The 230,686-nt window shown below is 70.3% G+C and carries 116 protein-coding genes, 1 tRNA gene and 1 pseudogene (2 of these 118 running past the window's edge); 55 read left to right on the top strand and 63 right to left on the bottom strand.

Translation table 11 applies throughout. The features are described from left to right. The 8 genes from gltG to OV427_RS38430 all read left to right on the top strand — a co-directional run. Positions 1–269, top strand: partial view of an adventurous gliding motility protein GltG gene (gene gltG / locus OV427_RS38395; RefSeq protein WP_267861192.1) — the end only. The gene continues 1,675 nt to the left of window position 1, outside the view; only the last 269 of its 1,944 coding nucleotides appear in the window; the start codon falls outside the window, past its left edge; its stop codon occupies positions 267–269. Between the two features lie 105 nt (positions 270–374). Next, positions 375–1,004: an adventurous gliding motility protein CglE gene (cglE, locus tag OV427_RS38400; RefSeq protein ID WP_267861193.1), complete on the top strand. Its 630-nt coding sequence runs from the start codon at positions 375–377 to the stop codon at positions 1,002–1,004. A 12-nt stretch (positions 1,005–1,016) separates the two neighbouring features. Then, entirely contained in the window at positions 1,017–2,933 is a 1,917-nt protein-coding gene (locus OV427_RS38405) for a DEAD/DEAH box helicase (RefSeq protein WP_267861194.1), read from the top strand. Between the two features lie 129 nt (positions 2,934–3,062). Then, positions 3,063–15,341 carry a tetratricopeptide repeat protein gene (locus OV427_RS38410; RefSeq protein ID WP_267861195.1) on the top strand — a complete coding sequence of 4,093 codons (12,279 nt, stop codon included), beginning with the start codon at positions 3,063–3,065 and terminating at the stop codon, positions 15,339–15,341. A 134-nt stretch (positions 15,342–15,475) separates the two neighbouring features. Continuing rightward, positions 15,476–17,602, top strand: coding sequence for an adventurous gliding motility protein GltJ (gene gltJ, locus OV427_RS38415; RefSeq protein WP_267861196.1), 2,127 nt, complete (start codon positions 15,476–15,478; stop codon positions 17,600–17,602). A gap of 244 nt (positions 17,603–17,846) precedes the next feature. After that, entirely contained in the window at positions 17,847–18,749 is a 903-nt protein-coding gene (locus OV427_RS38420) for a hypothetical protein (RefSeq protein WP_267861197.1), read from the top strand. Between the two features lie 156 nt (positions 18,750–18,905). After that, positions 18,906–19,388 (top strand): toxin-antitoxin system YwqK family antitoxin, encoded by a 483-nt coding sequence (locus OV427_RS38425; RefSeq protein ID WP_267861198.1) that lies wholly within the window; start codon positions 18,906–18,908, stop codon positions 19,386–19,388. A gap of 106 nt (positions 19,389–19,494) precedes the next feature. Next, positions 19,495–20,595: a TIGR04552 family protein gene (locus OV427_RS38430; RefSeq protein ID WP_267861199.1), complete on the top strand. Its 1,101-nt coding sequence runs from the start codon at positions 19,495–19,497 to the stop codon at positions 20,593–20,595. A gap of 6 nt (positions 20,596–20,601) precedes the next feature. Here OV427_RS38430 and ffh read toward each other — a convergent pair whose 3' ends face one another. The 6 genes from ffh to OV427_RS38460 all read right to left on the bottom strand — a co-directional run bounded on the left by ffh (position 20,602) and on the right by OV427_RS38460 (position 32,233). Continuing rightward, the gene (gene ffh / locus OV427_RS38435; RefSeq protein ID WP_267861200.1) at positions 20,602–22,248 is read right to left on the bottom strand and encodes a signal recognition particle protein; all 1,647 of its coding nucleotides are present in this window, start codon (positions 22,246–22,248) and stop codon (positions 20,602–20,604) included. Positions 22,249–22,440: 192 nt separating this feature from the next. Continuing rightward, a complete protein-coding gene (locus OV427_RS38440) occupies positions 22,441–23,685 on the bottom strand; it encodes a 3-deoxy-7-phosphoheptulonate synthase class II (RefSeq protein ID WP_267861201.1) in 1,245 nt (414 codons plus the stop codon). 20 nt (positions 23,686–23,705) lie between these two features. Beyond that, complete coding sequence (pabB, locus tag OV427_RS38445) at positions 23,706–25,859, bottom strand: aminodeoxychorismate synthase component I (RefSeq protein ID WP_267861202.1); 2,154 nt, start codon at positions 25,857–25,859, stop codon at positions 23,706–23,708. Positions 25,860–25,869: 10 nt separating this feature from the next. Further along, entirely contained in the window at positions 25,870–26,145 is a 276-nt protein-coding gene (locus OV427_RS38450; RefSeq protein WP_267861203.1) for a chorismate mutase, read from the bottom strand. Positions 26,146–26,175: 30 nt separating this feature from the next. Further along, positions 26,176–30,777 (bottom strand): non-ribosomal peptide synthetase, encoded by a 4,602-nt coding sequence (locus OV427_RS38455; protein ID WP_267861204.1) that lies wholly within the window; start codon positions 30,775–30,777, stop codon positions 26,176–26,178. 103 nt (positions 30,778–30,880) lie between these two features. After that, positions 30,881–32,233, bottom strand: coding sequence for an MATE family efflux transporter (locus tag OV427_RS38460; protein ID WP_267861205.1), 1,353 nt, complete (start codon positions 32,231–32,233; stop codon positions 30,881–30,883). 129 nt (positions 32,234–32,362) lie between these two features. Between OV427_RS38460 and speB the strand changes: the two genes are divergently transcribed. The 6 genes from speB to OV427_RS38490 are packed head-to-tail and all read left to right on the top strand — an operon-like array spanning position 32,363 to position 52,141. Then, positions 32,363–33,292 carry an agmatinase gene (gene speB / locus OV427_RS38465; protein ID WP_267861206.1) on the top strand — a complete coding sequence of 310 codons (930 nt, stop codon included), beginning with the start codon at positions 32,363–32,365 and terminating at the stop codon, positions 33,290–33,292. Between the two features lie 18 nt (positions 33,293–33,310). Further along, a complete protein-coding gene (locus OV427_RS38470) occupies positions 33,311–34,435 on the top strand; it encodes a methyltransferase domain-containing protein (RefSeq protein WP_267861207.1) in 1,125 nt (374 codons plus the stop codon). Between the two features lie 57 nt (positions 34,436–34,492). Continuing rightward, positions 34,493–46,102 (top strand): non-ribosomal peptide synthetase, encoded by an 11,610-nt coding sequence (locus OV427_RS38475; RefSeq protein WP_267861208.1) that lies wholly within the window; start codon positions 34,493–34,495, stop codon positions 46,100–46,102. 23 nt (positions 46,103–46,125) lie between these two features. Next, positions 46,126–50,490: a beta-ketoacyl synthase N-terminal-like domain-containing protein gene (locus OV427_RS38480; protein ID WP_267861209.1), complete on the top strand. Its 4,365-nt coding sequence runs from the start codon at positions 46,126–46,128 to the stop codon at positions 50,488–50,490. Beyond that, positions 50,487–51,251: an SDR family oxidoreductase gene (locus OV427_RS38485; RefSeq protein ID WP_267861210.1), complete on the top strand. Its 765-nt coding sequence runs from the start codon at positions 50,487–50,489 to the stop codon at positions 51,249–51,251. The genes OV427_RS38480 and OV427_RS38485 overlap by 4 nt, the downstream gene beginning before the upstream one ends. After that, positions 51,248–52,141 (top strand): prephenate dehydrogenase dimerization domain-containing protein, encoded by an 894-nt coding sequence (locus OV427_RS38490; RefSeq protein ID WP_267861211.1) that lies wholly within the window; start codon positions 51,248–51,250, stop codon positions 52,139–52,141. The genes OV427_RS38485 and OV427_RS38490 overlap by 4 nt, the downstream gene beginning before the upstream one ends. A 13-nt stretch (positions 52,142–52,154) precedes the next feature. Here OV427_RS38490 and OV427_RS38495 read toward each other — a convergent pair whose 3' ends face one another. From OV427_RS38495 to OV427_RS38505, 3 genes are all read right to left on the bottom strand, one after another. Next, complete coding sequence (locus OV427_RS38495) at positions 52,155–53,615, bottom strand: NAD(P)/FAD-dependent oxidoreductase (RefSeq protein WP_267861212.1); 1,461 nt, start codon at positions 53,613–53,615, stop codon at positions 52,155–52,157. Positions 53,616–53,722: 107 nt separating this feature from the next. Continuing rightward, positions 53,723–54,772 carry a methyltransferase domain-containing protein gene (locus OV427_RS38500; protein WP_267861213.1) on the bottom strand — a complete coding sequence of 350 codons (1,050 nt, stop codon included), beginning with the start codon at positions 54,770–54,772 and terminating at the stop codon, positions 53,723–53,725. After that, entirely contained in the window at positions 54,769–55,638 is an 870-nt protein-coding gene (locus tag OV427_RS38505) for an SDR family NAD(P)-dependent oxidoreductase (protein ID WP_267861214.1), read from the bottom strand. The genes OV427_RS38500 and OV427_RS38505 overlap by 4 nt, the downstream gene beginning before the upstream one ends. Before the next feature lie 89 nt (positions 55,639–55,727). On the opposite strand from OV427_RS38505, the gene OV427_RS38510 reads away from it, so the two are divergent. From OV427_RS38510 to OV427_RS38520, 3 genes are all read left to right on the top strand, one after another. Beyond that, a complete protein-coding gene (locus OV427_RS38510) occupies positions 55,728–58,034 on the top strand; it encodes a M28 family metallopeptidase (protein ID WP_267861215.1) in 2,307 nt (768 codons plus the stop codon). A gap of 51 nt (positions 58,035–58,085) precedes the next feature. Further along, positions 58,086–58,171: transfer RNA gene (locus OV427_RS38515), tRNA-Leu, on the top strand. A gap of 346 nt (positions 58,172–58,517) precedes the next feature. Next, positions 58,518–59,684 carry an aKG-HExxH-type peptide beta-hydroxylase gene (locus OV427_RS38520; protein ID WP_267861216.1) on the top strand — a complete coding sequence of 389 codons (1,167 nt, stop codon included), beginning with the start codon at positions 58,518–58,520 and terminating at the stop codon, positions 59,682–59,684. A 47-nt stretch (positions 59,685–59,731) separates the two neighbouring features. On the opposite strand, the gene OV427_RS38525 is transcribed toward OV427_RS38520, so the two are convergent. From OV427_RS38525 to OV427_RS38550, 6 genes are all read right to left on the bottom strand, one after another. Further along, the gene (locus OV427_RS38525; RefSeq protein ID WP_267861217.1) at positions 59,732–60,991 is read right to left on the bottom strand and encodes a radical SAM protein; all 1,260 of its coding nucleotides are present in this window, start codon (positions 60,989–60,991) and stop codon (positions 59,732–59,734) included. A gap of 160 nt (positions 60,992–61,151) precedes the next feature. After that, positions 61,152–61,316, bottom strand: coding sequence for a hypothetical protein (locus OV427_RS38530; RefSeq protein ID WP_267861218.1), 165 nt, complete (start codon positions 61,314–61,316; stop codon positions 61,152–61,154). A gap of 724 nt (positions 61,317–62,040) precedes the next feature. Next, complete coding sequence (locus OV427_RS38535; RefSeq protein ID WP_267861219.1) at positions 62,041–63,288, bottom strand: radical SAM protein; 1,248 nt, start codon at positions 63,286–63,288, stop codon at positions 62,041–62,043. Between the two features lie 198 nt (positions 63,289–63,486). Further along, complete coding sequence (locus OV427_RS38540; RefSeq protein ID WP_267861220.1) at positions 63,487–65,802, bottom strand: peptidase domain-containing ABC transporter; 2,316 nt, start codon at positions 65,800–65,802, stop codon at positions 63,487–63,489. Next, the gene (locus tag OV427_RS38545) at positions 65,792–66,775 is read right to left on the bottom strand and encodes an efflux RND transporter periplasmic adaptor subunit (RefSeq protein WP_267861221.1); all 984 of its coding nucleotides are present in this window, start codon (positions 66,773–66,775) and stop codon (positions 65,792–65,794) included. The genes OV427_RS38540 and OV427_RS38545 overlap by 11 nt, the downstream gene beginning before the upstream one ends. Beyond that, on the bottom strand, positions 66,772–67,716 hold the full coding sequence (locus tag OV427_RS38550; protein WP_267861222.1) for an efflux RND transporter periplasmic adaptor subunit: 945 nt from the start codon (positions 67,714–67,716) through the stop codon (positions 66,772–66,774). Before OV427_RS38550 ends, OV427_RS38545 begins: the two co-directional genes overlap by 4 nt. Positions 67,717–68,116: 400 nt before the next feature. On the opposite strand from OV427_RS38550, the gene OV427_RS38555 reads away from it, so the two are divergent. Further along, a complete protein-coding gene (locus OV427_RS38555; protein WP_267861223.1) occupies positions 68,117–69,592 on the top strand; it encodes a hypothetical protein in 1,476 nt (491 codons plus the stop codon). A gap of 29 nt (positions 69,593–69,621) precedes the next feature. Here OV427_RS38555 and OV427_RS38560 read toward each other — a convergent pair whose 3' ends face one another. The 7 genes from OV427_RS38560 to OV427_RS38590 all read right to left on the bottom strand — a co-directional run bounded on the left by OV427_RS38560 (position 69,622) and on the right by OV427_RS38590 (position 127,537). Further along, positions 69,622–70,041 (bottom strand): hypothetical protein, encoded by a 420-nt coding sequence (locus OV427_RS38560; RefSeq protein WP_267861224.1) that lies wholly within the window; start codon positions 70,039–70,041, stop codon positions 69,622–69,624. A gap of 816 nt (positions 70,042–70,857) precedes the next feature. Next, on the bottom strand, positions 70,858–71,466 hold the full coding sequence (locus tag OV427_RS38565; RefSeq protein WP_267861225.1) for a hypothetical protein: 609 nt from the start codon (positions 71,464–71,466) through the stop codon (positions 70,858–70,860). Further along, positions 71,463–72,467, bottom strand: a complete 1,005-nt coding sequence (locus tag OV427_RS38570; RefSeq protein WP_267861226.1) for a hypothetical protein — start codon at positions 72,465–72,467, stop codon at positions 71,463–71,465. The genes OV427_RS38565 and OV427_RS38570 overlap by 4 nt, the downstream gene beginning before the upstream one ends. Before the next feature lie 3 nt (positions 72,468–72,470). Beyond that, positions 72,471–77,942 carry a CHAT domain-containing protein gene (locus OV427_RS38575; RefSeq protein WP_267861227.1) on the bottom strand — a complete coding sequence of 1,824 codons (5,472 nt, stop codon included), beginning with the start codon at positions 77,940–77,942 and terminating at the stop codon, positions 72,471–72,473. Between the two features lie 332 nt (positions 77,943–78,274). Further along, a complete protein-coding gene (locus OV427_RS38580; protein ID WP_267861228.1) occupies positions 78,275–80,176 on the bottom strand; it encodes a M4 family metallopeptidase in 1,902 nt (633 codons plus the stop codon). Between the two features lie 132 nt (positions 80,177–80,308). Further along, positions 80,309–125,869, bottom strand: a complete 45,561-nt coding sequence (locus OV427_RS38585) for a non-ribosomal peptide synthase/polyketide synthase (protein WP_267861229.1) — start codon at positions 125,867–125,869, stop codon at positions 80,309–80,311. A 237-nt stretch (positions 125,870–126,106) separates the two neighbouring features. Next, positions 126,107–127,537, bottom strand: a complete 1,431-nt coding sequence (locus tag OV427_RS38590) for an ELWxxDGT repeat protein (RefSeq protein WP_267861230.1) — start codon at positions 127,535–127,537, stop codon at positions 126,107–126,109. 201 nt (positions 127,538–127,738) lie between these two features. Between OV427_RS38590 and OV427_RS38595 the strand changes: the two genes are divergently transcribed. The 9 genes from OV427_RS38595 to OV427_RS38635 all read left to right on the top strand — a co-directional run bounded on the left by OV427_RS38595 (position 127,739) and on the right by OV427_RS38635 (position 138,581). Further along, positions 127,739–129,199, top strand: a complete 1,461-nt coding sequence (locus OV427_RS38595; RefSeq protein WP_267861231.1) for a galactose oxidase-like domain-containing protein — start codon at positions 127,739–127,741, stop codon at positions 129,197–129,199. A 135-nt stretch (positions 129,200–129,334) separates the two neighbouring features. Continuing rightward, the gene (locus OV427_RS38600) at positions 129,335–129,640 is read left to right on the top strand and encodes a hypothetical protein (RefSeq protein WP_267861232.1); all 306 of its coding nucleotides are present in this window, start codon (positions 129,335–129,337) and stop codon (positions 129,638–129,640) included. A 218-nt stretch (positions 129,641–129,858) separates the two neighbouring features. Further along, positions 129,859–130,497 carry an acetyltransferase gene (locus OV427_RS38605; protein WP_267861233.1) on the top strand — a complete coding sequence of 213 codons (639 nt, stop codon included), beginning with the start codon at positions 129,859–129,861 and terminating at the stop codon, positions 130,495–130,497. A 165-nt stretch (positions 130,498–130,662) separates the two neighbouring features. Next, positions 130,663–131,781, top strand: coding sequence for a polysaccharide export protein (locus OV427_RS38610; RefSeq protein ID WP_267861234.1), 1,119 nt, complete (start codon positions 130,663–130,665; stop codon positions 131,779–131,781). Next, a complete protein-coding gene (locus OV427_RS38615) occupies positions 131,781–133,991 on the top strand; it encodes a polysaccharide biosynthesis tyrosine autokinase (protein WP_267861235.1) in 2,211 nt (736 codons plus the stop codon). Before OV427_RS38610 ends, OV427_RS38615 begins: the two co-directional genes overlap by 1 nt. A 20-nt stretch (positions 133,992–134,011) precedes the next feature. Then, the gene (locus OV427_RS38620) at positions 134,012–135,268 is read left to right on the top strand and encodes an O-antigen ligase family protein (protein WP_267861236.1); all 1,257 of its coding nucleotides are present in this window, start codon (positions 134,012–134,014) and stop codon (positions 135,266–135,268) included. A gap of 1 nt (position 135,269) precedes the next feature. Further along, positions 135,270–136,487, top strand: coding sequence for a glycosyltransferase family 4 protein (locus OV427_RS38625; RefSeq protein WP_267861237.1), 1,218 nt, complete (start codon positions 135,270–135,272; stop codon positions 136,485–136,487). Next, on the top strand, positions 136,484–137,809 hold the full coding sequence (locus OV427_RS38630) for a lipopolysaccharide biosynthesis protein (RefSeq protein ID WP_267861238.1): 1,326 nt from the start codon (positions 136,484–136,486) through the stop codon (positions 137,807–137,809). Before OV427_RS38625 ends, OV427_RS38630 begins: the two co-directional genes overlap by 4 nt. Before the next feature lie 127 nt (positions 137,810–137,936). After that, on the top strand, positions 137,937–138,581 hold the full coding sequence (locus OV427_RS38635) for a sugar transferase (RefSeq protein ID WP_267861239.1): 645 nt from the start codon (positions 137,937–137,939) through the stop codon (positions 138,579–138,581). Here OV427_RS38635 and OV427_RS38640 read toward each other — a convergent pair. The 3 genes from OV427_RS38640 to OV427_RS38650 all read right to left on the bottom strand — a co-directional run bounded on the left by OV427_RS38640 (position 138,569) and on the right by OV427_RS38650 (position 142,481). Beyond that, positions 138,569–139,702 (bottom strand): aminotransferase class I/II-fold pyridoxal phosphate-dependent enzyme, encoded by a 1,134-nt coding sequence (locus OV427_RS38640; protein ID WP_267861240.1) that lies wholly within the window; start codon positions 139,700–139,702, stop codon positions 138,569–138,571. The two genes, OV427_RS38635 and OV427_RS38640, sit on opposite strands and share 13 nt — an antisense overlap. 119 nt (positions 139,703–139,821) lie before the next feature. Further along, entirely contained in the window at positions 139,822–141,036 is a 1,215-nt protein-coding gene (locus OV427_RS38645; RefSeq protein ID WP_267861241.1) for a glycosyltransferase, read from the bottom strand. Between the two features lie 149 nt (positions 141,037–141,185). Beyond that, positions 141,186–142,481 (bottom strand): hypothetical protein, encoded by a 1,296-nt coding sequence (locus OV427_RS38650; protein ID WP_267861242.1) that lies wholly within the window; start codon positions 142,479–142,481, stop codon positions 141,186–141,188. A gap of 206 nt (positions 142,482–142,687) precedes the next feature. Here OV427_RS38650 and OV427_RS38655 point away from each other — a divergent pair, with 206 nt between their 5' ends. Next, positions 142,688–143,638: a GNAT family N-acetyltransferase gene (locus OV427_RS38655; RefSeq protein WP_267861243.1), complete on the top strand. Its 951-nt coding sequence runs from the start codon at positions 142,688–142,690 to the stop codon at positions 143,636–143,638. On the opposite strand, the gene OV427_RS38660 is transcribed toward OV427_RS38655, so the two are convergent. Then, positions 143,617–145,560, bottom strand: a complete 1,944-nt coding sequence (locus OV427_RS38660; protein WP_267861244.1) for a nucleoside-diphosphate sugar epimerase/dehydratase — start codon at positions 145,558–145,560, stop codon at positions 143,617–143,619. The genes OV427_RS38655 and OV427_RS38660 overlap by 22 nt on opposite strands. 393 nt (positions 145,561–145,953) lie before the next feature. Between OV427_RS38660 and OV427_RS38665 the strand changes: the two genes are divergently transcribed. After that, positions 145,954–146,727 (top strand): hypothetical protein, encoded by a 774-nt coding sequence (locus OV427_RS38665; protein WP_267861245.1) that lies wholly within the window; start codon positions 145,954–145,956, stop codon positions 146,725–146,727. A 650-nt stretch (positions 146,728–147,377) separates the two neighbouring features. Next, positions 147,378–147,449, top strand: a pseudogene (locus tag OV427_RS50900) (hypothetical protein); the annotation flags it as partial. Positions 147,450–147,481: 32 nt separating this feature from the next. Here the strand turns inward: OV427_RS50900 and OV427_RS38670 are convergent. The 5 genes from OV427_RS38670 to OV427_RS38690 all read right to left on the bottom strand — a co-directional run bounded on the left by OV427_RS38670 (position 147,482) and on the right by OV427_RS38690 (position 154,371). Then, complete coding sequence (locus OV427_RS38670) at positions 147,482–147,670, bottom strand: hypothetical protein (RefSeq protein WP_267861246.1); 189 nt, start codon at positions 147,668–147,670, stop codon at positions 147,482–147,484. A 616-nt stretch (positions 147,671–148,286) separates the two neighbouring features. Next, positions 148,287–150,278, bottom strand: a complete 1,992-nt coding sequence (locus OV427_RS38675; protein ID WP_267861247.1) for a S8 family serine peptidase — start codon at positions 150,276–150,278, stop codon at positions 148,287–148,289. A gap of 62 nt (positions 150,279–150,340) precedes the next feature. Continuing rightward, entirely contained in the window at positions 150,341–151,459 is a 1,119-nt protein-coding gene (locus OV427_RS38680; protein WP_267861248.1) for an aldo/keto reductase, read from the bottom strand. 123 nt (positions 151,460–151,582) lie between these two features. Then, entirely contained in the window at positions 151,583–152,311 is a 729-nt protein-coding gene (locus OV427_RS38685) for a laminin G domain-containing protein (RefSeq protein WP_267861249.1), read from the bottom strand. Between the two features lie 80 nt (positions 152,312–152,391). Further along, on the bottom strand, positions 152,392–154,371 hold the full coding sequence (locus OV427_RS38690) for a RecQ family ATP-dependent DNA helicase (protein WP_267861250.1): 1,980 nt from the start codon (positions 154,369–154,371) through the stop codon (positions 152,392–152,394). Positions 154,372–154,631: 260 nt separating this feature from the next. On the opposite strand from OV427_RS38690, the gene OV427_RS38695 reads away from it, so the two are divergent. Then, positions 154,632–155,708 (top strand): fatty acid desaturase, encoded by a 1,077-nt coding sequence (locus OV427_RS38695; RefSeq protein WP_267861251.1) that lies wholly within the window; start codon positions 154,632–154,634, stop codon positions 155,706–155,708. 50 nt (positions 155,709–155,758) lie between these two features. Then, positions 155,759–157,441 (top strand): amidase, encoded by a 1,683-nt coding sequence (locus tag OV427_RS38700; protein WP_267861252.1) that lies wholly within the window; start codon positions 155,759–155,761, stop codon positions 157,439–157,441. Between the two features lie 23 nt (positions 157,442–157,464). Here the strand turns inward: OV427_RS38700 and OV427_RS38705 are convergent, their stop codons facing one another. Continuing rightward, the gene (locus OV427_RS38705; protein WP_267861253.1) at positions 157,465–157,725 is read right to left on the bottom strand and encodes a hypothetical protein; all 261 of its coding nucleotides are present in this window, start codon (positions 157,723–157,725) and stop codon (positions 157,465–157,467) included. Positions 157,726–157,935: 210 nt separating this feature from the next. Here OV427_RS38705 and OV427_RS38710 point away from each other — a divergent pair, with 210 nt between their 5' ends. Both OV427_RS38710 and OV427_RS38715 read left to right on the top strand, forming a co-directional pair. After that, positions 157,936–158,940 (top strand): fasciclin domain-containing protein, encoded by a 1,005-nt coding sequence (locus OV427_RS38710; RefSeq protein ID WP_267861254.1) that lies wholly within the window; start codon positions 157,936–157,938, stop codon positions 158,938–158,940. Between the two features lie 80 nt (positions 158,941–159,020). Further along, a complete protein-coding gene (locus tag OV427_RS38715; RefSeq protein WP_267861255.1) occupies positions 159,021–159,986 on the top strand; it encodes a hypothetical protein in 966 nt (321 codons plus the stop codon). Positions 159,987–160,059: 73 nt separating this feature from the next. Here the strand turns inward: OV427_RS38715 and OV427_RS38720 are convergent, their stop codons facing one another. Further along, positions 160,060–160,188, bottom strand: a complete 129-nt coding sequence (locus tag OV427_RS38720; protein ID WP_267861256.1) for a hypothetical protein — start codon at positions 160,186–160,188, stop codon at positions 160,060–160,062. A 330-nt stretch (positions 160,189–160,518) separates the two neighbouring features. Between OV427_RS38720 and OV427_RS38725 the strand changes: the two genes are divergently transcribed. Next, on the top strand, positions 160,519–161,115 hold the full coding sequence (locus tag OV427_RS38725) for a superoxide dismutase (RefSeq protein WP_267861257.1): 597 nt from the start codon (positions 160,519–160,521) through the stop codon (positions 161,113–161,115). Positions 161,116–161,219: 104 nt separating this feature from the next. On the opposite strand, the gene OV427_RS38730 is transcribed toward OV427_RS38725, so the two are convergent. After that, the gene (locus OV427_RS38730; RefSeq protein ID WP_267861258.1) at positions 161,220–162,257 is read right to left on the bottom strand and encodes a DMT family transporter; all 1,038 of its coding nucleotides are present in this window, start codon (positions 162,255–162,257) and stop codon (positions 161,220–161,222) included. Between the two features lie 113 nt (positions 162,258–162,370). Here OV427_RS38730 and OV427_RS38735 point away from each other — a divergent pair, with 113 nt between their 5' ends. From OV427_RS38735 to OV427_RS38755, 5 genes are all read left to right on the top strand, one after another. Then, positions 162,371–162,763, top strand: coding sequence for a BlaI/MecI/CopY family transcriptional regulator (locus tag OV427_RS38735; RefSeq protein ID WP_267861259.1), 393 nt, complete (start codon positions 162,371–162,373; stop codon positions 162,761–162,763). After that, positions 162,760–163,746 carry a M56 family metallopeptidase gene (locus OV427_RS38740; protein ID WP_267861260.1) on the top strand — a complete coding sequence of 329 codons (987 nt, stop codon included), beginning with the start codon at positions 162,760–162,762 and terminating at the stop codon, positions 163,744–163,746. The genes OV427_RS38735 and OV427_RS38740 overlap by 4 nt, the downstream gene beginning before the upstream one ends. Positions 163,747–163,815: 69 nt before the next feature. Further along, the gene (locus OV427_RS38745; protein ID WP_267861261.1) at positions 163,816–165,045 is read left to right on the top strand and encodes a TolC family protein; all 1,230 of its coding nucleotides are present in this window, start codon (positions 163,816–163,818) and stop codon (positions 165,043–165,045) included. Then, positions 165,042–166,694: an efflux RND transporter periplasmic adaptor subunit gene (locus OV427_RS38750; protein ID WP_267861262.1), complete on the top strand. Its 1,653-nt coding sequence runs from the start codon at positions 165,042–165,044 to the stop codon at positions 166,692–166,694. The genes OV427_RS38745 and OV427_RS38750 overlap by 4 nt, the downstream gene beginning before the upstream one ends. Before the next feature lie 27 nt (positions 166,695–166,721). Further along, on the top strand, positions 166,722–169,838 hold the full coding sequence (locus tag OV427_RS38755) for an efflux RND transporter permease subunit (protein ID WP_267861263.1): 3,117 nt from the start codon (positions 166,722–166,724) through the stop codon (positions 169,836–169,838). Between the two features lie 11 nt (positions 169,839–169,849). Here the strand turns inward: OV427_RS38755 and OV427_RS38760 are convergent, their stop codons facing one another. Further along, entirely contained in the window at positions 169,850–170,509 is a 660-nt protein-coding gene (locus OV427_RS38760) for an SRPBCC family protein (RefSeq protein ID WP_267861264.1), read from the bottom strand. After that, positions 170,506–171,153, bottom strand: coding sequence for a 2OG-Fe(II) oxygenase (locus tag OV427_RS38765; protein WP_267861265.1), 648 nt, complete (start codon positions 171,151–171,153; stop codon positions 170,506–170,508). Before OV427_RS38765 ends, OV427_RS38760 begins: the two co-directional genes overlap by 4 nt. A 137-nt stretch (positions 171,154–171,290) precedes the next feature. On the opposite strand from OV427_RS38765, the gene OV427_RS38770 reads away from it, so the two are divergent. Next, positions 171,291–173,105: a GAF domain-containing sensor histidine kinase gene (locus OV427_RS38770; protein WP_267861266.1), complete on the top strand. Its 1,815-nt coding sequence runs from the start codon at positions 171,291–171,293 to the stop codon at positions 173,103–173,105. Positions 173,106–173,115: 10 nt separating this feature from the next. Here the strand turns inward: OV427_RS38770 and OV427_RS38775 are convergent, their stop codons facing one another. After that, a complete protein-coding gene (locus OV427_RS38775; protein ID WP_267861267.1) occupies positions 173,116–173,766 on the bottom strand; it encodes a cobalamin B12-binding domain-containing protein in 651 nt (216 codons plus the stop codon). A 124-nt stretch (positions 173,767–173,890) separates the two neighbouring features. Between OV427_RS38775 and OV427_RS38780 the strand changes: the two genes are divergently transcribed. The 3 genes from OV427_RS38780 to OV427_RS38790 are packed head-to-tail and all read left to right on the top strand — an operon-like array spanning position 173,891 to position 177,299. Beyond that, complete coding sequence (locus OV427_RS38780; RefSeq protein WP_267861268.1) at positions 173,891–174,544, top strand: Isoquinoline 1-oxidoreductase subunit; 654 nt, start codon at positions 173,891–173,893, stop codon at positions 174,542–174,544. Beyond that, positions 174,541–175,008: a (2Fe-2S)-binding protein gene (locus tag OV427_RS38785; RefSeq protein WP_267861269.1), complete on the top strand. Its 468-nt coding sequence runs from the start codon at positions 174,541–174,543 to the stop codon at positions 175,006–175,008. Before OV427_RS38780 ends, OV427_RS38785 begins: the two co-directional genes overlap by 4 nt. After that, complete coding sequence (locus OV427_RS38790; protein WP_267861270.1) at positions 175,005–177,299, top strand: xanthine dehydrogenase family protein molybdopterin-binding subunit; 2,295 nt, start codon at positions 175,005–175,007, stop codon at positions 177,297–177,299. The genes OV427_RS38785 and OV427_RS38790 overlap by 4 nt, the downstream gene beginning before the upstream one ends. A 27-nt stretch (positions 177,300–177,326) precedes the next feature. Here the strand turns inward: OV427_RS38790 and OV427_RS38795 are convergent, their stop codons facing one another. Beyond that, positions 177,327–180,533 (bottom strand): PAS domain-containing protein, encoded by a 3,207-nt coding sequence (locus OV427_RS38795; protein WP_267861271.1) that lies wholly within the window; start codon positions 180,531–180,533, stop codon positions 177,327–177,329. A gap of 427 nt (positions 180,534–180,960) precedes the next feature. Next, positions 180,961–181,560 carry a hypothetical protein gene (locus OV427_RS38800; RefSeq protein WP_267861272.1) on the bottom strand — a complete coding sequence of 200 codons (600 nt, stop codon included), beginning with the start codon at positions 181,558–181,560 and terminating at the stop codon, positions 180,961–180,963. A 200-nt stretch (positions 181,561–181,760) separates the two neighbouring features. Between OV427_RS38800 and OV427_RS38805 the strand changes: the two genes are divergently transcribed. The 3 genes from OV427_RS38805 (at position 181,761) to OV427_RS38815 (ending at position 185,548) form a co-directional block, all read left to right on the top strand. Further along, positions 181,761–183,290, top strand: a complete 1,530-nt coding sequence (locus tag OV427_RS38805; RefSeq protein ID WP_267861273.1) for a M28 family metallopeptidase — start codon at positions 181,761–181,763, stop codon at positions 183,288–183,290. Between the two features lie 240 nt (positions 183,291–183,530). Beyond that, complete coding sequence (locus OV427_RS38810; RefSeq protein ID WP_267861274.1) at positions 183,531–184,268, top strand: hypothetical protein; 738 nt, start codon at positions 183,531–183,533, stop codon at positions 184,266–184,268. A 158-nt stretch (positions 184,269–184,426) separates the two neighbouring features. Further along, the gene (locus OV427_RS38815) at positions 184,427–185,548 is read left to right on the top strand and encodes a serine hydrolase (RefSeq protein ID WP_267861275.1); all 1,122 of its coding nucleotides are present in this window, start codon (positions 184,427–184,429) and stop codon (positions 185,546–185,548) included. A 39-nt stretch (positions 185,549–185,587) separates the two neighbouring features. Here the strand turns inward: OV427_RS38815 and OV427_RS38820 are convergent, their stop codons facing one another. Beyond that, a complete protein-coding gene (locus OV427_RS38820) occupies positions 185,588–186,250 on the bottom strand; it encodes a glutathione S-transferase family protein (protein WP_267861276.1) in 663 nt (220 codons plus the stop codon). 92 nt (positions 186,251–186,342) lie between these two features. On the opposite strand from OV427_RS38820, the gene OV427_RS38825 reads away from it, so the two are divergent. Beyond that, on the top strand, positions 186,343–186,843 hold the full coding sequence (locus OV427_RS38825; RefSeq protein ID WP_267861277.1) for a winged helix-turn-helix transcriptional regulator: 501 nt from the start codon (positions 186,343–186,345) through the stop codon (positions 186,841–186,843). A gap of 68 nt (positions 186,844–186,911) precedes the next feature. On the opposite strand, the gene OV427_RS38830 is transcribed toward OV427_RS38825, so the two are convergent. Genes OV427_RS38830 through OV427_RS38840 form a run of 3 tightly spaced genes read right to left on the bottom strand, consistent with a single transcriptional unit; the run spans position 186,912 to position 195,994 of the window. Then, positions 186,912–189,203 carry an AAA family ATPase gene (locus tag OV427_RS38830; RefSeq protein ID WP_267861278.1) on the bottom strand — a complete coding sequence of 764 codons (2,292 nt, stop codon included), beginning with the start codon at positions 189,201–189,203 and terminating at the stop codon, positions 186,912–186,914. Position 189,204: 1 nt separating this feature from the next. Continuing rightward, positions 189,205–192,585, bottom strand: a complete 3,381-nt coding sequence (locus OV427_RS38835; RefSeq protein ID WP_267861279.1) for an AAA family ATPase — start codon at positions 192,583–192,585, stop codon at positions 189,205–189,207. 4 nt (positions 192,586–192,589) lie between these two features. Beyond that, entirely contained in the window at positions 192,590–195,994 is a 3,405-nt protein-coding gene (locus OV427_RS38840; RefSeq protein WP_267861280.1) for an AAA family ATPase, read from the bottom strand. A gap of 510 nt (positions 195,995–196,504) precedes the next feature. On the opposite strand from OV427_RS38840, the gene OV427_RS38845 reads away from it, so the two are divergent. Both OV427_RS38845 and OV427_RS38850 read left to right on the top strand, forming a co-directional pair. Further along, positions 196,505–197,308, top strand: a complete 804-nt coding sequence (locus tag OV427_RS38845) for a hypothetical protein (protein WP_267861281.1) — start codon at positions 196,505–196,507, stop codon at positions 197,306–197,308. Between the two features lie 419 nt (positions 197,309–197,727). Further along, positions 197,728–199,731 (top strand): kelch repeat-containing protein, encoded by a 2,004-nt coding sequence (locus OV427_RS38850; RefSeq protein WP_267861282.1) that lies wholly within the window; start codon positions 197,728–197,730, stop codon positions 199,729–199,731. A gap of 322 nt (positions 199,732–200,053) precedes the next feature. Here OV427_RS38850 and OV427_RS38855 read toward each other — a convergent pair whose 3' ends face one another. Continuing rightward, on the bottom strand, positions 200,054–202,633 hold the full coding sequence (locus OV427_RS38855) for a LamG domain-containing protein (RefSeq protein WP_267861283.1): 2,580 nt from the start codon (positions 202,631–202,633) through the stop codon (positions 200,054–200,056). 341 nt (positions 202,634–202,974) lie between these two features. Here OV427_RS38855 and OV427_RS38860 point away from each other — a divergent pair, with 341 nt between their 5' ends. From OV427_RS38860 to OV427_RS38880, 5 genes are all read left to right on the top strand, one after another. After that, a complete protein-coding gene (locus OV427_RS38860) occupies positions 202,975–204,015 on the top strand; it encodes a sulfate ABC transporter substrate-binding protein (RefSeq protein WP_267861284.1) in 1,041 nt (346 codons plus the stop codon). Between the two features lie 15 nt (positions 204,016–204,030). Further along, positions 204,031–204,873, top strand: a complete 843-nt coding sequence (gene cysT, locus OV427_RS38865; protein ID WP_267861285.1) for a sulfate ABC transporter permease subunit CysT — start codon at positions 204,031–204,033, stop codon at positions 204,871–204,873. Between the two features lie 6 nt (positions 204,874–204,879). Then, positions 204,880–205,728 (top strand): sulfate ABC transporter permease subunit CysW, encoded by an 849-nt coding sequence (gene cysW / locus OV427_RS38870; RefSeq protein ID WP_267861286.1) that lies wholly within the window; start codon positions 204,880–204,882, stop codon positions 205,726–205,728. Further along, positions 205,725–206,792, top strand: coding sequence for a sulfate/molybdate ABC transporter ATP-binding protein (locus OV427_RS38875; protein ID WP_267861287.1), 1,068 nt, complete (start codon positions 205,725–205,727; stop codon positions 206,790–206,792). Before cysW ends, OV427_RS38875 begins: the two co-directional genes overlap by 4 nt. 126 nt (positions 206,793–206,918) lie before the next feature. Further along, a complete protein-coding gene (locus OV427_RS38880) occupies positions 206,919–208,283 on the top strand; it encodes a glycoside hydrolase family 16 protein (RefSeq protein ID WP_420718318.1) in 1,365 nt (454 codons plus the stop codon). 10 nt (positions 208,284–208,293) lie between these two features. Here the strand turns inward: OV427_RS38880 and OV427_RS38885 are convergent, their stop codons facing one another. The 19 genes from OV427_RS38885 to OV427_RS38975 form a co-directional block, all read right to left on the bottom strand. Then, positions 208,294–208,428, bottom strand: a complete 135-nt coding sequence (locus OV427_RS38885; protein WP_267861289.1) for a hypothetical protein — start codon at positions 208,426–208,428, stop codon at positions 208,294–208,296. Between the two features lie 9 nt (positions 208,429–208,437). Beyond that, positions 208,438–209,586, bottom strand: a complete 1,149-nt coding sequence (locus OV427_RS38890; protein WP_267861290.1) for a hypothetical protein — start codon at positions 209,584–209,586, stop codon at positions 208,438–208,440. 133 nt (positions 209,587–209,719) lie between these two features. Continuing rightward, on the bottom strand, positions 209,720–210,271 hold the full coding sequence (locus OV427_RS38895) for a TlpA family protein disulfide reductase (protein ID WP_267861291.1): 552 nt from the start codon (positions 210,269–210,271) through the stop codon (positions 209,720–209,722). Positions 210,272–210,347: 76 nt separating this feature from the next. Beyond that, positions 210,348–210,713, bottom strand: a complete 366-nt coding sequence (locus tag OV427_RS38900) for an HPF/RaiA family ribosome-associated protein (RefSeq protein ID WP_267861292.1) — start codon at positions 210,711–210,713, stop codon at positions 210,348–210,350. Between the two features lie 161 nt (positions 210,714–210,874). Continuing rightward, the gene (locus OV427_RS38905; RefSeq protein WP_267861293.1) at positions 210,875–212,008 is read right to left on the bottom strand and encodes a hypothetical protein; all 1,134 of its coding nucleotides are present in this window, start codon (positions 212,006–212,008) and stop codon (positions 210,875–210,877) included. An 8-nt stretch (positions 212,009–212,016) separates the two neighbouring features. Continuing rightward, entirely contained in the window at positions 212,017–214,665 is a 2,649-nt protein-coding gene (gene tssH, locus OV427_RS38910; protein WP_267863540.1) for a type VI secretion system ATPase TssH, read from the bottom strand. An 82-nt stretch (positions 214,666–214,747) separates the two neighbouring features. Then, positions 214,748–215,791, bottom strand: coding sequence for a type VI secretion system baseplate subunit TssG (gene tssG / locus OV427_RS38915; protein WP_267861294.1), 1,044 nt, complete (start codon positions 215,789–215,791; stop codon positions 214,748–214,750). Continuing rightward, positions 215,755–217,506, bottom strand: coding sequence for a type VI secretion system baseplate subunit TssF (gene tssF, locus OV427_RS38920; RefSeq protein ID WP_267861295.1), 1,752 nt, complete (start codon positions 217,504–217,506; stop codon positions 215,755–215,757). The genes tssG and tssF overlap by 37 nt, the downstream gene beginning before the upstream one ends. Positions 217,507–217,534: 28 nt before the next feature. Then, positions 217,535–217,930: a type VI secretion system baseplate subunit TssE gene (gene tssE / locus OV427_RS38925; protein WP_267861296.1), complete on the bottom strand. Its 396-nt coding sequence runs from the start codon at positions 217,928–217,930 to the stop codon at positions 217,535–217,537. A gap of 90 nt (positions 217,931–218,020) precedes the next feature. Further along, positions 218,021–218,512, bottom strand: coding sequence for a type VI secretion system tube protein TssD (tssD, locus tag OV427_RS38930; protein ID WP_267861297.1), 492 nt, complete (start codon positions 218,510–218,512; stop codon positions 218,021–218,023). 115 nt (positions 218,513–218,627) lie between these two features. Next, positions 218,628–220,112 (bottom strand): type VI secretion system contractile sheath large subunit, encoded by a 1,485-nt coding sequence (gene tssC / locus OV427_RS38935; RefSeq protein WP_267861298.1) that lies wholly within the window; start codon positions 220,110–220,112, stop codon positions 218,628–218,630. A 32-nt stretch (positions 220,113–220,144) separates the two neighbouring features. Beyond that, a complete protein-coding gene (gene tssB, locus OV427_RS38940) occupies positions 220,145–220,639 on the bottom strand; it encodes a type VI secretion system contractile sheath small subunit (protein WP_267861299.1) in 495 nt (164 codons plus the stop codon). An 82-nt stretch (positions 220,640–220,721) separates the two neighbouring features. Next, positions 220,722–222,596 (bottom strand): type VI secretion system protein TssA, encoded by a 1,875-nt coding sequence (gene tssA, locus OV427_RS38945; protein ID WP_267861300.1) that lies wholly within the window; start codon positions 222,594–222,596, stop codon positions 220,722–220,724. Positions 222,597–222,611: 15 nt separating this feature from the next. Next, positions 222,612–223,544 carry a type VI secretion system-associated protein TagF gene (gene tagF, locus OV427_RS38950; RefSeq protein WP_267861301.1) on the bottom strand — a complete coding sequence of 311 codons (933 nt, stop codon included), beginning with the start codon at positions 223,542–223,544 and terminating at the stop codon, positions 222,612–222,614. A 1-nt stretch (position 223,545) separates the two neighbouring features. Then, positions 223,546–227,244: a type VI secretion system membrane subunit TssM gene (gene tssM, locus OV427_RS38955; protein ID WP_267861302.1), complete on the bottom strand. Its 3,699-nt coding sequence runs from the start codon at positions 227,242–227,244 to the stop codon at positions 223,546–223,548. Then, positions 227,241–227,972 (bottom strand): DotU family type IV/VI secretion system protein, encoded by a 732-nt coding sequence (locus OV427_RS38960; RefSeq protein WP_267861303.1) that lies wholly within the window; start codon positions 227,970–227,972, stop codon positions 227,241–227,243. Before OV427_RS38960 ends, tssM begins: the two co-directional genes overlap by 4 nt. A gap of 15 nt (positions 227,973–227,987) precedes the next feature. Further along, the gene (gene tssK, locus OV427_RS38965; RefSeq protein WP_267861304.1) at positions 227,988–229,355 is read right to left on the bottom strand and encodes a type VI secretion system baseplate subunit TssK; all 1,368 of its coding nucleotides are present in this window, start codon (positions 229,353–229,355) and stop codon (positions 227,988–227,990) included. Then, positions 229,352–229,942, bottom strand: coding sequence for a type VI secretion system lipoprotein TssJ (gene tssJ, locus OV427_RS38970; protein WP_267861305.1), 591 nt, complete (start codon positions 229,940–229,942; stop codon positions 229,352–229,354). The genes tssK and tssJ overlap by 4 nt, the downstream gene beginning before the upstream one ends. Positions 229,943–230,122: 180 nt before the next feature. Beyond that, a protein-coding gene (locus OV427_RS38975; protein WP_267861306.1) for a type VI secretion system Vgr family protein crosses the window boundary here: on the bottom strand, positions 230,123–230,686 show its 3' end. Its footprint extends 1,701 nt past the window's final position; 564 of the gene's 2,265 nt are visible here — the last part of the coding sequence; the start codon falls outside the window, past its right edge; its stop codon occupies positions 230,123–230,125.

Here is a 230,686-nt window from a genome sequence, read left to right on the forward strand (position 1 = left end):
TCATCCAGATGAACCGCGGGCAGATCCGCTACTGCTACGAGAGCCTGCTCAACCGCTTCCCGAAGCTGGGCGGCAAGGTGTCCGTGAAGTTCGTCATCACCGGCACCGGCTCGGTGGCGTCGTCCTCGGTGGCCCAGTCCACCGCGGGCAACGCGGAGCTGGAGACGTGCGTGGCGGGCCGCGTGCGCACCTGGAAGTTCCCCGAGCCGAAGGGTGGCGGCGTGGTGGTCGTCACCTATCCGTTCATCTTCAAGCAGGCCGGCGAGTAACGCCGGGCTGTTTCCCTGCTGCGCGGGCGGACCTGAAGCCGGGCCGCCCGCGCTGTTTCCAAGGGCTCCCGTCCCCCACGGGAGTCGCGCTAACGTCAGGACCGCATGAAAGCCCTCGCCCCCCTTGCCCTGTGCGCCTCGTTCGTCCTTCCCCTGGCCGCGAGCGCCCAGCAGTCCGCCCCCGCCAACGGGGACCGCCCCGCCGTCACCTTCGATGAAATCGAGCGGGGCCTGTACTTCGCGGTGATGGGTGGCCCGTTGTTCCTCACCAACCCGCCGGCCCCCGAGGGCACTCCGCGGCCGTTCTCCGCGGGCCCCATGGCGCAGGTGGAGGTGGGCGTGGACCTGGGCGAGCGCCTCTCCCTGGGCGTGTTCATCATGGGCTCCAGCATCCGGACGAGCGCCGAGTACGTCGGCAACTCGGGCGGTGCGGTGTCCGGTGACTTCTCGTCGATGGTGCCCGGCGTGGCCCTGCGTGCGCGCCTGCTGGGCCTGGCGGACAGCCAGGAAACGAAGCGCACGTGGTTCTACCTCCGCGCCGGCGGAGGCCTCGCGATGTTCTCGCCGAAGCGTCTCCTTCCTGATTCCGACATTCTTGTGTTTGCCGGGCCCGGAGTGGAGTACTACACAAGGCTGCGCCACTTTTCCGTGGGGCTCGAGGTAACGGGGAACTATCTCGTTAACGGAGGCTCCTTCGGGTTCGCGGTGGCGCCGAACATTCGCTACGCGTTCTAGCGGGAGAAAGACGTGCCTCAGGAGAATGGAAGCGGTGGGCCGCGCCCCGGTGGGCGTGGTCGTGACGGGGGTGCGCCGGGCCAGGGTCCGCGCCGTGATGGCCCGGGAGGCGGTGGTTTTGGCGGCGGCGGCTTCGGCGGCGGCCGTGGTGGCCCCGGCGGTCCTGGCGGTCGAGACGGAGGCCGCGGGCGCGGTGATGGCCGTGGTCGCAGAGACCGCGATGAGGGTCCGGTCGGTCCCGGCCAGCGCGTCATCGCCGAGCTGAGCACCCTGGAGAAGGCGCTCTCGAAGACGGACTTCACGGCGGAGAAGGGGCCGCTGCAGGCCATCGTCCGCTCGCTGCGGCCCATGCGCCTGAAGTCCCTGGAGGATCTGGACCTCAACACGCGTGGCCGCCTCATCACCACGCTGTTGCGCGTGCAGCGCCAGCCGAAGCCGCCCGCCCCCGAGGCGTCGGCTGCTCCGGCGGAAGGTGCCGCACCGGCGGAGGCTCCGGCCGAGGCTGCTGCTCCCGTCGAGGGAGAGGCCGCTGCTCCGGCCGAGGGTGCCGCTCCCGCCGAGGGAGAGGCTGCTGCTCCGGCCGAGGCCGCCGCACCCGCGGCGCCCGCGGTGGACCCGGCGAAGGAGAAGTTCGACGCCTGGACGGACGTCATGTTCCTGGTGGGCCAGGCCTGGCGTGCGGCGGGTGACCGTGAGCGCGCCGAGTCGGCCTTCAGCGCCAGCGGCCGCCAGCCCGGCCCGGAGACCGAGGAGCCCGCTGCGGCGCCCCGGTCCGAGGAGCGTCCTCCTCGCGGCGACCGTCCCGAGCGGGGCGAGCGTCGTGAGCGCGGAGAGCGTGGGGCCCGTCCCGAGCGGGGCGAGCGTCCCGAGCGCGCCGCGCGTCCGGAGCGTCCGCCCCGGGGCGAGCGTCCCGAGCGCGGCCCCCGTCCGGAGCGTCCCGAGCGGGGCGAGCGTCCGCTGCCCGAGCTGACGGGCGACTGGCAGGAGCAGGTGAAGCAGTTGGAGGCCATGGGTCGCACGCGCGACGCGGGCCGCCTGCACGAGCGCAACAACTCGTTCGCCGAGGCCGCGCGCCTGTTCGAGCAGGGTGGGGACCTCAAGAGCGCCCTGCGCAACGCCCTGGCCGGTGGCAACAACGACATCGCGCGCCGGCTGGTGGGCACGCTGCCCCCGGACCAGCTCGCTCCCACGCTGGAGAAGGCCGGCGCCTACGAGCTCCTCATGGAGCACTACGTGGGCAAGGGCGACTTCGAGAACGTGGCCCGGCTGTACGAGCGCGCGCGCCAGTTCGACCAGGCGGCGCTCGCCTACGAGCGTGCCGGAAAGCTCACCCTGGCGCGCAAGTCGTACGAGCGCTCCCGGGACATGGCCAGCGCCAACCGCATCCGCGGGCTCGAGGTGAAGAGCCTGGTGGAGCGCGGTGACAGGCTCGGCGCCGCCACGCTGCTGGCGGCCGTGGGGCAGCGCCGCGAGGCCGTGGAGGTGCTCAGCCCGCTGCCTCCGCCCAAGGCCTTCCACTTCATGCAGCGCCTGAAGCTGGACGACGAGGCGAAGGAGCTGGCCCAGAAGGAACTGGCCCGCGCCGAGGCGGAGCAGAAGCCGGCGGGCCGCGCCCGGTGGCTGGAGCTGCTCGGCGACACCGCCGCCGCCGCCGAGGCCTGGGAGGGCGCCGGCCGCAAGGACAAGGCGCTTCCTCTGCACGAGAAGCTCGGCAACCTCACGCGCGCCGCCGCGCTCGCGGAGGAGCTGCAGCAGCGCGACAAGGCCGTCGCCCTCTACACGCAGATGGGCGACACCGCCGGTGTGGAGCGGGCCAAGGCCCTTCCGGAAGCGCCGGCCGTGGCTCCGGCTCCCGCCTCTGACGCGGCGGACGGTGGAGAGGGCGGAGAGGGCGGCGAGACTCCTCCGGCCGCTCCCTCGGCTGAGTAGCAAGAAAGCCAATAAATCCCGCCGTTTGGCGGGTTTTGCATGATTGCTCGGGGGCGCTTGTGACCGGTAGAGTTCCGGTCGCTGGCGCCCCCGCTGCGTTCCATTTCCATTCCCAAGGCCCGCCTCCCCATGCAACAGCCCACGCCTCCGCGTCCCACGCTGCGTGTGTCCGATGACCGGACCTTCGTCGAAGCCGAAGCCTCTCTCGAGAAGGCCGGCCGTGTGGAAGAGCTGATCCGCCTCTACGAGGGGCGCTCGCGGGACGTCCCCGCGGACGAGGCCGTGCGCCTGCTGTGTCGTGCGGCGGAGCTGGCCCACGAGCGGCAACGCAACGCGCCTCGCGCGGAGGAGCTGCTCAAGCGCGCGCTGCTGGTCGCGAAGGACCCACTGCCGGCCCTGCGCGGACTGAAGCGGCTGCACGAGTCGCGGCAGGACGCGGCGGCGCTGGCGGACGTGCTGGAGCGGCTGGGCGCCGCCACGCAGGGCGAGGAGGGCGCGGGCCACTACCTCAAGGCCGCGGACCTCTACGAGCAGAAGCTCTTCCGCCGGGACAGGGCGGTGTTGTGCCTGCAGCGGGCGGCGCGGGCGAAGCCGGACCGGGCCGTCTTCCGGCGCGTGCGCCAGCTGCTGCTGTCCGAGCAGCTCTTCCAGCCGGGCTTCGAGGCGCTGGAGCGCGAGCGCGAGGCGCTGGGCGACGCGGGCATGGCCGAGGAGTACGCGGCGCTCGCGGAGCGACTGGTGGACGACCCCACCGAGCACGCGCTGGCGCAGCGGGTGGTGGACGTGGCTCGGGCGCTGGAGCCGCAGAACGCGCGCGTGGAGAAGGTGGCTCGTGCGCTGCAACGCTTCGAGCAGACGTGGCGCGACCGCGTGCGGATGCTGCGCAGCATGTCGCTGGAGGAGCGCGACAGGAAGAGCGCGGCCCGGCTGTCGCTGCTCGTGGCGAAGCTGTTCGCCTGGTACGACCCGGGCGCGGCCGGCAAGGTGAAGGAGGCGCTGGACCGGTGCTTCCTGCTGTGGCCGGGCATGCCGGAAGGGCTCGCGCTGATTGAGAAGCTGGCCGAGCGTGCCGGCGGTGACTTCGCTCCGGCGATTGCGCAGATTGAGGCGATGGCGGGCGAGGTGAAGGACCGCGCCGCGCAGGTGGACCTGTGGCTGCGCGTGGGCACGCTGCGCCTGGGCAAGCTGAATGACGGGGACGGGGCGCTCGGGGCCTTCGAGAAGGCCGTGGCGGCGGACCCGTCCCGCGCGGACGCGGCGAGCCTCACCGCCGAGCTGCTGCTGGAGAAGGGCCGCGCCACGGACGCGGTGGCGGTGATGGAGCGCTACCTCGTCACGGTGAAGGACAAGACGGCGCAGGCCGCCATGCGCCTGCGCCTGGCGGAGCTGTGCCTGACGCAGCTGAAGGACGCGGCGGCGGCGCGCACGCACCTGGAGGCGGCGCTGAAGCTGGACGCCACGCAGGCGCTGGCGGCCTTCCAACTGGCGCGGCTGCTGGCCGAGGACGACGAGCTGGAGGCGGTGGTGCCGCTGCTGGACCTGGCGCTGCTGGCCCCGCGTCCGCGCTCGGAGCGGGTGGCCTTCTGCGAGGCGCTCGCGCTGATGTTCGAGGAGAAGGACGACGCGCGCGGCGCCTTCGAGGTGCTGGCGCGGGCGCTGGAGCTGGACCCGGGGCGGCCGCTGCTGCTCGGCTCGGTGGTGGAGCACGCGGAGAAGGCCCAGGCCCAGCCCGCGCTGGCCCTGGCGCTGCAACGCGCGGCGCAGGCGGCCCCGGTCGCCGAGGTGGCGGCGCAGCTGTGGCGCCAGCTGGCGCAGCTGCTCCAGGGCCCGCTGGCGGACCCGTCGCGCGCGGAGGCCGCGTGGCGAGAGGTGCTGGCGCGCGTGCCCGGTGATTCGGCGGCGGCGGAGGCGGTGAAGTCACTGCAGTCGGCCGCGGCGCTCGCGGACGACCCGACGGCCCGCCTGGAGGCGGAGGTGTCCCGCCGCGAGGCGGCCGGCACCGCGCCCGAGGAAATGGAGCCGCTGGTGCGGCAGTTGGTGCAGCTTGCCCCGGAGGACCCGGCGGCGGTGCAGCGGCTGCAGTCCCTGTGCGTGGCGCTGTCCAAATTCGACGAGGCGGCGGCGCTGGCCGGCCGGCTGGCGGCGCTCGCGGAGACGCAGCTCGAGCGCAACGAGTGGATGGCCCGGCAGGCCAAGCTGTACGCGGAGCGGCTGGGCCGGCAGGAGGACGCGTCGGACCTCTTCCTGGGGCTGCTGGCGGAGAACGTCTCCACCGGCGTGGTGGTGGGCGGCCTGGAGCGGCTGGCGGCGGCGGGCGTGCGCACGGTGGAAATCGCCGAGGCGCTGGCGGCGCACTACGGCCGCCACGGCGACCACCAGCGGCAGGTGGCCGCGCTCCAGCAGCAGCTGGAGGCCACGACGGAAGCGGCCACACGCAAGCGCCTCTTCGCGCTCCTGGCCAGCATCCACGAGAAGCAGCTCGCCGACAGCCGTGCCGCCTTCGACGTGCGGGTGCGTGCGCTGCGTGAGGACCCGAAGGACGAGAGCGGCCGCTCGGAAGGCCTGCGTCTGGCACGTGACTTGTCCGCCCACGCCGAGCTGGGCCGCGTGCTGCGCACGCTGGCCTCCGAGTCCGATGATTTGACGCTGGCGGTGTCGCTGCTCACCGAGGCCGCGACGCTGACGGAAGAGGGTGGGCTGGCGGCGGAGGCGATTGCCGCGCTGGAGGCGGCGGTGGGCCGCGCGCCGGAGTCGAACGCGGTGCTGCAGCGGCTCGTGAAGCTGTACGGGCGCGCGGGCAGGTCCGCGGACGCGGAAGGACTGCTGCGCAAGCGCATCCAGGGCGCGCGCGGGCCGGAGAAGCTGCAACTGCTGCTGCAGCTCGTGGACCTCAACGTGGAGCTGGGCCGCCCGGCGCAGGCCGCCGAGGCGCTCCAGGGAGCACTGTCCCATGGCGCGGAGGAGGGGCGGCACCTGCCGCGCCTCTCCGAGCTGTACGAGAAGGCCGGCCGCACGCGCGAGCTGGGCGACACGCTGGCGCGGATGATTGCCCTGGCGGAGTCGGCCGGTGAGGCGGACAAGGTGTCGCGGTTGAAGCTGCGCCGCGCGCAGTTGCTGCAGGGCTCGCAGGACGGCAGCGCGGAGGCGGTGCAGAGCTACGCGGACATCCTCACCCAGCGCCCCACGGACCCGGATGCGCTGGCCGCGCTGGAGGCCATGCTCGCCTCCGGCCCGGCGCGCGAGGCGGCGGCGCGCGTGCTGGTGCCCGCCTTCGAGCGCACCAAGGAGCACCGCAAGCTGGTGGCCACGCTCGACGTGCTGGCCGAGGTGGCGAAGGACGACTCGGCGCGGGTGCAGGCGCTGCGGCACGCGGCCCAGGTGCACCTGGCGCACCTGCGGCAGCCGGAGCTGGCCTTCGCGGCCCTGGCGCGCGCGCTGCGGCTCGCCCCCGGTGACGCGGGCCTGCGCTCCACGGCGCGGCAGGCGGCGGAGGACGCGGACTCGCTGGACAGCTACGCGGAGATTCTCGGCGAGCTGGCGGAGGAGGGCGACGTCGGCCCCGCGCGGCTGGCGCTGCTGCGCGAGCTGGCCGAGGTGCAGGAGAAGAAGCTGGACGACAAGGCCGGCGCGGTGAAGGCGCTGCGCGCGCTGCTGGCCCTGGAGCCTGGCAACCTGGACAGTCTGCGCTCCCTGCAGCGGTTGCACCGTGCGGGCGAGGAGTGGGCGGCGCTGGCCGAGGTGCTGGAGAAGCTGGCCGCGGTCACGGCGGAGCCCGCCGAGCAGATGGTGTTCCTGCGCGAGGCCGCGCTGCTGCACGAGACGAAGCTCACCGACAAGGAGAGCGCCGCCGCCGCATGGCGCGCGATTGCCGAGAGAGACCCGGCGAACCGTGAGGCCGCGGCCACGCTGGACCGGCTCTACACCGAGGGCGAGCGGAGCGAGGACCTTGCCTGGGTGCTGGCGCTGCGCCGCAACCAGGAGGGCCAGAGCCCGCAGGGGCGCGAGGTGTCCTTCCGCCTGGCGGAGCTGAAGCGCACGGTGCTGGATGACGCCAACGCCGCGCTGGGCCTCTACAAGCGCATCCTCGCGGAGGACCCGGGCCACCCGGGCGCGCGCGCCGCGCTGGAGGCGTGGGTGAAGGCGGCAGTGCCCGCGAGCGGCGCGGCACTCGAAGTGCTGGACCCGGTGCTGTCCCAGGTGGGCGACCACGCCAGCCGCGTGGCGCTGCGCGAGGCGCGGATGGAGTCCGCCCTCACGGTGGAGAAGATCCTCCTCGCCGGAGAGGTGCGCCGCATCTACGAGCGCGACATGCACCAGCCCTCGCTGGCCTTCATGTCCGCGGTGAAGTCCTTCGCGCAGGGGCTGGACCGGGACGGCGTGCGGCCGGACCTGGAGCGGCTCGCTCGCGAGACGGGCTCGCATGAGGTGCTGGCGGAAATCTACGAGACGGCGGCGGTGGAGCTGACCTCCGGGGACCCGGCGGCAATCGAGCTGCTGCGGCGGGCCGCGGAGCTGCGCGAGTCGCTGGACCAGCCGGAGGAGGCCGCGCGCCTGTGGAAGAACCTGCTGGCGGATGCGCCACAGGACCGGCAGGCGCTGGAGGCCCTCTCGCGCCTGTACGAGAAGGGGCAGAACGCGAAGAGCCTCTCCGAGGTGTATGCGCGCCAGGCGCAGCTCTCCACCGTCCCGGAGGAGCGCGTGGGCCTGCTGCTCAAGGCCGGCGAGGCGTACGCCAACGCGGGCGACGACGCGAAGGCCGTCGAGACCTACCGTTCGGCCCTGGCGCTGCGGAAGGTGCCCGAGGGGCTGCTCGCGCTGGAGAAGCTGTACGCGAAGGCGCGGCGCTTCGCGGAGCAGGCGGACGTGCTGGACCAGCTCGCGGACGGCGCGGTGGACGACAACGCGCGCCGGGCCTGGCTGCTCAAGCGCGCGCAGTTGCTCGAGAAGGAAGTGGGCCCCGCCGAGTCGCTGCCGGTGTACCGCCGGCTGCTGGAGCTGGCGCCCGGGGACGGCCAGGTGGTGGCCGGCCTGGAGCGACTGATGGCGCACGACGGCCCGCGCGTGGAAGCGGCGCGCCTGCTGGAGCCCGTCTACCGCAGCCTCAACGACACGCGGAAGCTGGTGGAGGTGCTGGAGGTGCTGCTGCCCGGCGTGGCGCCGGAGCGGCGGCTGGAGCACGTCCAGGAGATTGCCACCCTGCGCGAGGCGCTGGGACAGACGTCGCTCGCCTTCGTCGCGCGCCTGCGGGCCTTCAACGAGTTCCCCCACGAGGCCGCCGTCCGGGACGAGCTGGAGCGGCTCGCCGCGGACTCCGGCTCCTTCGAGGAGGTGGCCGGGGCGTACGAGGACCAGCTGGAGCGCGACACGCAGGAGCCGCTGGCCGGCGACCTGTGGCGGCGCCTGGCGGGCATCTACGACAACCGCCTCAAGCGCTATGACCTCGCGGTCCGCGCGCTGGAGGAGGTGAGCCGGAGGGACCCCAAGAACAAGTCCGTGCTGGAGTCCATCGCCCGCGTGCACCGCCGCACCGGCGCGCACCGCGAGCTGGCGCTGGTCATGCGCCGGCAGGTGGCGGCGGAGACCAACGCGTCCACGCAGGTGAACCTGCTCTTCGAGCTGGCGCACCTGGCGGAGGAGACGCTCGCGGACAAGTCGCTGGCGGCGCAGGCGTACCGGGAAGTCCTCGTGCTGCGGCCGGAGAACGGCAACGCGCTGAAGCTGCTGGGCCGCGTGCTGGCGGAGATGGAGCGCTGGCCGGAGCTGGCGCAGCACATCGAGCGCGAAATCCAGCTCGCGGACGCGCGCGGCGCCCTGGAAGAGGCGTCCGATTTGCGCGTGCGCCTGGGCCGCCTCAAGGTGTCGCGCCTGGACGACCCGCGCGGCGCGCTGGAGCTGTACCAGTCCGTGCTGGCGCACCGCGCCGGGCACGCGGGGGCGGTGGGCGCGCTGGAGGAGATGGCGCGCTCGGACAGCCCGCTGCGTGGCGCCGCGGCCAGCGCGCTGGAGCCCATCTTCGCCTCGGTGGGCAACCACCTGAAGCAGGTGGAGATGCTGGAGTCGCGCGCGTCGGCGGAGGCCGTGCCGCAGGAGCGCGCCGCGCTCTTGCGCCGCATCGCCGAAATCTACGCCGGGCCGCTGGAGAACCCGGAGATGGGCTTCGTGTCCGCCGCCCGCGCGTTGCGCGAGCTGCCGGACGACCTGCGCTCGCTCGAGCTGTGCGTGTCGCTGGTGGACAAGGCCGAGGCTCCCGAGGAGCTGTGCGCGGTCCTCTCCGAGGTGGCGACGAAGGCGTCAGACGCGTCCCGCGCCGAGCTGTACCGCGCGCTGGCCCGCCTCCAGACGGACCTGGGTGAGCAGGCCGAGGCGCTGACGGCCTGGAAGCGCGTGCTGGAGCTGCGGCCCACGGACACCGAGTCGCTGGATGCGACGGTGCGCCTGGTGGCCTCGCAGGGCAAGCCGACGGAGCTGCTGGAGGTGCTGCGCCGGCAGCTCGCCGTGGCGGAGGAGCCGGCGCGCCGCGCCGCGGTGCTCTTCCAGATTGGCACGCTGCAGGAGGAGCAGCTCAAGGACTCGCTGGGCGCGCTGGCCACCTTCCGCCGCCTGCTGGAGCTCAAGCCGGACGACGTGCCGACGCTGGAGCGCATGGAGGCGCTCTGCCAGAAGCAGGAGCGCTGGCCCGAGCTGGCCGATGCGCTGGCGAAGCGGATTGCCCTGCTTCCGCCCGAGTCCGGGCTGGAGCTGAAGTTCCGCCTGGCCACCGTGCGCGAGACGCGGCTGATGGACAAGACGGGCGCGCTGGCGCTGTACGGCGAGGTGCTCGCCGTGCAGGCCAACCACCCCGGTGCCGTGGCGCGCATGGAAGCCATCGTCACCCGCGAGCCGCAGAACCTGCTCGCGGTGGAGACGCTGCTGCGCGCGCTCCGCGCCGCCGGTGACGTGCCGCGGCTGGCGCAGGTGATTGAGACGCGCGTGGGCGTGTCCACCGACGCCTCCGAGCGCAAGACGTTGCTGGGCGAGCTGGCCACGCTGCGCGAGACGCAGGGTGAGTCCGAGCTGGCCTTCCTGGCCCTCTTCCGCGCGTTCAAGGAGGACCCCAACGACGGCCAGGTGCGCCTCCGGCTGGAGAACGCCACGGACGCCTCCGACAGCTACGACGAGCTGGTGGCGGCGTACGAGGAAGCCCTGCCGCGCGTGGCCGAGGCCGCGGACGCCGCGCAGGTGTGCCTCAAGCTGGGGCAGTTGCTGGAGACGAAGCTGCGGGACTCGGACCGCGCCGTTTCCTACTACGAGCGCGCGCGCACGCTGCACCCGGCGGTGCAGGACAAGGCGCTGGTGGCGTTGGACCGGCTGTACCTCCACCTGGAGGCGTGGCCGGAGCTGGCCGGTATCCTGGAGGCGCTGGTGACGGGGGCCACCGAGCCCGCGGACCGCGTGGGCTACCTCTTCCGCCTGGGGCAGCTCTACCAGGAGCGGCTGGACAGCCCGGACCGCGCGGCCGGTGCCTACGAGGCCATCCTCAAGCTGGAGCCGGCACACCTGGCGACGGCGCGACTGCTGGAGGGCATCTACGAGGGCGCCGGTGCGTCCGAGAAGCTCTACGCCATCCTGAAGCTGCAGGCCGACAAGGTGACGGGCGCCGAGCGCGACCGCGTGCTGGGGAAGATGGCGCAGGTGTCCGCCGAAGGGCTGTCGGACCTGGGCCGCTCCATCGACCTGTACCGCGAGCTGCTGGCGAAGAACTCGCGCAACGAGCAGGCCTTCGCCGCGCTGGAGTCCCTGTACGAGCGCGCGGACCGGCCGCAGGACCTCCGTGAGCTGCTGGAGGGCCGGCTCGCCGTGACGCTGGACCCGCGCGAGGTGGTGCGCCTCAACGAGCGGCTGGGCCGGGTGGTGTACCGCCTGCTGAAGAGGCCGGAAGAGGCGGTGCCGTACTTCAAGGCCGCGCTCGACAGGGACGCGCGCCACCGCGGAGTGCTGGACACGCTGCGCGAGCTGTATGACGAGACGGGCCAGAGCGAGGAGCTGGTGGGCGTGCTGCGCCGGCTCGTGCCCCTGCAGGAGAACAGCGAGGGCGTGAAGGCGCTGCGCCTGCGCCTGGCGGAAGTGCTGGCCGGCATGGGCCGTCGCGAGGAGGCGCTGGACGCCGCCCGCCGCGCGCTGGAGGTGGAGCCGCACCACGTGTCGGACCTGGAGCGCGTGTACGCGCTCTTCGTGTCCCTGCGCGCGTGGAACGACGCCGTGCGCGCGCTGGAGCTGAAGGTGCAGGTACACCTGGCGGCCGAGGAGCGCGAGCAGGCGGTGGCCGCGTACGTCGCGGTGGCGGACCTGTGGGAAGGGCAGGGCGGCAAGCCGGAGCAGGCCGCGGGCGCACTGGAGAAGGTGCTCGAGCTGGACCCGGCCAACCGCACCTCCTACGAGCGCGTGCGTGGGCTGTACCGGACGTACAACGACTGGCGCGCGTACGCCACGGTGATGGACCGCTACATGCCCCACCTCGTCACCGACGAGGAGAAGCTGGCCGCGCTGCGCGAGCTGGCGAAGGTGCAGGAGGAGCGGCTGGGGCAGAAGGACGTGGCCTTCCTCGCACTGTGCCGCGCGCTGCAGCTGGACGCGTCGGACGACACGCTGCGCGAAGAAGTGGAGCGCCTGGCGGACGAGACGGGCAGCCACGAGGAGCTGGCCGCCGTCTACGAGGAGGTGGCCGACGAGTTGCCCCGCGGTGCGCTCGCCGAGCGCCTCTACGCCACGCTCGCGCGCGTCCACGACACGCGGCTGGATGACCCGCAGGCCGCGGAGGGGGCGTTCCGGAAGATTCTCGAGTTCGACCCGACCAACGCCACCGCGCTGGACGGGCTGGCCGCCGTGTTCCAGCGGCGCGGGCGCGACAAGGAGTACGTCGTCGCGCTGGAGCAGAAGCTGGAGGCCGCGGGCTCGATTGAGCAACGCAAGGGCATCCTCAAGGAGATTGCCCGCGTCTGGGACGAGAAGCTGGAGGACCCGACCGAGTCCGCCAGCGCCCTCTTGCGCGCGCTGGAGCTGGAGCCGGACTCGGAGACGCTGGGCGTGCTCACCGCGCTGTACCGGCGGGGCCGCGCCTGGCCGGATGTGGCGTCCTCGCTGCTGCGTGCACGCGACCTGGCCGACACCGCCGAGGAGCGCGCGCGCATCCAGGTGGAGGTGGCCGGCGTCTACGAGCGCGACATCGGCGACGACGAGTCCGCGGTGTCCGCGTACCGGCAGGCGCTGGAGCTGGACCCCGTCAACCGCACGGCGCTGGAGGCGCTGGAGCGGCTGCACACGAAGCTGGACCAGCCGGCGGACCTGCTCGCCATCTACGAGCGGATGCTGGAGCTGAGCGAGGACTGGCGCGAGAAGGTCCGCGTCCTCTTCCGCAGCGCCACCATCTGGGAGGACAAGTACCAGAACCCGGCCAACGCGGACGTGTGCGTGGAGGGTGTGCTCTCCATCGACCCGCAGAACGTCCAGGCCATCAAGTCGCTCATCCGCCTGCGCCGCACGCAGGGGCGCTGGGAGGACCTCATCTCCGCGTACGAGCGGCAGCTCTCGCTGGCCACCAGCGTGCAGGAGCAGGCCGAGCTCTACGTGGACATCGGCAACGTCCAGTACCAGCAGCTCAAGGCGCTGGACCGCGCGGTGAACAACTACCACTCGGCGCTCGCGGCGGACCCCGAATGCCGCCCGGCGCTGCACGCGCTGGGCAATCTGTACGAGCGCAGCGGCAACTGGCCCTTCGCGCTGGAGATGCTGTCGAAGGAAGCGGAGCTCGCCGGTCAGACGCCGAACGCGGTGGAGCTGTACTACCGCCTCGGGAAGATCAACGAGGACATGCTGATGGACTCCGGCAGCGCGCGGAACGCCTACCAGCACGCCCTCGCGATTGACGCGGGCCACCTGCCCAGCATCCGCGCCCTCAAGGGCATCCAGGAGCAGGAGAAGGACTGGAGCGGCTACGAGCAGACGCTGCGCCAGGAGGCGGAGCAGACCGAGGACCCCGCCGCCAAGGGCCGCGCGCTGCTGGACGTGGCGCGCTACCACGCGGAGACGCGCGAGGACCGCGAGACGGCCACCCGCTACTGGCAGGAGACCCTCAAGCACATCCCCGACAGCCTGGAGGCCGCGCGCCCCCTGTCCGATGTCTACATCGCCCGTGAGGACTGGGCGTCCGCAGAGAGGATGCTGGACATCGTCACGCGGAAGATGGCGGAGAAGGCGATGGTGGAGAAGGACGCGGTCAGCGCCGCGGACCTCTGCCGCCAGCTCTACCGCCTGGGCTACGTGGCGGAGAAGCTGGGCCGTCGCGACAAGGCCCTGAGCTGCTACGAGAAGGCCTACGAGCTGGACGCCACCTACCTGCCCGCGCTGGAGGGCTACGGCAACCTGCTCGTGCAGACGCGCCGCTACGAGGGCGCGCTCAAGGTCTTCCAGACCATCCTCATCCACCACCGCGAGGAGCTGACGGACCTGGAGGTGGTGGAGGTCTACTGGCAGATTGGCGACATCCACGCCGCGCTCGGCCAGGCGGACCGCGCGCAGAACCACTTCGAGAAGGCGCTGGCCATCGACCCGGGCCACGAGCCGACGCTGCGCGCGCTGGTGACGTTGATGGACAAGGCGGGCCAGTACGAGAAGTCCGCCGAGCTGCGCCAGCAGCTGGTGGGCGTGCTGGAGGGCGAGCCGAAGGCGAAGGTGGCGCTGGAGCTGGGCCGCATCGCCCGGGACGAGCTGCACGACCCGTACATGGCCATCGACGCCTTCACCACGTCGCTCAAGGCGGAGCCGGACGTGCCGGAAGTCATGGACCAGCTCTACGTGCTGCTGCGCGAGACGCGTCAGGGCCAGAAGGCCGCGGACGTGCTGGCGCGGATGCTCTCGCTGAACTCGCTGGCCATCGAGCCGCACAAGGCCAAGCGCGTCTGGTTCGCGCTGGGCGAGCTGCGCCGCGACGACTTGAAGGACATCGAGGGCGCCACCCAGGCCTTCAACGCGGCCCTGGATTTGGACCCGCGCTTCGTGGAGGCCTTCAGCGCGCTGGAGGCGATGCTCGGCGCGGCGCGCCAGTGGAAGCCGCTGGAGGAGAACTACACGAAGATGCTGGGCCGGCTGCCCAAGACGCCGGAGACGCACGGGGCGCGCATGGCGCTGTGGCGCGCGCTGGGCGACTTGTACCTCCAGGTGCTCAAGCACCCGGAGGGCGCGGTGGCCGCCTACGGCGTGGCCGCCAAGGGCCTGCCGGACGACGCGACGGTGCAGGAGACCTTCGCGGACATCGCCGGGCAGCTGCCGGGCCGCGAGGACGAGGCCATTGCCGCGCTCCGCCGCGCGCTGCCCCACACGACGGACCCGCGCAAGGTGTGCGGCCAGCTGGTGCGCCTGTCCGCGATGCGCAAGGACTACGACGGCGCGTGGCTGGCGGCCCAGGCCGTCGCGGGCCTGTTGGGCGAGGCGGGGGAGGACGAGCAGGAAATCCTCACCAAGCTGGGGCCCTACGCGAAGAAGAAGGAGTCGCAGGAGCCGCGGCCGCTGAACGACCAGCTCTGGCACAACCACCTCTTCCACCCGAAGGCGCGCGGTCCGCTGGCCGAGCTGATGGGCCTGCTCTTCGCGAAGACGGGCCACCTGTACGCGGTGCCCTTCCCGCAGTACCAGCTGGTGCCCAAGAAGCACCGCATCGACGTGGCCAGCGCGCAGGAGTACCACGTGCACCACTACCGGTACGTGGCGCGCATGCTGGGCATGGACGCGGTGGAGCTGTACTCGCCCTTCCTCGTGGCCACGCGCGAGCGCATGGCGAAGCGCTCCAACGAGCCGGCCCCCGAGCCGCTCATCAACACGGAGCTCTTGCAGACGCACCCGGCCAGCGTGCGCGTGGGCGGCAAGTACTTCGCGGAGCAGGGCCAGAAGGAGGTGTACTACCTCCTGGGCCGCACCCTGGCGCTGGCGCGTCCGGAGCTGGCCTTCAGCCAGCGCGTGGCGGTGGAGCGGCTGGAGGCCATCCTCCAGGCGGCCCTGAGCCTCGTGGTGGGCAATGTGCGCATCGCCGAGGCCCAGCACCTGGTGGACCCGGAGCGGCGGTTCCTGGAGAAGAGCCTCAGCGAGCCGGACCGCGCGGCGCTGGCGAAGGCCGCGCGCGCCTGGCTGCCCACGGCCACCCCGCACGCGGTGCGCCAGTACCTGGAGGGCGCGGAGCTGACGGCCGCGCGCGCCGGCCTCTTCGCCGCCGGGGAGATGGAGCCCGTCCGCCGCATGGTCCAGGGCGAGACGGGGTCCGCCTTCCGCGTCCCCGTGCGCACCAAGCTGCGGGAGTTGCTCGTGTTCGCGACCTCGGAAGACCTGCACGAGCTGCGCGTCGCCGTGGGCACCCACGTGGAGGTGCAGGTGCGCAAGTAGCGACAGAACCCGGAGAAGGGTTCACGCGTTGATTAGCAGACGGGCGGGCTTGGTACCGTTCCTTGACCCCTCCGGTGTGCACTTCTACGATTCAGGCGGGATTTCTCCCGTCATTTCCGAGGCTTACGGAAAAGATGCGTTTCGTCTGCGACAGCTGCCGCGCGCAGTACATGATTAGCGACGACAAGGTTGGCCCCAAGGGGGTCAAGGTTCGTTGCAAGAAGTGCGGCCACACCATCACCGTGCGCCCCGCGGGCGCACCGGCCGCGAAGGACTCCGCGCCGGAGTCCGCGACTTCTTCACCCGCCACCACGAGTGCGAGCAGCAATGGCAAGGAGGCGGAGTCGTCCGCCGCCACCATGCCCGCGTCGCTCGGCACGCCGCCCGAGGGCGGCCTCTTCACGGACTGGGAAGAGGACGAGATTGGTGCGGTCTTCGACCAGGTGCTCAGCTCCGGCACGCACAAGATTCCGGCGGGTGAGTCGGCCGGCGAGGCCGCGGCGCGTGACGCCACCACGGAGAGCGTGCGCAAGCTGGCCGAGGCCGAGGCCGAGCCCGCGAAGGAGGACGCGAAGTCCAACGCCGCCTCGCATGAGTGGTACGTGGCCATCGACGAGAAGCAGGTCGGCCCGTTCACCGTCGAGAAGGTGAAGGACCTCTGGGAGCGCGGCGAGGTGGGCCCGGACAGCCTCTGCTGGCGCTCGGGCTTCAGCGACTGGATTCCGCTGTCGGAGACGGCGGAGCTGGCCTCGGTGCTGGCGCCGCGCCCGTCCAAGCCCGTCATCGTCGCGCCCGAGCCGGTGTCCGGTTCGTCGCCCACGGTGTCCTCGGGCCCGGTGCAGTCCGCCTTCAGCGCGGGCAAGGCGTCGCGCGCCGACGGCGTGCTGGCCGCCAACACCGAGGAGCCGGTGGGCTGGAAGCCGTCGGCGGCCAGCGTGCTGGCCTCGCTGGTGAAGGAGGAGAACGACGCGCTCGGCAAGCCGCCGCCGACGCCCGCGCCGGCGCTGGGCCGCGAGCCTGTGTCGCAGTCGCGGCTGCTCGACGTGCCCATGCCTCCGCCGGAGCCGGTGTCCTCGCCGTCCCTGCGCGGCGCCGACGCACATATGGGCCAGCAGATGGCGCCCATGGCCGCGCCCATGCCCTATGGGCAGCCGCAGCCCGCGCCGTACCCGCAGCAGCCCATGCAGCCGCACTACGCGCAGCCCGCGCCGTACGCGCAGCAGCCCATGGCCGCGCCGTACCCGCAGCCGCAGGGGTATGCGCCGGCGTACCCGCCTCATGGCGGTGCGCAGGGCGGGGGCAAGAGCAAGATGGGCATCCTGGTGGGTGCCGCCGCGGGCCTGCTCATCGTCGCCGGTGGCGGGGTGGTGATGCTCATGAACAACGGCAACCGCGCCGAGACGCCCGCGGGCCCGCAGGCCCCGGTGGCCCAGGCGGCCCCTGCCGCGCAGGCGAACACCGGCCTGCCGCCCATGCCTCCGCCTCCTGCCGGCCTGGCGCAGCAGCCGGCGACGGCGGCTGCGAATCCGGCGGCGGCTCCGGCCAGCCCCACGGCGGCTCCGGGTACCGTGCCCGGTGGCGCGGTGGCGGCGGCGCCCGCGACGGCGACTCCGGCTCCCACGGGGACCGCGCCCGCGACGGCCGCTCCGGCGGTGGCCGCGGCGCCCCCGGCGGCGACTCCCACGCCCACGCCCGCTCCGGTGGCGGAGGCTCCGAAGCCCCCCACGGAGACGGTGGTGGCGAAGGTGGAGCGCGGCACGACGCCTCGCAAGCCGTCCAGCTCGTCGGTGTCCGCGCGCCGCGAGGAGCCCGAGGAGCGGCAGCCCGCGCGCGTGGAGCGCGCGTCCTCGTCCTCGAGCGAGGGTGACAGCGACGACTTCGACGAGCTGTTCGGCACGAAGAAGACGAAGCCGGAGCCGAAGCAGCCCGAGGCGCGGCCCACCGCGTACGTGCCGCCCGAGCCCGGCGGCGCCACCCCCGAGCGCCTGCAGCAGTCGGACATCATGGCGGTGGTGCTGGCCAACAAGCCGGCCATCATCAAGTGCGTGAACGAGCAGAAGAAGAAGGACCCGGCGCTGAGCGGCAAGCTGGTGATGCGGTGGACCATCCAGACGAGCGGGAAGACCACGGCCGTCTCGTGCCGCACGGATGAGTTCCGCTCGACCTACATGGCGAGCTGCATCTCCGGCCTCATCAAGAGCTGGGCCTTCCCGCGCCACAAGAAGCAGGGCGACCCCATCGACTTCCCGTTCACCTTCTGAGGCAACGGGAATCGATGTGTGTGACGGGCGTGACGTGTACGTCACGCCCGTTTCTCGTTTGAACTGTCCGCTTTCGTGAGTGCTGAATTTCCCCTGTGGGGGGCCCGTCTAGACGCCCGTCGACACTCGTTGACACGTCCGGACATGCAGGACTAAAGCCCTGCCCGCTTCCAATGGACGTTGGGGTCTGATGTCAGTGGCCGGAGACCCCGAGCGACGTTCCCACTCAGGAGGAAGGCTCAACATGCAGCTTCGCAAGATGATGCTGGTGCTCACGGCGCTCGGCGCGATGAGCGGTTTCATGGTCGGTTGCGGTGACGAGGAAGGAACCTCCAACACCTGCACCACCAACGACGATTGCGCTGGCACCGAGATCTGCCACCCGACCGCGGGCGTCTGTGTGACGACGTGCGAGAGCGGCTCTGACTGTCCGGACACCGCGAAGACCTGCGCCCCCCTGGGTGGCACGGGCGCGGACGCCGCCACGAAGATCTGCCAGTGCTCCACGGACGTGCTCTGCAACGGCGGCACGGGCTCCGACAGCACCGACATGGTGTGCTCCGACCTGGACAACGTGTGCGTGACCAAGTGCACCGCTGACTCCGACTGCTCCGGCGACCGTACCTGCAACACGGGCTCCGGCCAGTGCGAGGAGGGCGACACCACGGGCGACACCTGCACGGGTGAGGGCCTCTCCACCTGCACCTACGGCGAGATCTGCACCAACAGCGTCTGCGCCGCGCCGCCCACGCCGACGTGCCAGAACTACACGTCCTTCCCGAACAAGGCCGACCTGGGCACCACGGGCCCCATCATCTTCAAGACCGAGCTCGTGTCCGCCCAGACGGACAGCTTCTGCGCCGCCAGCGCGCCCAAGCGCCTGCGCATCCGGGTGTCCGCGTACTCCAACACGGCCTTCCCCCAGACCTCCGCGGAGCTGAGCAAGTTCTTCTACGTCCAGACGGACGGTGGCCGCCAGAACGCGCCCATCAGCAGCTCGTCGGGCAACTACACCGTGACGGGCACCAACCGTGACCGCGCGGACATCATCGTCAGCCTGTGCGTCGGCGCGACCAGCACCACCAACTCCGCCGGCTTCTACTTCTCGGGCGGCAACTTCGCCTGCCACACCTCCAACTACCAGTAGGCGACCAGGGTAGCTGAGGAACCGAGCCCCGCCCTGTCAGTAGGGGCGGGGCTCACGTGTTTGTGGAGTACCCGCGCGCGGGCCCGTGAATTTCATCAACACCCCAGCGTCTTCATGGTGCGCGCGGGGAACCCGGCGTCTGGAAAAGGAGAGTCCATGCTGTCTACCAAGCTGATTCGAGTGCTGACCCTGGGTCTGGCCTTTGCTGCTCCCGCGGCGATGGCCGGCGACACCGCCGCGAAGCTGAACTGCCCCGCGGGCACGGCCCAGGCGGGCACCAAGGCCGAGGGCTTCACCTGCGTCAAGGCGAACGCCAAGGCGGGTACCCAGCTCGCGCACGGCGCGTACGTCGAGTACCACCCCAACGGCAAGGTCTCGGCCCAGGGCCAGTTCGTGGACGGCCTGAAGGTCGGTACCTGGACGTTCTTCGATGAGTCCGGCAACAAGCGCAGCACCGCGGAGTTCAAGGACGGCGGCTGGGACGGCCAGCGGGTGATGTACTTCCCCAACGGCAAGCCCCGCCTCGTCGAGCAGTACCAGAACGGCAAGAAGAACGGCGTGACGAAGGAGATGGCCGAGGACGGCCGCGTCATCAGCCAGGTCCGGTACGAGAACAACCGCGCCGTCGCCAACGAGTAACCGACCGGTCGCTCGGTGGTCATGAAGGCCCTTTCCCCCACGGGAAAGGGCCTTCGTGCTTTTGAGGGGCTTTTCCCCTTGGGGCGGCTCGGATAGGAAGCTCGATGTGAAGCCCCCCTCGCTCACCCCCGTCCTTCCCGACATCCCCATTCGCACGGTGGAGGCGATGGGCCTGCGCGAGCTGGAGCGCATCCGCCTCATCCTCCGCGGTGGCTCGGTCATCGACTGGCGGCGGATGCACTTTCAGCGGCGGGACGAGGTGGACCGCTTCCTGCGCCTCTGCCAGCTCGACGTCTCCCGGCCGTACGACGAGGCCTGGGCCCGGAGCGTGCTCGCGGAGGCGGTGGAGTACCTGCGCAAGACGTTCAACTACCGCGTCGCGGACGGCGTGGCGCAGCCGGCGGAGATTCACGACCTGTTCCTCTTCGCGTCCGGAGCGAAGGGCTCTCCGCGCCACCGCCGCATCGCCTGCGTGGTGCTGAAGGTGATGCACGTCATCCAGCACATCGAGGGGCGGGATTTGCTCTTCCGCCTGGCGGTGTCCGAGGCGGAGCTGGCGGAGCTGGTGACGGAGAAGGTGCTCAGCGTCGCCCAGGAGATGAACGAGAAGGGCCTGCCGGTGGTGGAGTTCGCGCACTCCATCAAGACGCGGGACTCGCTCGTCACCAAGCTGCTGGCGAAGAAGGAGACGGTGGCCGCGCAGGTCTACGACAGGACGCGCTTCCGCGTGGTGACGCGCAAGCGGGAGGACCTGCTGCCGGTGCTCTACCACCTCACGCAGCGGCTCTTTCCCTTCCACCTCGTGGTGCCGGGCCAGACGGAGAACACGCTGCTGCCGTTCAAGGCCGTGCTCGCGGAGAACCCCCACTTCGAGGCGCACATCCCCCAGCTCCACCTGGACCGCAACTACGAGGACCGGGAGGACCGCAACGGCAACACCTTCTCGGGCAACACCTACCGGGCGCTCAACTTCGTGGTGGACATCCCGGTGCGCATGGACGCGTACCTGCCGCCGCCGGAAGAGGACACGCGCCAGCGCAAGGGCCGCATCGTCATCTCCCTGGTGGAGTTCCAGATTGTCGACGAGGAGACCGCGCGGCTCAACGAGCTGGGGGAGAACGCCCACGAGGCCTACAAGCGCCGCCAGAAGCAGCGCGTGCTCAAGCGGCTGAGCCAGGGCCTCGTGGTGCCCAAGAAGCAGGGCTGAGACTGCCTACCGCTTCTTGCGGTTCTTCTTCTTGTTGTCCTTCTCCCGCTTGCGGCGCTCCTTGATGGCGTCGCGGTCCTCGGGCTTCCCGCTCGCGGAGGGCGGGGCGTAGCCCATGAGGCGGGCCTTGGCCATGGCGGCCTGGCCCATGGGCGGCGTGTAGCCGGGAGCCACCTGCGGCAGCTGCATGGGCATGCCCATGCCCGGCATGCCTCCGCCCATCATCTTCTCCATCATCTTCGCGTCGCCGCCGAACATGCTGGAGAGGTCCATGTTCTTCATCTGCGACAGCTGACCCAGCTGCTTGAAGCCGGGGATGCGGCCCAGCAGGCCCGGGTTCTGGCCGATGGTGCCCATCACCTGCTGCATCATCCCGAACTTCTGGAGCAGCTCGCGGACCTCTTCCACCTTGCGGCCGCTGCCCTTGGCGATGCGGCCGATGCGGCTGGTGTTGATGATGTCCGGCCGCAGGCGCTCCTTCGCCGTCATCGAGTCGTACATCGCCTCGATTTTGGTGAGCTCCTTCTCGTCCGGGTTCAGGTGCTCGGTGAGGTCGCCGAAGAGGGGGAACTTCTCCAGCAAATCCTTGAGCGGGCCCATCTTCCGGACCATGCGGATCTGCTCGACGAAGTCCTTCATCGAGAACTGGCCGGACAGGAGCTTCTTCGCATCCTCCTCGGCCTTCTTCTCGTCGACGACCTTCTCGAAGTCCTTCATCAGGCCGACGATGTCGCCGAACCCGAGGATGCGACCCGCGAGGCCGTCCGGACGGAACTCCTCCAGCTTGTCCATCGACTCGCCCATGCCGAGGAACTTGATGGGCTTGCCGGTGACTTCCTTGATGGAGAGCGCCGCGCCGCCACGGGCGTCACCGTCCAGCTTGGTGAGGATGAAGCCGTCCAGCGTCAGGCGCCGGTCGAACTCGGCCGCGGTGCGCACGGCGTCCTGGCCAATCATCGCGTCGCACACCAGGAGGATGGTGTCCGGGTGGACGTTGGACTTGATGGACTCCAGCTCCGTCATCAGCGCTTCGTCGATGGCGAGGCGGCCGGCGGTGTCGATGAGCACCACGTCGCACTTCTGCTCGCGGGCGGCGGCGTAGCCGCGCTTGGCCAGCTCGGGCGGCTGGAGGCCGGGCTCGTGGTAGACGGGGACCTTGAGGCGCTCGCCGAGCACCTTGAGCTGGTCCACGGCGGCGGGACGGTAGATGTCCGCGGCGACGAGCAGGGGCTTGCGCCCCTCCGCGAGGAGCCGGTGGGCGAGCTTGCCCGTGGTGGTCGTCTTACCGGAGCCCTGGAGGCCCACCATCATGATGCCGGACAGCTGCCCCTTGGGCTTGAGCTGGAGGCTGGTGTCCACCGGTCCCATGAGGGACTCCAGCTCGTCGTGGCAGATCTTGATGAAGTGGTCCATCGGGCTGACCTTGCGCTTCTGGCCAGCCTTGTCGGTGATGGTCGTCTGCACCAGCTCACCCACGGCCTTCTCGCGGACGCGGGCGACGAACTTCTTCACCACGTCGAAGGCCACGTCGGCCTCGAGGAGGGACACGCGGATGTCGCGGAGCGACTCGTCGACCAGCTCAGGAGTCAGCTCGCTCTTGCCGGCGAGGCGGTTCTTGGCGGCGCGGAAGCCCTTGGTGACGGTCTCAAGCATGGGGGGCGCTTTATAACAGGGTAGGGCGGGATGCGACGGTGGAGCGCGTCCGGGCCGTCGAACAGTGGAGAGATGGGCCCCGGAGCCCCGCCGCGAGGGGCGGAACGGGCCCGGGGGCCTGAAAACATCAACGCCTTTCGGGGGTTGGCGCATCCCCTGGGAAGACTGGGGGGCAGCGGCCCGAGCCCCGGCTCACTCCGGGCGCGGGTAGGTCCCCGTACCGCGAGGGAGCTGGGCTGCCAGGCAGGGGGGCTGCTCCCGGTGGAGCATGCGGCTGAGGTCGGAGGCCAGCTCCAGGCCCTGGGCGGCGTTGAGGCGCGGGTCGCACGCCGTCTCGTAGCGCCGGTCCAGGTCCCCGGCGTCCAGGCCCTCGGGACCTCCCAGGCACTCGGTGACGGCGTCGTCGGTGAGCTCCAGGTGGATGCCTCCGAGCCGGCTGCCCTCCTCGGCGTGGAGGGCGAACGCCGTGCGCAGCTCCTCCATGACGTCATCGAAGTGGCGTGTCTTGCGGCCCCGCACCAGGCGGGTGTTCCCGTGCATGGGGTCGCAGCACCACAGCGCCTCCAGGCCCGCGGCGCGCAAGGCGCGCACGTGCAGGGGGAGGAAGCCGCGGATGGCGTCCTTCCCGTAGCGGGTGATGAGGGTGATGCGGCCGGGCTCCCGGCGCGGGTCGAGCAGGCGCACCAGCGCCACCAGCTCCTCGGGGGCGCAGCGCGGGCCGACCTTGATGCCAATGGGGTTGGCGATGCCGCGGAGGAACTCCACGTGCGCGCCCTCCAGGTGGCGCGTCCGGTCCCCCAGCCACAGGAAGTGGGCGCCCAGGCCGTAGGCGCGTCCGTCCTCGCCGGCGGGCCGGGTCATCGCCTCCTCGAAGGGGAGCAGCAGCGCCTCGTGCGAGGAGAAGAGGGGGCGGCGCTCCGAGGCGGCGTGCGTGCGCAGGGCGTCCATCGCCCGGGCGGCGTGCCAGTAGCCCTGCTCCAGCAGCGCCGGGTCCGGCTGTCGCGCTTCCCAGGTGGCGTCCGCGCGGTTGACGTTGTCACCGCGATAGACCGGGAGCTCCACGTCGCCCACGCGCTCGGTGTCCGTGGTGCGCGGCTTGGCGAACTGCCCGGCGATGCGCCCCACGGGCACCACGGGCCGCCCGGTGCCGCGGGCGAGGACGTCGCCCAGTTCCAGGAGGAAGCGCAGCTTGCGGCGCACCGTCACGGCCCCGCAGGCGCCGAATGGCTCGGCGCAGTCCCCCGCCTGGAGGAGGAACCGCCCGCCGCCCGCCGCCAGCGCGAGCTCGGCCTTGAGCTCCTCCACTTCCGCCGCGGTGACCAGGGGTGGCAGTCCCCGCAGCCGGTCCACGACTGCGTCGAGCGCGGCGGGGTCCGCGTAGCGGGGTTGCTGCTGCGCCGGGCGGGTCCGCCAGCTGTCGGGGCTCCAGGAGTCCATTCGTGTCAGGGGCGCCGGCTTCAGCGCACCGAGGTGTCTCCAGGGGGGAGAGGAGGAGCGACCGCGACACCGGCAATCTCCGGCAGCACGTCCGGGCGTCCGTGCGCCGCGCACACCGCCTTCAGGAGCACGCGCGACTTGAGGAGCATCTCGTCCAGCTCGGCCGCCGGGTCCGAGAGCGCGATGATGGCCCCTCCCGCGCCCACGCTCACCTGGTCGGGACGCACCACCGCGGTGCGGATGACGATGTTCAGGTCCGCCGCGCCGGTGACGGAGAAGAAGCCGATGGCGCCCGAGTACACGCCCCGGGCCTCGCGCTCCAGTCGCTCGATGAGCTCCATGGTGCGCACCTTGGGCGCGCCCGTCATGGAGCCGCCCGGGAAGGCGGCACGCACCGCGTCCACCGCGGTGAGCCCCTCGCGCAGCTGGCCGCGGATGGTGCTGACCAGCTGATGGACCGTCGCGTACGTCTCCACGTGCATGAGCTTGGGAACATGGACCGAGCCAATCTCGCACACCAGGCCGAGGTCGTTGCGCACGAGGTCCACGATCATCAGATTCTCGGCGCGGTCCTTCTCCTCCGAGCCCAGGTGTTGGCGCAGCCGCTCGTCCTCTTCCGGTGTGGCGCCGCGCCGCAGGGTGCCCTTGATGGGCTTCGACTCGGCCCAGCGCTCGCGGTCCACGCGCAGGAAGCGCTCCGGCGAGGAGCAGGCGATGCCCAGCTCCCCCAGCCGGAGGAACGCGGCGTAGGGGGCGGGGTTCATCTTCCGCAGGACGCGGTACAGGCCGAGCGGCTCCACCCGGGTCTCGGCAATCACCTTGTTGGTGAGGCAGACCTCGTACGTCTCGCCCTCGTGGATCTGCTCCATGCACCGCGCGATGTCGGCCAGGTACGTGGCGCTGTCGCGCGCGAGGCGGACGGGGAAGGGCGCGCCGTTGCCTGGCGTGGGCGGGGCGAGGGGCGGCAGCCGCCGCAGCTCGGCCTCGGTGGTGTCGAACCACGCGTGGACCTGGGCCTCCTCGCCCTCGGGCGCGAGTGCCACCAGGTACACCTCGCGCTGCGCGTGGTCCCACGCGAGCAGCCGGTCCGCCAGGAGAAGGCCGGCATCGGGGTCCGGCGAGGTGTGGGATGTGCTCGCGCCGCAGTCCTGCTTCAGCTCGTAGCCCAGGTAGCCCACGAAGCCGCCCTGGAAGTCGAACGGCAGCGTGGCCTCGCCCGCGCGCAGCCGCGCCAGCTCACCCTGGAGGAACTCGAAAAGACCGGTGGATAGCTCCTGCGTCTGGCCGCCGCGCGTCACGCTGAGTCGGCGCGGATTCACGTGGTAGCGGACGATGGCGCTGTGCGGCCCCGTCGCGTCCCCCATGAAGGAGAAGCGCGACAGGCCGGCCTCCACGCGGCTGCTGTCCAGCCAGAAGGCCTGCTCCTTCCCACCGTGGAGCGTGACGAAGGCCTGCTCGGGGTCCACGTCGAGCCGCAGTTTGCGGTGGTGGACGCGGAAGGACTCGCGCGTGGTGGCCGGATGAGGGTGGGGCACCACGGAAACAGGAGCGGCGGAGCGTGCCTGGCTCGGGAGGGGACGGCGGGCGTAGTGCTCGCGGCTCATCCGCACGAAGTTGGCCAGGAGCTCGCGGCCGTACCCGGAGCAGATGGACTCGGGATGGAACTGGACGCCCCACAGCGGCAGCGACTCGTGGCGCATGCCCATCAGCACGCCGTCGGGTGTCCAGGCCGTCTCCACCAGGCCCTCCGGCAGCGGCCGGGCCAGGCACAGGGAGTGGTAGCGCACCACCTGGAAGTCCTGCGGCAGGCCCGCGAACAGGTCCGTCCCGGTGTGGCGCACGGGGCTCAGCCGTCCGTGCATGACCACTGGCGCGTGCTGCACGCGGGCACCGTGGAGGTGGCCCATGCCCTGGTGGCCCAGGCACACGCCCAGGATGGGGACGTCCGCCTCCAGCAGCGCGTCCCGGCAGACGCCGAAGTCCGCGGCGTGGTCCGGGCGGCCGGGGCCGGGAGAGATGACGATGTTGTCGAACCCGAGCCGCCGCAGCTCGTGCCACGGCATGCCGTCGTTGCGCACGACGACCGGCTGCGTTCCGCTCACCTCCGACAGCATCTGGAAGAGGTTGAAGGTAAACGAGTCGTAGTTGTCGATGATGAGCGTCCGCAGCTGCACGTCGATTACCTCACCCCTCGATGATTCGCTCTTCGCGCCGGCACGCCTCATCGATGATGAGGGTGTAGAGCGACTCGACGAACGCGCTGTCCAGTCCCTGGGCGGCGCCCATCTCCGTGCAGCGGCGCTTCACGTGCTCGATGCGGTGCGGCTGCATCATGGGGATGCCGTTCTCACGCTTCCACCCCGCGATGCGGTCGCACAACTGGAGCCGGCGCGCCACGGTCCGGACCAGCTCCTCGTCAATCGCATCCAGTTCCTGCCTGAACCCCTGCAAAGCATCCATGCGCATCCACCCATGTGACAGGCCTCCCGGTCAACGGCGCGCGGGCGCCGCCACTCCGGCCAGCAATGACGACAGCGGGCGCTCCGGCTCCCGCGCGAATCCCTGGAGCAGCGCCACCAGCGACGAGGCCAGGCGCCGCGCCGTGTCCTCCTGGAAGCGGTCGGCCCGGTAGTCCAGCACGAGCTCCAGCGACGCACGCGGCTCGAAGGTGAAGCCCAGGTCGTACTCGCTCGACTCCGGCGGGGCCTCCAGCGCCTCGACGGCGATGCTCCCCACTTCGAAGGCCCCCAGCGGCCGGGCCAGCTGGTTGAGCACGTTGAAGGTGGTGGTGAAGGGGGGGACGCCGCCGGGGAAGACGTGCTCGCGCAGGAGCGCCGAGGGGACCTCCTGCGCGCGGGCCTCGATGAAGGCCTCGCCCGTGCGGCGCAGCAGCTCGTTGGCGCTCGGGTCGCCGGAGACGTCCACGCCCAGCACCAGCACGTTGGCGAAGCGCCCCAGCAGGCCCTCCAGCTCCAGGTGGTCCCTGGATGCGGACGGGCAGCCAATCCAGACGCGCTCCTGCCCGGTGCCGCGCGCCAGCAATGCGGCCAGCGCCGCCAGGCCCACGCGGAACAGCGTCGCGCCCTGGCGCGTGCCCAGCGCCTCGAGCGCCGCCACCAGCTCCCCGGGAAGGGGCAGGGCCAGGCGCCCGGGCCTCGGGGCATCGGAAGGGGGCAGGTCCGCCGGCAGCCGGGTGGGCCGGGCCTCCGCGAGGCGCGCCGTCCACGCGGCGAGCCGCCGCGTCGCCAGCTCTCCGGTGAAGCGCGCGCGCTGCCACGAGGCGAAGTCCGCGTACTGGACGTGGGGCTCGGGTAGGGAGGGGGCGCGGCCGGCGGCGAAGGCCTCGTAGCCGGCGGCCAGCTCGCCGATGAGCACGTTGAGCGACTGGCCGTCATAGGCCATCCGGTGCGTGGCGAGCAGCAGCACGTGCTCCGTCGTGCCCAGCTCCAGCAGCTTCGCCCGGAGCAGGGGCACCTCGCGCTCCAGGTCGAACGGCACGCCGTGCCACGCGTCGGCGCTTCGCTGGACCTCGCGCTCGCGCGCGTCCGGGGGCAGGTCGGCCAGGGACTCGCGCTCCATCCGGAACGCCGGGGCCGGGTGGATGACCTGGACGTCTCCGCCGTCCCCGCGGCGGTACGTGGTGCGGAGGATTTCGTGCCGCCGCACCAGCGCCTCCAGCGCGCGCTCGAGCGCCGCGGCATCCAGCGCGCCGCGCAGCCGCACGGAGAGCGGGATGAGGTTCTGCGTGCCGGCGCGCTCGTCGGCGAGGGTCTGCGCCTGCGCGAAGGAGAGGGGCAGGGGGCCGTCGCGGTGGACGCGCGTGAGCGGAGGGCCGGCGGACGTGCCCGCCGGGGCCGCGTCCGCCAGGCTCGCGGCGAGGGCGGCGATGGTGGGGTGCTCGAAGACGGCGGTGATGGGCACGTCCACCTGGAGCTCGCTCCGCAGCCGTGACACCACCTCGGCCGCGCGCAGCGAGTGTCCGCCCAGGGAGAAGAAGTCGTCGAACACGCCCACACGCGAGGCGCCGAGCACCCGCGACCAGACGTCCGCGATGCGCTGCTCCAGCGGGGAGCGCGGCGCCACGGGCTCGGCCTGGGTGTCGCCGTCCTGTGCCGCGGGCTCCGGCAGTCTGCGCCGGTCCACCTTGCCATTGGGCGACAGGGGCATGGCATCCAGCGCCACGAAGGACTCCGGCACCATGTACGACGGCAGCCGCTCCTTCAGGAAGCGGCGCAGCTCGCCGGAGGTGGGGCGCGGCCCCTGCGGGACGAACCAGGCGCACAGCCGCGGCTCGCCCGAGCCCGGCGCGGGCGGGGCCATCACCACCACCTCCCGCACGGACGGGTGGCGCCCGAGCACCGCTTCGATTTCCCCGGGCTCGATGCGCTGCCCGCGAATCTTCACCTGGGTGTCGATGCGGCCGCGCACCTCCAGCGCGCCGTCCGCCCGGAAGCGCCCGAGGTCGCCCGTGCGGTACAGCCGCGCGCCCGCGCGCCCGGAGAAGGGGTCCGGCACGAACTTCAGGGCCGTGGTGTCCGGCGCCGCGAGGTAGCCCCCGGACACCACCGGGCCGCCGACGCAGATTTCTCCCCAGACGCCGGGCGGCAGTGGCTCCAACTGCTCGTCGAGCACGTACGCCTCGGCATTGGCGATGGCGCGGCCCACCGGCACCTGCCCCGTGTCCGTCGGCTCGCAGGGCCACCACGTCATGGAGCCGCTGACCTCGGTGGCGCCGTAGAAGTTGTGCAGCCGCGCCAGGGGCAGCGCCTCGTGGAGTCGCCGGGCCAGCGCGGCGGGCAGCGGCTCGCCCCCGGAGAAGACGTGCCGGAGCGACGCGCAGCGGCCGATGCCCTCCTCGCGCAAGAGCAGCTCCAGCACCGACGGCACCACCTCCAGCAGGGTGACGCCCTCGTCGACGACACATTCCATCAGGTGTCGCGCGTCGTAGCTCTTCGCCGGGTCCGCCAGCACCACGCGGCCGCCCGTGCACAGGGGCGCGAACAGCTCGCACAGCGACGGCACGAAGCCCAGGCCCCCCTTCTGCAGGCCCACGTCCCGGGGGCCCAGCGCGAAGGCGCCCTCCATCCAGCGCATCTGCGACACCAGCCCGCGGTGCGGGACGATGACGCCCTTGGGGCGCCCGGTGGAGCCGGAAGTGTAGAGGACGAAGGCCGCGCCGTCCGGCAGGGAGCGGGACGGGACGGCGGGAGAGTCGGGAGCAGACGCTGCCTCCAGCTCCAGGACGGCCGGGCCCAGTGCACGGAGCCTCGGGGCCCGGTGGGGTTCGGCGAGGGTGAGTACCGCGCCCGCGTCCGCGAGGATTCCCGCGAGCCGCTCGTCCGGCGAGCCCGGGTCCAGAGGCACGCAGACGCACCCCGCGCGGAGGATTCCGAGCAGCGACACCACCTGCTCCGGCGACCGGTCCATGCACACCGCCACTCGGGAGCCGGGAGCGCAGCGGCGCGCCAGCTCCGTGGCGAGCCCCGCCGCCCGCGCCTGGAGCTCCGCGTACCGGAGCACCTGGCCCCGCATGCTCACGGCGGGAGCGTCCGGCGTCTTCTCGGCCTGTGCGGCCACGAGGGCGTCGAGCGTCGAGGCGTCGCTGACCGCGCCCAGCGTGTCGTTCCAGCGTGCCAGCTCGCACCGCTCATCGGGCGTCAACAGGGGCAGGGCGCTGACGCGCGTGTCCGGGCGCGCGGCGGCCGCCTCGAGGAGTGTGAGGTAGCGCGCCGCGAACCGCGCGGCGGTGGCCGGCTCGAATAGCGCGGTGTTGTATTCGAGCGAACCACGCACCTCGCCCTCCTCCTCGTGGAGAAGCAGCGACAGCTCGAAGGGCGACACCTCTTCCTCCACGTCCACCCGCGACGCGCGCACGCCGTCCAGCGTGGGCAGCACCGGCGGCTGTTGGAGGGAGAACGCGACCTGGAAGAGCGGGGCGCGGCTGAGGCTCCGGTCCGGCCGCAGCTCCTCGACGAGCCGCTCGAAGGGAAGGTCCTGGTGCGCGTACGCGCCGAGCGCCTCGTCGCGGGTCCGGGCCAGCAACTGCCGGAACGTCAACCCACGCTCGAAGCGCGCGCGGAAGACGAGCGTGTTGGCGAAGAAGCCGATCAGCCCTTCCAGCTCCGGCTGGGGCCGGTTGGCGATGGGCGAGCCCACCAGCACGTCGTCGCTGCCGGAGTGGCGGTGCAGCAGCACCTGGAAGGCCGCCAGCAGCGTCATGAAGAGCGAGCCGCCCTCACGGCGCGACAGCTCCTGGAGGGCGGCGGTCAGCGCCCGCGGGAGCACCACGGGGCAGCTGGCGCCCCGCGCGGCGAGCACCGCCGGCCGGGGTCGGTCCAGGGGCAGCTCCAGCACTCCGCTCGTGCCGGCGAGCCGCTCGCGCCACCAGCCCAGGAGCGCGTCGAGCGCGGCGCCCTCCAGCCGCTCGCGCTGCCACACCGCGAAGTCCGGGTACTGGAGGGGCAGCTCCGGCAGCCGCGCCGGCTCCTGACGGCGGAAGGCGCGGTAGAACTCCGCCAGCTCCTGCACCAGCACTCCAATGGACCAGCCGTCCGACACGATGTGGTGCAGCGTGACGACCAGGCCGTGACACCCGTCGCAGCGCACCACCGCCACCCGCAGCAGTGGGCCCTCGGAGAGGTTGAAGGGCCGCCGGGCCTGCTCGCGGGCCACTTCCCGGATGGACTCCTCCGCGCGGCCCGCGGCGGTGCGCTCGAACTCCTCCCACTGGACGGAGGCGGCCTCGGACACGCGCTGGACGGGCTGCCCGCCGTCCTGACGGAAGACGGTGCGCAGGCTGTCATGCCTGGCGAGCAGCCGCTCGAAGCTCCACCTGAGCGCACTCGAATCGAGCGGCCCTTCGAGGCGCAGCGCGGCCACGGTGTTGTAGCCCGCCTCGCCCGGCTGCACCTGCTCGAGGAACCAGAGCCGCTGCTGCGCGAAGGAGAGCGGCGCGGGGCCCGGACGCGAACGCCGGGGGATGCGCGGCGGCGTGGTGCCCCCGGTTCCCCCGCGGAGGCGCTGTTCCAGGCGGGCGCGCTGTGACTCGGACAGCAGGGCCCGTCGGTTCCGGAGCTCTTCGCGGGTGGGCATCTGGGAAGGTGAGAAATCCTAGGAGTCGAGTGGTGTGTCTGCAACCGGATTCACGTGACGCGCATTCACGCGGCCTGCGATTCGAACGCAGTGTGTCTTTGTTTCACGCGGCAGGTGCGCTTGTGACCCGGGTGGGTGCGCGCCGCCAGCCTCCGCTCCAGAGGCGGAAGCCCAGGAACGATGCGCATGCGACGTTTTCGATGAGCAGCCCGAGCCATCCGCCCGCGACGCCCCAGCCCAGCCGGTAGCCGAGCAGCCACATCAGCAACGGCGCACCGAGCCATGCGGTGACGATGCCGCTGAGGGCGGGGACGGTGGCATCACCGGTGCCGCGCAGCACGCCGGTGGCGACGGCGTTGGCGCCCCCCGCCACCTGCACGGCGGCGCCCAGCCAGAGCAACTGGAACGCGAGCTCGCGGACGGGCACGTCGTTCGAGGCGGCCGCTGCCAGCGCGGAGCTGCCCAGCGCGAGCGTGAGCGCGACGCCCAGGGTAATGGTGCCGGTGAGTGCGAATGCGCGGGACGTCACGCGGCGGACCAGGGCCAGCCGGCCCGCGCCCACGGCCTGTCCCGCCATCACCGCGGCGGACTCGGCGATGGCAATCACCGGCAGCCCGAGGAAGCGCAGCAACTGGGACACCAACTGGTGCGCGGCCAGGGGCGCCGCGCCCAGGGGGGCAATCATCGCCGCCATCAGCCCATAGGCGCCCAGCTCCAGGAGGGCCTGCACGCCGCTGGGCAGCCCCAGGCGCAGGAACTGGGAGAAGTGCTCGCGGCGCAGGGCGCGGAACGCCAGTCCGGCGCGCGCCTGCACCCGGGCCAGCCAGGCTGTCTCGACGGTGTTGGCGATGACCGTGGCGAGCGCCGCGCCCGTCACGCCCAGTCCGGCTCGGAAGATGAGCAGCCAGGCGAGGATGAGGTTGAGCGCGTTGCCCACGAAGGCCGCGCGCAACGGCGTCACGGCATCACCCGAGCCCAGGCGCACCTCTCCGAGCGCGACGGTGAGCAGCACCATGGGCGCACCGAATGACACGGTGCGCAGGTACTGCGCCGCGTGCTGGCCCGCCTCGACCGAGCCAGAGAGGCGCGGCAGCAGCGACGCCACGCCATGTCCCAGCAGGATGCTCGCCACGCCCGCGAGGAGCGCCGTGAGGACGCCCAGGCCGGCCTGTGTGGAGGCGTCGTGCTCCCGGCCCGCGCCTCGCGCCTGGGCCACCAGCGTCTTGGTGGCGCGGAACGCACCGAACCAGAAGGAGAGCAGGACGAAGGACGCCGTCCCTCCCAACGCGACGCCCGCGAGCGAGTCCGCGCCGAGCCGCGAGACGAACAGCGTGTCCATCAGCGTCATCAGGCTGTAGGACAGGGAGGAGAGCGCCGTTGGCACCGCGAGTCGCACCAGCTCGCGCCACGGCCGCTGCTCCCAGGTGAAGCCGCTGTCTTGCGTTGCTGGAGTCACGAAGGGGCCGGGAATTTCCTGCGCTGCGCCAGCATGCGGAGGCGGGTGCGCGACGCCCGCCTGCTCCGGAGGCGCGCCCGTCATCGACGGTGTGGAGTGCTCGGACTTGTATGTTATTGGGTCGGCACCATGCAACAGACCCTCGGCGAGTACCTGCGGCACGGACAGATTCCCTTCCTGAGGCTCCCCCTCGCGGACTTCACACGCGGCGAGGCCGTGTATGAGGGCGCTTCCGCGGTCTTCATCGGCGTCACCTACGATGGCGGGACGACCTATCAGCCCGGAGCCCGCTTCGCGCCGTACCACGTGCGCCGCGCGAGCGCTTCGGTGGAGCTGGGACGGCTGTCGCACGCATCACCTGAGGGCGGAGCCCTGGCGCGGGCGCTCGACGGTGGGAACGTGCCCCTGCCGCTGCTCAGCGCGGAGGGGATGCGCGCCGCCGTGGAGGCCGAGGTAACGCGAATCGTCACCAGCGGCGCGACGCCCTTCGTGGTGGGCGGAGACCACTCGGTGACGCTGCCGGTGCTGCGCGCGGTGGCGCGCAAGCACGGGCCCATTGCCCTGGTCCATGTGGATGCGCACTCCGACATGGCCGAGGGCGGCATGATGCTGGGTGAAGAGCGACATCACGGCACCACCATCCGCCATGCGCTCGCGGAGGGGCTCATCGCCCGGGGACAGCTCCACCAGATTGGCATCCGGCACTCGGGGGACCCCGACCTCATCCGCGAGCACGGTGCCACCGAGTACCGCATCGAGGACGTGGAGGACCGGGGCATCCCGGCCATCCTCGCGGAGGTGCGCGAGCGCCTCGGCCAGCATCCGGTCTACCTCACGTTCGACATCGACGCGGTGGACCCTGCCTTCGCGCCGGGGACGGGGACGCCCGTGGCCGGAGGACTTTCCTCGCGTGAGGCGCTCCGCCTCGTCCGCTCGCTGGCCGGCTGCCGCCTGGTGGGCATGGACGTGGTCGAGGTCCTTCCCGCGCTGGACCAGTCCGACGTCACGTCGCTCCTCGCCGCGCAGCTGCTGCTCGAAGCCGTCGCCCTCCTTCCCTGAGCCCGGAGTCTCCTCCGCATGTCTTCCGCCGCCGTCCACGCCCACCACCCCGCCTGGCGCTGCCCCAACTGCAAGGGAGCCCTCTCGGGTGAGGAAGCTGCCTTCACCTGCGATGGCTGCGGGGACCGCTTCCCCCGCCTGGGCACGGTGCCCGTGCTCGTCCCGGACCCGGGGGCGTACATCGCTCGCAACGCGGTGGCGCTCGCGCGCTACGTCGGGGGACTGCAGATGCTCCTGGCGCGCGGGGAGCAGCTCGAGCAGGAGCAGCCCTTCCGCAAGAGCGCCATGGAGCAGGCTCGGCGCGCGCTGACGGCGGACCTGGAGCTGGCGAGCGAGCAGCTCTTCGGGCTGGCCGCGTATGCGGACACCGCGTCGCTCATCCGGCTCGCGGCGGATCCCCCGCCCCAGGCTCCGGGCCTTCCGTTCGGCGAGTCGTGGGGCCCGGCGATGACGGGCTTCCTCCGCGCGGACTGGGGCGGAACCCCGGACGGTGAGAAGCAGATTGCCGCCATTCGTGGCGAGCTGGTGCGCTCCGTGGAGAAGCATGCCCGCCGTCGGGGCACCGCCGCGCTGCTGGGCGCCGGCACGGGCCGCTTCGTGCACGAGCTGTCCGGCCACTTCGAGGCCACGTTCGGTGTCGACCTCTGCCTGGCCTACGTGGACTGGTACCACCGGCTCCTCCGGGGCCCGCTGCACCTGTGGGAGCTGAACTACCCGCAGCTCGGAGGCGACACCGTCGCCACGCCCATCGAGGCGAAGCTGACGCAGGAGGCCGCGGCCCGGATGGACGCGCGGAGCCTGGCGGTGGCGGATGCGCTGCACCTGCCCGTGGCGGACGGCTCGCTCTCGGCGGCCATCTCGGTCCACTTCACGGACTGCGTGCCGGCCCGCGCGCTGCTGGAAGAGCTGCGCCGCGTGCTGGAGCCGGACGGACTCTTCGTGAGCTACGGGCCGCTCCTGTACCGGGGCGTCGAGGACCCCGCGGACTGGCTCACCCCCTCGGAGTGGAAGCACCTCTTCGCCGAGGCGCGGATGGAGCTGCTCGAGGAGCGATGGCTGGACCTGCCGTACTGGCAGGGCATGGAGCGGGCCATCCAGACGACGCACCGGGTGTGGAGCTTCACGCTCCGGAAGCTGCCCTGAGCCACACCGGGGCGGACGCTCCGCTCCCAACGTGACACGACATTCGAGAGGATTCCCATGCCCGGACACCCCCGGTCGGCCGCGACGTTGGTCGAGTTGCTGCGCCTGCGCGCTTCCACGCAGGCCACCCTTCCCGCCTTCACGTTCCTCGGGGACGGGGAAGGGGACGAGCAGGGAATCACGTACCTGGAGCTGGACCGTCAGGCTCGGGCCATCGCCGTCTCGCTGAGCGAGTACGTCCGGCCGGGGGAGCGCGTCCTGCTGCTGTACCCGCCGGGCCTCGAGTACATCGCCGCCTTCTGGGGCTGCCTCTACGCGGGGGCCATCGCGGTTCCCGCCTATCCGCCAGACCCCTCGCGCCTCCACCGCACGCTGCCGCGCCTGGAGGTCATCGTGAAGGACGCGGGCGCCACCGTGGCGCTCACCACCGCGTTCATCGCGGAGATGGCCGAGGGGCTCGCCGGGCTCGCACCGGGGCTGGGGCACCTGCGCTGGCTGGCCTACGAGTCGCTCGTCGCGCCGGGCCGCGAGTCTGGCTGGAAGACGCCGGACGTCGGCGCCGACTCACTCGCGTTCCTCCAGTACACGTCCGGCTCCACGTCCGCGCCCAAGGGCGTGATGCTGTCGCACGGGAATCTGCTGGCCAATGAGGAGATGATCCAGGCCGGCTTCGGGCTCGATGCGCACAGCGTCGTGGTGGGTTGGCTGCCGCTGTACCACGACATGGGGCTCATCGGTAACGTGCTGCAGCCCATCCACCTGGGCGCGCGCGGCGTGCTGATGTCTCCGCTGACGTTCATGCAGCGGCCGCTGCGCTGGCTGGAGGCCATCTCCCGCTTCCGGGGAACCACGAGCGGTGGGCCCAACTTCGCCTACGAGCTGTGTGTCCGGAAGGTGAGCGAGGCGGAGAAGGCCACGCTGGATTTGAGCAGCTGGGACGTGGCGTTCTCCGGCGCGGAGCCCGTGCGCGCGGACACCCTGGACCGGTTCTCCGCCGCCTTCGCCTCGTGCGGCTTCCGCCGCGACGCCTTCTATCCCTGCTACGGCCTGGCCGAGGCCAGCCTCATCGTGTCCGGCGGCGCGAAGGAGGCGCCGCCTCGCGTCCTGCACGTGGACCGCGACACGCTCGCCCGAGGCACCGCCGTGGACCAGGCGGAGGGCCACGCGCTGGTGGGCTGTGGCGGGGCGCTGCTCGAGGAGCGGCTTGCCATTGTCGACCCGGAGTCCCGCGTGCGCTGCCCGGACGGCCGGGTGGGCGAGGTCTGGGCGTCGGGCGCCCACGTCGCCGGTGGCTACTGGAACCGCCCGGAGGAGTCCGCCGCCACGTTCGGCGTGCGCACCGCGGACGGGGATGGGCCCTACCTGCGCACCGGGGACCTGGGCTTCGTGCGGGACGGGGAGCTGTACATCACCGGCCGGATGAAGGACCTCGTCATCCTGCGCGGTCGCAACCACTACCCGCAGGACCTCGAGCTGACCACCGAGCGCAGCCACCCGGCGCTTCGCCCCGGTGGTGTCGCGGCCTTCTCCGTGGACGTGGACGGCGAGGAGCGGCTGGTCGTCGTGCAGGAGATGTCCCCGGGCCGTGGCGAGCCGGAGGAAATCCTCGCAAGCATCGTCGAGCGCCTCGCGGGCGAGCACGAAGTTCGCCCGCACGCGGTGGTCCTCACCGCTCCCGGTGTGGTGCCCAAGACGTCCAGCGGCAAGGTGCAGCGCCGCGCCTGCAAGCAGCTCTTCGTCTCGGGCGAGCTGGAGGTGCTGGCGGCGTGGAAGGACGGCGGGCAGGGCACGGAGCCGGGTGTCACAGAGGATGACGCGGTGGACCCGGTCCATGCCGCGGTGGCACGCCGGCTCGGGCTTGCGCCGTCGGCGCTGCGGCCGGATGAGCCGCTGCTCCGCTACGGCCTGGACTCGCTGCTCGCGCTGGAGCTGCGCAACGAGCTGGAGGCCTCCTTCGGCATCGACGTGCCGCTGGCGCGCCTGCTCCAGGGCGCCAGCCTGAACTCCATCCGCGAGCAGGCGTCCTCGCGTCCGGAGGCCGCCGCGCGCCCGAGGCCGGCCGCGCTGACCGAGGCCCCGCTCACGCCGGGCCAGGCGGGCCTGTGGTTCCTCCAGCAGATGGCTCCCACCGCCGCCGCGTACAACGTGGCGGGCGCGGCGCGCATCGAGGGGGCGCTCGACGTGATGGCGCTCCAGCAGGCGCTGCAGACGCTGGTGGACCGCCACGACGGGCTGCGCTCGACCTTCGTTGCGCGTGCCGGGGAGCCCCGCCAGCGCGTCCTGGCCCACGTGCCCGTGGCGCTGCCGGAGACGGACGCGGCGGGGCTCGACGAGGCGGCGTTCCTGGACCTGCTGCGGCGGGACATCGAGCGGCCCATCGACCTGGAGCGGGGACCGCTGCTGCGCGCATCGCTGTACCTGCGCGGTGGCGGGGAGCGGGTGGTGCTGCTGGTGATGCACCACCTGGTGACGGACTTCTGGTCCATGGCGGTGCTGCTGCGCGAGCTGGCGGCGGCCTATGCCGCTGCGGTGGGGCAGGGCGCGGCGCTGCCGCCGGCGGGCTCGGACCTGGCCGCGGTGCGCCTCCACGACGAGCGGCGCGAAGGGCGCGCGGCCGGACAGTGGGCCTTCTGGGAGAAGGAGCTTTCGGGAGGGTTCGAGCCGTTGGCGCTGCCGGCGGACCGGCCGAGGCCCGCGGTGACGACGTTCCGAGGGGGCGCGGAGCGCCTCCGCGTGGAGCGCTCCACCGTCGAGCGGCTCCGGGCGCTGGCGGCGCGGGAGTCCACGACGCTGCACGTGGCGCTGCTCGCTGGCTACCAGGTGTTCCTGGCGCGGCACTCGGGCCAGGAGCGGATGCTGGTGGGCTGCCCGGCCGCCGGCCGCAACGGCGCCGAGGTGATGGACGCGGTGGCCTACCTCGTCAACCCCGTGGTCATCCTCACCGACCTGGGCGGGGACCCGTCCCTGGAGGAGGTGGTGCGCCGCGCGCGGGCCCGGATGCTCGGCGCGCTGGAGCACTCGGACGTGCCCTTCACGCAGTTGGTGGAGCGCCTGGGTCGTGGGCGTGAGGCGGGGCGGGCTCCGCTGGTGCAGACGATGTTCTCGCTGCAGCGCGCGCCGCTGGAGGGCCTCGCGCCCTTCGCGTCGGGCGTCGCGGGCGGACGGCTGGAGGTGGGCGGGCTGCGCCTCTCCTCCGTCGAGCTGCCGCCGCGCACCACGCAGTTCGACCTGATGCTCCTGTTGGCGGAGACGGAGGACGGGCTCGGCGGCTGGCTCCAGTACGACGCGGACCTGTTCGACGCCGCGACGGTGCGGCGCATGGCGCGGCGGCTGGAGCAGGCGTTCGACCTGGTGGCCCGGGAGCCGGAGCTGCGCGTCTCGCGAGTCTCCCTGCTCACGGAGGATGAGCGCCGCGTGCCGGCCCGCATGGCCCCCGTGAAGGTGACGTCGTCCGGCCGCTGCCTGCACGGGTGGTTCGAGAAGCAGGCGGAGGCGAGGCCTGAAGCAGTGGCGGTGAAGCTGGGGAAGGAGAAGCTGACGTACGGGGAGCTGAATCGGCGAGCGAACCGGCTGGCGCACGTGCTGAGGCAGAAGGGAGTGGGCCCCGAGGAAGTGGTGGGACTGCTGGCGGAGCGCTCGCTGGAGCTGGTGGTGGGGCTGTTGGGGATTCTGAAGGCGGGAGGAGCGTACCTGCCGTTGGACCCGGTGTATCCGGCGGAGCGAAGCCGGTACATGGCGAAGGACGCCGGGGTGCGAGTGGTGGTGGCGCAGCAGGCGCTGGCGGGACGGCTGGAGGGAGCGGAGGTGGAGGTGGTGGCGCCGACGGTGGAGTCAGGCCGAGAGGACAACCCGCAGGTGGAGATGACGAGCGGAGCGGCCGCGTACGTCATCTACACGTCGGGGAGCACGGGGCAGCCGAAGGGGACGGTGGTGGAGCACCGGCAGGTGGTGAGGCTGTTCGAGGCGACGGAGGAGTGGTTCGGGTTTGGAGAGAAGGACGTGTGGACGTTGTTCCACTCGTACGCGTTCGACTTCTCGGTGTGGGAGGTGTGGGGAGCGTTGCTGTACGGGGGCACGGTGGTGGTGGTGCCGTACCTGGTGAGCCGCTCGCCGTGGGAGTTCTACCGGCTGCTGCAGCAGGAGAAGGTGACGGTGCTGAACCAGACGCCGTCAGCGTTCCGGCAGTTGGTGGCGCTGGAGGAGACGCTGGGGACGGGGGTGGACGAGGAGTTGTCGCTGCGCACGGTGATTTTCGGCGGGGAAGCGTTGGACCCGGTGAGCCTGAAGCCGTGGTTCGAGAGGCACGGGGACCAGGTGCCGCGGCTGGTGAACATGTACGGCATCACCGAGACGACGGTGCACGTGACGTACCGGGTGATGGGGGAGAAGGACGCGAAGTCGGCGAGCAGCGTGATTGGGGAGGCGATAGGAGATTTGTCGCTGTACGTGCTGGACGGGCGGCTGGAGCCGGTGCCGAGGGGAGTGGCGGGGGAGCTGTACGTGGGTGGTGCGGGAGTGACGCGGGGTTACTTGAAGAGGCCGGAGCTGACGGCGCAGCGCTTCATCCCGGACCCGTACGGAGGGCAGGAGGGTGCGAGGCTGTACCGGACGGGAGATTTGGCGCGTGTGAGGGAGGACGGGGAGCTGGAGTACCTGGGGCGGATGGACCAGCAGGTGAAGGTGAGGGGCTTCCGGATAGAGCTGGGAGAGATTGAGGCGGAGCTGGGAGGGCACCCGGGGGTGGGGCAGGCGGCGGTGGTGGCGCTCAAGGACGAGCACGGCGAGGCCCGGCTCGTGGGCTACGTGGTGCCGCGCCATCCGGTGACGCCCGCGGAGCTGCGTGCGCACCTGCAGGGCCGGCTGCCGGAGTACATGGTGCCCTCGGCCTTCATGATGCTGAAGGCCCTGCCGCTCACGGAAAACGGGAAGCTGGACCGCCGCGCGCTGCCCGCGCCGCGGCCGGAGGTGACGGACGCGTCCGAGCGCACGCCGCCGCGCGATGACGTCGAGACTCGCCTGTGCGGCATCTTCCAGACGGTGCTCCGCACCGAGGTGGGCATCCACGACGACTTCTTCCAGCTCGGCGGACATTCCCTGCTCGCCACGCGCGTCGTCGCTGCCATCCGGGACACGTTCGGCGTCGAGTTCCCCGTGAGCCGTCTGTTCGAGGCGCCCACCGTGGCCGGCGTGTCCCGGGCGCTCGGGGACGTCCAGCCGCGGGCCCCGGTGGTGCCGCTGGTGCCAGTGCCGCACGACGGCGGCGCGCCGCTCACCTTCGCGCAGGAGCGCCTCTGGTTCCTGCACCAGTTGGAGCCGTCCAACAGCTCGTACCACTGTCCGGGCGCGCTCCGGCTCACCGGGGCTCTGGACGTGGCAGCGCTGGAGGGAGCCTTCGCGGCCATCGTCCGCCGGCACGAGTCGCTGCGCACGCGGCTGGCGGCCGTGGATGGCCGGGCGGTGCAGTTCGTGGAGTCCGCTCTGGAGATTCCGCTCACCCGGCTCGACCTGACGCACATCCCCGCCTCCGGGCGCGAGGCGGAGCTGTCGCGGCTCGCCCGCGCGGAGGCGGAGCGCCCGTTCGACCTGGAGCGCGGCCCGCTGACGCGACTGACGCTGATGCGGGTGTCGCCAGAGGACCACCTGCTGGTGGCGGTGATGCACCACGTGGTCTCCGACGGCTGGTCCGTGGGCCTGCTCCTGCGCGAGCTGGCCTCTCACTACCAGGCCCTGGCCACCGGGGGCGCGCCGCCACTGGCGCCGCCGCCCATCCAGTACGCCGACTTCGCCGCCTGGCAGCGCAAGGCGCTGACGGACGAGGCGCTCGCGCCGGCCCTGGAGCACTTCCGCTCGCGCCTGGACGGCGCGCCCCCGCTGCTGGAGCTGCCGACGGACCGGCCGCGTCCGGCCGTGCAGAGCTACCGCGGCGCGGAGGTGGCCTTCGCGCTGCCGGCGCCGCTCGTCTCCGGGCTCAAGGCGCTGTGCCGGGGTGAGGAGGCAACCCTCTTCATGGCCGGGCTCGCCGCGTTCCAGGTGCTGCTGCACCGCTACTCGCGGCAGGACGACGTGGTGGTGGGCATGCCCGTCGCGGGCCGCACGCACGGGGAGGCGCAGGACCTCATCGGCTTCTTCGCCAACACGCTCGTCCTGCGTGGCCGGCTCGCGGAGGACCCCTCCTTCCGCGAGCTGCTGCGGCGCACGCGCGAGGAGGTGCTGGGCGCGCTGGACCACCAGCACCTGCCCTTCGAGAAGCTGGTGGACGCGCTCCGGCCGGAGCGCAGCCTGAGCCGCACGCCGCTGTTCCAGGTGATGTTCGACCTCAACGAGGAGCCGGTGCTGCCGCCGGAGCTGCCGGGCCTGCACACCGCCCTGGTGCCGCTGCAGCGGGGCGCGGCCCACTTCGACCTGTCGCTCACCCTCGACGCGAAGGACGGGGGGCTGGCCGGCGTCGCCGAGTACGCCACGGACCTGTTCGACGGCGAGACGGTGCAGCGGATGATGGCGCACTTCCGCATGCTGCTGGAGGGGCTGGTGGCGGAGCCGGACCGTCCCGTCTCGCGCCTCCCGCTGCTGGCTCCGGCCGAGCGCGAGGGACTCCTGGCGCGGGCCGCGGGCCCGGTGCTGCCGATCCGCGAGGCCTGCGCGCACGAGCTGTTCTTCGAGCACGCGCAGCAGCAGCCGGACGCGGTCGCCGTCGTCCTGGAGGACACGTCGCTCACGTACGGGCAGCTCGCGGGGAGCGTGGAGTCGCTCGCACGGGCGCTGGTGAATGGGGGCGTGAGGCTCGGTGAGCGCGTGGGCGTGGTGTGCGAGCGCTCGCAGGAGCGGGTCATCGCGTTCCTCGCCGTCCTGCGAGCGGGAGGCGTGTACGTCCCGTTCGAGCCGACGCAGCCGCGTGAGCGCCTGGCGCTGCTGGGCGCGGACGCGGGGCTGAAGGTGCTCGTGACGCAGCGGGCGCTGGCGCCGCGGCTGGAAGGCGTGGCCCCGCTCGTCTTCGTGGACGAGCCGCGCCCGCTCGGCTTCACGCCGCTGCCGTGCGTCGGCCTGGAACAGCCGGCGTACATCCTCTTCACGTCCGGCTCGACGGGCACGCCCAAGGGCGTCCTCGTGGGGCACCGCTCCCTCACCAACTACCTCCAGTGGCTCCGCTCCGAGTTCCGGCTGTCGCCGGAGGACCGGATGCTCGCCTACGCATCGCCGGGCTTCGACGTCTCGGTGGCGGAGTTGCTGGCGCCGCTGACGAGCGGCGGCCGCGTGGTGATGGCGCCGCCCGACGCGGTGGGCCCCGAGGCCCTCGCGCAGGTCATCGCCGCGCGGGGCGTGACGGTGCTGGAGGCGGTGCCCTCGCTGCTGACGCTGCTGCTGGAGGTTCCGGCGCTCGCGGAGGCCCCGGCCCTGCGACTGGTGTTCTCCGGCGGCGAGGCCCTCTCGCTGGAGCTGGCCGAGCGGTTCCACGCGCGGCTGGGTGCGACGCTGGTCAATGCCTATGGCCCCACCGAGTCCACAGTGGACGCCGCGGTGGCCGTCGTCCCGCGCGGCGCCACCCGCACGCCCATTGGTCACCCGGTGGCGAACGCGAAGGTCCACGTCCTGGACCGCCACCTGGAGCCGCTGCCCGTAGGCATGGTGGGCGAGCTGTACGTCGAGGGTGCGACGCTGGCGCTCGGGTACCTCAACAGCCCGGAGCTGACCGCGGAGCGATTCGTGGCCTCACCGTTCTCCCAGGACGGCGCGCGGCTCTACCGCACGGGGGACCTGGGCCGCCGGCTCGCGGACGGACAGGTGGAGTTCATCGGCCGCGCGGACGACCAGATGAAGGTCCGCGGCTTCCGCATCGAGCCGGGTGAAATCGAGTCCGTCCTCCGCGCCCATGCGGGCGTACGCGAGGCGGCGGTGGTCCTGCGCGAGGACCGGGCGAAGGAGCGGAGGCTGGTGTCCTACGTCGTCGCGGCCTCGGAACCCGCGCCGGGTCCGGCCGAGCTGCGCCGCCACCTGCTCTCCTCATTGCCGGAGTACATGGTTCCCCACGCGTTCGTCGTGCTGGACGCGCTCCCGCGCTCGGCGGCGGGGAAGATTGACCGGCGGGCCCTGCCCGCGCCGGACCGGATGCGGCCGGAGCTGGACTCCGGCTACGAGGCGCCGGGCACCGCGACGGAGAAGAAGCTCGCCGCGCTCATCGCCGGAGTGCTGGAGCTGGACCGGGTGGGTGTCCGGGACAACTTCTTCGAGCTGGGCGGTGACTCCATCCTCGCCGTCCAGGTGGCGTCGCGCGCCCGGAGCGCGGGCCTGCCCTTCGAGGTGCGGCAGCTCTTCCACCACCAGTGTGTCGCCGAGCTGGCCGCGCTCATCGACCGCGAGGCTGCGCCCGCCGTGGGTGCGCTGGCGCTCCCTCCCGCCGCCAACGAGGTGCGGGAGCGGCTGCTCGCCGCGCGGCCGGAGCTGGAGGACGTCTATCCGCTGGCGCCCATGCAGGTGGGCATGTTGTTCCGCACGCTGCTGGAGCCGAAGTCGGGCGCCTACGTGGAGCAGTTCCACTGCGTCCTGGACGGCGCGCTGGACGTGGCGGCGTTCGAGGGCGCGTGGCGGCACGTGCTGGAGCGCAACCCCATCCTCCGGACGTCCTTCGTCTGGGAGGGCGTGGCGGACCCGGTGCAGGCCGTCCACCGGCAGGTGCGCCTCGACGTGGCCCGGGAGGACTGGAGCGCGCTCGCGCCCGAGGTCCAGGCTGGGCGGCTGGAGGGGTTCCTCCGCGCGGATCGGGAGCAGGGCTTCAACCTGGCGCAGCCTCCGGCGATGCGGCTGTCGCTCTTCCGGCTGGGGCCCTCGCGGCACCGGTTCGTCTGGTCCCAGCACCACATCCTCCTGGATGGCTGGTGCATGGCGCTGCTGTTCCGCGAGCTGCTCGACACGTACGCGGCGCTCTCGCGTGGGCAAGGCGCTCCGAGCCTCGACGCCGGCCGTCCGTACCGCGACTTCATCGCCTGGCTCGCCTCGCGGGACGCGTCCGCGGACGAGGCGTACTGGAAGCAGTCGCTGCGGGGCTTCCACACGCCCACGCCGCTGGCCGTGGACCAGGCGCCGCGCGCCACGGAGGAAGAGAAGGTCTACCGCGTACGCGAGCACGTGCTCTCCGAGGAGCTGTCCACGGCGCTCCAGGAGGCGGTCCGCCGCAACCGGCTGACGCTGTCCGCGGTGGTGCAGGGGGCGTGGGCCCTGCTGCTCCACCGGTACACGGGTGAGGAGGACGTGGTGTTCGGCGCGACGTTCTCCGGCCGCTCGGCGCCGCTCGCGGGTGTCGAGTCGATGCTGGGCCTCTTCATCAACACGCTTCCCGTTCGCGTCCGCCTCCCCGGGGACATGCGCGTGGGAGCGTGGCTGACAGGGCTCCTCCAGGCGCACGCCGAGCGGCAGCGCCACGAGCACACCTCCCTCCTGCAGGTCCAGGCGTGGAGCGGGCTGCCGCGCCGCACGCCGCTCTTCGAGAGCATCGTCGCGGTGGAGAACTACCCCATGGACCCGGCGCTGCTGGCCGGCGCGGGCGGCTTCAGCACGCGCGATGTCCAGATGGCGGAGCACAACGAGTACCCGCTCACGCTCTTCGTGCGCCCCTCCCCGGGGCTGAAGCTGGAGCTGGTCTACGACACCGCGCGCTTCGACGACGCGGTCATCGGCCGGATGATGGGCCACCTGCGCACCGCCCTCGAGGAGCTGGTGCGGAAGATGGATGCCCCGCTGCGCGACGTGGGCATCCTCCCGGCAGAGGAGCGCGGCGCCCTGGTGCGGCGCACCATGCCGCGCCACTTCCCCGCCGAGAGGCTCCTGCACGGGTGGTTCGAGGCGCAGGCGGAGGCGAGGCCTGAAGCGGTGGCGGTGAAGCTGGGGAAGGAGAAGCTGACGTACGGGGAGCTGAACCGGCGAGCCAACCGGCTGGCGCACGTGCTGAGGCAGAAGGGAGTGGGCCCGGAAGAAGTGGTGGGCCTGCTGGCGGAGCGCTCGCTGGAGCTGGTGGTGGGGCTGTTGGGGATTCTGAAAGCGGGAGGCGCGTACCTGCCGTTGGACCCGGTGTATCCGGCGGAGCGCAGCCGGTACATGGCGAAGGACGCCGGGGTGCGAGTGGTGGTGGCGCAGCAGGCGCTGGCGGGACGGCTGGAGGGAGCGGAGGTGGAGGTGGTGGCGCCGACGGTGGAGTCAGGCCGAGAGGACAACCCGCAGGTGGAGATGACGAGCGGAGCGGCCGCGTACGTCATCTACACGTCGGGGAGCACGGGGCAGCCGAAGGGGACGGTGGTGGAGCACCGGCAGGTGGTGAGGCTGTTCGAGGCGACGGAAGAGTGGTTCGGGTTTGGAGAGAAGGACGTGTGGACGTTGTTCCACTCGTACGCATTCGACTTCTCGGTGTGGGAGGTGTGGGGGGCGCTGCTGTACGGGGGCACGGTGGTGGTGGTGCCGTACCTGGTGAGCCGCTCGCCGTGGGAGTTCTACCGGCTGCTGCAGCAGGAGAAGGTGACGGTGCTGAACCAGACGCCGTCAGCGTTCCGGCAGTTGGTGGCGCTGGAGGAGACGCTGGGGACGGGAGTGGACGAGGAGCTGTCGCTGCGCACGGTGATTTTCGGCGGGGAGGCGCTGGACCCGGTGAGCTTGAAGCCGTGGTTCGAGAGGCACGGGGACCAGGTGCCGCGGCTGGTGAACATGTACGGCATCACCGAGACGACGGTGCACGTGACGTACCGGGTGATGGAGGAGAAGGACGCGAAGTCTGCGAGCAGCGTGATTGGAGAGGCGATAGGGGACCTGTCGCTGTACGTGCTGGACGGGAGGCTGGAGCCGGTGCCGAGGGGAGTGGCGGGAGAGTTGTACGTGGGCGGAGCGGGAGTGACGCGCGGGTACCTGAAGAGGCCGGAGCTGACGGCACAGCGCTTCATCCCGGACCCGTACGGAGGGCAGGAGGGGGCGAGGCTGTACCGGACGGGAGATTTGGCGAGGGTGAGGGAGGACGGGGAACTGGAGTACCTGGGGCGGATGGACCAGCAGGTGAAGGTGAGGGGCTTCCGGATAGAGCTGGGAGAGATAGAGGCGGAGCTGGGGGGGCACCCGGGAGTGGGGCAGGCGGCGGTGGTGGCGCTCAAGGACGAGCACGGCGAGACGCAGTTGGTGGGCTACGTCGTCGCTCCTCCGCCGGGCCCGTCGCCGTCGGAGCTGCGCGCGCACCTGCAAGGCCGGCTGCCGGAGTACATGGTGCCCTCGACGTTCATGGTGCTCGGCGCCCTGCCGCTCACGGAGAACGGGAAGCTGGACCGCCGCGCGCTGCCCCGTCCGACGAAGGGAGGCGCAGCGGCGCCGGGGGCGGCGCCCTCCACGCGCTTCGAGCAGCTCCTCGCCGACGTGTGGAGCGAGGCGCTGGGCCACGGCGTGAGCGTGGACGAGAACTTCTTCGACGCGGGCGGCGACTCGCTGCGGGCCATCCGTGTCGTGAGCAAGCTGCGTGAGACGTGGGGTGACAAGGTGCAGCTGACGGACCTCTTCACCTACCCGACCATCCGCGCCCTGGCCGCGTATCTGGGCACGGATGGCGGCGAGGCGGCCACGGGCCCCGACCGCGAGGACGAGCGGCGCGACGGCAAGGCGCGCATGGAGAAGCGGCTGGAGCGGCGCCGGCGGGGTGGCTCGTGAGCGGGAGTGACGAAAGCACGGGGATGGAGGTCGCCGTCATCGGCATGGCGGGGCGGTTTCCCGGCGCGCCAGACATCGCCACCTTCTGGCGGAACCTGCGCGCGGGCGTGGAGTCCATCTCGTTCTTCAGCGAGGACGACGCGCGGGCGGCCGGCGTCCCCGAGTCGCTGCTGTCGCATCCGGACTACGTGAAGGCCTTCGGTGTGCTGGAGGGCGCCGAGGACTTCGACGCGCACTTCTTCGGCTACAACCCGCGCGAGGCGGAGACGCTGGACCCGCAGCAGCGCTTGTTCCTCGAGTGCGCGTGGGAGGCGCTGGAGAACGGCGGGTATGACCCGTCTCGCTACGAGCGGCCCATCGGCGTGTTCGCCGGGGCGGGGATGAACCTCTACCTGCTCCTCCACCTCTGGAACGGTCGCGTGCCGGAGGACCCGGCGGAGGCGCACCAGCTCTCGCTCGGCAACGAGAAGGACTACCTGGCCTCGCGCGTGGCCTACAAGCTGAACCTCCGCGGGCCCGCGCTCTCCGTCCAGACGGCGTGCTCGACGTCGCTCGTCGCCATCCACCTCGCCTGCCAGTCGCTGCTCAACGGCGAGTGCGACATGGCCCTGGCGGGAGGCGTGGGCCTGAGCCTGCCGCAGAAGTCCGGCTACCTGTTCCAGCCGGAGGGCATCCAGTCCCCGGACGGTCACTGCCGCGCGTTCGATGCGAAGGCCGCGGGCACGGTGGGTGGCAACGGCCTGGGCGTCGTGCTGCTCAAGCGCCTGCAGGACGCGCTGGACGATGGCGACTCCATCCTCGCGGTGGTGAAGGGCTCGGCCATCAACAACGATGGCTCGGGGAAGATTGGCTTCACCGCGCCGGGCGTCGAGGGACAGGCGGAGGTGATTCGCGCCGCACTGTCGCTGGCGGAAGTCCCACCGGAGAGCGTCTCCTTCATCGAGGCGCACGGCACGGGGACGGCGCTGGGCGACCCCGTCGAGTTCAAGGCGCTCGTGCGCGCCTACGGGGCCGGTGAGCCGGGCCGGTGCGCGCTGGGCTCGCTCAAGACGAACATCGGCCACCTGGACGCGGCGGCGGGCGTGGCCGGCTTCATCAAGGCCGTGCTCGCGCTCCAGCACCGGGAGCTGCCGCCCACGCTGCACTTCGAGCAGCCGAACCCGCGCATGGACTTCGCGCGCAGCCCCTTCTATGTGAACCGCGCGCTCCAGCCGTGGACCGTGCCGGGCGTGCGCCGGGCCGCGGTCAGCTCGCTCGGCATCGGCGGGACGAACGCGCACGTGGTGCTCGAAGAGGCTCCCGCGCGGAAGCAGGGCTCGCCGCCCCGCCCGGCGGACCTGGTGGTGCTGTCCGCGCGAAGCCCGGAGGCGCTGGAGGTCGCGACCGAGCGGCTCGCCGCGCATCTGGAGGCCCACCCGGAGGTGCCGTTCGCGGACGTCTGTCACACGCTCCAGGCCGGCCGGCGCGCCTTTCCGTACCGCCGCGCGGTGAGCGGCCGCAATGCCTCCGAGGTGACCGCCGCGCTGAAGGCCCGGGACACGTCGCGCGTGTGGAGCGGCCATGCGGAGGAGGAGGCGCGGCCCGTGTTCTTCCTCTTCCCGGGACAGGGCAGTCAGCACCCGGGCATGGGCCGCGCCGAGTACGACGGCGCGCCCGTCTTCCGGCGGGTGGTGGACGAGGGCGCGGCGCTGCTGCGCCCCCACCTGCGCGGCCTGGACCTGCGCACGGTGTTGTACCCCCCGGCGGACCTGGCGGAGGGCGCGGCGCAGCGGCTCCAGGAGACGTGGCTCGCGCAGCCGGCGCTCTTCCTGGTGGAGTACGCGCTGGCCCGCCAGTGGATGGCGTGGGGCGTCCAGCCCGGGGGCATGCTGGGCCACAGCATCGGTGAGCTCGTCGCCGCATGCGTGGCGGGCGTGTTCTCCTTCGAGGACGCGCTGGCGCTGGTGGCCGCGCGCGGGCGGCTGGTGCAGGACCTTCCCCGAGGGGCGATGCTCGCGGTGGAGCTGCCGGCGGAGCAGCTTCGCCCGCTCCTGGGGGACGCGCTGTCCCTGGCGGCCAGCAACGCCCCGGCGCTGTCCGTCGCTTCCGGAGAGGAAGAGGCCATCGCGGCGCTGGAGGCGCGGCTGGGGGAGCGCGGCGTGGGGTGCAAGCGGCTGCGCACCTCGCATGCGTTCCACTCGACGATGATGGAGCCGGCGCTGGCGGCCTTCGCCACGCGGATGCGGCAGGTGCGGCTGAGCGCCCCCTCTCTCCCGTATGTCTCCAACGTCACCGGGACGTGGATTTCCGACGCGGAGGCGATGGACCCGGACTACTACGTGCGGCACCTGCGTGAGAGCGTGCGCTTCTCCGAGGGGCTCGAAACGCTCCTTCGCGAGCGGCCCGTCTTGCTGGAGGTGGGGCCGGGCCGCGCGCTCGGGACGCTCGCGCGACTGCAGCCGGGCTTCGATGCGAGGCGTCCCCCCGTGGCATCGCTGCGCCGCGAGGCGGAAGCGGAGGACGCGGCGTCGCTGCTCGAGCCGCTCGGGCGCCTGTGGCTGGCCGGCGCGGTCATCGACTGGCGGGCGTACCGCGAGGGTGAGCGCCGGCACCGCGTGCCGCTGCCGGCGTATCCCTTCGAGCGCCAGCGCTGCTGGGTTGAGCGTGCGGCCTCCGCACAGGAATCTCACGCGCCCGGAGCGGCCCGCTCGCCGGACGGCCTGTACGTCCCGGCGTGGCGCGAGCTGCCGTCCCCGGCGCCTGACTCCGCCCGCGCCCGGGCGCCCATCGTCGTCTTCGCGGACGAGGACGGGCCCGGTGCGCGCGTGGTCCGGCACCTGGAGCGGCGGGGCTGCCGCGTCATCCAGGTGTCCACCGGAGCGCGCTTCGAGCAGCGGAGCGAGTCCGCGTACCAGCTCCGCCGCGACAGCGCGGAGGACCACCGAGCCCTCTGGGACGCCCTGTCCGGCCTGGAGCCCGGCACGGTGGTCCACGCCTGGGGCGTGGGCGGCGAGCGGAGTGCCCCCGCCTTCGCCAGCCTCGTCCACCTGGCGCGGGCCCCTCGCGGCCGGGCCCTGCACGTGGACGTGCTGACGGAGCGGCTCCATGCCGTCACGTCCGAGGAGCCGCTGGAGCCGGCCCGGGCCACGGCGCTCGGGCTGGCGCGCGTCCTCCCGCTGGAGCACTCGGGCGTGAGCTGCCGCACCCTCGACGTGACGCTCGAGGCGTGGCGCGGTGCGAGGGCGGACGCGACGGCGGCCCGGGTGGCGGCGGAAATCCTCGCCGTCCCCGAGCACCGGGCCGTCGCGCTCCGAGGCGCGCAGCGCTGGGTGGAGGACTTCGCCGCCTTCCGTCCCGAGACGGACGCGCCGCCGGAGGGAAGCGCCAGCGTGGTGGTGGGGCCGCTGTCCGGGCCGCTGCACGCCTTCGCGGAGGCGCTCGCGGGGCTGCCCGGCGCGCGCCTCGTGGTGGCGGGGCCTGCGGAGCCGGAGGCGGTCCGCGCCCTGGAGGTAGCGGGCGCGACAGTCTTCCGGGTGGAGGTGTCCCCCACCGCCGAGGGCGTGCGGACCGCCCTTCGCGCGGCGAGGGAGCGCTTCGGTCCGGTCGACGGGCTGGTGCTGGACCCGCTGGCGTACGCGTCGCCGGAGCCGTGTGCGCTGGAGACCCTGGCCACGCGGCCGGAAGGCTCGCGGGCGCTGGAGCGGCTCTCCTTTCTGCGCGAGCTGGAGGCGGTGGTGCGGGACGAGGCGCCGCGCCGCTGCTGGCTCCAGTCGTCGCTCGCGACGGCGGTGGGGGCGCTGGGGCAGGCCTCGCCCGTCGCCGAGGCCGCCTTCGCCGAGGCGCTCGCCCATGAGGGCAGCCGTCACGGTGACACGGCCTGGACGGTGGTGGCCTGGGACTTGTGGGAGGAGGCGGGGGATGCGCCGCGCCGGGCCTCGGGCGTCCGGCCGCTGACCCATGTGGAAGGCGTGCGTGCCTCGCGACGCATCCTGGCGGGCGGAGCTCCCTCCCGGGTGCTCGTGGCCACCGAGCCTCCACTGAAGCGCCTGCGCCTGCGGCGGCCCGAGGCGGCGGGGGAGTCTGCCCGCCATGCGCGTCCTCGGCTCCAGACGCCCTACAAGGCGGCGGAGAACGAGACCGAGCAGCACATCATCGAGCTCTGGCAGGAGCTGCTGGGCGTCGAGCGCATCGGCGTGGACGACGACTTCTTCGAGCTCGGCGGCCACTCGCTGCTCGCCACGCGAATCGCCGCGCGGCTCAAGGCCCTGTTCGGAGTCGAGGTGCCGTTGCGCAGGCTCTACGATGCGCCTACCGCCGCCCGGCTCGCGCTCGTCGTCGAGGAGCTCATCCTCGACGAGCTGGAGCGGGAGAACGCAAACCCACGAGAAGTCGAGGTTCGAGACACATGAAGCTGAACGAGCTGAGGTGCCTGGTGACGGGGGCGGCCAGCGGGCTGGGGCGCGCCATTGCCCTGGGGCTGTGCCGCGAGGGCGCGCGGGTGGCCGCTCTGGACATGAACGAGGCGGGGCTGGCCGTGCTCCAGGACGAGGCGCGCGGGCTGCCGGGCCCGCTGCTCACCCTCCGGGCGGACGTGACGCGCGAGGAGGAGGTCGTCGGCGCGGTGAAGCGCGCGAGCGAGGAGTTCGGCTCCCTCAACGGCCTGGTGAACAACGCGGGCATCTACCGCGACGGCGTGCTGGTGAAGGTGGACCGCAATGGCCGGGTGCTGAAGATGCCGCGGGCCCAGTGGCAGGTGGTCATCGACACGGACCTCACCGGGCCCTATCTGCTGGCCCGCGAGGTGGCGGCCCAGATGATTGAGAAGAAGGTGCAGCCGGGCATCATCATCAACGTTTCGTCCATCTCCCGCGCGGGCGTGCCGGGGCAGTCGAACTACTCGGCCGCGAAGGCCGGCGTCGTCGCGGACGCGCGCGTATGGGCGGAGGAGCTCGCCCCGTACGGCATCCGCGCGGCCGCCATTGCCCCGGGCTTCTTCAAGACGCCCATCCTCGAGGCGATGAAGCCCGAGACGATGGAGCAATGGCTGGCGAAGATTCCGATGAAGCGCCTGGGCGAGCCCGAAGAAGTCTTCTCGGCCGTGCGCTTCATCGTCGAGTGCGAGTACTTCAACGGAAGCTGCCTGGAGCTGGACGGCGGGCTGCGCGCATGAGCGGCGAGGCCCTGCTCGCGGACGTCGTCCTGCTGGGCGCCAACGGTGCGTTCGGTCGGACGCTGGCGCGGCTCCTCCAGTCCGAGGGCCTGCGGGTGACGGGAGTGGACCTGGCCCCGGAGGCGGCCGAGCCGGCCTCTCTGACGAGCTACCTCTCCGGAGACGCGACGGCGCCGTCCGCCGCGGTGCTCGGCGCGCTCGCCGGGGCCGGCGTGGTGCTGGCCAGCCTCCACGAGGACGTGGCGCTCCGTGCGCTTGGCGCCGTGCTGCCCCCGCTGCGGCCCGGGGCGCTGTTCGTGGACACGCTCTCCATCAAGAGCGGGATTGCCGCGCGGGTGGCCGCCGCGAGGGGAGACGTCGAGCACCTGGGCCTCAACCCGCTGTTCGGTCCCTCCGTGGGCTTCGCCGGGCAGAACGTGGCGGCGGTGTCCTCGCGCCGCGGCCCCCGGACCGAGGCCTTCCTGGCGCTGGTGGAGAAGTGGGGCTCGCGCGTCACCGTCCTCTCACCCGAGGGCCATGACCGCGCCATGGCCGCCATCCAGGTGGCCACGCACGCGGCGCTCGTGTCGTTCGGCGCGGCGCTGCACGGACTGGGCTTCCAGGTGGACGAGCTGCGCCACGTCACCACGCCGCCGCACCGGTTGATGCTGGCGGCACTGGCGCGGCTGGCCACGGGCAACCCGGAGGTCTACTGGGAAATCCAGCACTCCAACCCGTTCGCCGCCGAGGCGCGGCAGGCGCTCCAGGACGGCGTCGGGCGAGTGGTGGACGTCACCGGCAGCGGCGACGCGGAGGCCTGGCGGGGCCTGCTCGGGGATTGCCGGCAGGCCCTGGGAGGCCAGGCGGAAGCGTTCGCCGCGCTGTGCGCCGAACTCTTCCGCAAGGTGTGAGCCTTCCGGGCGCTCAGGCCCGGGTCAGCTCGCGCAGGTAGTTGCGGAAGAAGGGCACCCACTTCTCCCGGTCGTTGTCGATCATCGGCAGGAACTCGGGCGGCATGATGTGGTCCGACTCGAGCGCGTCGTAGATGCTGTTGGCGACGTTCCGGTACATCCGCGAGAAGGTTCGGTGCCAGCCGACGCGCGGAATGTTCATGCCGTGCTCGTAGCCCACTGCGGCGTAGTGCAGGACGGCATCCTCCACCGCCTCCTCGCGGGTGCGCAGCGCCAGCGGCCGGCGCTCCGGCTTGAAGAGCTTGAAGAGGACCTCGTGCTGGGCCGGCTTGCCGAACATGCGCCGGGCCAGGTCCTGGGCGAGCAACGGCGACAGGTGCAGCCCGTCCCGGTAGGTGCCGGTGAGGATCCACAGGCCGGGAATGGACGTGTCACCGACGATGGGGCAGCCGTCGATGGGCACGGGGCGGTTGCCCGCGTTCATCGTGACGATCTGCGCCGAGTGGTATGCGTAGGCGCGGTTGAGCTGGTCCAGCGCGCACTCGAGCAGGAAGAGCACGTTGTTGGCCACGGGCTTCTCGAAGGGCCGCGGGACGACGTGGTTCGTCGCGCCCACGTAGACGCGCTTGTCCCCGCGGTGGACGGCGTGCAGGCCGCACGCGAAGGCGCGGTTGGGCGTGCGGATGACGCCCGCCGGGGCGGCCACCTCGCTCTCCAGCACGATGGAGCAGCCACCACCGGGGAACACGCGAGGGATGCGGCGCGCCAGGTCGGGGTGCTGGTCCAGCACGGTCTGCGTGTCCACGCCGGCCGCCAGGAGCACCTTGTCGGCGGACAGCGTCTCGCCGCTGGCCGTCACCACGCCGGCCAGCTTGCTCCCTTCCAGCCTCAGGGAGACGACGGAGTCATCGACCAGGGTGATGCGCTCGCTGCGGCGGGCGCTGGCGGTATACGCGTTGAGCAGCGCGCCGGAGTCCACGGTGCCCTCGCCCGGGATGAAGAGGGCGCGCAGGGGGCGGCAGTCGTCCGCCGGGTCCAGGCCCGGAACCTTCCCCGGGTCGATCTCCTCGAAGGGCTCCTCGTACTTCGCGAGCGTCCGGCGGATCGCGTCGTAGTTCGCGTCCTCGATGGTGCCGGACATGTTGTTGTTGATGACGTACGTCCCGTTGCGGATGGTGACGTGGTCCTCCTTCGCGAGGCCGGCGTTCAGCCCCTCCACCCACTCGGGCCACAGCCGGGTGGCACGGTAGGCCAGGTCCACCTTGGTGCGGCCAATCTCCGTCTTCAGCAGCGTCGTGGTGATTTCCCCGAAGCAGCCCAGCATGGCGCCCGCGGCGACGGTCGCCGCGCGGGGGCGCGCGGCGGGTCCCACGATGGCGACGCGGATGCCGGGCTCCTGGAGCGTCAGCGCCCGCGCCGTCGCGTTCGCCAGCACGCCATTGCCCACCACGATCACGTCGAATGAACGGCTCATCACTTCTCCTGGAAGACGCAGCGGTTACGAGGATGTGGGCCCGTGCTAGCACAGCGGGTGCGCGGGGGCCCAGGCCGGAGGCCGCCGCGCCGCAACTGCCTGCCCGGCTAGCGGGCGCGGCGCAGCAGGAAGCCCACCACCAGCCCGGTGGAGTCCACGCGGCGGTCGATGGGCTGCTTCACCACCACCTCGAGGCCGCACCGCGCGAAGAGGGACTCCCAGAAGGCGTTGGGCTCCAGCCGCTGCGAGGTGAACGGGTGCAGCAGGTAGTACGGGTTGTAGAAGGCCAGGCCCAGCCCGTGGTGCATCAGCGTGGCGTCATCCAGGCGGTAGTCGACCTCCAGTGCGAGCAGGTGCATGTCCGGGAAGCGCTCGAACGCATCGCGCAGGAACTGCTCCACCGCCGCGTCGCCACCCTGGCCGAGAATCTCCTGGAGGACGAACGCCACGACGCCGAAGTCCGCGGGGAAGGACACCGGCGTCTTGACGAACTCCTGCGCGGGGGCACACGTGATCTGGACGCGCTCCCGCAGGCCATGCTTGCGCAGGTTCTCCTCGGCCACGTCACACCCACCCCGGGAGGGCTCCACGCCCCAGCCGCGGGCCTCGGGGAAGCTCTTGCACAGTTCCACGAGGTACTGGCCGCTGCCACAGCCCAGGTCGAGCACGTGACGCACGGTGCCCAGGTGGCGGCGCGCCATCGCGGAGGCCAGGGGGATGGTGTCCGTGGTGCTGATTTCATTGGCGCCGACGCCCACCTTCTTGCCGTCCCGCGAGGCGGGGGAGGCCCCCACCTTCAGCGCCTCGCCGAGCTGCATGAAGGTGCCCGCGTAGCCGCCGATGAACATGGTGTACCAGCCGCGGAACGCGTGGAGCTCGCGCGCCTTCGCCGTGAGGCGGAAGTGACCCGCGTCCTCCCGGAGGATGCCCTCGTTGCGGAGGTACTTCAGGAAGGCGGCCAGTCGGACTGCGTCCATGCCGTGCGCGCCCGCCAGGGCCTCGGTGGTGGCGCCATCACCCGACTCGAGGGTGGCGTACAGGCCCGTGTCGAAGAGGTGGTAGATGCCGACCGCGAGCACGTGCGCGCGGATGGGCTGGATGGCGTCGATGATCCGGTCCTCGGTCGGCTCGGGAGACGGGGGGCGGGGAGGGGTCATGACGACTTCCTGGAGAACAGGCGGGCGAGCAGGCCCACGCGGGTGGAAGGCTCATTGAGCCAGTCCGGCAGCAACGTGCGCCGGAGGATCTTCATTCGAGCGGAGCGGCCGATGACGTACCGCAGACGGGGGGAGGGGGACAGGGCGGCATGGCGGATGGTGCTGGCGACCTCGGAGAGGTCCCCGCCCATGGACTCCAGCCAGAGCGCCACGTCCGCCTCCATTCGCTGGGTGAGCGCGTAGTACGGCGACGCCGGGTCGAGCGCGCGGGCGGCGAGCTTGCGGTTCCGGGTGAGGATGGCCGTCTTGTAGAAGCCGCCGGGCTCGATGATGCAGACGGAGACTCCGAACGGGCGCAGCTCGTAGCGCAGCGACTCGCTGAGGCCCTCCACGGCCCACTTCGACGAGCAGTAGGCCGAGTACCCCGGGCCGGCGAACCGACCGGAGATGGACGAGACGTTGATGACGCGTCCGGAGCGCTGGCCGCGCAGGGTGGGCAGCACGGCGCGGGTGACGGCGGCGAGCCCGAAGAAGTTGGTCTCGAACTGGCTCCGCAGCTCCTCCTCGGAGAGGTCCTCGAAGAACCCATCCATGGCGAAGCCGGCGTTGTTGACGAGCACGTCCAGGCGGCCGTCCGCGGCGAGCACGCCGCGCACGGCCGAGTCGATGGAGGCGGGGTCCGTCACGTCCAGGCGAACCGTCTTCACCTGCACGCCCGCCTGGCGGGCGGCCTCGAGCAGGTCCGCGGAGCGGGAGGGCTCGCGCATGGAGGCCCAGACCTGGAACCCGTTGCGAGCCAGCTCGATGGAGGTGAAGAGGCCGATACCGCTGGATGCCCCGGTGACGAGAGCAACGGGTGCGGCCATCAGGAGCGGCTCCATCGGCGCCGGGGGCGCGCGGATTCGTGCTGCGTCGGCATGATATTGGGCGCGGAGGATTCAACAGAACTCCAGACATGGCCAGCGAAACCCTCGCATCGAAATTCCCTTCACTTCGAGCGTGGCTGTCCGCGCTCGCGGCCTTCGCACTGACGGTGTTGGCGGTGCTTCACGCCGCGCGGCCCACCGCGTCAGGCGCCGCGGACGCACCGGCGGACGCGTTCTCCGAGGCGCGCGCGCTGCCGCTGGTGCGGCACCTCACCGAGGACATCGGACTGAGGGTGGTGGGGACGGAGGGCTCCCGGCGTGCGTCGGAGGCGCTGGTGCGCCGGCTGCGCGAGATTCCGGGGCTGGAGGTCGAGGTGCAGGAGGTATCGGGGGGGCGGGTGGGTTGGAGGGCGCTCGACTACCGCGTGAGGAACGTGCTCGCCAGGCTGCCGGGTGGGTCGCCGGAGGCGCTGCTCCTGTCGGCGCACTACGACTCGCCGCCAGAGAGCGTGGGGGCGGCGGATGATGCGGCGGGTGTGGCGGTGATGGTGGAGGTGGCGCGGGCGCTCGCCGCGTCGGGCCGGCTGCCGCGCACGGTGGTCTTCAACTTCAACGAGGGGGAGGAGGAGGGGCTGCTCGGGGCGGACGGCTTCATGCGTCATCCATGGGCACGGGACGTGCGGGCCTTCATCAACCTGGAGGCCGCGGGAGCGCGGGGCAAGGCGCTGCTCTTCCAGGTGAGCGAGGGCGACGCCGTGATTGCCCGGGCGTACCAGCGGGCCTTCCCACAGCCGTGGGCGATGGCCGTCGCGCAGGACCTCTTCCAGGGTGGGTTGGTGCCGTCCGATACGGACTTCCGGGTGTACCAGGAGCACGGGCTGCGGGGCCTGGACCTCGCGTTCTACGAGGACGGGTACGCGTACCACTCGGCGCTGGACCGACTGGAGCGGCTGGAGCCGGGTGGAATCCAGCAATTGGGCGAGGGCGTCCTGGCGCTGGTGCGTGAGTTGGCGCGGACGCCGCTGCGGACGGGTGGGGACACGTCCGAGCCGGTCGTCTTCTACGACGTGCTCGGCAGGTGGATGGTGGTCCACTCGCGCACGGCGGCGGTGGTGCTCGCGGCGGCAGTCACGTTGCTCGCGCTCGCAGTGTTGGGGGTGGGGCTGCGGCGTGGGGTGCTCCAGGGCAGGCGGCTGCTCGGTGGAGTGGGGCGGGGCGCGAGCATGCTGGTGGCGGGGGTGGCGGTCCCCGTGTTGGCCTCGCTGGGCCTGACGCTGCTGGGGCGGACGCATGGGTGGTACGCGCATCCCTGGCTGGCGGTGGTGGGCTTCGGCGCGCTGTCGCTGGCGGGTGGGGTGGGCGCGGGGGCGCTCGTGTCCCGTGGGCGGGGCGAGCCCGTGGAGGAGCGGGCGACGCACGGTGCGGCGGGGGCGGTGGTGCTCTGGCTGGTGGCTCTGTGGGCGCTGAGCGCTGCGGGGCTGGGGTCGGCGTACGTGGCGCTGTGGATGGCGGCGGGGGCGGCCCTGGTGCTCGTGGTGCGGATGTTCCTGCCACGTGTGGGGGTGCCGGTGCAGTGGTGGCTGCTGGTGCCGTCGCTGTGCGTGCTGGGGCAGTTCGTGCGGTGCATCCTGGTCTTCTTCATCCCGGCCGCGGGCCGTATGTCGTTGGGGGTCTCGTTTGAACCGGTGATTGCGGGCGTCGTGGGGTTGGGGGGCGCGGCGGCGCTGCTGCTCGCGGCGGGGCCCGTGGAGGCCTCGGGTGCGCGGAAGCGGGTGCTGGGGGTTGTGGCGCTCGTGGGGGTGGCCGGGTGGGCCGCCATGGCGGTGGTCCCCGTCTACGACGCGGAGCACCCGAAGCGGATCCGCGCGGAGCGCAAGGTGGGGGGGGAGGGGCAGCGCTGGAGCCTGCTGGACGAGGACGCTCCCGCGCTGGAGCACGCGCTGCGCGGGGGGGGCTGTTCCCGGGTGGATGCGGGCTGGAGAGGTGACGAGGCTTGTGAGAGCGCGCTGGAGCGTGCGCCTGCGGTGGACGCGGGCATGCGAGTGCTCTCGTCGGAGGGTGAGGCGGGAGGGCTGCGCACGGTGTCGTTGGAACTCGAGGCGCGGGGGGCCTTCGCCATCGACATCACGGTGCCTTCGCAGTCCGTGGTGGCATGGACCTCACCGCTGCCGCGGTTGTTCGCGCCGGAAGACCCGTACACGGTCCGCGTGATTGCCCCACCCGCGGAGGGATGGAAGACGACGCTCACGCTGAAGGGGGACGGGCCGGTGCCCGTGTCCATCGAGCGGCGATACCTTGCGAATGGGGCACTTCAGACGAAGCTGGAGGCGATGCTCCAGCCGTGGACCACGGCGGACCTCGTCGTGGTGGAGACGGCGAGCGCGTCACTCCCGTGAGGACGGGGTGCAATGCGGAGGGGGGCTGAAGTAGGTTGCCGGCAAGTTGGCGCACGAGTGGCGGAACTGGCAGACGCAGCGGACTTAAAATCCGCTGACCCGCAAGGGTCGTCCGGGTTCGATCCCCGGCTCGTGCACTTCTATTCGGCCAGAGGTATTGGGGATTTTTGGCTAAGTCGCGCATGTGACGCCAATGTGCCCACTGGCCGCTGCTGCAAGGCCCGCACGATGTCCCAACTGGCCTCGTCAGTCATGAGGCAGTTGCTCCGCCACTCAAGGCGGACGATGTCCGCACATGGCTGGCGGGGTCGGGAGCGAGGTAGGTCCGCTTGGCATGCCAGCAGGCACCCGAGCCCCTCAACTGCCGCTCATTCAGTGCGGCCACATCCCCTGGGGCGCATCCTCACGGGCAAGAGCCAGTGCGTCGGCTTCGGTCAGGCAGTGTCCAAAGCTTCAGCGACTAGACGATGAAGGGAGGCGTCCTTGGATCCGAAAGCCCTACTGCTGCGGGCGTTATCCACGCCCTATGAGGCCCTTGACCCTCGGGTGATCGACTTCGCGGGACAGAGCACGTCGGTGCAGCCCGTTCGCCCTTTTCTGGACCAGTGCCGGGCGCGTCTGGAATCAGCGGGTGGCGCCGGCCTGTGCGCGGTATTGGAGGAGTGGTTGGTTCCGGACCGGCGCTTCGACACGGCCTGGGATCCGATATTCGGTACCGTCCGGAGGCTCAGGCGGGACAAGACGACAGAAGACCTCGAGCGTCACGCCGCCACGCTCGGGTTGAAACTGCACGCGGAGGGCTTCATCGAAGGGGAGTGGCGCTTGTCGCTGGGCGGCCAACACCGGCTGCTGTGGGGGACATGGCTGCTGCCACCGGCAGAGGAGGTGGCCGTGAGGGCTCGTTCCAACGAAGTCTCGCTGGACCTTCGGCTCGGGGACGCCATCCGTCGTGTCGAGGGCCGGCGCTCCGGCGCGAAGTGGGTGCTGGATGGGGCGGACCCGTTGGCGGTCATCGAGGATCCACGCTTCCCCGTGGCGTTCCTCCCTCCCTCTCTGCTCGTCGGGAGCGAGTACGACGCAATCCGCGCGACGGTTGCCACCGACGTACCCGACACCTTCCGGGCTGCTTGGTCGGAGGCCCTCACCCTGCTGAGCCAGCACGCCCCCAGGTTCTCACCCTGGGTGAAGCGCTTCATCCGGAACATCATCCTGTTGCGCAATGAAGACGGAGCCCTCCGCAGCAACAGCTATCCCGATCTCCCCGGGCAAATCCAGATGTCCATGTCAGACAACCCTGCGGCCATTGCGGAGATGCTCATCCACGAGGCTTGTCATCAGCACTTCTTCCTGGCGAACCGTTTCGGGCCGGTGCACGACGGCTCGGACGACACGCTCTACTGGTCCCCCGTGCAGCAGCGAGGCCGGCACATCCGCTACATTCTCTTCGCGTACCACGCGTTCGCCAACGTCGTGCTCTATTACCGCGCTTGCCGCGCTGCCGGAATCGAGCCGCGTGACGGATTCTACGAGCGAGAGGAGCCACAGCTTCTCCCCCAGCTGAAAGAGCTGGAGAGACCGCTGCGTGAGAGTCCCGCCCTGACCCCGCTAGGGCGTAACCTGTTCGAGCCCTTGAGCACCCGGATTCACTGAGTCCGTCCAGTGACACAGCTCTTCGCCGGGAGGGCCGCAGCGGGTGCTCAGCCGTTGGCAGCCCGCCGCTCGAAGACGGCCTGGGGTTGCATCAGGTTTCGCTCCAGCAAGGCCTTCGCACGCTCATAACTCAGCGGCACAAGGCCGACCTTCTCCCGGGTCGCGGGCGTCATCTGTTCGAGCACCCTGTTCTGGATGTGGGTGACGAGCTTCATCAAGTCCTTGCAGTACACCGAGGGATTGTCGAAACCGTTCTTCTTGCTGAAGCGGTGGGGCAGATACCCGCCGCCGCACACCTCGTGGACCGGGCACTGCTTACAGGTGTCGCTCAGGCTCTGGCCGCTCAGGTGATAGTCCCTGGCCAGTTCGGTGTTCAGCGCCTCATCGAACTCATGTGTCAGCACGTTGGCGCCGAGCTTGGTGAAGCCGTCGCCGCAGATGGTCAGCGAGCCGACCGGCTCGATACCCCCGTCCGTTTCGATCACCAGGACTTCATTCTTACTCGGCCCGAACGTGTCCAGGACCGACTGTCCCCCCAGTAGCTCGGTCATGATCTCCTGGAAGAAGCGGATCCTTATCGTGACGGGTCTTTCGAGGAACCATCGGTCGAAGATGGCGATCAACCAGTCGGCATATGGCGCGTCGGAGCTGCCCCATCCAAGGTATGGCCGGTCATGGGTCGCCTCGGGCAGGAGGAAGTCCACCGTCCTGACGCCCAACTCCTTCAGGTGCTCGTACACTGCGATGGGATCAGACTGGATGTTGATGACGCTAAGGATGCTCAGCGGAATGCGGACGTGCGGGGACGCGAGGACCGTGTCGATACCTCGCCGTGCGGCGTCATAGGAGCCCCGGCCAGCGTGATCCACCCGGTACTTGTCATTGACCTCCCGGGGACCATCCAGGCTGATGCCGATACGGACCTTGAGCGAAGCCAGGAGGCTGCACCACTCGTCCGTCAGCAACGTCCCATTGGTCTGCAAGGTAAAGACTGGCGTCACGTCGGGCAGCAAGATACGTCGGGCCTCCTCCACGAAGTGGGAATAGAACTCCGGGCCGGCCAGCAGCGGCTCTCCGCCGTGAAAGATGAAGAGGAAGGACTTCACTCCGTGCTGCAGGCAATGGGACCGCACCCGTTGCAGTAGAGCGCTCACCACCTTGCGAGACATCGTCTTGGGCTGCCGTTTCCAGGTGCTATCACCGAGGTTGTACACGTAGCAGTACGTGCAGTTGAGGTTGCACCGGCTGGCGACCTTGAGCACCAGCATCTGCACCCGCATGTCGGACGAAGCTTCCTTGGAACGCATTGGCGGCTCTCTTCTGCTCTGTGGATTTGCTCGCGCGAGTCTTCCGGCGCGAGGCTCCAGCCTCGTAAAGCCAGGCACTAAAAAATGCGGCGACAGGCCTGGCGTGCTTGGCGCACATCCGGCTTGTCGCCGCTATTGCTACAACACGGAAGCAGGGCGATTAAGCCTTGCTCCACTTGGCGTAGCCGCCAATCTCAAGCCAATCAGCCTCGACTTCATCAGCGCTCTCCAGCAGACCGGCGTACACCGTCTTGAGCACGTCGTTGTCGATCTCCTCGAGTTCCACCTTCTTCGCCTCGGCCTGGTCCGTCACCTTGAACTTCATGGCTGTCTCCTGCGGTTCATCCTTCGGGGAAATTGATTGAAGGAGTGATGTCTATCTATCGTGCAAGTCCTGATGAGTTGTCAAGACGGCCAAATTCTTGTCATGAGTATGCTTTCTCGTCAGGCAGCCAAGCGTGAGCGACGTTTCCGCCCACCTGTGGCTCAGCAGGGTGTAACGGAAGCGGCACGCACGGAGTCGTCCCCACATCCTGGGCAGATGGCGTCACGAAAGCCGCGATGTATGTGAATGGGCTTGGAGCGGTGGCGTTCGCGACAGCAGTTGCTCGACCGTCATCCCGGGCAACAACTGGTGGCCCATGCGGTGCCGGTGTGTGCTGGCCTGCGCGTACAGCTTGCCATACTGGCCGCCGGTTCCTGCTCCATGTCTGCGGGGCCTCGCTGAAGCATGGCTCCCTCGGGTCTCGGAGCGGCTCTTCACCGAAAGAATCGCGGCAGTGAAGGGGCACCTTCTCGTGCACGGAGCTGTGGGCGAAGGCGGTCACCACTGTGGACGGCGGGCCCTGCTCGACGAGAGCGCCAGGATTGGGAGCCCGGCGGACGCACACGGCTGGCGCGCGAGCCCTCCTCGAAGTGCCCTCCCGCGCCTGCGCTTCGCGGAGGCCGCCTTGCGTGCCCGTTTGGCAGTATCTTCTGCATCACGCGGCACTTGGTACGCGCGCCAGCCAGGCGGCTGGCGGGTGCCTGGCCGCGAGAAGCGGAGTCGCCTAGAGGCGTGCCCCGCCCAGGGACATCTGCTGTGTCACGGCGGCGAGTAGATGCTTGGCGTTGTCGTAGGTCAGCGGCGTCAGTCCCAGCTTGACGCGAGCAGTGCCGGGGAGTTGCTCAAGCACCCTGTTCTGGACATGGGTGATGAGCTTCATCAGGTCCTTGCAGTACACCGAGGGGTTATCGAACCCGTTCTTCTGGCTGTGGCGATGGGGCAGGTACCCTCCGCCGCAGACTTCCTGGATGGGACACTTCGAGCAGGTCGCGCACAGCTTCTCGCCGCTGAGGTTGTAGGCAGAGGCAAGCTCGGTGTTCAGTGCGTCGTCGAACTCGCTCCTGAGGACATTCGCGCCAAGCTTGGTGAAGCCGTTGCCGCATACCTTGAGCGAGCCGATGGGCTCGATGCTGCCATCCGCCTCCACCACCAGCACCTCGTTGCGGTTGGTGCCGAGGCTGTCAATCGTGGACTTCTTGCCGAGAACCTGGCTGATGATGCCATTGAAGACGCGGATCTTCATTGGCACCGGCTTCTCGTGGAACCACCGGTCGAAGATCTGGATGAGCCAGTCGGCGTAGGGCGTCTCGGAGCCGGCCTTGACGGGGTAGGGCCGATCATGCGTCGCTTCCGGGAGCAGGAAGTCCACCGCGGAGAGGCCTATCGACTTGAAGTGCTCGTAGATGGCCACCGGGTCGGTGTCGGGGTTGATGACCGTCAGGAGCGAAGGGGCACTCTGGATGTGCGGGGAGCTCTTGACAACCTCGATGCCTCGCCGGACGGCGGCGTAGGAGCCCTTTCCGGCGTGGTCCACCCGTGTCAGGTCGTTGATTTCCGGTGGGCCGTCCAGGCTGATGCCGATGCTGATGCCCAGTTCCGAGAAGAGCCTGCACCACTCCTCGGTGAGCAGCGTCCCATTGGTCTGCAGAGTGAAGACGGGGGCCACCTCCGGCTCCAGGACGCGCTTGGCCTCAGTCACGAAGTCGATGAAGAATTGCTGCCCGCACAGCAACGGTTCCCCTCCGTGGAAGACGAACACGAAGACAGGGAGTTTGTGGCGCAGTGCGTGTGTCCTAACCCGTTGAATCAGGCTCCTCATTACATGGGGAGGCATGACCTTGGGCTGCTGCTTCCAGGTGTTGTCCCCCACATTGTAAACATAGCAGTAGGTACAGTTCAGGTTGCAGCGGCTGGCGACCTTGAGCACCAGCAGCTTGACCTTGAGGGCATTTGATTCGTCCTGGGGCGTCATTGGCTTGTTCCTTTGCCGTTGAAGGGGGATGAAAGACTCTAGACGGCTGATAGGGATTCCCGAGCAGATGGCCGTGGGAGGTCATGGCTCCCTGCTTGCTCTTCCCAATCGGTGGATGGGGCCCGCACGGCCCCGCTGCACCTTCGTGGAATGCGAGGCCAATCAAGGTGCGTGAGTGGGCCTTTGACAGACAGTCAGCTACAGGGACCGCCCCTCTGCAGGTGACGGAAGGCCCCTGTCGGAGGCCTGGAACAGGAAAGGGGAAGGCGGAGAATCCGCTCCAAGCTGTGCGGCCACGAGTTCTGCGTAGACGCCCTTGCGCGCAAGCAACTCTTGATGGGTGCCCTGTTCCACCACGCGGCCCTGGTCCATCACCAGGATGCGGTCAGCGTGGAGGACGGTGCTCAGCCGGTGGGCGATGACGATACGGGTGGAGCGCAGCGCGTCCAGGGCCTGCTGGACCCGAGACTCGGTGACGGCGTCGAGCGCGCTGGTGGCCTCGTCGAGGGCGAGAATGGCCGGCTCCATGACCAGGGCCCGGGCAAGGGAGAGCCGCTGTCGCTGGCCACCGGAGAGCGAGGCACCCCCGTCGATGAGCGGAGTTTCGTACCCAAGGGGCATGGCGGCGATGTCGCCATGGATGCAGGCTGTCTTGGCGGCAGCGACGATGCGCTCCAGCGGCAGCGAGGGATCCGCCAGTGCGATATTGGCGCGGATGGTGGCTCCAAACAGGTACGGCCGCTGCGTCACCACGCCAATCTGCCGCCGTACCGAGCCGAACTCGAGCAGGGCGAGGTCCATGTTGTCGTACAGGATGCGACCAGAGGTGGGGACGTGCAGGCCCATCAGCAAGCTGGCCAGCGTGGACTTCCCCGAGCCCGAGCGTCCGACGATGGCGACGAACTGGCCTGGCTCGATGGTAAACGAGACATCCTGGAGTACCATCGGGGCCAGCGGACCATAGCGGAAGCCCACGTTGAAGAACTCGATGCGGCCCTTCAACCGCGGCGCCGGGGAGACCCTGGCCGGGTCCTGCTCCGGGGGCGTCTTAAGCACGTCGTCGATGCGCTCGACGTAGCTGCCCACGAGTTGGAGCTGTCCGGCAGTCTGCATCAGGTTGGACACGGGCCCGAGGAATCCGATGGCCAGCGCGTTCAGGCCGAGCATGGTGCCAAGCGAGAGCTCTCCTCGCAGCACCAGCACGGCTCCATAGAAGAGTACACAGAGAGGCGCGGCGAGCCGCTGCGCCGAGAGGAACGAATCCACCAGCGCGCTCAGCCGGCCGCGCGCCATGGACACATTGAGGACGTCAACGTACAGGTCCGTCCAGTGCTCGATGGAGCGGCTCTCGCTCCCCATCGCCTTGAGCGTCTCGATGCCGGAGAGCATCTCCACCAGGTAGCTGTCGGAGCGGGCCTGGATGTGGAGGTTCTGGGACATCAGGTCCTGCTGGCGGCGCCGTGACAGGAAGAAGGTCACCACCTGGAGAATGCCCAGGCCCGCCACCAGCAGCCCAAGGCCTGAGTTCGCCCACAGCAGCAGCCCGAGGTACAGGCACACCAGCAGGCCGTCCACCATGCCAGAGAGCGCTCCGAAGGAGAGGATCTCTCGGAGGGTGCTGTTACTGTTGACCCGGGCCATCAGGTCGCCAGTGGAGCGGCGCTGGAAGAAACCGTAGGGCAGCGAGGTCAGGTGCTCGATGAAGCCGAACGTCATCCGCGCGTCGAGCATCGTGCGCAGGTCCACCAGTATCCGAGATCGGACCAGTACCGCCAAGAAGTAGAACACCACCAGGGCGGCCATGCCCAGGCCAAGCACCACGAGCAGCGCCTGGTCGTTACGTGGTACCACCCGGTCCACCAGCGCGCCCGTCATCACCGGCACCGCCAGCGCGAACAACTGGAGCATGAGCGAGGTGATGAGGATGCGCGGCAGGTGTCCGGTGTGCTCCAGCACCTGCCGGATATAACGCCACACCCGCGAGGAGGTGTCGGAGCGGCGCTCGAAGCCCTCACCAGGCTCGAAGAGCAGCGCTACGCCAGTGAACTCGCGGCGGAACTCCTCGAGCGAGACGCGCCGCCGCCCGTGTCCGGGATCTACGAGGACCACCGCGTCCTGTTCAAGCCGTTCGAAGACGACGAAGTGGCTGAAGCTCCAGTGCAGCACGGAGGCCGTTGGCAGGTGCTTGAGCTTGTCGACGTCGAGGCTGACGCCCCGGGCGCGCAGGTTGTACCAGCGCCCCGCGTCCAGCAACGTCTTGGCGTTGGTGCCGTCCCGGCTGGAGCCAATCACCTCCCGCACCTCGAGGACGGTGGCCGGCTTGCCGTAATAGCTCAGCACCATGGCCAGGCAGGCGGCGCCGCACTCGGTCGCGTTGAGCTGCTGGATGAAGGGGATGCGGCCCTTGCGCCGTGACTCCCCAAGCCGGGACCAGGCTCGGAGGCCGCGAGGGGGATCTTTTGGAGGCGCGCCGCTGGAAGGGGGGGCCACCTGGGGCTGGGGGTCAGATGCCATGCTCTTTCCGGATGGCCTTCAGGCCGGGAACCAGGCTGATGAGAATGTTCTCCGAGCGGATGGCGATTTCCGCCCGGCCCTGCATGCCCTCATAGAATCCGAGGGTCTTCATGCCGTCGGTAAAGGACGTCGTGGGCAGCCGCGCCTCGACGATGACCGACGACCCCTGGGGGGTAAAGCTGTCCGCGGTCGTCTGTCGCAGGTAGCGGCGCACCTCGGCCGGTCCCACCACCTCGTTACCCACCGACTCGACTGTGAGCGTCTGGTAGGCGTACGGAAAGCCGTCGAGCTCCAGCCTCAGCGGCATGCCGGGGCGCAGCAGCGGACGGTACTGGCCGGGGAACATCACCGCCACGCGGAAGTGGGAGTCGTCCCCGACGAGTGAGAGCGTGAGTTCGCCGGGCTCGAGCTGCTGGCCGGGGCGGATCCGGATGTCGCTCACCCGTCCTGCCCGAGGAGCACGGATGGTGCGCTCGTCCATGCGGGCCAGTGCCAGCTCCCGCTGGACACGCAGCGTGGTGAGCGCCTCTCGTGCGGAGGCATCCGCCGGGTCGCGGAGCATCTTGACGAGCTGGAGCTCGAACTCGTTCTCGATACGGCGCAGCTCCGCAGCCTCGCTGGCGGAGTGCTGGCGGACTAGCACCTGCAGGGCGGTGACGTGCTGGCCCGGGCTCACCTCGACGGAGGTCACCGTCCCTGCTGCCCGAGCAGTCACATCCAGGCGCTCCTCCAGCAGGACGATGGCCGTACCGGAGGCATAGTCATTGATGGACCCGAAGACGCCGAAGGCGAGCGCGACGACGCACATGGCCAGCAGCAGTCGGTAGGTCCACAGGGCCCAATCCGGGGTGAGCTGCAACAGGTGCGCCTCGTGGCGAGGCCTCGCGCGGTGCTCTATCGCCTCTCGGCGGAAGACGCGTGGCCGTTGCTCCGACGCCAGTGAGTTCTGTTCCTTGGTCGGAGAGTCGCTCATGGGGTTGGATGGGCGGAACTGCGGGTGGTGGGCACGGGATGGACACGGACCACCCTGCCCGACAGTCCTGGAGGGTGTTCCCCGGCACCAACTGTGAGCCGGGCCTCCGCGATGATCATTCGGGATGCCGAGTCCACCTCGGGGGAGAAATTCTCGATGATCCCGGGGAGGACGCGCTCGAGGTCCTTGATGCGCACGTCCACCGGCTGGCCGGTGGCGAGGGCAGGGCCCTGCTCCTCCGGGACAGCGAAGCGCACCCACATCTCCGCAGAGCTCACCAGGCGCACGACAGGCGTGCCTCGCGGGGCGGATGCGCCCGGATCCACGTAGCGGGCGGTGACCACTCCATCGAAAGGGGCACGGATGACTTGATCGCGACTTCGTTGCTCAAGCTGCGCCACGCGAGCGAGCTGCTCCTGCACGCGGGCGCGAGCCGCTTCCAGCCGCGAGGCGGCGTACTGTTCCTGGTAGCGCGACGAGGCCAGTTCCTCCTGGGAGAGGGCATCCTGCCGGAGCTCGGCGGCCTTCCGGTTGCGTGCGTTCCGCTCCAAGGCTTCCTGGTGTTCCAGGGCCGCTTTCTCCTCGTCTGCGCGGCTCGCGCGCAGCAGCGCCCGTGCCACTTCCAGCTCGTTCTTCACCTGCTGATCATCGAGCTGCGCGAGGACCTGATTCCGGGCGACCCGGTCCCCCAGTCGCACGCGCACCTCGGTGACCAGTCCTTCCACACGGGTGGAGACATCGACGGTATCCCGGTTGACGATCACTCCGGTGAAGCCCGCCAACGACGTTGGCGCGGCGTGGTGGCCCTGCTCGTCGTATCCGGGGCGCGAGGTGCCGGTTTCAACGACCTTCCCGTGCGCTCCCGTACGCAGACGGAGCAGCAAACCCATGCACACCAGGGTGAGCGCGATACCAGCTGCCGCAAGTGCAAACATTTTCATCAATACGTTTCCGGGAGATCTCAGGATTCGGTGCGAGGAACGAACGATTGAACAGTGCCTCGGAAATCCAGACACATTCCAGTGGCCACCCCGGAGACGGGAGCGGACGGCCGCCCTCCTGCCTTCCGTGCAATTGTAGGACGGTGATCTGGAATGGAGTCTGGGCCAGAACGAGTGTCATCTTGTCTTCAGTGGTCTGGTGGGTTGGCCGCCATGCCGCGCCTCCGGACTTTGTCCGAGACTTCCACTGACCTACCTACTCAGACACATGCGCTCACTCCAGTCCGTGCCCCGCATCCTGCTGGCCCCCGTCCTGCTGGTGGCGGCTACTTCGGCCATCGCGCGGGGCTCGCGCACTCATGAGGATGCAATGCCTCCTGTCACCTTGAGCGGGCCTGCCATGAAGGTCCGCCTCGACCTACTCGCGAACCTCACCTACCAACTCGATTGTGTTTCGGGGCTCCCCATCTCGTGCAGCCAGGAGAACTACCGGGTGTTATGGGAGCGCGAGTTCCTGCACTCCCAGTCGGACAGGGAGCGGGTGGACGAGTGGCGTAGGGGGAGGGAGCGGTACATGGAACCCCTCGTCCTCCCGTTCGATGGGCAGGAGGGCGTGCCTCCGCCGCTCGCAGGCCGGACTGGGTTGGTGCGCCTGTTCGACAAGGCTCGTGGGGCAGGCTTCCAGGCGACGTCTTTGCGCGACTACGAAAGACTCCTGGAGTTGCTCACGACTCCGGAGGACGGAGCGCGCCTCGTGGCGGTGGTCCGCCACTTCGCGCCGCGCTTCGAGGCGTGGTGGAGGCGCGAGGCACTTCCGGCAGGCCAGCCGTACAGGCAGCGGATGGAGACGCTCCTGAAAGAGTCACGCATCGCGGCGCGTGTCGCGCAGTTCACACGCTTTTATGGCTCGCGTCAGGTGACAGAGGCCCCCTTGGAGCTCGTGCTGCTCTATCGCCCCAAACTGACATCTGAGGGAACGGGGGGAGAGCAGCTCGAGCGGCGCTCCCTAGTGGAGTTCGTGGCGGGAGAACAGCCCGAGGAGCGTCTGGATGTCGTGCTCCACGAACTCTGTCATTACCTGTACGCACGCATGCCGCTCTCCAGCCTCCAGGAGCTTGAGACGAGGTTCGTGAGGCAGATGGCAGGAGGCCGCCGGCCCAGCGTCATCTCCGCGTACAACCTGCTGGACGAGGCGCTCGCCACGGCATTCGGCAATGGCCTCATCGGGCGGGCGATGCTTCCGGCGGAGCGCTTCGACGCGCTCATGGCGAAGCCGCTCTCGTTCTACAACGAGCCTTCCGTCGATCTCGCCGGTAAGAGCCTATTGCCCTGGCTTGAGGGTTGGCTCAGCGCGGGGCACACCCTGGCGCACCCTGAGTTCGTGCCGCGGTACGTGGCGGAACTGGAGCGCGCCTTTGGTCCGGCGCTTTCGACGCCGAAGCTCTATCTCAACCACCTGCTTTTATTATCCGACGAGACCTACGGAATCTCGTTCCGCCACATGGTGCGGGCGGCGCTTCAGCCAGCGGCCTCATTCGTTGTGGAGGAACCCTGCTGTGGGGAGAAGATGCGTACCGAGTACCAGGACAAGCTGAACCTGGGCGCACTCGTGATAGTGCACCCCTCACGGTTGGATTCGCTGGTGGATGCGGGGGTGCTCGGCGCGCTAGACGTAGGCGTCTTGCGGCCCCGGGTCGACTCACGAGGGGCGGCGCTGTTCGGCTTCCAGCGCGCTTCAGGCTCGTATGCGTTCGTGATTGCCGCACGCGACGCAGAGGGGGTCGAGTGCATGGTGCGGCACCTCGCCGGAGCTCCGGCCCTGTTTACCGGGCTTGTGGGGGAGGAGGGCTTCCCCCAGGGCACTGATTGCCGCTGATGCGGAGCAAGACCGTACGGGCAGCCCTGTCATCGGGAGTCTACCTGGGCAGTCGCCCGGGTCATGTACTGGGTGTTGCTTACCTCGGTCTCCTGCGTCTCCTGCTCCCGCGCCGAGAGCGTCTGCGACAGGGCCCGTATCCGCATTGTGCGCAGGCCCGCTACCATTCCGGAGAGGCGGGCCACACATACGGTGCGGCCCATCGCCTGGAGCATGCCGTGCAGCCGGCGGGAGTCGGCGAAGAGCAGCTCCGCGTCCGTGGAGACGTAGTCGGGCCTCCCTGCATCGGGCACCATCGCGGTGTGGGTGTGCCAGCCGCCCGCCAGTCCGTGCCCGGCTTCGTACGCGTGCAGATCCTCATGCGACAGTTCCGACAGGACTCCGGCGGGGCCTGCCCGGCCGTGCCCCATCGGATGGCTGCTGCACACGACGGAGGCCGCCCGCGACACGCACGCTCCTGGGCCGGCTACTGGAGGAGGGCATCAACCGGGGCGCCGACCGCACCGTCCGAGTGGTCCGCACGCCGCTCGACGTGTCCCAGTTGCACCTGTGGCGGCTGCGGCTGGCGGGAACGCCGCATGACCGGGGCGGCATGGGCGTGGGGCTCTCCATCGCGCAGAAGATCATCCAGCACCATGGGGACATCTCGCATTGGAGAGCCGCGAGGGGGAGGGCACCACCGCCCGCATCTGCCTCCCGCTGCTCACAGCGCACTCCGGCCTCCAGCCCATTCCTCATGAGCAGGACGGTGCTCTCGCGTGAGCGCAACACGCGGCGCCCTCAGTGCCCGGCTGAAGATGACCGACTTCTCCACCATCTGTGCGCGCCCCCAAACAACGCGGCGAATACAGCGCTCCTGCACTGGCAGGACCGGCTCTTCACCCTGCATGTGCAGAGTCGCCCCACCGAAGGAGCACTCCAATGGCCTGCACACGCGAGCGCTGCAAATACGGGGGCCAAAGCAGCCTACTTCCATGTGCCCCTCTGGTGCGGGACCGTGCGTTTCCTGCGGAGTACCCAGGTGGGCGTTCACTGCACCCCGGAGACGCATCATGGCTGTCAATTCCCTCAAGTCCTTTCTCCTGACCCCTCTGACCCTGGCCACGCTCATCGGATGTGGTGGTGAGGTGCTGGAGCCTCGCCCGGGTTGCAGACCGCAGCCCAGGCGTCTGGCTGTCCTTGCAGACCCAGTCTAGAATCAGTCCCAGAAACGGCCGAGTGGCAGGTGCCCTCATCCCGCCGGAGCAGAGCGCCACCCATGCGGCTCAATCCTCGGGCGCGTCCTCTTCGATTTCGAAGAGGACAATCCCTGCGGCACGGGGAGATTTCGACAAAGCCGTGTCCAGCGTGTCGGCCGTGTCTGCTCCCTCCACCGCCATCAAGAGAACTGGGCTTTCACCGGGCTCCAACTTCCAGCGTCTACCGGGCATCCATCCCTGGGAGGTTCTCGACTGATAAAACACCCGGACATGCTCGCCGGGGGCTTGGTAGGGGTGTATTTCGAGCGTGAGCCCCACCTTGACGGAGAGCGACTCGATGTCTCCCCATGCAGGGGCGGTCAGCAACTCAGGAGCCCTGACGGTAGGGCCCAGGAGTGCTGTGAGTGGGGGGGGCTCTAGATGAACTCTCAGCGCCACTCCCGAGGGGAAGCGTGTCTTGCGCCGGAGCCTGCTCAAGGCTGACGCGAGCCAGGGATGGCTGAGGACTTCCATCGCGAACCGGTCGATGGTCTCGCGCTGCGTAACGGCCTGGGCCCATCGAGTTGCTGCGTCCGGCGTTGCGAGCAGGGCCCGCCAGGCCTCAGGGGTCTCCGGGTCATCCTCGCCTTGGACGAGTGCATCGAGCGTCACGAAGTCCACGGGCTTGCGGCTCAAGGGCGCCTCCTACTTGCGACGGATGGAAGCGCTTCGATGCGGCGCTCCAATTCAGGGCTTGCTCCCTCATCTAGGGCAAATGCGGTGAGGGTGGTCTTGGTCACGGACATGCGCAAGAGCTGCCACTCCATGAGTGCCACGGCGTCCGCTGTCTCCGTTGGCACGTCGAGGGAGCTGATCAACTGGTGGATGAGCGCGCTCACTCCCTCACGCCGCAGGCGTTGGATCGCTCTCTTTTCCTTTGGAGCTGACAGGGGCAGTGCCGCGGCGATCTCCTCCTCTGTTCGACGGTAGGGCGGCACGTTCTGACATCGGCGGAACAGCCATTCAGCTACCGCGAGATGTGAGGGTACGGCGTCCTTCTCGTGGAGAAGCAGCCTGCAGAAGAGGCATGCGAAGCGGAACAGCGCATCATGGATTCGGATGCTCCGCTCTTTCTTCATCCGGGGTTCGTGCGCGGGCTCGGGGATTGGCAACTCGAACCATAGGGAGCGCAGCTCCTCCGTGGCCCGGAGCCACCATGTGACGAGGTCCGGACAGGTACGAGCGAGCAGCTCCGACAATGTGTGGGAGAGCCGCTCTACCAGTCGTTGCACATCCAGGTCGGGTGCGGGCGCTACTTCCGATTCAGGGGGCTCGGCAGGAGCCAGGTCCCGTCGGCATGCCGCCTCCAGTTGCTGCATCTTCCGCTGGAAGCCCGCTGCTCCCTCTCGCTGGGAGAGCCAGAAACGCGCCTGGGTGAAGAGACGCCAGCTGCGCGAAGGCGGGCCGAGCTTTCCCGGCTTCAGAGTGCCGGTAGCGAACCGTTCGAGACACCAGTCGACGGCGTCATCAAGGGTGCGGAACCGGAACGCGTCGAGCAGGTTCTGCTCGCCGTAGGGCTTCGCCACTTGTGCAAGGCTATGACGGAGCAGGAGGGCGAGGACTTCACGGTGCTCCTGCACCAGCGAGGCGCATCCCGCCTTGGACCAGTCGGTGATGGGGGTCTCCAGCCGGTTCATGTGCTACGCCCCCCACCAACGGAAAGCCGCGAGGTGTACTGGCTGGCACAGCTCTTCTACCAGCTCATCTCCGGACAGGTTCACAACCAGGGGAGATTCAGCTCCATTGGCGAACGGCACGAGCTGGCTCGGGTCGATGTTGAACACGAGCGTCGCAGCGGATTGTCTCAGGTGGTCGAGCAACTCCAGCACCTGCCGCACTGTCCGCTGACCCGCCTGACGTCGAAGCTCTTGCAGGGCCGCACCCGTCAATCTGAGCGCTTCTTTCAGCGCCTCGGGGCGGTGGCCAATCCGCCGTCGAATCAGCCCGTAATGCTCGCACACCAGTGCCTTGACGATGTCGTGGACAGGCCATGCTAGGTCGATGACCGCCAATGCGCCATTGGCAAGGAAGCTCGCGGCGAGCCCGGGGATGCGGTCTCCATCATTGCGCAAGGGGTGCAGCATTCCCGCGCTTCCAGCGGTGCATGCCCAGATTTCGACCACCTCACAGCGAGGCATGATCATCCCGTGGGTATTTCGGTCCCGGAGTGCTCTTTGTCCCTCCAACTGCATGAGCGCCAGCGTGTCGTTGAGCGAGTCCACCTTGCCGACGCCATACAGTCGCAGTGTGCGAATCCGTGAGGCCTGGGGCTCCAGGGTTCCCACCTCCACCACGCGGCTGCCGCTGAGATCTCCGGGGTCGACCACCAGGTATGGTGGATGAACGCGCCGGAGCGTTTCCACCGCAGCCTCGCCGAACCCGGTGGTTTCCTTCTCGCGGTCTCGGGCGAGCAGGCAGGCCGTGAAGTCCTCATCCTCACGTTCCCTCGGCGGGAGGGAGAAACCAATCGATGGCATGTGGACGAGCGCTTCTACCTGATGCGCGAGGATCCCCCCCGCGAGCTTCAAGCCAAGCAGCGGCAACTCACGCAGGGCTCCCGGAGCCAGGACACTCCACTTCAACTTCTTTCGGGCCTGCGCAATTCGAAGCAGTGACTCGAGCACCGGCGCCAGCTGTTCCTCCACCATGTGCCACGCGTTCCTCCGCATGTCCGAGGAGGACCCCCGGCGGGAGGTGGCATCCTCCTCGGAGGGGCGCAGCACGCCCAGGAGCGCGCCCTGGATCAGGGCCTTCTCCAGCAGGAACGTCCGCTGACCGTGCGAGTGCCCATCGTTCCAGTACGCCATGATTAGCAGTTCCCCCCGAGGCTCGATCACCAGCCCGAGAACACCGTAGCCATCAGAGAGGTTCCTGAGGGCCTTCTCATTCTCCTCGAGGTCTCGCCTTGGTTCGATGACGCTGGTCACGCCAGGGAATTCCTGGACGCCCATGAGCTTGCGGCCCCGCTCATCCGCTTCAAGGAGCGTTGCCCAGGTCTTGGCGATGCTCGCCTCGATCCAGGCGGAGAGGCAGGTGGCCTCGAAGGCGGTGGTGTGTGGAGGACGCGTTCCCTCCTTGCGGAGCGAGAGACACGTTTCGCCGAGGGTCCAGGCCGTCAGATCCGTGTCCACCTTCAGTCCCTGAACCAGGGATTGCGAGGACAGGGCATAGGGGTCCAGGTGGTGAGGATGAGGCTTGGGGAGTGTTGGATCCAAGCTGGGAAACAGGGCCGCATCGGACAGTGCCGTGTGAAGCAGCCGCCGGATCCTCAATAGATCCCACAGGTATTGCATGGCCGGCGGGAGGGACTCCAACCCCAGCGCTTCTGGCAGCCGCGCGAGCCGATGGAGCACGGTCAGACGCAGATCGCACGAGTACTGCAGGCAGGCGAGGAGGTGAACAACGTCTTCCGGGTGCGCGCGGGCATGTCCCGCCAGATACCCGTTGAGCATCCATCGGTATGCCGGTCCCAGCGTTCCCGTCATCCGCACCAGGGCAGAGCGGTCATCGGACGGGTACCCCCAGAGCGCGACCTCCATCCGATTGAGTGCGTGGTTGGAGGCCTTGGGCAGCATGCCCGCGCCCGGCCGCGGCCCTTCTTGCACCGCCTTGTGGTTGACTACGGCAACGAGCTCCTTCGGCGGCAGAAACCCCACGGCTTCATCAATATTCAAAGGCGCGTCACCCAGACGTTCGAGCAGGCCGTGCAGACGATAGACGGCCGCCGCAGTCTCTCGATGGGGCCAGGTCTGCGGGGCGAGCTTGCGTATCGCATCGATGCTGCTCGCGTTTTGCGCACGCACCGTCGGGGATCCCATGGCGATCAGCTCGGCCGCGATCGTGGCTACTCGGAGAGCTTCGAATGTGTCTGGACCTATCCTTTCCAGAGCTGGGAAGATTTCCTCGAGCGCTGCCTGAACCGCATGATCGGGCTCCTCCTCCTGCTGGTGCGCACGCTTAAGGAAGTTCAACCGGGCCCGCGCCGCCATGGTGTCGGCGGATAGGTCCGCGAAGCTGGGAGAGAGACCGGCCAGAAGTCCCTCCGCCCGGGCCAGGGGCACGGTGTAGGGGAGCATGGGGCGGACATCCCCTCGCTGGGCGACCTCCAGCCAGAGATGCGCGGCCTCCACGGAGAGTCGCTCCCGCTCGTGTGACGAGATGCCTGGAACCGCAAGCGCCTCATGGACCCACGCCAGCGCAGCAAGCAGGTTGTCGGATTGAGAGGAGTTCAGCCGATCGCGCAGCACACGAGCCACCGCCAGGGCTCGTTCCGGCGAAGGGGACTCACCGGGCTCGGGGGTGGCCTCGCTTTCGAGCCAAGTATCCTGCAACTCATCGAAGGAAACCGGTGACGGCGGTTCCTGGGCGAGGAGTTGTTCCAACTGCGCCCGCTCCTCGTCAGTGAGCGCCCGGTCGGAGACTGGTGTCCATTCCTTCTCGGCCCTCCACTCCGGTAGGCCCACGAAGCGGATGCCTGCCCACGCAACCGGGCATGACAGTCGCACTTCCAGCTCGCCCACCTGGTGCTCGCTCATCTGCTCCGGAACGGGGCCCAGCATCCTCAACACAGGGCCGCGGACGTCATGCTCTGGAGGGAGGCCCAAGGTTCCAGCGAAAGAGGCGATGGCCTCACCGACGGGAAGCCTCCGCAGGGACTCGAGTAGCAACGGCAGACTCTGCTCGAGCCACTGCCGCTGGGCGCCAGCCAGGGCTCGAGCAGGCTCGTCGCCTGCGGCGAGCCGCCGCCGGTATTCCCGAGCCAAGATCGCGGTCACCAGGTCGGGCACGGACCACTGTGTCCCGATGGCGGTTCTCACCCCGCTCGTCAGCAGAATGTGGTCCAGTCCGTAGCCCTCGTTCGCGGGCCGTGTCAGGGGATCATGGGGAAGGTTGGCGCCCGACTGACACGCCCAGATCTCCACCCGCTCCATGCCGTACAGCAACCCTGCTTTGAGCTTGCCGAAGTCGAGCGTCTCCCTCTTGAGCTCGAGCTGGGGCCATTCTCCAGCAGTGTGCTCTCCGTGGGTGTAGATGCTGAGGGTACGGGCCTCAGAGAGGGCACCTTGGATGGCCTCGAGCGTTGCCTCCTCCCCCACCAGACAGCGTTCGCCAGGGCGCAGAGCTTGGAAGGCGATGGGGTGGAAGTGTGTCCCCCCGGGGATGACCACCCACTCTTCCCTTCGAGGGGATGTGGGGGCCGGGCGGGTGCGCAGCGGAAAGAGGCTGGGGAGCCAGATGATGGACTCGAACCGGTCGATGAGCCGGCTGCCTACGGGGCCGAGCGCGGCGAGCGGGAGGAACGTCGACACGTGCGAGGGCAGCAGGACGGCGCGTGCCCATGTCTCCGAGGGCAATGCCGCTGATAAGTCGAGTTCCCGCAGCATTTGGGAGAGAAGCTCGGACTTTGTGAAGGTCGCACTGTGCTCAGCGGCCTGCCGGATGAGGCTGAAGACCTCCGGACGAATGGGACAGGTGGTGCTCCGTGCCTTCAGTTCGTCACCTTCGAGGCACACGGTGATGGCCAGGAGCTCCTGCCCTTGCACGAAGATTCGTATCAGGACAGAGCCTGGATGTTGGCGGAGCACGGTCGTCAGCTCCTCTGGGCCGAGGTTCTGATTGAGGACGCGTTGGACCTCCGCGTAGGTCTTGTCCACTCGGGCGAGCGCGTAGCGCAGCCGGATCACCTGCTGGCGCCCCTTTTCGACCAGCGTGTCGAAGTACTCTGAGGGAACGGGTGTCTTTCGGGCGGCGATGCAACTGGGCCGCATGAAGGCGGAGTCCTTGTCCTCGGCAGGCTGCTTCAGCTGGGGAATGATGCCGTCGAGGAACTTCCGCTGCTCATCAGGGGCCTGGCGCTTCATCGACTGCGCGAAGGAGTCGAGCATGTACGTCTGGCCCATGTGATTCATCAGCTCGTCGTAAAGCGCCTTGGCCAAAGGCTCCTCGGGCCTGCGCACATGAGAGGAAAGGTTCTCGGCGAAGCGGAAACCGCTCGTATTCTCGAGTGCCAGGAAGGCGTGCAGTGAATCGTGCTGGTCCTGCGCAAGGATGCACGCCACAAACTCAGCAGCATGCTGCATATCGATTGAAGCCGCGTCCGCCTCGAAGTCGGAGATGGTGGCCTCGGCCCGATGCTGGATGGCTTTCTCGATGAATCCGCTCAGCAGCTCGATGGCGGCCTGACGTCCATCGGAACGCCTGAGCAGGGCAGCCAGGTGCCCTAGGTGCTCGAACTGGTCCAGCACGTTCCATCGCACCTGTTCCAGCAAGGTTCGGGCGCAGGTCACCCGGTCGGGGGTATCCCCAGCGAGGATAAGCTCCGCGAGTTCCATGCGTGCGAGCGCTTGGTACTTCGGGTCCCCCGCTTGGATGACCTCTTTCGCCAGGTGCTCGGCCCGCTTGAAATCCTGCTTGCGTCCACGCACGCGCAGCAGGCTCGCGGAGGAGAGACGGGCCCGCAGGGGGATGGCATTGCGGGAGGGGCCGAAGAACTCTTGGGCACGTTGGGCGCAGTCCGCCGCCCGGTCATACTCGCGGAGGGCACGCTCGACCTCTCCACGCTCGGTGCCCAGGAAGTTGGCGAGGTTCAAGTGGACCTCGGAGAGCTGCTGAAGGCCCATCTGACCGCAGCCCTCCAGTCGCCAGATGGCACCCCTATAGCGCCGTTCGATCTCCTCGAAGAGCGGCGCCCGCTCTTCCCGTGCGACCTGTTGAGCCATCCGGCGCAGGCAGACAGCGAGAGAACTCTCGGTTTCGGCGGAGCGGAGCGGAGCGCGTTGGCGGGCCGGTGATTGCAGGGCACGGCTGTAGAGTTGCCTGGCTGTGGTGAGCGCGAAGAAGTTCTCCTGTTCAGCCGCTAGTGCATGCGCCAAGTCGTGGCGAGCGGCTGCTGCCGCAGCGCTGTCATCCGCCTCCGGATGGAGCGCCAGCGCTTGGTGGAAGAGTGGGAGCGCTTCCTCCCTGCGGCCCAGGTCAAGCAGGCTCTGAGCTCGAAGACGCAGGTTCCAGGATTCGGGGTTATCTGAGAGGGCCTGGTCGTAGGCTTTCTCTTCCTGAAGTGTATGTAGACCCTTCCGGGCTTCCGCGAAGAGCTTCTTCTTGGACTTCACCATGTGGCATCCTCCTGTACCCATAGCGGGACGCTTCAGTAGGGTTTCCCCGAACATGTCCGCTTCGGGCGGAGGCCTCTGACTTTGGTTCAGGCGTGTGAGTACTAGCTAGCGAAGCCAACGAGCGCGGAGGTGGTTGCGTGACGCGCCCAAGTGCCCCGGAATGTGCCCTTCCAGAGCGGATTCAGATGGATCCAGGGGGAACGACCCGGGACATCGCGGAAGGCGAACCCGAGAAAATTCAAGGCGATAGCGGATAAGGGCGCGTCCTGCTTGATGTTTCCTACCGCCATGCCTCGGGTTCGATCCCCGGCTCGTGCACTCCCACGCTCGGGTCAATACGTGGCTTTGAGCGACGTCCCGCTGTACGTGGCATAGCCATACAGCATGACGTAGATGCGCTGGTTGCTCGTCTGCGGCGCGGAGTTGCACGTCTCGCTGTTGCCGGTGAGGTACGGGCGGCAGTCGTACGCGGTCCGTGTCGGTGCCGTGCCAATGCGGACGTACAGGTCCACATCACCGGTGCCGCCGCTCATCACATACGAAGAGGCGCGGCTGGCCGGCACGTCGATGCAGTAGTACTTCGACGAACCCGTCGCGCCGGAGATTCCGGTGACAGGCACACCGTTGGTCAGCAGCGTGCACGGCGGAGGCGGCACGCCCACGCCCACGGACTCCCAGGCCAGCTTCACCGCGTCCTGCGTGGCGGTGTCGTAGCCCAGGACCGCGGCGGCCTGGACGGTCAACGCCTTGGCCTGCTCGAAATTGGTCGAGGGAACGTAGAAGTCCGTGCTGGCCTTGTTCCAGATGCGGATGGCCTTCTCGACGCCGATGGCTGGCACCACGACGGCGGAGCGGCCACGGGGATGCGTGCCTCCCTTGGCCAGCAGGGCGAACGCCAGGTTCGGTACGCCCGAGCTGTAGTGCACGTCCGTGGTGGACGTCACGTTCGGCGCCCAGTCGAACGAAAGGGCGTCGCGGACCGGGTCATCCATGTAGCGGATCGCATCCCCGGCGGTGGCTGGCGTCCAGACGTCCTCGCCAATCTTCCAGATGTCCGCCGCAGTGCTCCACGCGCCCGAAGCCCAGCTCTCGCACGCGGCCGCGAAGGTGTCGGACAGGGCCTCGTTCAGGCCACCGGACTGGCCGGCGTACGTGAGGTTGGACTCGCGCTCGGTCACCGCGTGCGTCAGCTCATGCACCGTCAGATCCGCGTCCCTGCCCAGCTCGATGGAGTTCTGGTTGTCGCCGTCGCCGTAGACCAGTTGCGTGCCGTTCCAGTACGCATTCACGTAGTTACGGTCGAAGTGGACGGTGCTGATGAGCGGCCCGCCAAGGGTGTTGCCCAGGTCGCGCCCGGCCACCGCCAGGTAGCATTGATAGGCCAGCCCGAGCTGGTCGTAGTTCTTGTCGACATGCGTGTCGCCCGTTGCGGCCTGTCCCTCGCTCCGCTTGAGCGTGCCCGGCAGCGTCGTGCCGTTGTTCGCGCTGTACACGCGGCGGTTGAGCGCTGAGTGGATCTCCGGAGCCACCAGGACGATGGAGCCATCGGTGGCACTCACGTAGACGCGGTCGCGCAGGGGCATGTCCGGCCCCTCACCCGAGACGCGCACCTCATATGCGAGCTCGAGCTGCTGGTCGTCCTGCGAGCGGAGGTAGACGAGGCGCGGGGATCCGTCGACCACGAGTCCCGTGCCCCGGGTGGCTCGCAGGGCGGCCGTGCTCGCCGCCAGGGCGGAGAGGGTGGGCTTCGCGGACAGCTGTCCACCACCGCCGCGCGCCGTGCCGTTGGCCGCGAAGATGTGGCCCTGTGCGTCGACATGCACCACCAGTTCCTCGCCCACCACCGGCAGCCCGTTCAGTGTCTGGCCGTAGCGCAGGTGCGTGACGCCTTGCTCGTCCACGCTCACCCTGCGCACCACCAGGTCGGAGGCGCTCAGGCGGAAGGTCGCGGCGATGTCCGGCAGAGCATGGGCGATGGCTCGGTGCGCGTCCGCCGTGGCAGAGCCTGTCAGCGAGAAGGCCGCGGTACCCAGCCTGCCTTCGAGCGTGTGGGGAATGCCGTCACCATGCTGGCCGACGACGCGGGCGCCCGGCATCGCGGCCAACGCGCTCCGCACTCCCGCCAGTTCGTCCAGCTTCGCGGTGCCGGTGAGCTTCGAGTCCCCCTCGCCGACATCGCAGGCGGAGAGGGGCAGGGTGGCGAGGAGTGCTGCAACGAGGTGCGTGCGAACCAAAGGTCCTCCTACTCGGCGGCAGGGGATGTCGCGCTGGCAGCACTGCTGTTCGCCGCCTTCAAAGTCAGCTCAGCAGCGCGGGCAGTATAGGCGGAGGAGAGCGGGGGGCACGCGGCCCCCGCTCGTTTCCCGTCAGCTGTCCCCAGGCTCCAGTGCACGCAGGAGCTTGTTGAGTGTCTCCGCCAGGGTGGCGACGTTCGGCGGCTCCATCAGGCTGAGGTGGTCGCCCGGCACTTCGCTCGTCCTGACGCCACCCGAGACCCAGCTCGACCAGCCTGCATCCTCGGCCACGAGATTCTCGGGACGCACCGACGCGCGGAGGAGCTCGGCGGTACCCGTGAAGGTACCTCCGGGAACGTAGCCGTAGTGCGCCGCGGTGAGCCGCTCGTGGACGGCGAAGAGGCGGCCGGCCTGTTCCGGCTCCAGGCCTCCGGTGCCGGGCAGGTTCCGCAGTCCTTCCACCACCCGCTGCATCAGCTCCGCGCCTTCCAGCCCGTTCAGTTGCTCCAGCTCCACGGGCGGAAGCTCCTGCAACGGGAGCCCCACCATCTGCGCGAAGGAGACCAGCCGCTTCAGCGGCGGCGGCACCTCGTGCGGCTGGCCGTCGGGCGCGAGGCTGTCAATCAAGGCCAGCAGCTCCACCTGCTCACCCATGGACTGGAACTGCCGTGCCATCTCGAACGCCACCAACCCTCCCAGGGACCAGCCCGCGAGCAGGTAGGGGCCGTGGGGTTGCTCTTCGCGCACCTGGGCCACGTAGAGGCGGGCCAGGTCCTCCATGGACGCGGGAGGCAGCTCTCCGCCTTCGAGGCCGGGGGCGAAGAGGCCGTAGATGGGCCGCTCTTCACCGAGGTGGTGGACGAGGCCGGCATAGCTGAGCAGCGCCCCTCCGCCGCCGTGGACGAGGAACAGTGGCCGGCGCTTGGACGTGCCCGTGTCGAGCCGCGCCAGGTTGGGCTTGCGAGCGCTCGCGTCCTGGTACGTCAGCGCGAGGGCGGCGAGCTGCTCGACGGTGGAGCCCTGGAAGAGCGCTGACAGGGGCATCGCCAGGCCGGTGCGCTCACGAATCAGGGCCATGAGGCGCACCGCGAGCAGGGAGTGGCCTCCGAGGGCGAAGAAGTCGTCCTTCACGCTGACACGCTCGACGTTCAGCACCTCGGCGAAGGCCTGCGCGATCTGCTCTTCCAGCACGGTGCGGGGAGCGACGTACTCCGCGCGGGCCATGGAGACATCCGGTGCTGGCAGGGCCTTTCGGTCCACCTTGGCGTTGGCCGTCAAGGGCATGGCCTCCAGGCGCACCAGCGCGGAGGGCACCATGTACTCGGGCAGTCGCTGCATGAGGTTCGCGCGCAGGGCCGCCAGGTCCAACGACTCGGCGGCCACGACGTAGCCGACGAGACGCTTGTCATTGGGGACATCCTCGCGGACCACGACGACGGCCTCGCGCACCTCGGGGAAGGTGAGCAGGGCGGCTTCGACTTCGCCCAATTCGATGCGGTAGCCGCGCACCTTCACCTGGGCATCCGCGCGGCCGACGAAGTCGAGGACGCCGTTGGCGCGCCAGCGCACCACGTCTCCGGTGCGGTAGAGGCGGGCACCGGGCACACCGGAGAAGGCGTCGGGCACGAAGCGCTCGGCGGTGAGGGCGGGCTGCCCCACGTAGCCTCGGGCGAGGCCGTCGCCGCCGATGAACAGCTCTCCCGGGACACCCACGGGCACCGGCTGTCCCGAAGCGTCCAGCACGTAGACGCGCGTGTTGCCCAGCGGCCGGCCGATGGGAACGGTGGCGCCTGGCTGGGCCGCGTCCGTCATGCGGAAGCTGGTGGCGAAGACGGTGCTCTCGGTGGGGCCGTAGCCATTGGTGACGGGAACATGCAGCGCTTGCAACACGCGGCGCACGTGCGCCGCGCTCACGACGTCACCGCCGGTGAGCACCTGCTTCAGGGTGCGCAGGCCCTCCAGGTTGCCATCCACCATCTGGGTGAAGAGGCCGGAGGTGAGCCAGAGCGTGGTGACGCCCGAGCGCTGGATGAGCTGGCCCAGCTCTTCGAGAGACGGCGCCCCGGGAGGCATGAGGACGAGGCGAGAGCCGTGCAGCAGCGCGCCCCACAGCTCCAGGGTGGAGGCGTCGAAGGAGATGGGGGCCAGCAGGAGGAAGGTTTCCTCAGGCCCGAAGTGGGCGTAGTCGACACCGAAGACGGTGCGCAGCACGGCGGCGTGCGGCGTCCCGACGCCCTTGGGCCTGCCGGTGGAGCCAGAGGTGAAGTCGATATACGCGAGGCTGTCCGGCAGGGCCGTGGAAGGCGGCGCATGCGCGGGCGGCGCTTCCACGGGCACGTCCTCCAGCACCAGCGTGACGAGCCCCTTCGTGGGCAGCTTCGACAGTAGCGCGCGCGTGGTGACGAGCACGCTCGGGCCCGAGTCCTCCAGCATGGCCGCGAGGCGCTCGCGGGGATACGACGCGTCCAGCGGCACGTAGGCGCCGCCAGCCTTGAGGATGGCCAACAGCGAGACGATGAGCTCCAGTGAGCGGTCCACGGCCAGGGCCACGCGCGAGTCGGTGGACACACCCAGGCCTCGCAGATGCCACGCGAGCTGGTTGGCGCGCGCGTCGAGCTGGCGGTAGGTGAGCTTCGAGTCACCGAACTCGACGGCGACCTTGTCGGGGAAGCGGGCCACCACCTGCGCGAAGACCTCGGGCAGGGTGGCGCCGCGCGGGTACTCGGCGGCGGTGGTGTTCCACTCCACCAGCACCTGCTGACGCTCCTCCACGGACAGCATGGACACGGAGGCCATGGGCGCCTCGTGCCGTGCTACGAGCGCCTCGGTGAGCACGCGGAAGTGCTCCGCGATGCGGCGGGCCGTGGCGGGCTCGAAGAGGTCGGTGTTGTAGTCCAACATGCCCGAGAAGCCCTGGGCCGTCTCCGTCAGGCTCAGCTCCAGCTCGAACTTGATGGCGCGGAACTCCACCTCCATCGGGCGCATCGCCATGCCGGAGGGCTGCCGGGTGGGGCCGGCCACCGAAGCGCTCTGCAGGGCGAAGAGGACCTGGAAGAGCGGGCTGCGGCTCATGTCGCGCTCGGGGCGCAGCTCTTCCACCAGTCTCTCGAAGGGCACGTCCTGGTGGGAGTAGGCGCCCAGGGCGGTCTCCTTCACCTGCTGGAGCAACTGGCGGAAGGACTCAGCACCGTCCACATGGGAGCGCAGTACCAGGGTGTTGACGAAGAAGCCGATGAGGTCCTCCGTCTCCCCGCGCTGGCGGCCGGCGATGGGCGTGCCGATGGAGACGTCCTGCTGGTTGCAGTAGCGGGCCAGCAGGGCCTGCCACGAGGCCAGCAGCAGCATGAAGGGCGTGACGGCTTCGCGCTGGCACAGGGCCTTGAGTGCCTGGGCTACGGTCTGCGGCAGGTGGACGGGGACGGAGGCGCCTCGGAACGTCTGCACCGGCGGGCGCGGCTTGTCGATGGGCAGCTGCAGCGGAGCGCTGCCCCCGAGCTTCTGCCGCCACCAGCCCAGTTGTTCCTCGAGCACGGCGCCTTGCAGCCACTGGCGTTGCCACACTGCGTAGTCGGCGTATTGCAGGGGCAGCTCGGGCAACGGAGAGGGCTGACCCTGGCTGAAGGCGGCGTAGAGGGCAGTCACCTCGCGCACCAGCACCCCCATGGACCAGCCGTCCGAGATGATGTGGTGCATGTTGAGCACCAGCACGTGTTCAGCCGGGGCAAGCTTGAGCAGCACCGCTCGCAGCAGCGGGCCCGCGGCCAGGTCGAAGGCGTGCGTGCCCTCCCGGGCTAGCAGGCGTCGAGCCTCCTGGGGCGCGGCTTCACCCAGGCTGCTCAGGTCCACCACGTGCAGCGGCAGCTCGGTGGCGGGCGCGATGACCTGGATGGGTTGGCCCTGCTGCGCGTGGAAGGTGGTGCGCAGGGCCTCGTGGCGGCGCACCAGCTCGGTGAGGCTGCGCTGCATGGCTTCGATGTGCGGCGCTCCTTCCAGCCTCACGGCGAAGGGCATGTTGTAGGTGGGGCTGCCGGGCGCGAGCTGGTCGAGGAACCACAGCCGCTGTTGCGCGAACGACAGCGGCAGTGCGTCCGTGCGTGGCACCGGCACCAGCGACGGAGCCACGGAGGAGCCTTCCTGCCGCGCCGCCTCGATGCGTGCGGCGAGGGTGGCGACGGTGGGGGCTTCGAAGAGCGCCCGCAGCGGCAGCTCCACGTTGAAGGCCGCGCGCACCCGGGAGATGAGCTGAGTGGCCAGCAGCGAGTGGCCGCCCAGCTCGAAGAAGTTGTCGTGGATGCCCACGCGCTCCAGGTGCAGCACCTGGGCGAAGAGGGCGGCCAGCAGCTCCTCGGTGGGTGTGCGCGGCGCCACGTAGACGGAGTCCCGGCTTGCATGCACCGAATCGGGAGCGGGCAGGGCCTTGCGGTCCACCTTGGCGTTGGCCGTGAGGGGCATGGCGTCCAGGCGCACCAGGACGGAGGGCACCATGTACTCGGGCAGCCGCTGCTGGAGTTGAGCCCGCAGGGCGGACGTGCTCAGGGACTCGGGAGCCACGACGTAGCCGATGAGGCGCTTGTTGCCGGGGCCGTCCTCGCGGACGAGGACGACGGCCTCGCGGACCTCCGAGAATGCGAGCAGGGCGGCTTCGACCTCGGCCAGCTCGATGCGGTAGCCGCGCACCTTCACCTGGGCATCCGCGCGCCCGAGGAACTCGAGGACGCCATCCGTGCGCCAGCGGGCCAGGTCGCCCGTGCGGTAGAGGCGTGCGCCGGGGACTGAGGAGAAGGGATTGGGGACGAAGCGCTCGGCGGTGAGGGCGGGCTGTTCCACGTAGCCGCGGGCCAGGCCGTCTCCTCCGATGAACAGCTCTCCCGTCACCCCCGGAGGCACCGGCTGGCCGGAGGCGTCCAGCAGGTACACCTGGGTGTTGGCCAGGGGCCTGCCAATGGGGACGGCGGTGCCAACGTGGGCCACGTCCGTCATGCGGTGGGTGGAGGTGAAGAGGGTGCCTTCGGTGGGGCCGTAGCAGGCCGTCACGGGGATGCGCAGCTCTTCGAGGACGCGGCGCACGTGCGGTGCACTCACCACGTCGCCACCGGTGAGCAACTGCTTCACGGTGCGCAGGCCGGAGAGGTTGTGGTCCACCACCTGGGTGAAGAGGCCGGCGGTGATGTGAAGGGTGGTGACGCCGTGCTTCGTCAGCACCGACTCCAGCTCCTTCAAGTCGGAAGGCGAGTGGGGCGGGAAGACGACCAACCGCGCGCCATGGAGCAGCGGGCCCCACAGCTCCAGAGTGGAGGCATCGAAGGACACGGGGGCGATGAGGAGGAACGTCTCATCCGGGCCCAGGTGGGCGTAGTCAACACCGAAGACGGTGCGCAGCACGGAGGACTGCGTGGTGCCCACGCCCTTGGGCCTGCCGGTGGAGCCGGAGGTGAAGTCGATGTACGCGAGGCTGTCAGGCAGCGCGGCCTGGGGCAGTGCATGCGTGGGCAGCCCGGAGAGTTCCGTGTCGTCCAGCACCACGGTGGACAGGCTGTCCGTGGGGAGCTTCTCCAGCAGCGCGCGCGAGGTGACGAGGACGCGAGGACGCGCATCCTCCACCATGGCGGCGAGGCGTTCGCGCGGGTACGCCGTATCCAGCGGCACGTACGCACCACCGGCCTTGAGGACGCCCACCAGCACGACAATCAGCTCCAGCGAGCGCTCCAGGGCAATCGCCACGCGCGAATCCGTGGACACGCCCAGGCCACGCAGATGCCATGCGAGCTGGTTCGCACGCTCATCCAACTGCCGGTAGGTGAGCTTCTCTTCACCGAACTCGACAGCGACCTTGTCCGGGAAGCGAGCCACCACCTGCGCGAAGACCTCGGGCAGGGTGGAGGCGCGCGGGTACTCGACAGCCGTGGCATTCCAGTCCACGAGCACCTGCTGGCGCTCCTCCACGGACAGCATGGACACGGAGGACAGCGGGGCCTCGGGCCGTGCCACGAGCGCCTCGGTGAGCACGCGGAAGTGCTCCACGATGCGGCGGGCCGTGGAGGGCTCGAACAGGTCGGTGTTGTAGCCGAGCATGCCCGTGAAGCCTTGCTGGGCCGTCTCCGTCAGGCCCAGCTCCAATTCGAACTTGGTGGCGCGGAACTCCACCTCCATCGGGCGCATCGCCAGGCTGGACGGTTGCTGCTGGGCGGGGCCGGCGCCCGCGGTGTTCTGCAGTGCGAAGAGGACCTGGAAGAGCGGGCTGCGGCTCAGGTCTCGCTCGGGCCGCAGCGCTTCCACAAGCCGCTCGAAGGGCACGTCCTGATGGGCATAGGCGCCCAGGGCCGTCTCCTTCACCTGTTGGAGCAACTGGCGGAAGGAGGCAGCGCCATCCACGTGGGAGCGCAGCACCAGGGTGTTGACGAAGAAGCCGATGAGGCCCTCCGTCTCCCCGCGCTGGCGGCCGGCGATGGGTGAGCCGATGGAGATGTCCTGCTGGTTGCAGTAGCGGGCCAACAGGGCCTGCCAGGAAGCCAGCAGCAGCATGAAGGGTGTGACGGCTTCGCGCTGGCACAGGACCTTGAGTGCCTGGGCCAGGGCCTGCGGCAGGTGGACGGGGACGAAGGCGCCGTGGAACGTCTGCACTGGCGGGCGCGGCTTGTCGATGGGCAGTTGCAGCGGCGCGGCGCCCGCGAGGTGACGGCTCCACCACGCGAGCTGCGCTTCGAGCACCTCATCCCGGAGCCACTGGCGCTGCCACACGGCGTAGTCGGCGTATTGCAGCGGCAGCTCGGGCAGCGGCGAGGGCTGGCCCTGGCTGAACGCGGCGTAGAGGATGGCCACTTCGCGCACCAGCACGTTCAGGGACCAGCCGTCCGAGATGACGTGGTGCATGTTGAGCATCAGCACGTGCTCGGCCGGGGCGAGCTTCAGCAGCACCACGCGCAGCAGCGGGCCGGTGGCCATGTTGAAGCCACGGAGGCTTTCCCGGGCCAGCAGGTGCCGGGCTTCCTGGGGCGCGGCTTCGCCCAGACCGCTCAGGTCCACCCTGTCCAACGGCAGCTCGGCGTGGGACGTGATGCGCTGGATGGGCTCGCCCTGCTGGTCGTGGAAGGTGGTGCGCAGGGCCTCATGGCGGCGCACCAGCTCGGTGAGGCCGCGCTGGAGGGCTTCGACATCCAGCGCTCCCTCCAGCCGCACGGCGATGGGGATGTTGTAGGTGGGGCTGCCGGGCTCGAGCTGGTCGAGGAACCACAGTCGCTGCTGTGCGAACGACAGCGGCAGCGCGTCCGTGCGCGGCACCGGCACCAGCGGAGGTGGCTCGGGCAGCTCCACCAGCCCACGCACGAGCAGCGAGCGATGCACCTGGCGGGCTCGCTGATACAGCTCACCCCAGGTGAGCGTCTGGCCGTCCAGCTCCGCGGCCACCACGTCCGGCGTGAGCCGGGCCTGGGCCTGGAAGAGCCGGTACAGGCTGGCGTCTCCCACCGACGCGGCGGACGGCTCGCGCCACGCGTGGAACAGCATGTGCCGCTCATCTGGCGTCAGCACGGGCAGTGCGGAGAGCGGCCGGTCCGGGGCCGCGAGCGCCGCTTCCAGCAGCACGCGCAGGTGGTTCACCATCTTCGCCGCCGTCGAGGCGTCGAACAGGTCCGTGCTGTACTCGAGCTGTCCCCGCAGGCCATGCCCCCGGTCGGAGATGGCCAGGATGAGGTCGAACTTCGCCGAGCGGCTCTCGACCTTCACGCCGCCCATCTTCAGACCCGGGCCCATCAGCTCGGGCATGGGCGCGTTCTGGTACGCGAGCATCACCTGGAAGAGCGGGGGGCGGCCGGGGGCGCGCTCGGGCCGCAGCGTCTCCACCAGCTTCTCGAAGGGGACGTCCTGGTGCGCGTAGGCCCCGAGCATCACGCCTCGCGCTCGGGCGAGCAGCTCGCGGAAGCTGGGGTCTCCGTCCAGCTTCGTGCGCAGCACCAGCGTGTTGACGAAGAAGCCGATGAGGCCCTCCAGCTCCGCGTGCGTGCGGCCGGCGATGGGCGTGCCGACACTGACGTCGTCCTGGCCGGAGTAGCGCGAGAGCAGCGCCTGGAACGCGGCGAGCACCACCATGGAGGGCGTGGTGCCCTCCTGGCGGCAGAGCGCTTCGAGGGCCTCCGACAGCTCGCGCGGGAAATGGAAGATGTGCGCGGCGCCGCGGAAGCTCTGCTTGGCCGGGCGGGGCCTGTCGGTGGGCAGCTCCAGGGATTTGGGCGCTCCCTGGAGTTGCTGGCGCCACCAGCCGAGCTCGGCGTCCAGCACCTCGTCGCGGAGCCACGCGCGCTGCCAGAGGGCGAAGTCCGGGTACTGCACCGGCAGCGGCTCGAGACTCGCGGGGCGGCCCTCGACGTGCGCCGTGTACAGCGCGCTCAGCTCGTGGACGAGGACGCCCAGGGACCAGCCGTCCGCGATGACGTGGTGGAGGGTGAGCATCAGCACGTGCTGATGCTCCGAGCGGCGCACCAGGAGGACGCGCCACAGCGGGCCCGTCTCCAGGTTGAACGACTGCTGGGACTCGTGCTCGAGGATGCGCTGGAGCGAGGCGTCGCGTTCGGCCTCGGGGAGGGCTTCCAGGTCCATCCATCCCGCGGGGAGCACGGGCCGGTCCGCGACGACCTGGACGGGCTGGTGGTCATGCTCCTGCAGCGTGGTGCGCAGGGACTCATGGCGCTGGAGCACGTCCCGCAGTGTCCTCGCGAGCGCGGGCACGTCGAGCGGGCCCTCCAGGCGCACGGCGGAGGGCAGGTTGTACGTGGCGCCGTCGGGCTCCAGCTTCGAGAAGAACCACAAGCGCTGCTGTGCGAAGGACAGGGGCGAGTGGCCGCTTCCAGTCCGGGGCCGGAGCAGGGGCTGGAGCGACGCGGGCCGGTCCGCCGACAGCTCGTCGATGCGCCGGGCCAGGGCTTCGATGGTGGGCAGCGAGAAGAAGTCCGCGAAGGACAGCTCCACGCCGAAGTGCTTGCGGACGCGGGAGATGACCTGCGTGGCGCTCAGCGAGTTGCCGCCCAGCTCGAAGAAGTCGTCCTCCGCACCCACGGTGTCCAGGTGGAGGACGCGGGCCCAGAGCGTCGCCATCTCGCGCTCGCATTCGGTGCGCGGCGGGCGGGAGGTGCTCTGGGACTGGAAGGTCGAGGGGGCCGGGAGGGCCTTCCTGTCCACCTTGCCGGTTTCGGTGAGGGGCAGGGCGTCCAGCCGTCCCAGGGCGGAGGGCACCATGTACTCGGGCAGTCGCTGCTTGAGGTCCGTGCGCAGGGCCGCCAGGTCCAGCGAGTCCGGAGCGACGATGTAGCCGACGAGGCGCTTGTCGCCGGGACGGTCCTCGCGGGCCACGACGATGGCTTCGCGCACCCCGGGGTACGCGAGCAGGGCGGCTTGGACCTCGGCCAGCTCGATGCGGTAGCCGCGTACCTTCACCTGCGCGTCGGCGCGACCAGCGAACTCGAGGATGCCGTCCGTGCGCCAGCGAGCGAGGTCGCCCGTGCGGTAGAGACGGGCGCCCGGCACGGTGGAGAAGGGGTTGGGGACGAAGCGCTCTGCGGTGAGTGCGGGCTGCTCCACGTAGCCACGGGCCAGGCCGTCGCCGCCAGCGAACAGCTCGCCGATGACGCCCGGGGGGACGGGCTGGCCAGAGGCGTCCAGCACGTACACCTGGGTGTTGGCCAGAGGTTTGCCAATGGGGACGGAGGCGCCCAGCGTGGAGGCGTCTGTGATTCGGTGGCAGGAGGTGACGAAGGTGACTTCGGTGGGGCCGTAGCAGTCGGTGAAGGGGATGCGCAGCTCTTCGAGGACGCGGCGCACGTGCGGTGCGCTCACCACGTCACCACCGGAGAGCACCTGCTTGAGCCCCCGCATGGAGGGCAGGTTGTGCTCCACCAGCTGGGAGAAGAGGCCCGCGGTGATGAGGAGGGTGGTAACGCCGCGCCCGGTAATCACCTCACCCAGCTCCTGGACGTCGGAGGGGGCATGGGGTGGGAAGATGACCAGCCGCGCGCCATGAAGCAGCGGGCCCCAGACTTCGAAGGTGGAGGGGTCGAAGGAGATGGGGGCGATGTGGAGGAACGTCTCTTCGGGCCCGAGGTGGGCGTAGTCGATGCCGAAGAGGGTGCGCAGGACGGCGGCCTGGGGAATGGCCACGCCCTTGGGCCTGCCGGTGGAGCCGGAGGTGAAGTCGATATAGGCGAGGCTGGTGGGCAGGGCTGAATGAGGCGGCGCGTGCGTGGGCAGTCCCTCCAGGGAGAGGGCTTCCAGCACCACGGTGGGGACGCTCTCGGCGGGAAGCCTGGGCAGCAGCGCGCCGGAGGTGACGAGCGCAAGCGGGCGCGAGTCCTCCAGCATGGCGGCGAGGCGCTCGCGGGGGTAGCTCGGGTCCAGCGGGACGTAGGCGCCCCCGGCCTTGAGGATGGCCACCAGGGAGACGATGAGCTCCAGGGATCGTTCCAGTGCGACGGCCACGCGCGAGTCGGTGGAGACGCCGAGGCCGCGCAGGTGCCAGGCGAGCTGATTGGCGCGCTCATCCAACTGCCGGTAGGTGAGCGCGGCGTCACCGAACTCGATGGCGACCTTGTTGGGGAAGCGGGCCACCACGCGGGAGAAGACCTCGGGCACGGTGGAGTCGCGCGGGTAGTCGGATGCGGTGGCGTTCCAGTCCACCAATACCTGTTGGCGCTCCTCGGCGGTGAGTGACCGGGCCTGGGCGGAATCGCCATGCGGCTCCACGGGACGGGGCCGGGCCTCCTCTCGCGCGGCCACGTCTTCCAGGGGGATGACCGGCAGCGACAACGCGAGGGTGTCCCGCTGCTTGCGGATGGCCGGTGCGCCCCTGCCTTCGAGCGCGGCGTCAATCAGGCGCGCCACACCTTCCACGGTGGGGGACTCGAACAGGCCTCGCAGAGGCAGCTCCACGCCGAAGGCGGCGCGGATACGACTGATGGCCTGCGTGGCCAGCAGCGAGTGGCCGCCCAGGTCGAAGAAGTTATCGGTGGCGCCCACGCGCTCGACGTTGAGGAGCTGGCGCCAGATCTCCGCGACGCGCTCTTCGGTGGGAGTGCGAGGCGCGACGTAGGTCCCCGCGTCGCTCGCGAAGTCCGGAGCGGGCAGGGCCTTGCGGTCCACCTTGCCGTTGGGAGTGAGGGGCAGGGTGGCCAGCACCACCACGGCTGCGGGCACCATGTACTCGGGCAGGGCTTCCTTGAGGGCGGCTCGGAGGGTGGCTCCGTCCGTCTCCGCGCCTTCGCGCGCCACCACGTAGCCCACCAGCCGCTTTCCGCCGGGGCCGTCCTCACGTGCCACCACCACGGCTTCGCTCACCGCGGGCAGTCGGGCCAGCGCTGCTTCCACTTCGCCCAGCTCGATTCGGAAGCCGCGCACCTTCACCTGCGCGTCCACGCGGCCCACGAAGTCGAGCGTGCCATCCGCGCGCCAGCGCACCATGTCGCCGGTGCGGTACAGGCGCGCATCCTCGTCGCCGGAGAACGCGTCCGGCACGAAGCGCTCGGCGGTGAGGGCCGGGCGGCCGGGGTAGCCCCGCGCCACACCCACGCCTCCGAGGTACAGCTCGCCCTTCACTCCCACGGGCACCGGCTCGCCGCGCGGGTCCAGTACGTACACGCGCACGTTGGCCAGCGGCCGGCCGATGGAAGGCACGCGCCCGTCCGCGACGCACTCGGTGAGCGTGGCGATGACGGTGGCCTCCGTGGGGCCGTACGTATTGAGGAGCTTGCGGCCCGGAGCCCAGCGCGCCACCACGTCGGCGGGCAGGGCTTCGCCACCAGAGATGACGGTGCGCAGCTCGGGCAGCCCGTCCGCCGGAGTGGCCGCGAGGGCGGCCGGAGTGAGGCTGATGACGGTGAGCGCCTGCTCGTGCAGCAGCGCGTGCAGGGGCGCTCCTGGCATGAGCTTCTCCAGTGGCGCGAGCACCAGCGTGGCCCCGGAGCACAGCGTGGTGAAGATCTCCTCCACGGACAGGTCGAAGCTCAGGTTGGCGAACTGCAACACGCGGCTGCCCGGGCCGATGCCGTAGGCCACCGCCTCGTGCGTCACCAGGTTGGCGACGCTCCGGTGCTCCACGGCGGTTCCCTTGGGCAGGCCGGTGCTGCCGGAGGTGTAGAGCAGGTAGGCCAGGTGATGCGCGGCCACACCCGTCACGGGCGCTTCGGTGCTCTCGCGTGACAGCGCGTCCTTCTCGAAGTCGAGGCAGAGCGCGCGGGCACGGTGTCCCTCCGGGTAGCGCTCCAGCAGCACGGACTGCGTCACCAGCACGGCCGCGCCGCTGTCCTCCAGCATGAAGGCCAGGCGCTCACGGGGCAGGAGCGGATCCAACGGCACCCAGGCGCCGCCCGCCTTGAGGATGCCGAGCAGGCCGACGACGACGTCCAGCGAGCGCTCCACACTGAGCGCGACGCGCACCTCCGGCCCCACGCCACGGCGGCGCAGCGCGTGCGCGAGCTGGTTGGCCTTCGACTCGAGCTGCGCGTAGGTGAGGTGCTGTCCCTCGAAGGACGCGGCCAGCGCGTGCGGGACACGGCGGGCCTGGGCCTCGAAGAGCGAGTGGACGCACGCCTCGGGGAAGTCAGCGCGGGTGACGTTCCAGTCCATCAGCAACTGGCGGCGCTCGTCTTCCGCCAGCAGGGGAATGCTCGACAGCCGGCGCTCGGGCGCCGAGACGAGGGCCTCCACCAGCACGCGCAGGTGCCGGGCCATGCGCTCCGCGGTGGACGCGTCGAACAGGTCGGCGGCGTACTCCAGCCCGCCGTGGAAGCCGGCCTCGTTGCGCGACAGGGCCAGCGTCAGGTCGAACTTGGCGACGCGGCTCTGCGTGCTCAGGGAGCAGAACGTCAGCCCCGGCACCGACAGCTCCGTCGAGGGCAGGTTCTGCAGCATGAACATCACCTGGAACAGCGGCGCCTGGCGCAGGCCGCGCATCGGCTGGAGCTGCTCGAAGGGGATGAGCTGGTGGGCGAAGGCGCCCAGGGCCATGTCCCGGACGCGGGCTCGCAGCTCGCGCACGGTGGGGTCTCCGTCCAGGCGCGTGCGCAGGACGAGGGTGTTGAGGAAGAAGCCGACCAGGCCCTCCAGCTCGGCGCGGTCTCTCCCGGCCACCGGCGTGCCGACGCTGATGTCGTCCTGGCCGGTGTAGCGCGACAGCAGCAACTGGAACGCGGCAAGCAGGAACATGAAGGGCGTGAGGCCCTCGCGGAGGCAGACGGCGTCCACGGCCGCGGAGAGTTCTCGCGGGAGCACGATGGGGACATGGGCCGCGCCAGGCATGGAGCGCTGCGTGCGGGGCCTGTCCGTGGGCAGCTCCAGCTCCTGCGGCGCCCCGTCCAGTTGCCGCCGCCACCAGTCGAGCTGCGTCTCCAGCTCGTCGCCCTGGAGCCACTGCCGCTGCCAGGCGGCGAAGTCCGCGTACTGGAGCGGCAGCGGTGCCAGGGGCGAAGGACGGCCGGAGGCGAAGGCGGCGTAGAGCTGCACCACCTCGCGCGTCAGGACGCCCAGGGACCAGCCATCGGAGACGATGTGGTGGACGTTGAGCAGCAGCACGTGCTCCTGCTCATCGAGCACCAGCAGGGACGCGCGCAGCAGCGGCCCCGTGGTCAGGCTGAAGGGGCGGAGGGCCTCTTCCTCGGACAGCCGCTGGGCCTCGGTCTGGCGCTGCTCGGGAGGCAGCGAGCGCAGGTCGATGGCGTCCATCCGCAGGGGCGCGGGCGGGGAGATGACCTGGACGGAGCCCGCGGGCTCGTCGCGGAAGGTGGTGCGCAGGGCTTCGTGCCGATGCACCAGCGCTTCGAGGGCGCGACGGAGGGCTTCGGTGTCCAGTGCACCGGACAGGCGCAGGGCGGAAGGGATGTTGAAGGCGGGGCTGCCGGGCTCGAGCTGGTCGAGGAACCACAACCGCTGCTGGGCAAAGGACAGCGGCACGGCCTCCGCGCGGGACACGGGGACGATGGCGGGCGCCCGGCTCGCGAGGCCGGATTCACGCGCGGCGTCGATGCGCGCGGCGAGCCCCTGGAGGGTGGGCGCTTCGAAGAGGGCGCGCAGCGGTAGCTCTACCTCCAGCGTGGTGCGCACGCGGGAGATGAGCTGCGTGGCCAGCAGCGAGTGGCCGCCCAGCTCGAAGAAGCTGTCATGGACGCCGACGCGTTCGACGTGCAGCAGCTCCACCCAGAGCGTGGCCAGGTGCGCCTCGGTGGGCGTGCGGGGTGCCACGTACTCCTGGGTCGACAGCGCTCCGTCCGGAGCGGGCAGCGCCTTGCGGTCGACCTTGCCGTTGGGATTGAGGGGGAAGGCGTCCAGCGGCACGAAGGCCGAGGGCACCATGAACTCGGGCACGTGCTGGCGCAGGTGGCGGCGCAGCTCTTCGACCTCAATCGTTCGGCCCTCGGCGGGGACGACGTACGCCACCAAGCGCTTGTCGCCACCGGGCGAGTCCTGGCGCGCCATGACGACGGCGCCCCGCACGGTGGGGTGCTGGCGCAGGCCGGACTCGATTTCGCCCAGCTCGATGCGGAAGCCGCGCACCTTTACCTGGTGGTCGATGCGGCCCAGGTAGTCGAGCTGGCCGTCGGCGCGCCAGCGCACCAGGTCTCCAGTGCGGTACATGCGCGCCCCGGGCGTCGTGCTGAAGGGGTCGGCGACGAAGCGCTCGGCGGAGAGGTCGGGCCTGCCGAGGTAGCCACGGGCGAGGCCGGCGCCAGCCAGGTACAGCTCTCCGGGGACGCCGATGGGCTGGAGCTGGAGGCTGGGGGTGAGGATGTAGCCGGAGGTCTCGGGGAGGGGGACGCCGATGGTGGGCTCACCCGGGCCCTCGGGGACGCGGGTGAAGGTGGAGTAGGTGGTGTCCTCAGTGGGGCCGTAGAGGTTGAAGACGTGCTGGACGGTGCCGGTGGCGTAGAGGCCGCGCACGAGGGTGCCGGGGAGGGCTTCGCCGGCGAGGTTGACGGTGGTGACGGAGGGGGGAATGGCGCCCATCCGCAGCAGCTCGGCGACGGCGGAGGGGACGGTGTTGACGAGCGTCACCTCGGAGGCGGCGGGCAGCGAGGCGAGCTCCAGCGCGTTGGCGGCGAGCAGCACGGTGCCGCCGCAGGAGAGGGGCGCGAAGAGCTCGAAGACGGAGAGGTCGAAGCAGATGGAGGTGGCGGCCAGGGTGCCCGCGAGCTGCTCACGGGAGAAGGTGCGCAGGGACCAGTCCAGGAAGGCGGTGGAGCTGGCGTGGGTGATGGCCACGCCCTTGGGCCTGCCGGTGCTGCCGGAGGTGTAGATGACGTGGGAGAGATTCTCTGGCACGGCATGGCAGGTGGGGGCGGACGCGGGCCACTGGGAGAAGCTCTCCGGCAGCGCATCCAGGCAGACGGTGCGCAGGCCCTGGGTGTCGAGCTGGAGCGAGGCGAGCAGGCTCTGGTGGGACAGCAGGAGCTGGGCGCCGGAGTCGGAGAGGGTGTAGTCGAGACGGCCGCGAGGGTAGGCCGGGTCGAGGGGGACGTAGGCGCCGCCGGACTTGAGGACGGCGAGGAGGGAGACGACGAGGTCGGCGGTGCGCTCCATGCAGACAGCGACGCGCACCTCGGGGCCGACGCCGAGCGACTGGAGGTAATGGGCGAGGCGGTTGGCGCGCGCATCGAGCTGCGAGTAGGTGAAGCGCTCGGTTCCGACGACGAGGGCGGTGGCGTCGGGAGTGCGGGCCACCTGCGCGGAGACGAGGTGGGGGATGACGGAGCGCTGGAGGATGGTGCGCGTGTCGTTGAACTCCACCAGCAGCCGGTGGCGCTCCTCGGGCGTGAGCAGGGGGACGGCTTCGAGCACCTGCTCGGGCCGGGCCACGAGGGCCTGCACCAGCGTGAGGAAGTGCTCCACCATGCGCGTGGCGGTGCCTGCTTCGAACAGGTCCGTGTTGTAGCCCAGCGCTCCGCGGAAGCCGTCGGGCGACTCCGAGAGGCTCAGTTCCAGCTCGAACTTGATGGAGGGGTTGTGCACCTCCATCGGGCGCAGCGTCAGTTCCTGCCTCTGCAAGGGAGTGTTGGGGGTGTTGTGCAGGGCGAAGAGGACCTGGAAGAGCGGGCTGCGGCTCATGTCCCGCGTGGTCTGAAGCTCCTCCACCAGCCGTTCGAAGGGCACGTTCTGGTGGGTGTACGCGCCCAGCGCCGTCTCCTTCACCTGCCGCAGCAGTTGGAGGAACGAGGCGCGGCCCTCTACCTTGGACTGCATGACCAGGGTGTTGACGAAGAAGCCGATGAGCCCTTCGAGCTCACCGCGCTGGCGCCCCGCGATGGGCGTGCCGACGGAGATGTCATCCTGGCCGGAGTAGCGTGACAGCAGCACCTGGAAGGAGGCCAGCAGCACCATGAAGGGCGTCAGGCCTTCCTTCTGACACAGCGCCTTCACCGCCTCGGAGAGCTGGGGTGAGAGGCGGACAGGCACGCTGGCGCCGCGGAAGGTCTGCACGGCCGGGCGCGGCTTGTCGGTGGGCAGCTCCAGGGGCGAGTTCCCGGAGCGCTGCTGGCGCCACCAGGCGAGCTGTGCTTCGAGCACATCGCCCTGGAGCCATTGACGCTGCCAGACGGCGTAGTCGGCGTACTGGAGTGCCAGCGGGGCGAGTGGCGAAGGCTTGCCGTGAGCGAAGGCGTTGTAGAGCGCGGCGACTTCGCGGATCAGCACGCCCATGGACCAACCGTCGGAGACGATGTGGTGCATGTTGAGCGAGAGCACGTGCTCTGCCGGGCCCAGCTTCCACAGGCCGGCACGCACCAGCGGGCCGGTAGCGAGGTGGAAGGGCTTCAGCGTGTCTTCGCGCAGCTGCCGCTCCAACTCCTTCCGAGCGGCCTGGGGTTCCAGGCCACCGAGGTCCACGACGTTGAGCGGCAGCTCGGAGTGTGGAGCGATGAGCTGGAGGGGCTGGCCCTCGTGCTGGGTGAAGGTGGTGCGCAGCGCCTCATGGCGCAGCACCAGTTCCTCGAAGGCACGGCGCAGGGAGGCCACGTCGAGGGGGCCCTCCATGCGCATGAAGCGGGGCATGCTGTAGGCAGCGCCGCCGGGCTGGAGTTGGTCGATGAACCACAGGCGCTGCTGTGCGAAGGAGAGCGGCAGCGGGCCTGTGCGAGGCACGGGGAGGATGGTGGGGGCTGCGAGGCCGGTGGCGGCTTCGCGAGACGAGTCGATGCGGGCAGCGAGGGCCGCGACGGTAGGCGCTTCGAAGAGAGCGCGCAGGGGAAGCTCGACGCCGAGGGAGGAGCGGACGCGGGAAACGACTTGAGTGGCGAGCAGGGAGTGGCCGCCGAGGGAGAAGAAGTCGTCCGTGACGCTGACGTGCGGCAGGCGCAGCAGCCCGGCCCAGAGGGAGGCGAGGATTTCCTCGGTGGGAGTGCGAGGGGCGAGGTACTCGGAAGCGGAGGAGGTGGCGTCGGGAACGGGCAGGGCCTTGCGGTCCACCTTGCCGTTGGGCGTCAGAGGCATGGCCTCCAGGGAGACGAAGGCCGAGGGAAGCATGTAGGCCGGCAGTCGCTCCTGGAGGAAGGCGCGCAGGGACTCGGTGGGCACTGCCTCGGAAGAGACGACGTAGGCGACGAGGCGCTTGTCGCCGGGGACGTCCTCGCGGGCGACGACGAGGGCCTCGCGAACGGAGGGGTGCTCGCGCAGGACGGTGGCGATTTCGCCTGGCTCCACGCGGAAGCCACGCACTTTCACCTGGAAGTCGGCGCGACCGATGAACTCGACGCGTCCGTCCGCCAGCCAGCGCACCTTGTCGCCGGTGCGGTACATGCGGGCGCCGGGCAGCGGAGAGAAGAGGTCCGGCACGAAGCGTTCCGCCGTCAGCTCGGGGCGGTGCAGGTAGCCGCGAGTCACCTGGGCGCCGCCGATGAACAGCTCTCCCGGCACGCCAAGGGGCGAGGGCTGGAGGTGCTCGTCGAGGACGTACAGGCGCGAGAGGGCCAGGGGCCGGCCCAGTGGCACGGTGGCCGGTGAGGAGTCCGGGGTGGGCCACTCGACGCGGCCAGCGAGCACGCCCACCGTCGTCTCGGTGGGGCCGTAGTGGTTGAAGACTTCGCAGTCGGGAGCGAGCGCGCGCACCTGCTCCAAGAGGGCCCAGGAGGAGGACTCACCGCCAAGCACCAGCTTCTTGCGAGGCAGGACGTGGCGGGGCTCGGCCGCGGTGAGGAGGGCGGCGAGGTGGGAGGGGACGAGCTTGACGCAGTCGACGGAGTGGCGCTGGAAGTACTCGGCGACGCCGGCGGGGTTGCTGGCGCGCTCGTGAGAGAGGACGTGAAGCAGGGCGCCGGTGCAAAGGGAGGGGAAGAGGACGGTGTTGCCGAGGTCCGCGACGAAGGTGGAGACGAGGGCGAAGCTTGCGCAGTCAGCGAGGCCCAGGCGCTGGGTGGCGGAGTGGACGTAGTGGGCGAGCTGCGCGTGGGAGACGGCCACGCCCTTGGGACGGCCCGTGCTTCCGGAGGTGAAGAGGACGTAGGCCGTGTTGTCCAGGGACACGCTGCTTGTCGGCGCATCCGTGCGGTGGCTCGCCAGGAGCTCCGCGTCTTCGTCCATCCGCACGCAGGCGCAGGAGAAGGACGCGGCATGACGGGCCACCGTCACCACGACGGGAGCGGCGACTTCTTCCACCAGGGCTTGGAGGCGCAGCGCGGGCTGGGCCGGGTCCAACGGGACGTAGGCAGCGCCGGCCTTCCAGACACCGAGCAGCGCCACCACGGTGTCGACGGAGCGCTCCAGGCACAGGGCCACGCACGACTCGGGGCCCACGCCCAGCGAGCGCAGGTGCCAGGCAAGCTGGTTGGCCCGGGCATTCAGTTGCTCATAGGTGAGGACCTGCTCCTCGCACGCCACCGCGGGCTGAGTCGGGCGGTGCGAAGCCTGCGCCTCGATGAGCGCGTGCAGGGGCTTCAGCGACGGAACGTGCTCCGTTGCGGCGTTGAAGGACTCGAGCAGCAGCGTGCGCTCGGCCGGGGCGAGCATGGGCAACTCACCCACGCGTGCGTCAGGCGAGGCGAGCGCGGCCTCCAGCAGGGAGCGCAGGTGCTCCACCATGCGCGTCATGGTGGACGCGTCGAACAAGTCCGCGCGGTAGCGGAGCGCGCCGGACAGCCCTCGGGGCGTCTGGGCCAGCGAGAGGGTCAGGTCGAACTTGGCGGCTTCGGCCTCGCTCTCCAGCGGCAGGAATGACAGTCCGGACACGGACAGCGCCGCTGCCGGCGCGTTCTGCAGCACCAGCATGACCTGGAAGAGAGGCGAGTGACTGAGGCTGCGCGCGGGCTGCAGCTCCTCGACGAGCTTCTCGAAGGGCAGGTGCTGGTGCTCGTAGGCGCTCAGGGTGGTGGCACGCACCTGGGCGAGCAGCTCGCGGAAGGTGGCCTGGGGTGCCACGCGTGCGCGCAGCACGAGGGTGTTGATGAAGAAGCCGATGAGGCCTTCGGTCTCCGAGCGGGTGCGGCCCGCGATGGGGGAGCCGACAGAGACGTCGTCCTGTCCGGAGTAGCGAGAGAGGAGCACCTGCCAGACGGAGAGCAGGGCCATGAAGGGAGTGACGCCTTCGCGCTGGCAGAAGGAGGAGAGCGCCTCGGACAGGTGCACGGGCAGATGGACGGGCAGCGCGGCACCACGCTGGGACTGAACGGCGGGGCGGGGCCTGTCGGTGGGCAGCTCCAGCAGGGATGTCGCGCCGGAGAGCTGCTGCTTCCAGTAGTCGAGCTGGCCCTGGAGGACGTCGCCTTGCAGCCAGTTGCGCTGCCACGAAGCGAAGTCCGCGTACTGGATGGGCAGGGGTGCCAGTTGCGGCGCGCGGCCGGAGGAGAAGGCCTCGTAGGCGGAGGCCAGCTCGCGCACGAGCACGCCCATGGACCAGCCGTCCGAGACGATGTGATGCATCGTCATCAGCAGCACGTGGTGCTCGGACTCCAAGCGCAGCAGCGAGGCCCGCAGCAGCGGGCCCGTGGAGAGGTCGAAGGGACGCAGGGCTTCGTCGGCCGCCAGTCGGCGCACTTCTACCAGGCGCGCATCTTCGGGCAGATGGCTCAGGTCGGCGACGTCCAGCGGCAGCGCGGAGGGCGGAGCAATGACCTGGATGGGGCCCGAGGGCTCCTCGCGGAAGGTGGTGCGCAGCGACTCGTGGCGATGCACCAGCGCGTCGAAACTCCGGCGCAGGGCCTCGAGGTCCAGCCGGCCCGACATGCGCAGCGCGAAGGGGATGTTGTAGGCGGAGCCACCGGGAGCGAGCTGGTCGAGGAGCCACAGCCGCTGCTGCGCGAAGGAGAGCGGGGGCGGAGTCGTGCGCGGCACCGGCACCAGGGGCGGCGCGGAGTCCTGTGGCACCGAGACTTCGAGCCGGCTCGCCAGGGACTCCAGCGTGGAGGCTTCGAAGACCGCGCGCAGGGGCAGTTCCACGCCGAAGCTGGCGCGGATGCGAGAGACGAGCTGGGTGGCCAGCAACGAGTGGCCGCCCGCCTCGAAGAAGTTGTCGCGGAGGCCCACTCGGGGCAGGCGCAGCACCTCGGCCCAGATGGAGGCGAGGATTTCCTCGGTGGGCGTGCGTGGGGCGACGTACCCGGCAGCGGAGGACGTGGCCTCCGGTGCGGGCAGGACCTTGCGGTCCACCTTGCCGTTGGCCGTCAGCGGGAAGGACTCCAGCAGGACGAACGCCGAGGGCACCATGTACTCGGGCAGGCGCGCCGCGAGGGCCACGCGCAGCACGTCCCCGGAGACGTCGGCTTCGCCCACGACGTAGGCCACCAGGCGCTTGTCGCCGGGGCTGTCCTCACGCGCCAGTACGAGCGCTTCGCGCACGCCGGGCTGGAGCCGCAGCACGGCCTCCACCTCGCCGGGCTCGATGCGGAAGCCACGCACCTTCACCTGGAAGTCGGCGCGGCCCAGGAACTCGAGCGTGCCGTCCGCCTGCCAGCGCGCCATGTCTCCGGTGCGGTAGAGGCGCGCGCCCGGGGTGTCGCTGAAGCCATCGGGGATGAAGCGCTCCGCGGTCAGCTCCGGCTGGCCTAGGTAGCCCCAGGCCAGACCGTCTCCACCTACGTACAGCTCGCCGGGCACGCCCACCGGCACCGGCCTGAGTGAGGCGTCCAGCACGTAGGTGGTGGACTGCGAGAGGGGCCGCCCGATCGGAACGGAGTGTCCCACCGCCGAGCGCGGGCGCAGGGTGTGGGTGGTGGAGAAGGTGGTGTTCTCCGTGGGGCCGTAGCCGTTGACGAGCACGGCGTCCGGCGGCAGGCGCGCGAGGTGCTCGCGCACGCGCTGGGCGGGCAGCACGTCGCCACCGGCCAGCAACTGGGACACGCGGGCCAGCGCTTCCCCCTGGTGCAGGGCCATCTGTTCGAAGAGGGCCGCGGTGAGCCAGAGGGTGGAAGGCGCATGCTGGCGCACCAGGGCGCCAAGCTCCTCCAGCGAGAGCGCGTGGGGCGGCGCGAGTACCAGGCGCGCGCCATGCAATAGCGCGCCCCAGATTTCCAGCGTGGAGGCGTCGAAGGCGACGGGGGCCAACTGGAGGAAGACGTGCTCGGAGCCGAAGTGGATGAAGGACGCGCCGCGCACCAGGCGCACCACGCCCCGGTGCGGCACCAGCACGCCCTTGGGCCTGCCGGTGGAGCCGGAGGTGAACATCACGTAGGCCAGCCCCAGGGCCTGCGTCAGGGATGCGGGCGCGTGGGTGGGCTGGCGGGCGATGACTTCGGACTCGGAGTCCAGCAGCACGGTGCGGCCGGAGAGGGACGGCAGGCCGCCGGCGAGACGGGAGTCGGTGAGCAGCAGCGCGGCGCCCGAGTCCTCCAGCAGTAGCGCGAGCCGCTCGCGGGGATAGGCCGTCTCCAGGGGCACGTAGGCCCCGCCCGCCTTGAGGATGCCGAGCAGGCAGATGATGAGCTCGAAGGAGCGCTCCAGGCCCACGGCGACGGGCGTGCCGGGAGCGACGCCCAGCGAGCGCAGGTGCCAGGCGAGCTGGTTGGAGCGCTCGTCGAGCTGGCGGTAGGTGAGGTGCTCGTTGCCGGAGACGAGGGCCACCGCGTCGGGCGTGAGGCGGGCCTGCGCCTGGAACAGCTCGTGGATGGTGGCGTCGCGCGGGTAGTCGGAGCGTGTGGCGTTCCAGTCGAGCAGCACCTGCTGGCGCTCGGCGTCGTCCATGAGCGGCAGCTCGGACAGGCGCGCTTCGGGCCGCGTCACGGCACCTTCCAGCAGCATGCGCAGGTGGGTGACGAGCCGGCGCACCGTGTCGTCACGGAACAGCGCGGTGCTGTAGGTGACCGTGCCCGTCAGCCCCTGGGGCGACGGGTTGAACGTGAAGGTGAGGTCGAACTTCGCGCCGCCCAGGCTCCCCATCTCCGCGGGGAGCACGGACAGCTCCTCGGGCTGCGCCGAGGCGGTCGGCCGGGGCGCATTCTGGAGGACGAGCATCACCTGGAAGAGCGGGGAGCGGCTCAAGTCGCGTTGGGGCTGCAGCGCCTCCACCAGCTTCTCGAAGGGGACGTCCTGGTGGGCGTAGGCGCCCAGGGTGCTCTCTCGGACGCGGGACAGGAGCTGGGAGAAGGATGGGTCGTCGTGCAGGCGCGAGCGCAGCGCGAGCGTGTTGACGAAGAAGCCGATGAGCCCTTCGAGCTGGGCGAAGCGGCGGCCCGCGATGGGCGAGCCGACGACGACGTCGTCCTGGCCGCTGTAGCGCGACAGCAGCGCGTGCGTGGCGGCCAGCAGGGTCATGAAGAGGGTGGCGCCGTGCTGGAGGGAGAGCGACTGGAGCGATTGGCTCAGTGGCTCGGGCAGCTGGAAGTGGACGCTGGCGCCGGCGAAGGACTGCACGGGCGGACGTGGGAAGTCCGTGGGCAGCTCCAGCGCGTGCGGAGCGTCTTCCAGGTGCTGGCGCCACCAGGAGAGCTGTTGTTCGAGGCTGTCTCCGTGCAGCCAGGCGCGCTGCCAGACGGCGTAGTGCGCGTACTGCACGGGCAGCTCGGGGAGCGGCGAGGGCCGGCCGGCGGTGAAGGCGCGGTAGAGGGTGCTCAGCTCGCGCACCAGCACGTCCAGGGACCAGCCGTCGGAGACGATGTGGTGCAGGTTCAGCAGCAGCAGGTGCTCACGCGAGTCCAGGCGCAGCAGCAGGGCGCGCAGCAGCGGGCCGGAAGCGAGGTGGAATGGGCGCCGCGCCTCCTCCGTGGCGAGGCGGCGGGCTTCGGCCTCGCGGTCCTCGCGTGAGGACACGTCGAGGACGGAGAGCACAAAGGGCGAGTGCGGGGCGATGAGCTGGAATGCCTCATCGGCCTCCTGATGGAAGGTGGTGCGCAGGGACTCGTGGCGGCGGACCAGCTCGGAAAAGGCGCGCTCCAGCGCGGAGGCGTCCAGCGGCCCGCGAAGGCGCAGGCGGTGCGGAATGCTGTAGGTGGCTGTGCCGGGCTGGAGCTGGTCGAGGAACCACAGGCGCTGCTGCGCGAAGGACAGCGGCACCCGAGGGCCCACGGGTGTCGCGGTCAGCTCGGGCAGGCCGGTGTTGCGCGAGGACTGCTCCACGCGCCGGGCCAGCGCTTCCAGCGTGGGTGCCTCGAAGAGGGCGCGCAGCGGCAGCTCCGCGTCGAAGGTGGAGCGCACGCGGGAGATGAGCTGGGTGGCGAGGAGGGAGTGGCCGCCGAGCTCGAAGAAGTTGTCGTGGAGGCCCACGCGGGGCACGCGAAGCAGCTGGGCGAAGAGGCCAGCGAGGAGCTCCTCGGTGGGAGTGCGCGGTGCGACGTAGGTGTCGGCCGAGGAGGAGGCGAGGGACTCCGGGGAGGGCAGGGCCTTCCTGTCCACCTTTGCGTTGGAGGTGAGGGGGAAGGAGTCCAGGCGCACGAGGGCGGAGGGCACCATGTACTCGGGGAGCCGCTGCTTGAGGAAGGCGCGCAGCTGGGCGGAGTCCAGGGAGTCTGGGGCGACGACGTAGCCGACGAGGCGCTTGTCACCGGGGACATCCTCACGAACCAGCGCCACGGCTTCGGCCACCATGGAGTGGGAGAGGAGAGTGGCTTCGACTTCTGCCAACTCGATGCGGTAGCCGCGCACCTTCACCTGGGCATCCGCGCGGCCGACGAAGTCGAGGAGGCCGTTGGCGCGCCAGCGCACCACGTCTCCGGTGCGGTAGAGGCGGGCACCGGGCACACCGGAGAAGGTGTCGGGTACGAAGCGCTCGGCGGTGAGGGCAGGTTGCCCCACGTAACCCCGGGCCAGGCCATCGCCGCCGATGAACAGCTCTCCCGGGACACCCACGGGCACAGGCTGTCCCGAAGCGTCCAGCACGTAGACGCGCGTGTTGCCCAGCGGCCGGCCAATGGGAACGGTGGCGCCTGGCTGGGCCGAGTCCGTCATGCGGAAGCAGGTGGCGAAGACGGTGCTCTCGGTGGGGCCGTAGCCATTGGTGACGGGCACGTGCAGCGCTTGCAGCACGCGGCGCACGTGAGGCGCGGAGACGACGTCACCGCCGGTGAGCACCTGCTTCAGAGTGCGCAGGCCCTCCAGGTTGCCGTCCACCATCTGGGTGAAGAGGCCGGAGGTGAGCCAGAGCGTCGTCACGGCGGTGCGCTGGAGCACCTGGCCCAGCTCCTCCAGCGAGGGCGCTTGGGGCTGCATGACCACCAGCCGGGAGCCGTGCAGCAGCGCACCCCACAGCTCCAGGGTGGAGGCGTCGAAGGAGACGGGGGCCAGCAGGAGGAAGGTCTCCTCGGGCCCGAAGTGGGCGTAGTCGACACCGAAGACGGTGCGCAACACGGCGGCGTGCGGAGTGCCCACGCCCTTGGGCCTGCCGGTGGAGCCGGAGGTGAAGTCGACGTACGCGAGGCTGTCAGGCAGCGCGGCCGCGGGAGGTGCCGACGTCGGTTGCCCCTCCAGGGACACCGCTCCCAGGACGACGGTGGGCAGCCCTTCGGAGGGGAGCTTCGGCAGCAGCGCACCGGAGGTGACGAGCGCGAGCGGGCGCGAGTCCTCGAGCATGGCGGCGAGGCGCTCGCGGGGGTAGCTCGGGTCCAGCGGGACGTAGGCGCCCCCGGCCTTGAGGATGGCCACCAGGGAGACGATGAGCTCGAGAGAGCGCTCAAGGGCCACGGCCACGCGCGAATCGGTGGAGACGCCCAGGCCGCGCAGGTGCCAGGCGAGCTGATTGGCACGCTCATCCAGTTGCAGGTAGGTGAGCGCGGAGTCACCGAACTCGACAGCGACCTTGTTGGGGAATCGGGACACCACGCGGGAGAAGACGTCGGGCACGGTGGAGTCACGTGGGTAGTCAGACGCGGTGGCGTTCCAGTCCACCAGCACCTGCTGGCGCTCCTCCGCCGCGAGCATTGGGATGCGCCCCATCGGTGCATCTGGCTGAGAGGCCAACGCCGCCATGAGCGTGCGGAAGTGCTCCGCCATGCGTACGGCGGTGCGCGCTTCAAACAGGTCCGTGTTGTAGCCCAGCGAGCCCTGGTAGCCCTCCGCCGCATCGGTCAGGACGACCTGCAGCTCGAACTTGGCCGTGGAGTTCTCCACCTTCAACGGGTGCAGCGACAGCGCGTGCTTCCGCGGCGCGGACTCGGGCGCAGGCGCGCTCTGCACGGTGAAGAGCACCTGGAACAACGGGCTGCGGCTCAGGTCGCGCGTGGGTTGCAGCTCTTCCACCAGCCGCTCGAAGGGCACGTCCTGGTGCGCGTACGCCCCCAGCGCCGAGTCCTTCACCTGCCGCAGCAGGTTCCGGAACGAGTCACGGCCTTCCACGCGGGTGCGGAACACCAGCGTGTTGGCGAAGAAGCCGATGAGCCCTTCGAGCTCACTGCGCTGCCGGCCCGCGATGGGCGAGCCGACGGAGATGTCCTGCTGCCCGGAGTAGCGAGACAGCAGGAGCTGGAAGGCGGCGAGCAGCACCATGAAGGGCGTGACGCCCTCCTGCTGACACAGGGTCTTGAGCTGCTCGGAGGAGGAGCGCGGCAGGGAGACAGGAACCCGGTCACCCCGGAACGTCTGCATGGGCGGACGGGGCTTATCCGTGGGCAGCTCCAGGGTGGATGCGCCGGAAAGCTGCTGGCGCCACCAGGTCAGCTGCGCGTCGAGCTCCGCCCCCTGCAGCCACTGGCGCTGCCAGACAGCGTAGTCCGCGTACTGGAGCGGCAGCGGCGCCAGGGGCGAGGGCTGGCCGGCGGAGAAGGCCTCGTAGAACGCGGCCACTTCCCGCACCAGCACGCCCATGGACCAGCCGTCCGAGACGACGTGGTGCATGTTGAGCGAGAGCACGTGCTCGGCGGGGCCCAGCTTCCACAGGCTCGCGCGCACCAGCGGGCCGGTAGCGAGGTTGAAGGGCCGCTGGCTGTCTTCTCGCAGTTGGCAATGCAACTCCTCCTGGGCGGCTTCTGGCGGGAAGCCGCTCAGATCCATCTGCGCGAGCGGTAGCTCGACGTCAGGCAGGATGAGCTGGAGGGGTTGTCCCTCGTGCTGCGTGAAGACGGTGCGCAGCGCTTCATGGCGCTGCACCAGCGCGGCAAGGCTGCGCCGCAGCACGTCCGCGTCGAGTGGTCCCTCCAGCCGCACGAAGGCGGGCATGTTGTAGGCGGGGCTGTTGGGCTCAAGCTGGTCGAGGAACCACAAGCGCTGCTGCGCGAAGGACAGGGGCAGCGCGCCGGTGCGAGGTATGGGGGTGAGGGCGGGTGCCTGGCTCCCAGACGCGGAGTCGACGCCTGCCGCGAGTCCCGCAACGGTGGGGGCTTCGAAGAGGGCGCGCAGCGGGAGCTCGGCGCCGAGGGTGGAGCGCACGCGGGAGATGAGCTGGGTGGCGAGGAGGGAGTGGCCGCCGAGCTCGAAGAAGTTGTCGTGGAGGCCCACGCGGGGCACGCGAAGCAGCTGGGCGAAGAGGCCAGCGAGGAGCTCCTCGGTGGGAGTGCGCGGTGCGACGTAGGTGTCGGCCGAGGAGGAGGCGAGGGACTCCGGGGAGGGCAGGGCCTTCCTGTCCACCTTTGCGTTGGAGGTGAGGGGGAAGGAGCCCAGGCGCACGAGGGCGGAGGGCACCATGTACTCGGGCAGACGCTGCTTGAGGAAGGAGCGCAGCTCCGCGGAGTCCAGGGAGTCTGGGGCGACGACGTAGCCGACGAGGCGCTTGTCACCGGGGACGTCCTCACGAACCAGCGCCACGGCTTCGGCCACCATGGAGTGGGAGAGGAGAGCGGCTTCGACTTCTGCCAACTCGATGCGGTAGCCGCGCACCTTCACCTGGGCGTCGGCCCGGCCGAGGAACTCCAGCACGCCGTCATGGCGCCAGCGGGCGAGGTCTCCGGTGCGGTAGAGGCGGGCACCGGGAGTGGAGGAGAAGGAGTCGGGGACGAAGCGCTCCGCCGTCAGCGCGGGCTGCTCGACGTAGCCACGGGCGACACCGTCGCCCCCGATGAACAGCTCTCCGGTGACGCCGGAGGGCACGGGCTGGCCAGAGGCGTCCAGCACGTACACCTGGGTATTGCCGATGGGACGGCCAATGGGCACGGAGGTGCCCACCTGCTCCGCTGAAGTCATCCGGAAGCAGGAGGCGAAGAGGGTGGACTCGGTGGGGCCGTAGCAGGCCGTCACCGGAATGAACATTCCTTCCAGGACGCGGCGCACGTGGGGTGCACTCACCACGTCGCCACCGGTGAGAAGCTGCTTCACGGAGCGAAGGGCGGAGGGGTGGTGGTCCACCACCTGGGTGAAGAGGCCGGAGGTGAGGTGGAGGGTGGTGACGCCGTGCTTGACCAGCACGGACTCCAACTCCTTCAAGTCGGAAGGCGAGTGGGGCGGGAAGACGACGAGCCGCGCGCCATGGAGAAGCGGCCCCCACAGCTCCAGGGTGGAGGCGTCGAAGGAGACGGGGGCGATGAGGAGGAAGGATTCATCCGGGCCGAGATGTGCGTAGTCGACACCGAAGAGGGTGCGCAGCACGGCGGCGTGCGGAGTACCGACGCCCTTGGGCCTGCCGGTGGAGCCGGAGGTGAAGTCGATGTACGCGAGGCTTTGGGGCAGCGCGGCCGCAGGAGGTGTCGACGTCGGCTGCCCCTCCAGGGACACCTCTCCCAGGACGACAGTGGAGAGGCCTTCAGCGGGGAGCTTCGCCAGCAGCTCGCGGGTGGTGACGAGCACCGTCGGGCGGGCGTCCTCCACCATGGCGACAAGGCGCTCACGCGGGTAGGAGGAGTCGAGCGGGACGTAGGCGCCACCGGCCTTGAGGATGGCGACGAGGGAGACAATCAACTCCAGCGAGCGGTCCACGGCCAGCGCCACGCGAGAGTCGGTGGACACACCGAGGGCGCGCAGGTGCCAGGCGAGCTGGTTGGCGCGCTCATCCAACTGCCGGTAGGTGAGCTTCGAGTCGCCGAACTCGACGGCGACGTTGTCGGGAAAGCGGGCGACGACGCGCGCGAAGACCTCGGGCAGGGTGGAGCCGCGCGGGTACTCGGTGGCGGTAGCGTTCCATTCAACGACTACCTGTCGGCGCTCGCCCTCCGCGAGCATGGGGACGCGCCCCATTGGCACATCCGGCTGAGAGGCCAGCGCTTCCACCAGCGTGTGGAAGTGCTCCGCCATGCGCGCGGCGGTGCCCGCCTCGTACAGGTCCGTGTTGTAGCCCAGCACGCCCTGGTAGCCCTCGGGCGTGTCCGCCAGGCTCAGCTGCAACTCGAACTTGATGGAGGGGTTGTCCACCTCCATCGGGCTCAGCGTCAGTTCCTCATTCCGCAGCGTGGCCGCGGGGACGTTCTGCAGGGCGAAGAAGACCTGGAACAGCGGGCCGCGGCTCAGGTCGCGTGCGGGCTGCAGCTCCTCCACCAGTCGCTCGAAGGGCACATCCTGGTGCGCGTACGCCCCCAGCGCCGACTCCCTCACCTGCCGGAGCAGGTCGCGGAAGGTGAGACGCGAAGCCACCCGTGCGCGCATGACCAGGCTGTTGACGAAGAAGCCGATGAGGTTTTCAAGCTCACCGCGCTGGCGGCCGGCGATGGGCGTGCCGACGGAGATGTCCTCCTGGCCGGAGTAGCGCGACAGCAGCACCTGGAAAGCCGCCAGCAACAGCATGAAGGGCGTGGCGCCCTCCTGCTGGCACAGGGCCTTGAGCTTGCCGGACGTGGTGCGCGACAGGCCGATGGGGACCTGCGCGCCCTGGAACGTCTGCATGGGCGGGCGGCGCTTGTCGATGGGCAGTTGTAGCGGAACAGCCCCCGCCAATTGGCCGCGCCAGAAGGCCAACTGCGCATCCATCACTTCGCCCTGGAGCCACTGACGCTGCCAGACGGCGTAGTCAGCGTACTGGAGTGCCAGCGGGGCGAGTGGCGAAGGCTTGCCGTGAGCGAAGGCGTCGTAGAGGGCTGCGACTTCGCGCACGAGCACGCCCATGGACCAACCGTCGGAGACGATGTGGTGCATGTTGAGAGAGAGCACGTGCTCGGCGGGGCCCAGCTTCCACAAGCTGGCGCGCACCAGCGGACCGGTGGCGAGGTTGAAGGGCTTCAGCGTGTCTGCGCGCAGCTGCCGTTCCAGCTCGGCGCGTGCGGCCTGGGGCTCCAGGCCACTGAGGTCCAAGATGTTTAGCGGCAGCTCGGCGTAAGGAGCGATGAGCTGGAGGGGCTGGCCCTCGTGCTGGGTGAAGGTGGTGCGCAGCGCCTCATGGCGGAGCACCAATTCCTCGAACGCACGGCGCAGGGAGGCCACGTCGAGGGGGCCCTCCATGCGCACGAAGCGGGGCATGTTGTAGGAGGAGCCGCCGGGCTGGAGCTGGTCGATGAACCACAGGCGCTGCTGTGCGAAGGAGAGCGGCAGCGGGCCGGTGCGGGGGACGGGGAGGATGGAGGGGGCTTGGAGGCCGGTGGAGGCGTCGCGAGACGAGTCGATGCGAGCGGCGAGGGAGGCGACGGTGGGAGCCTCGAAGAGGGCGCGCAGGGGAAGCTCGACGCCGAGGGAGGAGCGGACGCGAGAAACGACTTGAGTGGCGAGCAGGGAGTGGCCGCCGAGGGAGAAGAAGTCGTCCTGCACGCTGACGTGAGGCAGGCGCAGCAGCCCGGCCCAGAGGGAGGCGAGGATTTCCTCGGTAGGGGTGCGAGGGGCGAGGTACTCGGAAGCGGAGGAGGTGGCGTCGGGAACGGGCAGGGCCTTGCGGTCCACCTTGCCGTTGGGCGTCAGAGGCATGGCCTCCAGGGAGACGAAGGCCGAGGGCATCATGTAGTCGGGCAGGCGGGCCCTGAGGGCCTCGCGCAGCGAGTCCACGGAGAGCTCCGCCGTGCCCACGACGTAGGCGACGAGGCGCTTGTCGCCGGGGACATCCTCGCGGGCGACGACGAGGGCCTCGCGAACGGCGGGGTGCTCGCGAAGTACGGTGGCGATTTCGCCTGGCTCCACGCGGAAGCCACGCACCTTCACCTGGAAGTCGGCGCGGCCGATGAACTCGACGCGTCCGTCTGCCAGCCAACGCACCTTGTCGCCGCTGCGGTACATGCGAGCGCCGGGCAGCGGAGAGAAGAGGTCCGGCACGAAGCGTTCCGCCGTGAGCTCGGGGCGGTGCAGGTAGCCGCGAGTCACCTGGGCGCCGCCGATGAACAGCTCTCCCGGAACGCCGATGGGGGCGGGCTGGAGGTGCTCGTCGAGGACGTACAGGCGCGAGAGGGCCAGGGGCCGGCCCAGTGGCACGGTGGCCGGTGAGGAGTCCGGGGTGGGCCACTCGACGCGGCCTGCGAGGACGCCCACCGTCGTCTCGGTGGGGCCGTAGTGATTGAAGACTTCGCAGTCGGGAGCGAGTGCGCGCACCTGCTCCAAGAGGGCCCAGGAGGAGGACTCACCGCCAAGCACCAGCTTCTTGCGAGGCAGGACGTGGCGGGGCTCGGGCGCGGTGAGGAGGGCAGCGAGGTGAGAGGGGACGAGCTTGACGCAGTCGATGGAGTGGCGCTGGAAGTACTCGGCGACACCGGCGGGGTTGCTGGCGCGCTCGTGAGAGAGGACGTGAAGCAGGGCGCCGGTGCAAAGGGAGGGGAAGAGGACGGTGTTGCCGAGGTCGGCGACGAAGGTGGAGACGAGGGCGAAGCTTGAGCAGTCGGCGAGGCCCAGGCGCTGGGTGGCGGAGTGGACGTAGTGGGCGAGCTGCGCGTGGGAGACGGCGACGCCCTTGGGACGGCCGGTGCTACCCGAGGTGAAGAGGACGTACGCCACGTTGTCCGGATGCACCTGGGAGAAAGGAGCATCAGTGCTCAGGCCCGCGAGCAGTCCGGCATCCGTATCCAGCAGTACCGGGTGTGCCTGGGAGGATGCGAAGGCGACCGCACGCGAGGCCACCGTCACCACGACGGGGGCGGCGACTTCTTCCACCAGGGCATGCAGGCGCAGTGCGGGCTGGGCCGGGTCCAGCGGAACGTAGGCGGCGCCAGCCTTCCAGACGCCGAGCAGCGCCACCACGGTGTCCACGGAGCGCTCCAGGCACAGGGCCACGCACGACTCAGGGCCCACGCCCAGCGAGCGCAGGTGCCAGGCAAGCTGGTTGGCCCGGGCATTCAGTTGCTCATAGGTGAGGACCTGCTCCTCGCACGCCACCGCGGGTTGAGTCGGCCGGAGTGCGGCCTGCGTCTCGATGAGCGTGTGCAGGGGCTTCAGCGACGGAACGTGCTCCGTCGCGGTGTTGAAGGACTCGAGGAGCCGCGTGCGCTCGGCGGAAGCGAGCAGAGGCAGCTCACCCACGCGTGTATGGGGCGAAGCGAGCGCGGCCTCCAGTAGGGTGCGCAGGTGCTCCACCATGCGGGAGACGGTGGAAGCGTCGAACAAGTCGGTGCGGTAGCGGAGCACGCCCGACAGCCCTCGGGGCGTCTGGGTCAGAGACAGTGTCAGGTCGAACTTGGTGGCTTCGGCTTCGCTCTCCAGCGGGAGGAAGGACAGGCCGGGCACGGACAGCGCCGCGGTCGGTGCGTTCTGCAGCACGAGCATGACCTGGAAGAGAGGCGAGTGGCCGAGGCTGCGCGCGGGCTGCAGTTCCTCCACCAGCTTCTCGAAGGGCAGGTGCTGGTGCTCGTAGGCGCTCAGGGTGGTGGCACGCACCTGGGCGAGCAGCTCGCGGAAGGTGGCCTGGGGTGCCACGTGTGCGCGCAGCACGAGGGTGTTGATGAAGAAGCCGATGAGGCCTTCGGTCTCCGAGCGAGTGCGGCCAGCGATGGGGGAGCCGACGGTGACGTCGTCCTGTCCGGAGTAGCGAGAGAGGAGCACCTGCCAGACGGAGAGCAGGGCCATGAAGGGAGTGACGCCTTCGCGCTGGCAGAAGGAGGAGAGGGCCTCGGACAGGTGGAGGGGAAGGTGGACGGGCAGCGCGGCGCCACGCTGGGATTGGACGGCGGGACGAGGCCTGTCGGTGGGCAGCTCCAGTAGGGCGGGCGCGCCGAAGAGCTGCTGCTTCCAGTAGTCGAGCTGCCCCTGGAGGACGTCACCTTGCAGCCAGTCGCGCTGCCACGAAGCGAAGTCCGCGTACTGGACGGGAAGAGGGGCGAGCTGCGGCGTGCGGCCGGAGGAGAAGGCCTCGTAAGCGGAGACCAACTCCCGCACCAGCACCCCGGTGGACCAACCGTCCGAGACGATGTGGTGCAGGGTCAGCAGCAGCACGTGCTCGTGCTCGTCGAGCACCAGCAGGGACATGCGCAGCAGCGGGCCCGTGGTGAGGTTGAAGGGACGCAGGGCCTCGATGGTCGCCAGACGGAGTGCTTCGGCCTGGCGCACGTCTCCGGGCAGGTGGCTCAGGTCAACGACGTCCAGCGGCACGGCGGTAGGCGGAGCGATGACCTGGACGGGGCCCGAGGCGTCCACGTGGAAGGTGGTGCGCAGCGACTCGTGGCGATGCACCAGCTCCGACAGGCTGCGCTGGAGGGATTCCCGGTCCAACGCGCCCACCAGCCGCATGGAGGCGGGCATGTTGTAGGAGGAGCCGCCGGGCTGGAGCTGGTCGATGAACCACAGTCGCTGCTGTGCGAAGGAGAGGGGCAGCGGCCCGGTACGGGGGACGGGGAGGATGGAGGGGGCTTGGAGGCCGGTAGCGGCGTCGCGAGACGAGTCGATGCGAGCGGCGAGGGAGGCGACGGTGGGAGCCTCGAAGAGGGCGCGCAGGGGAAGCTCGACGCCGAGGGAGGAGCGGACGCGAGAAACGACTTGAGTGGCGAGCAGGGAGTGGCCGCCGAGGGAGAAGAAGTCGTCCTGCACGCTGACGTGAGGCAGGCGCAGCAGCCCGGCCCAGAGGGAGGCGAGGATTTCCTCGGTAGGGGTGCGAGGGGCGAGGTACTCGGAAGCGGAGGAGGTGGCGTCGGGTACGGGCAGGGCCTTGCGGTCCACCTTGCCGTTGGGAGTCAGGGGCATGGCCTCCAGGGAGACGAAGGCCGAGGGCACCATGTAGTCGGGCAGGCGGGCCCTGAGGGCCTCGCGCAGCGAGTCCACGAAGAGCTCCGCCGTGCCCACGACGTAGGCGACGAGGCGCTTGTCGCCGGGGACGTCCTCGCGGGCGACGACGAGGGCCTCGCGAACGGCGGGGTGCTCGCGCAGGACGTTGGCGATTTCGCCCGGCTCCACGCGGAAGCCACGCACCTTCAGCTGGAAGTCGGAGCGGCCGATGAACTCGACGCGTCCGTCGGCCAGCCAGCGCACCTTGTCGCCGCTGCGGTACATGCGAGCGCCTGGAGTCGGGCTGTAGAGGTCCGGCACGAAGCGCTCCGCCGTCAGCTCGGGGCGGTGCAGGTAGCCGCGAGTCACCTGGGCGCCGCCGATGAACAGCTCTCCCGGCACGCCGATGGGGGCGGGCTGGAGGTGCTCGTCGAGGACGTACAGGCGCGAGAGGGCCAGGGGCCGGCCCAGTGGCACGGTGGCCGGTGAGGAGCCAGCGGAGGGCCACTCGACGCGGCCTGCGAGGACGCCCACGGTGGTCTCGGTGGGGCCGTAGTGGTTGAAGACTTCGCAGTCGGGAGCGAGCGCGCGCACCTGCTCCAAGAGGGCCCAGGAGGAGGACTCACCGCCGAGCACCAGCTTCTTGAGAGGCAGGACGTGGCGGGGCTCGGCCGCGGTGAGGAGGGCGGCGAGGTGGGAGGGGACGAGCTTGACGCAGTCGACGGAGTGGCGCTGGAAGTACTCGGCGACACCCGCGGGGTTGCTTGCGCGCTCGTGAGAGAGGACGTGCAGCAGGGCGCCGGTGCACAGGGAGGGGAAGAGGACGGTGTTGCCGAGGTCGGCGACGAAGGTGGAGACGAGAGCGAAGCTTGCGCAGTCGGAGAGGCCCAGGCGCAGGGTGGCGGAGTGGACGTAGTGGGCGAGCTGCCCATGGGAGACAGCGACGCCCTTGGGACGGCCGGTGCTTCCGGAGGTGAAGAGGACGTAGGCCAGGTTGTCCAGGGATACGCCGCTTGTCGGCGCATCCGTGCGGTGGCTCGCCAGGAGCTCCGCGTCTTCGTCCATCCGCACGCAGGCGCAGGAGAAGGAAGCGGCATGACTGGCCACCGTCACCACGACGGGAGCGGCGACTTCTTCCACCAGGGCTTGGAGGCGCAGCGCGGGCTGGGCCGGGTCCAACGGGACGTAGGCAGCGCCGGCCTTCCAGACCCCGAGCAGCGCCACCACGGTGTCCACGGAGCGTTCCAGGCACAGGGCCACGCACGACTCGGGGCCCACGCCCAGCGAGCGCAGGTGCCAGGCAAGCTGGTTGGCTCGGGCATTCAGTTGCGCATAGGTGAGGACCTGTTCCTCGCAGGCCACCGCGGGCTGAGTCGGGCGGTGCGAAGCCTGCGCCTCGATGAGCGCGTGCAGGGGCTTCAGCGACGGAACGTGCTCCGTTGCGGCGTTGAAGGACTCGAGCAGCAGCGTGCGCTCGGCCGGGGCGAGCATGGGCAACTCACCCACGCGTGCGTCAGGCGAGGCGAGCGCGGCCTCCAGCAGGGAGCGCAGGTGCTCCACCATGCGGGAGACAGTGGAAGCGTCGAACAGGTCGGTTCGGTAGCCCAGGGTGCCAGTGAGTCCCTGGGACGTCTGGGCCAGGGAGAGTGTCAGGTCGAACTTGGTGGCCTCGGCCTCACGCTCCAGCGGCAGGAAGGACAGGCCGGACACGGACAGCGCCGCTGCCGGCGCGTTCTGCAGCACGAGCATGGCCTGGAAGAGAGGCGAGTGGCTGAGGCTGCGCGCGGGCTGCAGCTCCTCGACGAGCTTCTCGAAGGGCAGGTGCTGGTGTTCGTAGGCGCTCAGGGTGGTGGCACGCACCTGGGAGAGCAGCTCGCGGAAGGTGGCCTGGGGTGCCACGCGTGCACGCAGCACGAGGGTGTTGATGAAGAAGCCGATGAGGCCTTCGGTCTCCGAGCGAGTGCGGCCAGCGATGGGGGAGCCGACAGAGACGTCGTCCTGACCGGAGTAGCGCGAGAGGAGGACCTGCCAGACGGCAAGCAACGCCATGAAGGGAGTGACGCCCTCGCGCTGGCAGAAGGCGGAGAGCGCCTCGGACAGGTGCACGGGCAGATGGACGGGCAGTGAGGCGCCACGCTGGGACTGGACGGCGGGGCGGGGCCTGTCGGTGGGCAGCTCCAAGAGGGCGGGCGCGCTGGAGAGCTGCTGCTTCCAGTAGTCGAGCTGCCCCTGGAGGACGTCACCTTGCAGCCAGTTGTGCTGCCACGAAGCGAAGTCCGCGTACTGGACGGGGAGTGGCTCGAGGCGCGGCGGCAGGCCGGAAGAGAAGGCCTCGTAGAAGGAGACCAGCTCGCGCACCAGCACGCCCATGGACCAACCGTCGGAGACGATGTGGTGCAGGGTCAGCAGCAGCACGTGCTCATGTGCGTCGAGACGCAGCAGTGAGACGCGGAGCAGCGGACCTGTCGCGAGATTGAAGGGGCGCAGGGCCTCGGTGGTTGCCAGACGGAGTGCTTCGGTCTGGCGCGCGTCTTCGGGCAGGTGGCTCAGATCAACGACGTCCAGCGACAGGGCGGCGAACGGAGCGATGACCTGGATGGGGCCCGTGGAGTCTTCGCGGAAGGTGGTGCGCAGAGACTCGTGGCGATGCACCAGCGCTTCGAGGCTCTGGCGCAGGGCCTCGGTGTCCAGCACTCCGGACATGCGCAGGGCGGAGGGGATGTTGTAGGCGGGGCTGTTGGGCTCGAGCTGGTCGAGGAACCACAAGCGCTGCTGGGCGAAGGACAGGGGCAGCGCGCCGGTGCGCGGCACGGGGATGAGGGCGGGTGCCTGGCTCCCAGACGCGGAGTCGATGCTTGCCGCGAGCCCCTCAACAGTGGGGCCTTCGAAGAGGGCGCGCAGCGGCAGCTCGGCGCCGAAGGTGGAGCGCACGCGAGAGATGAGCTGGGTGGCGAGCAGGGAGTGACCGCCGAGCTCGAAGAAGTTGTCGCGGAGACCCACGCGCGGCACACGCAGCACCTGGGCGAAGAGTCCGGCGAGCAGCTCCTCGGTGGGAGTGCGGGGGGCGACGTAGGTGTCGGCCGAGGAGGAGGCGAGGGACTCCGGGGAGGGCAGGGCCTTCCTGTCCACCTTTGCGTTGGCGGTGAGAGGGAAGGAGTCCAGGCGCACGAGGGCGGAGGGCACCATGTACTCGGGCAGACGCTGCTTGAGGAAGGAGCGCAGCTCGGCCATGTCGAGCGACATGGGAGCGGCGAGGTATCCGACGAGGCGCTTGTCGCCCGGAACATCCTCACGCACCAGCGCCACGGCCTGGGCCACCTCGGGGAAGGCGAGCAGGGCGGCTTCGACTTCTGCCAACTCAATGCGGTAGCCGCGCACCTTTACCTGGGCGTCGGCCCGCCCGAGGAACTCCAGCACGCCGTCATGGCGCCAACGGGCGAGGTCTCCGGTGCGGTAGAGGCGGGCGCCAGGCGTGGAGGAGAAGTCGTCGGGGACGAAGCGCTCGGCCGTCAACGCGGGCTGCTCGACGTAGCCACGGGCGACACCGTCGCCCCCGATGAACAGCTCTCCGGTGACGCCGGAGGGCACGGGCTGGCCAGAGGCGTCCAGCACGTACACCTGGGTATTGCTGATGGGACGGCCAATGGGCACGGAGGTGCCCACCTGCTCCGCTGAAGTCATCCGGAAGCAGGAGGCGAAGAGGGTGGACTCGGTGGGGCCGTAGCAGGCCGTCACCGGAATGAACATTCCTTCCAGGACGCGGCGCACGTGGGGCGCACTCACGACGTCGCCACCGGTGAGAAGTTGCTTCACGGAGCGAAGTGCGGAGGGGTGGTGGTCCACCACCTGGGTGAAGAGGCCGGAGGTGAGGTGGAGGGTGGTGACGCCGTGCTTGACCAGCACGGACTCCAACTCCTTCAAGTCGGAAGGGGAGTGGGGAGGGAAGACGACGAGCCGCGCGCCATGGAGCAGCGGGCCCCACAGCTCCAGGGTGGAGGCGTCGAAGGAGACGGGTGCGATGAGGAGGAAGGTTTCATCCGGGCCGAGGTGTGCGTAGTCGACGCCGAAGAGGGTGCGCAGCACGGCGGCGTGCGGAGTGCCGACGCCCTTGGGCCTGCCGGTGGAGCCGGAGGTGAAGTCGATGTACGCGAGGCTGTGGGGCAGCGCGGCCGCCGGAGGTGCCGAAGTCGGCTGCCCCTCTAGAGACACCTCTCCCAGGACGACAGTGGAAAGGCCTTCGACGGGGAGCTTTGCCAGCAGCTCGCGGGTGGTGATGAGCACCGTAGGACGGGCGTCCTGCACCATGGCGGCAAGGCGCTCACGAGGGTAGGAGGAGTCGAGGGGGACGTACGCGCCACCGGCCTTGAGGATGCCCAGCAACGCGACAATCAGCTCCAGCGAGCGGTCCACGGCGAGCGCCACGCGAGAGTCGGTGGACACACCGAGGGCGCGCAGGTGCCAGGCAAGCTGGTTGGCGTGGGCATCCAACTGCCGGTAGGTGAGCTTCGAGTCGCCGAACTCGACGGCCACGTTGTCCGGGAAGCGGGCGACGACGTGCGCGAAGACCTCGGGCAGGGTGGAGCCGCGCGGGTACTCGGTGGCGGTGGCGTTCCATTCCACGACGACCTGTCGGCGCTCCGCCTCCGACAGCATGGACACGGAAGCCAGCGCCGCCTCGGGCCGGGCCACCAGCGCTTCCACCAGCGTGCGGAAGTACTCCGCCATGCGCGCGGCGGTGCCCGCCTCGTACAGGTCCGTGTTGTAGCTGAGCTGGCCGGAGTAGCCCCGCGGCAGGCGCCACAGGTTGAGCTCCAGCTCGAACCGGGCCGTGGTTCCCTCCAGCTCCACGGTCTCCAGGGTGAGGCCGGGCAGCTCCAGCGCTGGGATGGGTGCGTTCTGCAGGGCGAACAGCACCTGCGCCAGCGGCGGCCGGCTCAGGTCTCGCTCCACCTGCAGCGCGTCGATGACCTGCTCGAAGGGGACGTCCTGGTGGGCGAAGGCCCCAAGGGTGGTGTCCCGCACTCGCGCCAGCAGGGCGGAGAACGACTCCCGCGACGCGAGCCGGGCACGAAGCGGCAGCGTGTTGACGAAGAAGCCGACCAGGCCCTCGAGCTCGGTGCGGTTCCGGCCGGCGATGGGCGAGCCGATGACGAAGTCCTCCTGGCCCGTGTAGCGGCTCAGCAGGAGCTGCCAGGTGGCAAGCAGGGCCATGAAGGGCGTGACGCCCTCACGGTGGCACAGCGCCTCGAGGGCTTCGGACACGGGCGCGGAGAGCTGAACGCGCAGCAGCGCACCGCGCGAGGACTGCACCGCGGGGCGGGGCTTGTCGGTCGGCAGCTCCAGCGAGCGCGCCGCTCCGGCCAGCGCTTCACGCCACCAGCCCAGCTGCTCCTCCAGCACGTCCCCCCGCAGCCACCCGCGCTGCCAGACAGCGAAGTCCGCGTACTGCACCGGCGGCTCCGCCAGGGGCGAAGGCTGGCCGGCGGCAAGGGCGGGGTAGAGCGCCGCCAGCTCGCGCACCAGCACGCCCATGGACCAGCCGTCCGAGACGGAGTGGTGCAGGGTGAGCGCCAGCACGTGCTCGTCGGGTGCCAGCTTCAGCAGCGCGACGCGCACCAGCGGCCCCGTGGACAGGTTGAACGGGCGCAGCACCTCTTCGTTCACCCGCCGACGGGCCTCGAGCTGGCGCTGCTCCTCGGGGAGGCCGGACAGGTCCTCCATGGACAGTGGCAGTGGCAGGGCGTCATGGATGCGCTGCACGGGGCCTTCCGGCTCGCCGTGGAAGGTGGTGCGCAGCGACTCGTGGCGGCGCACCAGCTCGGTGAGGCTGTGCACCAGCGCATCGGCATCCAGCGTGCCCCGCAGCCTCAGCACCGCGGGCATGTTGTAGAGCGGGCTGGCCGGGTCGAGCTGGTCCAGGAACCACAGTCGCTGCTGCGCGAAGGACAGCGGCAGTGCGCTCGTCCGAGGCACCGGCAGCAGGGGTGGGGCCTGCGGCGCTCCCACGGGCTGCGCCTCATCCAACCTGCGGGCGAGCGCCGACAGCGTGGGCGCTTCGAAGATGACCTGCAGGGCCAGCTCCACGCCGAAGGTGGCGCGGAGGCGCGAGATGAGCTGGGTGGCCAGCAGCGAGTGGCCGCCCACCTCGAAGAAGTGGTCCTCCGCGCCCACGCGCTCCACGTGAAGCAACTGCGCCCAGAGCGCGGCCAGCCGCTCCTCGGTGGGGGTGCGCGGGGCGACGTAGACGCCGGCGGGACTGGCGCTCTGCTCTGGCAAGGGCAGGGCCTTGCGGTCCACCTTGCCGCTGGAGCTGAGCGGCAGCGCCTCCAGCACGGCGATGGCGGCGGGCACCATGTACTCGGGCAGCCGCTGCTGGAGCGAGGTGCGCAGCGCGGCCGTGTCCAGCTCCTCCCCGGGCGACGGCACCACGTACGCCACCAGCCGCCGCAGCCCCGGCGCGTCCTCGCGCACCATGGCCACGGCCTGGCGCACGGAGGGGTTCGTCTCGAGCGCGGCCTCCACTTCTCCCAGCTCGATGCGGAAGCCGCGCAGCTTCACCTGCGAATCCGTCCGCCCCAGGTATTCGACCTCGCCATCGGCCCGCCAGCGCACCAGGTCTCCGGTGCGGTACAGGCGCGCACCGGGCTCGGTGCTGAAGGGATGGGGGATGAAGCGCTCGGCGGTGAGGTCCGCGCGGCGCAGGTAGCCACGCGCCAGTCCCACGCCGCCGATGAACAGCTCGCCGGGCACGCCCACGGGCACCGGCCGCAGGCGCGCGTCCAGCACGTACAGCCGCGTGTTGGGCCAGGGCTTGCCGATGGAGGACTCGGCAGCGGAGACAGACTCCGGGGTGATGGAGGCGCACACCGTGGCCTCGGTGGGCCCGTAGGCGTTGAGCAGGGTGCGGCCCTGGCTCCAGCGCCGGGCCACCTCGGCGGGCAGCGCTTCACCCGCGGAGATGACGGTGCGCAGCAGGGGCAGCTCCTCGGGCGACAACTGCGCCAGCACCGAAGGCGTCAGGGTGACGGTGGTGACCTCCCCTTCACGCAGTAGCGCGCGCAGCGGCTCGTCCGGCAGCAGCCGCTCCCTCGGCGCCATCACCAGGGTGGCGCCCGCGAGCAGCGGCGCGAAGATTTCGAGGATGGCGGCGTCGAACGTCGGCGAGGCGAACTGCAAGGCGCGGCTGGACGTGGAGAGTCGGTGGGCCCGCACCGCGGCAAGCACCGAGTTGCACAGGCCACGATGACCCAGGAGCGTGCCCTTGGGCCGGCCGGTGCTGCCCGAGGTGTAGATGACGTAGGCCAGCTGGCTGGCGAGGACGTCCACGCCGGGCGCGGTGGTGGGGTGCCGGGAGATGGCCCTGGCGTCGGCATCGAGGCAGCACGGCACGCAGGCCAGGGACGCGGGGAGCTGGTCGAGCAGGTCCTCGTAGGTCACCAGCACCTGGAGGCCGGAGTCCTCCAACATCAGGGTGAGGCGCGCGGTGGGATGGGCCGGGTCCAGGCAGAGGAAGGCGCCGCCCGCTTTGAGGATGGCGAGCATGCCCACCACCAGCTCCGCCGAGCGCTCCACGCACAGGCCCACGAGTACCTCGGGGCCGACGCCCAGCGCGCGCAGGTGGTGCGCGAGTTGGTTGGCGCGCTCATCGAGCTGCCGGTACGTGAGGCGCTCGCCCTCGAAGACCAGCGCCTGTGCGTCCGGAGTGCTCCGGGCCTGGACCTCGAACAGGGTGTGCAGGCACGTCTCGCTCGGGAAGTCTGCCGTGGTGTCGTTCCACTCCACCAGCAGTTGGTGGCGTGCGGCGGCTGTCAGCAGCGGCAGCTCGGACAGGCGCAGGTGGGGGTTGCCCAGTGCGCCCTCCAGCAGCAGTTGCAGATGCGTCACGAAGCGGCGGGCCGTCTCTTCGCGGAACAGGTCCGTGGCGTACTGCAGGGTGCCGGACATTCCTTGCGGCGTGTCGGTCAGCACCAGCGTGAGGTCGAAGCGTCCCGCGCCGCCTTCGACGGGCAGCGGCTGGACGCGCAGCCCCGGTACCTCCAGCGCGCCGGTGGGCATGTTCTGGAAGGTGAAGTTCACCTGGAACAGCGGGGAGCGCGCCGTGTCCCGCTCGGGCCTCAGCTCCTCGACGAGCTTCTCGAAGGGCAGGTCCTGGTGGGCATGCGCTTCCAGTGTGGTGTCGCGCACGCGCGCGAGCAGCTCGCGGAAGGTGGGGTCTCCGTGCAGGCGCGTGCGGTACACCAGCGTGTTGACGAAGAAGCCGATGAGGCCTTCCGTCTCGCTCCGGGTCCGGCCCGCCATGGCGCTGCCGACGCTCACGTCGTCCTGGCCCGAGTAGCGGGAGAGCAGGGCCTGGAAGCCGGCCAACAGCACCATGAACGGCGTGACGCCCTCGGCCTGGCAGAAGGCGGCCAGGGCCTTGGAGATGGGCAGGAGGACGGGAACGGCGTCGCCGCGGAAGGACTGCACCGGCGGGCGCGGGAAGTCCGTGGGCAGCTCCAGGGCCGCGGGGGCTCCTTCGAGCTGCTGGCGCCACCAGCCCAACTGCCGCTCCAGGACTTCGCCCTTGAGCCACTGCCGCTGCCACACGGAGTAGTCCGCGTACTGCACCGGCAGCGGAGGAAGCGCCGGGGGCTGGCCGGAGGAGAAGGCCCCGTAGAGGGAGACGAGCTCCCGTACCAGCACGCCCAGGGACCAGCCGTCCGAGACGATGTGGTGCATCGTCACCAGCAGCACGTGCTCGTGCGAGTCGAGGCGCAGCAGCGAGGCACGCAGCAGGGGGCCCGTGGAGAGGTGGAAGGGGCGCAGGGCCTCGGCGGTTGCCAGCCGACGCGCTTCGGTCTCGCGCGCGTCTTCGGGCAGGTGGCTCAGGTCGGCGACGTCCAGCGGCACGGCGGCGGGCGGCGCGATGACCTGGGCGGGGCCGCCAGACTCTTCGCGGAAGGTGGTGCGCAGCGACTCGTGGCGGTGCACCAGCGCTTCGAAGGTGCGCCGCAGGGCCTCGGTGTCCAGCGCGCCCGACACGCGGAGCGCTGCGGGGATGTTGTAGGCGGGGCTGTTGGGCTCGAGCTGGTCGAGGAGCCACAGGCGTTGCTGCGCGAAGGAGAGCGGGGGCGGCGCCGTGCGCGGCACGGGCACCAGGGGCGGCGCGAGCGGGGTGGAGTCCTGGGGCGCGGCGGCCTCGAGGCGACGGGCGAAGGCCTCCAGGGTGGGTGCCTCGAACACGGCGCGCAGGGGCAATTCCACGCCGAAGGCTCCCCGCACGCGGGAGATGAGCTGCGTAGCCAGCAGGGAATGGCCGCCAGATTCGAAGAAGTGCGCCTTCACGCCCACGCGGGGCAGGTGCAGCACCTCGGCCCAGAGCGTGGTGAGCTTCTCCTCGGTGGGGGTGCGCGGGGCGACGTACTCGGACGCGGAAGACGCGGCGTCAGGGACGGGCAGGGCCTTGCGGTCCACCTTGCCGCTGGGCGTCAGCGGGAAGGCGGCCAGCACGACGAAGGCCGACGGCACCATGTACTCGGGCAGCTTCTCGTGCAGGCGCTCGCGCAGCGCGCTGACGTCCACCGCCTCCGGACCACCCCGTCCCACGACATACGCCACCAGGCGCTTGTCGCCGGCCCTGTCCTCGCGGGCCATGACGACCGCCTGCTGCACGGCGGGCTGCTGCTCCAGCGCGGACTCGATTTCACCCAGCTCGATGCGCAGGCCGCGCACCTTCACCTGGAAGTCGGCCCGGCCCAGGTATTCGATTTCGCCGTCCGCCAGCCAGCGCGCCACGTCGCCGGTGCGGTACAGCCGTGCGCCCGGAGTGTCGCCGAAGGCATCCGGGATGAAGCGCTCCGCCGTCAGCTCCGGCCGGCCCAGGTAGCCGCGCCCCACCTGTACGCCGCCGATGAACAGCTCCCCTGGCACGCCGATGGGCACCGGCCGCAGGTGCGAGTCGAGCAGGCGAATCTGCGTGTTGGCGACGGGACGGCCGATGAGCACCGAGCGGTGTGGCTCGTCGCGCACGCACGGGTAATAGGTGACGTCGACGGCGGCCTCGGTGGGGCCGTAGAGGTTGTGCAGGCCGGCGGCGGGGAGCCGCTGCAGGCAGCGCTGCGCCAATTCCAAAGGCAGGGCTTCGCCGCTGCACACCACGCGCTGGAGGGAGGTGCACCGCTCCAGCCCCGGCTCCTCCAGGAACACCTGGAGCATGGACGGTACGAAGTGCAGGGTGGTGACACGCTCGTCGGCGATGAGGCGCGCGAGGTACGCGGGCTCCTGGTGGCCGCCGGGCCGAGCCACCACCAGCCGTGCGCCCGTCATGAGAGGCCAGAAGAACTCCCAGACGGACACGTCGAAGCTGAAGGGCGTCTTCTGCAGCACCGTGTCGGCCGCCGTGAGGCCGTACTCCTGCTGCATCCACAGCAGGCGGTTGACGACGCCGCGGTGCGCGTTCATCGCGCCCTTGGGTCTGCCGGTGGAGCCCGAGGTGAAGATGACGTAGGCGAGAGCCTCAGGGCCGGCGAGCGGTTCGGGGCGGGACTCCGGCTGGCGGGCCACGTCCGGCCACTGCGAGTCCAGGCACAGCAGCCGTGCCTCATGCGCGGGCAGGCGCGACAGCAGCCGCTCCTGCGCCAGCAGCACGGCGGGTCGCGCGTCTTCGAGCATCCACGCGAGGCGCTGGGCCGGGTAGTCCGGATCGAACGGGACATATGCGCCACCGGCCTTCAGCGTGGCCAGCAGGGCCACCACCATCTCCAGCGAGCGTTCCAGGAAGAGGCCGACGCGCACCTCGGGGCCCACGCCCAGCGAGCGCAGGTGGTGCGCGAGCTGGTTGGCGCGCGCGTCGAGCTGCCGGTACGTGAGGCTCTCGCCCTCGAAGCACAGCGCCACCGCGTCGGGCGTGCGCTCCACCTGGGCTTCGATGAGCGTGTGGAGGCACGCGTCCGCGGGGTAGTCGGTCCGGGCGCCGTTCCACTCGCGCAGGAGCCGGCGCTGCTCGGTGCCGTCCATCAGCGGCAGCTCGGCCAGGCGCGCCTCGGGCCGGTCCACCACGCCTTGCAGCAGCGTGTGGAAGTGGCCCAGCAGCCGCGCCACCGTGCCCTCATCGAAGAGGTCCGTGCTGTATTCCGCCGTGAGGCGCAGGCCCTTCGGGTCCTCGGCGACAATCAGCGTCAGGTCGAAGCGGGCCGCGCCTCCGTCCACCGGCTGCGCGTGCATGAGCAGGCCGGGGAGCTGCACGGGCGGCAGCGGCGCGTTCTGCAGGACGAACATCACCTGGAACAGCGGCGGGACGTTGAGGTGGCGCGAGGGCTGGAGGACCTCCACCAGCTTCTCGAAGGGCAGGTCCTGGTGGGCGAAGGCGCCCAGGGCCGTCTCGTGGACGCGGCCGACCAGCTCGTGGAAGGTCGGGTCGCCGGACAAGTCGGTGCGCACCGCGAGGGTGTTGACGAACAGGCCGATGAGGCCCTCGAGGTCGGCGCGAGTGCGGCCGGCGATGGGCGTGCCGACGGTGACGTCGTCCTGGCCGCCGTAGCGGTGGAGCAGGACGTTGAAGGCGGCGAGGAGGACGGAGAAGAGGGTGCGGCCCTCGCTGGCGCCCAGCGTCTTGAGGGACTGAGCCAGGGCCGAGGGCAGGAAGACGGTGTGGCGCGCGCCACGGGCGGAGGAGGTGGCGGGGCGGGGCCTGTCGCCCGGAAGCTGGAGCACGGCGTTGGGGTCCAGCCGCTGCCGCCAGTAGGAGAGCTGGGTGTCCAGCGCTTCGCCTTGCAGCCACTGACGCTGCCAGGAGGCGAAGCTGGCGTACTGGAGCGGGAGCGCGGGCAGGGGCGAGGGCCGTCCGGCGACGAAGGCGCCGTAGAGCTCCGTCACCTCGCGCACCAGCACGCCCATGGACCAACCGTCGGTGACGATGTGGTGCAGACCCAGGAGGAGCACGTGCTCGTCGGCGGCGAGACGGAAGAGCACCGCATGCAGCAGCGGCCCCTTCTCCAGATCGAAGGGCCTGCGCGCCTCCGCGTGCAGGCGCTCCTGGACTTCGTCCTCACGGACGTCCACCACCGTCAGGGGCAACTCGAGTGCCGGGGCGATCTGCTGGAAGGGCCTGCCGTCCTGCTCGACGAAGGTGGTGCGCAGGGTCTCATGGCGGCGCACCAGCTCGTTGAGGGCGCTGCGCAGGGCTTCGTCATCCAGCGCTCCGGAGAGGCGGACGGAGACGGAGACGTTGAGGGTGGCGCTGCCCGGAGCCAGGCGTTCCTGAATCCACATCCGCTCCTGGGCGAAGGAGGCGGGGGCGCGCTGGGGTTGACGGTTCTTCTCGCGCAGCAGCTCGGCGAGCCGCGCGCGCTTCTGGTCAGGAGTCAGGGCCATGACGAGGGGTCTGGTTCTTTCGAGCTACGCACAGGAGCGGCAGCTGTGTGCCGACTCACCGAGTCGCGTTGACCCGCGCAGCCGGGTGTTCATCGAGTTGGGGTACGTCAGTCCTGGAGCTGTCCCAAACCGCGGGCATGCGATGCGCTCTTCCGCAACGCTCGCGTCTCAGGATGCCTCATTGTCGCGCACTCGTTTACTTATTGGATACGGGGGGACGGCGGCCGTCTGGCTGCGTCACGGCGCCCGCGCCCGAAGGGTGAGGGCACCGTCGCATTGCCCTTGGGGACGCACCGGTAGGGCCCGCAATTGTCGTGCGCCAGTGCCGTTACTGGCGGTGAAGAAGACGTCCCGGCCGGCGCGAACAAACCCCTTCGGGTCCGAGCCCTTGTCCCCGGGCGCGAGCTCATCGAGCGGCACCGTCCCCTCCGGCCTGCCATTGCTCATCCACGGCTCGCGGCCGCGCCCCGGGGCCTCGGCGCTGAAGAACAGGTTGCCCTGGATGGCCGCCAGCGCCTCGGGTGCTGAACTGGCCGCTCCGGGCGCGAGGTCCGCGAAGAGGCGCGTCCCCGCGTCCGTGCCATCACTCACCCACAGCTCGCGCCCATGCATGCCGTCGTCCGCGGTGAAGAAGAGGCGGGAGCCCATCGCCGTGAGGTTCCTCGGGGACGAGTCCGCCTCTCCGGCCCGGACGTCCTTCACGCGCTGTGTTCCCTGCTCCGTGCCGTCGCTGCGCCACAGCTCCGCGTCCGTCCCCGCATCCCCGGTGGCGCTGAAGTACAGGTGCCCACCCATGGCCACCAGGTCGCGCACGTCTCCAAGCTCGCGCACGAGCACCGGCGCGCCGCCATCCGTCGCCATCAGGTGCAGCATCGGGTCGTGCAGGTGCCCCATCACGAAGAACAGGCGCCGGCCCACCGGCGTCAGCGACTCCAGGATGCCGCCCTCGGCGTGGATCCGTGCCACTTCGACGGCAGGCGCCTTTCCATCCGTGCGCATCAGCGCCGTGGTGAGTCCCTGGAAGTGCGCGAGGAAATAGAGCGCGCCATCGCCCCCTGGCGTCAGGCGGTCCGGGGAGGTGCCCTCGACGCCCGGGTCGAGGTCCTGGACCAGGGTGGTGCCCTCGGCCGTGCCGTCGCTGCGCCACAATTCGCGGCCGTGCTCCGGGTCGCTCGCGGCGAAGTAGAGCAGGCCGTTGTACGCGGAGAGGGACTGGGGCTCGGACCCCGTCGGGCCGGGCCAGACGTCCTTCACCCTCCGGGTGCCTCCCCCGGTGCCGTCGCTCACCCACAGCTCCCGTCCGGACTCCGCGTCCTCGGCGGCGAAGAACACCCTGTCTCCCACCCTGGTGACCTCCGAGGGCCCGATGCCGGTCGGCCCCGGTGGAAACTCCCGCACCGGACGGGAGCCCGGCTCCTGCGTGCCGCTGCTCGTCCACACGCCCGCGTCCGTGACGAAGATGAGGGCGCGCTCGCCGGGCACCATCTCCAGCACGCCCGTGTCCGACTGTTGGGGGGCGGGCCCCACCGCGTGGGCCATGCGCCCGCAAGGTGTCCAGGGCAGGGACTCATCCGGAGGGGACGGAACCGGCGGAGGCTTGCCGCCGTGATGCGAGGAGCAGCCGGACAGCATCGCGAGCACCAGGGAGAGCGGACGCCAGCACCTCATGAGGTTCTCCTCGGCCCGAACGGTGGATGGTTGAAGCGGAGTCCCTCGCGTACTCGCGGGCAGGGGCAGTGTCAGTCACCCTCCAGTGGCGGTCCGCATCACCGGGCCCACGCTTCCCCAGACCCGGGGTCGATTGGCACGCGCGCCCTCCCATCTAGGGTCTGCCTCTTCAACCGGCAGCAGCAGGGCTCGGAGGCCGCCATGTCGTGGAGACCCGTCTTCCTTCGGCCGCGGGGACTCGCGGCCTGGCTCGTCGGCCTGGTGGCGCTGGCGCTTCCCGCACGGGCCCAGACGCCCGCGGACGTGGGGCAGTGGTCCAGCGTCATGACCTGGCCCATCACCGCCACCCACGCCAGCCTGCAGCCTGACGGCAAGGTGATGTTCATCGGCGAGTTCGACGAGGGGAACCTGCCTCCACGGCGCTGGGACCCGGCGACCAACGCCGTCACCTCGCTGCCGTTCCCCGGCTACAACATCTTCTGCTCCGGCCACTCCTACCTCGCCGACGGCAAGCTGCTCTTCAGCGGTGGGCACATCACGAGCGACGTGGGGCTCAACGACGCGAGCCTCTTCGACCCCTTCTCGTCCTCGTGGATCCGCCTGCCGGACATGAACGCCGGGCGCTGGTACCCCACCAACACCACGCTCTCCAACGGGGACGTGCTGGTGCTCTCCGGAGAGATGAACGGCAGCGGTGACATCAACACGCTGCCGCAGCGCTTCCTGGCGGCCACCCGGACCTGGAAGAACATGACCACGGCCCGGCTGACGCTGCCGCTCTACCCGAAGATGTTCCTCGCCCCCAGTGGGCGGCTCTTCTACGCCGGGCCGGGGCGGGCCAGCCGCTGGCTGAGCACGGCGGGCACGGGCACCTGGAGCACGGGCCCCTCCAGCAACTTCGGCACCCGGAGCTACGGGCCCGCCGTCTACGTCGATGCCCGCGTGTATGTCATCGGAGGAGGAGACCCGCCGACCGCCACCACCGAGGTCATCGACCTCAACCTGGACACGCCGACGTGGCGCTACGTGTCCTCGATGGGCACGCGCCGACGCCAGCACAATGCCACGCTGCTCCCCGACGGCACGGTGCTCGTCACCGGCGGCAGCTCGGGCAGCGGCTTCGACAACGCGAGCAATCCCGTCTTCCAGGCCGAGCTGTATGACCCCACCGCCAACACCTGGAGGCCGCTCGCGAGCAACACCGTCTACCGGGGCTACCACTCCACCGCGCTGCTGCTGCCGGACGGACGGGTGATGAGCGCGGGCGGCCGCAACAGACCCACCGCGGAGGTCTTCTCGCCGCCCTATCTCTTCAAGGGCCCGCGGCCGACCCTCGCCGCGGCCCCGGACACGGTGATGCCCGGGACGACCTTCACCGTCTCGACACCGGATGCGGCGCGCATCAGTAAGGTGACGCTCATCGCTCTCGGCTCCACGACGCACACGTTCGACGAGAATCAGCGGCTCAACACCCTGAAGTTCACCCGTGGCACCGGCAGCCTCACCGTCACCGCGCCGTCCTTCAACAGCCGGGCGCCGCCGGGCTTCCACCAGCTCTTCCTCGTGGATGACGCGGGAGTGCCCTCGGTGGGGCGCATGGTGAGGGTGCTGCGCAGGCCCACCGTCGCGGCCGGAGCCCGCCAGGACGAGGGGGAGCAGTAGCCACGAAGCCCTCCCTCCCCGCATCGGCCCCGCGCGGAGGATGAGGCGCGGGAGTCCTCACGCCTCACGCCTCGTTGGCGGCATCATCGGCCCCGCGCGGCGGATGTCGCGTGGGAGGCCAGTGGAGGCGTGAGCATGACGGGGCCAGGAGCCAGGAGCTGTGCGGCGTGCGGGCGCGCCATCGCCGCCCGCGAGGTGTACTACCGCTTCAAGCTCGTCCTCGAGGGAGAGCAGGACGTGCTCGACACGCCCCAGGCCGGTGGGGGTGGCCCGGAGGAGGACCTCGACGCGCTCGTCCGCAGGCTGGAGGAGGGGCCCGAGGACGCGCGCGAGCTGGAGGAGCAGGTTCACTGGGAACGCGCGGGTGTCGTGTGCACGGCATGTCGCTCGGTGGTGGTGCGGATGCTCGCTCCTCCTGCCGGGGACGCCGGACCGCATTGACGGTGCGCGGCACTCCAGGATGGCCATATTTCCTACCGGCCGTGTCCCGGGCACAACCTGCTGCTGTTGCAATTGCCAACCGCCAACATCTTCCGTGCCGACACGCACGATGAACAACGCGAGGCGCTCCCACTTCTCGCACACGGTGGACAGGTTTGTTAGGACCGGGAGGGCCCGCCCGTGCGGCAACTCCCCTCCGGTCAATGCCAGTGGTGCCCATGAAGACAACGCACAGACTGGTGGTCTATGGCTGTGGAGGGCACGGGAAGGTGGTTGCCGACATTGCGTTGTCCCTTGGACTGAACATCGAGGGCTTCGTCGATGACGCAGCGCCCGCGGGCGGGACGGTGTTCAACCTGCCCATCCTCGGTGGTGCGGCCTGGCTCGAAGCGCGCCGGTCCGAAGTGTCGGTCGCCCTGGGCATTGGTGAGAACCACACACGCCGCCGCATCTTCGAGTGGTGCAACCGGCTCGGGCTGACGATTGCCACCCTGATTCACCCCACGGCCGCCCTGTCCGCGTCCGCCCGCGTGGGGGCCGGGGTGGTCGTCATGGCCCAGGCCGTCATCAACCCCGATGCCTGCATCGCCGAAGGGGCCATCATCAACAGCGGCGCCATCGTCGAGCACGACTGCGAGGTCGGCGCATTCGCCCACCTCTCGCCGAATGTCACGCTCGGGGGCACCGTCCGAATCGGGGCGCTCGCCCACCTCGGTCTGGGTGCCGCCATCCTTCCCGGCAAGGTCGTTGGAGACGAAGCCGTGGTGGGCGCTGGCGCCGTGGTCCTCCGCGATGTTCCACCTCGCGTTGTCGTGGTGGGCGTTCCGGCGCGCATCCACCGGGAGACGTGCACCTGAGCGCGGTACACCCCCCGCCCTGGAGGGCAGGGCGTCTGTCGTCTGGTCGTGGCTGCCTATTCCCTTAGGACACCGGCCCCCGCGCGGGTGCGTGCGCACCCTTCGAACCCTGAGCCGGGGGCTTCGCGGGCCCTGACGCTTGAGCGGGGAGGCTGGTGGTCGTTGATGAGGCGTGTCCTGCTACTGGCCGGGCTGCTGTGCTCGAGCGCATGCGCGTGGGGCCCCGGCATGCACATGGACGAGGACGCCTTCCGGCAGCGGTACGCGGGGAAGGCGGACGCGGGCGCGGATGGCGCATACGAAATCGTCCCCATCACCGCCGACCTGCTCGTCAAACAGCTCGACGCGCGCCGGAAGGCGCCGCCCGTGCGGCTGGAGGACCCGCTGGCGAAGGCCGCGGCGGACTACTCCTACCGGGTGGCCCCCCACGACGTGCTGAGCGTCATCGTCTATGACCACCCCGAGCTCACCATCCCCGCGGGCGAGTTCCGCTCCGCCGAGTCCAGCGGACACCCGATAGCGGCCGACGGGACGGTGTTCTTCCCCCACGTCGGAGTCTTCCCCGTCGCGGGCATGACACTGCCCGAGATTCGCGACCTCCTGACGCGGCGCCTGTCTCCCGTCATCGAGAAGCCCCAGCTCGACGTGCGCGTGGCGGACTTCCGCGGGCAGAAGGTCCAGGTCACCGGCGAGGTGGTCGCTCCCAGCACCGTCCCCATCACCGACGTGCCCCTGCGCGTGCAGGACGCCATCGCCCAGGCAAAGGGGTTCACCCAGGAGGCCGACCTGCGCGCCGTCGTGCTCACCCGGGGCGGCAGGACGTTCACCCTCGACGTGCAGGCGCTCTATGAGGAGGGCGACATCCGCCAGAACTGGCTCCTGCAGGACGGCGACATCCTCCATGTCCCGGACAGGAGCCAGAACAAGGTCTTCGTCCTCGGCGAGGTCCGCAGGCCCTCCTCGCGCGTCATGGTGAAGGGCCGGATGACGCTCGCGGAGGCCATTGGCGACAGCGAGGGCTTCGACCCCGTGACGTCGAATCCGTCGAAGGTCTACGTCCTCCGCGGCAACTTCGACCGGCCCTCCATCTACAAGCTCGATGCCGGCTCGCCGGACGCCCTCCTGCTCGCGACGCAGTTCCAGCTTCAACCCCGTGACGTCGTCTTCGTATCGGCGCACGACTTGACGCAGTGGAACCGCATCATCAGTCAAATCGAGCCAACAGTTCGTCTACTCTGGGAGACGGTACAAATCGGAGACAGGACCATCATCTTGACGCCGTGATGATGGGCCACTCCAGCGGCCGCAAGGCCTCCGCTCGCTCCAGCACCGGCAGTTCGACAGAGGACACGCTCGACCTCGGTGCCCACCTGGGCATCCTGCTCGAGTACCGCGTGTCGATTGTGGCGACCCTGGTCGCCACGCTGCTGGTGGGGGCCTTCTACATGGCCTTCGCCACGCCGACCTGGCGTGCCAACGCCGTCCTGCAGATTGAGCAGGAGGACAACAAGGCGGGGGGGCTCGAGGAGCTGTTCGGGAACTTCCCCGGGCAGGTTGCCACGGAGATGGAAATCCTCAGCTCGCGGGAGCTGCTGGGCCGCGTGGTGGATGAGGTGCGGCTGGACGTGGCGGCCGAGCCCCGGCACTTCCCGCTCGTGGGGGCGGTGCTCTCCCGAGGCCATGAGGGGCCCGGCCTCGCCGCGCCTCCGTGGTCGGGCCTGGGGAAGTATGCCTGGGGCGGTGAGCGCATCCAGGTGGACAGGATGGAGGTGCCGCGTGCGCTGGAGGACGTTCCGCTCACGCTCGTGGCACGGGAGGCCGGCGCGTACACGCTGCTCGGCCCGGACTCCACCCCACTGCTCGAAGGGCACGTGGGCACTCCCGCCACGACGCCGCCCGACGCGCCCCGGGCCGTGGAACTGTTCGTCACCGAGCTGCGGGCCCGCCCGGGGACCCAGTTCGACGTCAGCCGGCGCTCCCGCCTCCGGGTGGTGGAGTCGCTCCAGCGCGCGCTGCGCCTGAGCGAGAAGGGCCCGGGGACCGGTGTGCTCACCGTGTCCCTGGAGGGGCCGGACCCGGAGGGAATCTCCGCGACGCTCAAGGCCCTCGTGACGGGCTACGTCCGCCAGAACGTCGAGCGCAGGAACGAGGAGGCCGAGAAGGCCCTGGCGTTCCTCGACAGCCAGCTGCCCGGCCTGCGCACCGAACTGGAGCTCGCGGAGGCGGCGCTGAGCGCCCACCGCTCGGGAAAGGGGATGGTCGACCGCGAGCAGGAGACCAAGGCCATCCTGGACCGCGGCGTCGAGCTCGATGACACCATCGCCCAGCTCGAGATGCAGCGCACCGAGCTGCGGGAGCGCTTCACCGCGAGGCACCCGAGCGTCAGGACGGCGACCCAGAAGCTGACGCGACTGAAGGCCGAGCGGCAGGCCATCTCCGCCCGGCTCAAGGCCATGCCCGCGGCGGATGCGGAGGCGGCCCGGCTCCAGCGGAACGTGGAGGTCACCAACGCGCTCTACCTCCAGCTCAACAACAAGGCCCAGGAGTACCGCGTCCTGAAGTCGAGCACCGTCGGCAACGCGCGCATCCTCGACCCGGCGGTGGTGTCGCGTGAGCCCGTGAGCCCGTCCCAGCCGGGCGTGCTCGCGGTCAGCATCGTGCTGGGGTTGACGCTGGGCATCGGGCTCGCCTTCACCCGGCGGGCGGTGCACGGCGGCGTGTCCGCCCCCGCCACGCTCGAGTCCCGGCTCGGGCTTCCCGTCTTCGCCTCCATCCCGCTGGGCAAGAGCGCCTCGGCCCGGGCCCGGGGGCCGCGCACCATCCTGGCCCGGACGCACCCTCGCGACGTCGTCGTGGAGAGCCTCCGCGGCCTGCGGACCAGCCTCCAGTTCGCGATGAAGGACGCGCCCAACAACGTCATCGCCATCACCGGGCCGAGCCCGGGCGTGGGCAAGTCCTTCATCGCCGTCAACCTGGCCTGGGTGCTGGCGGATTCCGGCAGGCGCACCCTGCTCGTGGACGCCAACCTGCGCGGAGGCTGGCTCCACCGCTGCTTTGGCGCCGAGCGCGCGCGAGGCCTCTCCGAGCTCATCCTCGGCACGGCCGAGCCGGACGAGGCGATACAGCCCGTCCCCGGACAGCGCCTGTCCTTCCTGCCCACCGGCGCGCTGCCGCCCAACCCCGCCGAGCTGCTCCTGAGTGACAGGTTCGCCGCGCTCGTGGCGTGGATGTCCGCCGAGTACGACCTCGTCCTCTTCGACACGCCGCCCATCCTCGCGGTGACGGACGCGGCGCTCGTGGGCCGGCACGCGGGGGTGAGCCTGGTGGTGGTGCGCGCGGGCGCCCACCCGATGCGGGAGGTGGCCGCGGCCGTCAAGCGGCTGGAGCTCAACGGCGTCCAGCCCCGGGGCGTCATCTTCAACGGCGTGTCGCGCTCGCCGCGGGGCCGCGCGGTGAGCGGCATCTACCAGTACGAGTACCCGACGGCGGGCTGAGCAGGGGCGGGAGGCGTGGCGTGAGCGGGTTCCGGAGCACAGCCCTGGGTTTCACCGCCGCGCTCTACGTGCTCGCGGGGCGCTGGGCCTTCAGCCGGCTGGACGCCGGGGGGGCCGGGGCAAGCCCGTTCCAGGAACTGCGGCTGTGGATTGTCATGGGCGGGCTCCTGCTCGCCACGCTGGGGCTGGTCCATGCCGCCCACCGCCAGCCGGTGCCGGGAGAGACGCGGCTGGACGCCGGGGTGGTGGCGGCGCTGCTGGCGTTCTTCGGATACCTGTGCGCCAGCGCGGCCTGGGCTCCCGAGTCGACATTCGTCTCGTGGAAGCTCTACGAGGTCATCCTGTCCGGGGTGATGAGCCTGGGCCTCGGGCTCGCCGCGCTCCGCCAGCCGGCGGACCGCGTGCTGGAAGCCTTCTGGGTCGTCGTCGTCACGGCCACGGGACTCCTGGCGCTCGTCGGCCTGCGCCAGTTCCTGGGCGGCGGCGCCGGGGCGCGCCTGGCGGTGATGGGTGGGGGGCCAAACGTCTTCGCCCGGCTGATGGGGATGTTCGCGCTCGGCGCCCTGTACTTCTGGCGGCGCGGAGGGGCGACGTGGCTCTGGATTCCGGCGGCGGCCACCGGCGTCCTCCTCGCCATCCTCACCGGCTCGCGCGGCGGGGCGCTCGCCATCATCGCCGGCGTCCTGACCTTCCTCGCCCTGGGGCGAATCCCCCTGCGCCGGCTCGCCATGCTGTCGGTGCTCGCCACGGTCGCCACCGTGGGCGTGATGACCTTCACCCCGCTGGGCAAGGCGCTGAGCCACTCCATGGAGGAGCGGTTCCTCAAGCTGACCCTCAAGTACAAGGATGGCGAGGCCGGAGAGGGTGGGGTGTACCTGTCCGGGCGCGAGGTGCTGTACGAGCGGGCCTACGCGCTCGGGCTCGACGCACCGGTGATGGGGGCGGGGCTCGCGGCCTTCCCCGCGCTCGGGCTGGGCGTCTATCCCCACAACCTCTTCCTCGAGGTGTTCTGCGAGGGCGGCGCGCTGGGGCTGATGTTCCTGGCCGGCGTCTTCCTCGCGTATGCGCGCGCGGCGTTCCGGGGACGCCGTGGCCTGGACGCGGCGACGGTGGGCGCGGTGGTGCTGGTGCTGGTGGGCAGCCAGTCCAGCGGCGACCTCTACGACGCCCGCTCCCTCTTCCTCCTCATGATGCTGTCCTCGTGCACCACGGCCGCGAGGGAGGCACCGGAGCACTTCGAACCGGATGCCTGTGTCACCGCCGAAGGAGCGACCTGACATGAAGATCATCTACCTCCATCAATACTTCACGACGCCGGAGATGCAGGGCGGGACGCGGTCCTACGAGCTCGCGCGCCGCCTGGTCCGCATGGGCCACGAGGTCCACATGGTGACCTCCGACACCGGGCCCACCAACGAAGCAAAGGGCTGGCGCGAGACGGACGTGAGCGGCATCAACGTGCACTGGCTGCCGGTGCCCTACTCACAGAAGATGAGCTACCCGGACCGGATGCGCGCCTTCGGCAGCTTCGCCGTCGGCTCGGCGCAGCGGGCCGCGCAGCTCGGCGGCGACGTGGTCTTCGCCACCAGCACGCCGCTGACCATCGCGGTGCCCGGCATCGTCGCCTCGCGCTGGAACAAGCGGCCCATGGTCTTCGAGGTGAGGGACCTCTGGCCCGCACTCCCCATCGCCGTCGGCGCCCTCAAGAGCCGCCCGGCCATCCTCGCCGCGCAGGTGCTCGAGAAGGCCGCCTACGCGGGCGCGGCGCACATCGTCGCGCTCTCGCCGGGCATGAAGGCCGGCGTGGAGGCGGCGGGCGTGCACCCGGAGAAGATCACCGTCATCCCCAACCTCTGCGACCCGGAGCGCTTCCAGGTGCCCGCCTCGGAGGGCGCGGCGTTCCGGCGCAAGTACCGCTGGCTCGGTGACAGGCCCATGGTCGTCTACGCGGGCACGCTCGGCCGGGTGAATGGCGTGGACTTCCTCGTCCGGCTTGCCGCGGAGGTGCTGAAGAAGGACCCGGAGATTCGCTTCGTCGTCGTAGGGCGGGGCAGCGAGGAGCCCACGCTGTACGCGCTCGCGGACAAGCTCGGGGTGAAGGACCGCAACCTCTTCTTCCTCCCGCCGGTGGCGAAGGCAGAGGTCCCCGCCATCCTCTCCGCGGCCACCATCGCCACGTCCCTCTTCACCGACGTGCCGGGCATGGAGGACAACTCCGCCAACAAGGTGTTCGACGCGCTCGCCGCCAGCCGGCCGCTCGCGCTCAACTACGGAGGCTGGCAGGCGCAGTTGCTCGAGCAGGAGGGGTTCGGCGTGTACCTGCCGCCCAAGGACCTGCCCGCCGCGGGGGCGCTGCTGGCCAACCGGGTGCGTGACGCCCGGTGGCTCGCGGACGCGGGGCGGAAGGCGGGGAGGCTGGGCCGGGAGCGCTTCTCGGCGGACGCGGCGGCCCTCCGGCTCGACGAGGTGCTCCGGCGCACGGTAGGCAAGGCATGACCCGGCGCCGGTCGACGGGGAGGAACTTCACGTGGACGCTCGCGGCCGGGCTCATCTACGCGTTGGCCCAGTGGGGTGTCCTGGTCCTCCTCGCTCGACTCGGCACGGTGGAGCAGGTCGGCGAGTTCGCGCTCGGGCTCGCCATCACCGCCCCGGTGATGCTCCTGGCGCGCATGCAGCTGCGCACGCTCCAGGCGACCGACGCGCGGGACGCGTACGGCTTCGAGCACTACCTGGGGCTGATGGTGCTCAACGTGCTCGGCGGCGTGCTGCTGTGCTGCGGCATCGCCCTGGCGGCGGGGTACTCCGCGGAGGCCTGCCTCGTCATCCCGCTGCTGGCGGTGGCCAAGGGCTTCGAGGCCCTCAGCGACGTGTTCTACGGGGCGCTGCAGCGCAACGAGCGGCTGGTCATCATCGCCCGCTCCACCATCGCCAAGAGCGTGCTCTCCATGGTGCTGGTGGCGTTCGCGCTCTGGGCCACGAACAGCGCGGCGGTCGCGGCGGCCGCACTGGGGCTTTCCTGGGCGCTGGTGCTCTTCCTCCTCGACGTGCCCACGTACCGTCGGGAGTTCGGCGCCGCGAGCCCCTGGCGCCAGCTGTGGCGGGCGCCCTGGCGCGAGCAGGGCGTGCGCCTGAAGAGCCTGCTGGGGCTCGCCTATGCGCTCGGCATCGCCTCGCTGCTGGGCTCGCTGCGCCCCAACGTCCCGCGCTACCTGCTGGAGGCGCACGCCGGCCAGGCCGAGCTGGGCGTGTACGCCGCGCTCGCGTACTTCTCGGCGCTGGGCGGCCGGGTGGTGCAGGCGCTCGGGCAGGTGCTGAACCCCCGGCTGGGGCGCTACCACGCGGAGGGGGACCAGCGCCGCTTTGGCCGCGCGCTCCTGGCCTTCTCGGGTGGGTCGGCGCTGGTGGGCGTCTGCGCCATCGTCGGTGCGGCGTTGCTGGGCCGCCAGGTGCTGACGCTCTTCTATGGGGCGCCGTATGCGCGCAACAACGGTCTGTTCGTCTGGCTGATGGTGGCCGCAGCACTGGAGTACGTCGGCACGAGCCTCCAGTCCGCGCTCACGGCGGCGCGGGAGCTAAAGGTGCAGATGGTGATGCTCGTCTTCTCCGTCGCGGTGGTGGGGTTGGGGAGCCTGTACTGGGTGCCCAGGGTGGGCCCGGTGGGGGCGGCCTGGGCCCTGTCTCTGGGCTGGCTCACCGAGCTGGGCTGTAGCGGGTGGCTCGCCCTGCGCGCGTGGCGGCGCCTGGGCCGCAAGGAGGCGAGCGCGGTGCCCGGCGGCTCCCGGGCGCAGGTGGCGCCCGGCGCGGACCAGGTCGCCTGAGCCCCCCGGCGGGGCGCCCCGGCGCCGGGGCCGCGACGGCGAGGCACGGCCCGCGGGCGGGTGGTGGGGGCGCGTGGTGGCGCCCACGTTGTCGTTCGGTGGAACACTGGCAACGGAGGGCGGACGCATGCAACGACAGGCAGGGAAGGCGCTCCTTTTCAAACAGTGCATCGACCGGGTGGCCGCGGCCGCGGGGCTCTTGTGCCTCGCCCCGGTGATGGCCGTGACGGCGCTGGCCGTCCGCGTCTCCATGGGAGGCCCGGTGCTCTTCCGCCAGCAGCGCCCGGGACGCGGGGGCAGGACGTTCCAGCTCGTGAAGTTCCGCACCATGCTCGACGCGCGGGACGAGAACGGCCGTCCACTGCCGGACGCGCAGCGCCTCACTCGCACCGGGCGCTTCCTGCGCTCGGTGAGCCTGGACGAGCTTCCTCAGCTCTGGAACGTGCTGCGCGGCGACATGAGCCTGGTGGGGCCGCGCCCGCTCCTCCTCGAGTACCTGTCGCGCTACTCCACCGAGCAGGCGCGGCGCCATGACGTGCTGCCGGGCATCACCGGCTGGGCGCAGGTGAACGGACGCAACGCGCTGGACTGGAAGCAGCGCTTCCAGCACGACGTCTGGTACGTGGACCACTGGAGCCTGGCGCTGGACGCGAGGATTCTCGGGCTGACCTTCCTGCGCGTCGTGCAGCGCCAGGGCATCGCCTCCGAGGGGCAGGCGACGATGTACCCGTTCCTCGGGAACGGCGTGGAGGCCGCGGCTCAGCGGCCCTGATGCACGGCCCTCACCACGTCCACCACCCGGGCCAGGTCGTCCGGGGTGAGGTTGGAGCCGGAGGGCAGGCAGAGCCCGTGCTGGAACAGCTCCTCCGCCACCTGGCCGCCCCGCCGCGCATAGGCGGAGAACACCGGCTGCAGGTGCATGGGCTTCCACACGGGCCGCGCCTCGATGTCCTCCCGCTCCAGGGCGAGCCGCACCGCCTCCCGGTCCGCGCCGAAGCGCTCCGGGTCGACGGTCAGCGTCGTCAGCCAGCGCGTGTGGCGCCCCCAGGGCACCTCGGGCATGAAGGTGATGCCCGGCACGTCGGCGAGCGCGCGCACGTAGTACGCATGATTCCCGCGCCGCGCGGCGACGCGCTCCTCCAGCACCCGGAGCTGCGCGCGGCCGATGGCCGCCAGCACGTTGCTGAGGCGGTAGTTGTAGCCCACCTCGGAGTGTTGATAGTGCGGCGCCGGGTCGCGCGCCTGGGTGGCCAGCTTGAGCGCGTGGCGGATGAGCCCCTCGTCGGATGACACCAGCATCCCCCCGCCCGAGGTGGTGATGATCTTGTTTCCGTTGAAGGAGTAGATGCCGGCCCGGCCCAGCGTGCCCGGAGCGCGCCCCTTGTACGTGCTCCCCAGGGCCTCGGCCGCGTCCTCGATGACCGGCACGCCATGGCGCTCGCAGGCCGCGAGGATGGAGTCCAGGTCGGCGCTCTGCCCGTAGAGGTGGACCACCACCACCGCGCGAGGCAGCCGTCCGGACCGGGCGCGCGCCTCCAGCTCCTCCTCCAGCAGGGCGGGGTCCATGTTCCAGGAGGCGCGCTCGCTGTCGATGAAGACGGGGGACGCGCCCAGGTAGCAGATGGGATTCACCGAGGCGGAGAAGGTGAGGGTGCTCACCAGCACGTCATCCCCCGTGCCCACGCCCACCAGTTGCAGGGCGAGGTGGAGCGCGGCCGTGCCGGAGCTCAGCGCGAGCGCATGCTTCGCCCCGACGCAGCGGGCGAACTCCTCCTGGAAGGCATCGACGTGCGGGCCCAGGGGGGCAATCCAGTTACTCGCGAAGGCCTCGTCGACGTAGCCCCGCTCGAGCCCTCCCAGGTGCGGCGAGGACAGGTGGATGCGCTGGGGCATGGGCAGGGCTCCTGGGTGGCGCCGGGGTGGCCGCCGGCGTGTCCGGGAGCCTGCTCACCGCGGGCGTCCCGCGCCCTGGGACTCGGAGGCGGGGCATCTGTCCGCTTCCAGGGCACAGCTCACGCGCCCAGGGCGGCGAGCACCCTGGCGGCCACCGCATCCCACGAGCGCGCCACCGCCGCGGCGTGGATGCGCTGCTCCATGGCGGCACGCCCGGCCTCGTCGAGGCGGGCGGCCTCGTACATCACCTCGGTGAGCTTTCCCGTGTTCAAGGGCATCACGGACCAGCCCGCGCCCGTCGCGCGCACGTAGTCGTGCAGGTCCGGCGGCCCTCCGGCGATGACGGGACGGAGGAAGGAGCGGGCGAGCTGCGCCGTGCCGCTCTCGTGGCGGATGTGCTCGTCGTAGAGGTTGAGCACCGCGTCCGCGGCCCCGAAGTACCGGCGGTGCTCGCCCAGGGGGATGAAGCCCGGGAACATCCGCACGCGCTGACCGACGCCGGTCTGCTCACGCAGCGCCTGGAGCTGCCGGAACGAGACGTCACCTTCCGGGCCCGCGACGAGCAGCTCCCACTCGGGGCTGCGCGCCAGGGCCTCGAAGACGAGCCGGTAGCACTTGTCGGCCCGCAGGGTGCCGAAGGCGAGCATCACCTTGCGCCGCGTGTCGACGCCCAGCCCCGCGCGGGCCGCCGCCCGGTCCAGGCGCGGCACCTTCTCGGGGTGGGGGGCGCCATACGGAAGCACCTCGACCTTGTGGCGGTAGCCCTGCCCGGGGTCGACGTTCTCCAACAGGTTCTCCCGCATCCCGGGCGCGTGGACGAAGGCCCGGTCCATGCTGCGCAGGATGTGCCGGGCGAACGGGCGCGCGAGGAGCTTGTAGGCGGCGGCGGCGGGCGACGCGTGCCTCAGGTTGAAGTTGGTGTCGTGGAAGATGCACACCTGCCGGTGCGCGCGGGGCGCTCGCGCGAGGTGCGCCGCCAGGGAGACGTACTCGAAGGCCTCGAACAGCAGCGGCGGCCCGCCCAGGTGGTGGTGCACGCGCTGCAACTCCCCGAAGAGCCGCACCTGGCGCTCCAGGCGGCTGGCCCCCCAGACGACATCCCCCCAGGGCCCCAGGCGCTCACGGCACGCCGCGCGGGACTCGACCACGGTGTTCCTGCCGACGGCATGCGAGACGATGGGCGTGGGGTAGCTTCCCAGGCCCTTCATCCCGAAGACGTGCACCTCCACACCGAGCCGCGCGAGCGCCTCTCCCAGCCCGGTGAGATAGGACTGCTGGTGTCCGTAGAGCTGGAACGCCGCCGGGCTGAAGATGAGCAGGCGATTCGGTGCCATGGCGCCCGGAGTCCACAGCGCCCGCCGGGGACACACAACCTCCCCGCGGTGCAGGGGCCCTGACGCATAAAAGCGAATCGCCGGGCGGCGCGAGGACGCGCCACCCGGCGATTCATGCAACCCGACACCGCCAGGGACTTCGGCGGGGTCTACTGCCCCAGCATCTTCGCGTTGAGCGCGCCCTGGGCGTAGAAGTCGATGTTCTTCCCGACGCCGTGCGCCTCCAGCCGGCGCTGCAGGTTGGCGTCGTAGCGGCCGAGCTTCATCAGGCCGTCGTTGAACCAGCCGGTGCCGGCGCCGGAGCCGTCGACAAATTCGGCGTACTTCGTGGCCGAGGGCCAGATGACGGTGTTGAGCGTCCCGATGAACTTGGTGATGTCATCGGCCGTCCACTCCATGCCGGCGTCCCGCGCCTCGACGATGTACGCCAGCATGCCGTTGGCGTGCGCCACGTCCTGGCCGGGGCGCGCGGTGGCGGCCCACACGTCACTCCAGTAGTAGGCCGGAGTGGAGACGAAGCCCGTGCGCAGCTGCCCGCGCAGGGACGAGGTGGAGTTGGGCAGGTCGCGGTTGATGTTGTTGAAGACCGTCAGGTACGTGGCCTTGCGCGTGGCGTCCGCCGTCATGCGCGACAGGTCCATGGCCATGAAGGCCCAGTGCGAGGCCATGTGCGTGCGGTTGCGGTAGACGTAGGAGTTCGCGCCGCGCTTGTACCACTTGTCGAAGATGTTCTTCTCCGTGAAGGCGAGCAGCTTGTCGTACTGCGCCTTGTAGGTGGCATTGCCGTACAGCGCGGGCGTCTCACGGATGACGCGCAGCATGCGCGTCACGTAGCGCCAGCAATAGCTCTCGAACAGGGGCACTTCCTGCCCCAGGGTGTCCGAGCGCGCCGAGGCCCAGCCCAGGTACGCGTCCTTGAACTGGCTCTTGGGCAGCGACGACGACACCTTGGCGTGGGCGACCACGTTGTTGGTGTAGAGCAGCGCGCGGTCCAGGTACTGCGTCTTGCCCGTGGCCCGGTACATCGCGGTGTTCGCGTCGATGCCATAGGCCAGGTTGTAGAACTGCCAGCTGTCCAGCGAGTTGCTCATGGGCAGATAGGTCCCGGTGTGCTCGGCGCTCCAGCGGCTGACGAACAGCTGCTCCCAGGCCGCCACGGTGCGCAGAGGGGCGGTAGCGGCGGCCGTCGCGGTGAGCGACTCCTCGGAGGAAGCAGGCGCCTCGGTCGCCGGCGCCTCGGAGGAGGCAGGCGCAGGGGTCGGCAGTGCGGCCACCAGCTCGGGGGCCGCTTCGGTTCCTTCGCTCGCGCCAGCAGTCACATCGGGGGTGACGGCGACCTGTTCACCGTCGGGGGTCACGACCATGCCGGAGTCAGGGTCGGCCATCTCCGCGTTGGGGTCGCAGGCGAGGCCCGCGATGAGGGCGAGGGACAGGAGCGAGGTCATGGCAAGGCCACGGGTGCTTCGACGACAGAAGTTCAACATCAATTGTGTCCTTGGGGGAGTAGGCCATCGCTCGCGTGGATGGCTACTCTGCAATGGGAACGCCGGAGTGCGTTCGTTGGCGAGTGGAACGTGTGCAGACAAACCAAATTCCGACGAAGGCTCGTGCCGCGAGGCATGGGCCGCCCGCTCGGAGGTGGTGCGAGCCGATGACGAAGACGCGGTTGCGGGCCCAGCTGGTCTCCGACGGAGGCGAGGCGGCATGGTCCGCGGACTACTTCCGCTCGCCGCACCACCTGCGCGCCGAGGGCGTGACGCACACGCTCGTCATCGACGGAGGCGCGGGTGGTTCGCTGCGGCTTCCGCTCATCGTGCGGCCCATCGAGGGGACTGCCCACCAGGACGCGGTCTCCCCGTATGGGTATCCAGGCGGGCGGGTGGACGGACTGAGCGAGGTGCCGAAGGAAGCCGTGGACTGGGACACCACGGAGCTCGTCAGCATCTTCGTGAGGGACCGCGTGGTGGGCCCCCGCTGCTTCGCCGGGGGGACGGCGCGCAACGAGGTGTTCCTCATCGACCCCCGCCAGCCCCTCGAGTTCCGGGAGATGCACCGCCGGCACGTGAAGCGGAACGTCCGCCTGGGCTTCGCGAACTCCTACCGGCCGGCCTGTGAGTCTTCACCCGAGGAGCAGGAGGGCTTCAAGGAGGTCTACCGGCAGACCATGGTCCGCGACGGAGCGACCTCCCAGTACTTCTTCTCGGACGCCTACTTCGACGAGCTGTTCTCCTCCCCGGCCGCCTGGTTCACGGCGACGCGCGCGCCGGACGGCCGTGTGGCCTCCGCCGCGCTCTGCGTCCACAGCGACGGCGTGCTCCACTACTACCTGGGGGGAACGGCGGACACGTACCTCGCACGCTCGCCGTCCAAGAACCTCTTCGTCGCCATGTCCGAGCTGTGCGCGGAGCTCAGCCTGCCCCTCCACCTGGGAGGAGGCATGCAGCCGGGCGACGGCCTCGAGGAGTTCAAGCGCGGCATCTCCAACATGAGCTCCCGGCTCTACACCCACGAAATCATCTGCAAGCCGGAGGTGTACGCCCGGCTGTCGGCGGGTGACGGTGACGGGGGGTTCTTCCCCGCCTACCGCGCGTCCCGGGGCTGAGCGTCCGCGTCGTCCGTGGGCCGCGCGGGCGTGTACGTGGGGATGAGGCTGCGCATCACCCGTATCACCGCGGCCACGTTGCCGTTGCGAGCCGCGCGCTCCAACTGCGTGAGCCGCGTCTGGAAGTCCGGCGGCGGCGCGGGGCTGCGCGCCACCTTGATGTGGTTGCGCACCTGCTGGGTGCGCTCCTCCTCTTCACTGAGGAGCGTCTCCTCCAGCTTCTCGCCCGGCCGCAGCCCCGTATAGACGATGGGGATGTCCCGGCCCGGCACGAGGCCCGCCAGGGTGATGGTGTTCTCCGCCAGCTCGGAGATGCGCACCGGGTCGCCCATGTCGAGGATGCACAGCTCGCCGTAGCCCCCCAGGCCGGACAGCATCACGAGCCCCACGGCCTCGGGGATGGTCATGAAGTAGCGGGTGCAGTCCGGGTGCGTCACCGTGACGGGGCCGCCGCGCTGGATCTGCTGCTTGAAGATGGGCACCACGCTGCCCGCGGAGCCGAGCACGTTGCCGAAGCGGACCGCGGTGAAGGCGGTGCGCGAGCGGGCCGCGACGTCCCGGATGACCATCTCCGCCAGGCGCTTGGAGGCTCCCATGACGGAGGTGGGGTGGACCGCCTTGTCGGTGGAGATGAGCACGAAGCGCTCCACGCCGCAGGCCTCCGCCATCAGCGCGACGTTGAGGGTGCCGAAGACGTTGTTCTTGATGGCCTCCTCGGGCGCGTCCTCCATCAGCGGCACGTGCTTGTGCGCCGCCGCGTGGAACACGTACTGCGGCGCATGCTCCCGGCCGACGCGCATCATCCGGTCCAGATCCCGGATGTCTCCGATGAGGGCGCTGACGTCGAGCTTGGGATGGCGCTCCTGGAGCTGGCGCACGAGCAGGTAGAGCTCGTTCTCGTTGATGTCCACGAGGATGAGCGATGCGGGCTCGAGCTCGGCGACCTGCCGCGCGATTTCGCTGCCGATGGAGCCCGCCCCGCCGGTGACGAGGATGCGGCGGCCGGTGACGAGCCGGCGCGTCTCCTCCCGGTCGAAGGTGATGGCCTCGCGGGGCAGCAGGTGCTCCGGGCTGAGGTCATGCAGCATCGCGGAGGTGATGCGCTTGTCGAGATAGACGAAGGACGCGGGGATGAACTTGAAGCGGACGCCCTGGTCCCGGCACTGCTCCAGGATGCGCCCGATGCGCTCGGGCGGCAGGCGGGGGATGGCGATGAGCACCTGCGCCACCCGGTGCTTGCGCACCAGCTCCGGCAGCGCGCCGATGGGACCGAGCACCGGCTTGCCGTTGAGGTGGGTGCCGTGCTTCGCCCGGTCGTCGTCCACGAAGCCGACGACGTGCCAGGGGCTCTGGGGCGTGCGCAGCAAATCCCGCTGGAGCAGGTCGCCCGCGCTGCCCGCGCCGACGATGAGGGCCCGCTGCGCGTCACAGGCCCGCGCGCGTCGCCGGTCCAGGTGCCACTGGCGTACCAGCCGTGGGGCGAAGCGGTGGGCGCCCAGCAGCGCCGTGGTGAAGAGGAACTCGGTGGCCACCACCCCGCGGGGCACCCGGTCCTGGAGGAAGAGGAAGCGGAGCGCCTCGAAGGCGAGGGAGGCGACCAGGTTGGCCGCGATGAGGCGGCCGGCCTCGCTGAGGCCCGCCCGCCGGTAGGACCAGCGGTGCATGCCGAACCAGACGAGCGTGCCCAGGCGCACCGCGAGCAGCAGGGGCAACACATGCACGAGGGCGACCTGCCACCGTTCGGGTTGCATCCACCCGAAGCGCAGCAGCAGCGCGGCGCAGAGCGCGCCCGTGATCATCACCGCGTCCAGGGAGAGCACGAGCAACGAGCGCAGCCGAGGAGAGGAGACGTGGCTGGCGGCCCACCGTGTGTCAGGACGCCTCATCGTGGAGAGTGTGCCCGCATCCATGTATCGCGCCATCCGTACGCTCCCCCTTCGGCCTCGACGCTGGCGCTGAACGGTTCCTCCCAGCGTCGTTGGTTCGGCGGCGTCTCGCCGCATGAACAACGATTCTCGCGCTTTGAGAGTGGAGCCCCGGAGTGTGGGTTCCAAGCCACCCTGAAGCGCGTGGCCCTGGAGTCACGCCATCGCTTGCCTGCCCCCGGAGCCTCTGTCCGGAACGGCGGGCGCCGCGATGCAGTCGACAATCCCCTGGCACCGGGGACGTTGGCGGACGCCTGGGGGCGGGGTGTATCTGACTTGTGGGGGGGGCTCTGCATGGCTACTGCGGAGGTTCAGGTGAGGGATGTGTCGGCGGCTCGCTTTCAAATGCTCACGGAGCGCGAGTTCGCGGAACGCCGGCGAGAAGAGGGAGTGCGGGTCATCCAGCACGGGGGGCATTACTGGGAGCAGGTGGGCGCTCCCGGTTTCTTCCAGCCCATCGCGCTGCTGAAGGGGATGAGGCCGGAGGAGGTGACGCGCCCTACACCATGGTGCTGGGGCTACCGGGCAGCCCTGACGCCGGAGACGGCGGGCGCGGCGAACGGCACGGTGCCCATCGTCCGCACCGCGGACCTGGACGCCTATGACATGGACAGCCTGTCCGCGAACCGGAGGAACAAGCTGCGCAAGTGTCAGCGGCTGGTGCGAATCGTCCAGCTCACCGGGCCGTCGCTGCTCCTGCAGCAGGGGTATGACGTGGTCGTCGATGCGCTCTCGCGGACCGGGCACAAGAAGGTGCCCTCCCGGCAGCGGTTCGTCGCGGACGTGAAGAAGTACTTCATGGGGGACCACTGGTGCGTGCTGGCGGGCCTGGTGGACGGCAGGCTGGGCGGCTACGTCGATGGCTACGTGGTGGATGGCATCGCGTATGGCGTTTGCGCCTACTACGCGACCTGGGCGCTGCCGACCAACCTCTCGACGGGCCTGGTCTTCGAGTTCGCGCAGGCCTGCCGGAGACGCGGAGGCGTCCGGATGCTCGTCAATGGACTCCACGCCCGCGAGGCGCCGCGGCTCAACCAGTTCAAGGACGACATGGGCTTCGTCGTCGAGCAGGTGCCCATCAAGTGGAGCCTGAATCCCCTCGCGAAGGCGCTCATCCGCCACTCACGGAGCCACACGTACTACCGGTTGACGGGCCAGACGTGAGCGGAGGCCGGGCGGACGCGCGGAGCTGAGCGCCGGGTTCCGGGGCTCGCTCCGCGCACTGTCTGCCTTTCTGATGATCCGGCTGATGTAGGGCGTGAAGCCCGACGTCGTGCTCGTCCAGGAGTTCAACTACGGGCGCAATGGAGAGGACGACATCCGGCGGTTGGTGGACCAGGTGGGCCCGGGCTACCACTTCGCCCGTGAGGACAACGCGCTGATTGCCAATGGCATCATCAGCCGCTGGCCCACCGTCGAGTCCGGTGAGTGGGATGATCCGCTGAAGGGCACCCGCGACTTCGTCTGGGCCCGCATCGACATCCCGGGCCCGAAGGACCTCTGGGCGGTGAGCGTGCACCTGCTCATGGGATGGCGGAACGAACGGTCCAGTCCCGTGCGCGTGACGAAGCGCGAGGCACTGCGCTCGGACGCAGGTATCCGTGCCTCCAGCCACATCGAGGAACAGCGCGAGCCGGCCCCCGGCCGCGACGGCCTACCTGCGAAGAGGGATGCCCCCTCCCAATCCTCCATGTCAGCCCCCTCCGGTAGAAGGGAATGGTGGAAGGAACATTCCTTCCACGGGACGGCCGCCCCGGAAGGGGGGCAGGAGGGGGTAGGGGATGGGGTTCGCGGAGCATTACCTCTCGGGGATGATGCAGAGCTCGGCGGAGGTGCTGGGCCGGCATGGCTACGAGCACGTGAAGGCCGAGGAACTGGCCCGGTCCGTGGGGATGTCGGTGGGCAGTCTGTACCGGCGCTACGGCAGCAAGCAGCACTTCGCCCAGACGGTGCGGAGCTTCCACGAGGACACCTTCTGCCGGGAGGTGGACTGGGCCTTCTTCTGCAAGCACGGGGCGGACGGCGTCAGCTTCCGCGAGGCCTTCTTCACCTTCTGGAATGCGCTGACGCACTGGGCGCTGGGGCTGCCCGGCCCCTTCGCCTTCACCTTCCTGCACCGGCACCCGGAAGTCGAAGGACATCCGGCGCCTGGCAGTGCGGCGCGGGCCATGGTGCGCGAGGTGCTCCAGAAGGGAGAGCAGGAGGGGGCGCTGGTGCCTGGCTGCGCCAGGGTGGGCGAAGCGCTGGTGTGGGGCACGCTGGCGGAGTGGGTGCGCGTGCTGACGGAGAGGAACAAGGAGGTGTACCGGGAGGACGTCCTCGAATCGGCGGAGGCCCTCTGGCGCGCGCTGGCGAAGGCGGACGACTCCGGCGGCTCCGCCAGGGGTGGCCTTCCTCCTGGCGCCGTCCAGCCCGTGCCTCCGTCGCCGTCCGAGGACCCTGGTCCTCCCGGAGACACGCTGAGTCCTCTTCCTGCTGCTTCGCGGCCCGAGCTCCCGGCGCTCCCGATCGGCACGCCAGCTGGCGTCCCCAAGCCGTGGGAAGCGCCAGCAACCTCCTCACCGTTCGCAAGCGAGCTGGCTGCCGCCGACGCGACCCTGCGGTCGGGCGGCGGAACGCGCCTCGGCTGTTGGAGCCCGTACGGGCCTGGACGGATGTGGAGTTCCTCTTCCCTGCACGTGGATGAGCGCATGCTGACGCCACCGGGATGGCGGTCGGGGCGCTCATCGAGGGGCGGCGTGCCTCCTGTCGACAGCGAAGACCAGGTCGTCGTGGTCGATGTACCCGCCCGGCGAGCAGCTCTCCACGCCCTGGAGATAGCCGAAGACTCCCCGGATGGCCTGCACGTCACCGGCGGGGAGGGTGAAGGTGGCAGAGAGCTCCTGCGCTTCGGGCTCCGTCACCCGCAGCCTCCCGAGGTGCGTCCAGACGGGGTGGTGCGCATCCGGCGCGTGGAAGAGGTCCAGCGCGTCCAGGCCGGGCAGGAGGGCCCAGACGCTGGCGGTGACAGTCACCCGCCGTCCTGGTGCGAGTGGCCGTCCATCCGTGGTGGCGATGCGTAGCCCCTCCAGGGACTCGGTCACCAGGTAGGTGCCGTAGTCACCGTCCGGGCAGCTCGAAGCGAGCGTGTTGGGCGCGTGGAGCTCGGGGCCCACGAGTCCGGAGCCCCGCACCAGCACCCCTGTGTCGCAGGACGCGCCCACGGTTTCGCACCTCGGGGCCAGGAGCACCGGGTCCGGGTCGGCGATGCCAGGGTTCCTCACGACGGCGGAGACCGCGGGACTCCGGCGGAGGTTGTACGCGGTGTCGTACGCACGGGCCTCCAGCACGGCCGGCCCGTTCAGCTCCCCACGGGTGTCCCAGGTGAACTCGTAGGGTGCCAACGAGTCGCTGCCGCGCAGCTCGCCGTTGACCCAGAAGTCCACGCGGTGGATGGCGACGTCGTCGAACGCGGCGGCGAACACGCGCACGGTGTCCCGCAGCTTCTCCCTGTCGCCCGCGACGACGAGCCGCACCCAGGGCGGCCGCGTGTCACCGGAGGCCGGTGGAGCGCCCGTGTGCAGCAGCAGGTTGGGGGAGCCCCGTCCGGTGAAGGACAGGCGGCCCGGCGTGGCCGAGCCGGTGAGTGCCGCGGCCACCTGCTCCGGCGTCGCGGAGGGATGCGTCTCCAGGTAGAGCGCCGCCGCGCCGGCCACGTGGGGCGAGGCCATGGACGTTCCTTCGAGAACCTCGGTGGCGGTGTCACTGGAGTTCCACGCCGAGGTGATGTCCTGCCCCGGCGCGAAGAGGTCCACGCAGCGCCCGTGGTTGGAGAAGCCCGCCCGCTCATCCGTGTCCCGGGTGGCGCCCACGGTGAGGGCCTCGGCGGTGCGGGCGGGAGACTCGTTGCAGGCGTCGAGACTGTCGTTGCCCGCCGCCACCACGGTGGTGACGCCCGAGGCGATGAGGTCGTGGACGGCCTGGTCCATCGCCTCCGAGGGCTCGAAGCCCAGGCTCAGGTTGGCCACCGCGGGCGCGACGTGGTGGGCGGCCACCCAGTCCAGGCCCGCGATGACGCTCGACACGGTGCCCTCGCCATCGCAGTCCAGGACGCGCACGGGGTGCAGCGTCACGCCCCGGGCCACGCCCCAGGTGCTGCCACCCAGCGTTCCCGCCACGTGGGTGCCGTGGCCATCGCAGTCCTCCGCCGTACCGCCCGGCTCCGCCGCGTCGAACCCGTCACCGAGCCGTCCGTGGAACTCGGTGTGCGTGCGGCGGATGCCGGTGTCGATGACGTACGCATGGACTCCCGCCCCCGTCAGCGGGGAGCGGTAGGCGCCATCCAGTGGCAGGTCCTCCTGGTCGATGCGGTCCAGTCCCCAGGGTGCCTTCACCTGGACCGACGACAGGTGGACGTACGCGTCCTGCTCGACGAGCGCCACGGCGGGGTCCGCGCGCAGGGCGGCCACGCGCTCCTCGGAGAGGTCGGCCACGAAGCCATGCAGCACGTGCTCGTAGGTGCGGCTCACTCGCGCTTCATGCTTGCGGGCCACGTCCAGCGACTGCTGCCGCATGCCCGCCGCCTGGACGCGCGCGTTTGCCGGGCCCGGCTTCAACATGACGATGTATCGGCCGGGGACGCGGCGCGCGCCGGAGGACTTCACGGGTTCGGCGCAGCCCATCAGCGCCAGTCCAGACAGCGTGGCCCACAGGAACGTCAGATGGTGTTTCCTCATGCCTCCACGACCCCCGAGTGGTTTCGGACGGTCGGGAGGAATGAAGAAAGTCCGCTGGACACTCAGGCGCCCTGGAGCGGGCCCCGGAAGCCGTCAGGCTCCGCGCGCACCGAGGTGCCACCCGCGAGCATTCCCTGGGTGAAGAAGGGGTTCTCGAAGAACACGTACGGCGTGGCGGGCTCGGGGCGGCTCGCGGCCTCCAGCCTGGCGGAGAGCGCGGGCGGCAGCGTGAAGTCGAGCGCGCGCAGGTTGTCCTCCAGTTGCTCCAGCCGGCTCGCGCCGATGAGGGTGGAGACCACGCCCGGGCGCGTCGCCACCCAGTTGAGCGCCACCTGGGCGGGCGTGCGCTCCACCTCCTTCGCCACGGCCACCAACTCCCGGACGATGCGCCACGGGCGCTCCTGGAGGAACTTGTCCGCCACCGGGTTGCCACTGGCCAGCAGGGCATGGGCGCGCCCTTCTCCCTTCGGCTCCGTTCCCTCGCGCGTGTACCTGCCCGTGAGGAGCCCACCGGCCAGCGGGCTCCACGGGGTGATGGCGGCCCCCATCGCGAGCGCGGCGGGGAGGTGCTCGCGCTCGATGGTGCGCTCCGCGAGCGAGTACTCCAGCTGCAGCGCGGCCACCTTCTCCCAGCCGTTGCGCTCCGCCAGCGTCTGCGCGCGGGCGAAGTACCACGCGGGCACGTCGGAGAAGCCGAGGTAGCGCACCTTGCCCTCGCGCACGAGGCCGGTGAGCGTCTGCATCACCTCTTCCACGGGCGTCAGGCCGTCCCAGACGTGCAGCCAGTACACGTCCACGTAGTCCGTCTTGAGGCGCCGCAGCGAGCCTTCGAGCGCACTCAAGATGTGCTTGCGGCTGTTGCCTCCGGCGTTCGGGTCGCCGGGGGAGAGGTTCGCCGAGAACTTGGTGGTGAGGACGGCCCGCTGCCTGCCGCCGTGCTTCGCGAAGAAGTCGCCGATGATGCGCTCGCTGGAGCCGGAGGTGTACGCATCCGCCGTGTCGATGAAGTTGCCGCCCGCCTCCAGGTAGCGCGCCAGGAGTCGGTGCGAGTCCTCCTCGGTATTCCCCCAGCCCCAGTCGGTGCCGAAGGTCATGGTGCCCAGGGCCAGCGGGCTGACCCGAAGGCCCGTCTGGCCGAGCAGGTGGTACTTCGCCAGGGAATCAATCAGACGCGTCGTCATGTCGGCTCTCTCCATCCGGCTGCGACGGGCACCAGCGCCCATCGCCCTGCTACGGATAGGGGAGTGCCCATTCCAGGGCAGCCCGCTTCTTGCGCCTGATTGAGGGCCCGCGGTGGCGCTCGCTCAGTCGATGTTGAAGTACACGTCGTCGATGGCGCCGTGGAACTGGTCGTTGTTGTTGCCCGTGCTCTTGGCTCCGATGCCGACCGGCTGGCCCACCGGGCTGATGTCGTAGGTGGAGTCGATGAGCGCGCTGCCCCGGGCGATGTTGTCGACGAGGATGGTCAGCGTGGTGCTGGTGCGCTGGCAGGACACCTTGTGCCAGGTGCCATCCGCCACGCCCACCGACGACTTGACGATGATGGCCTGGGCGCCGCCCGTGGTGCGCACCACGCAGCTCGGCTTGCCGGCGACGGCGTCGTCGAGCTGCAGCTTCCACTGGGCCGTCGTGGACAGCCCCTTCTGCACGAGGTTGGAGCCGTGGTCCGTGGTCAGGTCCGCGAGCGTCAGGCGGACCCTCACGCCGAAGGTGAACAGGGCCGTGCCGGGGTTCAGGTCCGCGGCGTCCGCCGCGCTGAGGTTGGCGTGCGGACAGCCGGTGCCCGTGCACACCGCGGGGAACTGCACGCCCTGTCCGTCGTAGCCCGTCACCGGCACCACCGCGCCGCCATTGGCCGTCTGGACCGTCCCCGTGTGGCCCTTGTTGCTGTCGTCCACCACCGTCGTCACGGGATTGGATACCGCCTCGAAGCGGTAGCGCAGCTTCTGGCTCACCGCGCCCGCGGCCACGGGGCCCAGCACGAGCATCGCCAGCGCCGCACGCGTCATCACCTGTCCAGGATGTCTTTTCATGTCTTCCGGCTCCTTCAGGTACTTCGGGGAGACGTGAAGGTACCAGAAGGGGAGGGCTGCTCTCGACGCGGCCCCCCGACTCACACGGAGGGTGAGGACAGCGACTCGCAGAAGCCGAGCACCTCGGCGAAGGGCCGGTCTTCCAGGGCGCCGAAGAGTTTGTGATTGCCCAGCTTCGCGCGCGAGAGCGCCGGGCTGCTCAGCCCGCAGAGGAAGCGCGCCGCCTGTCGCGGATGTCCGAGCGCCTCCGGGTGACGCGAGGCCAGCGCGCGGAGGGCGGCCACGTCCAGGCCCGCGGGAAGGGGAGGCCGGGCGCGCGGCGCGGGCAGCACTCGAGCCACACCGGTGCGGCACCAGGTGCAGTGCCCGCACGGACGCTCGCGCTGCTGGCCGAAGTGGGCGACCAGGGCGTTGCTCTGGCAGCCGTCGTGCGTGACGAGCCGAAGCACCTGTTGCACGCGCGCCACCTCCTGCGCCTCGCGCTGCTGGAAGCGCTGGAGCAGCAGCGCCACCAGCGCCGGGCCGTCCTCGCGAGGGCGCAGCCGCGTGTAGCGCTGGCGGGGCTCGGAGACCTGCGTCTGTGCCAGCCCCTGTTCCTGCAAGTAGTCGAGCGCCTTCACCACCCGCTCCCGGGGTTGGCCGAGCGCCTCGGCGACCTCGGTCGGGTCGAGCGAGTACCAGGTGCGCCCCTTCTTCGCCTTCGCGAACACGTCCTGCACGAACTTCGCCCGCTCTCCCTGGAAGCGCCCCACGAGCTCCTCCAGCGGCACGAGCGGCTGCACCTTGTAGCCCGCGTAGAAGGGCGTCCCCTGGCGCAGCACGCCCTCCAGCTCCAGGTACGTCAGCGCGGTGCGCAGCACGAGTGGCCGCAAGTCGTGCCGGTTGGACAGCGCATACAGGTCGACGTGGAGCTCGGGTCCTCCCGCGAGCACCTCCGTCACCAGTCCTCGCAGCGCCTCCGGAGTGGGCAGGTCTCCGTGGGAGAAGTTCTCCAGGGTGGGCACGTCCTCGGGGCAGGCGAACAACTCCACCACCGACGGCGCGCCGTCGCGGCCCGCGCGGCCCACCTCCTGGCTGTAGCTCTCCAGGCCCTTGGGCAGGTTGTAGTGGTACACGGCGCGCACGTCCGCCTTGTCGATGCCCATCCCGAAGGCGATGGTGGCCACGACGATGCCGCGCCCCGAGGCCATCCACGCCTCCTGCACCCGCTCGCGGTCCTCGGACTCCAGGCCGGCGTGGTAGGCGCTCGCGGGGAGTCCCTCGGCGGTGAGGGCTTCCGCCACGCGCTCCGCCGTCTTCTGCAGCGTGACGTAGACGATGGTGGGCCCCGGCGGACGCGACTTCAGCCGCTCCACGAGCAGCGCGTCCCGCGCGTCGGCGCGCACCGGCGTGGTCTCCAGCGTGAGGTTCTCCCGGTAGAAGCCGGTGACGACGGCGTTCTCCTCGGGGATTGCGAAGCCCTGGCAGATGTCTCGCACCACCGCGGGCGTCGCCGTGGCGGTGAGCGCGAGGATGCGCTCGGCGCCGAGGGCTCGCGCCGCCTGTGCCAGCTTGAGGTAGTCCGGGCGGAAGTTGTGTCCCCACTCGGAGACGCAGTGCGCCTCGTCCACCGCGAAGAGGGAGATGCGCAGCTCGCGCAGCAGCGCCGTGAAGCGCTCGTTGTTGAAGCGCTCGGGCGCCACGTAGAGCAGCTTCAGCGCGCCACCGCGCAGGGCCTCCGTCACCTCGCGCGACTCCTCCAGCGATAGGGACGAGTCCAGCCGCGCGGCGCGGATGCCCCTGCGTCCGAGTGCGTCAATCTGGTCCTTCATCAGCGCGATGAGCGGGGACACCACCACCGTGACGCCCTCCAGCAGCAGCGCCGGAAGCTGGTAGCAGAGCGACTTGCCGCCCCCTGTAGGGAAGACGGCAAGCGCCGCCGCCCCCGGCCCCAGCAGCGCAGTGAGCACCTCGCGCTGGCCGGGCCGGAATTCCGTCAGCCCGAAGCGCTCCCGCAAGGTGTCCTCGAGCGTGGCCACGAGCGCTCCATCCACCTGCCCACTCCCAGCTCCCCGTCGCATGAGTCCGTCCTTCATTCCGTTGCGCCCTGTAACACCCTGCGTCGCCTACCCGGTGACAGATGTCACGGTTGCCGGTGTTTCGTGGCAGGACGCCCTGCTTGGGACGGGTCAATCGTTCGGTCCAAGCGGTTTCGCCCGGAGTGTGAGAGAGTCCGGGCTCCCCCAACGTGACTGACCTCTGTCGGGTGTGGCGGCGACGCAGAAAGGCGCCCCGTCACCACACTCCTGTCGCGGGACTGGCCGCAAGCAAAAGGAGCTGAATGGCTTTTCTGGATCGCATCCTCGACCCTCCCAGCTACGGCTATGAGCGAAACGGCAAGCTCTACGTGCCGACCCACCGGGAAATCACCGCCGAGTTCTTCTCCCGGCTCAACGTCGTCCGCACCCGGAAGAACTGGGTGGGGCTCTTTGCCTGGGTGACGAGTCTCAGCTTCGGCATTCCGCTCGTCCTCTTCCTCACCCACCACTTCAGCTGGTGGCTGATGGCCGCGGGCTTCGTCTACAGCATGGTGGTGCTCGGGACGCACGGCACCGTCTGGTACCACCGCTACTCCACCCACGGCGCCTACCAGTTCAAGAACGCGTTCTTCCGAGAGCTGTGCCGCAACCTGGTCATCAAGATCATCGTGGATGAGGCGTACGTCGTCTCGCACCACGTCCACCACAGCTTCTCGGAGCAGCCCGGGGACCCGTACAACGCGCGCGCGGGCTGGCTCTACTGCTTCCTGGCGGATGTGAATCACCAGGCCATCAACAAGGACCTGGACCGCAAGGACTACGCGCAGGCCTGCAAGCTGATGAAGCACACGGGCGTGCACCTCAACAGTTACGAGCAGTACCAGCGCTGGGGCTCGCTGTGCCATCCGGGGTACACGGCGCTGCACTTCGCCCTCAACTGGGCGTTCTGGTATGGCGCGTTCTTCCTCATCGGCGGGCACGCGCTGGCGCTGGCCCTCTTCGGCTGGGCCGGGGTGTGGGCCATCGGCGTGCGCACGTTCAACTACGACGGGCATGGCGGCGGCAAGGATCGCCGGCGCGAGGGCGTGGACTTCAACACGCGCGACCAGTCCATCAACCAGGCCTGGCCGGGGCTCATCACGGGTGAGTGGCACAACAACCACCACCTGTATCCCAGCGGCGCGCGCGCCGGCTTCCTGCCGTATCAGTTCGACCCGGCGTGGCACTTCATCCGCGCCTGGGCGTGGATGGGCGCCATCACCTCGTACCGCGACTACAAGCAGGACTTCCTGGACCGGCACTATCTGCCCTGGCTGGCGAGATCGAAGGCGCCCGACGGCCCGGCGCCAGAGCAGGTCCCCGACTCCGGCCTGTCCTGACGCAAGCCCCCCGGTCCGCGTGACTCCGGGCCGGGGTAGGCTGCGCGTCCATGACCTACCAACGCAGCCCGGTGAAGGCGCCCCGTGTTTCCGGCATGGCGCTCAAGGCCTTCGTCAACACGCTGGAGAGCGGGGTTGGCTCCGTGGTGCTGGAGAAGCTGGTGCGCGACAGCGGCATCGAGCGCTGGCGCGAGCTGCCTCCGGGAGATGCACCGCCCGTCCAGCTTCCGCTTCCGCACGGCGAGCCTGCCGCCCAGGTCCAGACGTCCCAGGACCAGGCTGCGCGCGCCGTCGCCGCGTCCCCGGTGCCGAAGGAGCGCGAGACAGTCTCCGCCTACGCGCGCGCCTACCGCGAGGGCGGCGCGGACCCCGTCGCCGTGGTGCGGCGCATCCACGAGGCCATCCAGAAGCTCGATGACGGGAAGGACCGCCTGGGCCTCTTCGTCGCGCGCAAGCCGGACGAGGTGCTGCGGGCCGCGGAGGCGTCGGCGGAGCGGCTGCGCGCGGGGCGTCCGTTGAGCGTGCTCGACGGCGTCCCCGTGGTGCTCAAGGACGAGGTGGACCTGGCCGGCTTCCCCACCACGCTGGGGACGAAGTTCCGCAACCAGGTGGCCGCCGCGGACTCGACGGTGGCCGCGCGCCTCAAGGCGGCCGGCGCCCTCATCCTCGGCAAGGCCAACATGAATGAGATTGGCATCAACCCCATCGGGTTGAACCCGCACCATGGCGCCGCGCGCAACCCGTGGAACCGGGGCCACATCACCGGGGGCAGCTCCAGCGGCTCGGGCGCCGTCGTGGCCGCGGGCCTGTGCCCGCTGAGCATCGGCGCGGACGGCGGTGGCTCCGTGCGCATCCCCGCGGCCCTGTGCGGCATCGTCGGCCTCAAGGCGACGTGGGGCCGCATCCCCGAGACGGGCGTGCCGCCGCTGTGCTGGAACGTGGGCCACGTGGGGCCCATGGGGCTCACCGTGGACGACGTCGCCGCGATGTACGCGCTCATCGCCGGGCCGGACGGGCATGACGTCGTCGCGCAGACGCAGCCGCCGCACCACCTGTCGGGCTACGAGAGCGTGGACCTGTCCGGCGTGCGGCTGGGCATCTGCTGGCCCTACTTCGAGGACGCCGACGCGGACGTGGTGGCGCGTTGCAAGGAGGCGGTGCGGGCGCTCACCGACGCGGGCGCCCGGGTGGTGGAGATTCCCGCGCCCGACCTGAACACGATTCTGTGGACGCACAGCTGCATCATCCTGAGCGAGATGGCGGAGGCGATGCTGGCCCATGTGAAGTCGCGCTCGGCGGACTTCGGCCTCGACTCGCGCACCAACCTCGCCATCGGCCGGCACTTCCGCGCCACCGACCTGGTGCATGCGCTGCGCCACCGGCACAAGCTGACGCGTGAGTTGCTGGCGCTCATGGCGGGCGTGGACGTGCTCGTCACGCCGACGACGGCGACGACGGCCCCGGTGATTCCCGAGACGACGCTGCCGGACGGGGAGTCGAACCTGCCGGTGGTGGATGCGCTGATGCGCTTCGTGCGCCTGGCCAACCTGACGGGCTTCCCGGCGCTGTCCGTGCCGGCCGGCTTCGACGGCGCGGGCCTGCCCGTGGGCGTGCAGCTCACCGGGCGGCCGTACGAGGAGCACCTGCTGCTGCGCCTGGGCCGCGTGGTGGAGCGCGCCACGGAGGTGCGCACGCCCGCCATCCACGTCACGGCATTGCGCCAGGCGCCCTGACACGCCTCATTCCCGGGCTGCTCCTACATCGGGCCCGGGCACGACCAGTAACCCGAGGGCTGGCAGATGCACGTCTGCTGGTCCCCCTCGGGTGAGCAGCAGGGCCTTCCGAAGCCTTCTGGCCCGCAGAGTCGGCCCTCCACCTGCTCGCACAGCGGAAGGTAGTCGGTGCAAGCGAACATGGCGCTGTGCGTGCCGTCGTCGGGCGTCGGCGCGGCCTCCTCCTCTCCGCCGCACGCAGAGAGCCCGAGGGTGAACAGCAACGCTGCGAGGGTACGCCGCATGGGTGCTTCCTGTGCTGGAACGCACCCACGCGAGTTGCCACACGGAGAGGCGCCCAGCGACCGCGGCCTGCCGATGACGACGTGGGATGGCTTACCGGGCCACCATGAAGAACGGGTGTTGGCTGTGGCGGTCGCCGCCGGAGTCGCGCTCCGGCTACAGCGTGTGAGAACTGCTTGTCCCTCGGAAACGAGCGGCGGAGGATGGTGGCCATGCGCCGAGCCCTTTTTCTGATCCCGCTGCTGTTCCTTCAGGCGTGCAAGGCCTTCCACTCCTCCACCCCCATCCCGCCGAAGCTCGAATACTCGGGCCATCGCCCGCCTGTGCATCATCGCGACAACGACACAGGGTACACCTCGTACTGGACCGCGGTGCCACATTGGCTGCCGGAGGGCAAAGCGGAGTACTACGAAGACGGGACCTGCTGCTTTGTCCAGCGCGTGTCCGAGAACGCTCCCCTGGTCCAGGTCCACCTGATGCACGGGTACTTCGGCATCGGAAACAACTGCAGCTGGGAGCTCAATCGGGTCAACCAGATCCGAGACGTCAACGGCAGCTACAGCAGCAAGGTGCGCATCGAGATGTGGAACGACCGGAATCACCTTGACTGCGAGCAGCTCACGCCGCTCCTCATCAACGATGACCTCTTCCGCAAGTTCGCCGAGCCGGAGTGGTTGGCCGCCGAGGAAGCCCGGAGAGCCAACGGTGGGACCGCGTCCCAACAGGCCCCCACTGAAGAGTCGCCTCAACGCGCCGTCGAGGTCGCAACGGCAGCGCCGCTGGTGGCCCCGACGCCGTCCAAGGGCGGGACCACGCTGAAGGATGTGTTGGAAGAGGCGGGCCAGTTTTCTGGCTTCCTGAAAGCCCTCGAAGACAGCGGCGCGATGGCGTGGCTCACGGGAGCCGGTCCCTACGTGGTGTTGGCCCCCACCGACGCGGCGTACGGCCAGATGGCCAAGAGGGTGAAGAAGCAACTCGCTGGCGAAGGCTTCTCGAAGGAAGAAATCCAGGCTTTCTGGCTCCGGCACATCGTCTCCGGCTCTTACACCTACGAGCAGCTCGCGGAGCTGAAGTCCGTTCAGCCCGTCGCCGGAGAGTCGCTGAAGATCCTGGTGAAGGACGAGTACCTCCGCATCCACCGGTCCAACACCACCGGTTCGCCGCTCAGCGCGCCCAACGGCGTCATCATTCCCATCGACAAGGTCATCTACGACTGACGCTTGAGAAGTAGACCTGCGCCTGGCCCGCGGTTCGCGCCGGGCGTTCCGCAGTGGGTCACGAAGGAAAGTGGCCGAAGTTGACCTATGCTTGGCGCATGACAACAACGCCGCTTTCGCATCCCCGGGCTGCTCTGCGCTGGTCACTCGCGCTCAGTGCCTGCGTCGCGTTCTCCGGCGCACTCGCCGCACAGGCAGTGCCGAAGGGGTTCACGGAGGTGAAGCCAGTGCGCGCGGCATCATCCGGTGGCGGCCAGAATCTGCAGCTCGCCAACGGCCAGTTCTTCACCTATGCGCTGCCCCAGGGCTGGCGTGTGGGCGAAGACGGGCAGTTCGCACTCACGCTGGTCGCACCCGATAACAAGGCGCTTACCGTGATGGTCGGCAACGCCGGCGTGCCAATCAACTATCCGCCAGCGCAGTACGTGTACGAGAAGCTGATGGCCATCCAGCCGCAGGGCCTGCAGCTGAGCGCGCCGCGACCCGCGAAGCCGATTGCTGGTTTTGCGCAGGCTCTGGAGTATCAGGTGAAGTACAGCGTCAACGGCGTGCCCTGCCAGGGCATGGCCACGCTGCACGTTGCGCCGGCGTATGACACCGCCGTGATGGCGGTCACCGCCGCACTTTCAGAAGCCCGCCAGTGGCCCGGCTATTCCACCTGGCTGCCGCTGGTCTCGGCGCAGGTCGCTGCGCGCAATGGTGCTGCCTTTGGTGCGCGTGGCGTGATGCAGCAGAACCTGCGGAACTCTACCGCCTATGCGCAGGCCGCGAAGGAATACCGCGACTGGTCGCAGAAGACGCAGCAGGCGGTGACCGACCAGCGCAATGTGTCGAACGAGCGCAACAACCAGCACTTTCGCGAAGCGTTGGGCAATGTGCAGACCTACAACAATCCGTACGACTCGCGCACGCCGGTGGAATTGCCCAACACCTACCAGTACTACTGGGTGAACGAGAACGGCACCTACGTCGGTACCAATGATCCCGGCGCGAATCCCAATGCCGGCTCGACGAAGGATTGGCGGCAGATGCCGAAGCGCCAGTAGGCGCGTCGCGGGAATCTTCCTACTGCAGAGCCCTGTACCGCACCGGATTGTCGAGACACCAGGTTGGTCATGATCAGGCCGCTTGCTTCTGCATCAGCTCTCGCCGGGCCTGACTCGGCGAGAGGACGTGGTGGCGCTCCAACAGCCAGTGCTCGTTGTACCGGTGAGCCCACTCCAGCAGGGCCAGCTGGAGTTCCTCCACGGTGGAGAAGGTGCGTACCCAGAGCCGTTGCTCCTTGAGGGTGCGCTGAAGAGGGCGGGGCGTAGCGGCGTCAACACTCCCTGCTCGCGGCCTGCGGAAAGTCGCCCTGCGTGCCAGACGTTTCGCTCTACGCTTCGACGCATTCGAGTCCGCATCTGTCAGGAGCAGGGAGCTGCGATGAATCGACGCGACCTCATGACTGGAATGGTGGCGGCTGGGACCACCCTCCTCCTCACTCCTGAAGGGCGTGCCGCGGCGGAGCCCCCACGTGCGCCAGGGGGGCCCGCAGGTCCACCCGCGCCCGCCACTCCGGGCCCCGGCAAACACGCGGTGGCGCCGCTGCCCTTCAACCCGGCGAAGCTCAAGGGGCTCTCGGAGAAGCTCCTCCGCAGCCACCACGAGAACAACTACGGCGGGGCGGTGAAGAACCTCAACAAGGTGGAGGAGGAGCTGGCGCGCGTGACGAAGGACACGCCGGGCTTCCTCGTCGGTGGACTGAAGGAGCGGGAGCTGACCTTCACGAACTCGATGATCCTCCACGAGGCGTATTTCGGGAACCTCGGCGGGGACGGCAAGGCGAGCGGCGCCATCCAGAAGCTGCTCGCGACTGCGCACGGGGACTTCGGCCGGTGGGAGGAGCAGTTCCGAGCCACGGGGGCCAGCCTGGGCGGTGGGAGCGGCTGGGTCCTCCTGACGTACAACTTCCACTCCGGCCAGCCTCAGACGTACTGGAGTGGCAACCACAGTCAGGCCTCGGCCAACGGATACCCGCTGCTCGTCATGGACATGTACGAGCACGCCTACCAGATGGACTACGGCGCGGCGGCCGCCCGCTACATCGACGCCTTCTTCCAGAACGTGAGCTGGGACGTGGTGAATGCCCGCTTGGAGCGGGCCCAGAAAGCCGCGGCGGCACTTCGCGGGTGAGCGGGTGCCTGCCCCAACACTCGGCCAGGATGGACGCGCGAGGGGAGGGGAACTGCTTGCGGGCTCGTCGTGGCACTTACTGGCGGCCGGGGCCGTGGGTCCGGTCAGTGCTTGTGGCGGTGGTGCAGGTCCGAGACGTGCGGGTGGTCATGCGTGACGGGCTCGTGCCGGTGGGGATGGCTGTGCGGCTCGGTGGTATCCACGCCGGGATGATGCGCGTGCTGGTGGTGCGCGTCATGGACATGCAGGTGCTCGTGCTCCAGCACCCTGTGCGTGTGCACGTGGCCATGCCGCTCGCGCAGCAACAGGACGACGCCCGCGGCCATCAACGCGCCGGCCAGCAGGTCCAGGGGCCGCAGCCGCTCGCCGAGCAGGGGCACCGCCACCAGGGCGCCCACGAAGGGGGCCGTGGCGAAGTACGCCGCCTCACGTGCCGCGCCCAGCAGGCGCAGGGCATAGGCGTCCAGGACGATGGACAGCCCGTAGCTGGCGAAGCCGAGTACCAGGGCGGCGCCCAGCACCGTCCCGGAAGGGAAGGGCTGCCCGGTGAGCCAGGCGAGGACGAGCGTGCACATGCCCGAGCCAAGCGCCTTGGTGCGCACGAGCGCGAGCGGGTCCTTGAGGGACAGCCGTTGCGTGAGGTTGTTGTCCACCGCCCAGGCCAGGCACCCACCGGCCAGGGCCAGCACGCCCAGCACATCGCCATGCAGTTCGCCCTCCTGGAAGCCCAGCACCGTGGCACCCGCCATGACGAAGCCAGCGGCGAGCGCACCCGCACGGCCCAGGTGCTCTCCGAACACGAGCAGCGCCAGGAGGATGGTGAAGGGGCCCTCCAGGTTGAGCAGCAGCGAGGCTGCGACGCCCGAGAGCCGCTGCAGGCCCACCAGCATCAGCACCGGCCCCAGCACCCCGCCACAAAGGATGACCCCGAGCAGCAGTGGCACGTCCTTGCGCCCGAGGCGCGCCTCGCTTCCGGGGATGACGGATGGGCGCAGCCGCCGCAGCGCTGTCATGCAGGTGAGCCCCAGCCCGCCACCCAGGTAGAGGAGCGAGGCCAGCACCAGCGGCGTGCTGGACGGCAGCAGCAGCTTGGCCACCGGCGCGCTGACCCCGAAGAGGGCCGCGGCGGACAGCCCGAGCATCGCGCCCTTTACACGAGGAGATACCGGCACGCTTCCTCCTCAGCTCGTCCAGAGCTCGGATTCGAGGCAGTTACTATTGACGATAGTAGCTGGCCAGGGCTAGATCTGCCTTCGTGAAGAAGCGCACCTGGGAGCCGCTCGGCACGCTGGAAGCCGCCGTGATGAACGTCGTCTGGACGCACTCGCCCGTCACGGCCCGGGAGGTGTGCGACCGGATGACGGGCCGCGAGGAGCGGGCCTACACCACCATCATGACGACGATGGACCGGCTGCACCGCAAGGGTCTGCTGGAGCGCGAGAAGGACGGCCTGGCCTGGCGCTACACCCCGGCCCTTTCCCAGCCCGAGTTCGAGAAGGCGCTGGCGGACGGGCTCGCGGCCGACATCCTCCAGTCCCATGGTGAGACGGCGCTGGCCGCGTTCGTGGATGCGGCGGCCGACGTGGATGAGTCGCTGCTCGACAGGCTGGCGCAGCTCATCGCCGCGCGGCGGCGGGGGCGTCGATGATTTCGGCCCTGGCATTCCTCCTGGAGTGCGCGGCGGTGGCCGCGGCTGTCGGGGTGCTGGCCTCGCTGCTGGTGGGGGGCGTCTCCATGCTGTCGTGGCCCTCGCTGCGACTGCGCCCGGCGCTGCGGGCGGATGGTGCCTTCGTCCTGGGCACGCTGCCCGCCGTGGTGGCGCTGGCGGTGGTGGCTGCCGCCGCCGCCCCGTCCCTGTCCGCGATGCTCGGCTGGAGCCATGACCACTGTGGCAGCCATGGGCACCATCTCCACCTCTGCATCCTGCACTCGTCGGGCTTGAGGCCCGTGCTCGCGGTGGTGGGCGCGGCGGCACTCGCCACGTTCATCTTCCGGGCGGGAGCGCTGATGTCGAGGGTGATGCGGACGCGGGCCCTGCTCGCCGCGCTGGAGGCGCTGGGCTCCTCGCGTCCGGGCGCGTTCCCCGTGGTGGCCGTGCCGGGAGCACCGAGGCTGTGCCACGCCGCCGGGGTGCTCCGCCGACGCATCCTCATGTCCGCCAGCCTGGACGGAGCCATGGCCCCGTCGGAGCTGCGCGGAGCGCTGGCCCATGAAGAGGCTCACCTGCGGCGCAGAGACCCACTGGCAGCGCTGCTGCTCTCCTTCGCGGGCCTCTTCGCTCCACCACCCCTGGCGCGGGTCTTCCTCTCCGTCTACCAGACGGCTGCCGAGGAGGCGTGCGACGCGGAAGCGGTGCTCGCGGTCGGCGATGGAACCGTGGTGGCCGAGGCCCTGGTGAAGATGGCGGCCCTCCAGCGGCGTGCGTCCACCGTGGCCGGTGTCCCCGCCTTCGGCAAGCTGGCACTGGAGCAGCGCGTGCGGCACCTCCTGGATGGGGAGGCGCGGCCAGCGGCGCCGTCCCGAGCACTCCTGCTCGCGGCGGGGGCCGGGGCCGGCGTGCTCTCCTTCGCGCTGCTCCACGCGGCCTTCCTCCACCACGCGGTGGAGACCGCCCTCCACCTCTTCTCCTGAACGACGGCCATGCCCACGCGCGCGCTTCGCTGCTCTCTGTCCTTACCTACTATCGCCAGTAGTATGTTGTTGCTCCTGCTGGCCGGTGGTGCCGCGGCACAATCCCCGCTGACCGAAGCGCAGTACGTGGAACAGGTGCTGTCCGCGAGCCTGGACGCGCGCGTCGCCGAGGCGGAAGCGGCGGTGGGCCGGGCTTCGGCGGTGGGTGTGGGGCTATGGCCCAATCCCACGCTGGAGTGGCAGCGGGAGAAGGCCACTTCTGGCGCGGGAGACGGGGCGAGCCAGGACATCTTCAATGTCTCCATTCCGCTGGTGCTCTCCGGGCGCCTGGGCCTGGAGTCCGAGGCCGCCGCCCGTGGGGCCCAGGCCGCGGAGGCACACCTCGCGAGGTCTCGGGGAGAGCTGCGGCACGAGGCAGTCAGCACCTTCGTCGTCGTGCTGGCCGCGCAGGAGCGGCGGGCCATCCTGGAGGAGTCGCTCTCCTCCCTGAGTCGCCTGGCGGAGGCCATCGCCGCGCGGGAGCGGGCCGGCGAGGCCGCGGGCTACGACCGGCTGCGCATCGAAACCGAGACGGCGGCGGTGGAGGATGCGCTGAGTGGCGCCGTCCTCGACGAGCGGCAGGCTCGCGCGGAGGCGCTGCGTCTGCTGGGGTCCGGTGCGAAGGCGCTGCCAACGTTCCAGGGCTCCCTGGCTCCGGAACGCGCCCTCCCTGCCGCGAGCAACCTCCTGGCCGAGCTCGAGGCTCGCCGCGCCGATGCCAGGGCATTGGAACTGGAGGCGCAGGCTGGCGAGACGGCGCGCCGGGCGGCGGCGCGGGGCTGGATTCCGGACCCCACTGTGAATGCCGGCGCCCAGCTCATCAACGTGGGACAGGCGGGAGCCGGGGCGGGGTACGTGGTGGGACTCTCCATTCCGCTGCCACTCTTCGAGCGGAGGCAGGGCCAGGAGGCCCAGGCGGACGCCCGGCGTCAGCTCGCCGAGGCCCGCCGTGCCGCGCTCCTGCACGCCGCCCGCACCCGTCTCCGCATGGTGCTGGATGAGGTCGCCGGTCGGCGTGAGCGGCGCGCGAGGCAGTGTGAAGGCGTGCTGAAGCGTGCGGAGGAGCTGCGCCGCATCGCCCAGGCGGCCTACCGGGGCGGAGGAGCGGACCTCCTGGTCCTGGTGGACGCCGAGCGGACCGCCCGCGAGGCGCGGCTGACGGCCGTGGGCCTGGCCCTCGATGTCGCCCAGACCGAAGCAGACCTCTTCCTTCTCTCGGGCGCCTGGGACGGCGCCGAACTCCGGAGTGCCCAGCCATGAGCCGCCCGCATCTTCTCGCCCTGGCCCTCGCGTGCGTCCTCGCCGCGTCCTGCAAGGAGCACGGTCACAGCCATGAGGGCGAGGCCGCCCATGGCCATGATGAAGGCCACGGCGCAGGGGCGCCCCACGGTCACAACAAAGGCGGCGCTCAGGTTCCGGCGGGTGCGGCGGAGCCGGAGCGCCCGGACCTCTCCGTCACCGCGTACCAGGACGGCCTGGAGCTGTTCATGGAGTACCCGGCGCTGGTGGTGGGGCAGCCGTCGCCGCTCGTGGCCCACTTCACGGACGCGCGCAACCCGGACGGCTTCAAGGTGGTGACGAAGGGGAAGGTGACGGCCACCTTGCGCTACGCGGATGGCTCCGAGGAGCGCTTCGTGGCGGAGAAGCTGCTGCGCGACGGCATCTTCAAGCCGGAGGTGCGGCCCACGAAGCCCGGCGAGGCCACGCTCACCCTACGGTTGGAGGGTGAGCAGGTGGCCGGCACGGTAGAGGCAGGCAAGGTGACGGTGTTCCCCTCCGTTGCCGCAGCCGTGGCCGCCGCTCCTCCCGAAGAGGCCGGCGAGCCCACGGTGCCATTCCTCAAGGAGCAGCAGTGGAAGACGCAGTACGCCACGGAGCCCGCCGAGGCGCGTGTCCTCCAGGGAGGTGTACGTGCCAACGGCGAGCTGAAGCCGGTGGCGGGCCAGGCCGCGGAGCTGTCCGCGCCCGTGGCGGGTCGAGTCCAGGTGGGCGGTCCGGTGCCGCACCTGGGGCAGGCAGTGAAGAAGGGCGACGTGCTCGTCAGGCTGGCGCCCACCACGGTGGTGGGCACGACGGATCTGTCCACCGTGGAGATGGAAGCGGCGCGAGCCCGTGCCGAGCTGGGTCTGGCCGAGCGCGAGGTGACGCGGGCGGAGGAGCTGCTCGCGGCCAAGGCCATCCCCGAGAAGCAGCTCGACGCGGCCCGCGTGGCGCGGGAAGTGGCGGCGGCCCGGGCGTCGGCGGCGGAGCGCCAGCTCGCCCTCTACCGCGGCACGCAGAGCGGAGCGGGCGGCCCGGGTGGCGCGGCCTTCGAGCTGCGCTCTCCGCTGGAGGGCGTGGTGTCCTTCGCGGACGTGATGCCGGGGGCTGTGGTGGAGGCGGGCAAGCGGCTCGTGTCCGTCATCAACCCGTCGCGGCTGTGGCTGGAGGCGAAGGTGTACGAGGCGGACGCGCCCAGGGTGGAGCGCTCTCCGGGGGCGTCGTTCACGGTGGCGGGCTTCCCGCAGGAGTTCACCGTGGACGAGAAGACGGGTCGCCGTGTCGCGGTGGGCTCCGTGGTGGACCCCACCACGCGCACCGTGCCCGTGCTCTTCGAGCTGCCCAACCCCGACGGCGCCCTCAAGCCGGGCATGTTCGCCAAGGTGACGCTCTACACGGGCGAGACGCTGCGCGCGGTGGCCGTCCCCGAGTCGGCGGTGGTGGACGACAACGGCCGGCCCACCGTCTTCGTCATGGAGGGCGGCGAGTCCTTCTTCAAGCGCGCCATCCGCCCCGGCGTGCGCTCTGGCGGCTGGGTGCAGGTGCTGGACGGGGTGAAGGAGGGCGAGCGCGTCGTCTCGCGTGGCGCCTACGAATTGAAGCTGTCCACCGCCACCGGGGCCATCCCCGAGCATGGCCACCAGCACTAGCCCTCTTCCTTCCAAGGCACGACGAAGATGAATCGTCTCATCCGCTGGTCCATCGACAACCGGCTGCTGGTGGTGGCCGCCTCCGTGGTGCTGCTGGTCCTGGGCTTCCAGGTCGCCCTGAGCATGCCGGTGGACGTCTTCCCGGACCTCACCGCGCCCACCGTCACCGTCCTCACCGAGGCCCACGGACTGGCGCCCGAGGAGGTGGAGACGCTCGTCACCTTCCCCATTGAGACGGCCGTCAACGGCGCCACGGGGGTGCGCCGGGTGCGCTCGGCCTCGGGCGTGGGCATCTCCATCGTCTGGGTGGAGTTCGAGTGGGGCACGGACATCTACACCGCGCGCCAGGTGGTGAACGAGAAGCTCCAGCTCGTCGCCGCGCAGCTCCCGCCGGACGTGCCCCCTCCCTCCATGGCGCCCATTTCCTCCGTCATGGGGGAAATCCTCTTCCTTTCCGTCTCCTGGCAGGAGGACGCGTTGGCGAAGGACGCGGCGGGCCGCGAGGCGCAGATGATGGAGGCACGCGGCGCGGCGGACTGGGTGCTGCGCAAGCGCCTGCTGTCCGTGCCGGGCGTCTCGCAGGTGGTGCCGATTGGCGGCTCGGTGAAGCAGTACCAGGTGCTCCTGCGCCCGGAGGCCCTGCAAGCGCTCAATGTCTCCTTCGAGCAGGTGGCCACCGCCCTGCGCACGACGAACCACAACGCCTCCGGCGGCTTCTACGTGCAGGGTGGACAGGAGTACCTGCTGCGCGCCGTGGGGCGGGCGAAGGGCGTGGAGGACCTGGCGAGCACCGTCGTGACGGTGCGCGGGGGCGTGCCGATTACGGTGGGGCAGGTGGCCGACGTGCGGGTGGGGTCTCGTATCAAACGCGGCGAGGGCAGCGCCAACGCGGAGCCCGCCGTCATCCTCGCGGTGATGAAGCAACCGGATGCCAACACGTTGGCGCTGACCGAGCGGCTGGACGCGGTGCTGGACGAGGTGCAGCTCACGCTTCCGACTGGGATGGTGGTGGGCCGCAATATCTTCCGGCAGTCGGACTTCATCTCCGTGGCCGTGCACAACGTGTCGGTGGCGCTGCGGGACGGTGCCATCCTCGTGGCCGTCATCCTGCTCATCTTCCTGATGAACGCGCGGGCAACGTTCATCTCCCTCACCGCCATTCCCCTCTCGCTGGTCGCCGCGGTGCTGGTGCTCAAGGCGCTGGGCGTGACGCTCAACACCATGACGATTGGAGGGCTCACCATCGCCATTGGCGCGCTTGTGGACGACGCCATCATCGACGTGGAGAACGTCTTCCGGCGCCTGCGGGAGAATGCTCACCTGCCGGAAGGGCAGCGGCGGCCCGCGTTGGAGGTCATCTACCAGGCCTCGGTCGAGGTGCGGCAGGCCATCGTCTTCGCCACCCTCATCATCATCCTCGTCTTCCTGCCGCTCTTCTTCCTGTCGGGGCTGGAGGGACGGATGCTGGCGCCGCTGGGGCTGGCGTACATCGTGGCCATCGCCGCCTCGCTGGTGGTGGCCGTGACGCTGACGCCCGCGCTCTGCGCGTACCTGCTGCCCAATGCCAAGGCCCTGGGGGCGGAAGAGGGGCCCTTGCTGCGCTGGCTGAAGGCGCGCTACCGGCCCCTGCTGCTGTGGACGCTTGCACGGCCTCGCGCCATCCTCGCGGGAGCGGGTCTGGCGCTCGTGGCCACGCTGGCCGTCGTCCCGTTCCTCGGGCGCTCCTTCCTGCCCGAGTTCAACGAGGGCACCCTCACCCTCAACGTCGTCACCCTGCCGGGTACCTCGCTGGAGGAGTCGGACAAGCTGGGCCGGAGGGTGGAGGAGGTGCTGCTGTCCTTCCCCGAGGTGGTGTCCACCTCCCGGCGTACCGGCCGGGCCGAGCTGGACGAGCACGCCCAGGACGTCAACGCGGCGGAGCTGGACGTGGGGCTGGACCTGTCAAAGGGCGAGCGCGGCAAGGAGGCGCTGCTGGAGGCGATGCGCAAGGCGCTGACCCAGGTGCCCGGCGTCATCGTCACCATCGGTCAGCCGCTCAGCCACCGCATCGACCACATGCTGTCGGGCACGCGGGCCAACATCGCGTTGAAGCTCTACGGTGACGACCTGGACCGGCTGCGCACGCTCGCCGAGCAGGTGAAGAAGGTGGCCGAGGCCACCCCGGGTGCGGTGGACGTGGCGATTGAGCAGCAGGTGGACATCCCCGAGCTGGAGATCCGCACGGACCGGGACGCGGTGGCGCGCTACGGCCTCACCACGGGCGAGGTGGCCGAGGCGGTGGAGCGGGCCTTCGCCGGGGAGACGGTGGGCACCGTGCTGGAAGGGCAGCGGGTGGTGGAGATTGCCGTGCGCCTGGATGACGCCTCGCGGGTGGACGTGGACGCCATCGCCGCCACCCTGGTGGACACGCCCGTGGGGCCCTCCATTCCACTGAAGATGCTCGCGAGCCTCACGCGCGAGTCGGGCCCCAACACCATCAGCCGCGAGGGTGTGCAGCGGAAGATGGTGGTGCAGGCCAACGTGGCGGGACGCGACTTGTCCGCGGTGGTGGACGACCTGCGGGCCCGCATCTCCAGCGAGGTGCCCATGCCGTCAGGCTACTACGTGGACTATGGCGGCCAGTTCGAGAGCGCCGAGGAGGCCACGCGCACCATCGCCTGGCTGAGCGTGGCGGTGGTGGTGGGTATCTTCCTGCTGCTGGTGGTGGCCTTCGGCTCGGTGCGCAACTCGCTGCTGACGCTCATCAACCTGCCCCTGGCCCTCATCGGCGGAGTGGTGGCGGTGGCGCTCACGTCCGGCGTGGTGAGCGTGGCGTCGCTGGTGGGCTTCATCACCCTGTTCGGCATCGCCACGCGCAACGGCATCCTCATGGTGAGTCACTACGAGCACCTGATGACGGAAGAGGGGAAGGGGCTTGCCGAGGCCGTGGTGCAGGGCTCGCTGGAGCGCCTGGCGCCCGTGCTGATGACGGCGCTGTGCGCGGGGCTGGCTCTGGTGCCGCTCGTCATCGCGGGCGACGAGCCGGGAAATGAGATTCAGGCGCCCATGGGCGTGGTCATTCTTGGGGGCCTGATGTCCTCCACCTTCCTCAACATGCTGGTGGTGCCGGTGCTCTTCCGTCGCTTCGGCCGGCGACTCATCTGACCGCGCAGTCGCTACGAGGCCGGTTCCTTCGCGCGCGAGCGCAGCACCGCGCCCAGCACCTCGGCCGTGTCCGGTGGGAGCCGGGCGAGGTGCGTGTAGAGCACGTCCTCCACCTGGGCCACCGTCTCCGCCGGCGCGCCGGCCTCACGCAGGCCGGCGAGCACCGTGTAGGCCGCCGCACCGAGCGGTCCGACGAAGCCTCGCGACTCCTCCCAGAACTCCTCGAAGCAGGGCACGGCGTCCCCGGCGGCGACGCGGACCAGCCGCCCCAGGCAGGCGCCCCACCAGGCGCGGTGGGCCTCCAGTGCCTCGGAGGTGGTGAAGGGGCCCTGGCGCACCTCCACGCGCGTGCCGCCATTCACGGGGCGCAGGGCGATGGCGGCGCGCGTCGCGTCCGCGCCGAGCCTTCCGCCCTCCCACGCCATCTCCAACTCGAGCCCCTCGCCCGGTGTCACCGAGAGAATCTGCCCGCGCTGCGTGAAGGGCGCACCGCTCGCGTCGATGAGGCTCACCTGGAACGGCTCGCCGGACGCCACGTCGCCGGTGGCACCCGTGCGGTGGCCTCCGGGAGGCGCGCCGTACCAGCGGCGCAGCCGGAAGGGGTCTCCGAAGGCCGCGAAGACTTCGTCCGGGCCCTGGGCCAGCCACACGTCCATCGTCAGCTCTCTCATGCCATCCCCGCGCGGGTGCGAACCTCGAAGCGCGGGACGCCGGCCCGCAGGGACTGGGGGACGCGGTACTGCTCCACCACCAGGCTGATGCGCGCCCCCGAGAGCGCCGGGGCGCCCGCGTCGATGGCGGCGACCTCGTGCGTGAGGTCCCCGCGGAACACCACCAGCGTGCGCGGCACGGGCTTCAGCGCCGCCACCCGGTTGCCCCGGTGGTACAGCCGCAGCTCTCCGCCCGAGAGCGTCTCCGGCACCTGGACATAGAGCACGCTCACCGCCACCGGACAGCCGATGCCGGCGCCGTAGAACTCCAGGCTCCGGTCGATGTGCGCGCCCACCCCGCGGCCCTCGCGCACCAGCAGCGGATTGAGCAGGAACGTGTCGCAGTCCGGCAGCAGCGCGGTGTCCAGGTAGGGCGCGAAGGCGGGGAACAGCGCCGTCACCTCCGGCAGGGCCTCCCGCTGGAAGGTGATGGAGAAGCCATACGTCCCGGAGAATTGTCCGGACAGGTTGGAGTCGCCGAGCAGCGAGGAGCCGAGGATGGCCTCGCGGATGGCGTCGACCGTCGGGGGCGGCAGGGCCTCGGGCGTGCGGTGGACGAAGCTCTGGAGGCGGAAGGCTCCGCCCCAAGGTGGCTGGAAGCGCATGGGCGGACTCTAGCCCACCCTGGCGCCAGGCAGGCAGCGGCGCGGGTGGACCCGGCGAGCCGGAGGAACCCGTGTCTGCCTGCTTCTGTTCTGTGCGCCGTTCCCTGCCCATCTCTACGGGAAGGGTGGGGATGACCATGCCGGGCGACGTCCAGAGCATCTTGCGCTCCCCCGAGCGACTGGCCGCGTTGCGCCGCACCGCCCTGATGGGCACCCAGGCCGAGGAGGCCTTCGACCGGCTCACCCGCCTGGCCTGTCGCATCCTCCGCGCCCCCATCGGCCTGGTGAGCCTGCTCGATGACAATCGTCACTTCTGCAAGAGCTGCATCGGCCTGCCGGAGCCCTGGCTGAGCCGGCGCGAGCTGCCGCTGTCGCACTCGCTCTGCAAGTACACCCTGGCTGCCGATGACCCCCTCGTGGTGACGGACGCCCGCGAGGACCCCGTGCTCCGCGAGTGCCTGGGCGTGAAGGAGATTGGTGCGGTGGCCTACGCGGGCGTGCCGCTCGTCAGCTCCGGGCAGACGCTGGGAGCGTTCTGCGTCCTCGACACCGTCCCGCGTCACTGGACGGAGGACGACCTCCACGTCCTGAGGGACCTCGCGGCCTCGGTGATGACCGAGGTGGAGCTGCGGGCCACGCGCGAGGTGGAGGTCGAGGCGAGGGCGGAGCACGCGCGCCGCGAGGAGGCGGAGGACGCGCGCCGGCGGATGGCGCTGCTTGCGGACGCGGGCTCGCTGCTGGCGGACGTCTCCCGGAGCGAGGCCTCGCTCCAGCGGCTGGCCGAGCGAATCATCCCCGACCTGGGCGAGCTGTGCGTCGTGGAACTGCTCGTCGACGACGGGCCCTTCTCCTCCGGCCCCTGGCTGGCCCACGTGGAGGCCTCGGGATTGGACCGGCTGCGCGCCGTGCTGTCCTCTCCGGATGCGCGGGACGCGTGGCGGGCCAGCGAGACGCCTGGGACTCTCCGGCTCTGTCTGGATGAAGTGCCTTCCGCTCGGAGGGGACTCGAGTCGTTCCTCCGACGGCTGGACGTGCGGTGCCTGCTGCGCGTCCCGGTGCTCACCGCCCATGGGCTGGACGGGTTGCTCACGGTGGGGCGCGGCTCGCGGGACGCGCGGCCCTACCAGGACGTGGAGGTGGAGGTGGCGCAGGCGCTCGCGGAGCGCATCGCCGTGGCGTTGGAGAACGCGCGGCTCCTCCAGAAGGTGCGCGAGGGCGTCCGCTCCCGCGACGAGTTCCTCTCCATCGCCGCGCACGAGCTGCGCACGCCGCTGACGCCCCTGAAGCTGCAGTTGGAGACACTCCGCCGCAGCGTGGCGGCCGCGGGCCTCGAGGACGCGCGGGTGATGCGCCACCTGGAGCGCTCGTCAGCCCAGGTGCAGCGCCTGGCCCAATTGGTGGAACGCCTGCTGGACGTGTCGCGCGTCGCCACCGGGCGGCTGGGGTTGCTGCTCGAGGAGCTGGACCTGTCCTCCCTGGCCACCGAGGTGACGGACCGCTTCCGAGAGGAGGCGGAGGCCGCGGGCAGTCGGCTGGAGGTCCACACCCCCGGCCCGGTGCGCGGCGTGTGGGACCAGCTCCGGCTGGAGCAGGTGCTGTCCAGCCTCCTGTCCAACGCCATCAAGTACGGCGCGAGCCGTCCCATCGAAGTGTCCGTGGAGGGGCACGGGGAGCTGGTGCGCCTGTGCGTGAGGGACCATGGCATCGGCCTCAAGCGCGAGGACACGGGCCGCATCTTCGAGCGCTTCGAGCGCGCGGTGTCTCCCAAGCACTATGGCGGCATGGGGCTGGGGCTGTACGTGGCGAAGCAGATCATCGAGGCCCATGGCGGCACCATCGTGGTGCGGAGCCAGCCGGGGCAGGGCTCGACCTTCACCGTGGTCCTTCCCACCCAGGTGCCGCCCCGGCAGCTCTCCGCGGAGCAGGGAGCGTCCGCCGCCTCGGGGGCATGAAAGGGGGCGCTCATGGGAAGAGGAGGTGTCCGCCCGCTCTGTTTCGTGTCAGGTCCAGCAGCTCCTCGGAAGATTGGAGCACGGACCAGGTGCCCTTCTCTTCGGGGACCAGGCTCCCGGCCGCACGCCCTCCCGCCACGAGCGGGATGTTCGGCGTCGTGCGGTGCAGCAGCTCCAGGGTGAACCGCGCGGCCTCGAGGCGCTCTGCCATGCAGACGGAGAGCCCGACGAAAGCGGGCTGCTCGCGGGCGACGAACACCGCCAGGTCCCGGGCGGGCGTGTCCGCCCCCAGGAAGCGCACGTGCCAGCCGTCGAGCGCCAGTATCTGGGCGACGAGCCGCGCCCCGAGGAGGTGCTGTTCGCCGGGCACGCAGGCGATGACGGCCCGGGGTCCGCCCTGGTGCCATCCGAGGCCGGGCAGCAACTGGGTCAGCAGCTCGCGCAGCAGCTCCGAGGCGGCATGCTCCTCCGCCACCGTGATGACGCCGCCGCACCACCGGTCGCCCACGGCCTGCATGACGGGCCGGGCCAGCGCATCCACGAGGAACGCGGCGCCGCCATCTTCCATGTACCGCTGCACCGCCTCGAGCACCGTCCCGCTATTTCCCACGAGGAGCGCGTCCGCGACGACTTCGGGAGAAGGCAACACTGTAGGGGGCAAGGCACCCACCTCCTGGCACTCGGGTTCCACCTGGGAACGTGGGGGTGCTCACCGTCGGTGCAAAGCCCCGGCATGCTGAACATTCGGCTTGTGGTGGGGCGGGACATGCTGGAGCCTTGTTCCGATGCAGCCAACTCTCCAGGTCATGGCTCCGCTGCTCGTCCTCCTGGTCGTGGGCGGATGCCGGCGTGAGCCCGAAGCGGGTACGGCGCAGAAGGTCGCGCTCCCCGAGGTCGCAGCCCATGCGCTCCGCGCTCCCCAGGACTTCGCCGTCATCGAAGCCCCGGCGGAGCGCTCGAAGGCGCTCTTCCTCGAGGCCAGCCGCGTGTTCCTGCACCCGCGCTGCGCCAACTGTCACCCCAGCGGCGACGTGCCCCTCCAGGGCATGAACGGCCAGCCGCACGACCCGCCCGTGGTGCGCGGGCCGGAGGACAAGGGCGTCGTCGGCATGGAGTGCACCAGCTGCCACCAGGACCGGAACCTGGCGCATGCCCGTGTGCCCGGCGCGCCGAACTGGCACCTGGCGCCCATTGAAATGGCCTGGGTGGGAAAGAGCCCGCGCCATCTCTGCGAGCAGCTGAAGGACCCGAAGCGCAACGGCGGCAAGACGCTGGCGCAGCTCGTCGACCACAACGCCCACGACGGGCTGGTGGGCTGGGGCTGGAGGCCCGGGGCGGATCGCGAGCCCGCGCCCGGAACGCAGGAGCAGTTCGGCGCCATCATCGCCGCGTGGGTGGAGACGGGCGCGGAGTGCCCGAGCGAGGAGGCACGGCCATGACGATTCACGTCCGCGTCAACGGTGTGGAGAAGGAGCTGGAGGTCGACCCGGAGATGCCGCTGCTCTGGGCGCTGCGCGACGTGCTCGGCCTCACGGGGACGAAGTACGGCTGCGGTCAGGCGCTGTGCGGCGCGTGCACCGTCCACCTGGACGGCCAGACGGTCCGCGCGTGTGTGACGCCGGTGCGCCGCGCGGAGGGGAAGTCCGTGACGACGATTGAAGGCCTGTCGCCGGACGGCAGCCATCCCCTGCAGAAGGCCTGGTGCGACCTGGGCGTCCCGCAGTGCGGCTTCTGCCAGGCGGGGCAGATCATGAGCGCGGCGGCACTGCTGGCGAAGAAGCCGAAGCCGACGGACGCCGACATCGACCAGTCGCTCGCCGGCAACCTGTGCCGGTGCGGCACGTACACGCGCATCCGCGCGGCCGTGAAGAAGGTCGCGGGCATCTCCGAGGAGGAGCCATGACCCGGCGGCTCCAGTTGATTTCGCGGCGCTCCTTCCTCGAAGGCCTGAACCTGGCGGTGGGCGGGCTCACCCTGGGCCTCTTCTCCGCCGAGGCGCTCGCGGCCGAGCCCTCCGGACGCACGGGCAGGAAGCCGAAGACGGGCTCCCCTGCGATTGAAGACGGCACCCCGGGACTCAACCCCAACGCCTTCGTCCACGTGGCCCCGGACGGGCTCGTCACCATCGTCTGCCACCGCTCGGAGATGGGGCAGGGCATCCGCAGCTCGCTGCCGGTGCTCATCGCGGACGAATTGGGCGCGGACATGGCCCGCGTGCGCATCCTCCAGGCGGACGGCAACAAGGTCTACGGCGACCAGAACACCGACGGCTCCAGCAGCGTGCGCGGCATCTACGACGACATGCGCCGCGCCGGCGCCACCGCGCGCACCATGCTGGTGGCGGCCGCCGCGAAGCGTTGGAAGGTGAAGCCGGAGGACTGCGAGGCGCGAAACCACGCCGTCTTCCACCGCGACGGGAAGCGGACGCTGGGCTTCGGTATGCTGGCGGACGAGGCGGCGCGGCTGGCCGTCCCCGAGGCGAAGTCCGTCAAGCTGCGGCCGAAGGCCGAGCTGCGCAACGTGGGCCGGCCGCTGCCGCTGCTGGACGGGCCCGCCTACGTCAATGGCTCCGCCGTCTTCGGCGCGGACGTGAAGCTGCCGGGCATGCTCGTCGCGGTGATTGCGAGGCCCGCCGTCGTGGGAGGGAAGGTGGCGCGGTACGACGCGGCGAAGGCGCTCGCCGTCCCGGGCGTGAGGCGCGTGGTGGAGCTGCCCGCGCCCGAGAAGCCCTACGTCTACCAGCAGTGGGGTGGGCTGGCGGTGCTGGCGGAGAACACCTGGGCGGCAATGCAGGGCCGCGCGGCGCTGGACATCACCTGGGAGGACGGAGCGAACGCGTCGTACGACTCGAAGCAGTACCGCGAGGCGATGACGGCGTCGGTGCGCGCGCCGGGCACGGCGGTCCGCAACGTCGGTGACGTGGACAAGGCGCTGGCCGGGGCGGCGCGCGTCGTCGAGGCCGAGTACTACACCCCCCACTTGCCGCACGTGCCCATGGAGCCGCTCGTCGCGCTGGCCCGTGTGGACGGCGACTCCTGCGAGGTGTGGGCCCCCACGCAGAACCCGCAGGACGCGCAAGAAGTCGCCGGGGGCATCCTCAAGATTCCGCCCGAGCAGGTGACGGTCCATGTCACCTTCCTCGGCGGCGGCTTCGGCCGCAAGTCGAAGGCGGACTTCATCGCCGAGGTGGTGTGGCTGGCCCGCGAGGCGGGCGTCCCGGTGCGCGTGCAGTGGACGCGCGAGGACGACGTGCGCAACGACTACTACCACTCGGTCAGCACCCAGCGGCTGAGCGCGGGCCTGGACGCGGACGGCAGGGTGGTGGCCTGGCGCCACCGCACGGCCTTCCCGCCCATCGCCTCCACCTTCTCACCGGCGAGCCGGCCCAGCGCGCGGGACTTGAAGCAGGGCGTGACGGACCTGCCGCTCGCCGTGCCCAACGTCCGCGCGGAGACGTGTGAGGCCCCCGCCCACGTGCGCATCGGCTGGCTGCGCTCCGTCTACAACATCTTCCACTCCTTCTCGGTCAACTCGTTCGTGGATGAGCTGGCCCACGCGCGGGGCGTGGACTCGCGCGACCTGCGCCTGGAGCTCCTGGGGCCGCCGCGCGTGGTGACGAAGGAGGAGCTGGGGGTCCGCGAGCTGGACAACTACGGCCAGTCCCTGGACGAGCACCCCATCGACACCGGGCGCATGCGGCGCGTCGTCGAGCGGGTGACGAAGCTTTCGCGCTGGGACGAGCGCAAGCAGGACGGCCGGGCGCTGGGGCTCGCCGCGCACCGCAGCTTCCTGTCCTACGTGGCCGTCGTCGCGTCGGTGGTGAAGGACGCGGCTGGCAGGCTCCGCGTCGACGAGGCGTGGGTGGTGGTGGATGCCGGGACGGTCATCAACCCGGACCGCGTGCGCGCGCAGATGGAGGGCTCGGTCATCTTCGGGATGAGCCTGGCGCTGCACGGCGAAATCAGCATGAAGGGCGGCGCGGTGGAGCAGTCCAACTTCCGCGACTTCAAGCTGGTGCGCATCAACGAGGCGCCCCGGAAGATTCACGTCGACATCGTCGAGAGCGACGGTGCGCCCGGCGGCATCGGCGAGCCGGGGGTGCCTCCCGTCGCGCCGGCCATCGCCAACGCCGTCTTCGCGCTCACCGGCACCCGCGTGCGGGAGCTGCCCCTGGCGCGCTCGCTCCAGGTCTGACGTCCCCCGCGGGCGGCGGTGCGCGTTTCAGTGCCTCGCCGCGCCCGATGGCTGCCGCCCCATGGCGAGCGGCAGCTCCACGGTGAAGGTGGCGCCCTGGCCCTGCTGGCTCTCCGCCAGGATGGTGCCCTGGTGCGCCTCCACGATGCGGCGGCTGATGAAGAGGCCCAGGCCCAGGCCACCGTAGTTGCGGGTGGAGACGGCGCGCCCGAACTTCTCGAAGATGCGCGCCAGGTTCTCCGGGGCGATGCCGATGCCCTCGTCCCGCACGCTGAAGCGGGCCCTGCCGTCCGCCTGCTCCGCCCGGAGCACCACGGGCCGGCCCGGCCCGTATTTGATGGCATTGGACAAGAGGCCACGCGCCACCTGCTCCAGCCGGTGCCGGTCCCACCAGCCCACGACGGGCTTCGAGGACTCGACGACGAGCTCGCACCCGGCCTGGGCGGCCTGGGTCCGGAACTGCTCCGCCACCGCGCGCAGGACGGACGTCAGGTCCATCGTCTCCCGATTCAGCGACAGCGCCTCGCCGGTGAGCTGCGTCACGTCCAGCAAATCGTTGATGAGGGCGGTGAGCTTGCGAATCTGCAAGGAGGCATTCTCCGCCGTGGACAGCACGCGCTCCCGGAGTCTGCCCACCGGGACGTCCGCGCGGGCCTCGCGCGCCAGCCCCTGGAGCTTTATCTGCAGCGGAGTGAGCGGCGTCTTCAGCTCGTGGGAGGCCACGGTGAGGAACTCGTCGCGCAGCCGCACGGATTCCTGGAGCCGGGCCTCGGTCTGCTTGAGCCGCGTCACGTCCTGGAGGGCGAGCACCACGGTGGCCGGGTGGCCGTGCATCGCCGGGAGCAGCTCCGAGTCCGTGAGGAGTGAGTACGTCCCTGCCTCCGTGTGCCAGACCGCGGGGACCTGCTGGAGTCGCTCGCCGCGCGCGGCCCGCGCTCCGGGAATCTGCTCCCCGGGAGTGGGCCGCCCCGCGTCGTCGGTGATGCGGTACACGGCGTCGTAGCCCTCCGTGGGGATGCCCAGCGGGAAGACGCCACCTGCCATCCGGTGGGTGGCCTGGTTCGCGAAGAGGGCCCGTCCGGTGCCGGGCTCTATCAGCATGAAGGGGATGGGGAGGAGGTTGAGCACCGACTCCAGCCACTGCTGCTGGTTGGACAGGTGCGCGGCCAGCTCCTCCGCTCTCTTCCGGGACTGGACGTGCTCCGTCACGTCCATGGAGAAGGACATGACGGAGTCCACCTCTCCGTCGGCGTCGCGCAGCGGCACGTAGGCGATGTTGAAGTAGTGGTCCTCCCGCACGCCGTCTCCACGGGGGTCCACCCGGGCGAGGACCTCGTGCATGTCGAGGGGCTTTCCGGTCTCGTAGACGTGCTGCAGCTCCCGGGAGTAGTCCTCGCCATTCCGGCTGCGCTTGACGAGGTCCCTCAGCGACCGGCCGGTGAGCTCCACCCCATAGGCATGCCGCCGGTAGAGGGGATTGACGAGGGTGAAGACCTGGTCGGGGCCGCGCAGGATGGCGATGGACGCCGGGACGTTCATGAGGACGTCGTAGAGGCGCGCCCGCTGGGCTTCCACCTCGGCCTCCGCCCGCTTGCGGTCCGTGATGTCATGCACGAGGGCAACGAAGCCCTTCACCTGGCCCTGGGGCGTGCGCGTGGGGACATAGGAGGACTGGACGTGCAGCATCCGCCCGTCCCGGAGCGTCAGGGCGCTCTCGTAGCTGACGGTCTCCCCCGCCAGGGCCCTGCGCATCCAGTCCTTCAGGTGGGCATACCCCATCTCGCCGGACAGCCCGCGCACCGGCTGGCCCGCCAGTTCCTCGGGATTGAGCCCGAACCACGTATCGAACGCCCGGTTGCAGAAGACGTAGCGCTCGTCGCGGTCGACGTAGGCCACCAGGGCGGGGAGTGCGTCGGTGATGGCGCGCAGTTGATGCTCGCGCATGCGCACCACCTCGCGGCTCTGCTCCAGGGCTTCCTTCGCGAGCACCTGCTCCGTCACGTCGCGCTGGGTGCCCCACACGCGCACCAGCATGCCGTGCTCCACCACGCCGACGAGGTTCGCCATCCGCACGCGCTCCGCGCCCGACGACTTGTCCACCTGGCGCGTCTCCACGTTCTCCATCCGGTAGCCGAGGCGGATGAAGGGAAGGACCGCCTTGTCGACGTGGGCCGGGTCCTGGGTGAGCATGGCAATCATCTGTTGCAGCGTGGTGCCCACCATCTCCGGCGCGGACGCGAAGCCCGTCATGCGCGCCATCGTCTCGTTCGTCTCGGCGACGGCGCCCCGGGCCAGCAGTGCCTGGACCTGCGCGTCCTCGGGCAGGCGCGTGTCGATGGGCGGCTCGATTTCCAGCCGCCAGATGCCCTCGGTGCTCTGGGCGACGAAGGTGCGGTAGCGCTCGTCGCTCTCGCGGAGCGCCTGGGTGGTTCGCCGCAGTGAGCGCTCGGCGTGCTTGTGTCCGGTGACGTCCTCGGCGGTGGAGATCCACTCGCGCACGAGGCCCCGGTCATCGAACACCGGGACGCTGCGGATGACGGTGTCGCGGTAGGAGCCGTCGTGGTACCGCAGCCGCGCCTCGCCCCGGTAGGGGTCTCTCAGCTCGAGGGCCGCGGCCCACTCCGACACGAAGCGCGTGCGGTCGCTCGGGTGGATGGCGTCGAGCCAGCCCAGCCCCAGGTGGGCGTCATGGCTCTGCCCCGTGAAGGCGAGCCAGTGGGGCGCCGGCTCCACCAGCTCCCCCCGGCCGTTGGTGGTCCACACCGTCTGCGCCACGGACTCCACCAGGGAGCGGTAGCGCTGCTCGCTCATGCGGAGCGCCTGTTCCGCGTGCTTCGACTCCGTCGTCTCCACCACGGTGATGCCGACGCCATGGGTGGCGCCGTTGGCGCCGTGCACGGGGTAGTAGTTCACCAGGAAGCAGCGCTCGGCTCCGCTGTCCTTGTAGGTGGAGCCGACCACCTCCAGGTTCAGGGCCGGCTGTCCCGTCTCCAGGACCTTCCGGTAGTGCGGCTCGACGAAGGGCCACAGGTCGGGGATGACGTCGCGCACCTGGCGGCCCAGATGGGCCTGACGGGGCAGCCCGTTCATGTCGGCCAGGGTGTCGTTGATGTGGATGAAGCGCAGGTCCAGGTCCACGAAGGCCAGGCCCACCGGAGCGCTCGCTACCATCGTCTCGAGGAACAGTCGGGACTGTTCCTCGGAGACGCCCTCGATGGCTTCCCTGTCCGTCATGCTCACGCCATGACCCAACACGTGCGCCCCTCCAAAGGGTTTCACCCTGGAGGAGTCCGCGGGGTGGTGGTGCCCGCTCGGCCCCTCCAGCCGGGGCACCCTTCCTGGAGTGTGCGCATCTCGGATGCCCGTCGGGAGAAGCGGGCCGGGAGGAGGCGCCTCGTGCCCACACCCGCCCGGTCCGGGCCTCGACTCCACGGCGGAGCGGGCAGGGCGCTCGCACGGGCGCCGCCCGCCTCCGGCTGTTCCTGGCAGGGGTGACCGCCGGGCCCGAGAGGGCGCCAGAGGGCACGTACGTCCGGTGGGTCTCGGTGAGCCGCTCGTAGACGCCGAAGAGACTCCCAGGACTGGGACTGAAGCTCGCGGGCCGGGACATGACGGGGAGGGCAACCAGGCGCCCGCCCCGTCCGGGCCCTGCGAGTCGCGCTCAGCAGCTCAGGATCATCTGGATGTAGTCGACGGAGGATGCGTCCTGCATCTGGAACTGGAGCATGTCGCCCACGAGGTTCATGTTGAGCGGCATGCACATGGTGGCGACCTGGCCCGGGTTCCACGAGGGCTGGAGGTTGGGCACCACCGGCACGTTGGCGACCTGCGGGAAGCTGTAGACGCCGAAGTCGGTGTTGTAGATGGTGACGCGGTCGTTCTGCGGGACGCCCACGAGCGCGCGGGCGCGGAAGCACAGCTGCAGCGTGCAGTTGGCCGCGAAGCAGCTGCGCAGGCCGTGGCGCAGCGTGGCCACCGTGTGCTTGCCGGACGTGCCGTCATCCAACGTCTTGAGCATCGCGGTGGGGATGCCCTGCCCGTTGAGGTAGGTGACGAAGTCCGGCAGGGCCGTGGGCGCGTAGGGAAGCGGGTCCGGCCCACCGGCGAAGTTGTCGATGGTGCCGAAGGTGACGGTGGTGACGCCGGGACACACGGCCTGCTCCTGCGTGCCGGTGGACTCGTCAGCGGTCTCCATCTCGTCCACGGGGCCACAGGCGACGAGGGCGAAGGGCAGCACGGCGAACAGCGAGCGGCGGAACATGGGGGACCTCCAGTGCGGCGGGTGGGGGGAGGAGCATGGTTGCTGCCTCCACCCCGCACAACGAATTCCCCGGCAAATCTTCCTGGGCCATTTTCGCGTCCGGGCCCTGGCGCAACGCGGCGGGCGCACGAGGCCTTGAAGCCGGGAGGCCACGGTGGGAATGCTTGCGGCCTCTCTCTTCCCCCAGAGGTGCCCTCCGCATGCCCCGCTCCCGCCTGTCGCGCAGCCTCGCCGTGCTCTGCCTCACCCTGGCCACGCCGGTGCTCGCGGGTGCCGAAGAGGCGGCTCCTCCCGCGCGTGAGCGCGAGGCCGCGCTGCTCGTCGGCACGGTGCTCGGAGGGACGCCGATGCTGGAGGACCTGCGCTCACTGGTGGACGAGGTGGGTGGCCGCGCCACCGGCTCGGACGCCAACCGCCGCTCCGTGGAGTGGGCACTGGAGCGCTTCAAGGCCGCGGGCGTGACGGCGCGCGCGGAGCCCTTCCGGATGCCGGCGCTGTGGCTGGAGCGCTCCGCCGCCGCCACGGTGCAGGGCCCGGGCGTGCGCTTCGCTCCGCGCGTGGCCGCGATGCCGTTCTCCGCCGCGACGACGAAGGGCGGCTTCAAGGCCCCGCTGGTGGACCTGGGGCGCGGCACCGAGGCGGATTTCAAGCGCACGGGCGAGAAGGTGCGCGGCGCGTTCCTCCTCGTCGAGACGGACGAGCTGCGCGACGTGGACGGCCTGTTCCGCGAGTACAACGAGGCGACGGACATCGAGTCTCGCGCCTTCGCCGCGGGCGCGGCCGGCGTCGTCTACATGGGCAGCCGGCCCGGCAACCAGCTCTACCGCCACAACGTCTCCGTGGGCCCGAAGAACACGCGCCCCATGATGGTGATGGAGCGCGACGGCGCGAAGCGCGCGCTGCGCCTGCTGCGCTCGGGCACGTCGCTCACGCTCACCGCCGCGCTCGATTTGCAGACGGGCGGCCCCTACGAGTCGCGGAACGTCATCGGCGAGATTCGCGGCGCCACCCGGCCGGACGAGGTCGTCGTCATTGGCGCCCACCTGGACAGCTGGGACCTGGGCGGTGGCGCGCTGGACAACGGTGCCAACGTGGCGATGCTCATCGACCTCGCGCGGCAGATGCAGCGGCTGGGCCTGAAGCCCGAGCGCACCATCCGCTTCGCCCTGTGGAACGGCGAGGAACAGGGCATGAACGGCTCGGCGGGCTACGCGCGCACGCACGCCGCGGAGCTGGACGGGCACGCGATGACACTGTCGGTGGACATCGGCTGCGGCCGCATCACCGGCTTCTTCACCAATGGCCGACCGTCGCTGGTGCCGCTGGTGGACAAGGCGCTGAAGCCCGTGGAGGGGCTGGGGCCCTTCGCGCAGGTGGACGTCCCGGTGGTGGGCACCGACAACTTCGACTTCATGCTGCACGGCGTGGCCAACCTCATCGCCAACCAGGAGGCGGCCACCTACGGGCCCAACTATCACGCGCGCTCGGACGAGTTCGAGCAGTGCGACGCCCGGACGCTGCGCACCAACGCGGCCGTGGTGGGTGCGCTCACCTGGGGCTTCGCCAACATGGGCGAGAAGCTGCCCCGCCAGAGCCGCGCCGAGGTGGAGGCGCTCATCAACAGCACCGACCTGGGCCAGCAGATGAAGTCCTTCAACGTCTGGGACGAGTGGGCCGCCGGCACCCGCGGCCGCGCCCCCGAGCGCCCGGCGGCGCCCGCCACCCGCTGACGCCTCAGTGCACGCCCCGCTCGGCGAGCCACGGCTCCAGGACGTGGCGCCGACGCTCCCACTCCGGCACTCCAGCAACGGCCTCTCGCCGTGCGAGTCGCGGCCCACCCCGATTTCAGTGTCCGTCCGGGGGGCATCCGGGCCAGCGGGCCCTGGCTGGGGTGGGCTGGAGGGGCATGCATCGGCTGCTCGCTCATTCTCATTCTTCAGGCCATGAGGACTGGACCGTTGAGGCCGTCATTGGCCCTGCTGCTCGCGCTCGCCACGCCCGCGTTGGCGGCCGAGGTGGATGGACAGGAAGGTGTGGAAGGCCCCATCGACGAGCTGTTCCTGGGAGATGAGGCCCCCCTCAACTCGCGGCATGAGTTGGAGGCGGGCAGCGGACTCGACTGGGAGGAGGACGACGGCGAGGCCACCTTCGAGGTGCCGCTGCATGTCGAGTACGGACTGAGAGACTGGCTCCAGTTGGAGGCCGAGGCAGAGCTGTCCCCGGAGGGCGGGGCGTCCACGCTCGAGGAGGGCCGCGTGGGGGCGAGCCTGGCCCTGGTGAATGACGGTAGGCGCGGGCTGGCGGTGTCCACGGGCGCGGAGGTGCTGGCGACGCGGGACTCGCCGGACGAGTCGATGCGTCCGGGCCTGGCGCCCTTCCTGCTCGCGTACAAGGACGTGGGACCGGTGGGGCTCAACGCGAGCGCCGAGCTGGACCTGTTGCCCGCGAGCGGCGGCCGCGATGGCACGGTGCAGCCGGACCTGAGCGTGGGCGTGGTGTTCGGGGACGGAGCACTACGGCCCATGGTCGAGGCGGCGTGGCGCAAGGAGCAGGGGACGAATACCGGCATCGTCTCTCCGGGCCTCTACGTGCACCCGCTGGAGTCCGTGGAGGTGGGCGTCTCCGTGCCGTGGCGGTTGCAGCGGGGTGGGGAGAGCCGCCTCGGCGTCAGCGCCCTCCTCACGTGGAGCGGTGGCGGCTCGGATTGAGGCCCGCGTGTCGCTCTTTCAGAGGGGTGTCGGGGCGACATGTCGAAAGCCCCGCGCGACACGTCGGCGCGGGACGCCGAACCGGTGCTTCAGAGAGAGCTCCGTGCGGGCACGTCGCTTGCTCCAGGGGCGGGCATCCCCCACCCACTGGAGGCACCATGGCGAACGAGGCGAAGGACCCCACGCGGCTGAAGCAACTCCTCGACGAGGGCATCCGCTCCTATCTCGGAACCGATTCGCCCATTGGCGTGTCGGCGGCCCTCATGGTCGGCGGCGTCCGCGCGTCCATGACATCGGGGCTGGCGGACCGCGAGGCCCAGCGCCCGGTGCGTGAGGACACGCTGTTCATCATCGGCTCGGTCCAGAAGACCTTCACCAACACGCTGGCCGCCGCACGCATCGTCGAAGGGAAGCTGTCGCTGGAGGACCAGGTGACGCGCTTCCTCCCGGAGGAGGTGCGGAAGGAGGGGAGCGTCATCCGGCAGGTGACTCCCGCCAACCTGGGCACGATGACGGCAGCCATGCCCGCGCCCAATGTGCCGGGCCGTCCCGCGCATGCGCTCTACATGGGTCAGCCCCCCACGGCGCAGCTCCTGGACTTCTGGAAGAAGTTCAACCCCGAGCGGCACATCGGCACGAGCTACCTCTACGCGAATGTGAGCGAGGTGACGCAGGGCTTCACCGCCGTCGCCGCCGCGGGCCAGACGTATCCGGAGCTGTTCGCCCAGGACATCCAGGGGCCGCTGTCCATGCGTGACACGGTGGTGGACGTGAGCGGCATCTCACCGGAGCGGATTGCGCAGGGCTACACGACGTCGGGAAAGCGCGTGGGCTTCCGGGGCGTGGGCTTCAATTCCACCGCGAGCGACATGCTGCGCTTCCTGGAGGGCAACCTGTTCCGCGTGCAGAGCATGCCGCTGCTGACGTACCGGGCCATGAGTCTCGCGCACCAGCCGCGCTTCCAGATTTCGCCTGGCACCTCCATCGGCATGGCCTGGTACACGCACGAGGTGGGGCAGGGCGCGCGCGTGGTGAGCAAGGCTGGCGGCAACGCGGGCTTCGTTGCGTGGATTGGCTTCATGCCCCAGTACGCCGCCGCCGTGGTGCTGCTCACCAACGGGCACCCCTCCAGCGCACGGGCGGCGGACGCGGGCACCGCGCCGAAGTCGCTGCCCGCCACCGGCCGGGACATCCTGCTCAGGGCCGTGGGGCTGGAGCGCGCATCGCTCGCGACCTTCGAGGACCCGGACGGCGGCATCCAGCCGGACGCCGAGGAATGAGTGACCATGGGACTCCGGCCTGATGGAGCCCCGGCACGTTCAATCCCGGTCGGGCGCTCCCAGGGGGAAGAGCGGCCGGAACGGCCTCGCCTCCTCCACTGCGCGGGCGAAGGACGGGCGCGCGAGCAACCGCGCGCGGTAGGCGCGCAGCACGGGAAAGGCCTCGGAAATCCGGTGCGTCCAGTCCGCGTAGAACAGCGAGGGCGCGGCCGCGCAGTCCGCCAGCGTGAAGTCCGCGCCAGCGACGGCCCACGTCCTGCCGGCGAGCTGCCCTTCGAGCCATGCATAGGCGAGCTCCAGCTTCTGCGTGGCAAAGGCCAGTCCTTCCTGGCGCTTCACCGGATCCCCCGTCAGCGCCCCGCCTACCGCGTGCTGCACCACGTTCATGACGTGCAGGTCGAAGAAGCGGTCGAAAAAGCGCACGTCCAACGCGGCCATCGGGTCCGCGGGCAGCAGGCGCACGGGGCCGGGATGCACGAGCTGCAGGTACTCGATGATGATGCTGGTCTCGACGATGTTGCGCTCGCCGTCCACCAGCAGCGGGAACTTGCCCAGCGGCCAGCGCCGCAGCCACTCGGCCGAGTGCTGCGGCGTCTCCGGTCCGATGCAGCGGGACTCGAAGGGGGTGCCATTCTCGTACAACGCGATGAGCACTTTCTGCGTGTACGAGGAGAAGGGATGACCGTAGAGCGCGAGCGACATCGTGGGAGTCCTGGTTCAGACCACTTGCGGATTGCAAGTGATTTGAATCCTGCTCCTACCACTTGCATCCTGCAAGGAGTAATCTCAGGAGAATGGCCGTGTCACAGACAGGGCGCTCCGGCTGCCCGATCAACCTGACGCTCGAACAGCTCGGCGACCGCTGGAGCCTGATCGTCATCCGCGACGTCATGTTCGGAAACCGGCGCAGCTACGGCGAGCTGCTCGCGCAGAGCGAAGAGGGCATCGCCTCGAACATCCTCGCAGACAGGCTGAAGCGCCTGACCGCGTACGGCCTGCTGACGCGACGCCCCGACCCGAAACACCGGCAGAAAGGCATCTACAGCCTCACCGAAGCGGGCATCCAGCTCGTGCCGCTCCTCGCGCACATGGGCGCCTGGGGCCGCCGGCATACGCGCCCGAGCAGGGAATTGTCCGTGCGCGCGGAGCTGCTGGAAAAGGGCGGCGCTCCGCTTTGGAACGCCTTCATGGACGAGCTGCGCCACCTGCATCTCGGAGCGCCGCGTCCGGCGCGCTCGGTGTTCGGCGAGCTGCAGGCCGCCTACGAGAAGGCACTGGCGCGCCGTGCCCGCTAGAGGAAGCCTGTAGGAGCCCAGGCCCGGCGCGTCGAACCCTTCGCCGGGCTGAGGTCTGCCAACACGCGCTAGCCGAGCTCCACCCGTCCATCCGCCCCCACCCGCAGCACCACCTGTGCGGGTGGTGCGCTCGCATGCGCGGCGAGCCACTGCGCCAGGGGCGTCACCACGTGTTGCTCCACCGCGCGCTTCAGGGGCCGGGCGCCGTAGCGCGCGTCGAAGCCGGTGCGCGCGAGGTGCTCCACGACGTCCTCCCCGAAGGACACCTTCACGCCACGGCGGGTGAGTCCCTCGCGCGTCAGGGCCGCCTCCAGCGTGCGCCGGGCCAGCGCCCGGATGACCTCCGGCGTGAGCGCGCGGTAGGGCACCACCTGGTCCAGCCGGTTCAGCAGCTCGGGACGGAAGAAGGCGGTGGCGGCGCCCAGGTAGTGCTGCTCCAGGTCGCGCACGCTGCCTCCGCCAAAGCCGACCGAGCGCCCCGCGCTGTCCGCCCCCAGGTTGCTGGTGAGCAGCACCACGGTGTTGCGGAAGCTGACGGTGCGGCCGGTGCCGTCCGTGAGGCGCCCCTCGCCCAGCACCTGCAACAGCAAATCGTGGACGCCCGCGTCCGCCTTCTCCACCTCGTCCAGCAGCACCACGCCGAAGGGCTGCTCGCGCACGCGCCGCGCGAGTCCGCCCTGCTGGCCGCCCACCTCGCCCACCAGCCGTGCGGCGCTGCCCGGCGCCGCGTACTCCGCCATGTCGAAGCGGGCCAACCGGGCCGTGTCGCCGAAGAGGTACTCCGCCAGCGCGAGCGCCGACTCCGTCTTCCCCACGCCGGTGGGGCCCAGCAGCAGGAAGGCGCCCAGCGGGCGCGACGGGTCCGCCAGTCCCGTCTTCAGCGTGACGATGAGGTTGCGCAACAGCAGCGTGGCCTCGTCCTGGCCGACGATGCGCTCGCGGAAGCGCCGCAGCAGCGCCTCCGGGTCCAGGCGCACGGACGTGTCCACCAGCTCGCGCGGGTAGCCGGTGCGGGTGCAGAAGGCGCGCGTCACCCCTGCCGCGTCCACCTCGCCGGTGGCGGAGGGCTGGGTGCTGGCCGAGCGCAGCAGGGACACCGCGCCACCGGGCGGCGGGCCGTCTCCGAAGCGCTCCGTCAGCTCGGCTGCGCGGTCCAGCGCGTCCAGGGAGAAGCGCACCTTGCGCGCGCGGGCCACCCGCTGAGAAGCCTGCTGGAGTGCGGCGCGCGCGGCCACGGAGGCCAGGGGCGCCACCGAGAAGTGCCGCAGCGCCTGCAGGAAGGCCCCATGGGTCCGCTCCGCACGGGCCACGTCCTCCGGCGTGGCCTCCAGCACCAGCGCCACCTCGCCGCCCTCCAGCGCCGGCAGCAGGTGGCGCGCCACGTCCAGGCCCGTGTCGCCGCCGCCCAGCGAGAGCAGCTCCGACAGGCTGTCCAGGTGCAGCACCGCGCGGCGCACGCGGAGCGCCTCCACCATGCGTTGCACACGCTCCTGCCACTGCCCCAGGTAGCGCATGCCCGCCATGATGCGGCCGCCCGACGTGCTGTACACCTCCAGCCCGTGCAGCGGATTGCCGGCCGCGGCGCCTTCCGCGCGCTGCACCAGTTCGTGCACCAGCGCCGTCTTGCCCACCGATGGAGGCCCCACCAGCAGCACGCTGGCGCGGGTGCTCGCGGTGACGGCCTCGGCGAGCCGGGCCACCTCTGTGTCGCGCTCCCACGCCCGCTCCAACAGTCCGGCGCGGGCCTCCTCGTTGAGGCAGCGGCTGGCCTCGGCGAGCCCCGGGGGCGGAGGCGGGCGCTTCGGCTGCTTCGCGGCCTCCTCCACGGCACGGGCCTTCGGCGTCTGCTTCATGCGCGACGGCACCGACAGCGTCTCCACCGACTCCTCGCCCAGGTACGCCAGTCCGTGCAGCCGCTCCAGCGGCGCGAGGTACAGCTCGTGACGGACCAACTCCTCGACGTACGGCTCCAGGTCGGCCACGTCCTCCAGCGTGCCCTCCACGCCCACGCGAGGCACCCACACCCGCAGCGGCCCCTTCGCGTCACCCTTGCGCACGGCCCGGGCGCCGCGGCGTCCGCCATGCGTCACCACCGTCAGGCGCAGGGGCACGGGCAGCAGGCGCCCGTGTTGCATGGCGCGCACGGTGAGGGCCATGCGGCGCTGGCGCAGGTCCGCCCAGTGCGTCACCTCGTCCCACAGCTCGCCACGCCGCAGGAGGCGGCCCACCACCTCCGCCAGGTCGAGCCGCGCGGTGTTCAAGTCACTGGCGAACGAGGCCAGGTGCGGGTGCGTCAACACATGGGCCGCCACGCCCAGTCCGGGGTAGCGGCGCACGAAGAGGTGGAAGTCCTTGTCCATGTCAGCCCTCCTCCCGGGCCGTCCGCCGCAGCACGCGTCCCGCCCAGGCAAGCGCTTCGGACGGCGTGCGCCGGCTCGCCAGGTGAAGCAGTCCGCTCTCACTTCCCTCCACCACCACGCGGCCCGCGCCCTGCTCCTGCGCCGTCCCCGCCCGCCGCGCCTCGCGCTCCTTCGCGCGGACCGCGTCCCGCGAGGCCACTGCCTTCGAGACGTCGTCCAGCAGCCCCGCGTCGCCTTCCATCAGCTCCATGCGCACGGGCGCGGGACGCACCACGTCGCCACGGAGCGTCTCCACCAGCGCGTAGCCCTCCAGCGGCGCCAGTACCTCCGCGAGGCCGAACGCAGCGAGGCCCACGGCCATGCGCCGCACCCGCACTCCCGTGGGCCGCTGTGAGCCGGGCGCCGCCCAGGCGATGGTTCCATCCGGCTCCATGCGCTCCTCGTGCACCGCCGTGCGGCCCAGGGCCTGCGGCAGTGCGCGCACCACCGCCTCCAGCGCGGACGCGGGCGCATCTCCCAACCCCTCGATGAGGACCACCCGCACGTCCGGGCCGCGCTCACGGCACGCGAGCTGGTGCGCCAGCCAGTCCACCTCGTCCCTCAAGGCCACGACGCGGGGCCGGCAGCGGCGCAGTCGCTCCTCACGAGACACCGGCTGGGGGACGGAAGAATAGGCCGGCCGGGCCCGGAGGCCGCCCCGTCCCGGGTTGCGGCTCCAGTCCATGCCACGCGCAAGCTCCTTCGGCACGGGCGCTTCCGTCTCGAGGAAGTCACGCTCCGCCAGCTCGTTCTCGCGGATGTCCACCGCCTCCGCCGCGAGGCGCTCCAGCCGTTCGACCAGCTCCACCGCCTCCGGGTGCACGTCCCCGGAGGGGGGCCGTGCCGCCTCGCGGGCCGAAAGCGCGTCCAACCGGGCCAGCGCCTCCTCCAGCTCGCGCGACACATCCGCCAGTGTCCAGACCGCCGCATCCGGCTCCGGAGCCCACGCCGGCTCGCGCACCATCAGCTCCACGGACAGGCCCATGTCGTCGCCCCGGCGGAAGAGCTCCACGCGGGCGAGGTCCTCGGCGCCGCGCCGCACCAGGTGGTGGGCCAGGGGCACCGTGAGGCGCCGCTCCAGCGCGCGCTTGAGCGGACGCGCACCGTAGCGCGGGTCATAGGCCTGCTCCACGAGCAGGTCGAGCAGCGCGGGCTCCACCTCCACCAGCACGTTGCCGCGGCGGATGCCCCGGCGCGACAGCAGCGACTCCAGCGCGTGCTCCACCACCACGCGCAGCGCGGCGGGCGTCAGCGGGCGGAAGGGCACCACCCGGTCCAACCGGTTGAAGAACTCCGGACGGAAGAAGGCGCGCACCGAGGAGAGGTAGTGCGCCTCCGCGCTCTCGGCCGTGCGGGCGAAGCCGGTGCGGGCGGCGGCCTCGCGCACGCCCAGGTTGGACGTCAGCACCACCACCGCCTGGCGCGCATCCACCGTGCGGCCGGCGCCGTCCGTCAGCCGCCCCTCGCCGAGGAACTGGAGCAGGGCGTCGAAGATGCGCGGGTGGGCCTTCTCCACCTCGTCGAAGAGCACCACGCAGAAGGGCTGGGTGCGCAGCGCGGTGGTCAGCTCCCCGTCCGGGGCGCCCGGCATGCCGAGCAGCCGGGTGATGCTGGACGCGGACACGAACTCCGACATGTCGAAGCGCACCAGCCGCCCCTCGCTGCCGAAGAGGGTGCGCGCCAGGGCCTTCGCCGTCTCCGTCTTGCCCACGCCGGTGGGGCCCACGAAGAGGTAGGTGGCCAGCGGCTTGTCCGGAGGCTGCAATGAGCGCTGCAGCGTGAGGATGGCATCCACCACCGCGGACACCGCCTCCGGCTGGCCCGCCACCTGCGCGGCCAGTTCGCGCTCCAGCGCCTCGCGCGTCTTCGGCGGCGCGCTGCCCAGCACGAAGTCTGGCAGGCCCGTCTGCTCGCGCATGGCGGAGGTGACGTCCTCCTGCGTGAAGCGGCGCACGCCTCGTTCCTCGGTGCCGGGCCGAGACACCACCCGGCGCAGCAGCCGGACGGCCTTGCCCGGGAAGGCCTCGTGCGCGACGAAGCGCTGCTGCAAGTCCAGCAGCGTCTCCAGCGCCAGAGGGGACAGCCGCACCGCGCCGGCGTGGCTCGCGGCCTCCAACTCCCGCAGTGTGCCCAGCAGGGCGGGCAGCGTGCTGCGCGCGTCCAGCGAGGGCACGTGCACCACGCGGAAGAGCGAGGCGAAGGTGGGGGCCTCCTCGCGCACGCGCTCGAAGCGCTCCGGCGTGGTCTCGGCCAGCACCGTCAATTCGCCGCGCGCCAGGTGCGGCTCAAGGTACTGCGCCACGTTGGTGCGCTCGTTCTGCGTGCGCCCCGCGTAGACGAGCGAGGCCAGGTCGTCCACGTAGAGCAGGTCGCCCACCTCCACCAACTCCTGCACCACGCCGCGCGCGCGCGCCTCCCACTGGCCCACGTACATCATGCCCGCGATGAACTGGTTGCCGTCCACGCGCCACACGTCGCGCCGGTTGCCGGCGGCGTCCTGCCGCGCGGTGAGGCGGCTGACCACCTCGTGGACGAGCGCCGTCTTGCCGGAGCCGGACGGCCCCACCAGGACAATCGCGGCGCCCTCGCGGCCCTCCAGCGCGTCCACCACTTCGCGCACCAGTGCCTCGCGGCCGAAGCAGCGCTCCAGCGTGCCGTCGCGCGCGCCATGGCTCAGGTTGCGCGCCACCGCGCGCAGCTCCACGAGGGACAGGCGGCGGCGGTTGCGGCGGGCCTCGCGCTGCTCGGGCGTCTCCGGGGCGGGCTCGTCCTTCTTCTTCCCGGCGGCCTTGCGGCGGCGGGCCGGGGTGGGCGGCTTGGGCGGCGTCCGGGGAAGGATGGTGGGTGCGTAGGCGTCCACTTCCAGCAACTCCAGCCGCTCGCGTCCGGTGGCCCAGACCTCCTTCAGGTCCGTCAGGTCGCGCTCCAGGCACCAAGTGGCCAGCCGGCGCGCGAGCGCCTGGGGCAGTGCATCCGGGGAGCGGAGCGCGAAGCGGGCTTCGGGCAGCCGGGTGGGCGTCACCACCCAGAAGTCGTCGCGTGGCCACTTCTCCAGCAGCACGCCCAGGCGGCCCTGGAGGACGACGCGCGTGTTCTTCTCGCGGTCCCTCGCCTCCGTGTCCACCTTCACGTGGCGCAGCGCCAGGTGCGGGGGGAACTGGTAGGCCGCCACGTTGGCCGCGGACTCGTTCTCGAAACGCTCCATGACGGCGAGCGCCAATTCATCACGCAGGGTGGAGAGGCTGGGGCCCACGCGGCTCAGCCGGGGCCAGAAGGCGGGCACCCACGCCTGCACCAGTCGTCCGCCGAGCGGTACCACCACCAGGGGCAGCTTGAGGTCCATGGTGTCAGCCCTCCTCCCGCGCGCCGAAGACGCGCCACTGCAACCACGCTTCCACCAGTGCTTCCAGGTCCGGACCTTCCGGCCCGTAGCGCTGCTTCGCGCCAGTGCGCAGGTCCTCCAGCGAGCCGCCCACCATGTCGCTGGTGGAAGGACGCACCCGGCGCACCTCCTGCTTCGTCAGTGACTTCTCCAGGTCCTCCAGCGCCGGCATTGCGTGCAGCGACAGGGGCTGCGGCTCGAAGCGGATGCGCACCAGCGCGGCCTGGCTGCCCTCGACGAAGCGGTGCACGCCGTGCTCGCCCGCGAGCAGCAGTGGCAGCGTGCCGCCGGTGAGCTGCAGCGCATACGCGGCCGGAGGGGGCTTCACCTCTTCCAACGCGGTCTTCTTCTCCCAGCCCCAGAAGAGCGGGGTGTCCTTGCGCGGGGGCTTCGGCTTCTCGCCGTCCTTCGGCTCGGCGGGCCTGAGCAGGGCGCGCTGGAAGGTGATGGACTGCGACGTCGCCCAGGCCTCGTACGCCTTCGCCAGCATGCTCAGGTGCGGCCATGCGCCGCGCCCGGGGACGAGGAAGAGGGTGGCGCCGCGCGAGGAGTGGAAGAGGCTGGCGTAGAGGCGCTCGCGCAGGGGCTGGAAGGTCCGCCTCAACTGGGCGACGTCGCGGGCCATGGACTCCGCCTGTCCCACGGCGCGCGTGAGGTGCGCCTCGAAGAGGAGGTCCTCCACGGCCTCGGCCTGCTGCGCGCAGTCGCGGAAGGCCTTGTCCAGCTCGCGCGCCTCGGACGACTTGCGCGAGGACTCCTCGGCCAGGGCGCGCTCCTCCCAGTAGGCCGGCTGCCGCGACGCCTTGTCGAAGACGGCCAGCTCGCGGCGCAGGGCCAGCATGGGCTCGGAGCGGCTCCAACGCTGCACCTCCGCGCGCAGGGTGGCCGAGTCCTCCAGCACCTTCTCGATGGCCTGCCGTCCCACGCCCTCGGCGTCGCCGCCCACGGCCTCCGCGCGCAGCGAGAGCCCCGCGTCGCCGGCCTCTACGTACAGCTTCACCGCGCCGCCCCGAGGGTGCGCGGCGAGCCACGCCGCCACCGGCACCACCAGTTCCCGCTCCAGCGCGCGCTTGAGGGGCCGGGCGCCGTAGCGCGGGTCGAAGCCGCGAGCCGCCAGCCAGTCCAGCGCGGAAGGGGAGACTTCCAGCCCCGCGTCGTGGAGGGACAGCCCGGGGCGGCGGCACACGGCCTCCACCTCGCGCACCACCAGCCGACGCAGCAGGTCCGCGGACAACGGCGAGAAGACGACGACGTCATCCAGTCGGTTGAACAGCTCCGGACGGAAGAATCGCTGCACCTCGGCGAGGTAGTGCGCGCGCAGGGCGGCGGTGTCGGGCGCGCCGCCGGAGGAGTCGAAGCCCACGCGGGCCCGCCAGGTGTCCGCGCCCAGGTTGCTGGTGAGGACGAGCACCGCGTTGCGGAAGTCGGTGAAGCGGCCGGACGCGTCGGTGAGGCGGCCTTCGCCCAGCACGCCGAGCAGCGCGTCGTGCACGGCGGGGTGGGCCTTCTCCACCTCGTCCAGCAGCACCACGCAGAAGGGCTGGCGGCGCACCGCCGCGGACAGGTGCCCGGGCGTCGCGCCATCCCCCAGCAGGCGCAGCAGTGCGTCCGGGCCGGCGTACTCGCCCATGTCCAGGCGGACCATGCGCTCCTTCGCACCGAAGAGCAGCTCCGCCAGCGCCTTGGACAACTCCGTCTTGCCCACGCCGGTGGGGCCCACGAAGAGCAGCACGCCCAGCGGACGGCGCGTGTCGGCGAGGCCCGCCTTCAGCACGGACACCACGGACGCCGCGCGCTCCACCGCGACCTCCTGCCCCAGCACGCGCGTGGAGAGGAAGGTGCGCACCTGGCCCGCCTCCAGCGGGACGTCGTCGCGCAGGAGCGACTCGGGGATGCCGGACTCGGAGGCGAACTGGCGGATGGCGTCCAGGCGCGTGACGCGCGGCTGCGCGGCGTGCGAGCACGTGGCCAGCAGGCGGCGGAGGAAGGCCACCGCGTTGCCCACCTGCGCGCCGTAGGGCAGGAAGCGGCGGCAGAGGAAGCGCGCCTCGTCGAGCGCCTCGGGCAGCACCTCCAGCGGCTTCGGCCCCGCGTCGTCCTCGGCCACGTGCGCGAGGATGCGGGCCAGCGCATCCGGCGCGGGCTCCTCCACGCGCACCACGGAGAAGAGGCGCGCGAAGCTGGTGTTGCGGCGTTCTACCTGGGCCCACGTCTCCGGCGTGGCCTCGGCCACCACGGACACCTCGCGGGTGGCGAGCAGCGGCAGGAGCAACTGGGCCACGTTCTGGTCGCTGTGGGCGCTCTTGCCCGCGTCCAGCAGGTCCACCGCGTGGCCCAGCGAGAGGAGCGCATGGGACTCGGCGGCCTCGCGGAAGCAGCGCACCACCTGCTGCTGCCAGTCGCCCCACATGCCTTCGCCCGCGATGAGGCGGCTGCCGTCGAGGAAGAAGAAGGGTCGGGCCTTCTCGGACGCGGAGGCGGTGGGGGCGCGCATCGCCTGGGCGAGCGCGTGGAGCACCGCTGTCTTCCCCACGCCCGAAGGGCCCACCAGCACCACGGACTCGGCGTCCTTCGCGGCGAGGCGCGCGCGGAGCAGCGTCACCAGGGCATCCTGCTCGTACGCGGCGTCGAGCTGCCCCTCCTGCGCCAGCTTGTGCCAGGGCACGGCGATGCGGTCCAGCGTGGGCGTGGGCGGCGGCTTCTCCGGCTTCGCGCCCGTGTCGCGGCGGGCGCGGCGGCGGCGAGGCTCCCACGTGTCCAGGTCCAGCGCGTCCTCATCGTCGTCATCCGGGCCGGCGTCCGACTTCTCCGAGGGCGCATCCAGAGGCCGAGGCGGCGGGCGGATGTCCAGGTGGAGCTGGCGCGGGGTGAGGGCGGAGAGCGGCGTGGGCGTGGCCTGCACCTCCAGCTCCACCAGCGACTCGGGCCCGTCCGGGCGCAGCGCGAGCAGGCGCGCGTCGGAGAGTTCCTCCAACTGCTCGCCCAGCCGCTCCGAGGCGTCCTTGGGGAGCGCCTTGCCCTGGAACCAGAGGTGTGTGCCGAGGCGCGGGGCGTGCAGTCCGGTGAAGGACTGGTGCGCGGGGGCGACGACGGCGGAGAAGGGGAGTGGCGAGACGGTGTTGTACTCCGGCCCCCAGACCTTGATGCCCTGGACTTCGAGCGTATGGAGGACGCCATCCGACGTGGCGATGAACTCCGGCACGCGGCGGGGGTGGACGCGGGTGAGCTGGTCATCCAGCGCGAGCGTCAGCTCCTCGGTGGCCTTCTCCAGCGTGTCCGCGTGCACGGCGAGGTGGGGCAGGGCCAGCGGTGTGAGCGTGACGCGCCCGCTGGCATGTCGCTGCACCCAGCATTGGAAACGGAAGTTCATGGAGGGGGCTCACGCTAGCACGGTGGCGCACAGCGACGACGTGGGCTCGGGGGAGCTGACCGAGGCTGGTGAATCAGCCCAGCGGTGGCGTCCCGCAGGCCGTCAATTGGATTCGCGCACGGAGCGCGCCCGCTTGAAGCCGTTCAAGTTGGCGCCATCTGCCACGAAGGGTTCGAGGATCGCTTGAGTGAGGGCCAACGTGAAGCACGTGTCTGACGTTGGTGTCATTGACGTAGTCGACCAGTGCCCGCGGACGTCTATCGTTGAAAACGTAGTGCAGGACAGACCCGGTCACCTCCGGAACGCATATTCCATATACAGTCTCCAGCCGCTGCCGCTGCAGGTATGGCTCCACGCGCAATCGCATGGAGCTGACGTACCCTGGAGGGGCAGTCACAGCCGACGGGGACGTCCATGGACAGGCAGAGGCGGAGGGATGAGTGCGGCGCGCGGAGGCATCGTCGCGCGCTGAGAGAGAGGATTCCCGCGGCAGTGCTACTGGGGTGCCTCGTGCTGGTGCCCAGTGCCAGCCAGGCCCAGAAGCGCGGGACGGTGGAGGCCTATCTACTCTCCGCGACACACTTCTACGAGGAGCTGGAGTACGAGCGGGCACTGAAGCAGCTCGCGCTTGCCAGGAGCGTCTCTGGCGGGGTGGCGGACGACGTGCTCCTGTCCCTCTATGAGGGCATCATCCTGGCCGACCTCACCCGCAACGAGGAGGCCGACGCGGCCTTCCGAGCAGCCCTCGTGCTGTCGCCGGACGCGCAGTTGCCGGCAAAGGTCTCCCCCAAGGTGCAGGTGCGCTTCGAGAGCATGCGTCAGAAGGTGAAGAGCGAATTCAGGGCGCTGGCGGCGAAGCGTGCCGCAGTCCAGGTGCAACCGCCTGCGGCGGAGGTCCCCGCTGCGACGCGAGGGGACGTGCCCGCTCCCGCGCCTTCGGCGCTGTCCACCCCTGCGGCTGTGCCGGCGGCGCAGGTGCGGGCGGGCGACAAACGTGGGAGCCGCGCGTGGCTGCCGGCGGCGGTGGGAGGGGCGCTGGTGGTGGGGGGCGGGGTGTCCTATGCCCTGGCCAGAGGTGAATGGGGAAAGCTGCAGGGCAATGACGCGAGTCTGGCCACCCTCAAGGATGTGGAGCGCAGCAGCTCGCGAGGACGCACCTACCAGGCGGTCGCCTTGGGACTGGCGGGCGCCGGCATCGTGAGTCTGGGGGTATCCGCGGGCATGTACCTGCTGGGGGGCCCCTCTGAGGAAGCGGTGAGCCTTGGTGCGGCTACTGACGGGACGTCGGCCTTCGTCTTCGGGAGGTGGCCATGAGCAGGTACACCCTTCGTCTATTGCTGTTGAGTGCGCTGTGGGGCCTCGCCTCGGGCTGCCTCGACTTCGAGCAGGGACAACGAGACTTCTGCCAGCGCAACCCGGAGCGCTGTGGCACGGGAGCGCCGAATTTCATCGAAGAGCCCAGGTCTTCTTCGTACGTCGAAGGAGGTGGCGAGCTGACCTTCCAAGTCGCTGCGCAGGACCCGAGGGGCAGCCCACTCCACTTCTCCTGGTCCGTGAACGTCGGCGCGTTGGACGTTGAGGAGCAAGCCGCCACCATCAGCAGAGCCACCTGGAGAGCTCCTGCGTGCGTGACCTCAGGAGTCATCGCTTCATTCACGGTTACCGTGACGAATGCCTTGGGCCTCTCACGCTCCATTGCGTTCTCCGCTATTGGCATCCCCGATTGCCCGACGGTGGCTCCCACCGGAAGCCTCGCCACGGGCCGCTATAGCCACACGGCCACGCTGTTGTGGTCGGGCAAGGTGCTGGTGACGGGCGGCTCCAATGAAAATGGAGGGGGGCTCGCAACGGCGGAGGTGTACGACCCGGGGACGGGCACCTGGGCTCCCACCGGAAGCCTCGCCACGGGCCGCAATAGACACACGGCCACGCTGTTGTGGTCGGGCAAGGTGCTGGTGACGGGCGGCTACAATCGAGAAACCCTCGCGACGGCGGAGGTGTACGACCCGGGGACGGGGACCTGGTCCTCCACCGCCAGCCTCGCTGCGGGCCGCGATGGTCACACGGCCACGCTGCTGCCCTCGGGCAAGGTGCTGGTGACGGGCGGCTCCAATGGAGGAACCCTCGCGACGGCGGAGGTGTACGACCCGGGGACGGGGACCTGGTCCTCCACCGCCAGCCTCGCCGCGGGCCGTGAAGACCACACGGCCACGCTGCTGCCCTCGGGCAAGGTGCTGGTGACGGGCGGCTTCAATGGAAATTTAGGAACCCGCGCGACGGCGGAGGTGTATGACCCGGAGACGGGCACCTGGGCCCCCACCGCCAGCCTCGCCGCGACCCGCTATCACCACACGGCCACGCTGCTGCCCTCGGGCAAGGTGCTGGTGACGGGCGGCTTCAATGGAAATGGAGAGGCCCGCGCGACGGCGGAGGTGTACGACCCGGGGACGGGCACCTGGGCTCCCACCGGAAGCCTCGCTGCGGGCCGCTATGGCCACACGGCCACGCTGCTGCCCTCGGGCAAGGTGCTGGTGACGGGCGGCGCAGTAGATGGAGGGGCTCTCGCGACTGAGGTGTACGACCCGGGGACGGGCACTTGGACTCCTACCGCCACCCTCGCCACAACCCGCTATCACCACACGGCCACGCTGCTGCCCTCCTCAGGCAAGGTGCTGGTGGCGGGCGGCTCCAATGAAAATGGAAAGCCCCTCGCGACGACGGAGGTGTACGACCCGGGGACGGGCACCTGGACTCCCACCGGAAGCCTCGCCACGGGCCGCAATAGACACACGGCCACGCTGCTGCCTTCAGGCAAGGTGCTGGTGGCGGGCGGCTGGAATGGAGATTCCCTCGCGAGGGCGGAGGTGTACGACCCAGGGACGGGCACCTGGGCTCCCACCGGAAGCCTCGCCACAGGCCGCGCTGACATCACGGCCACGCTGCTGCCCTCGGGCAAGGTGCTGGTGGTGGGAGGCTTCTATGGGGACCTCGTGACGGCGGAGGTGTACGACCCGGGGACGGGCACCTGGGCCCCCACCGGAAGCCTCGCCGCGGGCCGCTATGGCCACACGGCCACGCTGCTGCCCTCGGGCAAGGTGCTGGTGGTGGGAGGCTTCTATGGGGACCTCGTGACGGCGGAGGTGTACGACCCGGGGACGGGCACCTGGGCCCCCACCGGAAGCCTCGCCGCGGGCCGCTCTGGTCACACGGCCACGCTGCTGCCCTCAGGCAAGGTGTTGGTGACGGGCGGCTCCAATGAAGGTGCCTTCGCGACGGCGGAGGTGTACGACCCGGGGACGGGCACCTGGGCCCCCACCGGAAGCCTCGCCACGACCCGCTATGGCCACACGGCCACGCTGCTGCCCTCGGGCAAGGTGCTGGTGACGGGCGGCTACAATAGAGATAGAGGTGTCCTCGCGACGGCGGAGGTGTACGACCCGGGGACGGGCACCTGGGCCTCCACCGCCAGCCTCGCCAGGGGCCGCCATAGACACCCGGCCACGTTGCTGCCCTCGGGCAAGGTGCTGGTGACGGGCGGCTACAGTGAAGGTGTTGGAGGGGACCTCGCGACGGCGGAGGTGTACGACCCGGGGACGGGCACCTGGGCTCTCAGCGGAAGCCTCGCCGCAGGCCGCGGAGTCCACACGGCCACGCTGCTGCCCTCGGGCAAGGTGCTGGTGACGGGCGGCTACAATGGAGGAGGGGGCCTCGCGACGGCGGAGGTGTACACGCCTTGAAGACTTTGATTCTACCGGTGAGTGTCGCGGCAGTTGTCGCGTGAAAGGGTACAGCCGGTGCGCCTCACCTCCGCAACTAGGATGAGATTCGGAGAAGGGTTGAGGCGCACGGGACTTGCCGGCATCTCGTTGCGAGTGTCGCGGCTCCAGCGCTCGGGGGTGACGGCCTGGGCGCTGGTACACCTGGTGACGTCGGGCCAACAGCGCGTCCTCTCGGCCGACGGGTCTCTCGTCGGGCGTGACGAAGCAGATGGCGTAGTGCCCCTCCCGCTGCTGAACTCCGTGTCCGACGCTGCTGGGGTGTGACTGAGAAAGGGTGCGCTCACGGGCTGAACTTCCAGGGCACCGTCACCGCAGGCTGGAAGCAGTGCACGTTGGCGATGCTGCCCGCGCCCAGCTCCTGCACGACGCCCGCGCCGTACCCTCGCGCCTGGCACCACCGGCTGACCTCCAGCCGCGAGTCCGTGGACGCGAAGTTGCCCGTATTGGACACGGGCCCGAGCTGGTCCTTGGGCACGTCCTGGATGAGGCCCGCGTTGAAGCAGCCCACCCACGGCCGCGTGGTCGTCTCGAAAATCTGCCCCGTCGTCCAGCCCAGGCCGTTGCACCAACGGTGCACGGCAGCGGAACAGTCGAGCGTATGCGCGACGCGCTCGTCCGCACAGCCCGCATGCCGTCGCGCCAGCTCCTCGAAGGTGACGGCGAGGCTCTGGTGCTGGATGGGCGCGCACGCCACGCTCACGTCCGTGGTGGTGGCACCGGCCGGCACGCCCAGGAGGGAGATGGGCGGACGGTTGCCGATGAGCTGCTGAATCGTCTCGTACACGTTGGTGCTGGTGGCCAGCGCATCATTCGCGCCGCGCTGCGCACAGACGCGATGCATGGCGGACGCGCACGCCTGCGTGCCCAGGGCCGAATACGCATTGCAACCCGGCTGCTGCTGGTTCATCCCGAACTGGCCGCCAGTGGGAGCCACCTGGATGGCCTCGTCCTTACAGTCCGAGCCGTACGTCGTCAGGCACACGCTGCGGTTGGAGCGCGCGTGCGTGAAGAAGCGAACCTCGTCGATGGTGCCCCGGAACGAGCCCTCGCCGTTGGTGGGGCAGGCCTGCGTGTTCATCACGTTGCCCGCGCCGATGGCCAGCGAGCCTGTGCCCAGCCGGAACGAGCCGGTGACGACGGGCAGCGCACGGCCCGTGGACACGCCGTTGATGTACTCGTTGAACTGCCCGCTGACGCCGTCCCACGTATAGGCGAGCTGGCTCCACACGCCCACGGGCAGCGCGGGGCTGCGGCCCAGGCGCACGCGCTGGCCGTTGAGCTGGAAGGACATCTGCACCGTGTTGTCCACCTCGTAGATGAGGTCCAGCCCGCCTGACTTCGCCAGGAGGTATCGGTAGGGATTGCCCGTGCAGCCCTGGTTGATGGCCGCGTCCGGGCGGATGGCGAGCTGCACGGTGAAACCGCGCACGTAGGCGCCCACGCCGGGCACCGTGCCATTCGGGTCCGTGAGGTTCACCGTGACGGCGCCGCCGCCCGGAAGGACGAGCGCCTTGCCCTTGCCCTGCGGCTCCCACACCGAGTCCGACGCCGGCTGCGTCACCGCGTTGCTCGGAGAAATCTGCGCCGTGCCCGTGAGCGTGCCCGTGTTGAAGCGGCCGGACAGGTCCGGCGTGCGCGCCAGGTCATACGCTCCCGCCCGGGTGACCATCTCGTTCATGGGCAGGTAGAGCAGGTGGAAGGGGTCGCTCAAATCGCCAAGGTCCACCTCGTTGTAGTCTGCGGTGTTGCTGCCGAAGAGCGCGAGCACGTCGTGCGTCTTGGTGACGGGCAGGTAGCGCGTCTCGTTGCTCGTGCCCGGAGGGAAGTTCTGCGCGGGGCTGCGCTCCTGCTCGAAGTTCCACATCGGGCCCGAGTAGAAGAGGTGCGCGATGTCGAGCCGGTCCGTGTTGAGGCTCCCGTCGATGTGGTACGCCGTCCAGCCCGTGTCAGCGCCAATCAGGCTCATCGCCTCGCGGCGCGCGCCGTCGGTGTAGACGACGGCGGCGTAGAGGACGTTGCGCCCCTCGTGGTCCACCCATGCATAGGCGCCGCGAACGTACGCCCCCGCGCCATAGGCCTCACCGGTGGCGGCCTTCAGCGGCTGCCACGCGAGCGGGTAGCGCTTCACGCCCGCGTTCGTGTCGCTGTACATCGCCGACAGCGGGCGCGGGTTGCTCCAGCCGGAGGCCGCGCAGGGCGTGGCGTTGTACGTGTACATCAGGTGGTCAATGGCGCCGTCGTTGTTCGGCCCGCCCTGGTAGATGAGGAGGCGGCCGTCGGAGGTCATCGTCGGCTCGATGCCGCGAATCCTCGCGCCGGTGGTGGTCGCCAACTCCTGCAGGTTGCCGGTGGTGAACGACGAGATGTCCGCCTGCGCGGTGAAGGGCAGCGACACCCGCAGGTCCACGGGCCGGCGGCGGAACACGTTGTCGCCGTTGAACATCCGCGAGTCGAAGAGGTACGGCTGATACACCGCGAGCCCGCCGGACAGCGTGTACGGCTGGGCCGGGTTGGTGAAGCAGAACGCGAGCGCATTCTCACCGTTCGTCACGTCGACGGTGCGTCCGGGGGAGAAGGCGCTGTCGAAGCCGGGGCGTCCCTGCGCGTCGTACGTCACCGCCTCGGGGCGGAACACGCGCGCCAGCCAGGTGGTCGTGGTCGTCGCGTGGTCCTCGCGGATGTTGCCCACGAAGATGCGCCCATCAATCGTCGACGAGTGGCCGTTGGCTCCAAAGGGCGTGCGGATGCGCGTGTTCACCAGCGAGGGGCGTCCGGCGGCGGCAGCCTCCGGAGACACGAGGGACAGCGCAAGCAGCGCCGCAAAGAGCAGGGCGCGCGGAGGCGGGGCACGTCGGGCCATGATGGCTCCTTTCGGAGAAAGCAGTGTATACTCGAATTGTCCGGTTCGGGCTGACCACCTCCGTTGACAACCCTGCCAGCGGCAGGCATCGTGCCGTCCGCTCATGACCCACGCGCTCGCCACCGCTTGTTGCTGCTGTGACGCACCTGCGGTGGGCGCCTGTCCGCCAGTGGCCTGAAGAGCCCTGGTCGAGCCGGTCCGGAAAAGCCCACTGCCCGCGAGGGAGTGGGCTTTCGAGTTTCAGGACCCGGACCCGGCCCATTCCATCGCGTCCTCTCGATTCACCACCGAGGTCACGTATGGAAGGTGCAGCAGGTCAGTCAGTGAAAGGCTTTCCCCCCATGAGCACCAAGATCTGGGTTCCCCTGTTCCTCGCGCTGTCCCTGGCCGGTTGCTCGAAGTCGAGCGGCGACGCATCCGCGCCGTCGAAGGGCACCGAAGCCGTCACCCTGCTCAACGTCTCGTATGACCCGACGCGCGAGCTGTACGCGGACTTCAACACCGCGTTCGCGAAGCACTGGGAGGCGAAGACGAAGCAGAAGGTCACCATCAAGCAGTCCCACGGCGGCTCCGGCAAGCAGGCGCGGGCCGTCATCGACGGGCTGGATGCGGACGTCGTCACGCTGGCGCTCGCGTACGACGTGGACATGCTCCACGACAAGGCCCAGCTCATCCCGGCGAACTGGCAGTCACGGCTGCCGGAGAACAGCGCGCCGTACACGTCCACCATCGTCTTCGTGGTCCGCAAGGGCAACCCCAAGGGCATCAAGGACTGGGAGGACCTGGTGAAGGAGGGCGTCTCCGTCATCACCCCCAACCCGAAGACGTCCGGCGGGGCGCGGTGGAACTACCTGGCGGCGTGGGGCTATGCGCTGCGCAAGCAGGGCGGCAGCGAGGCCACCGCGCAGGCCTTCGTGGAGAAGCTGTTCCGCAACGTCCCCGTGCTGGACTCGGGCGCGCGCGGTTCCACCACCACCTTCGCCGAGCGCGGCCTGGGTGACGTGCTCATCGCCTGGGAGAACGAGGCCTTCCTGCTCACGAAGGAGGTGGGCAAGGACAAGTTCGAAATCGTCGTCCCGTCGGTGAGCATCCTCGCCGAGCCGCCCGTCACCGTGGTGGACAAGAACGTGGACAAGCGCGGCACCCGCGCCGTGGCCGAGGCGTACCTCCAGTACCTCTACTCGGACGAGGGCCAGGAGCTGGCCGCGAAGCACTACTACCGACCCCGCGCCCAGGCCGTGGCCGAGAAGCACGCCGCGCTCTTCCCGAAGGTGAGCCTCTTCACCATCGCCGACGTCTTCGGCGGCTGGAAGAAGGCGCAGGCCGCGCACTTCGACGACGGCGGCGTGTTCGACCGCATCTACGCCCCCCAGGCCCGCTGAAAGAGCACTCGCACCATGGCCGTGTCCCCCCGTCGCCGCGTCCTCCCAGGCTTCAGGCTGTCGCTGGGCTTCAGTTGGTTCTATCTGGGGCTCATCGTCCTCCTGCCGCTGTCCGGCCTGTTCCTCCGGACCTTCACCCTCACCTGGGCGCAGTTCTGGGACACGGTGACGTCCGCGCGGGCGCTCGCGGCGTACCAGCTCACCTTCGGGGCGTCGCTCGCCGCGGCCCTGGCCAACGTCGTGTTCGGGCTGCTGGTGGCCTGGGTGCTGGTGCGTTACCGCTTCCCGGGGAGGGATTTGGTGGAGGCGCTGGTGGACCTGCCCTTCGCGCTGCCCACCGCGGTGGCGGGGCTGACGCTGACGACGCTGTTCTCCGCCAACGGCTGGTACGGCCGGTACCTGGAGGCGCTGGGACTCAAGGTGGCGTACACGTCGCTCGGCGTGGCGGTGGCGCTCACCTTCATCGGGCTGCCCTTCGTCGTGCGCACGGTGCAGCCCGTGCTGGAGGACATCGACGTGGACGTGGAGGAGGCCGCGGCGACGCTGGGCGCGACGCCGTGGCAGACCTTCGTGCGCGTCCTCTTCCCGGGCATCCTTCCCGCGCTGCTCAGCGGCTTCACGCTCGCGTTCGCCCGGGCGCTGGGCGAGTACGGCTCGGTCGTCTTCATCTCCGGCAACATGCCGCTGAAGACTGAAATCGTCCCGCTGCTCATCATCACCAAGCTGGAGCAGTACGACTACGCGGGCGCGACGGCCATCGCCGTCGTCATGCTGACCGCGTCGTTCCTGTTGCTGCTGGCCGTCAACCTGCTCCACCGCTGGAGCCACCGCCGGCTGGAAGCCCGGTCCGGACACTGAGGCGCCATGCACCCCTCCACCCTCGTCCTCCGGCGGCGGACCCGGACACTCGGCGGGCCGGCCGTGATTCGCTGGACGCTCATCGGGCTGGCGCTGCTGTTCCTCGGCGTCTTCCTCGTCGTTCCGCTGGTGGCCGTCTTCTCCTTCGCGTTCCAGAAGGGCTGGGAGGCCTACGCCGCTGCCATCAGCCACCCGGAGGCGCTGTCGGCCATGCGGCTGACGTTGACTGCGGCGGCCATCTCCGTACCCCTCAACCTCGTCTTCGGCGTGGCCGCCGCGTGGCTCATCGCCCGGTTCCGCTTCCCCGGGCGCTCACTGCTCATCACCTTCATCGACCTGCCCTTCAGCGTGTCGCCCGTCATCGCGGGCCTCATCTTCGTGCTGATGTTCGGGAGGCAGGGCTGGCTCGGGCCGTGGTTGGCGGAGCATGACCTGCACGTCATCTTCGCGGTGCCGGGCATCGTGCTGGCCACCGTCTTCATCACGTTCCCCTTCGTCGCGCGTGAGGTTCTGCCGGTGATGCAGGCCCAGGGCAGCGACGAGGAGGAGGCGGCGCTGACGCTGGGCGCGAGCGGCTGGCGGATGTTCTGGCGTGTCACGCTGCCCAAGGTGAAGTGGGGCGTCATCTACGGCGTCATCCTCTGCAACGCGCGGGCGATGGGCGAGTTCGGCGCCGTGTCGGTGGTGTCCGGGCACGTGCGCGGCGTCACCACGACGCTGCCGCTGCACGCGGAGATTCTCTACAACGAGTACGACTTCGTCGGCGCCTTCGCCGTGGCCTCGCTGCTGACGCTGCTCGCGCTCGTCACGCTGGTGGTCAAGAAATACGTGGAGTGGAGGAGTGTGGCGTCATGAGCATCATCGTCGAGCAGGTCACCCGGCGCTTCACCGAGAAGGGGACCCCGGCCGTCTCGGACGTCTCCTTCCAGGCGCCCGCGGGTGCCATCACCTCGCTGCTGGGGCCGTCGGGGGCGGGCAAGTCCACGCTGCTGCGGCTCGTGGCCGGGCTGGAGGTGCCGGACGCCGGTCGCATCCACATCGACGGTGTGGACTGTACGTCCATGCCCGTGCAGCAGCGCGGCGTGGGCGTCGTGTTCCAGAGCTACGCCCTGTTCCGGCACATGACGGTGCGGGAGAACATCGCTTTCGGACTGGAGGTGCGGAGCACGCCTCGCGCGGAGACGGCCGCGCGGGTGGACGAGATGCTGCGCCTCGTGCAGCTGGAGGACCTGGGCAGCCGCTTTCCCGGGCAGCTCTCCGGCGGGCAGCGGCAGCGCGTGGCCTTCGCGCGCGCGCTGGCCATCCGTCCCCGCGTGCTGCTGCTGGACGAGCCCTTCGGCGCGCTCGACACGCGGGTGCGCGAGGAGTTGCGCGAGTGGCTGCATGACCTGCACACGCGCACGGGCCTCACCACGCTGCTGGTGACGCATGACCAGCAGGAGGCGCTGGAGATTTCGCAGCACGTCGTGGTGATGAGCGAGGGCCGGGTGGCGCAGGCGGGCTCGCCGGAGGACGTCTACAGCCGGCCCGCGTCGCCCTTCGTGGCCTCCTTCATCGGCGGGGCCAGCGTGCTGCGCGGACAGGTGCGCTCGGGCCGGGTGGCCATGGGCTCGCTGTCGGTGGACGTCCCGGCGGCGGCGCGCGAGGGCGAGTCCGTGCAGGCCTTCGTTCGGCCTCACGACATCAAGCTGGTGAAGTCACCGGTGGGCGCGGTGAACGGACACGCGGCCACCGGCCGGGTGGAGCGCTTCAAGCCCGTGGGCGGCTACGTGAAGGTGCTCCTGCGCCTGCCCACCGGGGACGAAGTCACGGTGGAGGTGCCGCGCTCGGAGTTCGACGCCCTGGGGGTGACCGAGGGCGACGCGGTGCGCGCGGATGTCCGGTCGGCAACGGTCTTCCTCGGCGACTACGCCATCTGAGGCCGAGCCGGGGGCGGCCAGAAAAGCCCGGACTTTCTCCATTAGTCGAAAAAAGTGTTTGAGCGTGCGGGCCCGGCGGGTAAGTCCAGGGTGGAGTTCCTGGATTTCCCCTTCCCGGAGAGTGACATGCACAGACGACAGGTTGGGCGTTCGATGCTGTGGGCTGCTGGCTTGCTGGTGCTGGCCAGCGGGTGCGGAGCGGAGAGTTCCTCCGCGCCCGAGCCGCTTCCGCTCGCGAGCCAGGCGCAAGGCGAGCTCGGGTATGACCCGGGGCCGGGGTGGAACCTCGGCTGGCAGGACGACTTCACCGGGACGGCGCTCAATGGCGCGTACTGGAACGTGCTGACGAGCAACTACGACCCCGTCACCAACAACTGCAACTTCGGGACGGGGGAGCTGGAGTTTCCGCGCGCGCAGAACGTCACCGTCGGCGGCGGGAAGCTGGTCATCACCGCGGAGCGGACCGGGGATGGGCCCATGGACTCGCGCTGCACGGGCTACGGGCCGCGCGGGTTCTACTCCGGCCGCATCCACACGAAGGGGAAGGTGGAGCGGCGCTACGGGAAGCTCGTGGCCAGCATCAAGGTGCCTTCCGGCTACGGCATGTGGCCGGCGTTCTGGACGCTGGGCGGCAACATCTCCACGGTGGGCTGGCCGAGCTCGGGCGAAATCGACATCCTCGAGTGGCACTCCAATGAGCCGACGTGGATGAAGTCGGCGGTGCACTACTTCGCCAACGGGGCCGCGCAGCACTTCGGCACCGGCGCCAACCGGGGCTACAGCGTCGCGGACGGCTTCCACGTGTACGAGGTGGAGTGGACGGCGGGGCAGATGGTGTTCCGGCTGGACAACCAGGTTCGTGCCACCGCGGACTTCTTCCACAACCAGCCCGCGTTCCAGCAGAACCACTACATCCTCCTGAACCTGGCGATGGGAGGGAACTGGTACGGCAACCCGCCCGCCAGCTCCATCGCGCTCGCGTCGGGCGAGCGCAAGACGATGGAGGTGGAGTGGGTGCGCTGGTACGACGCGGGCAGCGTGCCGCCCGCGACGCTCACCAACCCCGGCTTCGAGTCCGGCATGACGGGCTGGGCGACGTGGAGCCCCAACGCCACCGAGGCCGCGGACTTCAGCGAGACGTACAACGGCGGGCACTCGGGCAGCTACCACCTGACGCACTGGAACAACGGCTCACCGTTCGAGGTGTGGACGTACCAGGTGGCTTCGGGACTGCCCTCGGGCAACTACAGGGTCCGCGGGTGGGTGCGGAAGGGCGGCGCGTTCGACATCGCGCGCATCCAGGCGAAGACGTGTGGCGGGTGCGCGCCCGTGTACACGGACCTCGGGACGTATGGGGCGTGGACGCTCGTGGAGACGCCGGCCATCTCCGTCACCGGCGGCTCCCTGGAGCTGGGCTTCCACACGCGGGCCACGGTGGGCAACTCGGGCAACTTCATCCACATGGATGACGTGGAGCTCATCCGCCTCTGAAGCCCGGACGTCAGCCCGTGACGGACGCGAAGGGCACTTCGTAGTGCGTCACGTGAAAGTCCTTGTCGATGAGGTAGCGGTCGTCCTCCGGGCAGAAGACAGCCTGCTCGGGGGACGCACCCGCGAAGCGGCGGATGGCGTCCATGAGGGAGCCTCAGGGGACCTGTGTAGTCAGGGAGATGTTCCGAATCTGGTAGTCGTCCAGATTGCCGGTGCCTCCGCCAGCACTGTCACGGCTGTAGATTTCGATGGTGTTCAGTCCCGGCAGGAACAGCCCGCTCTCGAACACCATGGACCGGCTCTGCCAGGACTCCGCGCCCTGTGTGGGCAAGGAGCGTGGCCCCGCGCCGTTGATGACAACCCGATTCGTGGAGTTGTCCACGTCGAACAGGTCGAAGTTCAACTTCACGAACGGCCCACGCGGCACGGCGGGCAGGTTGACCGTCACGGTGAGCTTCGTGCCGGTGGGAGAAGGCACCTCCCAGTTCGCGACGACGCCGTCACCGAGGTGTTCGGCCTGCGAATGGAGGCCGGTCGTGGTGGTGGGGACGTGCACGATCTGCAGCGCGCTCTCTCCCGCCGAGTACCGCACGCTCACCGCGTACCAGAGGTCTCCGACGAGTTGGGCGGGCACGTTCTGGATGGCCTGCGTGGATTGGTTGTCCAGGAAGGCGGACTCCAGGTTCGAGGGCGTCCAGTTGGCCGTGCTGTCGAAGCGCACGCCATCCGAACTCCTGCGGACGGCGTAACCGAGCACGTCCGAGCCCAGCGCCGGGGTCCACGCCAGCCGGACGCCGTTGTTCGTCACCGAGTACGACAGGCCGGACACCGGGGGACGGGAGCTGTTCGTCGCATGGATTGACGTCACCGACTCGATATCGGAACCCGGCGTCGCGGTGGTACTGGTCTTCGTGGACAAGTCCTCGAGGCGAACATACTGGGCCGAGGACAGCCCCGTGCTGGCGATATCCAGGAGGCTGAATGCCGAGCCGATACCCACCAGCACGAAGCTGGCCGGGTCGGTGCTGTTGGAGATGAGGACGCGGAACTCCTCATCGACGCCGCCTCCGGCGGTGCCAATCTCACGGACTTCGATATCGGGTCCGGTGCCATTCACGATGGGCGTGTCGCCCATGTCCAGCACGACGTAGGCGCCAGGGCCGCCCATCGATAGGTGCTTGGAGTCCGGCGCTCCCAGCGTTTCCAGCGGGTTCGGACTGGTATTGCCCGCGCTCCCACTCAACACCAGGGAGTCGATGACCTGCTTGGCATAGGGCTCGGCCGCCGAAGCCTGCCCTGCCATTCCCAGGAGAAACACAAGGCCCGTGACACTTCGCATTCCCCGCATCCGGTTCTCCTCGCCGTGGTGAGCTTGTTGCCCGACCATGGATGAAAACCCCGAAAGGGGCCGTCATGGAAGAGAAGGAACACGAGGGTTACAGCAGCAACCGCCACGTCAGCCCGGCGAGCGTGGTGTAGCCGACCACGGTGCGCTCCACGCGGCCCTCGGACGACAGGAAGAACACGGTGGGGAAGGTGTCCACGCGCCAGTCGCGCTGGATGCCGTCGTCCCCGAGCAGCACGGGGTAGTCCGCGCCGTGCTCCCGCACGAAGCGCCGCACGGCCTCCTCGTCGTCCCAGGCCACCGCCACGGACACCACGTGGGCGGAGTCACCCGCGAGGCTCTGGAGCAGGGAAAGATTGGACGACTCCAGCTTGCAGACGCCGCACCAGGGGGCCCAGAAGGCCAGCACCACGGGCTTGCCGCGCAGGGCCTCCAGCCGCACCGTCTCTCCGGACAGCGTGCGCAGGATGAAGTCCGGAGCGGGCGTCCCGCCACCGGGCAGGCGGCGCGTCTGCCACGCCGACACCGCCGCGACGATGAGCGCGAGCAGCGCCAGGTCCACGCCCCAGCGCACCCACCAGCGGCGCCGCGCCACGTCCCAGGCGGCCCGCATCCGTCCCAGCGCTCCGGTACCGCCCTGCATTCAACGCCTCCTCGGAGGCTGCCACGGTAACACCGGGAACGGCCGCCCCGGGTGGGACGGCCGCCCCTGACTCACCTCATGACGGGGAGGGCGCCTCCTCGGGCTGCCACTCGGCCGTCCTCAGGCTCTCGCCGGCCGTCCGCTGGGCGCGGCCCACGGCCTTGCTGACCGCATTGCCGGCCCGGTCCAGGGCCTGGTCCACCGCCGCGACGAGCGTGGTGCCCTTGGACTCCAGCGTCAGCTCCTTCCCGTGCTCCAGCCGCAGCGTCACCTTGCACGTCTTGTCCACGCCTCCGCGCGGGCCGTTGGTGTCCTCCAAGCGCAACACCACCTCCTTGACGCGGTCCGCCAGTCGGTCCAGCGCGAAGCGCACGCGGCGCTCGCAGTGGGTGCGAAGGGTCTCGGTGAGGGGGATGTGACGGGCTCGGATTTCGATGCGCATCCAGGACGCTCCTTCTGGCCCCCCATTGGGCCTATCTCTTCTCTGTCCACGAGGAGCCTTTGGCGCAATTGCGAAAAACCCCCGTGGCACTTCGGAAAAACCGAAGGCACACGGGGGCAGGGTAGGGCGAGGGAGCACCAGGCCCCACTTCGGGGCCCTGACTACGGAGGCGTCGTGTTGACCGTGGGTGCGGGCTTCTGCGACGTCTTGCCCGGCGCGGCCACCGTCTTCGTGGTGTCCGACGCGGTCTTCGCCGCCTCGGCGGTGGCCTTGGCCTTGTCCGCGGCGGGAGCCTGGGCGGTGGCCGTGTCGGCCTCGGTGGGCGCCGGCTTCTTCTTCTCCGGGAGCGCGAAGATGGGCTTCTCCGGCACCGCGCGGGCGCCGATGCGCTCCTGCTGCTCCACCATGCGGGACCAGAGCGACGGCTTGGGGGCCAGCAGCGCGTTGTCCGCCAGCTCCAGCGTGCGCACGTCCTGCGCGCGGCGGTACAGGCGCGGCGCCACGTCCGGCTGGCTCGGGTCCGAGTCACTCACCTGCACCTGCTCCTGCACGCTGATGCCCTTCTCGTCGTAGGTGAGGGTGGACGTCAGCTCGAACTTGCGGCGCAGCCCGTTGGGCAGCTCGAAGTCCATCTCGCGCGACAGCGGGAACCACGCGGCGCCCAGGCACGCGCGCGCCTTGTCGGAAACGGACTCGGTGAAGAAGCGGTTCTGCCGCAGCGGCATGATGCGCGCGTGACGGCGGCACACCTCCTCGCCCTCCGTGGTGCAGGCGTCGCCTTCCGCGACGAGGATGTTCGTGCCCTGCACCTTCTCCAACCGCAGCTTCGCGTTCTTCGGCATGGCGCGCAGCGAGCCCAGCGCGTCCACGCGGAAGCCCTGCTCGGTCGTCTCCACCAGCGCCACCGGCCCCAGGGCCTCGCCGTTGGTGAAGCGCCGCGTAATCACCCACACCAGCCGCTGCCCGGCCTGGAGCGTCTCCATCACCAGGTCCTCCTCCGTCAGCTTCTCCGGAGGGGGCAGGGGGAGGGCGTCGGGGCCGGCCTCCACGCACTCGTCGGCGGCGGGGTCCTGCGACCAGACCGGGGCGCCCGTGCAGTCCACCGAGGGGCGGGGCGCCGCGCCGGTGTCCTTGTCATAGCCATGCAGCAGCAGGGCGAACCATGTGTCCGGCGTGGGGAAGGAGCGCGCGTTGGCGCCCGCCTCGGCGAAGCACATCGACGACGACTTCGGCGCGGTGGCGCAGCCAGCCAGCAGGGACAGCGCCACGGCGGAGACCTGGAGCGTTCGTTTCATGGGTTCTCTCAGGCATTGGCGAACTGGAGGTCCCAGTCGCCTTCCGCGGTCAGGGCCACATGCAGCTTCGGGGGCACCGCGCCGCCCACCAGGTGCTGCAACAGCTCACGGGAGAGCACCGGCATCAGCGAGCCCTGGAGGATCTGCTCCATGTTGCGCGCTCCCATCTCGGACTCCGTGCACCGGCGCGCCAGCTCGTCGAGCAGGTCCGGCGCCAGCGTGGTGTCCACGTTGTGGGCGGCCTTGAGCCGGCCCACCAGCTTCGCCAGCTTCATCTCCGCAATCTGGCGCATCACGTCGCGCTGCACCGGACCGAAGGGCACAATCGTCATGCGCGCCAGCAGCGCCGGCTTGAAGTGCTTGCTGAGCACGGGGCGGATGGCCCCCACCACCTGCTCGGTGGTGGGCTCCGCGAAGTCCTCGTACATCCGCATCACCACGTCCGAGCCCAGGTTGCTGGTGAGGATGATGACGGTGTTCTTGAAGTCCACCTGCCGGCCCTCGCCGTCCGTCAGCGAGCCCTTGTCGAAGACCTGGTAGAAGAGGTTCATCACCTCCAGGTCGGCCTTTTCGCACTCGTCCAGCAGCACGACGGAGTAGGGGCGCTGGCGCACGGCTTCCGTCAGCAGGCCGCCCTCGCCGTAGCCCACGTAGCCCGGCGGCGAACCGATGAGCCGGCTCACCGTGTGCTTCTCCTGGAACTCGCTCATGTTGAGCGTCGTCATGAAGCGCTCGCCGCCGTAGAGCGTGTCCGCGAGCGCCAGCGCCGTCTCCGTCTTGCCCACGCCGCTGGGGCCCACGAAGAGCATGACTCCAATCGGCGTCTCCGGGTTGCGGATGCCCGCCTGGGAGATGCGGATGATTTCCGCCACCTTCTTGAGCCCCGCCTCCTGGCCGCGAACGCGCGAGCGCAGCTTGTCCTCCAGCGTCAGCACGGAGGCGAGCAAATCACTGCGCATCTTCCCCACGGGCACGCCCGTCCAGCCCGCCACCACCCGCGCGACGATGTCCGCGTCCACGTCCGCGTGCACCAGCGGCGCCTCGCCGCGCACGTCCGCCAGCTTCTTCGTCGCCTCGTCCACCGCTGCCTTCAGCGCCGCGGCGTCCGCCTCCGGCTTCGCCTCGCGCAGCGCCTTGCGCGCCTCCATCAGTGCCGCCACCGCCGTGCGCTCGGTCTCCCAGCGCACGTGCAGCGTGGCGCGCGCGTCCTGCGTGGCGCGCAGCTTCTCCAGCGCCTCGTTCAGGGCGTCCTGCTCGTTCTCGCCGCCGGTGCCCTCCGCCAGGTCCCGCTTGCGCGCCTCGCGCTCGCGCTCCAGCGCGGCAATCTCCTGGTCCAGCGCCACCAGCTCCTCGGGGCGCGTGGACAATTCAATCTTCACGCGGGCCGCGGACGTGTCGAGCAGGTCCACCGCCTTGTCCGGCAGCTGCCGGCCGGAGATGTAGCGGCTGGACAGGCGCACCGCGGCGGTGACGGCCTCGTCGCGGATGATGACGCCGTGGGACGCCTCGTAGGTAGGGCGCAGGCCGCGCAGCATCAGCTCCGCGTCCTCCACGCTCGGCTCCTCCACCTTCACCGGCTGGAAGCGCCGCTCCAGCGCCGCGTCCTTCTCGAAGTACTTCTTGTACTCGGCCCACGTGGTGGCGGCGATGGTGCGCAGCTCGCCGCGCGCCAGCGCCGGCTTGAGCAGGTTGGACGCGTCCGTGCCGCCCTGCGAACCGCCCGCGCCGATGATGGTGTGCGCCTCGTCGATGAACAGGATGATGGGCGTGGGGGACGCCTTCACCTCGGCGATGACGGCCTTGAGCCGGTTCTCGAATTCACCGCGCACGCCCGCGCCCGCCTGGAGCAGGCCCAAATCCAGGCCCAGCAGCTCCACGTTCTTCAGCGCGTCCGGCACCTCGCCGCGCACAATCGCCCAGGCCATGCCCTCGACGAGCGCCGTCTTGCCCACGCCGGGCTCGCCCACCAGGATGGGGTTGTTCTTCCGGCGGCGGGAGAGGATGTCCACCATCTGCCGGATTTCACGGTGCCGGCCGAAGATGGGGTCGATCTTCCCCTCGCGCACCCGGCCCGTGAAGGACGTGGCGAAGCGCTTGAGCGCCTCGTCCCCGCGCCCACCCGGAGCCCCGGCCGCGCCACCGCCCGTGGCGGCTTCAGCGCTGGCCACCTCCACATTCTCGGGGGAGGGGCGCAGCACCACGTCGAGCGAGGACATCAGCTCGTCGCGGCTGATGGCATCCAGCTCCTGGAACAGCTCCGCGGTGTAGCGCGAGCGCCGGCTGACGAACTGGGCGAACAGCACGCCCGAGCGAATCCGCGTGGCACCCTGCTCCACGGAGGCCAGCAGCCACGCATCCTCGAACCACTGGAAGAGTGTCTCGGAGAACACGGGCCGGCCCGCATTGCCGGCGCGCAGCCCCTGCACGGCGCGCTCCATGCTGGCCAGCAGCGTGCGGCGGTCCACGCCGAACTGCTGGAGGATGCGCGCGACGTCCGAGTCCTCGGGCTCCAGCATCTGCACGAGCATGTGCTCGGGCACGATTTCGTAGAACCGCCCGGCGCTCGCACGGGCCACCGCGGCCTCGAGCAGACGGGTAGAGGTCGGCGTCAAACGACGGACGAGCGCTTTCGGGTCGACGCGAATGGGAGCCCCCAGAAAATGACAGCGATGGTGGACGGTATACCGGGCGGGCAGAGCGGCGTAAATCCCCGGCCTTCATGCCCGCCCGCTCGGGATTTCATCTCGCCACGGGAACACTGAGATGCGTCTGCTGGCTGTTGCCGAGCCACGTGTCCCGGCCGAGCTTGCTCGGCTCCTGGCGGGACAGGCGGAACTGCTGCTTCACGCCCTCGGTGAGCCCCAGCTCCAAATCGTACTCGAGCGGGTCCTTCACGAAGAGGGCCACCACCTCGCGCACCAGGGGCAGCAAATCGCCCTCCGGCATCAGCCGCCGGTAGGCGCGCGGCGGCAGCGGGCTGACGTGGATTTGAATCTTCCCCGTCCGGTCAAAGGCCTTGCCACCCAGGAGCATGTTGCGCCCGAGGATGTTGTTCAGGCGGCCCAGTTGCACCCGCGCGTCGATGTCCACCCAGCGGCCCACGAACTGGCGCACCGTGACGCGCGCCCCCTCCAGGTCCTCGCCCATGACGTCCTGGAGGGCCACCTCCAACTGCTCCGCCGTGCGGAAGCGCCCGGCCAGCAGCGGGGCGATGCGAAGCAGGCGCCAGGTCGGCAGCTTGCCCTCATGGGGCTTCTCGTACGTGTCGAAGCCGCCCAGCGCCAACAGCCGCTTGGACCACTGGTCCTTGAAGGACGTGTCCGTCTCGCTGGTGACGCGGTACTTGGACTCAATCCGGTACAGCAGCGACAGCAGCCGGTGGTGGAAGAGGTCCAGGAACTCGCGCCGCACCGGGTAGTCCGGGTCCTCCTGCGCCACCTCCTCCGCGAGGTAGTGGGGGAGGGGGCTCACCGAGCCCGTCAGCCCGAGGAAGCTCGTCACCACCTCGAACAGCGGCCGCTTGGAGAACGGGTCCTCCGCGCGGACGAGCACCTCGTGCAGCGTCACCTCCTTCACGTCGCCGCTGGGAAAGCCCAGGGACGGGTCGTGCCGGAAGCGAATCATCTCCTCGTTGACGGGGCCGGGCCCGCCCACGCGCACGGCCTCGGCCGTCAGCCGCTCCAGGAAGGCCACCAGGGGGAAGAAGCCCGCCCGGGGTGCCACCTCCGCCAGCTGACGCGCCGCCGCTACAAGAGCGTCTGAGTTCCGTTCCTCGGAAGCCACGTGTACTCCGTCTGCGAGGGGTGGAGCCGGATGCTCAGCTCGTTGAAGGAGTTGATGGTGACGTGGGACGCGAGCAGCTCCTCGAGGATGCAGCCGAAGAGGAACGAGTCACCCACGCCCATGAAGTTCTCCTCGTCCATGTCCACGCGTGTCTTGTGGCCCCGCAGCGGCGCGCCCTCCAGGAAGCGCGTCACCGGCTTCGTCTCCACCGCGCGGATGGCGTTGATGCGCAGGCGGCTGGCGCGCGCCGCGAGGTTGTCCGTGAGGGAGTGGAAGTTGTAGAGGTCCATCAGCCGCCGCAGCGCCGCTGCGTCCGCCAGCGAGTGCTGGTTGATGGCCAGGTGTGACAGGAGCCGCCAGTGCAGCTCCGAGCCCAGCGGCGCGCGCGCCGGCCGGCTCACCGGGGAGATGTTCTTGAACTTCGCCTGCGTGGGGCTGGCCGCCGTGGAGGCCGTCAGGTCACCCACCTGGAGCCGCGAGGGCAGCGAGCGGTTGGTGCACGTGAGGTCGATGGAGAGCGCCTCCTCCGAGCCCAGCACCGGCGCCACGTTCCGCGGCGTCTCCAGGGTGATGTACGTGTCGATGCCGTCGTCCAGCGGCGAGTGGGCCCGGCGCAGCCGGTAGAAGGCCTGCTCCGCGTCGCCGCCGGCGGTGTGGCTGAACTCGAAGAAGGGCCGGTACAGGCGCCGCTCGTTGCGGCCGGCCTGCAGGCCCGTCACCGTGTCCACCGAGTACACCTCGGCGTGGTTGGCCGGCAGGTCCGACGCGCGCAGCAGGTGCTCCTTGTCGAGCACGTGGTGGAGGACGGGGTCCGACGGCACGCTGAAGAGGTTGACGGCCGGCGCGCAGTGCAGCCGGAACATCTCCCGGTGGATGCGCGCGTCCAGGGGCGGCGGCCGCTCCAGGTGGAAGGAAATCTCGAAGCGCTCGTCCTTCACGCCCGCCGCGGCGTCCAGCCCGCGCACGTCGAAGAACAGGAACTTCTCCGGCAGCGTCAGGTACTCCTGCAGGTGCCGGTAGCCCTCGCTGGCGCGCGGCCACGGCAGCAGCTTGAAGTCCCGGTCGAAGCCCACCGGGTGGATGGCGTTGGCCGGCAGCTTGAAACCCTCGCCCTCCTGGGACGCGCCGCGCACGCGCACCTGGCGGCAGTAGCGCAGGAGCCACAGCAGCACCACCGACGCGGCGGACAGCTCGCCGTGGATGAACAGGCGCAGGCCCTGCGGGCGGAACACCTCCGCGCGGCCCTGCTCCGTCGTCTGGAAGAACAGCCGCAGCACGGGGGACGTAATCGACGCGCGGTCCAGCAGCGCGTCCGTCAGCTGCAGCGGCAGCAGGTCCACGTCCGAGGTGGTGCGGAAGACGCAGGACGTGCCGTCGATGGGCTGCGAGGCGACTTCGGCCCCGGCGGCCAGGCGCGAGCGGCCGCGCAGCGCGCGCAGGTGCGGGGAGAACTCGACGATGGTGGAGGCCGGCAGCGGGCGCAGGTAGTGCGGGAGCAACAGCTCGGTGAGGCCGTGCACCAGCTCCGGCACGTCGTCGTCCACGCGCTCGCGGATGCGCGCCGTCAGGAAGGCGAAGCCCTCCAGCAGCCGCTCCACGTCCGGGTCCGCGCCGCGCTCCACCAGCAGGCCCGCGACGGAGGGGTTGGCCAGCCCGAAGGCACGGCCCATCTCCCGCAGGTACGACAGCTCGCTCAGGTAGTACTTGCTGAACATCCTCGCCCTTTGCCACTCACCCCGTGGCTCACCACAGCTCCACGCGACCGCCCGGATGCACCTGCGTGTGGAAGCGCACCATGCCCCGCCTGTCGCGCGTGGCCAGCTGGGCGCTGATGTCGAAGCGCAGGGCCGTCGGGTCGGCCGGGTCCGCCGAGTACTGCACCACCACGTTCTTCAGCCGCGGCTCATAGTCCTGGATGGCCGTGCGGATGGACTGCGTCATCCGTGGAATGGCCGACGGGTACGAATGGACGATGTCGTTCAGGTCCAGGATGCCGTACGCCGGAGCCGCCACGGACTCGCCCCTGCGCGTGTTGAGCAGGTTGCGCAGGTGCTCTGCGATGGACTCCACCACGTCGCCCGGCGGCGCGAGCGTGCCGTTGCCTTCGGCGATGCGGGACAACAAGCCTCGGGAGCCCATGGGTGTCTTCGTGTCTTCAGCCGGGGAAAAGCCCACCCCCGACCGCCCGCGTACACGACTGCACGGGCGGCCGGTGGGAGGAGCGCATGATTAGCGCTGGGTGTCCCAGGTGTCCTCGTGCGTCACGCCACCGTTGGTGATGGTCCAGTTGATGGTGTGGAACACCAGGGTGATCTCCTCCATGGGAGGAAGGTTGGTGCTCGCCGGCACGAAGGAGTCCGGGACGTACTGCTTGATGCTGTTGACCCGGGCCTTCTTGATGGACGTCGTGAAGAACTGCTCGGTCGTGCCGTCGCCGGTCGGGTTCGGGCGGAAGAACTTGAAGGTCGCCTCGATGACCTGGTTCTCGCAGAGCGCCTTCATCAGCAGCGGGGACGACTTGTCGATGCGCTTGCGGAAGGTGATGCCCTCGTACTGGCGGCGGCCCGTGGCCAGGCCCGAGCCGGCCTCACGCGCGGTGAAGACCTTCTGGTCGTAGTAGACGCACTCGATGGAGTTCTCGCGGCCCAGGGACGTCTGGGTGCTCTCGCCCGCGATGTCGGTGCCGTTCGCCTTCAGGTACAGGTGTACTGACTCAGCCATGCTTCAACCTCTTCGCAATGCGCGCAACGCGCGCCGTGGGTCCGGGCTCACTGCGAGCCCGGGTGGTGGGGCCCCTACAAACTAGCTGATTCGACCGACAGTGCGTGAGCCGCGCTTACTCTTTGTCCAGCTTGCCCACGAGGGACAAGGTGAACGACGCGCCCATGTACTTGAAGTGCGGGCGCACCTGCAGACTGCAGCGGTACCAGCCGGGCTGGCCGTCCACGTCCTCCACCGTCACGCGCGCGGCACGGAGCGGGCGGCGCGAGCGCACCGCGGGCGCCGGGTCGTCCATGTCCGAGATGTACTGGCTCATCCAGTGGTTGAGCTCGCGCTCCAGGTCGGACTTCTCCTTCCAGCTGCCAATCTGCTCGCGCTGCAGCACCTTGATGTAGTGCGCCAGGCGGGTCATGATGAACATGTACGGCAGCTGCGTACCCAGGCGGTAGTTGGTCTCCGCCGCCTTGCCCTCGGGCGTGTTGCCGAAGAACTTGGGCTTCTGCACCGAGTTGGCGCTGAAGAACGCGGCGTTGTCCGAGTCCTTGCGGAAGACGAGGCCGATGAAGCCCTCCTCGGCCAACTCGTACTCGCGGCGCTCGGTGAGCATGACCTCGGTGGGAATCTTGGTCTGGATTTCCCCCATGGCCTCGTACTGGTGCAGCGGGAGGTTCTCCACCGCGCCGCCGGACTGGGGACCGATGATGTTCGGGCTCCAGCGGAACTTGGCGAAGGAGTCCGCCACGCGGCTGGTCATGGCGATGGAGGCGTAGCCCCAGAGGTAGCGGTCGTGGCTGCCGACGACGTCCTCGGTGAAGTTGAAGGCCTTCACGGGGACGGTCTTCTCACCGTAGGGCAGGCGCAGCAGGAAGCGCGGCAGGGCGAGGCCCACATAGCGCGCGTCCTCGCTCTCGCGGAACGAGTGCCACCGGGCGTACTGCGGGCCCTCGAAGAGGGACTTGAGGTCCTTGAGGTCCGGCAGCTTGAGGAAGCTCTGCTCGCCGAAGACGTCCGGCGCCGCGTTGGCGATGAAGGGCGCGTGGGCCATGGCGGCCACGGACGCGCACTTGCGCAGCAGGTCCATGTCCTGGGGGCCGACGTCGAAGTCGTAGTTGGCGTTGATGATGCCGTAGGGCTTGCCGCCGAACACGCCGTACTCGTTGGAGTACACGAGCTTGTACAGGCCGCTCTTGGTGACTTCCGGCGCGTCCTCGAAGTCCTTCTGGAGGTCTTCCTTGGAGACGTTGAGCATCTCCACGCGGGTGTTCTCGCGGAAGTCGACGCGGTCGACCAGGAACTTCAGGCCGCGCCAGGAGGCCTCCAGCTTCTGGAACTCCTTGGCGTGGAGGATTTCGTTGACCTGCGCGGACAGGCGCTTGTCGATTTCGGCAATCATCGCGTCGACGAGGGCCTTGTCCACGCGCTCCTCGGAGCGGTGCGGCGCCAGCATCTCCGTGATGAAGGCCTGCACGCCGCGCTTGGCGACGTCGTAGCCCTCGTCCTTCGGCTTGAGCTTGGCCTCGGAGAGAATCTCGTCGAGGAGGGACAGGGAGGCGTCAGCGGCGACGCCCTTGGACTTCTGGGTCTGGGTCTCGTTGGGCATGGTGTTTCAATCCCCCGGAAAGTGGGCGTGGGCTACTTGGTCTCGGGCTTGAGACCCAGCTCCTGGATGAGCGCCTTGCGGCCCTCTTCGTCGGCGAGCATCGTCTGCAGCTTCTTGCGGAACGCGGGAAGGTTGCCCAGGGGCCCCTTGAGGGCGTTGAGCGCGCTGCGCAGCTCGAGCAGCTTCTTGAGCTCGGGCACCTGGTTGACGACGCTCTCGGGAGAGAAGTCGTTCAGGTTCTTGAACTGGAGCGTGACGTTCATCGTCGCGGCCGGGTCACCGGCGAGCTTGTCGGCGGCGGTGAGGGTGACCTTCAGGCCCTGCTGCGCCATCACTTCGTTGAAGTTGGCCTTGTCGACGTTGATGGGCGCGCGCTGCTCCAGCGGGCGGTCATCGGCCTGGCCCGTGAAGTCCCCCATCATGAGGACCTTCAGCGGCAGCTCGACCTGCTCCTGGGCGTTGCCGGTGGCGGGCTTGTAGACGATGTTGACGCGCTCGGTAGGGGCGACAGAACTCTCTTTGCTCATCTGCGGCTTTCTCCTTGAGTGCTGCGTTTTTGGCGCGGGCGTCGCATGGGGTGGAGCTTCGCCGCGGTACAACAGGGTTGCATCAGGCGCCGACGCGCAACGCGGCAGAAGAATCCAACCGCGCTAGACGACGATACCGGTTTCGAATCTTCGCTGCCACCCGTCCCCCCTCCTTTTCCCCAGGGGCGCGGGTCGACAACCAGCCTTCGAGGCACGCGGCCGCGAGGGCGGGTTCCCACGTGTCGAGAGAATGGGCAGACACCTCCTCGTCGAGCGCGTCGTAGACGGCGCGGGCGAGCGGGAGCTGTCCCGCGTTGGCGCACAGCCGCGCCAATGCCAGTCGTGACAGGAACCGGGCACGGCCGGTGGTGGCGGCGACGATGGCGCCCTGCAACCGGGTTACGGCTTCGTGGACGCGGCCCTCGGCCAGCAGCGCGCGAGCCTCATCCTCCAGGGCAGGGCTGCTTCCAGCAGCGGACGCTTCGGGGGGAAGCGACGGCGGCGGCAGGGCCAGCGGCGAGGCGGAGGCGACGGGGCCCGCGGAAGCGGTGGCGGAGGATGTACTCGTGAGGATCACCTGCGCGCGCAGCCAGGTGCGGGTGGCGTCGTCGGTGAGGGGTTTGCCGTTGGCGGCGACGAGCTCCTCGACGCCGGGCATGCGACGCAACTGGGCGCCCAGCTCCTGGACGAGCGCGGCGTGGGCGGCCGCGTGCGACTCGCCCAGGCCGGTGAGGGCGGCGGCGCTGAAGCGGTGCAGGCCGAGCGCGAAGCGGTGCTGGCCCAGCGCGGACTCGGCCTCGTCGAGCAGGTCGGCCCAGCGCTGGTTGTTCTCCAGCGTCTCCAGCTTGGTGCGCAGCGCGTCCGGCAGCGGCTGCAGTGGGGTGCGGCCATTGGCCCCGGCGGTGGGGGGCCGGGCCAGGTGCAGCCACAGGCCCATGCGCATCAGCCGGTAGGGCAGCGGGTCCGCGACGCTCGCGCGGCGCAGCGCCCCGGCGGCGCCCAGGAGCGCGGTGCCCACGTTGCGCAGGAAGTCCGTGACGGCCTCCGCGGTGGACAGGTCCGGCGAGGCCGGCAGCGCCGGAAGGGCAGGCACCGCCACGGGCGTGGAAGGCGCGACGGTGTTCCGGGCGGGCGCGGCCTGCGTCGCGGGACTCCCGGCGGCGGTCTTCGCGGTGGCGGGGGGACTGGCGGCGCCGTTCGTCGCGGCGCGGCTCGCGGCGGTGGGGCCGGCGCCGTTCGCCGCGGCGTGGCTCGCGGCGGTGGGGCCGGCGCCGTTCACCGGGGTGGTACTCCTGGAGTCGTCACTCGCGGAAGCGCCGTTCGCCGGGGAGTCCTGCGCCGTCGAGGCGTCCGACTGCGCGGAGTCCTGGGGGGCTGGCGCGGGCGCGGGCGGGGGCAGCCCCGCGCGCAGCCGGGAGATGGCGTCCTGCAGCGGACCGAAGGCGGGCGCCGAGTCGGCGAAGCGCTCGCGGGACAGCTGCGACAGCCGCTTCAGCGCGACGGACAGCGCCTCCAGCGACTCCGCGCTCACGCTGGCCTGCTCCACCGAGGGAAGCATGCGGCCCAGCCGCTCCACGAACCAGCCCACGGCGTTGGCCCGGCCGCGCAGCCGCTTCAGCTCGGGGAAGAGGTCGGGCCAGTACCGCTCCGTCACCTCGGTGATGATGGCGGCCCCGGTGGCCGCGCCGTCCAGGCCGCGCGTGGCATACAGGCCATAGGCCATGTACGAGGCCAGCCAGAGGTCCTTGGTGGTGCCCTTCAGGAGGTCCCCGGCGCCCTGGACGACGTCGTCCCAGCGCACGCCGGCCGCGGCGGGGGACTCCAGCTTCGCCACCTCCGTGGTGATGGCCTCGTAGGCCGGCTCGTGCTTCGCCTGCACCCCCGCGGGGACGGTGCCGGGCACGGGCTCGACCCAGGGGCGGGCACGCTCACGAAGCTCTTCGAGGGTGGGCGGCATAGAGGCAGACGGGTTTCAGGGAGCCAGCGCGCGCAGCAGCTGCTCGAGGGTGGTGGAGGGAGCGTCGATGACCTGTCGCGCGGCGGCCTTGAGGCCCTTGCGCGCATTGTCGATGGCGGCGGGCCGCTCGGTGCGCAGCGGCCATATCTGGGCGCCCGGACGGCCGGGCTGGGCCAGGGCGAGGAAGAGGGCGGGGGTGGCCGCGCCCAGGCTGAGCAGCAGCCGGGGCCGCTCGCCCTCGGACCAGAAGAAGGCCGGGGGCTGGCTCGGCCAGCGCAACAGGCGCGAGGACAACTCCAGCCAGGCCACCGGGCCCACGCGCGTGGAGAACGGGCAGTCCAGCGCCACGCCCGCCGCGGACTGCTCGCGGCCGCGCTCGCCGACGCACGCGGTGAGGAAGGTGTGCAGCGCGTAGTAGCGGCCGCCGTCTGGCGTGCCCTCCACCACCGGGCCCAGCAGGTCCTGGGTGCGGTGCTCCGCCAGCGCGGCGTCACGCAGCCGCTGCGCGACGCTGAAGTCGCCCGGGCCGGGCAGGGGCAGCGCCGCCGTGCGCTCCAGCAACTGCGGCACGTCCAGCTCCGCCGCGGACCGGGCCAGGACACCAGCGGCGCGGAGGAAGGGCTGGAAGGCCTCCGGCGTCAGCGCGTAGCGCGGGGCCGTGGCCGCCGAGGCCACCTCGGTGAAGACGGCCAGCGGGAAGGCGCGCCCGACGCTGTCCATGCTGGGCGCCATCAGCCCCACCAGCGCCTGCTTCTGCCCCGGCACGGTGAACACGAAGTTCACCGGCTCCGAGGGCAGGTCCACCCGGGCCCGCCGCGCGCGCTCCACCCCTTCCTCCATCCAACCGTAGAGCTGGAGGGCGAGGGGCGTGGCGGCGTTGAGCTTGATGAACTCGGCCTGGCGGGGCGTCTTGCCCAACAGGCCGATGCGCTGCGACTGCACCGTCATGTCAGGGGGCTCCGTCCAGGGCGACAGCCGCGGGAGTGCACCCGCGCCCCTTCCGGGCGATGCCCGTCGGAGGCTGCAGGCCCGGATCCCGGAAGATGGCCAGCAGCTTCGAGGTGTTGCCGCCCAGCCCGAAGAACGGGTTGGCGGTGCGCTCGGGGCGGAAGTCGATGGAGACCATCGCCCCGTTCATCTCCTCGATTTCCCACGTGGCCGTGAAGTAGCGGCCGTCCGCGCTGGGCTCGATGCGCTTGACGCGCTCCAACAGGCGGAACAGGCCCCACTCGCCCTCGGCCTCCAGCGCCGTCTCGGTGGCTCCATCCGCGCTCTGCACGAGGATGCGCGCGCCGAGCTTGCCGGCCTGGCCGGGCCAGATCATCGGCTTCCACACCGTGTCGGGGCCGTTGCGGTACGTCTCGTCGGTGCCGTCCAGCGTGAAGGTGATGGAGGAGATCTGCGACGCCGTGCCGTCCGCGGAGACGCCCGGCCGCAGGCGGACCTGGAAGCGCACCAGCGGGTCCACCGTGTCGCCACCCGGGAAGAGCGTGGTGGCGAGCGCGCCCGTCTTCTCCAGGAAGGTGAGCAGCTCCGGGCGGAACATGGCGCCACCGGACGAGGTGAACTCCCACTTGCGGCCCGTGGCCACCACGTCCTCCAGCAGCTGCTCCTTGACGAACTTGCGCACCAGGCCGCCCTCGGGGCGGAGGAACTCGGCCACCTCCGGCAGCGGCGCGTCCTTCTGCGACGCCCGGTCGAACGGGTAGAGGCCCTTGAACGCCTGCTGGTACGTGGACACCACCTGCTCGCAGAACAGGTTGCTCTTGGCCTCGGCCGTGCCTTCGAACACCACCGAGCGCATCTCCTGGAAGGGCGGCAGCAGCAGCCGCTCGAAGATGGCGACGTTGTCCGACTGCTTGCGCACCAGCATCTCCACGTTGGTGCGGGTGGACTCGATCTTGTCCAGCAGCACGCCCGACTCGGCCGGCTTGTCCTTCACCGCCAGCAGCGTCGTCTGCACGGTGGCGAGCTGGTCCTCGTACGAGTCCAGCGCCGTCAGCGACTCCTCACCGTCCTCCGTCTTGGACGTCTCCGTGGTGAAGCGGATGAGCGAGGCGAACTCACGCTCCAGGTCCCGCGCCGTGAGCTCCTCGGCGCCGGAAGACGAGTCCGCGGCCAACAGCTCCCGCTTCTGCGCCGCTTCCTGCTCCGGCTTGGACCCGAAGAACTCCTTGACGGCCTGGAGCTTGCCGCCCGCCGCCGCTGCTACCGTCTTGTCGCGCTTGTCCAACTGCACGTTGAAGGCGAGCGCGCGGAAGAGCCGGCCGTAGGGCTTGGGCTTGCCGCGCGTCAGGTTGGTGAGCAGGCCCTCCATCTGCGTGAGGTTCTGCGGCGCCTGCACCCGGATGGAGTTGAGGAAGTCCTTCCACTCCTGCTGGTAGGTCTCGAAGTAGCGCGTGCGCAGCTCGCGGCGGGACTCCACCGCGTCCACCTTCTCGTCGCGGTCCAACACCCAGGACTGCTGGTCCTTGAAGGCCCCCTCCAGCCGCTCGCGGATGACCTGGTCGTACGCGGTGCGCGTGAAGGCGCCTCGCACCCGCAGGGGGGCGCTCATCTCTGGCACCGAGCCCACCAACTGCTCCAGCGTCTGGTCGGGGAACTCGTTGCTGACGTTGGCCACCAGCTGCGCCAGCTCCAGGCGCACCAGGGGCACGTTGTTGAGCGAGCGCCGCGCCGAGGTGATGACGCCCTTCTCGCGCGGGAAGGCGATGCGCTCGGCGCGCGCCGGCTTCTGCTCCTCCGGGAGCATCTGCTCGTTGGCGAGCATGCGCAGGTACGTGGACGCGTGGTTCTCCACCGCGCGCTCGTCCACCGAGTCGCCCCGCACGCGCTTCCAGTGGCTGACAATCTGTTGCACCAGCCACTTCTGCTGCGCTTCGTCCAGCTCCGGCTCGGTCGGGTTCCGGGGCGTCGTCACCAGCAGGTACATCTTCAGGTCGTCGAAGTACTGCCGGTACGCGTCGAAGTGCTTGCTGTAATCGGCGTCGCTGCGCACCGTGAGCAGGTCCGGGTTCTTCCCGAAGGCGTCCAGCCGCTGCTGGACGAGCTCGAACTGCTTGCCCAGGAGCACCCGCCGCAGGGCGGCGTTATAGAACTGCCGCGCCTGCGGCAGCATCTTGTCGCCCTGGTAGAGGCCGAAGCGCATCCACAGGGGCGCGCCGTGCTCGTCGTACTCGGTCAGCTCCTGCAGCCGGTTGCGCAGGGGAATCAGGTCCTCCACGCGGCGGATGTCGTCGCGCGGGTCCAGGCTCACGTCGGTGATGGCCTTCGTCACCGCCTGCGCCATGGAGCGGTTCTGGAAGAAGGACAGGGTGGGCAGCGACAGCATCAGCGCGGTGGCCGCCAGGGCGGCGCTCGCCAGCACCAGCCGCTGCCGGCGCACCCTCGCTTCCTCCAGCGAGCTGCGCACCGCCATCTGCTGGTCCTGGAACATCACCTTGGTGAAGACGTCCCAGAGGAAGTAGCTGCGGCCTTCCGTGGCGCCTTCCGTCTGCGCCCGGCCGTTGGTGCTGCCGAACAGCTCCGAGGCGGACGGGGACACCTTGTCCACCGCGCGCACGTCCTGCGTGCCGCTGTTGAAGTACAGGCCGCGGAAGACGGGCGTGTCCTGGAACACGTTCTCCAGGAAGAGCGGCTGGAGGAACTCGGCGAGGTTCTTGCGGAGCGCGTCGAACTTCTGCGGGAAGCCGTAGATGTTCTCGCGCGTCTCCAGCCGGCGCTCCTGGCCCAGCCGCCGCAGCGAGCGCTGCTCCAGCACGGAGAGCATCTCGTCGAAGCGCTCGCGGAACAGGTCCGTGCTCGCCTCGCTCTGCTGCTCCACCGGCACCGTGAAGCCCCAGATCTGCCCGCGCTCCACGCGCGACAGGTCCGAGAACATCTCCACGAACCCGGGCAGCAGGTCGCACTTGGTGATCATCACGTACACCGGCACCAGCATCTTCAGCCGGGTGGTGATTTCATCCATGCGCTCGCGGATGGTCTGCCCCATCTCGCCCACGGCCTGCGGGTCCGCGTTCATCAGCTCGCTGACGCTGATGGCCACGATGAGGCCGTTGATGGGACGGCTGGGGCGGTGCTTCGCCACCGTGTCGATGAAGGCCAGCCACTCCGGCCGGTCCTCCTCCGCGCTGGTGTAGCGGCCCGCCGTGTCGAGGATGACGGCCTCGTTGGTGAGCCACCAGTCGCAGTTGCGCGTGCCACCCACGCCGCGCACGCCGCCGCGCGCGGAGAGGTAGGGGAACTTCAGCCCGGAGTTGCGCAGCGCCGTGCTCTTGCCCGCGCCCGGGGGACCGACGATGAGGTACCAGGGCAGGACGGCCAGGGCATCCTTGCCGCCGCGCGCCAGCTTGGAGGTCTTGAGCGCCTCCACCGCCTTGGTGAACTCGGCCTGCATGGCCTTGATTTCAGGCTGCAGGTCCGGCCGCACCGTGGCCGTCTGTTCCTCCGCCTGCGTCGCGAGCGCGCCCTCCAGCTTCTTCGCCGCGCGGCGCGCGAGGATGCGCTTGACCAGCCAGACCACGCCCATGGCGAACAGGCCCGCCAGCGCGGCGATGATGGCCGCCTCTCTTGGAGAGAAGCCCAGGAAGCTCAGAATCGCGAAGGTGGGCGCGCCAATGCCCAACAGTGGCAGCAGGTACGCCATCATGGCGCGCCCTCCGTGGAGGCCGTGGTCGCGGCGTTGCCGCCCGTGCTGGCCGTGTTCTTGGCTGCGTGGACCTCGATGCGGCTCTTCAGCTCGCCCACCGTGTCATTGAGGAAGAACTGCAGCACCCCGTAGAAGAGCACCGCCACCGCCAGCGCGCCGGCGGAGATGCCCAGCATGGAGGCCTTCTTCCGCTTGGACAGCAGCGACTCCGTGGGGCGCTCGCCGTGGGGCGACAGCACGTCGAAGTCGAAGGGGCGCGCGCGCTCCAAATCCTTCTGCACGGTGTCGATAAGCGTCATCAGCTCCAGCTCGCCGCCGCGGATGCGGTAGCGGCCCTGGAAGCCGAAGAGCATGCACAGGTAGTAGACTTGGAGCACTTCCGCGCGGTGCGGGTCCTTGCGCACGGTGTTGAGCCGGGCGAAGAAGCCGTCACCGGCGACGTTCTCGTTGAAGTAGTGGAGCTGCAGCGGGTTGGAGCTCCAGAACTGGCGGTACTCCTCCGGCCGGCCGAGCACCACCTCGTCGACGAGGGCCACCATCGCGTACGCCATGTCCTGGGCGTCCTGATGGCTGAAGCCCAGCACCGCGGAGCGCCTCAGCATCTCGTCCACCACGCCGCGCAGGCGGTGGTGCAAAGTCTCCGGCGGGGGGATGGCTGCTGAATCCGAGCCGCGCAATTGAATGGCGGCGTCGAAACAGTCCTTCGTGGCTTCAGTGACTCGGTCCATGGGCAGGGCGGGGCGTCAGCGATTGGCGGTGGGGACCGCGAGCAGCTCGACGCTGGTGCGGCTCGCGTCGAAGGGCTGCGGCAGATAGAGCGCGAGGTTCCGGTCTCGCATCACGTTCTTCCAGTAGCCGTCATTCATGCTGAGGCTGAAGTAGACGGTACCCGGCTGCACCGGCACTTCCGGCGGCGGGCGGTACGTCACAGCCAGCGGCACGCCGGGAGCGGCGGCCTGCAGCAGCGCGCGGATGTCGTCCCACGCGGCCACCTTGGACAGCTTGGGAAGCTGCTCCGCCACCGTCCGCTCCGGCAGCTCGCTGCGCACGGCGAGGAGGAACTGGCCGCAGCGCTCCAGCCGCTCGTCCTCCAGCCGCCCGCGGAACATGCCGTCGGTGCCCACCGACAGGTCCACCGTCAGGCACTGCTCCAGCGCCACCGAGCGCATCAGGTCCGCGATGCGGCGGAACAGCTCCTCGAAGGTGGCCCGCAGGTTGGTGAACTGGAAGGAGGGCAGGGTGGACGGGTCCGCGCTCGCGGAGAACGTGCACAACTGCCCCGCCGTCTGGATGAGCGTGAGGTACACGTCGCGCGGCGGAAGGTTGCCCGCGTCCAGCGCGTGCTGGAGGTAGGGGATGGTGCCGTTGAGCGCGTTGAGCTCCAGGAAGAGCGTCACGTCGCCCGCGGTGAACTCCAGCGCGGACGCGTCGCGGTGGCGGCGGCGCGAGGAGAGCTGGCGCTGCTTGGACACCATCAGCCGCAGCAGGGTGCGCAGCTCGTTCATGATGAACGGCGACGCGTCGATGCGCAGGCTGGGAGGGATGTACGTGTCGACGAGCGTCAGGTTCCCCGACTTGTCGCGGGACAGCTCGCACAGCTTGATGGAGTCGAAGTCGTCGCGCGGCTCGGTGCCGAACAACAGGCGCACGTTGCGCTGGCCGAAGGCCACCTGGGAGATGGACGTGGACGCCGTCAAGTCACTGATGGGGCGCGCGGAGGGCGTGTAGCGCGGACTGCCGCCCAGCCGTTCCCCGCTGCCGAAGCTCTCCACGCCGCTGCGCTCGCGCGGCACGCCCAGGTACACGTCCAGGGTGCGCTGGGCCGGAGGGAAGTAGCCCTCCGCGGGGCGCGCGGGAGGGGCCTCGGCGTCACCGGCCTCGAAGGACACCGGAAGCCCGTCCGGGAGCACGCCCATGAAGCGCGACAGCTGGACGGTGCCCGCGCGCAGCGCCTCCATGTCCACCTCCAGGGACACCACACCCCACGGGTACGGCTCCAGGGCCGCCAGGCGCAGGTCCAGGAGCTGCTCGTGGTAGAGGTCCTGCTGCTGGAGGTGGTGGGGGCTCATGAACATGCCCTCCGACCACACGACTCGCTGCACGGACTTCATACACCTCTCCGCGGCGACGCGCTGTCGCCCGCTTGGGGTTGGGATTCCGGAGCCCGCGTCGGCGCCTGTGTGATGGGGCGGAACAACAAGTCGATCTGGTAGCCCTGCAGCCGGTAGCGGAACACCTCGTCCTCCGGTTTCGGCTCACCCTGGTCACCCGCAGGGCGCTCCACGCACTGGGACTCCTTCACCACCGGCAGCACCGCGACGGTGCGCCACGAGTAGCCCAGCGGTTGGCGGAAGTGGCCCATGGCCAGCACGAAGCGCGCCTTTGGATCTCGCTGCACCCAGCGCGTCACCTTGCGGCCCGGCGGCACCACCACCTCCGCCACCTGCAGGAGGTCTTCCTTCAGGAGCTCCTCGGGCTTGCCCCACAGGTCCTTGAAGCCCGCGCGCTCCAGCCGGACGCTGTCCTTGAGCTGGACGATCTGCACCACCGTGGGCAGTGAGCGGCCGCGCGCGTCCGGATTGAGCTGCTCCGCCGCGTCGACGACGACCTGGAAGGGAGGAGGCGTTTCACACGCCTGGGGAATGCGCTTCGCGCAGCCTGCACTCCCGCCCAGGACGAGCGCGAGCGCGGTGACCACACCCCACCGAAGACACCGGACGGCCATCCCCCCCGTACCGGCGCCAGTGTGTCTTTGCGCCAACATCCAGTTTCCTTGGAAAGAGCGCCCGTAACGCCGAGCGGTTACGTGCAAAGCGTAAACTGCCAGACAGGACGGAGTGGTTTCAAGCCACCACCCCCTACGCCTGCCCGGTTGCTTCTAGTTTTCCGAAATCTTGGAGCCCTTGATGACGACGTCACCGCTGGCGGTGACCTCGATCTTGGCGCCCTTGATGACGACGTCGCCGTTCTTCTTGACCTGCAGGGTGGCGGAGCCGACCTTGAGGGTGAACTGCTCCTGGGCCACCAGGGAGATTTCCTTGGCGGACAGGGTGTAGGCGTCCTTGGCGGCGTGGTTCAGCTTGCCGCCCACGCTGAGCTGGAGGTCCTTCTCCACCTTGAGGGTGCGGGACTTGCCAATCTCTTCGGAGAGGTCTCCGCCCACCTGCATGGTACGCGAGCCCTTCACCGTCTCCGACTTCTTGGCGCCCACCACCTCCACCTTGGCGCCGCCGACCTGCTCCGACTTCAGCCCGCCCACCAGCTCGTTGAAGGCCGCGCCCACGGTGATGGCGAGCGCGCCGCCGACGTTGAGCATCTTCCCCAGGCCCACCGACTCGGCGGAGGCCATGGCCACGCTGAGGGACTGGTTGCCGCTGACGCTGATGGACTGGTCCCCGGCCACCGCCTCGGTGTGGTTGCCGCTCACCGTGGTGGAGCGGTT

Origin of the sequence: Pyxidicoccus sp. MSG2 (assembly GCF_026626705.1) — a bacterium.
Classification (GTDB): Bacteria; Myxococcota; Myxococcia; order Myxococcales; family Myxococcaceae; genus Myxococcus.

Excerpts from the sequence above, each read along its gene's own strand:
- cglE (WP_267861193.1), top strand. The coding sequence starts at position 375 with ATGAAAGCCCTCGCCCCCCTTGCCCTGTGCGCCTCGTTCGTCCTTCCC.
- OV427_RS38410 (WP_267861195.1), top strand. The coding sequence starts at position 3,063 with ATGCAACAGCCCACGCCTCCGCGTCCCACGCTGCGTGTGTCCGATGAC.
- gltJ (WP_267861196.1), top strand. The coding sequence starts at position 15,476 with ATGCGTTTCGTCTGCGACAGCTGCCGCGCGCAGTACATGATTAGCGAC.
- OV427_RS38420 (WP_267861197.1), top strand. The coding sequence starts at position 17,847 with ATGCAGCTTCGCAAGATGATGCTGGTGCTCACGGCGCTCGGCGCGATG.
- OV427_RS38425 (WP_267861198.1), top strand. The coding sequence starts at position 18,906 with ATGCTGTCTACCAAGCTGATTCGAGTGCTGACCCTGGGTCTGGCCTTT.
- ffh (WP_267861200.1), bottom strand. The coding sequence starts at position 22,248 with ATGCTTGAGACCGTCACCAAGGGCTTCCGCGCCGCCAAGAACCGCCTC.
- OV427_RS38440 (WP_267861201.1), bottom strand. The coding sequence starts at position 23,685 with ATGGACTCCTGGAGCCCCGACAGCTGGCGGACCCGCCCGGCGCAGCAG.
- OV427_RS38450 (WP_267861203.1), bottom strand. The coding sequence starts at position 26,145 with ATGGATGCTTTGCAGGGGTTCAGGCAGGAACTGGATGCGATTGACGAG.
- OV427_RS38455 (WP_267861204.1), bottom strand. The coding sequence starts at position 30,777 with ATGCCCACCCGCGAAGAGCTCCGGAACCGACGGGCCCTGCTGTCCGAG.
- speB (WP_267861206.1), top strand. The coding sequence starts at position 32,363 with ATGCAACAGACCCTCGGCGAGTACCTGCGGCACGGACAGATTCCCTTC.
- OV427_RS38470 (WP_267861207.1), top strand. The coding sequence starts at position 33,311 with ATGTCTTCCGCCGCCGTCCACGCCCACCACCCCGCCTGGCGCTGCCCC.
- OV427_RS38475 (WP_267861208.1), top strand. The coding sequence starts at position 34,493 with ATGCCCGGACACCCCCGGTCGGCCGCGACGTTGGTCGAGTTGCTGCGC.
- OV427_RS38480 (WP_267861209.1), top strand. The coding sequence starts at position 46,126 with ATGGAGGTCGCCGTCATCGGCATGGCGGGGCGGTTTCCCGGCGCGCCA.
- OV427_RS38485 (WP_267861210.1), top strand. The coding sequence starts at position 50,487 with ATGAAGCTGAACGAGCTGAGGTGCCTGGTGACGGGGGCGGCCAGCGGG.
- OV427_RS38490 (WP_267861211.1), top strand. The coding sequence starts at position 51,248 with ATGAGCGGCGAGGCCCTGCTCGCGGACGTCGTCCTGCTGGGCGCCAAC.
- OV427_RS38495 (WP_267861212.1), bottom strand. The coding sequence starts at position 53,615 with ATGAGCCGTTCATTCGACGTGATCGTGGTGGGCAATGGCGTGCTGGCG.
- OV427_RS38500 (WP_267861213.1), bottom strand. The coding sequence starts at position 54,772 with ATGACCCCTCCCCGCCCCCCGTCTCCCGAGCCGACCGAGGACCGGATC.
- OV427_RS38505 (WP_267861214.1), bottom strand. The coding sequence starts at position 55,638 with ATGGCCGCACCCGTTGCTCTCGTCACCGGGGCATCCAGCGGTATCGGC.
- OV427_RS38510 (WP_267861215.1), top strand. The coding sequence starts at position 55,728 with ATGGCCAGCGAAACCCTCGCATCGAAATTCCCTTCACTTCGAGCGTGG.
- OV427_RS38525 (WP_267861217.1), bottom strand. The coding sequence starts at position 60,991 with ATGCGTTCCAAGGAAGCTTCGTCCGACATGCGGGTGCAGATGCTGGTG.
- OV427_RS38530 (WP_267861218.1), bottom strand. The coding sequence starts at position 61,316 with ATGAAGTTCAAGGTGACGGACCAGGCCGAGGCGAAGAAGGTGGAACTC.
- OV427_RS38535 (WP_267861219.1), bottom strand. The coding sequence starts at position 63,288 with ATGACGCCCCAGGACGAATCAAATGCCCTCAAGGTCAAGCTGCTGGTG.
- OV427_RS38540 (WP_267861220.1), bottom strand. The coding sequence starts at position 65,802 with ATGGCATCTGACCCCCAGCCCCAGGTGGCCCCCCCTTCCAGCGGCGCG.
- OV427_RS38545 (WP_267861221.1), bottom strand. The coding sequence starts at position 66,775 with ATGAGCGACTCTCCGACCAAGGAACAGAACTCACTGGCGTCGGAGCAA.
- OV427_RS38550 (WP_267861222.1), bottom strand. The coding sequence starts at position 67,716 with ATGAAAATGTTTGCACTTGCGGCAGCTGGTATCGCGCTCACCCTGGTG.
- OV427_RS38555 (WP_267861223.1), top strand. The coding sequence starts at position 68,117 with ATGAAGGTCCGCCTCGACCTACTCGCGAACCTCACCTACCAACTCGAT.
- OV427_RS38570 (WP_267861226.1), bottom strand. The coding sequence starts at position 72,467 with ATGAACCGGCTGGAGACCCCCATCACCGACTGGTCCAAGGCGGGATGC.
- OV427_RS38575 (WP_267861227.1), bottom strand. The coding sequence starts at position 77,942 with ATGGTGAAGTCCAAGAAGAAGCTCTTCGCGGAAGCCCGGAAGGGTCTA.
- OV427_RS38585 (WP_267861229.1), bottom strand. The coding sequence starts at position 125,869 with ATGGCCCTGACTCCTGACCAGAAGCGCGCGCGGCTCGCCGAGCTGCTG.
- OV427_RS38590 (WP_267861230.1), bottom strand. The coding sequence starts at position 127,537 with ATGAGGTGCTGGCGTCCGCTCTCCCTGGTGCTCGCGATGCTGTCCGGC.
- OV427_RS38595 (WP_267861231.1), top strand. The coding sequence starts at position 127,739 with ATGTCGTGGAGACCCGTCTTCCTTCGGCCGCGGGGACTCGCGGCCTGG.
- OV427_RS38600 (WP_267861232.1), top strand. The coding sequence starts at position 129,335 with ATGACGGGGCCAGGAGCCAGGAGCTGTGCGGCGTGCGGGCGCGCCATC.
- OV427_RS38605 (WP_267861233.1), top strand. The coding sequence starts at position 129,859 with ATGAAGACAACGCACAGACTGGTGGTCTATGGCTGTGGAGGGCACGGG.
- OV427_RS38610 (WP_267861234.1), top strand. The coding sequence starts at position 130,663 with ATGAGGCGTGTCCTGCTACTGGCCGGGCTGCTGTGCTCGAGCGCATGC.
- OV427_RS38615 (WP_267861235.1), top strand. The coding sequence starts at position 131,781 with ATGATGGGCCACTCCAGCGGCCGCAAGGCCTCCGCTCGCTCCAGCACC.
- OV427_RS38625 (WP_267861237.1), top strand. The coding sequence starts at position 135,270 with ATGAAGATCATCTACCTCCATCAATACTTCACGACGCCGGAGATGCAG.
- OV427_RS38630 (WP_267861238.1), top strand. The coding sequence starts at position 136,484 with ATGACCCGGCGCCGGTCGACGGGGAGGAACTTCACGTGGACGCTCGCG.
- OV427_RS38635 (WP_267861239.1), top strand. The coding sequence starts at position 137,937 with ATGCAACGACAGGCAGGGAAGGCGCTCCTTTTCAAACAGTGCATCGAC.
- OV427_RS38640 (WP_267861240.1), bottom strand. The coding sequence starts at position 139,702 with ATGCCCCAGCGCATCCACCTGTCCTCGCCGCACCTGGGAGGGCTCGAG.
- OV427_RS38645 (WP_267861241.1), bottom strand. The coding sequence starts at position 141,036 with ATGGCACCGAATCGCCTGCTCATCTTCAGCCCGGCGGCGTTCCAGCTC.
- OV427_RS38650 (WP_267861242.1), bottom strand. The coding sequence starts at position 142,481 with ATGACCTCGCTCCTGTCCCTCGCCCTCATCGCGGGCCTCGCCTGCGAC.
- OV427_RS38655 (WP_267861243.1), top strand. The coding sequence starts at position 142,688 with ATGACGAAGACGCGGTTGCGGGCCCAGCTGGTCTCCGACGGAGGCGAG.
- OV427_RS38660 (WP_267861244.1), bottom strand. The coding sequence starts at position 145,560 with ATGGCGCGATACATGGATGCGGGCACACTCTCCACGATGAGGCGTCCT.
- OV427_RS38675 (WP_267861247.1), bottom strand. The coding sequence starts at position 150,278 with ATGAGGAAACACCATCTGACGTTCCTGTGGGCCACGCTGTCTGGACTG.
- OV427_RS38680 (WP_267861248.1), bottom strand. The coding sequence starts at position 151,459 with ATGACGACGCGTCTGATTGATTCCCTGGCGAAGTACCACCTGCTCGGC.
- OV427_RS38685 (WP_267861249.1), bottom strand. The coding sequence starts at position 152,311 with ATGAAAAGACATCCTGGACAGGTGATGACGCGTGCGGCGCTGGCGATG.
- OV427_RS38690 (WP_267861250.1), bottom strand. The coding sequence starts at position 154,371 with ATGCGACGGGGAGCTGGGAGTGGGCAGGTGGATGGAGCGCTCGTGGCC.
- OV427_RS38695 (WP_267861251.1), top strand. The coding sequence starts at position 154,632 with ATGGCTTTTCTGGATCGCATCCTCGACCCTCCCAGCTACGGCTATGAG.
- OV427_RS38700 (WP_267861252.1), top strand. The coding sequence starts at position 155,759 with ATGACCTACCAACGCAGCCCGGTGAAGGCGCCCCGTGTTTCCGGCATG.
- OV427_RS38705 (WP_267861253.1), bottom strand. The coding sequence starts at position 157,725 with ATGCGGCGTACCCTCGCAGCGTTGCTGTTCACCCTCGGGCTCTCTGCG.
- OV427_RS38710 (WP_267861254.1), top strand. The coding sequence starts at position 157,936 with ATGCGCCGAGCCCTTTTTCTGATCCCGCTGCTGTTCCTTCAGGCGTGC.
- OV427_RS38730 (WP_267861258.1), bottom strand. The coding sequence starts at position 162,257 with ATGCTCGGGCTGTCCGCCGCGGCCCTCTTCGGGGTCAGCGCGCCGGTG.
- OV427_RS38740 (WP_267861260.1), top strand. The coding sequence starts at position 162,760 with ATGATTTCGGCCCTGGCATTCCTCCTGGAGTGCGCGGCGGTGGCCGCG.
- OV427_RS38750 (WP_267861262.1), top strand. The coding sequence starts at position 165,042 with ATGAGCCGCCCGCATCTTCTCGCCCTGGCCCTCGCGTGCGTCCTCGCC.
- OV427_RS38755 (WP_267861263.1), top strand. The coding sequence starts at position 166,722 with ATGAATCGTCTCATCCGCTGGTCCATCGACAACCGGCTGCTGGTGGTG.
- OV427_RS38760 (WP_267861264.1), bottom strand. The coding sequence starts at position 170,509 with ATGAGAGAGCTGACGATGGACGTGTGGCTGGCCCAGGGCCCGGACGAA.
- OV427_RS38765 (WP_267861265.1), bottom strand. The coding sequence starts at position 171,153 with ATGCGCTTCCAGCCACCTTGGGGCGGAGCCTTCCGCCTCCAGAGCTTC.
- OV427_RS38770 (WP_267861266.1), top strand. The coding sequence starts at position 171,291 with ATGCCGGGCGACGTCCAGAGCATCTTGCGCTCCCCCGAGCGACTGGCC.
- OV427_RS38780 (WP_267861268.1), top strand. The coding sequence starts at position 173,891 with ATGCAGCCAACTCTCCAGGTCATGGCTCCGCTGCTCGTCCTCCTGGTC.
- OV427_RS38785 (WP_267861269.1), top strand. The coding sequence starts at position 174,541 with ATGACGATTCACGTCCGCGTCAACGGTGTGGAGAAGGAGCTGGAGGTC.
- OV427_RS38790 (WP_267861270.1), top strand. The coding sequence starts at position 175,005 with ATGACCCGGCGGCTCCAGTTGATTTCGCGGCGCTCCTTCCTCGAAGGC.
- OV427_RS38795 (WP_267861271.1), bottom strand. The coding sequence starts at position 180,533 with ATGACGGACAGGGAAGCCATCGAGGGCGTCTCCGAGGAACAGTCCCGA.
- OV427_RS38800 (WP_267861272.1), bottom strand. The coding sequence starts at position 181,560 with ATGTTCCGCCGCTCGCTGTTCGCCGTGCTGCCCTTCGCCCTCGTCGCC.
- OV427_RS38805 (WP_267861273.1), top strand. The coding sequence starts at position 181,761 with ATGCCCCGCTCCCGCCTGTCGCGCAGCCTCGCCGTGCTCTGCCTCACC.
- OV427_RS38815 (WP_267861275.1), top strand. The coding sequence starts at position 184,427 with ATGGCGAACGAGGCGAAGGACCCCACGCGGCTGAAGCAACTCCTCGAC.
- OV427_RS38820 (WP_267861276.1), bottom strand. The coding sequence starts at position 186,250 with ATGTCGCTCGCGCTCTACGGTCATCCCTTCTCCTCGTACACGCAGAAA.
- OV427_RS38825 (WP_267861277.1), top strand. The coding sequence starts at position 186,343 with ATGGCCGTGTCACAGACAGGGCGCTCCGGCTGCCCGATCAACCTGACG.
- OV427_RS38830 (WP_267861278.1), bottom strand. The coding sequence starts at position 189,203 with ATGGACAAGGACTTCCACCTCTTCGTGCGCCGCTACCCCGGACTGGGC.
- OV427_RS38835 (WP_267861279.1), bottom strand. The coding sequence starts at position 192,585 with ATGGACCTCAAGCTGCCCCTGGTGGTGGTACCGCTCGGCGGACGACTG.
- OV427_RS38840 (WP_267861280.1), bottom strand. The coding sequence starts at position 195,994 with ATGAACTTCCGTTTCCAATGCTGGGTGCAGCGACATGCCAGCGGGCGC.
- OV427_RS38855 (WP_267861283.1), bottom strand. The coding sequence starts at position 202,633 with ATGGCCCGACGTGCCCCGCCTCCGCGCGCCCTGCTCTTTGCGGCGCTG.
- OV427_RS38860 (WP_267861284.1), top strand. The coding sequence starts at position 202,975 with ATGAGCACCAAGATCTGGGTTCCCCTGTTCCTCGCGCTGTCCCTGGCC.
- cysT (WP_267861285.1), top strand. The coding sequence starts at position 204,031 with ATGGCCGTGTCCCCCCGTCGCCGCGTCCTCCCAGGCTTCAGGCTGTCG.
- cysW (WP_267861286.1), top strand. The coding sequence starts at position 204,880 with ATGCACCCCTCCACCCTCGTCCTCCGGCGGCGGACCCGGACACTCGGC.
- OV427_RS38875 (WP_267861287.1), top strand. The coding sequence starts at position 205,725 with ATGAGCATCATCGTCGAGCAGGTCACCCGGCGCTTCACCGAGAAGGGG.
- OV427_RS38880 (WP_420718318.1), top strand. The coding sequence starts at position 206,919 with ATGCACAGACGACAGGTTGGGCGTTCGATGCTGTGGGCTGCTGGCTTG.
- OV427_RS38885 (WP_267861289.1), bottom strand. The coding sequence starts at position 208,428 with ATGGACGCCATCCGCCGCTTCGCGGGTGCGTCCCCCGAGCAGGCTGTC.
- OV427_RS38890 (WP_267861290.1), bottom strand. The coding sequence starts at position 209,586 with ATGGCAGGGCAGGCTTCGGCGGCCGAGCCCTATGCCAAGCAGGTCATC.
- OV427_RS38895 (WP_267861291.1), bottom strand. The coding sequence starts at position 210,271 with ATGCAGGGCGGTACCGGAGCGCTGGGACGGATGCGGGCCGCCTGGGAC.
- OV427_RS38900 (WP_267861292.1), bottom strand. The coding sequence starts at position 210,713 with ATGCGCATCGAAATCCGAGCCCGTCACATCCCCCTCACCGAGACCCTT.
- OV427_RS38905 (WP_267861293.1), bottom strand. The coding sequence starts at position 212,008 with ATGAAACGAACGCTCCAGGTCTCCGCCGTGGCGCTGTCCCTGCTGGCT.
- tssF (WP_267861295.1), bottom strand. The coding sequence starts at position 217,506 with ATGTTCAGCAAGTACTACCTGAGCGAGCTGTCGTACCTGCGGGAGATG.
- tssE (WP_267861296.1), bottom strand. The coding sequence starts at position 217,930 with ATGGGCTCCCGAGGCTTGTTGTCCCGCATCGCCGAAGGCAACGGCACG.
- tssD (WP_267861297.1), bottom strand. The coding sequence starts at position 218,512 with ATGGCTGAGTCAGTACACCTGTACCTGAAGGCGAACGGCACCGACATC.
- tssC (WP_267861298.1), bottom strand. The coding sequence starts at position 220,112 with ATGCCCAACGAGACCCAGACCCAGAAGTCCAAGGGCGTCGCCGCTGAC.
- tssB (WP_267861299.1), bottom strand. The coding sequence starts at position 220,639 with ATGAGCAAAGAGAGTTCTGTCGCCCCTACCGAGCGCGTCAACATCGTC.
- tssA (WP_267861300.1), bottom strand. The coding sequence starts at position 222,596 with ATGCCGCCCACCCTCGAAGAGCTTCGTGAGCGTGCCCGCCCCTGGGTC.
- tagF (WP_267861301.1), bottom strand. The coding sequence starts at position 223,544 with ATGACGGTGCAGTCGCAGCGCATCGGCCTGTTGGGCAAGACGCCCCGC.
- tssM (WP_267861302.1), bottom strand. The coding sequence starts at position 227,244 with ATGATGGCGTACCTGCTGCCACTGTTGGGCATTGGCGCGCCCACCTTC.
- OV427_RS38960 (WP_267861303.1), bottom strand. The coding sequence starts at position 227,972 with ATGGACCGAGTCACTGAAGCCACGAAGGACTGTTTCGACGCCGCCATT.
- tssK (WP_267861304.1), bottom strand. The coding sequence starts at position 229,355 with ATGAAGTCCGTGCAGCGAGTCGTGTGGTCGGAGGGCATGTTCATGAGC.